General features: G+C 71.3%; 161 protein-coding genes, 6 pseudogenes and 4 riboswitches (2 of these 171 only partly in view). Of the genes and pseudogenes, 77 read left to right on the top strand and 90 right to left on the bottom strand.

Going from position 1 to position 230,686, the window contains the following annotated elements:
- Together Q2K16_RS01170 and Q2K16_RS01165 are read left to right on the top strand one after the other, a co-directional pair.
- Positions 1 to 595 carry the 3' portion of a hypothetical protein gene (locus Q2K16_RS01170; RefSeq protein WP_302743025.1) on the top strand. The gene continues 1,601 nt to the left of window position 1, outside the view, so the window shows 595 of its 2,196 coding nt (coding positions 1,602-2,196); the start codon falls outside the window, past its left edge; it ends in the stop codon at positions 593 to 595.
- Positions 592 to 1,593, top strand: a complete 1,002-nt coding sequence (locus tag Q2K16_RS01165; protein WP_302743023.1) for a hypothetical protein — start codon at positions 592 to 594, stop codon at positions 1,591 to 1,593. Before Q2K16_RS01170 ends, Q2K16_RS01165 begins: the two co-directional genes overlap by 4 nt.
- Before the next feature lie 135 nt (positions 1,594 to 1,728).
- Here the strand turns inward: Q2K16_RS01165 and Q2K16_RS01160 are convergent, their stop codons facing one another.
- The 8 genes and pseudogenes from Q2K16_RS01160 to Q2K16_RS01125 form a co-directional block, all read right to left on the bottom strand.
- Positions 1,729 to 2,394 (bottom strand): O-methyltransferase, encoded by a 666-nt coding sequence (locus tag Q2K16_RS01160; RefSeq protein WP_302743021.1) that lies wholly within the window; start codon positions 2,392 to 2,394, stop codon positions 1,729 to 1,731.
- On the bottom strand, positions 2,378 to 5,197 hold the full coding sequence (locus tag Q2K16_RS01155) for a helix-turn-helix transcriptional regulator (RefSeq protein ID WP_302743019.1): 2,820 nt from the start codon (positions 5,195 to 5,197) through the stop codon (positions 2,378 to 2,380). Before Q2K16_RS01155 ends, Q2K16_RS01160 begins: the two co-directional genes overlap by 17 nt.
- 47 nt (positions 5,198 to 5,244) lie before the next feature.
- On the bottom strand, positions 5,245 to 6,066 hold the full coding sequence (locus tag Q2K16_RS01150; RefSeq protein WP_302743017.1) for an SAM-dependent methyltransferase: 822 nt from the start codon (positions 6,064 to 6,066) through the stop codon (positions 5,245 to 5,247).
- Between the two features lie 48 nt (positions 6,067 to 6,114).
- On the bottom strand, positions 6,115 to 11,328 hold the full coding sequence (locus tag Q2K16_RS01145; RefSeq protein WP_302743015.1) for a type I polyketide synthase: 5,214 nt from the start codon (positions 11,326 to 11,328) through the stop codon (positions 6,115 to 6,117).
- Complete coding sequence (locus tag Q2K16_RS01140) at positions 11,325 to 23,312, bottom strand: type I polyketide synthase (protein ID WP_302743013.1); 11,988 nt, start codon at positions 23,310 to 23,312, stop codon at positions 11,325 to 11,327. Before Q2K16_RS01140 ends, Q2K16_RS01145 begins: the two co-directional genes overlap by 4 nt.
- Positions 23,312 to 23,842, bottom strand: a complete 531-nt coding sequence (locus Q2K16_RS01135; protein ID WP_302743011.1) for a nuclear transport factor 2 family protein — start codon at positions 23,840 to 23,842, stop codon at positions 23,312 to 23,314. The genes Q2K16_RS01140 and Q2K16_RS01135 overlap by 1 nt, the downstream gene beginning before the upstream one ends.
- A pseudogene (locus Q2K16_RS01130) lies at positions 23,839 to 29,031 on the bottom strand (SDR family NAD(P)-dependent oxidoreductase); the annotation flags it as partial. The pseudogene Q2K16_RS01130 and the gene Q2K16_RS01135, both read right to left, overlap by 4 nt.
- A 131-nt stretch (positions 29,032 to 29,162) precedes the next feature.
- Positions 29,163 to 34,031 (bottom strand): annotated as a pseudogene (locus tag Q2K16_RS01125) (type I polyketide synthase); the annotation flags it as partial.
- Positions 34,032 to 34,479: 448 nt separating this feature from the next.
- On the opposite strand from Q2K16_RS01125, the gene Q2K16_RS01120 reads away from it, so the two are divergent.
- The 6 genes from Q2K16_RS01120 to metE all read left to right on the top strand — a co-directional run bounded on the left by Q2K16_RS01120 (position 34,480) and on the right by metE (position 41,295).
- Positions 34,480 to 35,346, top strand: a complete 867-nt coding sequence (locus Q2K16_RS01120) for a 3-hydroxyacyl-CoA dehydrogenase family protein (protein WP_302743005.1) — start codon at positions 34,480 to 34,482, stop codon at positions 35,344 to 35,346.
- Complete coding sequence (locus Q2K16_RS01115; protein ID WP_302743003.1) at positions 35,343 to 35,612, top strand: acyl carrier protein; 270 nt, start codon at positions 35,343 to 35,345, stop codon at positions 35,610 to 35,612. Before Q2K16_RS01120 ends, Q2K16_RS01115 begins: the two co-directional genes overlap by 4 nt.
- Positions 35,602 to 36,726 (top strand): acyl-CoA dehydrogenase family protein, encoded by a 1,125-nt coding sequence (locus tag Q2K16_RS01110; protein WP_302743001.1) that lies wholly within the window; start codon positions 35,602 to 35,604, stop codon positions 36,724 to 36,726. Before Q2K16_RS01115 ends, Q2K16_RS01110 begins: the two co-directional genes overlap by 11 nt.
- Positions 36,719 to 37,798 carry an HAD-IIIC family phosphatase gene (locus Q2K16_RS01105; RefSeq protein WP_302742999.1) on the top strand — a complete coding sequence of 360 codons (1,080 nt, stop codon included), beginning with the start codon at positions 36,719 to 36,721 and terminating at the stop codon, positions 37,796 to 37,798. Before Q2K16_RS01110 ends, Q2K16_RS01105 begins: the two co-directional genes overlap by 8 nt.
- A gap of 72 nt (positions 37,799 to 37,870) precedes the next feature.
- Positions 37,871 to 38,674, top strand: a complete 804-nt coding sequence (locus Q2K16_RS01100; RefSeq protein ID WP_302742998.1) for an SAM-dependent methyltransferase — start codon at positions 37,871 to 37,873, stop codon at positions 38,672 to 38,674.
- A 56-nt stretch (positions 38,675 to 38,730) separates the two neighbouring features.
- Positions 38,731 to 38,943: riboswitch (cobalamin riboswitch) on the top strand.
- 114 nt (positions 38,944 to 39,057) lie between these two features.
- Positions 39,058 to 41,295 (top strand): 5-methyltetrahydropteroyltriglutamate--homocysteine S-methyltransferase, encoded by a 2,238-nt coding sequence (gene metE / locus Q2K16_RS01095; protein ID WP_302742996.1) that lies wholly within the window; start codon positions 39,058 to 39,060, stop codon positions 41,293 to 41,295.
- 136 nt (positions 41,296 to 41,431) lie between these two features.
- On the opposite strand, the gene Q2K16_RS01090 is transcribed toward metE, so the two are convergent.
- Positions 41,432 to 42,442 (bottom strand): methyltransferase, encoded by a 1,011-nt coding sequence (locus Q2K16_RS01090; protein ID WP_302742995.1) that lies wholly within the window; start codon positions 42,440 to 42,442, stop codon positions 41,432 to 41,434.
- Positions 42,443 to 42,456: 14 nt separating this feature from the next.
- Positions 42,457 to 42,963 (bottom strand): phenolic acid decarboxylase, encoded by a 507-nt coding sequence (locus tag Q2K16_RS01085; protein WP_302742994.1) that lies wholly within the window; start codon positions 42,961 to 42,963, stop codon positions 42,457 to 42,459.
- A gap of 490 nt (positions 42,964 to 43,453) precedes the next feature.
- Between Q2K16_RS01085 and Q2K16_RS01080 the strand changes: the two genes are divergently transcribed.
- Positions 43,454 to 45,154 (top strand): helicase-associated domain-containing protein, encoded by a 1,701-nt coding sequence (locus Q2K16_RS01080; RefSeq protein WP_302746339.1) that lies wholly within the window; start codon positions 43,454 to 43,456, stop codon positions 45,152 to 45,154.
- 208 nt (positions 45,155 to 45,362) lie between these two features.
- Here the strand turns inward: Q2K16_RS01080 and Q2K16_RS01075 are convergent.
- Together Q2K16_RS01075 and Q2K16_RS01070 are read right to left on the bottom strand one after the other, a co-directional pair.
- Positions 45,363 to 45,716 (bottom strand): annotated as a pseudogene (locus Q2K16_RS01075) (hypothetical protein); the annotation flags it as partial.
- A 288-nt stretch (positions 45,717 to 46,004) separates the two neighbouring features.
- Positions 46,005 to 46,475, bottom strand: coding sequence for a flagellar protein FlhE (locus Q2K16_RS01070; protein ID WP_302742993.1), 471 nt, complete (start codon positions 46,473 to 46,475; stop codon positions 46,005 to 46,007).
- Positions 46,476 to 46,843: 368 nt separating this feature from the next.
- Between Q2K16_RS01070 and Q2K16_RS01065 the strand changes: the two genes are divergently transcribed.
- The 4 genes from Q2K16_RS01065 (at position 46,844) to Q2K16_RS01050 (ending at position 52,858) form a co-directional block, all read left to right on the top strand.
- The gene (locus tag Q2K16_RS01065) at positions 46,844 to 47,776 is read left to right on the top strand and encodes a hypothetical protein (protein WP_302742991.1); all 933 of its coding nucleotides are present in this window, start codon (positions 46,844 to 46,846) and stop codon (positions 47,774 to 47,776) included.
- Positions 47,777 to 47,922: 146 nt separating this feature from the next.
- Complete coding sequence (locus Q2K16_RS01060; RefSeq protein WP_302742989.1) at positions 47,923 to 48,621, top strand: Crp/Fnr family transcriptional regulator; 699 nt, start codon at positions 47,923 to 47,925, stop codon at positions 48,619 to 48,621.
- 14 nt (positions 48,622 to 48,635) lie between these two features.
- Positions 48,636 to 51,557: a CHAT domain-containing protein gene (locus tag Q2K16_RS01055; protein ID WP_302742988.1), complete on the top strand. Its 2,922-nt coding sequence runs from the start codon at positions 48,636 to 48,638 to the stop codon at positions 51,555 to 51,557.
- Positions 51,554 to 52,858: a nucleotidyl cyclase domain-containing protein gene (locus Q2K16_RS01050; RefSeq protein ID WP_302742986.1), complete on the top strand. Its 1,305-nt coding sequence runs from the start codon at positions 51,554 to 51,556 to the stop codon at positions 52,856 to 52,858. The genes Q2K16_RS01055 and Q2K16_RS01050 overlap by 4 nt, the downstream gene beginning before the upstream one ends.
- Before the next feature lie 117 nt (positions 52,859 to 52,975).
- Here Q2K16_RS01050 and Q2K16_RS01045 read toward each other — a convergent pair whose 3' ends face one another.
- Positions 52,976 to 53,395 (bottom strand): winged helix-turn-helix transcriptional regulator, encoded by a 420-nt coding sequence (locus Q2K16_RS01045; RefSeq protein ID WP_302742984.1) that lies wholly within the window; start codon positions 53,393 to 53,395, stop codon positions 52,976 to 52,978.
- Positions 53,396 to 53,507: 112 nt separating this feature from the next.
- On the opposite strand from Q2K16_RS01045, the gene Q2K16_RS01040 reads away from it, so the two are divergent.
- The gene (locus tag Q2K16_RS01040; RefSeq protein WP_302742982.1) at positions 53,508 to 54,320 is read left to right on the top strand and encodes an alpha/beta fold hydrolase; all 813 of its coding nucleotides are present in this window, start codon (positions 53,508 to 53,510) and stop codon (positions 54,318 to 54,320) included.
- A 90-nt stretch (positions 54,321 to 54,410) separates the two neighbouring features.
- Here the strand turns inward: Q2K16_RS01040 and Q2K16_RS01035 are convergent, their stop codons facing one another.
- Genes Q2K16_RS01035 through Q2K16_RS01025 form a run of 3 tightly spaced genes read right to left on the bottom strand, consistent with a single transcriptional unit; the run spans position 54,411 to position 66,132 of the window.
- Positions 54,411 to 55,898 (bottom strand): DUF7405 family protein, encoded by a 1,488-nt coding sequence (locus Q2K16_RS01035; RefSeq protein WP_302742981.1) that lies wholly within the window; start codon positions 55,896 to 55,898, stop codon positions 54,411 to 54,413.
- Between the two features lie 3 nt (positions 55,899 to 55,901).
- Positions 55,902 to 56,345 (bottom strand): contact-dependent growth inhibition system immunity protein, encoded by a 444-nt coding sequence (locus tag Q2K16_RS01030; RefSeq protein WP_302742980.1) that lies wholly within the window; start codon positions 56,343 to 56,345, stop codon positions 55,902 to 55,904.
- Between the two features lie 58 nt (positions 56,346 to 56,403).
- Complete coding sequence (locus tag Q2K16_RS01025; protein ID WP_302742979.1) at positions 56,404 to 66,132, bottom strand: pre-peptidase C-terminal domain-containing protein; 9,729 nt, start codon at positions 66,130 to 66,132, stop codon at positions 56,404 to 56,406.
- Between the two features lie 607 nt (positions 66,133 to 66,739).
- On the opposite strand from Q2K16_RS01025, the gene Q2K16_RS01020 reads away from it, so the two are divergent.
- The 3 genes from Q2K16_RS01020 (at position 66,740) to Q2K16_RS01010 (ending at position 69,210) form a co-directional block, all read left to right on the top strand.
- Positions 66,740 to 67,144 (top strand): hypothetical protein, encoded by a 405-nt coding sequence (locus Q2K16_RS01020; protein ID WP_302742978.1) that lies wholly within the window; start codon positions 66,740 to 66,742, stop codon positions 67,142 to 67,144.
- Positions 67,145 to 67,607: 463 nt separating this feature from the next.
- The gene (locus Q2K16_RS01015; RefSeq protein ID WP_302742977.1) at positions 67,608 to 68,822 is read left to right on the top strand and encodes an extracellular solute-binding protein; all 1,215 of its coding nucleotides are present in this window, start codon (positions 67,608 to 67,610) and stop codon (positions 68,820 to 68,822) included.
- 25 nt (positions 68,823 to 68,847) lie between these two features.
- Positions 68,848 to 69,210 carry a hypothetical protein gene (locus Q2K16_RS01010; RefSeq protein WP_302742976.1) on the top strand — a complete coding sequence of 121 codons (363 nt, stop codon included), beginning with the start codon at positions 68,848 to 68,850 and terminating at the stop codon, positions 69,208 to 69,210.
- Between the two features lie 101 nt (positions 69,211 to 69,311).
- Here Q2K16_RS01010 and Q2K16_RS01005 read toward each other — a convergent pair whose 3' ends face one another.
- On the bottom strand, positions 69,312 to 69,989 hold the full coding sequence (locus Q2K16_RS01005) for an HNH endonuclease family protein (RefSeq protein ID WP_302742974.1): 678 nt from the start codon (positions 69,987 to 69,989) through the stop codon (positions 69,312 to 69,314).
- Positions 69,990 to 70,298: 309 nt separating this feature from the next.
- Positions 70,299 to 70,426, top strand: a riboswitch (cobalamin riboswitch).
- A gap of 101 nt (positions 70,427 to 70,527) precedes the next feature.
- Between Q2K16_RS01005 and Q2K16_RS01000 the strand changes: the two genes are divergently transcribed.
- The 9 genes from Q2K16_RS01000 (at position 70,528) to Q2K16_RS00960 (ending at position 80,193) form a co-directional block, all read left to right on the top strand.
- Positions 70,528 to 71,571, top strand: a complete 1,044-nt coding sequence (locus tag Q2K16_RS01000) for a peptidase (protein WP_302742973.1) — start codon at positions 70,528 to 70,530, stop codon at positions 71,569 to 71,571.
- Between the two features lie 32 nt (positions 71,572 to 71,603).
- Entirely contained in the window at positions 71,604 to 72,089 is a 486-nt protein-coding gene (locus Q2K16_RS00995; RefSeq protein WP_302742971.1) for a hypothetical protein, read from the top strand.
- Positions 72,090 to 72,182: 93 nt separating this feature from the next.
- A riboswitch (cobalamin riboswitch) is annotated at positions 72,183 to 72,296 on the top strand.
- A gap of 139 nt (positions 72,297 to 72,435) precedes the next feature.
- On the top strand, positions 72,436 to 73,881 hold the full coding sequence (locus Q2K16_RS00990; protein WP_302742970.1) for a prenyltransferase/squalene oxidase repeat-containing protein: 1,446 nt from the start codon (positions 72,436 to 72,438) through the stop codon (positions 73,879 to 73,881).
- Positions 73,878 to 74,783 carry a hypothetical protein gene (locus tag Q2K16_RS00985; protein WP_302742968.1) on the top strand — a complete coding sequence of 302 codons (906 nt, stop codon included), beginning with the start codon at positions 73,878 to 73,880 and terminating at the stop codon, positions 74,781 to 74,783. The genes Q2K16_RS00990 and Q2K16_RS00985 overlap by 4 nt, the downstream gene beginning before the upstream one ends.
- Positions 74,776 to 76,017, top strand: coding sequence for a CbiQ family ECF transporter T component (locus Q2K16_RS00980; RefSeq protein ID WP_302742966.1), 1,242 nt, complete (start codon positions 74,776 to 74,778; stop codon positions 76,015 to 76,017). Before Q2K16_RS00985 ends, Q2K16_RS00980 begins: the two co-directional genes overlap by 8 nt.
- Positions 76,014 to 77,651 carry an ABC transporter ATP-binding protein gene (locus Q2K16_RS00975; protein ID WP_302742964.1) on the top strand — a complete coding sequence of 546 codons (1,638 nt, stop codon included), beginning with the start codon at positions 76,014 to 76,016 and terminating at the stop codon, positions 77,649 to 77,651. Before Q2K16_RS00980 ends, Q2K16_RS00975 begins: the two co-directional genes overlap by 4 nt.
- Positions 77,648 to 78,703 (top strand): ECF transporter S component, encoded by a 1,056-nt coding sequence (locus tag Q2K16_RS00970; RefSeq protein ID WP_302742962.1) that lies wholly within the window; start codon positions 77,648 to 77,650, stop codon positions 78,701 to 78,703. Before Q2K16_RS00975 ends, Q2K16_RS00970 begins: the two co-directional genes overlap by 4 nt.
- Before the next feature lie 11 nt (positions 78,704 to 78,714).
- Positions 78,715 to 78,934, top strand: a riboswitch (cobalamin riboswitch).
- A 116-nt stretch (positions 78,935 to 79,050) separates the two neighbouring features.
- Complete coding sequence (locus tag Q2K16_RS00965) at positions 79,051 to 79,563, top strand: acyl-CoA thioesterase (protein WP_302742960.1); 513 nt, start codon at positions 79,051 to 79,053, stop codon at positions 79,561 to 79,563.
- 3 nt (positions 79,564 to 79,566) lie between these two features.
- Positions 79,567 to 80,193 carry a LysE family translocator gene (locus tag Q2K16_RS00960; protein ID WP_302742958.1) on the top strand — a complete coding sequence of 209 codons (627 nt, stop codon included), beginning with the start codon at positions 79,567 to 79,569 and terminating at the stop codon, positions 80,191 to 80,193.
- A 101-nt stretch (positions 80,194 to 80,294) separates the two neighbouring features.
- Here the strand turns inward: Q2K16_RS00960 and Q2K16_RS00955 are convergent, their stop codons facing one another.
- Both Q2K16_RS00955 and Q2K16_RS00950 read right to left on the bottom strand, forming a co-directional pair.
- The gene (locus Q2K16_RS00955; RefSeq protein WP_302742956.1) at positions 80,295 to 80,564 is read right to left on the bottom strand and encodes a superoxide dismutase; all 270 of its coding nucleotides are present in this window, start codon (positions 80,562 to 80,564) and stop codon (positions 80,295 to 80,297) included.
- Between the two features lie 5 nt (positions 80,565 to 80,569).
- On the bottom strand, positions 80,570 to 81,184 hold the full coding sequence (locus Q2K16_RS00950; protein WP_302742954.1) for a superoxide dismutase: 615 nt from the start codon (positions 81,182 to 81,184) through the stop codon (positions 80,570 to 80,572).
- Between the two features lie 165 nt (positions 81,185 to 81,349).
- Between Q2K16_RS00950 and Q2K16_RS00945 the strand changes: the two genes are divergently transcribed.
- Together Q2K16_RS00945 and Q2K16_RS00940 are read left to right on the top strand one after the other, a co-directional pair.
- Positions 81,350 to 81,910, top strand: coding sequence for an RNA polymerase sigma factor (locus Q2K16_RS00945; protein WP_302742952.1), 561 nt, complete (start codon positions 81,350 to 81,352; stop codon positions 81,908 to 81,910).
- Entirely contained in the window at positions 81,907 to 82,377 is a 471-nt protein-coding gene (locus tag Q2K16_RS00940; protein WP_302742950.1) for a hypothetical protein, read from the top strand. Before Q2K16_RS00945 ends, Q2K16_RS00940 begins: the two co-directional genes overlap by 4 nt.
- Before the next feature lie 67 nt (positions 82,378 to 82,444).
- On the opposite strand, the gene Q2K16_RS00935 is transcribed toward Q2K16_RS00940, so the two are convergent.
- From Q2K16_RS00935 to Q2K16_RS00890, 10 genes are all read right to left on the bottom strand, one after another.
- Complete coding sequence (locus tag Q2K16_RS00935) at positions 82,445 to 83,656, bottom strand: HAD-IIIC family phosphatase (RefSeq protein ID WP_302742948.1); 1,212 nt, start codon at positions 83,654 to 83,656, stop codon at positions 82,445 to 82,447.
- Positions 83,649 to 83,951: an acyl carrier protein gene (locus Q2K16_RS00930; protein WP_302742946.1), complete on the bottom strand. Its 303-nt coding sequence runs from the start codon at positions 83,949 to 83,951 to the stop codon at positions 83,649 to 83,651. Before Q2K16_RS00930 ends, Q2K16_RS00935 begins: the two co-directional genes overlap by 8 nt.
- Positions 83,948 to 84,841, bottom strand: a complete 894-nt coding sequence (locus tag Q2K16_RS00925) for a 3-hydroxyacyl-CoA dehydrogenase family protein (protein ID WP_302742944.1) — start codon at positions 84,839 to 84,841, stop codon at positions 83,948 to 83,950. Before Q2K16_RS00925 ends, Q2K16_RS00930 begins: the two co-directional genes overlap by 4 nt.
- A gap of 51 nt (positions 84,842 to 84,892) precedes the next feature.
- Positions 84,893 to 86,098, bottom strand: a complete 1,206-nt coding sequence (locus Q2K16_RS00920; RefSeq protein ID WP_302742942.1) for an aromatic ring-hydroxylating oxygenase subunit alpha — start codon at positions 86,096 to 86,098, stop codon at positions 84,893 to 84,895.
- Positions 86,099 to 86,108: 10 nt separating this feature from the next.
- Entirely contained in the window at positions 86,109 to 87,539 is a 1,431-nt protein-coding gene (locus Q2K16_RS00915) for a cytochrome P450 (RefSeq protein WP_302742940.1), read from the bottom strand.
- Positions 87,536 to 88,561: a 3-oxoacyl-[acyl-carrier-protein] synthase III C-terminal domain-containing protein gene (locus Q2K16_RS00910; RefSeq protein ID WP_302742938.1), complete on the bottom strand. Its 1,026-nt coding sequence runs from the start codon at positions 88,559 to 88,561 to the stop codon at positions 87,536 to 87,538. The genes Q2K16_RS00915 and Q2K16_RS00910 overlap by 4 nt, the downstream gene beginning before the upstream one ends.
- A 16-nt stretch (positions 88,562 to 88,577) precedes the next feature.
- Positions 88,578 to 94,472 carry an SDR family oxidoreductase gene (locus tag Q2K16_RS00905; protein ID WP_302742936.1) on the bottom strand — a complete coding sequence of 1,965 codons (5,895 nt, stop codon included), beginning with the start codon at positions 94,470 to 94,472 and terminating at the stop codon, positions 88,578 to 88,580.
- A complete protein-coding gene (locus Q2K16_RS00900; RefSeq protein WP_302742934.1) occupies positions 94,469 to 95,959 on the bottom strand; it encodes an acyltransferase domain-containing protein in 1,491 nt (496 codons plus the stop codon). The genes Q2K16_RS00905 and Q2K16_RS00900 overlap by 4 nt, the downstream gene beginning before the upstream one ends.
- 150 nt (positions 95,960 to 96,109) lie before the next feature.
- The gene (locus tag Q2K16_RS00895) at positions 96,110 to 96,346 is read right to left on the bottom strand and encodes a DUF5988 family protein (protein ID WP_302742932.1); all 237 of its coding nucleotides are present in this window, start codon (positions 96,344 to 96,346) and stop codon (positions 96,110 to 96,112) included.
- Between the two features lie 82 nt (positions 96,347 to 96,428).
- Positions 96,429 to 99,296 (bottom strand): helix-turn-helix transcriptional regulator, encoded by a 2,868-nt coding sequence (locus tag Q2K16_RS00890; RefSeq protein ID WP_302742931.1) that lies wholly within the window; start codon positions 99,294 to 99,296, stop codon positions 96,429 to 96,431.
- A 732-nt stretch (positions 99,297 to 100,028) separates the two neighbouring features.
- Between Q2K16_RS00890 and Q2K16_RS00885 the strand changes: the two genes are divergently transcribed.
- Both Q2K16_RS00885 and Q2K16_RS00880 read left to right on the top strand, forming a co-directional pair.
- Entirely contained in the window at positions 100,029 to 100,697 is a 669-nt protein-coding gene (locus tag Q2K16_RS00885) for a TetR/AcrR family transcriptional regulator (RefSeq protein WP_302742929.1), read from the top strand.
- Between the two features lie 106 nt (positions 100,698 to 100,803).
- The gene (locus Q2K16_RS00880) at positions 100,804 to 101,829 is read left to right on the top strand and encodes an NADP-dependent oxidoreductase (protein WP_302742927.1); all 1,026 of its coding nucleotides are present in this window, start codon (positions 100,804 to 100,806) and stop codon (positions 101,827 to 101,829) included.
- Positions 101,830 to 101,871: 42 nt separating this feature from the next.
- Here Q2K16_RS00880 and Q2K16_RS00875 read toward each other — a convergent pair whose 3' ends face one another.
- Positions 101,872 to 102,621, bottom strand: coding sequence for a siderophore-interacting protein (locus Q2K16_RS00875; RefSeq protein ID WP_302742925.1), 750 nt, complete (start codon positions 102,619 to 102,621; stop codon positions 101,872 to 101,874).
- 86 nt (positions 102,622 to 102,707) lie between these two features.
- Here Q2K16_RS00875 and Q2K16_RS00870 point away from each other — a divergent pair, with 86 nt between their 5' ends.
- On the top strand, positions 102,708 to 103,289 hold the full coding sequence (locus Q2K16_RS00870) for a TetR/AcrR family transcriptional regulator (RefSeq protein WP_489671841.1): 582 nt from the start codon (positions 102,708 to 102,710) through the stop codon (positions 103,287 to 103,289).
- A 53-nt stretch (positions 103,290 to 103,342) separates the two neighbouring features.
- Here Q2K16_RS00870 and Q2K16_RS00865 read toward each other — a convergent pair whose 3' ends face one another.
- Both Q2K16_RS00865 and Q2K16_RS00860 read right to left on the bottom strand, forming a co-directional pair.
- Positions 103,343 to 103,648: a TetR/AcrR family transcriptional regulator C-terminal domain-containing protein gene (locus Q2K16_RS00865; RefSeq protein WP_302742923.1), complete on the bottom strand. Its 306-nt coding sequence runs from the start codon at positions 103,646 to 103,648 to the stop codon at positions 103,343 to 103,345.
- Positions 103,645 to 103,770: a hypothetical protein gene (locus Q2K16_RS00860; RefSeq protein ID WP_302742921.1), complete on the bottom strand. Its 126-nt coding sequence runs from the start codon at positions 103,768 to 103,770 to the stop codon at positions 103,645 to 103,647. Before Q2K16_RS00860 ends, Q2K16_RS00865 begins: the two co-directional genes overlap by 4 nt.
- On the opposite strand from Q2K16_RS00860, the gene Q2K16_RS00855 reads away from it, so the two are divergent.
- From Q2K16_RS00855 to Q2K16_RS00845, 3 genes are all read left to right on the top strand, one after another.
- Positions 103,769 to 104,554 (top strand): glucose 1-dehydrogenase, encoded by a 786-nt coding sequence (locus Q2K16_RS00855; RefSeq protein WP_302746337.1) that lies wholly within the window; start codon positions 103,769 to 103,771, stop codon positions 104,552 to 104,554. The two genes, Q2K16_RS00860 and Q2K16_RS00855, sit on opposite strands and share 2 nt — an antisense overlap.
- A 150-nt stretch (positions 104,555 to 104,704) precedes the next feature.
- Positions 104,705 to 105,664, top strand: a complete 960-nt coding sequence (locus Q2K16_RS00850) for a class I SAM-dependent methyltransferase (protein WP_302742920.1) — start codon at positions 104,705 to 104,707, stop codon at positions 105,662 to 105,664.
- 38 nt (positions 105,665 to 105,702) lie between these two features.
- The gene (locus Q2K16_RS00845) at positions 105,703 to 108,594 is read left to right on the top strand and encodes a LuxR C-terminal-related transcriptional regulator (RefSeq protein ID WP_302742918.1); all 2,892 of its coding nucleotides are present in this window, start codon (positions 105,703 to 105,705) and stop codon (positions 108,592 to 108,594) included.
- A 47-nt stretch (positions 108,595 to 108,641) separates the two neighbouring features.
- Here Q2K16_RS00845 and Q2K16_RS00840 read toward each other — a convergent pair whose 3' ends face one another.
- The 4 genes from Q2K16_RS00840 to Q2K16_RS00825 all read right to left on the bottom strand — a co-directional run bounded on the left by Q2K16_RS00840 (position 108,642) and on the right by Q2K16_RS00825 (position 111,598).
- A complete protein-coding gene (locus tag Q2K16_RS00840; RefSeq protein WP_302742916.1) occupies positions 108,642 to 109,880 on the bottom strand; it encodes a glycosyltransferase family 2 protein in 1,239 nt (412 codons plus the stop codon).
- A 23-nt stretch (positions 109,881 to 109,903) separates the two neighbouring features.
- On the bottom strand, positions 109,904 to 110,476 hold the full coding sequence (gene folE, locus Q2K16_RS00835; protein WP_302742914.1) for a GTP cyclohydrolase I: 573 nt from the start codon (positions 110,474 to 110,476) through the stop codon (positions 109,904 to 109,906).
- On the bottom strand, positions 110,473 to 111,081 hold the full coding sequence (locus Q2K16_RS00830; RefSeq protein ID WP_368052557.1) for a 7-carboxy-7-deazaguanine synthase QueE: 609 nt from the start codon (positions 111,079 to 111,081) through the stop codon (positions 110,473 to 110,475). The genes folE and Q2K16_RS00830 overlap by 4 nt, the downstream gene beginning before the upstream one ends.
- A gap of 154 nt (positions 111,082 to 111,235) precedes the next feature.
- On the bottom strand, positions 111,236 to 111,598 hold the full coding sequence (locus tag Q2K16_RS00825; RefSeq protein WP_302742912.1) for a 6-pyruvoyl trahydropterin synthase family protein: 363 nt from the start codon (positions 111,596 to 111,598) through the stop codon (positions 111,236 to 111,238).
- A gap of 264 nt (positions 111,599 to 111,862) precedes the next feature.
- Between Q2K16_RS00825 and queC the strand changes: the two genes are divergently transcribed.
- Together queC and Q2K16_RS00815 are read left to right on the top strand one after the other, a co-directional pair.
- Complete coding sequence (queC, locus tag Q2K16_RS00820; protein WP_302742910.1) at positions 111,863 to 112,585, top strand: 7-cyano-7-deazaguanine synthase QueC; 723 nt, start codon at positions 111,863 to 111,865, stop codon at positions 112,583 to 112,585.
- Positions 112,586 to 112,663: 78 nt separating this feature from the next.
- Complete coding sequence (locus tag Q2K16_RS00815; RefSeq protein ID WP_302742909.1) at positions 112,664 to 113,413, top strand: FkbM family methyltransferase; 750 nt, start codon at positions 112,664 to 112,666, stop codon at positions 113,411 to 113,413.
- 27 nt (positions 113,414 to 113,440) lie between these two features.
- On the opposite strand, the gene Q2K16_RS00810 is transcribed toward Q2K16_RS00815, so the two are convergent.
- Together Q2K16_RS00810 and rfbB are read right to left on the bottom strand one after the other, a co-directional pair.
- Positions 113,441 to 114,283 carry an SDR family oxidoreductase gene (locus Q2K16_RS00810; RefSeq protein WP_302742907.1) on the bottom strand — a complete coding sequence of 281 codons (843 nt, stop codon included), beginning with the start codon at positions 114,281 to 114,283 and terminating at the stop codon, positions 113,441 to 113,443.
- A gap of 8 nt (positions 114,284 to 114,291) precedes the next feature.
- Positions 114,292 to 115,308, bottom strand: a complete 1,017-nt coding sequence (gene rfbB, locus Q2K16_RS00805) for a dTDP-glucose 4,6-dehydratase (RefSeq protein WP_302742905.1) — start codon at positions 115,306 to 115,308, stop codon at positions 114,292 to 114,294.
- A gap of 297 nt (positions 115,309 to 115,605) precedes the next feature.
- Here rfbB and Q2K16_RS00800 point away from each other — a divergent pair, with 297 nt between their 5' ends.
- Positions 115,606 to 116,763 (top strand): glycosyltransferase family 4 protein, encoded by a 1,158-nt coding sequence (locus Q2K16_RS00800; RefSeq protein WP_302742903.1) that lies wholly within the window; start codon positions 115,606 to 115,608, stop codon positions 116,761 to 116,763.
- 35 nt (positions 116,764 to 116,798) lie between these two features.
- On the opposite strand, the gene Q2K16_RS00795 is transcribed toward Q2K16_RS00800, so the two are convergent.
- Positions 116,799 to 117,944, bottom strand: coding sequence for a histidine decarboxylase (locus Q2K16_RS00795; RefSeq protein ID WP_302742902.1), 1,146 nt, complete (start codon positions 117,942 to 117,944; stop codon positions 116,799 to 116,801).
- Positions 117,945 to 117,998: 54 nt separating this feature from the next.
- Positions 117,999 to 118,394 (bottom strand): hypothetical protein, encoded by a 396-nt coding sequence (locus Q2K16_RS00790; protein WP_302742900.1) that lies wholly within the window; start codon positions 118,392 to 118,394, stop codon positions 117,999 to 118,001.
- A 335-nt stretch (positions 118,395 to 118,729) separates the two neighbouring features.
- On the opposite strand from Q2K16_RS00790, the gene Q2K16_RS00785 reads away from it, so the two are divergent.
- Both Q2K16_RS00785 and Q2K16_RS00780 read left to right on the top strand, forming a co-directional pair.
- The gene (locus Q2K16_RS00785) at positions 118,730 to 119,419 is read left to right on the top strand and encodes a hypothetical protein (protein ID WP_302742898.1); all 690 of its coding nucleotides are present in this window, start codon (positions 118,730 to 118,732) and stop codon (positions 119,417 to 119,419) included.
- Positions 119,420 to 119,519: 100 nt separating this feature from the next.
- Entirely contained in the window at positions 119,520 to 119,906 is a 387-nt protein-coding gene (locus Q2K16_RS00780) for a hypothetical protein (RefSeq protein WP_302742897.1), read from the top strand.
- 30 nt (positions 119,907 to 119,936) lie between these two features.
- Here Q2K16_RS00780 and Q2K16_RS00775 read toward each other — a convergent pair whose 3' ends face one another.
- The 8 genes and pseudogenes from Q2K16_RS00775 to Q2K16_RS00740 all read right to left on the bottom strand — a co-directional run bounded on the left by Q2K16_RS00775 (position 119,937) and on the right by Q2K16_RS00740 (position 128,231).
- Complete coding sequence (locus Q2K16_RS00775; protein ID WP_302742895.1) at positions 119,937 to 120,272, bottom strand: hypothetical protein; 336 nt, start codon at positions 120,270 to 120,272, stop codon at positions 119,937 to 119,939.
- Between the two features lie 762 nt (positions 120,273 to 121,034).
- Positions 121,035 to 122,027: a tetratricopeptide repeat protein gene (locus Q2K16_RS00770; RefSeq protein ID WP_302742893.1), complete on the bottom strand. Its 993-nt coding sequence runs from the start codon at positions 122,025 to 122,027 to the stop codon at positions 121,035 to 121,037.
- A gap of 113 nt (positions 122,028 to 122,140) precedes the next feature.
- The gene (locus Q2K16_RS00765; protein WP_302742892.1) at positions 122,141 to 123,349 is read right to left on the bottom strand and encodes a histidine decarboxylase; all 1,209 of its coding nucleotides are present in this window, start codon (positions 123,347 to 123,349) and stop codon (positions 122,141 to 122,143) included.
- On the bottom strand, positions 123,346 to 124,179 hold the full coding sequence (locus Q2K16_RS00760) for a hypothetical protein (protein ID WP_302742890.1): 834 nt from the start codon (positions 124,177 to 124,179) through the stop codon (positions 123,346 to 123,348). Before Q2K16_RS00760 ends, Q2K16_RS00765 begins: the two co-directional genes overlap by 4 nt.
- Before the next feature lie 200 nt (positions 124,180 to 124,379).
- A pseudogene (locus Q2K16_RS00755) lies at positions 124,380 to 125,830 on the bottom strand (APC family permease).
- A 2-nt stretch (positions 125,831 to 125,832) separates the two neighbouring features.
- Positions 125,833 to 126,228 carry a hypothetical protein gene (locus tag Q2K16_RS00750; RefSeq protein ID WP_302742889.1) on the bottom strand — a complete coding sequence of 132 codons (396 nt, stop codon included), beginning with the start codon at positions 126,226 to 126,228 and terminating at the stop codon, positions 125,833 to 125,835.
- A gap of 102 nt (positions 126,229 to 126,330) precedes the next feature.
- The gene (locus Q2K16_RS00745) at positions 126,331 to 126,990 is read right to left on the bottom strand and encodes an N-acetyltransferase (protein WP_302742888.1); all 660 of its coding nucleotides are present in this window, start codon (positions 126,988 to 126,990) and stop codon (positions 126,331 to 126,333) included.
- 26 nt (positions 126,991 to 127,016) lie between these two features.
- A complete protein-coding gene (locus Q2K16_RS00740) occupies positions 127,017 to 128,231 on the bottom strand; it encodes an FAD-binding oxidoreductase (protein ID WP_302742887.1) in 1,215 nt (404 codons plus the stop codon).
- Positions 128,232 to 128,423: 192 nt separating this feature from the next.
- On the opposite strand from Q2K16_RS00740, the gene Q2K16_RS33160 reads away from it, so the two are divergent.
- The 6 genes and pseudogenes from Q2K16_RS33160 to Q2K16_RS00705 all read left to right on the top strand — a co-directional run bounded on the left by Q2K16_RS33160 (position 128,424) and on the right by Q2K16_RS00705 (position 133,283).
- Positions 128,424 to 129,674, top strand: a complete 1,251-nt coding sequence (locus Q2K16_RS33160; RefSeq protein ID WP_489671840.1) for an NsdA family TPR-like regulatory protein — start codon at positions 128,424 to 128,426, stop codon at positions 129,672 to 129,674.
- A gap of 92 nt (positions 129,675 to 129,766) precedes the next feature.
- Positions 129,767 to 130,300 carry a GNAT family N-acetyltransferase gene (locus Q2K16_RS00730; protein ID WP_302742884.1) on the top strand — a complete coding sequence of 178 codons (534 nt, stop codon included), beginning with the start codon at positions 129,767 to 129,769 and terminating at the stop codon, positions 130,298 to 130,300.
- Between the two features lie 391 nt (positions 130,301 to 130,691).
- Positions 130,692 to 130,943: pseudogene (locus Q2K16_RS00725) on the top strand (helix-turn-helix domain-containing protein); the annotation flags it as partial.
- Between the two features lie 474 nt (positions 130,944 to 131,417).
- Entirely contained in the window at positions 131,418 to 132,152 is a 735-nt protein-coding gene (locus tag Q2K16_RS00720) for a hypothetical protein (protein ID WP_302746705.1), read from the top strand.
- Between the two features lie 12 nt (positions 132,153 to 132,164).
- Positions 132,165 to 132,509: an inositol monophosphatase family protein gene (locus tag Q2K16_RS00715; RefSeq protein WP_368052555.1), complete on the top strand. Its 345-nt coding sequence runs from the start codon at positions 132,165 to 132,167 to the stop codon at positions 132,507 to 132,509.
- A 303-nt stretch (positions 132,510 to 132,812) separates the two neighbouring features.
- Positions 132,813 to 133,283 carry an NUDIX hydrolase gene (locus Q2K16_RS00705; protein WP_302742882.1) on the top strand — a complete coding sequence of 157 codons (471 nt, stop codon included), beginning with the start codon at positions 132,813 to 132,815 and terminating at the stop codon, positions 133,281 to 133,283.
- Here the strand turns inward: Q2K16_RS00705 and Q2K16_RS00700 are convergent.
- Positions 133,271 to 133,645, bottom strand: a complete 375-nt coding sequence (locus tag Q2K16_RS00700) for a hypothetical protein (protein WP_302742880.1) — start codon at positions 133,643 to 133,645, stop codon at positions 133,271 to 133,273. The two genes, Q2K16_RS00705 and Q2K16_RS00700, sit on opposite strands and share 13 nt — an antisense overlap.
- Positions 133,646 to 134,124: 479 nt before the next feature.
- Between Q2K16_RS00700 and Q2K16_RS00695 the strand changes: the two genes are divergently transcribed.
- Entirely contained in the window at positions 134,125 to 135,357 is a 1,233-nt protein-coding gene (locus tag Q2K16_RS00695; RefSeq protein ID WP_368052491.1) for an IS110 family RNA-guided transposase, read from the top strand.
- On the opposite strand, the gene Q2K16_RS00690 is transcribed toward Q2K16_RS00695, so the two are convergent.
- Genes Q2K16_RS00690 through Q2K16_RS00680 form a run of 3 tightly spaced genes read right to left on the bottom strand, consistent with a single transcriptional unit; the run spans position 135,346 to position 136,715 of the window.
- Positions 135,346 to 136,182 (bottom strand): IS3 family transposase, encoded by an 837-nt coding sequence (locus Q2K16_RS00690; protein WP_302739767.1) that lies wholly within the window; start codon positions 136,180 to 136,182, stop codon positions 135,346 to 135,348. The two genes, Q2K16_RS00695 and Q2K16_RS00690, sit on opposite strands and share 12 nt — an antisense overlap.
- Positions 136,179 to 136,472, bottom strand: a complete 294-nt coding sequence (locus tag Q2K16_RS00685; RefSeq protein WP_302739765.1) for a transposase — start codon at positions 136,470 to 136,472, stop codon at positions 136,179 to 136,181. Before Q2K16_RS00685 ends, Q2K16_RS00690 begins: the two co-directional genes overlap by 4 nt.
- Positions 136,473 to 136,529: 57 nt before the next feature.
- Positions 136,530 to 136,715: a hypothetical protein gene (locus Q2K16_RS00680; RefSeq protein WP_302742879.1), complete on the bottom strand. Its 186-nt coding sequence runs from the start codon at positions 136,713 to 136,715 to the stop codon at positions 136,530 to 136,532.
- Between Q2K16_RS00680 and Q2K16_RS00675 the strand changes: the two are divergent.
- Both Q2K16_RS00675 and Q2K16_RS00670 read left to right on the top strand, forming a co-directional pair.
- Positions 136,674 to 136,955, top strand: a pseudogene (locus Q2K16_RS00675) (hypothetical protein); the annotation flags it as partial. The gene Q2K16_RS00680 and the pseudogene Q2K16_RS00675 sit on opposite strands and share 42 nt — an antisense overlap.
- Positions 136,952 to 137,497 carry a flavoprotein gene (locus tag Q2K16_RS00670; RefSeq protein ID WP_302742878.1) on the top strand — a complete coding sequence of 182 codons (546 nt, stop codon included), beginning with the start codon at positions 136,952 to 136,954 and terminating at the stop codon, positions 137,495 to 137,497. The pseudogene Q2K16_RS00675 and the gene Q2K16_RS00670, both read left to right, overlap by 4 nt.
- A 39-nt stretch (positions 137,498 to 137,536) precedes the next feature.
- On the opposite strand, the gene Q2K16_RS00665 is transcribed toward Q2K16_RS00670, so the two are convergent.
- Together Q2K16_RS00665 and Q2K16_RS00660 are read right to left on the bottom strand one after the other, a co-directional pair.
- Entirely contained in the window at positions 137,537 to 138,115 is a 579-nt protein-coding gene (locus Q2K16_RS00665; protein ID WP_302742876.1) for a GNAT family N-acetyltransferase, read from the bottom strand.
- Between the two features lie 94 nt (positions 138,116 to 138,209).
- Complete coding sequence (locus Q2K16_RS00660; RefSeq protein ID WP_302742874.1) at positions 138,210 to 138,587, bottom strand: nuclear transport factor 2 family protein; 378 nt, start codon at positions 138,585 to 138,587, stop codon at positions 138,210 to 138,212.
- 341 nt (positions 138,588 to 138,928) lie between these two features.
- Here Q2K16_RS00660 and Q2K16_RS00650 point away from each other — a divergent pair, with 341 nt between their 5' ends.
- Positions 138,929 to 139,435 (top strand): peptidase inhibitor family I36 protein, encoded by a 507-nt coding sequence (locus Q2K16_RS00650; protein WP_302742872.1) that lies wholly within the window; start codon positions 138,929 to 138,931, stop codon positions 139,433 to 139,435.
- A 10-nt stretch (positions 139,436 to 139,445) separates the two neighbouring features.
- Positions 139,446 to 140,573, top strand: coding sequence for a cytochrome P450 family protein (locus tag Q2K16_RS00645; RefSeq protein ID WP_302742871.1), 1,128 nt, complete (start codon positions 139,446 to 139,448; stop codon positions 140,571 to 140,573).
- Positions 140,574 to 140,726: 153 nt separating this feature from the next.
- Here Q2K16_RS00645 and Q2K16_RS00640 read toward each other — a convergent pair whose 3' ends face one another.
- Positions 140,727 to 141,470: an SDR family oxidoreductase gene (locus tag Q2K16_RS00640; RefSeq protein WP_302742870.1), complete on the bottom strand. Its 744-nt coding sequence runs from the start codon at positions 141,468 to 141,470 to the stop codon at positions 140,727 to 140,729.
- Between the two features lie 34 nt (positions 141,471 to 141,504).
- Positions 141,505 to 143,154, bottom strand: a complete 1,650-nt coding sequence (locus Q2K16_RS00635) for a CocE/NonD family hydrolase (protein WP_302742868.1) — start codon at positions 143,152 to 143,154, stop codon at positions 141,505 to 141,507.
- Between the two features lie 164 nt (positions 143,155 to 143,318).
- Between Q2K16_RS00635 and Q2K16_RS00630 the strand changes: the two genes are divergently transcribed.
- Positions 143,319 to 144,254: a LysR family transcriptional regulator gene (locus tag Q2K16_RS00630; RefSeq protein WP_302742866.1), complete on the top strand. Its 936-nt coding sequence runs from the start codon at positions 143,319 to 143,321 to the stop codon at positions 144,252 to 144,254.
- 199 nt (positions 144,255 to 144,453) lie between these two features.
- Positions 144,454 to 144,981, top strand: coding sequence for a DUF6244 family protein (locus Q2K16_RS00625; protein ID WP_302742864.1), 528 nt, complete (start codon positions 144,454 to 144,456; stop codon positions 144,979 to 144,981).
- Between the two features lie 73 nt (positions 144,982 to 145,054).
- On the opposite strand, the gene Q2K16_RS00620 is transcribed toward Q2K16_RS00625, so the two are convergent.
- Entirely contained in the window at positions 145,055 to 146,098 is a 1,044-nt protein-coding gene (locus tag Q2K16_RS00620) for an iron-siderophore ABC transporter substrate-binding protein (protein ID WP_302742862.1), read from the bottom strand.
- Between the two features lie 96 nt (positions 146,099 to 146,194).
- Here Q2K16_RS00620 and Q2K16_RS00615 point away from each other — a divergent pair, with 96 nt between their 5' ends.
- The 5 genes from Q2K16_RS00615 (at position 146,195) to Q2K16_RS00595 (ending at position 152,604) form a co-directional block, all read left to right on the top strand.
- Positions 146,195 to 147,274, top strand: coding sequence for a FecCD family ABC transporter permease (locus tag Q2K16_RS00615; RefSeq protein ID WP_302742860.1), 1,080 nt, complete (start codon positions 146,195 to 146,197; stop codon positions 147,272 to 147,274).
- A 77-nt stretch (positions 147,275 to 147,351) separates the two neighbouring features.
- Positions 147,352 to 148,359, top strand: a complete 1,008-nt coding sequence (locus tag Q2K16_RS00610; protein ID WP_302742858.1) for a FecCD family ABC transporter permease — start codon at positions 147,352 to 147,354, stop codon at positions 148,357 to 148,359.
- Positions 148,356 to 149,198, top strand: coding sequence for an ABC transporter ATP-binding protein (locus Q2K16_RS00605; protein WP_302742857.1), 843 nt, complete (start codon positions 148,356 to 148,358; stop codon positions 149,196 to 149,198). Before Q2K16_RS00610 ends, Q2K16_RS00605 begins: the two co-directional genes overlap by 4 nt.
- Positions 149,195 to 150,877, top strand: coding sequence for an ABC transporter ATP-binding protein (locus Q2K16_RS00600; protein WP_302742855.1), 1,683 nt, complete (start codon positions 149,195 to 149,197; stop codon positions 150,875 to 150,877). Before Q2K16_RS00605 ends, Q2K16_RS00600 begins: the two co-directional genes overlap by 4 nt.
- Complete coding sequence (locus tag Q2K16_RS00595; RefSeq protein ID WP_302742853.1) at positions 150,874 to 152,604, top strand: ABC transporter ATP-binding protein; 1,731 nt, start codon at positions 150,874 to 150,876, stop codon at positions 152,602 to 152,604. Before Q2K16_RS00600 ends, Q2K16_RS00595 begins: the two co-directional genes overlap by 4 nt.
- A 22-nt stretch (positions 152,605 to 152,626) precedes the next feature.
- Here the strand turns inward: Q2K16_RS00595 and Q2K16_RS00590 are convergent, their stop codons facing one another.
- The 5 genes from Q2K16_RS00590 to Q2K16_RS00570 all read right to left on the bottom strand — a co-directional run bounded on the left by Q2K16_RS00590 (position 152,627) and on the right by Q2K16_RS00570 (position 179,520).
- Complete coding sequence (locus Q2K16_RS00590) at positions 152,627 to 152,836, bottom strand: MbtH family protein (protein ID WP_302742851.1); 210 nt, start codon at positions 152,834 to 152,836, stop codon at positions 152,627 to 152,629.
- Positions 152,833 to 163,599: a non-ribosomal peptide synthetase gene (locus Q2K16_RS00585; protein WP_302742849.1), complete on the bottom strand. Its 10,767-nt coding sequence runs from the start codon at positions 163,597 to 163,599 to the stop codon at positions 152,833 to 152,835. The genes Q2K16_RS00590 and Q2K16_RS00585 overlap by 4 nt, the downstream gene beginning before the upstream one ends.
- Positions 163,596 to 174,032: a non-ribosomal peptide synthetase gene (locus tag Q2K16_RS00580; protein ID WP_302742847.1), complete on the bottom strand. Its 10,437-nt coding sequence runs from the start codon at positions 174,030 to 174,032 to the stop codon at positions 163,596 to 163,598. Before Q2K16_RS00580 ends, Q2K16_RS00585 begins: the two co-directional genes overlap by 4 nt.
- Positions 174,029 to 178,435 (bottom strand): amino acid adenylation domain-containing protein, encoded by a 4,407-nt coding sequence (locus Q2K16_RS00575; protein ID WP_302742846.1) that lies wholly within the window; start codon positions 178,433 to 178,435, stop codon positions 174,029 to 174,031. Before Q2K16_RS00575 ends, Q2K16_RS00580 begins: the two co-directional genes overlap by 4 nt.
- A 140-nt stretch (positions 178,436 to 178,575) precedes the next feature.
- A complete protein-coding gene (locus Q2K16_RS00570; RefSeq protein ID WP_302742844.1) occupies positions 178,576 to 179,520 on the bottom strand; it encodes a methionyl-tRNA formyltransferase in 945 nt (314 codons plus the stop codon).
- Positions 179,521 to 179,646: 126 nt separating this feature from the next.
- Between Q2K16_RS00570 and Q2K16_RS00565 the strand changes: the two genes are divergently transcribed.
- Positions 179,647 to 180,999: a lysine N(6)-hydroxylase/L-ornithine N(5)-oxygenase family protein gene (locus Q2K16_RS00565; RefSeq protein WP_302742842.1), complete on the top strand. Its 1,353-nt coding sequence runs from the start codon at positions 179,647 to 179,649 to the stop codon at positions 180,997 to 180,999.
- A gap of 271 nt (positions 181,000 to 181,270) precedes the next feature.
- Here the strand turns inward: Q2K16_RS00565 and Q2K16_RS00560 are convergent, their stop codons facing one another.
- The 6 genes from Q2K16_RS00560 to Q2K16_RS00540 all read right to left on the bottom strand — a co-directional run bounded on the left by Q2K16_RS00560 (position 181,271) and on the right by Q2K16_RS00540 (position 187,467).
- Positions 181,271 to 182,149 carry a DUF2470 domain-containing protein gene (locus tag Q2K16_RS00560; RefSeq protein WP_302742840.1) on the bottom strand — a complete coding sequence of 293 codons (879 nt, stop codon included), beginning with the start codon at positions 182,147 to 182,149 and terminating at the stop codon, positions 181,271 to 181,273.
- 138 nt (positions 182,150 to 182,287) lie between these two features.
- Positions 182,288 to 182,584: a DUF1540 domain-containing protein gene (locus Q2K16_RS00555; RefSeq protein ID WP_302746334.1), complete on the bottom strand. Its 297-nt coding sequence runs from the start codon at positions 182,582 to 182,584 to the stop codon at positions 182,288 to 182,290.
- 241 nt (positions 182,585 to 182,825) lie between these two features.
- On the bottom strand, positions 182,826 to 183,269 hold the full coding sequence (locus tag Q2K16_RS32975) for an integrase core domain-containing protein (protein WP_368052554.1): 444 nt from the start codon (positions 183,267 to 183,269) through the stop codon (positions 182,826 to 182,828).
- On the bottom strand, positions 183,266 to 183,418 hold the full coding sequence (locus Q2K16_RS00550) for a hypothetical protein (RefSeq protein ID WP_302742838.1): 153 nt from the start codon (positions 183,416 to 183,418) through the stop codon (positions 183,266 to 183,268). The genes Q2K16_RS32975 and Q2K16_RS00550 overlap by 4 nt, the downstream gene beginning before the upstream one ends.
- On the bottom strand, positions 183,411 to 187,067 hold the full coding sequence (locus tag Q2K16_RS00545) for an nSTAND1 domain-containing NTPase (RefSeq protein WP_302742836.1): 3,657 nt from the start codon (positions 187,065 to 187,067) through the stop codon (positions 183,411 to 183,413). The genes Q2K16_RS00550 and Q2K16_RS00545 overlap by 8 nt, the downstream gene beginning before the upstream one ends.
- A gap of 52 nt (positions 187,068 to 187,119) precedes the next feature.
- Positions 187,120 to 187,467 (bottom strand): hypothetical protein, encoded by a 348-nt coding sequence (locus Q2K16_RS00540; protein WP_302742834.1) that lies wholly within the window; start codon positions 187,465 to 187,467, stop codon positions 187,120 to 187,122.
- Positions 187,468 to 187,483: 16 nt separating this feature from the next.
- On the opposite strand from Q2K16_RS00540, the gene Q2K16_RS00535 reads away from it, so the two are divergent.
- Entirely contained in the window at positions 187,484 to 188,902 is a 1,419-nt protein-coding gene (locus Q2K16_RS00535) for a DUF4153 domain-containing protein (RefSeq protein ID WP_302742832.1), read from the top strand.
- A gap of 75 nt (positions 188,903 to 188,977) precedes the next feature.
- On the opposite strand, the gene Q2K16_RS00530 is transcribed toward Q2K16_RS00535, so the two are convergent.
- Positions 188,978 to 189,559 carry a TetR/AcrR family transcriptional regulator gene (locus Q2K16_RS00530; protein ID WP_302742830.1) on the bottom strand — a complete coding sequence of 194 codons (582 nt, stop codon included), beginning with the start codon at positions 189,557 to 189,559 and terminating at the stop codon, positions 188,978 to 188,980.
- A gap of 233 nt (positions 189,560 to 189,792) precedes the next feature.
- Between Q2K16_RS00530 and Q2K16_RS00525 the strand changes: the two genes are divergently transcribed.
- Together Q2K16_RS00525 and Q2K16_RS00520 are read left to right on the top strand one after the other, a co-directional pair.
- Positions 189,793 to 191,949 carry a 2Fe-2S iron-sulfur cluster-binding protein gene (locus Q2K16_RS00525; protein ID WP_302742828.1) on the top strand — a complete coding sequence of 719 codons (2,157 nt, stop codon included), beginning with the start codon at positions 189,793 to 189,795 and terminating at the stop codon, positions 191,947 to 191,949.
- 12 nt (positions 191,950 to 191,961) lie between these two features.
- Positions 191,962 to 192,666, top strand: coding sequence for an SIP domain-containing protein (locus Q2K16_RS00520; protein ID WP_302742826.1), 705 nt, complete (start codon positions 191,962 to 191,964; stop codon positions 192,664 to 192,666).
- 162 nt (positions 192,667 to 192,828) lie between these two features.
- Here Q2K16_RS00520 and Q2K16_RS00515 read toward each other — a convergent pair whose 3' ends face one another.
- Both Q2K16_RS00515 and Q2K16_RS00510 read right to left on the bottom strand, forming a co-directional pair.
- A complete protein-coding gene (locus Q2K16_RS00515) occupies positions 192,829 to 193,110 on the bottom strand; it encodes a winged helix-turn-helix transcriptional regulator (RefSeq protein ID WP_302742824.1) in 282 nt (93 codons plus the stop codon).
- Positions 193,107 to 193,511, bottom strand: a complete 405-nt coding sequence (locus Q2K16_RS00510) for a VOC family protein (protein ID WP_302742822.1) — start codon at positions 193,509 to 193,511, stop codon at positions 193,107 to 193,109. Before Q2K16_RS00510 ends, Q2K16_RS00515 begins: the two co-directional genes overlap by 4 nt.
- 333 nt (positions 193,512 to 193,844) lie before the next feature.
- On the opposite strand from Q2K16_RS00510, the gene Q2K16_RS00505 reads away from it, so the two are divergent.
- The 7 genes from Q2K16_RS00505 to Q2K16_RS00475 all read left to right on the top strand — a co-directional run bounded on the left by Q2K16_RS00505 (position 193,845) and on the right by Q2K16_RS00475 (position 201,292).
- Positions 193,845 to 194,774, top strand: a complete 930-nt coding sequence (locus Q2K16_RS00505) for an LnmK family bifunctional acyltransferase/decarboxylase (protein WP_489671839.1) — start codon at positions 193,845 to 193,847, stop codon at positions 194,772 to 194,774.
- Positions 194,775 to 194,815: 41 nt separating this feature from the next.
- Positions 194,816 to 197,797 carry a cytochrome P450 gene (locus Q2K16_RS00500; protein ID WP_302742820.1) on the top strand — a complete coding sequence of 994 codons (2,982 nt, stop codon included), beginning with the start codon at positions 194,816 to 194,818 and terminating at the stop codon, positions 197,795 to 197,797.
- A gap of 50 nt (positions 197,798 to 197,847) precedes the next feature.
- The gene (locus Q2K16_RS00495; RefSeq protein ID WP_302742819.1) at positions 197,848 to 198,123 is read left to right on the top strand and encodes an acyl carrier protein; all 276 of its coding nucleotides are present in this window, start codon (positions 197,848 to 197,850) and stop codon (positions 198,121 to 198,123) included.
- An 84-nt stretch (positions 198,124 to 198,207) separates the two neighbouring features.
- The gene (locus tag Q2K16_RS00490; protein ID WP_302742817.1) at positions 198,208 to 199,338 is read left to right on the top strand and encodes an SDR family oxidoreductase; all 1,131 of its coding nucleotides are present in this window, start codon (positions 198,208 to 198,210) and stop codon (positions 199,336 to 199,338) included.
- The gene (locus Q2K16_RS00485; protein ID WP_302742816.1) at positions 199,328 to 199,735 is read left to right on the top strand and encodes a nuclear transport factor 2 family protein; all 408 of its coding nucleotides are present in this window, start codon (positions 199,328 to 199,330) and stop codon (positions 199,733 to 199,735) included. Before Q2K16_RS00490 ends, Q2K16_RS00485 begins: the two co-directional genes overlap by 11 nt.
- 97 nt (positions 199,736 to 199,832) lie before the next feature.
- Positions 199,833 to 200,072, top strand: a complete 240-nt coding sequence (locus tag Q2K16_RS00480; RefSeq protein WP_302742815.1) for an acyl carrier protein — start codon at positions 199,833 to 199,835, stop codon at positions 200,070 to 200,072.
- On the top strand, positions 200,069 to 201,292 hold the full coding sequence (locus Q2K16_RS00475) for a beta-ketoacyl-[acyl-carrier-protein] synthase family protein (RefSeq protein WP_302742813.1): 1,224 nt from the start codon (positions 200,069 to 200,071) through the stop codon (positions 201,290 to 201,292). The genes Q2K16_RS00480 and Q2K16_RS00475 overlap by 4 nt, the downstream gene beginning before the upstream one ends.
- Here Q2K16_RS00475 and Q2K16_RS00470 read toward each other — a convergent pair.
- The 12 genes from Q2K16_RS00470 to Q2K16_RS00415 form a co-directional block, all read right to left on the bottom strand.
- On the bottom strand, positions 201,285 to 202,091 hold the full coding sequence (locus tag Q2K16_RS00470) for a hypothetical protein (RefSeq protein ID WP_302742812.1): 807 nt from the start codon (positions 202,089 to 202,091) through the stop codon (positions 201,285 to 201,287). The two genes, Q2K16_RS00475 and Q2K16_RS00470, sit on opposite strands and share 8 nt — an antisense overlap.
- A gap of 187 nt (positions 202,092 to 202,278) precedes the next feature.
- Entirely contained in the window at positions 202,279 to 203,346 is a 1,068-nt protein-coding gene (locus tag Q2K16_RS00465; RefSeq protein ID WP_302742810.1) for an alcohol dehydrogenase catalytic domain-containing protein, read from the bottom strand.
- Positions 203,333 to 203,980, bottom strand: coding sequence for a GntR family transcriptional regulator (locus tag Q2K16_RS00460; protein WP_302742808.1), 648 nt, complete (start codon positions 203,978 to 203,980; stop codon positions 203,333 to 203,335). The genes Q2K16_RS00465 and Q2K16_RS00460 overlap by 14 nt, the downstream gene beginning before the upstream one ends.
- On the bottom strand, positions 203,977 to 204,837 hold the full coding sequence (locus Q2K16_RS00455; protein ID WP_302742806.1) for a 2-deoxy-5-keto-D-gluconate 6-phosphate aldolase domain-containing protein: 861 nt from the start codon (positions 204,835 to 204,837) through the stop codon (positions 203,977 to 203,979). The genes Q2K16_RS00460 and Q2K16_RS00455 overlap by 4 nt, the downstream gene beginning before the upstream one ends.
- On the bottom strand, positions 204,834 to 205,823 hold the full coding sequence (locus Q2K16_RS00450; RefSeq protein WP_302746333.1) for an alcohol dehydrogenase catalytic domain-containing protein: 990 nt from the start codon (positions 205,821 to 205,823) through the stop codon (positions 204,834 to 204,836). The genes Q2K16_RS00455 and Q2K16_RS00450 overlap by 4 nt, the downstream gene beginning before the upstream one ends.
- 5 nt (positions 205,824 to 205,828) lie before the next feature.
- On the bottom strand, positions 205,829 to 206,644 hold the full coding sequence (locus Q2K16_RS00445) for a carbohydrate ABC transporter permease (protein WP_302742804.1): 816 nt from the start codon (positions 206,642 to 206,644) through the stop codon (positions 205,829 to 205,831).
- Positions 206,641 to 207,597, bottom strand: coding sequence for a carbohydrate ABC transporter permease (locus Q2K16_RS00440; RefSeq protein ID WP_302742803.1), 957 nt, complete (start codon positions 207,595 to 207,597; stop codon positions 206,641 to 206,643). The genes Q2K16_RS00445 and Q2K16_RS00440 overlap by 4 nt, the downstream gene beginning before the upstream one ends.
- 3 nt (positions 207,598 to 207,600) lie before the next feature.
- The gene (locus Q2K16_RS00435) at positions 207,601 to 208,896 is read right to left on the bottom strand and encodes an ABC transporter substrate-binding protein (protein ID WP_302742801.1); all 1,296 of its coding nucleotides are present in this window, start codon (positions 208,894 to 208,896) and stop codon (positions 207,601 to 207,603) included.
- A 12-nt stretch (positions 208,897 to 208,908) separates the two neighbouring features.
- On the bottom strand, positions 208,909 to 210,012 hold the full coding sequence (locus Q2K16_RS00430; protein WP_302742800.1) for a 6-phosphofructokinase: 1,104 nt from the start codon (positions 210,010 to 210,012) through the stop codon (positions 208,909 to 208,911).
- A gap of 2 nt (positions 210,013 to 210,014) precedes the next feature.
- Positions 210,015 to 211,466, bottom strand: a complete 1,452-nt coding sequence (locus Q2K16_RS00425) for an aldehyde dehydrogenase family protein (RefSeq protein WP_302742798.1) — start codon at positions 211,464 to 211,466, stop codon at positions 210,015 to 210,017.
- The gene (locus Q2K16_RS00420; protein WP_302742796.1) at positions 211,463 to 212,629 is read right to left on the bottom strand and encodes a mandelate racemase/muconate lactonizing enzyme family protein; all 1,167 of its coding nucleotides are present in this window, start codon (positions 212,627 to 212,629) and stop codon (positions 211,463 to 211,465) included. The genes Q2K16_RS00425 and Q2K16_RS00420 overlap by 4 nt, the downstream gene beginning before the upstream one ends.
- A gap of 185 nt (positions 212,630 to 212,814) precedes the next feature.
- Positions 212,815 to 213,597 (bottom strand): DeoR/GlpR family DNA-binding transcription regulator, encoded by a 783-nt coding sequence (locus Q2K16_RS00415; protein ID WP_302742794.1) that lies wholly within the window; start codon positions 213,595 to 213,597, stop codon positions 212,815 to 212,817.
- A gap of 124 nt (positions 213,598 to 213,721) precedes the next feature.
- Between Q2K16_RS00415 and Q2K16_RS00410 the strand changes: the two genes are divergently transcribed.
- From Q2K16_RS00410 to Q2K16_RS00395, 4 genes are read left to right on the top strand one after another with little or no spacing between them, the layout of a single operon-like run.
- Positions 213,722 to 214,588, top strand: a complete 867-nt coding sequence (locus tag Q2K16_RS00410) for a hypothetical protein (protein WP_302742792.1) — start codon at positions 213,722 to 213,724, stop codon at positions 214,586 to 214,588.
- A gap of 10 nt (positions 214,589 to 214,598) precedes the next feature.
- Positions 214,599 to 215,315: a sulfite exporter TauE/SafE family protein gene (locus tag Q2K16_RS00405; RefSeq protein WP_302742790.1), complete on the top strand. Its 717-nt coding sequence runs from the start codon at positions 214,599 to 214,601 to the stop codon at positions 215,313 to 215,315.
- On the top strand, positions 215,309 to 215,680 hold the full coding sequence (locus Q2K16_RS00400; protein ID WP_302742788.1) for a YidH family protein: 372 nt from the start codon (positions 215,309 to 215,311) through the stop codon (positions 215,678 to 215,680). Before Q2K16_RS00405 ends, Q2K16_RS00400 begins: the two co-directional genes overlap by 7 nt.
- Entirely contained in the window at positions 215,677 to 216,021 is a 345-nt protein-coding gene (locus Q2K16_RS00395; RefSeq protein WP_302742786.1) for a DUF202 domain-containing protein, read from the top strand. Before Q2K16_RS00400 ends, Q2K16_RS00395 begins: the two co-directional genes overlap by 4 nt.
- 236 nt (positions 216,022 to 216,257) lie before the next feature.
- Here the strand turns inward: Q2K16_RS00395 and Q2K16_RS00390 are convergent, their stop codons facing one another.
- Positions 216,258 to 216,950, bottom strand: coding sequence for a TetR/AcrR family transcriptional regulator (locus Q2K16_RS00390; RefSeq protein WP_302742784.1), 693 nt, complete (start codon positions 216,948 to 216,950; stop codon positions 216,258 to 216,260).
- A 172-nt stretch (positions 216,951 to 217,122) separates the two neighbouring features.
- On the opposite strand from Q2K16_RS00390, the gene Q2K16_RS00385 reads away from it, so the two are divergent.
- Both Q2K16_RS00385 and Q2K16_RS00380 read left to right on the top strand, forming a co-directional pair.
- Entirely contained in the window at positions 217,123 to 218,016 is an 894-nt protein-coding gene (locus tag Q2K16_RS00385) for a Vgb family protein (protein WP_302742782.1), read from the top strand.
- 150 nt (positions 218,017 to 218,166) lie between these two features.
- Positions 218,167 to 218,679, top strand: a complete 513-nt coding sequence (locus tag Q2K16_RS00380; protein WP_302742780.1) for an O-acetyl-ADP-ribose deacetylase — start codon at positions 218,167 to 218,169, stop codon at positions 218,677 to 218,679.
- Between the two features lie 209 nt (positions 218,680 to 218,888).
- Here Q2K16_RS00380 and Q2K16_RS00375 read toward each other — a convergent pair whose 3' ends face one another.
- Complete coding sequence (locus Q2K16_RS00375) at positions 218,889 to 219,842, bottom strand: NADP-dependent oxidoreductase (RefSeq protein WP_302742778.1); 954 nt, start codon at positions 219,840 to 219,842, stop codon at positions 218,889 to 218,891.
- A 134-nt stretch (positions 219,843 to 219,976) separates the two neighbouring features.
- Here Q2K16_RS00375 and Q2K16_RS00370 point away from each other — a divergent pair, with 134 nt between their 5' ends.
- The 3 genes from Q2K16_RS00370 to Q2K16_RS00360 all read left to right on the top strand — a co-directional run bounded on the left by Q2K16_RS00370 (position 219,977) and on the right by Q2K16_RS00360 (position 223,955).
- On the top strand, positions 219,977 to 220,900 hold the full coding sequence (locus tag Q2K16_RS00370; RefSeq protein ID WP_302742777.1) for an AraC family transcriptional regulator: 924 nt from the start codon (positions 219,977 to 219,979) through the stop codon (positions 220,898 to 220,900).
- Positions 220,901 to 221,134: 234 nt separating this feature from the next.
- Positions 221,135 to 222,886 carry a thiamine pyrophosphate-binding protein gene (locus Q2K16_RS00365; RefSeq protein ID WP_302742775.1) on the top strand — a complete coding sequence of 584 codons (1,752 nt, stop codon included), beginning with the start codon at positions 221,135 to 221,137 and terminating at the stop codon, positions 222,884 to 222,886.
- Positions 222,876 to 223,955 carry a 3-oxoacyl-ACP synthase III family protein gene (locus Q2K16_RS00360; protein WP_302742773.1) on the top strand — a complete coding sequence of 360 codons (1,080 nt, stop codon included), beginning with the start codon at positions 222,876 to 222,878 and terminating at the stop codon, positions 223,953 to 223,955. Before Q2K16_RS00365 ends, Q2K16_RS00360 begins: the two co-directional genes overlap by 11 nt.
- A 505-nt stretch (positions 223,956 to 224,460) precedes the next feature.
- On the opposite strand, the gene Q2K16_RS00355 is transcribed toward Q2K16_RS00360, so the two are convergent.
- The 5 genes from Q2K16_RS00355 to Q2K16_RS00335 all read right to left on the bottom strand — a co-directional run.
- A complete protein-coding gene (locus tag Q2K16_RS00355; protein ID WP_302742771.1) occupies positions 224,461 to 224,631 on the bottom strand; it encodes a hypothetical protein in 171 nt (56 codons plus the stop codon).
- A gap of 161 nt (positions 224,632 to 224,792) precedes the next feature.
- On the bottom strand, positions 224,793 to 225,497 hold the full coding sequence (locus Q2K16_RS00350) for a VOC family protein (protein WP_302742769.1): 705 nt from the start codon (positions 225,495 to 225,497) through the stop codon (positions 224,793 to 224,795).
- Positions 225,498 to 225,523: 26 nt separating this feature from the next.
- The gene (locus Q2K16_RS00345) at positions 225,524 to 227,311 is read right to left on the bottom strand and encodes a putative bifunctional diguanylate cyclase/phosphodiesterase (protein ID WP_302742767.1); all 1,788 of its coding nucleotides are present in this window, start codon (positions 227,309 to 227,311) and stop codon (positions 225,524 to 225,526) included.
- Between the two features lie 526 nt (positions 227,312 to 227,837).
- Positions 227,838 to 229,115: an MFS transporter gene (locus tag Q2K16_RS00340; protein WP_302742765.1), complete on the bottom strand. Its 1,278-nt coding sequence runs from the start codon at positions 229,113 to 229,115 to the stop codon at positions 227,838 to 227,840.
- Positions 229,112 to 230,686: the 3' portion of an IucA/IucC family protein gene (locus tag Q2K16_RS00335; RefSeq protein ID WP_302742763.1), read on the bottom strand. It continues 261 nt past the right edge of the window; only the last 1,575 of its 1,836 coding nucleotides appear in the window; its start codon lies beyond the right edge, outside the window — the gene reads right to left on this strand; the stop codon is at positions 229,112 to 229,114. The genes Q2K16_RS00340 and Q2K16_RS00335 overlap by 4 nt, the downstream gene beginning before the upstream one ends.

Here is a 230,686-nt window from a genome sequence, read left to right as displayed (position 1 = left end):
CGCCCGGGTCTCGTACGGGCCGATCCGCTACTCGCGCTACGTGCTGACGCTGTTCCTGCTGACCGCGACGGGTATCCGCTACTTCTGCTCCGAACTCGACCTCGCCTACGGCGAGCTGCACGGGTCGAGCCGTCGCTCGATTCCCTACGGCGGACTGCGCGAGGTGGAGGTCACGGAACAGAGCATCCGACGCCCGGCCGCCACGCCCACCCAGGCGCAGATCACCTCCGGGGGCGTTGCCGTGTCCACTGCGCCGTCCACGGAGGTGCACATCCAACAGCGGCACTTCGTCGTCCGCACCGACACTCTCGGCACCATCAGTCTCGAACTGGGCGACTTCGGGCGGATGCGGGACGGCGGGGAACCGGAGGGGCTGGTTGCCCGGCTGGCCCTCGACAGCACCGGCGTCAACGACGCACTCGACGTCCTCGAGATGGTGGTGGTGGACGGTGCCGCCTGGCTGACGAAGGAGTTGAACCGCCGACGCGGCGGCGGCCTGTGGGGCCGGGAGCCGGTGGGCATCGAGGCCGGTCAGGAGCGCATCACCGAGCCGAACGGCCTCGGGCACGACACCGGCCCGGGGGGTACGCGGTGAGCCGCACAGCGATTGCGGCCGTGATCGCCGTCGTGCTGATCTGCCTGGGTAGCTGCTGCCTCGGCGGGGGCGTCGTCCTCGGCAGTTCCATGCCCTACGAGTGGCAACTGCCCGACGGTGACAAACCAGCCTCGGACAAGAAGCTCGGGATCATGGGGCACGTCGCCTACCAGCCTCCGTTGCTGCCGGTGCAGTTCGTGCTCAACTCGGACGGCAGTGTGGAGGTGCAGACCGACGACGTGTCCATCGTGACTCCGCTGGGGGTGTTCGGGGTCGGTGCCGACGGTGGTGTCCGCGACACCGGTTCGTCGGTGCGCATCCTGCGGGCGGAGCCCGCCGACGTCACCCAGTTGCTGGTGTGCCCGATCGCGGCCCGCGACAAGCCCGACGCCACGTGCGAGACCTTCCGGATCAACAGCGGCCGCAAGCTGCGGATCACCATGGACGGCCGCTTCGTGCAGGAGGTGGAGCGCAACCGCATCGTCATCTTCGTCGCGGCCGGTGCGAAGATCGACGTCGCGGACGCGGGTGCGACGTCGAACAACACCGAGGTGTACGGCCCGGCCCGCATCGACGTCGAGAAGGTGACCTTCACCGTGAACGGTGAACACACCTACCTGGACCTGGAGCGCAGCCAGTCCGGCACGACCGCGGACGTCGCCTTCGACCACGTCACCCGCAGACTGGAACTGGTGAACGGGGCACAGGTCTCCCGGGTGCTCCGGCCGCAGATCTTCGACTCGGTGACCATCGACGATCTTCCGAGCGAGGCGGACTGCCTTGCGCAGCGAGAGTGGAGTGACGAGTTTCCGCCACTCACCGTCGCGCAGCGGACGGTGCGCCTGGGTCGGGGGGTGGACAACCCGGTGGCGGCACCGCTCGCGGCCTGCGTCAAGACCGCTGAGGCTGATCTCGGCTACGTCGTCATCTGGCCGGGCAGCGAGTGGTTCACCGGAAAGCCGAAGTTGACCTTCTACAGTCTCGTCTGGGTGCGGTGACCCGTGGTCGCCGCGTCTCACCGCCAACACCCTGACGCCCACGTCACTCATTCTGCTTCGCTGGGTTTTCGGGTCCTGTCGGCGTTTCGAACTGGCTTTCGCCGGCACCTTTCCGGGTCGATGCGGATGGTCGGGTCAGCGCTTCACCGCCAGCGTGAGGCCGTCGGCGAAGGACAGCATCGCCAGGTCGACCCGGTCGTCGGCGAGCAGCGAGACGTTCAGCTCCCGGATGGTGGCGGTGTCGGGGTCCTGGTGTTCCTCGTCGAGCACCCGGCCGAAGAACACCGTGTTGTCGAGGACGACCAGTCCGCCCCGGCGGACCAGTCGCAGCGCGGCCTCGTAGTAGTCCGGGTAGCCCGCCTTGTCGGCGTCGATGAACACCAGGTCCGCCGTGCCCGGTCCGAGTTCGCTCTCCAGGTCGGCCAGGACCTCCCGCGCGGCACCGATGCGTACGTCGATGCGGTCGGCCACCCCGGCGCGTTCCCAGTACGGTGCGGCGATCATCGGCCACCGCTCGGAGATGTCCACCGTGAACAGCCGGCCACCGGGCGGGAGGGCCCTGGCCATGCACAGCGTGCTGTAGCCGGTGAAGGTCCCGACCTCGACCACCGAGAGCGACGACGCGGTCAGTCTGACGAGCAGGGCCAGCAGTTGGCCCTCTTCCGGCATGATCTGCATCGCCCGGCCCATCGGCAGGGCGGCGGTCTCCCGACGCAGGTCGGCGAGGATCTCGTCGTCGCGCAGCGAGACCCGCCGGACGTAGTCGAGCAGGGCCTCGGTGAACTCAGTCTGCTGTGCCATCCGCATCCCATCCGGCTCGTATCTCCAGGGCGTCACGCAGCCCGGTCCGTGAGGTGACCCCGAGCTTGGGGTAGACCTTGTAGAGGTGTCCGCTGACGGTGCGGTCCGACAGGCGCAGCCGGACGGCGATCTGTTTGTTCGTCAGGCCCTGGGCTGCGAGCCTGGCGACGGACTCCTCCTGAGCGGTGAGCCCGGCCGGTCCTTCGGCGGGCCGGGCGACCGCCAGACCGGCGGCCCGTAGTTCGTTGCGGGCCCGTGCCGCCCACGGCCTGGCGCCCAGCCTGTCCAGGACCTCCAGGGCCGCGCCCAGTTCCACGCGGGCCGGGCCGATCTCCTTGGCGCGTCGCAGCCGCTCTCCGTAGGCGAGGCGGATCCGGGCGTGCTCCAGCGGCCAGCGTTCGTGTCCCGGCGCGGTCAGCGCCTGCCGGAATGCCTCGTCGGTGTGGCTGTCGCGGGCGAGCAGGGCGGCGGCCCCGTGGGTCAGCATGGTCATCCGTGGGGAGAGGCGGTCGAATCCTCCGTCGCGTAGCGCCTGCAGATATGCGGTCGCCTGCGGCCCGTGCCCGGTGTGCACGGCGGCGTCGGCCAGGTCGAACACGATGTGGCGGGCGCTGACCGGCAGGCGGGTCACCGCCCCGCCGGGGGCGATGGTGGACAGGGTGGCGTAGGCGTGTTCGTGGTCGCCGGTGCCCAGCGCCACCAGGGCCCGGGCCTGGTGGGCCAGGGTGACCGCCAGTCCGATCCCGCGTGGCGCGGCCCAGCGCAGCACCTCGTCGGTCAGCTCCAGGGCCTGCTCGGTCTCACCGCGTACGGCGGCCAGCAGCGCCCGCTGGCAGCGGGAGATGCCCTCCAGGGTCCGCAGGCCGCTGACGCCCGCAGCGGTGGCGCTCTCCCGCAGCAGGGTCTCCGTCTCGTCCCAGCGTCCCGAGTGGTAGCGGTCCAGGATCTCCATGTGCAGGCCGAACCTCGCCGTCGGTGCTCCCCGGTTGTCGGCCGACGCGTCGGGCAGGCCACGCAGCACCGGCAGCAGCTCGGTGACCGCGTCGAGGGCGGCGGCGGTGGCGGAGAGGGACGCCGTGGAGAGGGCGGTGAGTTCCGCCGGTGTCGTCGGCCAGCGGTCGAGCAGTTCCAGGAACCGCTCACGCATCGTGGCGGCGTCGCCGTCCCGGCCGGAGAGGATCGCGCGGCAGCGCAGGACGATGTCCGCCGACTCGCAGTCGGGGCGGGCGAGGACGGTGTCCAGGGCAGCCCAGTGGTCCGGCCGGTCGGCGAGGACGCACACGTGGAACAGCATCTCCAGTGCCATCCGGCGCATCGGCACGCTGGTGCTGGGGTCGTCGAAGACCCGCAGGAGGCGGCGGTGCGCCAGGTCCACGTCGCCCTCGTCGAGTGAGAGCAGGTAGGCGCTGACGGCGGCGGTGTGGGTGGTGACGCCGAACTCTTTCGGGGCCGGGGTGAGTTGTTTCGCCCATTGGAGCCAGCCGGCGCGGCAGGCCAGTTGGGCCGCGATGGCCAGCCGTTCGGCGCGGTCGGCCGGGGCGGTGCTCAGTTCGGCGGCGCGGGCGAACATCTCGGTGGCGGTGGTGAGGACGCCCCGGTCGGCGGCGCGGTCGCCGGCCGCGGCCAGGGCGTCGGCCAGGGCGTCGTCCGGGCCCAGTGCGGCGGCCGCCAGGTGGGTGGCCCGGACGTCCTGGTCGGCGGTGGTCACCCGGGCCAGGTGGCGGTGGGCGGTGCGCAGCTCGGCCCGGGTGGCCAGGTCGATGGTGGTCAGCCGGACCAGTGGGTGGGTGAAGAGCAACCGGTCGGTGCCCAGCGTGACGAGGTGGTGCCGTTCGGCGGGGCCGAGCTGGGCCGTCACGTCGGTTCCGTCGGTCGCTTCGGTGAGCGTCGCCAGCTGGGCTCTCCCGTCGAGGGCGGCGATCAGCAGGAGCTGCCGGGCCGACTCGGGCAGGTCGCGGATGCGTGCCCCGAAGTGCCCGCTGATCGTCGGGGTCACCGGCAGGTGGGCCGGCAGCGGCATGCTCGCGCACCGCTGTTCCTGGCTGAGTGCCCTGGGTAGCTCGATCAGTGCCAGCGGGTTGCCGCGGGCATTGTCGAGGATGACGCGCCGGACGCGGCTGTGCAGGGTGGGGTGCCAGGCGTCGATCAGCTGGCCGGCGTCGTGGTCCGGCAGTGGCGCGAGTTGCCGGCCATACGGTCCGGCGGTGAGTGGCGGTCCGGGTTGGCGGGCGGCGGCCACCAGCACCAGGCCGGCCAGATCACAGGTCCGGCGTGCGACGAAGGCGAACAGGTCGGTGCTCTCCCGGTCGATCCACTGGGCGTCGTCGACCAGCACCACCAGGCCACCGTCGTCGGCGAGTTCGGTGACCAGGGCCAGGGTGGCCGCGCAGGTCGCCAGCCGGTCGGGGGTGGGGCCGTCGGCGTGTCCGAGGATGCGCGACAGGGTGACCCGCTGGTGGGTGGGCAGGCGGTCGAGGTCTGCGCGCAGGGAGTAGAGGAGTTGGTGCAGGCCCGAGTAGGGAAGGTCGGCCTCGGCGGGGGCGCCGGTGACCCACACGACGCGGCGGCCGGCGCGGCGGGCCTGTTCGTCGGTGGCGCGCAGCAGTGCCGTCTTGCCGACGCCGATCTCGCCGCTGAACAGCAGTGCCGGGAGGCGTGCGCGGCCACCTAGCAGGGCGTCGAGCAGTTCCCTCTCGGCTGATCTGCCGATCAGTTCGGGTCGGTCGTGGGGTGGCGGTGTCCGGTGTCGCCCGTCGTCGGGTGCCGGGTCGGCGAGCAGGGCGAGCTGATGTCGGGAAAGCACCTGGTGACTCCCCACCGATCGATGGGATGGGCCTTTTCCCCGCACGGTCATCGCCGCCGGGCCACCGCCAGGGCGTAGCCGGCCGCGGTGACGTCGCTGAAGCGTCGGAACAGTTCGACGAGCTGGTCGAAGTGCGCGGGTTCGATCCTGCTGACGAAGTCGGCCCGGACCGCACGCATGCGATCGGCGAGCACCGCGAACGCCCGCATCACGTTGGCGCTGATGTCGTCGAACTCCAGGACCTCGAAACCCGCCCGCTGCAGTTTGTCGGGCAGGGCGGCGATGGTCCGGCACTGTGTCACGGCACAGAAATTGTCGATGATCTCTTTCTCGGCGTCGCTCGCCGGGTGCCTGTCGATGATGTCGGCGATGACCAGTCGTGCGCCCGGGCGCAACACGGTGCCGATCTCCTGGAGCGCGCGGTCCTGGTCCGGCATGTGGATGAGGGATTCGATGGCGAAGGCCCCGTCGAACATACCGGGTCCAAACGGCATGTTCATGGCGTCAGCGTATCGGAAATGTACGCGGTGGGCGACGCCGAGTTGCCGCGCGCGGGCCCTGGCGGTGTCGATCTGGCCGTGGCTGACGGAGATTCCCGTCACCACCGTGTCGTCGCGTGTGGTGGCGAGGCGCAGCGAGGCGGTGCCCGCTCCGCAGCCGACGTCCAGCACCTGGGCACCGGGGCCGGCGTCGACGCGTTCGGTCACCATGTCGGTGAGGCGGGTGGCGGCCTCGGCGACGGGGGTCCGGTCCTCGTCGTCGTTCCAGTAGCCGACGTGGATGTTGCCGTCGAGCAGGGTGGTGAACAGTTCGGTCATGACGTCGTACATGTGGCCGACGTCGGTCGATACCGGCGCTGAGTTCGCCATGTGCTGTGCCTGGCCTTCCTGCAGGGTCTGCTGGCGCGGAGAGGGCTGCTAGCCGCCGAATCTGCTGTCGATCAGATCGAGGACCTCCTGCCGCGACGCGCTGGTCAGATCGATTCCCGACGGCGTCGACCGGTCGTCGAGTTCGGACAGCAGGCGACCGAGTCGGTCCGTGACCTGTGGTCGGATGTCGTCGTCCGGGTCCAGGGACGTGAGCTGCGATTCCAGTCGGGTCAGCGTCTCCAGGACGGGCGGCGGCGTGGCCTCCTGCGCCGGCACGGCCGCGGCGCGGAGGTGGGCCGCGAGTTGCTCGGGGTTCGGGTGGTCGAAGACCAGGGTGGGCAACAGTCGCAGGCCGGTCGCGGACTGCAGCCGGTTGCGCAGTTCGACGGCCATCAGCGAGTCGAACCCCAGGTCCTTGAAGGCCCGCTCGGCACCGACGGCGTCCGGGCCCGGGTGGCCCAGGACGGCTGCGGCGTGTCCGCGTACCACGTCCACCAGCATCCGTTGCTGCTCGCCGGATGACAGCCCGGCCAGTCGATGCAGCACGTTGCGTTGTCCGGTGTTGCGGCGCGCCGGTGCGGGGTGCAGGTCACGCATCATGGTCGACGGGGTGTCGTTCGCGGTCACGTCGAGCCGGGCCGGCACGAGCAGCGGGAGGTCGGTCCGCAGCGCGGCGTCGAACAGGGCGAGTCCCTCGGCGGCGGACAGGGGGGCGACGCCGGCCCGGTCCGCCCGGGCGCGGCCGGTCGCGTCCATCGCGGACGCCATTCCGTCGCTCTGCGCCCACAGCCCCCAGGCCAGTGACTGGGCGGGGAGCCCCAGCGACCGGCGGTGCGCCGCGAGGCCGTCGAGGGTGGCGTTCGCTGCGGCGTAGGCGCTCTGGCCGGGGCTGCCGAGGATCCCGGCGGCGGAGGAGAACATCGTGAAGAACGCCGGTGGTCGGTCCCTGGTCAGTTCGTGCAGGGCGACGGCGGTGTCGACCTTGGCCCGGAGCACGCCGGCGACCCGTTCCGGTGTCATCGACTCGACCACGCCGTCGTCGAGCACGCCCGCCGCGTGGACGACCCCGCCGATCCGTACGCCGGCGAGCACGCGCGCCAGCGCGTCGCGGTCGGCGGTGTCGACCGCGACGACGTGTGCCCCGAGGTGCTCGACGAGTTCCGTGGCGGCGGGTGACTCCGGGCCGCTGCGGCTGAGCACCAGCAGGTTCCGCACGCCACGGTCGACGACGAGGTGGCGGGCGATCAGCCGGCCGAGCGCGCCGGTGCCGCCGGTGATGACGACCGTTTCGTCCGGTGGCACCAGCGGTGCGTCGTCCGTGGTGGCGGGTACCGGGGTGCGTGCCAGCCGGGGCGTCAGCAGCCTGCCGTCGCGGACCGCGAGCTGGCTCTCCCCGGCGGCGACCACGGCGCTCAGGGTCCGTTCGTCGTGGGTGCCGTCGGTGTCGAGGAGGACGAGGCGTTCGGGGTGTTCCGACTGGGCGGAGCGCACCAGTCCCCAGACTCCGGCGGCACCCAGGTCGGACACGACGTCGTCGGCCGTCACCGCGACCGCCCCGGCCGTCTGGATCACGAGCCGTTCCTGGTCGTCGTGGCCTACGGCGAGCCATTCCTGTATCTGCCGCAGGGCGTCGGTGACCGCGTCGCGTGGGTTCGCGCCGCCGCATCGCCGTACGTCGAGGGTGATCCCGGCGGGTTCCGGTCCGGGTGGTGTCGGCTGCCACTGCACGTGGAACATGGCTCGCCGCAGCACGGTGTCGGCCGCCAACCGTTGCGTGGTCACCGGCCGCAGCGTCAGGGAGTCCACCGCGTACACGGGGTTGCCGGCCTGGTCGAACGCGGCGACCGCGATGGTGTCCGCGCCGGTGCGGCGCAGCCGTACCCGGGCCGAGGTGGCGCCGGTGGCGAACACCGCGACGCCGGTCCAGGCGAAGGGCAGGCCGGCGGCGACGAGCAGCGTGGCGGCGTGCAGGGAGGCGTCCAGCAGGGCCGGGTGCACGCTGTGGCGGCCGGCCTCCGCCACCGTCACCTCGGCGTCGACGACGTCGTCGCGCTGCCATGCGGCGCGCAGTCCCTGCAACGCCGGACCGTATTCGAAGCCCTGGTCGGTGAGCCTGTCGTAGGTGCCGTCGGTGTCCACGGGTGTGGCGTGCGCCGGGGGCCAGGCCGGTTCGGCGAGGGGCAGGGTCGGCTGCCGGTTCGACAGGTTCCCGGTGGCGTGGCAGGTCCAGCCGGATTGGTCAGGTGTCCGGGAGTACACCGTCACGGTCCGCTGTCCGGTGGTGCCGCCCGGCTCCAGCACGACCTGCAGCAGGATCTCGCCCTGTTCGGGCACCGCCATCGGCGTCGCGACGGTCAGGTCGTCGACGACGGGGCAGCCGACCAGGTGGCCGGCGGTGAGGGCGAGGTCGACGAACGCCGCGCCGGGCAGGAGCACCACTCCCCCGTACGCGTGGTCGGCCAGCCACGGCTGGGCGTGCCGGGACACCCGACCGGTCACGACCAGCCGGTCCGTGTCGGGGGACTCCACCACCTCCCGGAGGATGTCGTGGTCGAGGGCGGACGACCCGTGTCCGGTGTCGCGCCCGAGGCTGATGCCGCCGGCCCAGTATCGTTTGTGCTGGAAGGCGTAGGTCGGCAGGTCGATCCGCCGTCCGGCGTCGCCGAGCCACGCGCTCCAGTCGACGCTCCGGCCGTCGGCGTGCGACCGGGCCAGCGCGGCCAGGAGTGCGGCCGGTTCGGCCAGCCGGCGGCGCTGCGTCGGCACCCACGGCACCGGCGCGGTGGCCAGTCCGGCCAGTACGGCGTCCGGGCCGATCTCGACGCAGGAGGTGACGTCGTGTCCGGCGAGGGCGTCGACGCAGTCGGCGAACCGGACGGTGTCCCGGATGTTCGCCACCCAGTGTTCCGGTGTGCACAGTTGCGCCGCCGAGGCGGGTTTCCCGGTCACTCCGGACAGCAGCGGCAGGACGGGTGGCCGTAGCTCCACCGTCGCCAGGACCGCACGGAACCCGTCGAGCATGCCGTCGGTCAGCGGCGAGTGGAAGGCGTGGCTGACCGCGAGCCGGGTGGTCCGGACGCCCCGGGCGGTCAGGTCGGCGGCGGCGGCGAGGACCGGCTGTTCCGCTCCGGAGAGCACGACGGCGGTGGGTCCGTTCACCGCGGCGAGGGCCACCTGCTCGGACAGGTACGGTGCCACGGTCGCCTCGTCGGCGCGTACCGACACCATCGCGCCGCCGGGTGGCAGTGCCTGCATCAGCCGGGCGCGGGCGGCGACCAGGCGGGCCGCGTCGGGTAGGGACAGCACCCCGGCCACGTGTGCGGCGACGAGTTCGCCGAGCGAGTGGCCGAGTACCAGGTCCGGCCGGATGCCGAAGGTCCGCATCAGTTCGGTGAGCGCCACTTCGACGGCGAACAGCCCGGTCTGGGCGTACTGGGTCTGCTCGACCAGTTCCGGGGTGTCGCCCCAGACGACCTCGCGCAGCGGTCGCGGCAGGTGTCTGTCCAGTTCCGCGGTGACCGTGGCGAATGCTGCGGCGAACGGCGGGAAGGCGCGGGCGAGTTCGCGGCCCATGCCCAGTCGCTGGGCGCCCTGACCGGTGAACGCGAACGCAGTCAGCCCGGCCGGCCGTGCTTCGCCGGTGAACACCTCGGGGTGGTCGTCCTCTCCGGCGGCCACCACGGCGAGGCCCCGCCGCAGGTCGGTCAGGTTCGACCCGGTGATCACCGCGCGGTGCGGGAACGCCGGACGGGTGGTCAACGTGCGGGCCACGTCGGCGGGGTCCGGTTCCGGCTGGTGGGCCAGGTGGGCCAGCAGGCGCGCGGCCTGTGTCCGCAGCGCGTCGGGCGTGCGGCCGGATATCGGCCAGACCAGGCCGGCGGGTGTCGTCACGGTGTGCGGCCCCGGGGCCGGTGGGGGAGGCTCGGCCGGTGGTTCCTCGATGATGACGTGCGCGTTGGTTCCGCTGACGCCGAATCCGGAGATCCCGGCCCGCCGGGGTCGTTGTCCGTGGGGCCAGTCGCAGGGTTCGAGGAGCAGGCGTACGCCGCCGCCGGACCAGTCCACCTGGCGGCTCGGCTGGTCCACGTGCAGGGTGCGGGGCAGCCGGCCGTGCCGCATCGCGAAGATCATTTTGATGATGCCGGCGATCCCGGCGGCGGCCTGGGTGTGGCCGATGTTCGACTTGATCGAGCCCAGCCACAGCGGGCGTTCCGCGGGCCGGTCACGTCCGTAGGTGGTGAGCAGGGCCTGCGCCTCGACCGGGTCGCCGAGGGTGGTTCCGGTGCCGTGTCCCTCGACCACGTCGACGTCGCCGGCGGTCAGGCCGGCCGCCGCGAGCGCCTGGCGGATCACCCGCTGCTGGGCCTTCACGCTGGGGGCGGTGAAGCCGTTGGACGCGCCGTCCTGGTTGACCGCGCTACCGCGCACGATCGCCAGCACGGTGTGCCCGTTGCGTCGGGCGTCCGAGAGTCGTTCCACCACCAGGACGCCGACGCCCTCGGCGAATCCGGTGCCGTCGGCGGCGTCGGCGAAGGACCGGCACCGGCCGTCCCCGGAGAGTCCCCGGCGGCGGCCGAACTCGATGACCGCCTCCGGGGTCGCCATGACCGCGACCCCGCCCACCAGCGCCAGCCCGCACTCCCTGGCCCGCAGCGCCCCGGTGGCCACGTGCAACGCCACCAGCGACGCCGAGCAGGCGGTGTCCAGGGTCATCGCGGGACCTTCCAGGCCCAACGTGTAGGAGATCCGCCCGGAGATCATCGCGCCGGTCCCGGTGCTGCCGAGGTAGTCGTGGTACATGGCGCCGACGAAGACGCCGGTGTCGCTGCCCCGTAGCGTGGTCGGGTCGATCCCGGCCTGTTCGATCGCCGACCAGGACACCTCCAGCAGCAGCCGCTGCTGGGGGTCCATGTCCAGGGCCTCGCGCGGTGAGATGCCGAAGAAGTCGGCGTCGAAGACCCCGGCGTCGTGCAGGAATCCGCTGCCGCGGGTGTAGGTGTGCCCGGGTGTCCCCGGCTCGGGGTGGTAGAGGTCCTCGGCCCAGCCCCGGTCGGTGGGCAGCGGCGTGATGCCGTCGCCGTCCTCGACGACGAACTGCCACAGTTCCTCCGGTGACCCCACCCCGCCCGGATACCGGCAGGCCATGCCCACGATCGCGATCGGCTCCCGCAGCGAGTCGGCCAGTCCGGAGTTGCGCAGGCGCAGCCGTTCGTTCTCCTTGACAGCGGCGCGGAGCGCCTGGACCAGCTTCTCGTCGCTCATGGAGACGGGACCTCCTCGTCTGGGTCGCCCGGGTGGGCACCGCCGAGCGCCATCGCGATGAGGCTGTCGGTGTCCAGGTCGTCGATCGCCTCCAGCGCACCCGCCTGGGCCGGATCGCCGGAGGCCAGCGCGAGCAGGCGGTCCAACAGGCCCGACTCGCGCAGCTCGCTCATCGGGATGGTGTGCAGCAGTTGCCGGACCTGCTCGTCGTCGGCGGTCGGTTCGGCCGTGGGGAACAGCACCGTGTCCAGGTGCGTGGCCAAGTCGTGCACGTTGGCGTGCTCGAAGACCATGGTGGCGGGTAGTCGCAGGCCGGTGGCGTCGCCGAGGCGGTTGCGGAACTCGACCGCCATGAGCGAGTCGAACCCGAGGTCGGTGAAGGCCCGGTGTGGGCCGATGGTCGCGGTCGTGGGGTGTCCCAGCACCGCGGCCGCGTGGCCGCCCACCAGGTCCGCGAGTGTCCGTCGGCGGTCCTGCGTCGGGCGTCCCGCCAACCGGGCGCGGATGTCGTCGCGTCGGGGCTCCTGCCGTGGGGGTCGCGGCAGCAGGCTCCGCAGCAGCGGTGCGGTCGCCTCGCCGGGTGTGGGTTGCAGCCGGGCCGCCACCACGACGGGACGGGCGCAGCGCAGCGCGGCGTCGAACAGCAGCAGGCCGTCCCGGGTCGGCAGGGGGGTGACGCCGGCGCGGGCCGCGCGGGCCCGGTCCGCCTCCCCCATGCCGCCGGTCAGGGTCGAGGGTGTCTCCCACAGGCCCCAGACGATCGACCGGGCCGGCAGTCCCCGGGCCCGCCGGCGGGTCACCAGCGCGTCCAGTGCCGCGTTGGCGGCCGAGTAGGCGGCCTGCCCGGCGTTGCCCAGGGTCCCCGCGAGCGAGGAGAACACCACGAAGAACGACAGGTCCTGGTCGCGGGTCAACTCGTCGAGCCAGGCGGCGGAGGTGACCTTGGTGGACATGACGCGTCGGACACGGTCCGGTGTCAGCGATGTCACCGGGGCGTCGTCGAGCAGGGTCGCGCAGTGCACGACCCCGCCGATCCGGACGCCGTGCAGGGCCCGGCCCAGTGCCGCGCGATCGGACACGTCGACGGCGAGCACCCGTGCGCCCAGGTCGGCGACGAGTCCGGCGGCGTCGGGTGCAGCCGGCCCGCTGCGGCTCAGCAGCAGCAGGTCGCGGACGCCGTGATCAGCCGCGAGGTGCCGGGCGATCAGCGCGCCGAGTCCGCTGGTGCCGCCGGTGATCACGACGGTGGCCTGCGGATCGACGGCGGGGAGGTCGGCGTCGGCCGTGGTGGGCGCCAGCCGGGGCACCAGCGTGCCTGCGGGTCGCAGCGCGATCTGGGGTTCGTCCCACTCGGAGAGGCCGGCCGGCAGTTCCTGGGTGCCGTCGGCGGGCAGGTCGGCCAGGACGAACCTGCCGGGGTGTTCGATCTGGGCGGAGCGCACCAGGCCCCAGACGGCCGCGGCTTCGGGTTGCGGCGGGTCGTCCTGCGGGGTGGTCTGGACCGCGCCGTGGGTCACGAGCACCAGTGGCCGATCGGCGGTGCCGGCCAGGCGGTTCTGGAGGATCTCCAGCACGTCGCCGACGTCCCGGCCGGTGACGTCGATCCGGTCGTGGCCGCCGGGGACGGCAGGGACGGGGTGGTGCATGGGGCGTTGCCATTCGACCGCGAACAACGCGTCGCGTACCGGGCTGTCGGCCGGGTGGCCGCGCAGGGTGAGCGCGTCCACGGTCAGGACGGGCGTGCCGGTCTCGTCGGTGGCGTCGACCGACAGGGTGTCCGTGCCGGCGGGGCGCACCCTCGCCCGCAGGGTCGTCCCGCTCGGCGCGTGGAAGCGCAGGCCGCTCCACAGGAACGGCACCCGGGGACGGTGGCCGTCGGGCAGGAACACCGAGGCGTGCAGGACGGCGTCCAGCAGTGCCGGATGGGTTGCGTAGCCCTGCGGGTCGGTGGTGGTCCGGGCCTCGACGAGGACCTCGTCGCCGACGCGCCAGGCCGACCGTAGGCCCTGGAACGTCTCGCCGTAGGCGAAGCCCCGGCTGGCGAGCCCGGGGTAGAGCCCGTCGAGGTCGATCGGCACCGCCCCGGGTGGGGGCCATTCACCCGCCGGGCCGGCGGTCTGCGGCACCGCCGGGGAGAGCAGGCCCGCCGCGTGCTGCGTCCACGGGCCGTCGTCGTCACCGGCGCGGGCGTAGACGGCGACCGGCCGCCGGCCGGCGGCGTCCGGGCCGTCGACGGTCACCTGGACCTGCACGGTGCCGGCGGCGGGCAGGACCAGGGGTGTCCGCAGCGTCAGTTCGTCGATGGCGAGATCGTCGACGGCCTGGGCGGCGCGACGCGCCAGCTCCACGAAGCCGGTGGCCGGGAAGAGGGTCACGCCGTGGATGACGTGGTCGGCCAGCCAGGGTTGGGCGGCGACGGACAGCCTGCCGGTGAAGACCCGTCCACCCCGGTCGGGCAGGTCCACTCCCGCGCCGAGCAGGGGGTGGTCGACGGCGTCGAGGCCGGCGCGGGTGACGTCGCCGGTGGCGAGGCTGACGGCGGGCCAGAACCGGGTGGACCGGAAGGGGTACGTCGGCAGGTCGACCCGGCGGGCGCCCGGGAACAGCGGCGGCCAGTGCACCGCGACGCCGTGCACGTGGGCGCGTGCGGTCGCGGTGACCACGGTGACGTCCTCGGGTTGGTTGCGGCGGCACGTCGGGAGGTTGGCCGCGGTGCGGGGGCCCAGCGCCGACAGGACGGAGTCCGGTCCGATCTCCAGGGACACCGTGACACCGAGGTCGGTCAGCCGTGCGACGCGGTCGGCGTAGCGCACCGTGTCGCGGACGTGCCGGACCCAGTAGCCGGGCTCGGTGACGTCGCCGTCGGCGACGACGTCGATCACGGGTTTGTTGAACGTCAGCCGGTCGACGACGTCCTGGAAGTCGGCGAGGACGGGCTGCATGAGGTGGGAGTGGAAGGCGTGGGACACCCGTAGCCGGGTCGACCTGTCGAATCCGGCGGCCACCCGCAGGACCGCTTCCTCGGTGCCGGCGATCACCACCGCCCGGGGGCCGTTGACCGCGGCGAGGGACACCTCGTCGGACAGCAGCGGCAGGACCTCCTCCTCGCCCGCCCGCAGCGCCACCATCGCCCCGTCGCCGGGCAACGCCTGCATCAGGCGGGCGCGCTCGGCCACCAGCGTGCACGCGTCGTCAAGCGACAGGACGCCGGCGACGTGGGCGGCGGCGATCTCGCCGATCGAGTGCCCGGCCACGTGGTCGGGCACGATTCCCCAGGATTCGGTCAGCCGGAAGAGCGCCACCTGGAACGCGAACAGGGCGGGTTGGGCGTTGCCGGTCTCGGCGAGTCGCGCCTGGTCCTGACCGAAGAGCACGTCGCGGATCGGCAGCCGGGCCAGTACCTCGTCCATGGCCTGCGCGAAGGCGGGGTACCGGCGGTACAGTTCGACGCCCATGCCGGGCCGCTGGGAGCCCTGGCCGGAGAAGACCATCGCCAGTCGGGGCGTGGGCGCGGCTGCTGCCCGGAAGAGTCCGGCGCGTTCGCCGCCTGCCGCCAGCGTCTGCAGGGCCGTGCGGAACTCGGTGCGGTCACCGGCGACGATCGCCGCACGATGTTCGAACGCCGTCCGGGTGGTCGCCAGCGAGTACCCGACATCGACCGGATCGAGATCCACACACGACAACAACTGCTCCGCCCGGGCGCGCAGGGCGGCCGGGTTCTTCGCCGAGATCACCCACGGGACGACCGGCGGGGCGGGTGTCGCCGGCTCGGCCGGTGGCTGCGGTGTGGCGGGTTCCTCCAGGATCACGTGGGCGTTCGTGCCACCGATCCCGAACGACGACACCCCCGCACGACGCACCCGACCCACCTCCGGCCACACCCGCGCCTCACCCAACACCGCCACCCCACCACCCGACCAATCCACCTGCGACGACGGCACCGACACATGCAACGACGCCGGCAACACCCCAAACCGCAACGCCTGCACCATCTTGATCACACCCGCCACACCAGCAGCCGCCTGCGTATGACCAACATTCGACTTCACCGACCCCAACCACAACGGCCGCCCCACCACCCGACCCCGCCCATACGTCCCCACCAACGCCTGCACCTCAATCGGATCCCCCAACCGCGTCCCCGTCCCATGCCCCTCCACCACATCCACATCACCCACACCCAAACCCGCCACACCCAACGCCCGCCGAATCACCCGCTGCTGAGCCAACCCACTCGGCGCCGTCAACCCATTCGACGCACCATCCTGATTAACCGCACTCCCCCGCACCACCGCCAACACCCGATGACCCCACCGACGCGCCTGCGACAACCGCTCCACCACCACCACACCCACACCCTCCGACCAGGCGGTGCCAGCGGCCGAGTCGGAGTAGGAGTGGCAGCGGCCGTCCGGGGACAGGCCGCCCTGCCGGGAGAACTCGATGAAGGTCGTCGGCGTGGACATGACGGTGACGCCGCCGGCGAGGGCCAGCGAGCACTCCCCGGCCTGTAACGCCTGCACCGCCAGGTGCAACGCCACCAACGACGACGAACACGCGGTGTCCACGGTGATGGCGGGTCCCTGGAGGCCCAGCGCGTAGGAGACCCGGCCGGACACCACGCTGGAGGCGCGTCCGGCGAGGGTGTAGCCCTCGACGCCGGCGGTGGTCTGTTGCAGGATTCCGTAGTCCTGGCCGTTGGTGCCGGCGAAGACCCCCGTGTCGCTGTCGCGCAGGGTGGCCGGGTCGATGCCGGCATGTTCCAGGGCCTCCCAGGAGACCTCCAGGAGGAGCCGCTGCTGCGGGTCGGTGGCCAGGGCCTCGCGCGGTGAGATGCCGAAGAACTCCGCGTCGAAGTCACCGGCGTCGTGCAGGAAGCCGCCGCCCCGGGCGTGGGTGTGGCCGGGGGCGCCCTGGCGGGGGTCGTAGAGGTCCACCGGCCAGCCGCGGTCGGTCGGGAAGCCGGTGATCGCGTCGCGTTCCTCGATCACGAACCGCCACAGGTCGTCGGCCGACCGGATGCCACCGGGGTAGCGGCAGGCCATGCCCACGATCACCACCGGGTCGTCGGGGGTGGCCCGGTGGTCGGCGACCGGCGGACGGCCGGGTGCCGAGGGGGTGCGCTGCCCGTCGGTCAGCTGCTGGCGCAGGTACGCCGCGAGGGTGCCCGGATCGGGGTGGTCGAAGACCAGGGTGGCGGGCAGCCGCAGGCCGGTGGCCTTGCTGAGCCGGTTGCGGAACTCGACCGCGAGCAGCGAGTCGAAGCCGATCTCCTTGAACGCCCGGTCGGGTCGGATCAGGTCGGGGCTGTCGTGGCCGAGGACGGTCGCGGCGTGCGTACGGACCAGGTCGAGCACCAGCCGCCGTTGCTCCTCGACCGGTCTGCGGGCGAGCCGGCCGTCGAGCCGGTGCGGTGGGGAGGCGGGTGTGGTGGTGCGGCGGCCGCGCAGCAGCGGGGAGGTCTCGTCGCCCGGTGTCCGGGTGAGCCGGGCCGCGACGAGTTCGGGCTCGGGGGTCCGCAGGGCGGCGTCGAACAGCCGCAGGCCGTCCCGGACGGAGAGGGGGTGTACGCCGGCGCGGGTCAGTCGTGCCCGGTCGGCGTCGGTCATCGCCTCGGTCAGGCCGGTGTCCACCTCCCACAGGCCCCAGGCGATCGACTGGGCCGGTGCCCCCCGGGCGTGCCTGCGCCGGGCGAGGCTGTCGAGTGCGGCGTTGGCGGCGGCGTACGCGGCCTGCCCCGCGTTGCCGAGGACGCCGACGACGGAGGAGAACAGCACGAAGAACGCCAGGTCCTGGTCGCGGGTCAGCTCGTCGAGCAGGACGGCCGAGGTGGCCTTGGCGGCCAGCACGCGGGCCAGCCGGTCCGGGGTGAGTGACGTGAGGGGGGCGTCGTCGAGGATGCCCGCCGCGTGCACGATGCCGCCGACCCGTACGCCGCGCAGCGCCTCGCCCAGTGCGGCCCGGTCCGACACGTCGACTGCCACGATGTCGGCGTCCAACTCCGCTGCCAGGTCGGCCGCCCCCGGGGCGGCCGGTCCGCTGCGGCTGAGCAGCAGCAGGCGGCGTACTCCGTGGTCGGCCTTCAGCCGGCGGGCGATCAGTGCGCCCAGGGTGCCCGTGCCGCCGGTGATGACGACGGTGGCCTGCGGGTCGACGGCGACAGGTGTGTCGCCGGGGTTCGCGGGGACGAGCCGTGGCACGTGGGCGACGCCGTCGCGGAAGGCGAGTTGTGGTTCGTCCCAGCCGGCGACGTCGGGCGGTAGGGGGCCACGGTCGGAGTCCACCAGCACGAAGCGGCCCGGGTGTTCGGCCTGCGCCGACCGGACGAGGCCCCACACGGCGGCACTGTCGAGGCTGGGTGGTTCGTCGTCCGCCGTGATGGCGTACGCCCGTCGGGTGGTCAGCACCAGTGGTTCGGGTGGGCCGGTCAGCCGTCGCTGCAGGATGTCCAGCACGGCTGCGGCGTCCTGGTCGGTGACGTCGACGACGTCGCCGGTGCCGGTGGATGCCGGCGGGTCGAACTGCTGCCATGCGACGGTGAACAGGGCCCTGTCGGGCAGACCGCCGTCGCCGGCCGGGGCGCGCAGGGTCAGCGCGTCGACGGTCAGGACGGGTGCGCCGGTCGCGTCGACGGCGTCGATCGCCACGGCGTCGGGTGCGACGCGGCGCAGTCGGGCGCGCAGCGCCGATCCGGCTGGTGCGTGCACGCTGACGCCGGTCCAGACGAACGGCAGACCGTCTGCGGTCCCGCCGTCGAGCAGCGTCGCGGCGTGCAGCACGGCGTCGAGCAGCGCCGGGTGGACGGTGTGGCCGCCGGTGGCCAGGTCGGTGCTCGTCTCGACGGTCACCTCGCCGTCGTGCGACCAGGCCGCGTCGAGACCCTGGAATGCGGGCCCGTACTGGAATCCGCGTTCGTCGAGTTCCGCGTAGAGGCCGGTCAGGGGAATTTCGGTGCCCTCGGTGGCGGGGCGGTCGTCCGGTGGCCGCCGCGGTTCGCGGCTGAGGGTGCCGGTGGCGTGGCAGATCCACGCGGGTGAGCCGGTGGTGTCCGTCCGGGCGTTGATCCGCACGGACCGTTGTTCCGGTTGGTCGGCGGGGTCGATGACGACCTGTACCTCGACGGTTCCCGACGGGGGGAGCACCAGTGGTGTGGACAGGGTCAGTTCGGCGACGCGGGGGTATCCGGCGAGTTCACCGGCGGTCGTCGCGAGGTCGAGGAAGCCGGTGCCGGGGAAGAGGACGTCTCCTCGTACCCTGTGGTCGGCCAGCCAGGGGTGGGTCTGGTGCGACACTCCGCCGAGCAGCACCAGACGTTGCGGGTCGGGGGTGGACACCAGGGTCCGGAGGATGTCGTGCTCGATCTGGTCCAGGCCGGCGCCGGTGCTCGGCGCGGTGGTGGTGTCGGTGTGCCAGAAGTGTTCGTGTTGGAAGGGATACGTCGGCAACCCCACCCGACGACCACCCACAAACGCCGCACCCCAATCCACCCCCACACCCGCAACAAACACCTCACCCAACGACAACAAAAACCGCCCCCAACCACCCTCACCACGACGCAACGTCCCCACCACCACAACACCCCCACCACCACCACGAGCCTCCACCACCTCCTCCACCGCCATCGTCAACACCGGATGCGGACTCACCTCAACAAAAACACCAAACCCCTCACCCACCAAAGCACCAACCGCACCCTCAAAACCCACCACCTCCCGCAAATTACGACACCAATACCCCGCCCCCAACTCACCCCCATCAACCACCCCACCCACCACCGTCGAATAAAAAGCAACCCCACCCGACACCGGCACCACCGACCCCAACTCCACACCCAACCGACCCACCACCCCATCCACCTGAAACGAATGCGCCGCATAATCCACATCAACCACCCGCACCCACACCCCCAACTCCCCACACCGCTCCACCAACTCCCCCAACGCCCCCACCTCACCCGACACCACCACCGACGACGGACCATTCACCGCCGCCACCACCACCCGACCCCCCAACCCCACCAACAAACCCTCCACCACACCCACCGACACCCCCAACACCGCCATACCACCCCCACCCGACAACCCCCGCAACAACCGACTCCGCACCGCCACCACCCGCGCCGCATCCCCCAAACTCAACACCCCCGCCACACACGCCGCCGCAATCTCACCCTGCGAATGCCCCACCACCACATCCGGCACCACCCCAAACCCCCGCCACACCTCAGCCAACGACACCATCACCGCAAACAACACCGGCTGCACCACATCAACCCGATCCAACCCCACCCCACCCGACACCACCTCCAACAAATCCCACTCCACAAAAGGAGCCAACGCCACCGCACACTCACCCATACGCGCCGCAAAAACCGACGACGACACCAACAACTCCGCCGCCATACCCACCCACTGCGAACCCTGACCCGGAAAAACAAAAACCACACCCCGCCCACCACCCCCCACCCCAGCCACCACACCCGGACCGCTCACGTCCACACCGCCACCGGCCACCTCGACGAGACCCGACCGCAGATCCGCTCCCGAACCCACCACCACCGCCCGCGTGCCAAAGACCGATCGCGACCCCAGCGACACGGCGACATCCACATCGCGCACACCATCCACCGCGCCCACCAGGCCACCCGCCATCGCACGTAACGCCGACTCCGACCGGGCGGACAACACCCACGGAACCACGGGCGTGGTGGACACCGCCGGCCTGTCGGACGGGGCCGGTTCCTCCGCCGGCGCCTCCACGATCACGTGCGCGTTCGTGCCGCTGATCCCGAACGAGGAGACGGCGAACCGCCGTGGGCGGCCGGTGTCCGGCCAGGGGGTGGCTTCGCGGAGCAGCGCGACGGTGCCCGTGGTCCAGTCGATGCGGGGTGAGGGCACGTCGGCGTGCAGGGTCCGGGGCAGCGTGCCCTGTCGCATCGCGCAGATCATCTTGATCACGCCACCGATGCCGGCGGCGGCCTGGGTGTGGCCGACGTTGGACTTCAGCGAGCCGAGCCACAGCGGCCGGTCGGGCGGCCGGTGCCGGCCGTAGGTGGCCAGGAGGGCCTCGGCCTCGATCGGGTCACCGAGCCGCGTGCCGGTGCCGTGGGCCTCCACCGCGTCGACGTCCTGCGCCGTGAGGCCGGCTGCGCCGAGCGTCTGCCGGATGAGGGCTTCCTGGGCGGCGCCGTTGGGGGCGGTCAGGCCGTTGCTCGCCCCGTCGGAGTTGATCGCCGAACCGCGGAGCACTGCCAGCGGTTGGTGCCCGTTGCGACGGGCGTCGGAGAGTCGCTCCAGCACCAGCACGCCGGCCCCCTCGGCCCAGGCGGTGCCGTCGGCGTCGGCGCCGAACGCCTTGCACCGGCCGTCGGGGGCGAGGCCCCGCTGCCGGCTGAACTCGACGAACATGCCCGGGCCGGCCATCACGGTGACGCCGCCGGCCAGCGCGAGGGTGCACTCCCCCTGCCGCAGTGACTGCGCGGCGAGGTGCATGGCGACCAACGACGACGAGCAGGCCGTGTCGACGGTGACGGCGGGGCCGGCGAGGCCCAGGGCGTAGGCGATCCGGCCGGAGACGACACTCACCGTGCCGCCGGTGAGCCGGTAGCCGTCCGAGCCTTCGCCGGTGGCGTCGAGTCGGGGTCCGTACTCCTGGTCGGTGGCGCCGACGAAGACGCCCACGCGGCTGTCGGTGAGGCTGAGGGGGTCGATCCCGGCGCGTTCGATGCCTTCCCAGGACACCTCCAGCAGGAGGCGCTGTTGGGGGTCCATCGCCGCGGCTTCGCGGGGGCTGATGCCGAAGAACTCGGCGTCGAAGGCCGCCGCGTCGTGCAGGAAGCCGCCGTGCCGGACGTAGGAGGTGCCGGGTCGGTCCGGGTCGGGGTCGAAGAGGCGTTCCAGGTCCCATCCCCGGTCGGTCGGCAGCGGGGTGATCGCGTCGGTGCCCTCGTCGACCAGCCGCCACAGGTCCTCCGGTGACCGGACGTCGCCGGGGTAACGGCAGGCCATGCCGATCACCACGACCGGGTCGTCCGTGGTGGGTGTCGTGGCCGGCGGTGGCGGTGACGGCACGGGTTCGCCTGTGGGGTCCGCGCGCAGGAACTCCGCGAGGTCGGCGGGGGTGGGGAACCGGAACGTCAGGCCGGTGGCGAGGTGCCGGCCGGTGGCGGTGCTCAGCCGGGCGGTGAGGCTGGTGACGCCCATCGAGTCGAGCCCGAGATCCTCGAAGGTGCGGTGCGGGTCGACGGCGTCGCCTGTCGCGTGTCCGAGTTCCGCCGCCACGGTGGCGCGGACCAGGTCGAGGGTGTCCGGGACCGGGTCGGTCGGCGCGGCCGGTGCGGGGACCTCCCCCACCCAGTAGCGCCTGCGGGTGAACGCGTAGGTGGGCAGGTCGACGTATCCGGCCGGGTCGGGTTCCAGGTCGGACAGCCGGTCGGTCGTGGGGTCGGTGTCGGCGCGACCGGCCGCGACCTCCGCCAGGGCGTCCCGGAGTCCGGTGGTGCCCTGTGGGTCGATGACGGCGTGGTGGGCGAACCGCGTCCTGGTCAGCGCGAGGGAGCGGCCGACCGCGTCGGGGTCCGCGTCGGGATGCTCGTGGAGCCAGGTGATCAGAGCTGCGGCCTGGGCCCTGAGGGCGTGCGGCGTCGGTGCCGAGATCAGCCAGGGCACGGGCGTGCCGGGCCGGGCCGGCGGCCGGCTGGTGGTCGGTGGGGGCGCGTCGGTGAGGACGAGGTGGCAGTTGACCCCGCCCATGCCGAAGGAACTCACGCCGGCGAGCAGCCGTCCGTCGGTAGGCCACGGTTGCAGGGTGGTCGGTACCCGCAGTCGCAGGTCGTCGAGCGGGATCCGGGGGTTCGGTCGGGTGAAGTTGAGGCTCGGCGGCAGTTGGCGGTGTCGCAGGCTCAGCACGAGTTTGAGCAGTCCGACCACGCCGGCCGCGCCTTCGAGGTGTCCGACGTTGGTTTTGGCCGAACCCACCAGCAGCGGCCGGTCGGCCGGGTGGTGGCGGCCGACGGCCGCGCCGAGCGCCCGGGCCTCGATCGGGTCACCGACCCTGGTGCCGGTGCCGTGCAGTTCGACGTACTGCACGTCGGCGGGGTCGACGCCGGCCTGTCGGTGGGCCTGTTCGATGACCTCCCGTTGGGCGTCCGGGCTGGGCACGGTGAGCTGGTGGTCACCGCCGTCGTGGTTGACCGCGCCGCCGAGGATGACGGCGTGGATCCGGTCGCCGTCCGCGACCGCCCGGGACAGCAGCTTGAGCACCACGACGACGCCGCCTTCGCCGCGTACGTAGCCGTTGGCACGTTCGTCGAAGGTGTAGCAGCGTCCGTCGGGCGACAGGCCGCCGAAGCGGGTCGCGCCGAGGGTGGTTTCGGCGCGGATGGTGATGTTGACGCCGCCGGCGATGGCTGCCGTGGACTCGCCCCGGCGCAGGCTCTCGCACGCCTGGTGCACGGCGACGAGGGAGGACGACTGGGCGGTGTCGACAGTCATGCTGGGTCCGCGTAGGCCGAGGAAATGCGACACGCGGTTGGCGATGATGCCGCGGCCGGTGCCGGCGATGGCGTGCTGGTCGACGGCCTCCGGGTCGGCGTGCAGCACCAGCGTCGCGTAGTCGTCCCACATCGCTCCGACGTAGACGCTGGTGGCGGTGTCGCGGAGCCGGGCGGGCGGGATCCTGGCGTCTTCCAGGGCCTCCCAGCCCAGTTCGAGCAGCAGCCGCTGCTGCGGGTCCATGGCCGCGGCGGCGCGGGGCGGGATGCCGAAGAACTCGGCGTCGAAGGTGTCGATCGTGTCGAGGAACGCGCCGAAGCGGTGGGGCAGCGGGGGGCCGGGCCAGCGTCCGGGTGGCGCCTCGCCGACCGCGTCGAGCCCGTCGGTCAGCAGCCGCCAGAAGTGTCGGGGGGTCGGGGCCTTCGGTAGGCGGCAGGCCACCCCGATGACGGCGACGGGTTCACCGGTCGTGCTGCTCGTGCCCGCCGTCATCACGGTGCCGGTCGGGTCGTGTCGGCGGTTGCCGGTTGCGCCGGGCGCAGCGGTGGGGGTGCCGACATGTGCACCGTGCGGTGGGCGATGCGCCAGCGGGTCCCCTCGCGGCGCAGCCGGTCCACGTAGTTGCCCAGGCGGCGCAGTCCGAACTGCCCGTCGGTGTAGAGGCCGGTCACCGTGACGATCGAGTACACCTCGGCGGTGGTGGGTCGAAGTGAGGTGATCAGGAGGTTGGACGTCACGTGCCGGAACATCACGCCCACCTCGTCGCGGGCGTGGTTCCACTGGTAGGTGAAGCCCGTCATGATCTGCTCCGGCGTGCTGAGCACGCTGGGGTAGCCCTCGGGGGGCGGGTCCATCTGGAAGACCGCGTCGGCGGTGTAGAGGGTCCGGAGCGTGTCGAAGTCGCCGGCGTCCAGCAGCAGTCCGGCTGCGACCACCACGTCGTGGATGGCGGCCCGGTCCCGGAGCGTCTGGGCGTCGAGGAGTGCGGTCTCGCCCGGGTCCAGCCAGTCTGATCTGCTCATGCCGTCCTTCCCGTGGCGCTGGCGCGCCGGATTCCGTCCAGCCATGTCCACATGGCGGCAGCGGTGCTGTCGGCGTGTTCGCCGACCATCGTGCAGTGGTCTCCCGGCACCTCACCGGCCTCGTGGTCGCCCGGCCACCGGGACCGCCAGTCACCGGTGACGGGCGGCTCGTCCGGCGACCCGGGTACCGGTTGCAGTGGGCGCAGGAACAGGGTGCGGGTCCGTACCGGTTCGGGTCGCCAGGTGCGGAACATGCGGCGGTAGCTGCCGAACGTGGTGAGGGAGGTGAAGTCCGGGGTGGCGAAGGTCGCCCGGCGGACGACCAGTTCGTAGTTCATGGCGCGCCGCAGGGCCGGGGACATGCCGTCGGGTGGATAGGTGTCCAGCAGGATCAGGGCCAGGGGTGGTGTCCCGGCCGTCTCCAGGGCGTGCGTCACCGCGTGGGCGAGCCATCCTCCCGAGGAGTAGCCGAGCAGGACGGGTGCCTCGTCGCCGGGACGTCCGAGGACCCGGCGGGTGAGCACGCCGACCAGTGCCTCGACGGTCGTGGCCAGGGGGTCGCCGGTGCGGAACCCGGGTACCGGCAGCACCGAGAGGTTCGTCCGGCCCTGGAGGTAGTTGGCCAGCCGGGCGAACTGGATGGCCGCTTCGACGGGCGCGAACGGTGGTACGGCGAACACCGCGGGTCCCTGTTCACCGCGGGCCAGGTCGACGAGGGTCGCGTCGGGGCCGAAGTCGGTGGCGGAGTCGAACGTCTCGCGTAGCGCTGCCGCGCCGACGCACAGCGATTCGATCGCGTTCATGTCGCCCCGCAGCGCGAGCCGCCGGTAGATGTCGTGCAGACCGCCGTCGGGTGGGGTGGTGGTGCTCGCGGCGTCGCCGCGCAGCAGTGCCAGCAGGTAGTCGGCCAGGGCCAGCGGGGTTTCGTGGTCGTAGATCAGGCCGGGGGGCAGCGGCAGGTCGGTCACCTTGGTCAGCCTGTCGCGTAGCGCGACGGCGCGTAGTGAGTCGAAGCCGAGTTCCCGCAGCGGGCGGTGCGGTTCGACGGAGTCCGGTGAGGGGTGGCCCAGTTCGGTGGCGATCTCTGCGCGGACGGTCCGCAGCAGCAGGTCGGTCTGCTGTTGACCGGATCGACCGGACAGCCGGGTGCGCAGGTCGGTCCGGGCGGTCCGGGCGGTGGTTGCCGACGGTGGGGGTGCCAGCTCGGTGATCAGGGGCCGGGGGCGGGCGGCGGTGTAGGTGGCGGCGAAGCGGGGCCAGTCGATGTCGGCGATGACCGGGACCGGGTTCGTGGTCGCGACCGCGCGGGACATCGCCCGGAGGGCGGTGTCGGGTGGCATCGGCCGTACGCCCCGGACGGTGTAGTGGTCGCCGGCCAGTTCGGCCATGCCCGGGCCGGCCCATGCTCCCCAGGCGATCGACGTGGCGGCCTGTCCCCGTGCCCGTCGTCGCTGCGCGATGGCGTCGAGGGCGGCGTTGGCGGCGCTGTATCCGGCCTGGGAGCCGCTGCCCCAGATGCCCGCCGCGGAGGAGAACAGGACGAACGCGTCGAGGTCGTGGTCGCTGGTCAGCGCATCCAGTACGGCGGCGCCTCCCGTTTTGGCGTCGAGTACCCCGGCGAGGTCGGTCGCAGTGGTCTCGGTGACCGTCGCGGGTGGCTGGGGGGTTGCGGCGGTGTGGACGACGGCCCGTACCTGTCGTCCGGTGGCCTGTAGTCGCGCCAGCAGGGCGGCCATCGCGGCCCGGTCCCGCACGTCGGCCGCCACCACCGTGGCCTCGACGCCCGTCGCGGCGAGGTCGTCGAGCAGCGTCGCGACCCCGGGTGCCTGTGGTCCCCGCCGGGACAGGAGCACCAGGTGTTCGGCGCCGGCGGTGGCCAGCCAGCGGGCGACCTGGCCGCCGAGTCCGCCGGTGCCGCCGGTGACCAGCACGGTTCCGCGCGGCCGCCACGGGGTCGCGGCCGCCGGGGCGGTCGACCGGGTGAGCCGGCGGACGTGGCGTCCGCCCGCGCGCAGGGCGATCTGGTCCTCGCCGGGGTCCAGCGCCAGCAGTCCGGGCAGCACGGCGAGGTCGGCGTCCGACGGTGCGGTGGGCAGGTCGATCAGCCCGCCCCAGCGGGCCGGCTGTTCGAGGCCGATCACCCGGCCGAGTGCGGCGACTGCCGCGCCGGCGACGGTGGTCACGGTTTCACCGGCGACGGACGTCGCGCCTGCCGTCACGTACCAGGTGGGTGCGGTGATGCCGGCGTCGGCGAGGGCCTGGGCGAGGGTGGCCGACCTGGTCAGTGCGGCCAGTTCGGTGTCCGCGCCGTCCGGCAGCCACAGGATGCCTGCCGGTTCGGCGGGCAGGGCGGTCAGCCGGGCCGCCAGGGCCTGTCGTGTCGCGCCCTCGTCGGTCAGTCGGGTGACGGTCATCCCGGCGGTGCCGCATGCGGCGGACAGCCGGTCGGCGAGTTCCCGGTCGGCGGCGACGAGCAGCCAGGTGCCGGCAGGGCCGTGGGTCGGCTGCGGGGCGGTCAGTGGTTCCCAGCGGATCTCGTAGTGCCAGTCGTGCCCGTCGGTGGTGGGGTGCGGGGTGGACGCCGGGGTCGGTTCGGGCCAGTAGCGGCGTCGTTGGAAGGCGTAGGTGGGCAGTTCGGCCGGGGTGCCGGCCGGGTGCGGGGGGACGAGGGCCACGGCGGGCCCGCCGTGGACGAACAGTTCCGCCATGGCCTGTGCGAAGGCGGCGGCCTGGTCGGTGTCGCGGCGTTGGGTGGGCACGACCGCGCGGCGGGGGGACTGCGGGAGGCATTCGCGGGCGAGCGTGGACAGCACCGCGTCGGGGCCGGCCTCGACGTAGACGGTGACGCCGGCGGCGTCCAGTGATCGTAGTGCGTCGGCGAAGCGGACGGTGCGGCGTACGTTGTCGAGCCAGTACCGGGCGGTGGCGAGTTCCGTGCCGGAGGTGATCCGTCCGGTGGTGGCGGAGACGAAGGCGACGGTGGGTTGTCCGAACGTGATGCCGGACAGCACGTCGGCGTACCGGTCGAGCATGGGGTCGATCGCGGCCGAGTGGAACGCGTGGGTGACCGTCAGCCGGGTGCTTCGCCAGCCCCGGGCGGTGAACACCTGCTCGGCGGCGGTCACGGCGGCGTCGGTGCCGGAGACCACCACCGAGGACGGGGCGTTGACGGCGGCGACGTCGACGGGTCGGTCGAGGGAGCGCAGCGCGGTGCGCACGTCGACCTCGCTGGCGCGGACCGCGCTCATGACGCCGCCGGGTGGTAGCTGCTGCATGAGGGAGCCGCGGGCGGCCACCAGGGTGGCGGCGTCCGGGAGGGAGAGCACTCCGGCCACGTGGGCGGCGGTGATCTCGCCGAGGGAGTGGCCGAGCACGTAGTCGGCGGTGTGGCCGAACGATTCGTACAGCCGGTACAGCGCCACCTCGACGGCGAACAGGGCGGGTTGGGCGTACCGGCTCTGTGCCAGGTGCGCGGCGTGGGGGGTCGCCGGGGCCGCGAACACGACGTCGCGCAGGGGGGTCGGCAGGGTGGTGTCGAACTGCCGGCACGCCGCGTCGAACGCCTGGGCGAAGGCGGGGAACCGTTCGTACAGGTCGCGGCCCATGCCGGGTCGTTGTGCGCCCTGTCCGGTGAACAGCACGGCGGTGCGGACGGCACCGGCGCGTCCGACGTGGACGGCGGGCGTGGGCTCTCCTGCGGCCAGGGACCGGAGCGCGGTGAGCCGGTCGTCGCGGTCCTGGCCGGTGACGACGGCCCGGTGGTCGAACAGGGTCCGGTGGGCGGCCAGGGTGTGGGCCACGGCTGCGTCGGCCAGGTGGGGGTTCGTGGTGAGGTGGGTGTGCAGTGCCGCGGCCTGGGCGCGCAGGGCGGCGGTGCTCCTGGCGGACAGGATCCACGGGTGGTGGCCCGCCGGGTCGTCGGTGTCGGCGGGCGGGTCGGTGGCCTGTTCGAGGACGACGTGGGCGTTGGTGCCGCCGATGCCGAAGGAGGACACGGCGGCGCGGCGGGGCCGGCCGGTGTCGGGCCAGTCCCGGTGCTCGTGGAGGAGTTCGACCGCGCCCCGCGTCCAGTCGACGTGTGACGAGGGTGGTGTCGCGTGCAGGGTCGCCGGCAGGTGGCCGTGCCGCATGGCCTGGACCATCTTGATGACGCCGGCCACGCCGGCGGCGGCCTGGGTGTGGCCGATGTTCGACTTCACCGAGCCCAGGTAGAGCGGCCGGTCGGGGGGCCGGTGCTGGCCGTAGGTGGACAGCAGCGCCCGGGCCTCGATCGGGTCGCCGAGGCCGGTTCCGGTGCCGTGTGCTTCGACGACGTCCACGTCGGCCGGGGAGAGTCCGGCGTTGGCCAGTGCCTGGGCGATGACCGCGCGTTGGGCGACGCCGTTGGGTGCGGTGATCCCGTTCGAGGCGCCGTCCTGGTTGGTCGCGCTGCCGCGGACCAGGGCCAGCACCGGGTGACCGAGCCGGTGGGCGTCGGACAGGCGTTCCACCAGCAGCAGGCCCGCGCCCTCTCCCCAGCCGATGCCGTCGGCGTCGTCGGCGAACGGCTTGCAGCGTCCGTCGGCGGCGAGGCCACCCTGTCGGGCGAACTCCCGCAGCGGGGCGGTGGTACCCATCACGGTGACGCCGCCGACGAGCGCCAGGTCGCACTCGTGGGCGCGCAGTGCGCGGACGCCGAGGTGCAGTGCCACCAGGGAGGAGGAGCATGCCGTGTCCACGGTGACCGCCGCTCCGGTCAGGCCGAGGGTGTAGGCGATCCGACCGGACAGCACGGACAGTGAGCTTCCGGTGACCGCGTCTCCTTCGCGGACGCCGTCGGCACCGGTGGCGCTTGGTGCGTAGCCGGTGAATGCGGCCCCGACGATGACGTCGGTGCGGCTGCCGCGCAGCGTGGTCGGGTCGATGCCGGCCCGTTCGACGGCCTCCCACGCCGATTCGAGCAGCAGGCGCTGCTGCGGGTCCATGGCGAGCGCCTCGTTCGGTGAGATGCCGAAGAAATCGGCGTCGAATCCGCTGGCGTCGTGCAGGAATCCGCCGAGGTTGGGCCCGACCTCCAGCGGGGCCCATCCCCGGTCGGTGGGCAGGGCGGTGACGGCGTCCGTGCCGGCGGCGACCAGGTTCCACAGCGCGTCCGGGGAGTCGACGCCACCGGGGTAGCGGCAGGCCATGCCGACGATCGCCACCGGCTCCAGGGACCGGGCCTCGACCTCGGCGAGCCGCTGGCGGGTGTGCTGCAGCTGGGTGGCGGTCTCGCGGAGGAAGTGGCGGAGTCGCTCGGAGTTGGTCACGGACCCTCCTCGGCTGGTGACGGTCGGCCGGCTCACGAGATCCCGAAGTTCTCCTGGAGGTAGGAGAACATCTCGTCGTCGCTGGCGGTGTCGGGCAGCGATCCGGTCGTCGCCGCGCCGGCCGTGAGGTTCGCTGTCAGTTCGGACAGTCGGGCGGTCACCCGGGCCCGGGCCTCGGCGGTGAAGGCGGTGGTGTTCAGGCCGGCCTCCAGCCGGTCGAGGTCGGCGAAGATGGCGTGCGACGGTGGTGGGTCGTTGTCGGGCAGGAGCGCGTCGCGTATCTGTCGTGCCAGCAGCTGCGGGGTGGGGTGGTCGAACACCACGGTGGTGGCCAGCCGCAGGCCGGTGGCGGCGTTGAGCCGGTTGCGCAGTTCGACGGCCAGCAGGGAGTCGAAGCCCAGTTCCCGGAAGGGGCGGTCGATGTCGATCGCGTTCGGCTGCGCGTGGCGCAGCACGCCGGCGGCGCGTTCCTGCACCAGCTCGGCCAGTAGGTGTTCCTGTTCCGCCGGGTCGTGGGCCGCGAGCCGTTCCCGTAGTCGGGCCGCACGGTCCGCGCCGCCGTCGCGGTCGTCGTCGGCTTCGACGAAGTTCTCGACGAACGTGCTCGGGCGCAATGAGGTGTAGGCGGAGATGAACAGCGACCAGTCCAGGTCGGCCACGACCACGGTGGTGTCGCCGCCGGCGACGGCCCTGCTCAGCGCGGTGATCGCCGGTTGGGGGGCCATGGCGCGGACCCCGACGAGGTCGAACAGGTCGCGTAGTTCGCCGGGGGTCGCGGTCAGTCCGGTCTCGGTCCAGCCGCCCCAGGCGATGGCCGTCGCGGTCCGGCCGCCGGCACGGCGGCGGCAGGCCAGGGCGTCGAGGTGGGCGTTGGCGGCGCTGTAGGCGGCGTGTCCGGCACCGCCGAGCACGCCGGACAGCGACGTCATCAGCACGAACGCGTCCAGGTCCGCGTCGGCCAGCAGGGAGTCCAGGTGGTCGGCGCCGCGTACCTTGCCGCCGACCACCTCGGCGAACTGGGCCGTGGTGAGGTCGGTGGTGAGGGTGTGGCCGCCGCTGACGCCTGCCGCGTGGACGACGGCGCGCAGTGGGAACTCGTCCGGGACCCGGCTGAGGGCAGCGGCGAGGGCCGTCCGGTCGGCGGTGTCGCACGCCTCGAAGGCGACGGTGACGCCGCAGGCGCGCAGGTCCCCGGCGAGGTCGTCGGCGTGCGGTGCGGCGGCGCCCCGACGGCTGAGCAGGACGATGTGCCGGGCGCCGTTGCGGGCGGCCCACCGGGCGATCCGGGAACCCAGGGCACCCGTGCCGCCGGTCACCAGGATGGTGTCTCTCGGCTGCCACCGGCGGCTGTCGGGGCCGGGTGCCGGTGCCCGTACCAGGCGGCGGGCCAGCACCCGGGAGGCGGTCACCGCGACCTGGTCCTCGCCGGTGCGACCCGACAGCACGGTGGGGAGGTGGGCCAGGTCGGCGGCCTGCGGCAGTGGGGGCAGGTCGGCCAGGCCGGCCAGCAGGCGCGGGTGTTCCTGGGCCACGGCGAGGCCGAGGCCCCACAGTTGGGCCTGCGCGGGGTCGGGCGTGGTGGTGGTCGCGGTGGTCGCGCCCCAGGTGAGGCACCACAGTTTCGCGGCCAGTGTCACCTGGGTGAGTGCCTGGACCAGGGCCAGGGTCAGGGCGACGCCGCCGGGGACGTCGGGTTGGTCGGGGTTCTCCCGCCGGGTCAGGGCCAGCAGCGACACCACGCCGACCACGGCCGGGGCGTCACGCACGCCCTCGCGCAGCCGTTCGGCCGCCCGCTCGCCGCTGGCATCCTCCGGTGACAGGGTGACCGTACGCAGGTACGCGCCGCTGTCCTGGAGTCGGGTGAGCACCGCTTGCCGGCGGTCGTCCTGGTCGTGGGCTGCGGGCTGGACCACCACCCAGGTTCCCAGCAGGCCGGCCGGGGGCTGTGGCGGCAGCGGTGTCCACGAGACCCGGTAGCGCCAGGAGTCGGCGAGGGTGGTCTCGGTCGACTGCTGACGCCAGCGGGCGATCGCCGGCAGCGCCGCCCGCAGGGTGGTGTCGTCCGGTACGCCGATGAGGTGGGCGACCTCGGCGGGGTCGACGCGTTCCACGGCGTCCCAGAACCGTTGGTCCGCGACGCTGGTGGGGGTGGCCGGTGTGGGGTGTCGGCGGTCGTCTGCGTCCTCGGCCTCGGGGAGCCAGTAGCGGTCGCGTTGGAAGGCGTAGGTCGGCAGGTCGACGATGGTCGCGCCGGTGAACGCGGCCCGCCAGTCGACGTCGGCGCCGCGTGCGTACGCTTCGGCGACGGTCGACAGGAACTGGCGTCGGTCGCCGCGGCCCCGCCGCAGGGTGCCGATGATCGTGGCGTCGGTGCCCGACTCGTCGATCAGGTCCTGGATGCCCATGGTGAGCACGGGTTGGGGGCTGACCTCCACGAAGAGGCTGTGCCCGGCGTCGAGCAGGGCCCGTGTCGTGGCGTCGAGGGCCACCGGTTCCCGGAGGTTGCGGTACCAGTAGGTGGCGTCGAGGACGCGGGTGTCGAGGTGGGTGCCGGTGACGGTGGAGTAGAAGGGGACGTCGGACGGGCGCGGGGTGAGGCCCGTCAGTGCCGACTCGATCTCGTCGCGGATCTGCTCCACCTGGCCGGAGTGTGCCGCGAAGTCGACGCCTTCGATGCGCCAGCGCAGCATGCCACGGCGGGACAGTTCGCGTTCCAGGTCGGTGAGGGCGGCGTTGTCACCGGAGACGGTGACGGCGGCCGGCCCGTTGACGGCGGCGATCCACAGCCGGTCCTGCCACGGTGTGAGCAGTTCCTGGATGTCGGCGACCGGTGCGAGGGCCGAGAGCATCGCGCCGGCGCCGCGTAGCCGTCGTAGGGCTCTGCTGCGCAGGGCGACGACCTTCGCGGCGTCGGGTAGGCAGAGTGCGCCGGCCACGTACGCGGCGGCGATCTCGCCCTGGGAGTGTCCGGCCACCGCGGCGGGGCGGACGCCGTAGGACGCCCACAGTTCGGCCAGTGCCACCATCGTGGCGAACAGGACCGGCTGGACGACGTCGACCCGGTCCAGTGTCGGTGCGCCGGGCACCCCGCGGACGACGTCGAGCACCGGCCAGTCGAGCCAGGCGGCGAGGGCGTCGGCGCATTCGGTCATGGCGCGGGCGAAGACGGGTTCGGTTTCCAGCAGGTCGCGTGCCATGCCGTCCCAGTGGGTGCCCTGTCCGGAGAAGAGCAGCACCGGTTGCCGGGCGGTGTCGGTGCGGCGTCCGGTCACGGTGGCCGGGTCGGCGCGGTCCGCGGCGAGTGCTTCGAGGCCGTCGAGGAGTGTGGTGCGGTCGGTGCCGGTCACGACGGCGGTGTGTTCCAGGGTGGTGCGGGTCGCGGCCAGCGAGTAGCCGACGTCGGCGGCGTCGAGGGCGTGCTCGTCGACGTGGGCGCGGAGGCGTCGGGCCTGGGCGCGCAGCGCCTCGGGGGTGCGGGCGGACAGTACCCACGGCAGGAGCAGGGCCGGGCCGGGTCGGGGGTCGGGGGTGGGGTCGGGTGCCTGTTCGAGGACGACGTGGGCGTTGGTGCCGCTCATTCCGAAGGACGACACGGCGGCGCGGCGGGGGCGGTCGACCGTCGGCCAGGGTCGTTGCCGGGTGGTGAGGCGTACGGTGCCGGTGGACCAGTCGACCCGCGTGCTGGGCTGCTGGGCGTGCAGGGTGGCGGGGAGGACGCCGTGTCGCAGTGCCAGCACCATTTTGATCACTCCGGCGACGCCGGCTGCGGCCTGGGCGTGCCCCAGGTTGGATTTGACGGAGCCGAGCCACAGTGGTTGTCCGGCCGGTCGGTTCCGGCCGTAGGTGGCCAGTAGTGCCTGCGCCTCGATCGTGTCACCGAGTCGGGTGCCGGAGCCGTGTCCCTCGACCGCGTCCACGTCGCCGCTGGTCAGCCCTGCGGCGGTCAGTGCGGCCTCGATCACCTGCTGCTGTGCGGTGCCGTTGGGTGCGGTCAGGCCGTTGGAGGCGCCGTCGGAGTTGACTGATGATCCGCGCAGCACGGCCAGGATGGGGTGGCCGTGTCGTTGTGCGTCGGACAGTCGTTCCACCAGCAGCACGCCGGTCCCTTCGCCCCAGCCGGTGCCGTCGGCGGCGTCGGCGTAGGACTTGCACCGGCCGTCGGGGGCCAGTCCGCCGTGTTGTGCGAAGGCGACGAAGCTGGCCGGGGTCGCCATGACGGTTGCGCCTGCGGTCAGGGCGAGGTCGCACTCGCCGCCGCGCAGGGAGTGGGCGGCCAGGTGCAGGGCGACCAGTGAGGACGAGCAGGCGGTGTCGACGGTGATGGAGGGCCCGCGCAGGCCGAAGGTGTAGGAGAGCCGGCCGGAGCCGACGCTGCCGGACACGCCGGTGAGCAGGTGTCCTTCGAGCCCGGCCGGGGGTGGGACGGCGGTGAAGGCGTAGTCGGTGTTGCCCATGCCGACGAAGACGCCGGTGCGGCTGCCGCGCAGGGACCGGGGGTCGATTCCGGCCCGTTCGAGGGCTTCCCAGCTGGTTTCCAGCAGCAGTCGTTGTTGCGGGTCCATCGCCAGGGCTTCGCGTGGGGCGATGCCGAAGAAGCCGGCGTCGAAGTCGGCGGCGTCGGTCAGGAAGCCGCCGGTGCGTACGGGCGGGGGTACGGCGGTGGTGGGGTCGTGGGCGGGGGTGGGCGGGGGTGGCCAGCCGCGGTCGTCGGGGAAGCCGGTGATGGCGTCCGTGCCGGCGGTCAGCAGTCGCCAGAGGTCCTCGGGTGAGGTGACGCCGCCGGGAAAGCGGCAACCCATTCCGATGATGGCGATCGGCTCCCGCTGGCGTTCCTCCTCCGCGCGGAGCCGATGGGTGGTTCTGTCCAGCTCAGCGGTTACTCGTTTGAGGTAATCCAGCAGTTCGTCGTCGCTCACCAAGATCGAGGCTCCTCAATTGTCAGAGAACTCCTGATCTATGTACCGGAGTCGGACCAGGCGGATCTTCCGTAATCTGACTCGCGTGACGCAGGCCACAGCACCCCCCGCCGCCGTGATTTCGGATATCCCCTGTTCAGCCCGCCTACACACGGGGCTGGTACCACGCAGGACATCGGGCGGAATCCATTTCCGGGATTTACCGGCAATGCCCGACCACGCGATTCCGTGCGCGCACTAAATGGACGGATGAGTCATCTGACCTATGTCCGGAAATTTGTCGGGTGCTAGCCTCGCTCGCGGTGGAGCCGGACACCGGGAACCGGTCTGCCGGGTCCCGGAGTCCGCCATGTCAGCAGCAGACCTGCGTCGGGCTGCGTGCCGCCCGAAATCCGCTCGGGGGCGAGGATCGTCGAGGGTCGGGGGCACACGCATGGGAGTCGGGTCCGACAGCCGGCCGGTCGCGGTGGTGGGCGCCGGGGTGATGGGAACGGGCATCGCCACGACCGTCCTCGGCAGTGGACGACACGTGGTCCTGGTCGACGACGATCCGTCGGCACTCGACCGGGCCGCGCACACGATCCCCCTCCAGCTACGCCATGCCCGGCTGATGAACGCGGTACCGGCCGACGGGCGGCCCGGCCGGCTGGTGACGGCCGCCTCGGTACGGGAACTGGCTGAGGTTGCGGCCGTGATCGAGGCGGTCAGCGAACACCTCACCACCAAGACCGCGGTCCTCGTCGAGGTGGCCGGGGTCGTCGGTGCGGACGTCCCGCTCGTCACCAACACCTCGGGCATCCCGATCGACGAGTTGGCCGGGGCCCTGCCCCGACCGCACCAGTTGGTCGGTACGCACTTCATGAATCCCGCGTACCTGATCGACCTGGTCGAGGTGATCCGGGGACCGCGTACGGGCGAGGCGACCATGGCCGGGCTCATGGCCCTGCTCGCGGGCCTGCGCCGACGTGCCGTGCAGGTGGGTGACTCGCCGGGTTTCGTGACCAGCCGGTTGCTGCACCCGATGCTCAACGACGCGGCCCGCCTCGTGGGTGACGGCATCGCCACGGCCGACGAGGTCGACGCCCTCATGCAGGGCTGCCTCGGGCACCGGACCGGCCCGCTGCGCACCGCCGACCTCATCGGTCTGGACAACCTGGTGGACTCGCTGGCGGCCCTGTACGAGCGCACGGGTGAGCAGCGGTACCGGCCCTGCGAGCAGTTGACGGCGAAGGTGCGCGACGGCCATCTCGGCCGTAAGTCGGGCCGCGGTTTCTACGACTACACGGAGGTACTGTCGTGACGGCGGAGCAGGGCGCGGAGATCCTCGACCCCGAGGAGACGATGCGGTCGTACCTTACCGACCGGCTCAGGACCACCGTCGAGGTCGACCAGGACCTGTTCGACAGTGGACTGGTCAACTCGCTGTTCGCGATGGAGCTGGTGGTCCACCTGGAGCAGACCTTCCAGGTCGCCGTGCTGGGTGCGGACCTGCGGTTGGACAACTTCCGCTCGGTGCGGTCGATGGCGGCCCTGGTACGGCGGCTGCGTGACGACCATGGCCGCTGAACGCCGAGCCGCCGCCTGCGACCTGACCAGCACGCTCGTCGGCGACCGGGCCGGCGCCTGGGACCTGGCCGGTGAACTGCCCGTCGCGGTGTTGCGGGAGCTGGGCCGGCAGGGGACGCTGTGCGCCCAGGTGCCCGCGGAGTTCGGCGGGCTCGGTCTGAGCAGCGCGGACAACGGTGAGCTGACCGCACACACCGGCGGCCTGTGCAGCTCGGTGCGCAGCGTGCAGACCTCACAGGGCATGGCGGCCTGGAGCATCAGCCGGTTCGGGGACCCGGACCAGCGGCGGCGCTACCTGCCCCGGCTCACCGGCGGGCAACTCGCGGCGGTGGCGTTCAGCGAAGCCGACGCCGGCAGCGACCTGGGCGCCATGACCACCCGCATCGAGGTCGCCGACGACGAGGCCGTGGTCACCGGGGAGAAGGTGTGGACCACGGCAGCCACCTACGCCGACCTCATCCTCGTCGTCGGCCGGTTCGGGTCGGGGGCGGCCGTCGCGGTCGTTCCCCGCGACAGTCCGGGGGTCCGGCTGACGCGGGTCCCGCATCCGTCGGGCTGCCGTGCGGCGGGCCACGCCGACGTCCGTCTCGACGCCGTCCGCCTGCCCGGGTCCGCGATCCTCGGCGGCGGGGGACACGATCTGTCGATGCTGGTGACGGCGATGCTGCTCTACGGGCGGATGTCCGTCGCCTGGGGGTGCGTGGGCATCCTGCGCGAGTGTCTGCGGGTGTCGGCCACCCACGTCCGTACCCGGTCCCAGTTCGGCACCGAGCTGGCCCGCCACCAGCTCGTGTCCCGGCACCTCGCCGAACTCCTGGTCGCCGAACAGGTGGCCAGCCGTGCCTGCGAACACGCCAGCAGGTGCTGGGACGACGGTGATCCGGGGCTGGTCGCCGCGGTGGTGCTGGCCAAGCAGGTCAGTGCGCAGAACGCGGCGCGCGGCGCGGCGACGGCCGTGCAGTTGCTGGCGTCCCGGGCCGCCCACGACGGGAGCCCGGTGGCCCGGGCGTACCGGGACGCCAAGCTGATGGAGATCATCGAGGGCACCACCGAGATCTGTCAGCTCATCCTCGCCGACCACGCGCTGGCCACGGCGGGGAGGGCCGATGCCTGACCAACCCGTGAAGTGTCTCGTCTGGGATCTGGACAACACGCTCTGGCGGGGCACCCTGGTGGAGGGCGACGACCTGCGGCTGCCCGACGAGGTGCGTGAGGTGATCACCATCCTGGACGCGCGGGGCATCCTGCAGTCGGTCGCCAGCAAGAACGACCACGACCTCGCGTGGCGGCAACTTGAGCGGTGGGATGTCGCGGAGTACTTCCTCCTGCCGGAGATCGGGTGGGGGCCGAAGTCCGAGTCGGTGCGTCGGATCGCCGACGGTCTGCGGTTCGCGCCCTCCGCCGTCGCCTTCGTCGACGACCAGCCCACCGAACGCGCCGAGGTCGCGTTCCACCTGCCCGAGGTGCGCTGCTACACCCACGAGGAGGTGCCCGGGCTGCCGCACCGGCCGGAGTTCACTCCAGCGGTGGTCACCGAGGACGCCCGGCAGCGACGCCGGATGTACCAGGCGAACGTCCGACGTACGGCCGTGCGACGCGACTTCGCGGGGCCGGATCAGGAGTTCCTCCGCTCGCTTGACCTCCAGCTGCGGATCGACCGGGCGACCGACCGGGACCTCGCCCGGGTCGAGGAGCTGACCCGGCGGACCAGTCAGATGAACGCGACGGGCGTGCACTATTCCGACGCGGTGCTGCGGCGGCTGCTCGACGATGCGGGCCACGAGGTTCTGGTGACCACCATGGCCGACCGGTTCGGTCCGCACGGGGCGGTCGGTGTCGTGCTGCTGGCGCGTCAGGAGGGCGTCTGGCAGGTGAAGCTCCTGGCCACGTCGTGTCGGGTGGTGCAGTTCGGGGCGGGGGCGGTGATCCTGAACTGGCTCGTGGACCGGGCCTTCGCGGCCGGCGTCCACCTGGTGGCCGACTTCCGTCCGACGGAGCGCAACCGGATGATGGAGATCGCCTACCGGTTCGCCGGTTTCACCACCGACCCCTGTGCCTGCACGACACTGTGTGACCGTCCGGACGAGCCGGACACCCAGCATCTGCATCTCGTGCCGACCCCCCGGGACGCGCCCGGCACGATCCGGGTCACCGCCACCGACCTGTTCCCGGCGGGTGGGCGCTGACCTGCCGGTGTGTGGACCGCCCCTGGGACCGGGCCGACCGATCCGATCGACAGTGAACACCGGAGGCCGTAGGTGACATCGACAGCAGACGACAACGCCACCCGGGTCGCGGAGATGTACGACGGGTTCGTCGGGGCGCAGATGCCGGCGAACCTGCACTTTGGCTACTGGTCGGACGACGACGACCAGGTCGACCTGATCGCCGCGTCCGAACGGCTCACCGGCCGGCTGATCGAGCGGCTGACGCCCGCGTCGGGTCAGCGCATCCTCGATCTGGGGTGCGGGGTGGGTGGGCCGGCGCTCGACCTGGCCCGCTCGTACGACGTGGAGGTCGTCGGCATCACGGTCAGCAACGGTCAGGTGGCGGAGGCCACGGCGCGGGCGCAGCGGGGTGGGTTGGCCGACCGGGTGCGTTTCGAGCTCGCCGATGCGATGGATCTGCCCTTCGACGACGCGTCGTTCGACGGTGCGTGGTTCTTCGAGTCGCTGCTGCACATGCCGGACAAGCAGCGGGCGTTGTCCGAGGCGGCTCGTGTGCTCAGGCCGGGCTCGCGGCTGGCCCTGGCCGACTGCTTCCGCCGGCCCGGTTACGACGAGCCGTCGGAGGTCGTCAACCTCGTCGACATCGACGACTACACACCGCTGCTGCGGGAGGCGGGGTTCACGGTGCTCGACATCCGGGACGTCACGGAGCACGTGGTCTTTCCTCCCCCGGCGCAGGAACAGCTTCGGGAGTACATCCGGCTGCACCCTGACATCGCGCGGCTGTACGGCACGAGCATCACCAGCTGGCTGTTCCGGGACGAGCCGGGTGCGCACGACCGTGGCCGGGGTGGATTTCCGGGGTACGTCCTGATCACGGCACAGTGTCGTTGACGGTGGCGGGTCCGGGGCGCTGTGCCGCGCCTCCCCGGCCGGCGGCGGCAGGGCGTAGGATCGCGGGCGGTGCTGGTTCGCCTCTCCCGTGCGCGGGTGGGGCGTCGTAAGAGGGAACCCGGTGGAAGACCGGGACTGCCCCGCAGCGGTGAGTGGGAACGACCGCCGTCAACGAAGCACTGGACCGCACGGTCTGGGAAGCGACGGCCAGTAGGCGACCCTGTGTCACGCCCACGAGTCCGAAGACCTGCCAGCGCTGCGCGTACCGCCGGTACGCGCCGTCGGCGGCCTCTCGGGAGGGCCAGGGCGGAATGCCGGTTACGCCGTGGCGTATCCGTCTTCCTCTCGGGTGGTCGCCGGACACCGCGAGGGAAGGACCACCTGTGACCACCTCATTCGGGCAGAGCACCGTGCTCGGCTATCCCCGTATCGGCGCCCACCGCGAGTGGAAGAAGGCCGTCGAGGCGTACTGGGCCGGCACGCTGGACGGCACCGGCCTGGAGGACGTCGCGGCCGGGCTGCGGGCCGAGGTGTGGCGGACGCTGCGCGACGCCCGGCTCGACGCGATCCCGTCCAACACGTTCTCCTACTACGACCACATGCTCGACACCGCCGTCGCAGTGGGGGCGGTCCCCCGCCGATTCGCCCGGCTCGACCTCGGTCAACTCGACACCTACTTCGCCATGGCCCGTGGTGTCGATGCCGCGCCCGCGTTGGAACTCACCAAGTGGTTCGACACCAACTACCACTACCTGGTGCCGGAGATCGACCCCGACACCGTGTTCGCGGCGGATCCGGCAAAGGCGCTGGACGAGTACGCGCAGGCACGGGAGCTGGGCATCACCACCCGGCCGGTGCTGGTGGGGCCGGCCACCTTCCTGCTGCTGGCCAAGGGCGACGATCCGTTCGCCCGGCTCGACGACCTGGTTGACACGTACGCCAGGATCCTCACCGCCCTGGCCGACGCGGGTGTGGCCTGGGTCCAACTGGACGAGCCCGCCTATGTCGCGGACCGCAGCCCGGCTGAGATCGACGGTCTGCGGCACGCCTACCGGCGTCTCGGGGAGCTGCCCCACCGTCCCCGGATCTTCGTCGCCACCTACTTCGGTGACCTCGGCGACGCGCTGCCGGCGCTGCTGGACACCCCGGTCGAGGCGATCGGCCTGGACCTGGTCGCCGGCCCGGGCAACCTGCGCCGGCTCGCCGCCGCCGGTCCCCTACACAACAAGACAGTCGTCGCCGGGCTGGTCGACGGGCGCAACATCTGGCGCACGGATCTGCGGGCGGCCGTCGCCGCCGGTGCCACGGTCGCCGGGCTGGCCGACCACGTGGCGGTGTCCACGTCCTGTTCGCTGCTGCACGTGCCGGTCGACCTGTCCGCCGAGACCCAGCTCGACCCGCAGTTGTCCGCGCGGCTCGCGTTCGCCAGGCAGAAGGTCGACGAGGTGGTCCTGCTCGGCCGGGCGCTGCGCGACGGCACCACCAGCATGCCGGCCCCGCTGCCGCCCATCCCGCCGGCGTGGCGGCACGACGACGTACGCGGCCGGTTGGCTGCGCTGCGCCCTACCGACCGGCACCGCGGCGACTACGCCGAGCGGGCCGCCCGCCAGCAGGAACGGCTGGGGCTGCCGGACCTGCCGACCACCACGATCGGTTCGTTCCCGCAGACCGCCGAGCTACGCCGGGCCCGTGCCGCGCACCGCGCCGGCACCCTCGACGACGCCGGCTACACGGAGCGGATGCGCGCCGAGGTGGAGCGGGTCGTCCGATTGCAGGAGCGGTTGGGTCTGGACGTGCTGGTGCACGGCGAGCCGGAACGCAACGACATGGTCCAGTACTTCGGGGAGCAGCTCGACGGTTTCGCCGCCACCACGCACGGCTGGGTGCAGTCCTACGGCTCCCGGTGCGTGCGTCCACCGATCATCCACGGGGACGTGGCCCGGCGGACGCCGATGACCGTCGCGTGGTCCACCTATGCCCAGTCGCTGACCGACCGTCCGGTCAAGGGCATGCTCACCGGGCCGGTCACCATCCTGGCCTGGTCGTTCGTCCGTACCGATCAGCCGTTGGCCGACACCGCCGACCAGGTGGCGCTCGCGCTGCGCGACGAGTGTCACGATCTGGAGGCTGCCGGTATCCGGATCATCCAGGTCGACGAACCTGCCCTCCGGGAGACCCTGCCGCTGCGTCGGGCCGACCAGAAGGCGTACCTGGAGTGGGCGGTCGGCGCGTTCCGCCTGGCTACCGGCGGTGTCGCCGACGACACCCAGATTCACACCCACCTGTGCTACAGCGAGTTCGGTGAGGTGATCACGGCAATCGACGCGCTCGACGCCGATGTCACCAGCATCGAGGCGTCCCGGTCGAAGATGGAGGTTCTGGACGACCTGGCCGCGATCGGTTACCGCCGGGGCGTCGGCCCGGGGGTGTGGGACATCCACTCGCCCCGCATCCCACCGCACCACGAGGTGGTTGACGCGCTCCGTCGGGCCGTCGCGGTCGTGCCCGCCCGACGGCTGTGGGTCAACCCGGACTGTGGTCTGAAGACCCGCACCTATGCCGAGGTCGAGGCGTCCCTCCGGCATCTCGTCGCGGCTGCCGCCGAGGTCCGCGGAAGCTGATCGGACTGTTCCGGGCGGATCCACGGTCCGCCCGGAACAGCTCGTCACCCGGCGGGCCGGGTTCTCCGGCCCGCCGGGTGACGAGGCCGGCGTCCGGGGGGAGCGGCTGGGTCGAGGTCGGTCCCACCTCGGCCGCTCAGTGCGGTCGGCCCTCGATGATCGACAGCCAGCCCGGCTCCGGTTTGGCGATGACCCGGGTCAGCCGGAGGCCGGCCGCCTCGAACAGGGCGGCGAACTGCGCCCTGGTTCTCTCCCGGCCGGTGAACGAGGCCAGGATGACCAGGTCGATGCTCTTGCCCGGATGGGCGGCGTCGCCTTCGGGCAGGACGGTGTCCAGTGCCACCACCCGGCCGTTCGGGTTCATGGCCCGCCGGCAGTTGCGCAGGATGCGCACGCACCGCTCATCGTCCCAGTCGTGCAGGATGTACTGCAACGCGTAGACGTCCCCGCCGGCCGGCACCTCGTCGAAGAAGTCGCCGGGGACGGCCGTCCAGCGGTGATCGGCGCCCAACGCGGCGAGGTCGTGTCGGGCGACCACATGGTGCTGGTCGAACAGCACGCCGCGCCAGCCGGGGTGTCTCCTGAGCACCTCCAGCAGCAGGCGTCCCCGGCCGCCGCCGACGTCGACCAGCACCCCGGTGTCCGCGAAGTCGTAGGTGGTGGCGAACCCACGGCTCTCCAGCTGTGAGTACTGCGCCATCCCCGGGTCGAACTCCGCCGCGGCCTCGGGGTTGGCGGCGAGGTAGTCGAACAGTGGACGTCCGAAGATCTGTTCCACGGCGGGCACACCGGTGCTCACGACGCTGCCGAGCCGCCCGACCGGTTGCCAGAAGGTGGGGTTCGTGACGAACACCATGGCCTCCCGCACGGAGCTGGGGCAGTCGCTGCGCAACGCCTCGCCGAGTGGGGTGAGGTGGAAGCGGCCTGCCGCGTCCTCGTGGAATATGCCGCGGGTGGCCAGGAGTCTCAGCACCCGGCGTAGCCCGTCGGCCTGGGTGGCGGTCCGGGCGGCCAGGTGCTCGACCGTGCGGGGGCCGTCGGTGAGGTGGTCGGCGACACCGGTCTGGGCGGCCACCCGCAGGGCCCCGGAGAACACGTATCTCAGGCCCTCGTCGAGCAGGAAGGCCGCTGACTTCTCCGCGTCCATCGCTCCGCCTTCCCCTACCGGTTGCGGCGGTCGGCGTACCCGGCGGGAAGCTGGTGGGGAGGGCGGTCGATGACGGTGTCGTCGTCGATGCCGCGGGACTCGACGAAGGTGATGTCGGCGAACTCGACGACGACGTGTACGGGGTACGTCGGTCCGTCGTCGCGGTACCGGCGCATGAGTTCCAGGTGGTCGTTCTGGAAGAGCACCGTACGTTCCGGGTGTTCGTGTACCCAGTGGGGGAAGAAGATGACGCCACGCAGTCGTCGACGCTCCGGCATGATGGTGACGCACACCGACGTGCCGGTGGGCTCGGTCCACGACACTGCGTAGACGTCGGGCGCGAGGGCCGCCAGGTCGACCTTCTGGTCCTTGACCCACCGCCCGCCGACCATGCCGGAGTGGATCCGGTAGTCGATGGTGTCGGCGTTCTTCACGTACATCTCGTACTGCCATCCGTTGGCGTAGGTGTAGATGAGGTGTCGGCCGACGATTCCCGCCACCTCGACCGCTGTCCGGGTCACTGGTTCCTCCCCTGTGTCGGGGCAGGTCGACGACGGCCACGACAGGTGGGGTGTCGGGGCGGGAGGTCGGCTGCCGGGTGGTCGTGCCGTGACCGGCGGGCGGCGGTGCCGGTCCGGCCGTAGCTGCGACGGTACTGTCGGCTGCGGTGGCAGGGACCAATTCCCGTTGGAAGAAGTCCTGCCCAGGATCGGAGTCCAACCGGACCGCCCGGCGGACGCCGGCTGCGGAGGCGGTACGGGCGGGCGGCGTCAGTCATGACCGACGGCGGGCACGCCTTCATCCGCGCCTGCGGCGCGCGTCGGTCGAATGGTGTCCTTGCCTGGCGGGTCGCGTCACGCGGAAGCAGTTTGTACGGTTGGATCTGGGGATTGCCATAGCCCTGGGAGTTTCCTCGTGAGTCCGTTTGATCAGCTTGCTGGCCTCAACCTGCCGACCCTTCAGGTGTTGGAGGCAGCTCTGGCGCTGGGCGGGCTGGTCACCGAGGCGGAGGTGTCGGCGTTGGTCGGCGCCGACGCGACGCCGTACCTGCAGCGCGCCGCCGCTGCGGGGCTCGTCGCGCAGCTGCGGGGCCGGCTCGCGGTGAACGGCGTCGTGCGGGAGGTCTTCTCCCGGCCTCTGGGTGTCGGCCCGGCTGCTGGTCAGCTCGCCGCCGCGTTGAGCGCCGATGACCTGAAGGTGGTGGCACGCAACCTGGGGCTGGCCACGAAGGGCCGTAAGGCGGACCTGCTGGCGGCGGTGGAGGAGTTCTTCCTCGACATGGACAACGTGCACGCTCTGGTCAAGCGGATGCCCGCCGCGACGCGGGCGGCGGTGGCGGAGGCTGACCGCGACGGTGGACAGGTCCGCCGCTACGGCGGCAGCGGTATCGCACATCGGATCCGGTTCACGGACCGCCACCGACGGGTGCATCCGCTGGACTGGGCCGAGGAACACGGGCTGGTCTACCGCGTGTCCTGGGAGGACTATCAGCTGGCGGGTCAGGTCGCACTCGCCGTGCGAGAAGCGGGCTACCGGGCTCCGTTCCAGCCACAGGAGCCGCTGGTCGCCTGGCGTACGCCGGAGCCTGAGTCAGTACGCCGCGACGCACAGGCCCAGGGCATCGCTGTGGTCGGCCTGTTGTCGGTGCTGCTGGACGGGGCTGGGCGTGAGCCACTCGCCACGGTCAAGGCCGGCGGCGTGGGCGTGCGCGAGTTGACCCGGACGGCGAAGACGCTGGGTGTGACGGTTCCTGTTGTCCGGCTGCTCCTGGCGGTGGCCCATGAGGCCAGGCTGGCCGACCTCGATGAGCGTGTGGTCCCGACGGCCGCGTACGACCGCTGGCTCAGGCTTGGCCTGGATCGGCGGCTCGCGGTGATGCTGAAGGCGTGGCGCGACCTGGACTATCTGCCGTCGGCACAGACCGGGCCCTGGGTTGCGGAGCACCACCAGAACTGGCCGGCCCACGCGCGGATGGCGGTACTGCGGGCGTGGGGCGACCGGGCGACGACGGACTTCGAGCACGCGGCGCAGTGGATATGGTGGTGGCAGCCACTGGCCTTCGGCGGCACCACGACCGTGCGTGGCCTGCTGGAGGAGGCCGCGACGTTGGGGGCTTTCGGCGCGGGGGCCGTGAGCCCGGCCGGGCAGGCGCTGCTGGCCGGCACGGACATCGTCAGGGCGGTCGGCGACCTGGGTGCGGTCGCCCGTACGGCCCGGCTGCAGGCGGACCTGACCGCGGTCGTGGTGGGAACACCGAGCCCGGAGCTGGCTGACCTCCTCGGCGCGACCGCCCTCGTCGAGTCCCGGGGCACCGCTACGACCTGGCGCTTCAGCCCAGCGACGGTGCGGGGCGCGTACGACGCGGGCTGGACCGAACCGCGCCTGGTCGGGGCCCTGAGGAAGATCGCCGACGGCGGGTTGCCACAACCACTTGTCTATCTGCTTGCCGATGTCGCCCGCCGGCACGGTTCGGTACGGGTCTCGCCCGTGGCCAGCACGCTGGTCAGCGACGACACCGCGTTGCTGGCGCAGATCTGCGCCGACAAACGGCTGGACAAGCTCGGCCTGCGTCTGCTCGCCCCGACCGTGCTGGCCAGCCGAGCCACCACGGCCGACACGATGGTCGCCCTCCGCAAGGCCGGTTTCGCGCCTCGTCAGCAGGACGCCGACGGCCGCGACGTCATCGAGAAGGCCCGCCGCCATCGCGCCTGACGGGCTGGGGAGCAGCGTGGTTCACTCCCGTCGGGGCTGTCCCCGGATGTGCCGGATCCGGGGGGCGGTTCACTCGGCCGAGATCAGTTCTCTCTCGGCTCGTCCCGGCGGCTGCCTCAGGACGGGCTCTGCCGTGTCGTCGCGACTCGACAATCGGGTGAGGGTGCAGCCTCCGTGGCGGGCAGGCGCGGCGGACAAGAGTCCCACCCGGTACTCGTGGCGCGCCGAAGGGGTCTGGAACTCGCGCGACCGTGAACACCTCCTGCGCGTGCGGCCACTGGTCGTACTCGTGGGGGTGCAGCCGTTCCCCGAGCCGCTTCCAGCGTTCCGCGTAGCGCGCGACGTCACCGCCGGAAACCTGGCAGGCGAGGCGCAGCACGTCGGTCGTCGTGTCCACGCCGACCAGCGGCCGGCCGAGGACGAGCCGGATCCCGTTGAGGACGGCACGGTTCTCCCGTACCGGGATCTCGGTCGGCTGCGCGCCGTCCGCGCAGGCGACCGCCAGCTCGCTGAGGATCGCGAGGTCGGCCTCGCCGTGCGGCGTCGGGCTGCCGCCCGCAGCCGGTCGACCCAGAACTCGATGGTGTCCGGCACGTCGTGCGGGAAGCCGATCAACGGGACTTCCGGCCGTCGCCGGTCGAAGCGGCGGTCCGCCGCCGATCCTGTCCGAGGACTTCTTCGTCAGAGACTGACTGAGCCAGCGGTGCGGGCGGCCCGTTTGCGCATGGTGACTTCGACCCGACCGGCCGGGCACTGTGCCCCGGGCCGGTCGGGCCCTTTTTCGAAGGGCGCTACGCCACGGGAGAAGCGGCGTCGCGGGTGGAACGCTTCGCCCGGGTCACCTGCCGGATCAGTACGTGTAGTTGACGGTGAGCGAGTAGGTCTGGCTGGGCTTGTACGGATAGGGCAGGACGTACGTCGTCGGAGCCTGGACGTAAACGGCGTACTGGAATGTGGTGCCGGCCGGGAATCCCTGGAAGGCCGTGGTGGTGCCGCTGTAGGACTGCGCCGACCAGGACGGCGAGACGTACAGGCACTGGGTGCCGTTGGGCCCGGCGCAGAGATAGACCTGGTACGGGCTGGCCGGGTACGGCGGTGGGATGTACAGGAAGGTCCAGGCGAAGGACACGGTGGTGATGGTCGCGCCGGCCGGGGTGCTGGGTGCCGTGAACGGGGTGCCGTAGTACACCAGGTTGGTCTGGTAGATCGTCGGGTTGAGGGTGTTCTGCGTCTGGCTCCAATTCGAGGTGGCCGCGAGTGCCGGTGCCGCAGGCGCGGCGAGCGTCACGGCGAGCCCCAGCGCGAGCGCTGCGCCGAGCACGGCCGGCCGACGTGTGCGAGCCAGGCGTCGGACAATGGAGAGAAGTCTCATGATTCCCCTTGGTCGAGACGTTGATTGAGGCGCGGACTCCTTCCGCGTCAGGCGCCCGTGCCCTGGTCTGGTCGGAACGGATGATGCTGCGCCCAGCGTCGGTCCCGGTCACCCGGCCCGTCCCATCAAATGACGGGATCACCGGCACGGTCCGCGGTCAGCTTTGCGACGGTCAGCCGATCCAGGTCAGCGCAGCCTGGCCGGTCACCATCAGCAGGGTCAGCAGCAGCACGGGGACCGGATGCGTGGAGGCTGCGATGTGTGCGCCGGTGGGCTGCCGGCTGTCCGGACGTCAGGGTCGTGGAAAGGGGTACGCGATGCGGTTGCTGATCCCGCAGGGGCCACCGCAGCTCGCCGGGGACGGCGAACGGCCGGGGTTGCGCCGGTTGCTGCTGGGTACGCGCTGGTGCCTGCATTCGGATGGCCGGCTGCTCGTCGTCCCACTGCCCGGGCTGGCCCGGGACGACCTGTTTCCTCTGCCAGGACGGCACCGCCGGGCCGGTGGCGGCACGGAGTTCCAGGCGGCGATGGTGAGCCCGGACGGCTCGGCGCGCGCCGGGCTGAGCGGCCGGTTCGACCCGGACGGCGCGGGGCTGCTGCTGACGGCGTCCTACATCGTCCGCACCCGCACCCACGACGAGCGCACCTCGATCAGCCAGCCCGTGCGCCCGGCGGGCCCGGACGAGTCGCCCGCCTTCGCGTCCGTGGGTGGCCTCGACCTGCCGGCCGCACACACGGTCACGCTCGCCGGCGCCACCGGCGGCGAGACGTTCGGGCCGCTGCCGGCGGAGTTGAACCTGCTGCCGGCAACCGGACCGGGGCCCGTCGAAGTCGGCCTCGCCGGCCTGGTGCCCGGGGCGGTGGGCGATCTGACCTGGATCGCGTCGACGCCCGGCCTCGCCGAGAGCGACACCGGCCGGCTGCGGACGACGCTGAGCGACGGAAATCTGCGGTGCGAGCTGTCCGCTCCGGCGGGTGCGCCGGCGGTGACCTGGATCGCGCCCATGGTCGTGCCGCCGGGGCTGCGGCTGGGCTGGGAGCCGCCTCCTCTGCCGGTCGCGGCCCGCTGGGCGCTGCTGGAGCTGCGGTTCGCCGCCGGTCGCGTCACCGGCGAGATCAGGGCGAGCGGCGCGTGGGGTGACCACGTCGTCGACTACCGGGCCGAGCTGCGGGGCGAGCGGACGGCCCGGCCGGACGATCCGGCCGTCATGTTCGAACGGGCATGGCGAACGCCACGATTCGCCGGATGACGCCCGTCGTCCACTCGGTGGCGCTGGCCGTTCGGTCCCTGCGGACTCCACATTGGAGCCATTCGCCGCGGATGGCCGTGCCGATACCATCACCGATGGTGACCGGTCCGGTTGCCGGACCCCTCGGATCGGGCAGGTGCGTCCGGATGACAGTGTGGATGGACGACAGGTCGACGTGGCCCGGCAGCGGCCTGCTCGGCACGCTGGGCCCGGTGGAACGCGCCGCCCTGCTCCAACTCGGCCGCAGCCGCACGCACGAGCCGGGTGAGATCCTGGTCAAGGAGGGCGAGGAGCACCGGGAGGTCTACGTCCTCCTGCACGGCTACGTCAAGGTGGTCAGCAACAGCCGCGACGGTCGTTCCGTCCTGCTGGCGGTCCGGGGCCGGGGAGACCTGATCGGTGAGATCGCCGCCATGGACGACAAGCCCCGCACGGCCACCGGAGTCGCCGCCACCACCGTCGAGAGCCGGGTCATCGGCCACGGTGCCTTCGCCGCCTACCGGACCGCCCATCCTGCCGCCGAGCGGGCCATCCAGGACTATCTGCTGCGCAAGCTGCGCCAGGCCACCATGGTGCGCAGCGCCCTCAACGGTGCGCCGGTCAGCCAGCGCCTTGCCCAGGTGCTCTGCCACCTCGGCGTCAACCACGGCCGGCGGGTCGGCACCGCCACCGTGATCGACATCCCGCTCAGCCAGCGCGAGCTGGCCACCTTCGTCGGGGCGGCCGAGCCGAGCGTGCAGCGGGCGCTGGGCCAGTTTCGCCGAGCGGGGCTGCTCCTCACCCACTACCGGCGGATCGAGATCCGGGACATGCAGGCCCTCGCCACCCACGCGGCGACCGGCTGACGAGTCGGGTACCGATGACGAGCGCTGGTACGCCCCGATGTCCGGTACCCGCCGCCGCGACGGCGCGTACGCTGACGCTGAGCTGGTCCGCCGGCCGGCCCCGGGCCACCTGGTCGGCCGCCGACGACGCGGGTGACCTGCGGTACTGGGACCCGAGCCCGGACGGGACCCTGCGCTGCCACCTCGATGGGCAACCACTGACCGGCCGGTGGTGGCAGCACGGCGACGGGCCCGTGGCCGTGACCGCGTACGGCGACGGCCAGAGTCTGGAGGGCTTCCTGGCCTGCGGCCCGGTGTCGACGTCGACCCTGACCGCCGTGCTGCTCCGGCCGAGCCTCGACGGCCCCGTCACCACCCACCTCGTGCTGCGGCTGCGCATTGGGTCGGTCGGCGCACCGAAGCCGGATCCCGATGAGCCGGAGCCCTGGCCCGAGGTGGCCGGTGGTTTCGACGAGGCTGTCGGCCCGGCCCAGCCCGACGACCTGCCCTCGGACCTCCGCGTCGACGCGGTGGACCGGCACCGGCGCTGGCTGGACCGGCCGACGCTGCCCGGCCGGTGGCTCGTGATCGAGGATCCGGGCACGGCGGGGGTGGACGCCGGCCAGGCCGGCGATGCTGTGATCGACATCGGCGACCCGACGACCCTGGCGTCCGTCCGCGATCCCGCCGCGGCCGGCGGCCCCGCGGGTTCAGCCGCGTCCGGTCGGTCCGCGTGGTTCGACCCGCCCGGACTCTCGGCCCCGTCCCTCGTGCGGCTCGTCGGGAACACCGGCCTGGCCGTCGCCCTCGTCCCGGAGCGGGAGGCCGGGCCGGGCCGGGAGCGCGGCGGCTGGCGTCCGGTAGTGCTGCGCCGCGCGGCACCGGCGTCCGGCGATCCGGCCGCGCTGCGGGCGCTCGCCCTCGACCGGTACGCCGCGGGTCGCCCCCAGCAAGCCGTGCCCCTGGCGAACGCGGCGGTGTCGCACTACCTGGCCCGGCTGGACGGCCACACGCCCTCGGCCGAGTCCGCCGCCGTCGATCTGGCCCTGCTGGTGAACAGTCAGATCGTCGGGGCATTCGCGCTGCGCGACTACCCGGCCCTGCTGGACGGGCTGAGCCTCGCGGTACGCCTCACCCGGCGGCATGCCGGCAGCCCGCCCGCGCTCACCCTGCTGCGACGCCTCGGGGTGGACACCGCCGACCTGCTACGGGACCAGGCGACCCTGCTGCGCGCGGCCGCGGCCGGCCGGACCGGCCCGGACGCCACCGCCGGTCGTGCCGGTGCTGACGCCGCCGCCGACTGTGCGGCCCGACTCCGGCGGCTCGTCGCCACCGTCGTGCAGGCGCCTCCGGACGATCCCGACGCGGTCGCCTCCGCCACTGCGGCGTGCCGCGCCGCGCTCGATCGGACCGCACGGGAGCTGCGCCGGCTCGCCGCCGCCGAGGCGGCGGACGCCCGGCCGGCGCAGCCGCTCACCACGCTGCTGACCGGCACCGCCGAGCTGGCCGCATCCCGATCGGATGCGCTGCAGCGGGCGGACGTGGGCCGGGCGACCGCCGCCAGCCGACGGGCCAGCCGCGCCTCGGCCTCCCCGCTTCCCGGGTACGTCGAACGTTGGCGGGCCCTGCTGGACCGGGACTGGGACAAGATCTTCGCCGCCGAGCGGGCGGTGGGGTTCTTCGCCCGGCTGGTGGAGCTGCTGACCGACCTCGGCGACGGATGGGCGGGGCTGGTCGCGAGCGAGCAGAGCCGGGCCCGCGCGTTCGCGGACCTGCTGCGCCGGACCGCGACGACCGCTGGCGCGACAGGCGTGCCGGGGCGGCCGGTCGCGCCCGCTCTGGACGCACCGGCGCTGGCCGCGGTCCTGCGCGCGCACGGCCGCAGCGTGGTGGAGTATTTCCTGCACGACTGCCGGTTGACCGTATGGACCATCCGGGCCGACGGGACGCCCGTGACCGCCGTCCGGGTGGTCGACCCGGACGCGCTGGCCGGCGAGATAGACCGGGTCCACACCCTGGCCGAGCATCAGGCGATCCAGACCGGGCAGCGGCACGAGCTGACCGCCCTGCTGGCCCGCCTCGGCACGCTGCTGTGGACCCCGGTCGCCGCTGACCTGCTGCCCGGCGATCCGGACGAGCCGGTCACCGTCGTACCGCACGGGGTGCTGCTGCGGGTGCCGTTCCCCGCGCTGATCATGCCGGACGGAGGCCCACTCGCCACCCGGCACGCGATCGAGCTGCTTCCCGGCCTGGCCGTGCTGCCCGAGCTGCGCGCCCGCGCCCGCGTCCGCCAAGATCGGCCGGCCCGGCTGGCGGCCCTGGTCAACCCGCAACCTATGCCGCCGCACCCCACCCAGGGGATCGCCTTTCCGGCCCTCTACGGCACCGAACGCGACTTCGGTGCCATCGCCCGACAGTATCCCGGCGGGGCCCGGGTCGTGCGGGGTGCCGGGGCGAGCCTGGCCGCGCTCGTCGACCTCGCCGGGGACGCCGACGTGCTCTATCTGGCCACCCACGCGGACGCGGCCCTGGTGGAGCTGCCGGCGGATCCGGCCGCGGTGGACCGGGAAGCGTCCTCGCTGCCCTTCTTCGTCGTGGCCCGCACTGCCGACCACGACGGGATCGTCGACATGGAGGCCGTGCTGCGGCTGCGCCCGGACGCCGACCTGGTGGTACTGGCCTGCTGCCGGGGCGGGCGCGGCGCGGTCGCCGCCGACGGGGTGATCGGCATGGTCCGAGCCTTCCTGGTGAGCGGGCCCACCGCTCTGCTGACCGCACTGTGCGAGGTGGGAGAGGAAACCAGCATGCGATTTCTGTACGAGTTCCACCGGGAGTGGCTGGGCACCGGCCGGTCCGTGCCGGCCGCCGTCCGCCGGGCCCAGGTGTGCCTGATGGCGGAGGAGCCCACGGCCCCGGATCTGTGGTTGGGGTTCGTCCTGTTCGGAGCGCACCGGTGACCGCGCCCGGCCCCGGTGGGGAGGCGGCGGTGCCCGTGCGGCAGGACCTGGTCGAGTTCGAGCAGATGCTGGGCGGCGACACGATCCGGGCGGTGCCGCAGGGCACCGTGGAGTTCGGCCGGCCGTTGGCGTACGAGATCGGGCTGGAGTGCTTCCCGCCCGGCTTCCGGGCGCTAAGCGACGCCGGAGACTGGCGTTACGTACGGGTGGTGCTGCCCGTCACGATCGGCCTGCTGCCCGGCCGGCGCGAACTGACCGCAATGACCGTCGGGCTCCGCCGGGCCGCCCCGGACGCGCTGGCGCTGGATCTGGAGCCGCCCCGCCGGGTCGGCGCCGACGGCCTGCCGGCGGTGCTCGGCTCGCGGCCGTTCGGCGTGACCCCACCGCCACCGCCGGACGGGGCGGCGCTGGGCCCGGGAGTCGCAGTGGAGGTGAGCGGTCACGGCGGCGACTCGCTGGGCTGGACGCTGCGCAACGCCACCGGCGGGACGCTGCCCGCCGGCACGTACGTCCTGGGTGCGGTGCTGCGGCTGCCACCCTCGGCGACGGTCCTCTCCGGCGAGCTGTCCGCCAGCACGTCGATGCGACGGCCGTACCTGGACGCGTTCCGGCTCAGCCGGCCCCGAACCCGGCATCCCGAGCCGTTCGCCGTGCCCATCGCCGTACGCGAGCGGGGCCGTCCCGCGATCGAGGCGCGCGAACCGGCGGCAGACGAGACGCCGGAAGGTACCGGCAGCCGCCGGCTGTGCGTCGCGGCCGACGCGGAGTCGTACAGCAGCCGGGACGTACGTGGCCAGTTGGACGTGCAACGGCGGCTCGTCGAGGTCCTGGAAGCCGCCACCCGGTACGCCGGCCTGGACCGGAACCTCTGGACGACGCAGCCGCAGGGCGACGGCGAACTCGCCCTGCTGCCGCTTGGTCTCGACGAGCCCCGGGCCGTGGCCGACCTGTTGCGGGAACTGGCCGTGGCGTTGCGGCGCCTCAACCGGGGGCTGGTCCCGCAGGCGCGGCTGCGGCTGCGGGTGGCCGTGCACACCGGCATGGTCTACCCCGGCCGGAACGGCTTCGCCGGCTCCGCCGTGGTACAGGTGTGCCGGCTGCGGGACAGCGATGACCTGCGCCGTACGCTGCGCGAGGCGGCATCGGCGGACCTGGGGGTCGCGCTGTCCGAGCCGATCTACGAGGAGCTGCGGCAGCTTCCCTCGGGCCTGGCCCTGGACCGATTCGTCCGGGTGAGCCTGGACATTGCGGAGAAGAAGTTCCGGGCCGTGACGTGGCTGGGCCCGGTCGAGGCGGACTGATCACCCCCACCGGCGACATGAGCCGGGTCGGGCCGGACCAGTACCGGGCGGTGTCCGCGGTGCCCGGCGGTCGACCTGGTGGCCGCTGCCGGTGAGGCCTCAGTCGTGTGCGCCGACCTACTGGCGGGACTTGATCGCCGACGTACGCAGCGTGTCGATCGTGCCCATGTTCGTCTCGGCCCAGCGTTTGAGCTCGCGCAACGGACCGACGAGGGTGTCGCCGAGCGCGGTCAGGGAGTAGTGCACGGCGGGCGGACTCGTGGGTTCCACCCGGCGGTGGGCGAGACCGTCGTCCTCGAGTTGACGAAGGGTGTGGGTGAGCATCTTCTGGGATACGCCCGGCATCCGGCGGCGTAGCGCACCGAACCGCAGTTCCTGTTCGTCGGCGAGCAGCAACACGATCATCACGGTCCATTTCGATCCCACCCGGTCGAGCAGACGCCGCGTCGGGCAGTCGGCGTCGAAGAGGTCGCCGTGCCGCGCGGTGGTTACCTCGGAGTGACCAAGGCTGCCCGATGTGCCTTCTTCCCCGTTCACCGAAACTCTCCTAACGTTCCCAGGTAACCAATGGTAACTAGGAGTCGTGATGAGTAGCGCCACCCAGGGGTACCGGTCGACGATCGAGACGATTCAGCTCGACGATCTCCGCGTGAGCGCGCGCCGAGCCGGCACGGGAAGCCCCGTCCTGCTGCTCCACGGATTTCCGCACACCAAGGAGATCTGGCGGGAGGTGGCGCCACTGCTGGTCGCTGCGGGCCACGAAGTGCTGATGCCCGACCTGCGTGGAACGGGCGACACCCAACGGACGACGGGCGGCTACGACGCCGCGAGCCTCGCGAGGGACCAGGTCCGCCTCCTCGACGCCCTCTGTCTGCAGACGGCGCACGTCGTCGGCTTCGACGTCGGCGCCGCGCCCGGGTTCGCTCTCGCCGCCGCCCACCCCGACCGGGTGCTCAGCCTCACCATCGTCGAGGCGGTCGTCGGCGGACTCGCCGGCGCGGAGGCGTTCCTGGGCTCCGGCGGGCCGTGGTGGTTCGGGTTCCACCAGGCACCTGACGGTCTCGCCGAGAGCGTCCTGAGCGGCGACGAGGACCGCTACGTCCGCTTCTTCCTCGGCATCGGGTCCCGCGCCGGGGTCCCGGAAGACCTCGCACGACACTTCGTCCGCGCCTACACCGGACGAGACAGCCTGCGCGCGGCCTTCGAGCACTACCGCGCGATGCCCGCGAACGCGCAGTGGAACCGTTCCTGGGCCGAGCACGGCCGGCTGACCATGCCGGTGACAGCCGTCGGCGCCTCGACGGTGGGAGACGTCCCGGCGCGGCAGCTCACGCTGATCGCGGACCACCTCGACGAGCACCTGCTCCCGCACAGCGGACATCTCGTTCCCGTCGACGCCCCCGACGACCTCGCCGCGATCGTGGCGGCGACCGCGGCCCGGGCGACATCGGCTCGCGCCTGACCGCGAACGGGTACCCGGCCGACGCCGGGGAGGCACTGATCGTGGCGATGAGCTGCGGAGACCGACGATCGGGCCGGTACGGCTGGAGCGCTAGTCGGCCAACTCGACGAGCGGGAAGGCCCGGTGCCGCCGGGGCGGAATCAGGAAGTTCTGTCGGCGGGTGCAGGTCAGGAAGCGTTCCAGGCCGTTGTCCTGCTCGGCCACCCGGTGCCTGCGCACCAGGTCCACCGACGCCTGGCTGCGTCGCATCCGGGTGAAGAGGTCCGCCGTCGGCACGAAGATGCTGAAGTGCAGTTTCGGTTGGCTGCTGCCGTCCGGGGTGTCCATCGGGTCGAAGCCCGGGCCGTCCACCCGCAGGTGCATGGGGGTGCCGTCGGGTGCCCGGGAGCTGCGCTGGAGGGTGGACAGGTGACCCATCCGTCGCTCGCCCGCGGGCAGGCCGATCCCCCGGGCGGTGCGCTCGGCGTAGTCCGGGCCACGGTTGTCGGCGGGGAGGAAGGACGGTCCGCCGCCGTCGGTGAGCTGGTCGGGGTTGCCGGGGTGTACCGGCGGGGCGTGGAACATGTACTGCACCCGCTTGGTGAAGTTGCCGTTGTCGCTGGGCGGGGTGTCCGGTGCGGCCATGTCGTAGAACTGGAGCATGTCGAGGATGACGTGCGACAGGTGCTGGATGCTGCCGTTGTCGAGGTAGTCGCCGGGGCGGGCGGTGCTCAGCCGGGCCGAGGGGTGGCCGGCGAAGGTGCAGATCTCCGGGGGTCCGGAGGCGTTGACCTGCTGGTCGGAGAAGCCCATCCACATCGGTGAGTCGGGTTGGATGAACCGGGCGTACGGCAGTTGGTTCTGTTCGGCCACCGAGCGGGGCAGGCCGACCTGGGTGAACATGTGCCGGCTGGAGGTGATCGTGAGCAGTCCGGCGAAGGCTGGCGGGGGTGTCGGCCGGCCGGCGAGCGTGCCGTTGCCGTCGAACCAGGCCAGCACGTCCTGGATCACCGCCGCCCGGTCGCTGCGGAAGGTGAACAGCAGGTCGTTCGCCTCGATCCGGACCGGCACGGTGAACCGTTTCTTGGTCACCGTGGGGTTGTCCGGGTGGACGTCGGTGGGCGCGGGCACCGCCTCCTCCAGCACCGAGCGGGCCGGGTCGGCGAGCAGGCGGGGCAGGTGCGCGCCGACCAGGTCGCCGGTGAGACCGCCGGGTAGGCGGCGGAAGTAGGGCAGGCCGTAGGAGACGAAGGTCATCAGGTCCGCCGCGCCGAACGGGTAGCGCGACTCCAGGGCGGCGAGCACCCGGGCCAGTTCCCGTTGGTCGTCGCCACCGGGGGTGCGCGACAGTGCGGCGGTCAGGTAGACGGTGTGTACCGGTGGCATGACGAACGGGCCGCCGGTGGGTGAGGACTGCTCGGGTGCGCTGAACCGGGCCACGTCGAACTGGATGTCGGGCAGCCCTGCGGTCGGGTCGGGGGCGGCCGGGCGGGCCGGGGTGCGCGCGTCGGCCGAGCAGGCGGCGAGGGCTGAGGCGGCCATGGCCAGTGCGCCGCCGGCCAGCATGGTGCGGCGGCTGAGTCGGGGCTGGTCGTTCATGCCTCAGCTCGACCGGTCGAGCGCGGCGCGCAGCGCCGCGCCCAACTCCTCGTCGTCGGGGGTGGTCAGCCGCACCGCGTGCTCGGTGAGCCCGACGAAACCCTCCCGGGCCCCGCCGTTGCGGGTGGGGCTGACCAGCACCACGTCGGCGTCCCGCTCGACGTCGACGTGCCGGGTGCCCTTGGCGTAGGTGGCGTAGGAACGCAGGCTGAGGGCGTCGAGGACCGGCGCGAACGGCGACGGCCCGTTGCGCAGGTCGGGGGTGGGCACCCCGGTGCGCGAGGCGTCGAGCATGCGGGACACCGCCGCGCCCAGTTCCCGGTCGTCGGCCGGCTCGTCGAGAAGCGTGAAGGTGCCGTTGGCGATCCACATGCCGTCGCCGGTCAGCGAGGAGGAGTGCGCGACGTATCGGCCTCTGCGCAGGTCGAGTCCGGCGAGTCTGGTCATCGGTGTCCTCTGCGGGAAAGTGGGTGCCCCGGGCTGCTCGTGGGACGCCCCCGGTGGTCTATCTGATCGGGATGATCCGCACGGTCACCCCCTTCTGGGCACCGTACTGGACGATCTGGTTGAGCGCGTTCTGCTGGGCGCTGGTGGCCGCGCCGCGTTGGACGGCGATCTCCAACTCCCGGGCGGCGACCTGCCCCGGCCTGATGGTGACCCCGTCCCATTTGACGGGATTGCTCTTGGCGAAGCCGGCCGCCTTGTCGACGTAGCCCTGGAGGCGGCTGGTGAGCTGGCTGGCGCTCTGGTAGCTCTTCGCGGTGAGGTCGACGCTCTTGATGCTGGTGGCGGTGCCGTTGGCGAACCGGTCGATGGTCGGGAAGCTGCGTGGCAGGTTGCCGCCGAGTTTGGCTTCGATGGCGAGGCCGCGTTCGAACTGGTTGAGCTTCCACACCGAACTGCCGGCCTTGAGGTACGCGCCGAGGCCGCCGGTGAGTGCCCCCAGTGCGCCGCCGATGGCGAAGTCCTTCAGGGCGTCGCCCATGCTGTACTTGCGTCCGGTCAGGGCGGCCAGGCCCGCGCCGATGCCGACCGAGGAGGCGCCGCCGATCAGCGCCCCGATCAGGATCGGCACGCAGATGGGGCAGTCGCCGTTGGGGTCGGAGAGGTTGACCGGGTCGTTGAGGGCGTAGGTGTAGAGGTTGGTGCTGCCGCCGCCGAACCCGGCCGGGTCCTGGCTGAGGAACCTGCCCGTCTCCGGGCTGTACCAGCGGGCCCGGTGGTAGGTGAGCCCGGTGTCGGCGTCGCGTTCCCGGCCGGTGAACCCCTGGGTGTTGCCGCTGGTCGCGCCGCTGGTGGTGACCGCGCCGAACGGGTCGTAGGTGTAGCGGGTGGTCAGCGTGCCGGCGGAGTCGGCCAGGCCGAGCACGCTGCCCAGCGGGTCGGTGACCGGCACCCGGGTGCCGGCGGCGTCGGTGCGGGCCAGTGTCTGGTCCAGTCCGGCGGTGAGCCGGTCGGCGACCGCCGTGCCGGTCTGTTCCCGGACCAGGTTCGGGCCGTCGTAGCCGAAGGTGGTGGCGGCTCCGGCGGCGGTCCGGCTGGCCAGCCGGCCGGCGGCGTCGTAGCCGTAGGCGGTGGTCAGGCCCGGCCCGGTCACCCCGGTCAGCTCACCCCGGGCGTTCCAGGTGTAGCCGCGGACGCCGTCGCCGGTCAGGTTGCCCTCGTCGTCGTAGCTGAACGTCTGCGTGCCGCGGCCGGTCAGCCGGTTCGCCGCGTCGTAGCTGGCGGTCGGTCCGGTGGCGGGGACGGTGACCTGGGCGAGGCTGCCGGTCAGGTCCGCCACCCGACCGGTGCCGTCGTAGCCGTAGCGCAGGTCGCCGATGGGCACCCCACCGGTGGTCTCGTAGGACAGCCGGGTGAGTTGGGAGGCGGCGTCGTAGGCGTAGCGGGCGGTGATGCCGGCCTGGTCGACGCGGGTGGTGCGGCCGGCGGCGTCGCGGTGCCAGGTGGCGGTGGTGCCGCCCTGGGTGATCTGCTCGATCAGTCCGGTCGGGTCGTAGCTGTAGGAGATGGCGGGTTGGCCGGGCACGGTCATGGCGGAGCGTCGGCCGGCCACGTCGTAGCTGTAGCCGACGGTGCCGGTCGGGCCGGTGACGCTGACGACCTGGTCGAGGTCGTTCCAGCCGAGGGTGAGCAGGCCACCTGTGGAGTCGTTGATGGTGGTGAGCCGGTCGAGGGTGTCGTAGCTGAACTGTTTGGTGCTCTCGTAGGTCGGGCCGGCGGTGGTGCCGTATCCGATGAAGGTGGTGCGGCCCAGGACGTCGTACTCGGTGACTGTGGTCTTGCCGCGTCGGTCGGTGGCCGAGACGACCCGGCCGAGCACGTCGTAGGTCTGGTGGGCCTGCTTGCCGCGGGGGTCGGTGACGGTGACGGGGCGGTCCGAGCTGTCGTAGGCGACGCTGGTGCTGTTGCCGCGGGCGTCGGTGACCGTGGTCAGGTTGCCGTTGCCGTCGTAGCTGAAGGTGGTGGCCCGGCCGAGGCCGTCGGTGCTGGTGACGACCTGGTTGTCGGGGTCGTAGCGGACCTGTTCCAGGACTCCGTTGGCGTCGGTGACCGCGACCGGGCGGCCGACGGCGTCGACGAAGCTGCGGGTGGTGCGGCCCAGCGGGTCGGTCACCGCGACGAGGTCGCCGTGTTCGTAGGTGTAGCGGGTGGTGTTGCCGAGGGGGTCGGTGAATGCGGTGACCTGGCCGGCGGCGTTGTAGGTGTAGTGCCGGGTGCGGCCGGCGGCGTCGGTGGTGGCGGTGAGGTTGCCCCGGTCGTCGTACTGCATCCGGGTGGTGCGGCCCTGGTCGTCGGTGACCGAGGTGAGCTGCCGGTACGGCCCGCTGGAGGTGAGGGTGGCGGACTGGGCGGCGGCGGTGCCGGTGAGCGTGGTGAGTCCGGTGAGCTGCCCGTCGGGTCCGTATCCGAGGGTGGTGCGGCGTCCGTACGGGTCGACCAGCGCGGTCGGCAGGTGGGTTGCGGGGTCACGGGTGGTGGTCGAGGTGCGGGCGTGGGTGGTGCCGGCGGCGGTGGTCTCGGTGGTCACCCGGCCGGCGGTGTCGAAGCGGGTCTCGCGGATGCTGCCGTCGGGTTCGGTGACCGCCGTCTTCACCACCTTGCCGGCGGAGTCGGTGGTGTAGGTGAAGCCGTAGGTGACGCCGCCGGGCATGGTCTGGGTGGCGACGCGGCCGGCGGAGTCGTAGCTGTTGGTGAGGTAGGTGATGCCCCGGGCGTCGGTGACCGTGGTCATCCGGTGCGCGGTGTCGTAGGTGTAGGTGGTGGTCCGGCCGCCGGGTGAGGTGACGGTGGTGAGCCGGCCGGCGGAGTCGTAGCCGTACTGCACGGCCCGGCCGGCGTTGTCCTGGGCCCGGGTGACCCGACCGGCGGTGTAGCTGAGTTTGATCCAGCGGCCGTTGGGTGAGGTGATCTGGGTGATGTCGCCGGCCTGTCCGCCGCTTGCGCGGGTGAGGGTGATCTGGTTGCCGTGGCGGTCCCGGATGGACTGTAGCGGGGTGTTCTCCCCGAAGACGTAGACCATGCCGTCGGTGCGGACGAGGTCCCAGCCGTCGCCGTTCCAGCTCATCACCGCGTCGCGGAACGGTCCGGTGGTGTCGACGGCGGTGAACACCGCGTCGACCCAGCCGGTGCCGGGGCTGGTCCGCACGAGGTGGACCTTGCCGCTGTCCGGAAGGATCAGGTCGGCCTCGACGTACTCCTGCCTGGAGTTGATGAAGATGCCGTAGGTGAAGTTCGCGCCGATGCCGAACTCGCGGTTCTGGGTGTCGTTCTGCCGGTAGGTTCGGGTGATCGAGATGGGCAGTACGTCGTTGACGGTCAGGTCGGTGTGTTCGTCGACGAACAGGCCGCTGGCCAGGTCGACCGGGTCGCCGCCGTCGTCGCCGTCCTCGCCGGGGCCGGTGCCGGCGGGGCGTTTGCCGCTGCCGTTGAACATCGCCCCGGTGAACTCCCAGACCCGCACGTCGGGGTCGGGCATGATCTGCCGGCCGTCGGGGGTGACGGTGCCGTGGCCGTAGATGTACCAGCCGGCCTGCGCGCCGGTCACCGCGCAGACGGCGGGGGTCTTCGCCGTGGTGGTGGGCTTCTTCGGGTAGGACTTCACGGGCGTCTTGACGCAGGGCCGGCGCCCCGGGTCGTAGTCCCAGAAGTCGAGCCGGCTGCCGGGGGCGAGGCCCTGGGTGTTCGGGTAGATGATCTGGGCGCCCTTGGGCAGGATGACCGCGCCGCCGGGCTGCACGGTGAAGTAGACGGGGGTGCGTACCCCGGCCGGGAGTGGGAACGGCGGCTGGTCGACGGGCAGGGCGGTGATGGACAGTTCGGTGACCCGCTTGCCGGCCCGGTCGCGGATCACCGAGCCCTGGGGCAGCCGCACCTCGAAGCCGGGGATGGCCGGGGTGGTGATGACGGTCTGCTTGCGGGTGGGTGAGGGGAAGCGGACGCTGTTGGCGGTGTCGAGGCGGGTCATCCAGATCGGGTAACCCAGCTCGGTGGTCTCCCCCGCCCGCAGGTCCACCCCGGTTTCGAAGCGGCCGAACGCCCGGCCGGGGCGGCTCGCCGTCTTTCCGTCGATGACCAGGACGTGGTGGCCGGCGGTGAGCCCGGTGAGCAGGAACCGGCCGGTGGCGTCGGTGCGGGTGCTGCGCCGGCCCACCGTGAGGGTGACGTCGGTGAGCGGCTCGCCGTTGAGCAGCAGGGCCTGCCCGGCGAGGGCGGTGACGCCCCGGTCGGCCCGCAGTGTCGGCTGGAGGTGGCCGTGGGCGCCGGTGCGGTGGCTCGACCAGTCCTCGCCGGCGAGGTTGAACCGGTCCGGGGTCCATGCCTCGGTGGGGTCGCCGGCGGGCCGGGCCGGTGTCTTCGTCGACGGTGTCGTCCTCGCGGCGGCGGCTGCGGCCGGCAGCCGTACCTCGCCGGTGATGGTGCCGACGGTGCCTGCGGACGGGTCGACCAGGACGGTGTACGTGCCGGCCACCGGGAGGGTGACCGCGCTGAGGGTGCAGGTGTCGCCGCAGTACACGCTGCTGCCGAGGTTCGTGCCGTCCGGTTTGCGGATGACGGCCGTGGCGTTGTAGCGGCTGTAGGTGCCGGCGGTCATCGCCACGGTGACCACCTGGCCGGCGCTGCCGGGGAAGGTGAGGGTGGCGTTCTGGCCGGGAATGGTGGTGGTCAGGGTGGCTGCCGCACCGCCGGGGGTGACGGCTGCGGTGGCGTCGGCCGGGACGTCGTGGACCTGGAGGGTGACCGCGCCGGTGTACATGCCGTCGGGGTTGAGCAGGATGCTGTACGTGCCGGCCACCGGCAGGGTGACGGCGTCGAAGAAGCACGTCGCCCCGCAGTACGCGCTGCTGGTCAGGTTCGTGCCGTCCGGTTTGCGGATGACCGCCGTCGCGTTGTAGGTGCCGTAGCTGCCGGCGCTGCCCTGCACCGCGATGCGCTGCCCGGCGGTGCCGGGGAACGACAGCACCGCGTTCTGGCCGGGGGCTGCGGTGGTGAGGGTGACCGCGCTGCCGCCCGGGGTCGTGCCGGCGGCCACGTCGGCCGGGACGTCGTGGATCCGCAGTGAGACCGTGCCGGTGTACATGGCGTCGGGGTTGAGCAGGATGCTGTACGTGCCGGCCACCGGCAGGGTGGTGACGTCGAAGAAACACGTCGCCCCGCAGTACGCGCTACTGGTCAGGTTCGACCCGTCCGGCTTGCGCACGATCGCCGTCGCGTTGTAAGTGCCGTACGTGCCGCCGGTGCCCTGCACCACGATCCGCTGGCCCACCGCGCCGGTGAAGGACAGCACCGCGTTCTGCCCCGGCGCGGTGGTGGTCACCGGTACGGCCGGGCCGCCGATGGTGGTGCCGACCGTCGTGTCCGTCGGCACGTCGTAGACCCGCAGGGTCACCCCGCCGGTGTACATGGCGTCGGGGTTGAGCAGGATGCTGTACGTGCCGGCCACCGGCAGGGTGGTGACGTCGAAGAAACACGTCGCCCCGCAGTACGCGCTACTGGTCAGGTTCGACCCGTCCGGCTTGCGCACGATCGCCGTCGCGTTGTAAGTGCCGTACGTGCCACCGGTGCCCTGCACCACGATCCGCTGGCCCGCCAGGCCGGTGAAGGACAGCACCGCGTTCTGCCCGGGGGCGGTGGTGGTGAGGGTGACGCCGGCTCCGCCGGGGGCCGTGTCGGCGGTGACGTCGGCCGGCACGTCGTGGACCCGGACGGTGAGCGCGCCGGTGTAGGTGGATGCCGGGTCGATCAGGATGCTGTACGTGCCGGTGACCGGGAGCACCGTCGTGTCGAACAGGCACGTCGCCCCGCAGTACGTGCTGCTGGTCAGGTTCGACCCGTCCGGCTTACGCACGATCGCCGTCGCGTTGTAGGTGCCGTACGTGCCGCCGGTGCCCTGCACCAGGATCCGCTGGCCTGCGGTGCCGGGGAACGTCACCACGGCGTTCTGTCCGGGGCTGACGGTGGTGACGGTGACCGGGTCGCCGCCGGGGGTGGTGCTGACGGTGGCGTCGACGGGCACGTCGAACACCTGGACGGTGAGGCTGCCGACGGCTGCCGCCGCCGGGTCGACCAGCATCGTCCAGGTGCCGGCCGTGGCCAGGGACACCGAGCTGAACGAGCAGCTCGTGGTGCAGGAGGAGGAGCTGACCGTGCTGCCGTTGGGTGCGCGCAGCGTCGCGGTCACGCTGCCGCCGCCGAACGCGCCGGCGGTGAGGCTGACGGTGACGACCTGCCCAGCGGTGCCGGGGAACGACACGACGGCGTTCTGGCCCGGGACGGTGGTGGTCACCGACACCGCCGCCCCGCCGGGAGTGGTGGTCGCGGTGGTGTCGGCGGGCACGGCGTACGCCCGGGCGGTGAGCGTCCCGACGGCGGTCGTCCTCGGGTCGACCAGCAGCGTGTAGGTGCCGTCGACCGGCAGGGTGGTGGTGTCGAGGAAACACGACGTGCCGCAGGAGGTGTTCGACACGACGGTGCTGCCGTCGGGACGCCGCAGCGTCACCGCCGCCTCGGACGAGCCGAACGTTCCACCGGACAGCTGCACCGCCACCCGCTGCCCCGCGCTCGCCGGGAACGACACGACCGCGTTCTGCCCCGGCACGGTGGTGGTCACCGACACCGCCGCCCCGCCGGGGGTGGTGGTCACGGTGGTGTCGGCGGGCACGGCGTGCACCCGGGCGGTGATGGCGCCGACGACCGTGCCCTTCGGGTCGACCAGGATGGTGTAGGTGCCGGCCACCGGCAGCGCGGCGGTGTCGAGGAAACACGACGTGCCGCAGGAGGTGTTCGACACGACGGTGCTGCCGTCGGGACGCCGCAGCGTCACCGCCGCCTCGGACGAGCCGAACGTTCCACCGGACAGCTGCACCGCCACCCGCTGCCCCGCGCTCGCCGGGAACGACACGACCGCGTTCTGCCCCGGCACGGTGGTGGTCACCGACACCGCCGCCCCGCCGGGGGTGGTGTTGGCGACCGCGTCGTTGGGCAGGTCGTAGACGCGGGCGGTGATCGCGCCGAGGGTGGTGCCGGTCGGGTTGACCAGCACGGTGTATGTGCCGGTGGTCGGGAGGGTGATCGCGGTGAACGAGCAGCCGGTGCCGCAGTAGTTCTCGCTGACCAGGGTGGAGCCGTCCGGGGCGCGTAGGGTCACGCTGGCGTCGTAGGTGCCGAAGGTGCCGCCGCTGAGGGTGACCGAGACGACCTGCCCGGCCGTGCCGGGGAAGGTGATGGTCGCGTTCTGGCCCGGGACGGTGGTGGTGACCGACACGGCCGCCCCGCCGGGGCTGGTGGTCGCCGAGGCGTCGGCCGGCACGTTGTGGACCTGGACGGTGGCCTGGCCGAGGTAGGTGGTGTCCGGGTTGAGCAGGATGGTGTAGGTGCCGTCGACCGGGAGGGTCACCGTGTCGAAGAAGCACGACCCGCCGCAGTACGCGCTGCCGGTCAGCGTCGACCCGTCCGGCCTGCGCACCACCGCCGACGCGTTGTACGTGCCGTACGTGCCACCGGTGAACTGCACCGACACCCGCTGCCCGGCGGTGCCGCCGAACGCGACCACGGCGTTCTGGCCCGGGACGGTGGTGGTGACGGTGACCGGGGCGCCGCCTGGGCTGGCGGTCGCCGTGGCGTCCGCCGGCACCAGGTGGACCTGCACCGCGGCCTGGCCGACGGTGACCCCGTCGGGGTTGAGCAGGATGGTGTAGGTGCCGTCGACCGGGAGGGTCACCGTGTCGAAGAAGCACGACCCGCCGCAGTACGCGCTGCCGGTCAGCGTCGACCCGTCCGGCCTGCGCACCACCGCCGACGCGTTGTACGTGCCGTACGTGCCACCGGTGAACTGCACCGACACCCGCTGCCCGGCGGTGCCGGCGAACGCGACCACGGCGTTCTGCCCGACGGTGGTGCTCACGGTGACCGCGCCGGCCCCGGGGGTGGCGGTCGTCGTCGTGTCGGCCGCAACGTCGTGGACCTGCACGGTGACCGCGCCGATGTAGCTGGTGTCGGGGTTGACCAGGATGGTGTAGGTGCCGTCGACGGGTAGCACGGTGGTGTCGAAGAGGCACGACTGGCCGCAGTATCCGCTGCCGGTCAGGTGGGAGCCGTCCGGTTTGCGCACCACCGCCGATGCGTTGTAGGTGCCGTACGTTCCGCCGGTGAGTTGGACGAGGACCCGCTGGCCGGCGGTGCCGGGGAACGAGATGACGCTGTTCTGGCCGGGCACCGTCGTGGTCGCCGTGACCTGCGGGCCGCCGGGTGTGGTGGCCGCCGTGGCGTCGGCGGGCACGTCGTACACCTGGACGGTGATCGCTCCGGTGGTGGCGGTCTGCGGGTCGACGACGAGGGTGTAGGTGCCCTGGGTCGGCAGGACGGTGGTGTCGAGGAAGCAGGCGGTGCCGCAGGAGCCGTTGGAGACGACCGTGCCGCCGCCCGGCTTGCGCAGCGTCACGGCGGCGTTGTAGGTGCCGTAGGTGCCGCCGCTGAGTTTGACCGAGACCCGCTGTCCGGTGCTGCCGGCGAAGGTCACGGCGGCGTTCTGCCCCGGCACGGTGGTGGTGACGGTGACCGCTTCGCCGCCGGCCGTGGTGTCGGTGGTGGCGTCGGCCGGCACCTCCCGTACGGTCGCGGAGATCGAGCCGGTGGCCGTGCTCGCCGCCGCCAGCAGCAGCGTGTACGTGCCCGCCGTGTGGGCCGTGACCGTGTCGATGAAGCCGGTGGCCCCGACGCACCCGGCCGACGTCGCGGTACGCCCGAACGGGTCGAGGAGTTTGGCGGTGGAGATGCCGCAGGAGCCGAAGGTGCCGTCGGCGAGTTGCACGCTCGCCCGTTGTCCTTCGGTCAGGTCGAACACGACAAGCGCGATGTCGCCCGCGCTGGGGATCGGCACGGAGGTGGTGACGCCGAGCGCGACCCGGGCGGTGTGCGCCACGTCGGCCACGGTGTAGGGGGCGGGCGCGACGAACACGTCGGCGGCGCTCTGTCCGCTGCCGTGGGCGGTGCGGACGCCGATGCGGCCGGAGGCGACGCCGGTGGGGACCTCGACGGTCAGGTTGCCGGAGGCGACGGTCGAGGTGAAGGCGCGGGTGCGGTTGAGGGTGACGGCATTGTCGGCGGTCTGGGCGGCGAAGCCGGTTCCGGTGACGGTGACGGTGCTGCCGGGAGTCACGACGGAGGGCGTCACGGCGGTGACGGTGGGCGCGGACTCGTCGGGCCCGGTGACCACGAAGGACTGTGGGCTGGTCGCGGTGGCCCCGCCGACGGTGACGGTGACCAGGCCGGTGGTCGCTGCGGCGGGGACCCGGGCGACCAGACGCCGGCCGGTGGCTGTGGTGACGGTGGCGGGGACGCCGTTGAACGCGACGGTGTTCTCGGTCGCCACGGTGGAGAAGCAGCCACCTTCCAGGGTCACCTCGGTGCCGACGGCGGCGCGGGCCGGCACCACCGACAGCAGGGCCAGGGCGGGGGTGCCGTCGTTGCTGACCGAGGTGGTGTTGCCGGTGGGGTCGTACCGGTAGCGGGCGGTCCGGCCGCCCTGGTCCTGTACCCCGGTCAGTTGTCCGGCGGCATCGTAGGCGTAGCCGATGGAGTCGCAGGAGACCGAGGCCGGCACCATGTTCGGCAGGTCCGCCCGGACGGCGAAGGCCAGCAGCAGAACGAGGGTGGCGAGCGTCGCGGTGGCGCGCAGCCGGGCGCCTGCCCAGACCCTCGATCGGATGGTGCGGCGGTCGAGCGGTCCCGACATGCTGCCTCCTCAGACGCAACTTCTGGTGGCAAGATAGGCGAGATCCATCAACCGAAGTAGATGGCGGGGTGAACAGCGCATCCCTTAGGTAGATCACCCACGGTGATTTGGTCTTCCACCGGCAGAAACGGTCTGTCGTCCCGCCGGGGGTGTCGGCTATAGGACAGTTGATTGTGTAGTCCGATCACGGGCAAAAGTGGGCAGGTCAGGGCTCTGCCGATTGATGAGGGATGGTCAGCACTGGCACCGTATGCGGCATGAACGGTCGACGTGTCGGCTCGGAGGGGATATAAGGCATGACAGAGCGACACTCGTGCATCCTCGACCGGCCGTGGCCGGCCCGCGCGACCGTGCCGGCCCGCCACCCGGCGGAGTTCGACCAGCAACCGAAACCGCGTCGGCCGCGCCCGCACGCCGATCCGCGCGGCCCAGCGGGAACGGCGACCGGCCGGTGAGCAGGCCGCCGGACCTGGTTGCCGCCGAGTACGTGCTGGGCAGCGTGGTGGTCGAGCGGATGCCCTGGTAAGCGGCGGACTGGCTCGCCGAGGGGCACGACGGGCCGGCCCTGCGTGAACTGGCCGGACTCGACGGCACCGACACCCGACTGGTGGGCGAACTGCTGCCCGCCGCCCTCGCCGAGGTGGGCGTAGGCGTTCCGTCCGCGGCGGAAGCGGCGGACACCTGGCTGGCCACGCTGGCGCAACGACTGGTCGACGGTGAGATCGACGAACGCACCGTCAGCGAGTGCGCCTCCGCCTTCGTCTCCGAGCATGGGGACCTCGACGAGATCCGGCACAGCCCGTTCACGGACCTGCTCGTGCTGGTCGACCAGTGGGATCAGGACGGGGGACGCGGCAACCAGGAACTGGCGGCTTCGGTCCGCCGGCTGTGCCGTGACCACCTTTCCCGCGTGCCGGCTCCGTCGGGGGGTGACCTCACGAGCGTGGCCATGGCAGCGCGGCGCGGCGAACGGTCGGCCTTCGCCGGCTGCTCAACGCCTGGGATGTCGTAGGCGTCCACGACCCACGGACGAACGTCGACGAGTACGACTGCCTGATCGCACCGCTGCTGTCGAGGCTGACCGCCGGTGCCGGCGCGGAGGATCTTGGCTCGTACCTGTCGGCGGAGATCCGTGGCCACTTCGGGATGACCGTCAGCGACGTCGCGACCCGCGCCTTCGCGCGACGTCTGCTGGCCTGGTGGGGCGTCGGGCAGAAGGCGGCCGGTTGACGTGGCGTGACGTGCCCGCGCCGATCCACCGGCGCGACAACGTCGCCTCGTCGCCGCACATCCCAGTGTCGATAATTGCGTCGTCATAGGGGAACAGCGAAGTCGGGCAGCACGAATCCGGTTTCCGACAGTGCGATCTTCGCCGACGGCTCCCGGCCGGCACGGCATTCACCAGCACCAAAGCGTAATGTGATGAATGACTCGTTGCATACGTGTGACCGACCTGGATCGAAGGAGTCCGCACCATGTCCGGGCAGTACTCGCGGCGCTCCTTTCTCAGCGGGGTGCTGACCTGTGGCGCAGTGAGCGCTGCGGCGGTCTACCTGCTGCCGGGCGGACATCGTCCGCCACCGGTCGAGCTTCGACTCGCCACCGGCGCCGACCCCACCGGGGCACGGAAGCTGCTGATGGACATGTGGAACCAGGCCAACCCCGACACCCCGGCCCGGTTCACCGACGAGGTCGAGGGCGGTTCAGGCGACGAGCGCACGAGGCTGTTGACGGCAGCCCGGAACGGCAGTGCCGACATCCTCAACCTCGACGTCGTCGACATCCCCGAGTTCGCCGCGCAGAAGCTGATCACCCCGATCCGGTTGACCGACCCGAACTTCCTGACGTCGGTGAAGAACCTCCACCAGGTCGACGACACCCCCAACAGCTACTGGGCCGCACCGCTCAACACCGACGTCGGCATGCTGTTCTGGCGCAACCCCGGGACCGGGCGGCCCGATGAGGTGAACTTGTCGGTCGTGCTCGACACCCTCGCCGACAAGGGCTCGTTCGTCGGCCAACTGCGCCCCAACTCGTCGAACTACAACGAGGGTTTCCTGGTCAACATCCTGGAGCACGCCCTGTCGGTGAATCCTGACCTGCTCAGCTCGACCGGTGAGCTCCTGTTCGAGCTGAAACCCTGGCAGAGAGCGCTGCAACCGTTGCAGGCGGCCATCGGGGCCGGGAAGGTCCGGCTTTCCAGCGACGAGAACGCGAGCCTGGACACGTTCGTTGAGGACAAGCCGACGTTCATGCGTAACTGGCCGGTGAAGTACCGCGAACTCCAGCAGCGTAAGGACCCTGACCTGCTGGCCGGAAAGATCACGGTGTACCCGCTGAAGTCCGGGGTGCTCGGTGGGCAGAGCCTCGCCCTGGCGCGCACCTGCCCCCACCCCGACCAGGCCCGGCGGTTCATCGACTTCATGACCGGCACCGCGGCCCAGAAGATCCTCGCCGGGCACGGCTTCGCCCCGACCCTGGCCGAGGCGTACAACGACAGGAACCTTCAGGCGGTCATCCCACACCTGGAAGCACTACGCGGTGCGGTGGAGAATGCCCGGCCCCGGCCGATGCACCCGGGATACCGCACGTTCGCCGAGGTCTTCGTCGACCACACCGCCCGGATGCTGCGCGGTGAGTCCGACCTGACCTCGGAGTTCATCGCCGCCATGAAGGCGGCGCTCGGATGACCGCAGACCGGGTGGAGGAGGGTCCGTGAAGGTCGAGCCGTGGCAGGTGCCGATCCTGGTGATGGCCGGCATCATCCTGGCGGAGTTGGTGATCAGGGTGATGCCGCGCCGTTGGACGGCGCACCTGGCCCAGCAGCAGGTCCGCACGGTGGCGCTCGGCGGGTTGGCGGTCCTGGTCATCGTCGTCGGGGTGTTGGCGCTCGGCCCGGACCTGGCCGACCAGATCGCCAGTGTGGCGGCAGCCGTCGCCGGGTTGGTGGCGCTCTGGCTGACCTACCGGTCGTACCAGTTGCAGACCGCGGCGAGCCCGGACACCACGGCCGGCTCGGCGCGCGACGCCGCGGAGCCGCAGGCCGCGGCGACCACCGGTCAGCCGCCCGCTCGGTGAACGGCTGTTGCGTCGGCAGATACCGGAGGGACGCACCAGCGGCGCTGCCGGCGGGCCGTGTCCTGGTTCGGCAGGTGCCCGTGCACGCTGTGGGCGGGCGTTCAGGAGGAGCAGGTGTTGAGCATGGTCTGCAGGGCGGACTTCTCCGATGATTGCAGCCGTAGGCCCCAGGTGTACTTCACGGTGATCCACATCTTGCTGTAGGTGCACCGGTAGGCCGACAGCGGCGGCTGCCACGTCGACGGGTCCTGGTCGCTCTTGGACTGGTTGACGTTGTCGGTCACCGCGATCAACTGCGGGCCGGACAGGTCGTTGGCGAAGCTCTGCCGGCGGCTGGTCGTCCAGGAACTCGCCCCGGAGCGCCACGCCTCGGCCAGGGGGACCACGTGGTCGATGTCGACGTCCGACGCGGCGGTCCAGGTCGCCCCGTCGTACGGGCTGTACCAGCGGCCCGACGTGGCCTGGCAGGAGGAGTTGACCACGACCGACGTGCCGTCGCGTTTGAGGATCTGCTCACGGGTGTCGCAGCTGCCGCTGACGGTGATCCAGTGCGGGAACAGGTCCCGGGAGTAGCCGCTTGTGGAACCCTCGGCGGCGACGGTGAGAGCGTTGAGCTGCGACTGCGCCGTCGCCTTCGACGGGATGCCCGGCGGCGTCGCCGACGCCGTTCCCCCGATGCCCGCCGAGAGGGCTGCGCCGACGAACGTGGCGAGGGCCAGCGTCACGGCACGCACCCAGGGTCGGGCCTGCCTGGGCGTCTTCGTGGTCGGTCCTGACATGCCATGCCTCCAGGTCACCATCGACAGCAGATGCACTTAACATCTTCGATGAATATGACAGCAGGATGGCTTCATCGTGAAGAGCCGCAAAGATCGGGAGTAACGCCAGCGCCGTGCCGCAGCCCGCACCACGTCGTCGACTGGTCCGTGGCTGCCGGATGCCCAGCTCGTTCACCAGGTCATCGTGCGTCTGCCGGTCGATGACCGGCGTGAGCCCGCAGGGAGCAACGATCACGCCGACTGTCACCGTAGGTGTTTGATCGGTGGCGGATTGACATCCGCCGTCGTGGGAGATCAGACTGTCGCGACAACTCCATCAACGCGTGTGCGTGGGGGAAGTCCGGTCGAAGTCCGGCGCTGGCCCGCAACGGTAGGTCGTCGAGGTGGCAGACACCCTGACGGCGAGCCCGAATACCCGCCGCACGCGTGATTTCCGTTCCCCACCCGTCGTGGCCCACGGGTCGGAGGCCGGTCGATCCTGCCTGCCGGTGGTGGTCGCCCGGGTTCTGACGACCGCCGGGCCGGAAAGGCGCTTCCGATGGTCGTCCGCCTGAGCCGGCACCGCCTGCTCGCCCTGTTCTGCGGCGTAATCGCCGCTCTTCCCCTCGCCGCACCTGCGACCGCTGCGCCCGCGCACCCCGGTGTCGACCGGGCCGGGGCCGCCGCCGGCTGGCTCGCGCGGCAGCTCGTCGACGGCGAACGATTCGAGGTGGTCTTCGACGGCGTCGCCTACCCCGACCAGGGGTTGACCCTCGACGCGGTGTTCGCCTTCGCCGCCGCCGGTGTCGCCGACGACTTCGGGGCGCAGGCACTGGACTGGGTCACCCGGCCGGACGTCCGCGACGGTTACGTCGGTGACGGCGGCACCGAGGCGTACGCCGGCGCGACCGCGAAGCTCGCCCTCGCCGTGCAGGTACGCGGGGGCGACCCGACCGACGTCGGTGGGGTCGACCTGATCGCCCGGCTACGGGGGCTGGAATCGCCCAGCGGCCGGTTCACCGACCGGTCGGCGTACGGGAACTACAGCAATGCGTTCAGCCAGTCCTTGGCGATCCTCGCCCTGGACCGCACGGTGCAGGGCGCGCCTGCGACCGCCGCCACCTGGCTGGCCGGGACCCGCTGCCCGGACGGCGGATACCCGCTGCTGCCCGCCGAGCCGGTGTGTGTCTCCGATGTGGACGCCACCGCGCTGGCGGTGCAGGCGCTCCAGGCGGCGGGCCGCCCGGCGGCCGCTGCGGCCGGGCTGCGCTGGCTGGTGTCGGTGCAGGGCGTCAACGGTAGCTTCGCCGACTCGTCGGGTGTCCCGAACGCCAACAGCACCGGGCTCGCCGCGCAGGCGCTCCGCACCGGCCACCGGCCGTTGGCCTGGGCGCGGGCACGGGCGTTCCTGGTCAGCCTGCAGGTGGGTTGCGGCGGGGTGCCGGCCGACCGGGGCGCGGTCGACCTCGACGGCGGCACCTTCGACCCGGCCACCGCCACCCGCGCCACCGGCCAGGCCGTCCTGGGCCTGACCGGGGACGGCTATGCCACCCTCTCCGCTGCGGCCGCCGGTTCCGGCGCGCCGGTCCTCACCTGTCCGTGACCTGTCGCCCCGACCTGAACCTGGGAGGACCTGTGTTCCGTCTCCGATCCATCGTCCGCGTACGGCTCGCCGGCCTGGTGGCCGCCGCCGTCGCCGCCGTCGCTCTGACCGCCGTGGAGCCCGCGCCGCAGGCGGCGCACGCCGCCGCCTGCACCGGCACCTCAGGGGTCACCGTTGTGGTCGACTTCGCCGCGCTCGGCGGGGGTGTGCAGGTCGCGTGCGCCCTGGGCGACCCGGCCACCGGGGTGGCCGCCCTGCAGGGGGCCGGTTTCACGGTGACCGGCACCTCGCGCTGGGGTCTGGCGTTCGTCTGCCGGATCAACGGCCAGCCCACTTCCACGACCGAGCCGTGTGTCAACACGCCGCCGGCCACCGCCTACTGGTCGTACTGGCATGCCCCGGCAGGCGGGTCGTGGTCCTACAGTTCCTCGGGCGCGAGCAGCTACAACCCGGCGCCGGGCAGTGTCGAGGGCTGGTCGTTCGGGGCGGGCGCACCGCCGAGCATCGCTGTTCCCTGATCCTGGTGTGACCGGCGCGTCGGCTGCCGGCGGCCGCCCTGGCGTCCTGCGACGCCAGGGCGGTAGCGTGTCGGCATCCGGTGCGCCGGGTATACAACTGCATACGTCCCGTGTGGGGGGAAGCCGGTAGAAGCCGGCGCTGACCCGCAGCCGTGAGCGAGTGTCCTCTCGCGAGCCGGAATGCCCCGCCCGGGACGAGCGGCTTCCACTGTCGAGGTTTACAGGGTGAGGTCCGGGCTGCCGTCGACGGTCCGTTCACCCCGCTCACCGCAGTACGCGGAGCGGGGTGACGTGTCCGGGGGTGTGGTCCGGAGTTCTCACCGACCGCTCTGTGAAAGGCAATGCCATGCTTCTGTCCCGGCGTCTCGCCACCGGTCTCGGCGCGATCGTGGTGACGACTGTCGTCACGGCCTCCACCGTGCCCCTGGTCGGGGTGGCCGCGCCCACCCCGGCTGATGCCGCCGCCGCGCGTGACGCCACCTCGTGGTTGGCAGGTGAGTTCACCGACGGCACGTTGCCGGGACCGTTCGGCGGTCAGGACTGGGGCCTGACCATCGACGGCATCATCGCGATGTCCGCCACCGGCGGGTCGGTGTCGACGCGTCAGGCGGCGACCGGGCAGGTCGCCGCGCACGTCCGGTCGTACAACAGCTACGACGACTGGGGCATCGAGGGTTTCACCGACGGTGGGGCCACCGCGAAGCTGCTCTACGTCGCGTCCGCCGCCGGCGCCGATCCCACCGACTTCGGCGGGTACGACCTGCGGGCGGTGACCCTGTCCCTGGTCGCCGGGGTGGACGCCGGCCACCAGCGGGGACGGATCACCAGTCGCACCACGGCTGACAGCGGACCGGACGCCAGCAACACCTTCGACCAGTCCTTCGCCGTGCTGGGTCTGGCCCGCAGCGGTGACCTGCCCCAGGACACCGTCGACTTCCTCGTCCGGCAGCAGTGTGCGGCGGGCGGCTTCCGGCTCTACCCGGACACCGCGGACGGTCCCTCGCCGTCCTGCGACGAGCAGCCGGGCGCGACCCTCGACGTCGACTCCACGGCGATGGCCGTGCAGGCGTTGCTGGCCGCCGCCGACTCCGGTGCCACCGGTGCCTCCGACGCCGCCCGCCGGGGCGCGGACTGGTTGGTGGGTCAGCAGCACGCCGACGGCTCGTTCGGCGGTTCCGGCCCGACCACCGGCGCGAACTCCAACAGCACCGGGCTGGCCGGGCAGGCGCTCGCCGCCGCCGGCCGGGACAGCCAGGCCGCGCGGGCCGCCCACGCGGTGACGCAGTTGCAGCTCACGACGGCGAACGGTGGTGCTGCCGCCGGTGACGCGGGCGCGATCGCCTATCACGCCGAGTCGTTCACCGGCGCTGTCGCGGCGGGGATCGCGGACACCGACCGGGACCAGTGGCGCAGGGCCACCGCGCAGGCCCTGCTCGGGCTCGCCCAGGTGCCGCTGGGCCGCATCGGTCTCGACCTGCCGCCGACGTCGCCGACGCCGAGCGGCACCGCGACTCCCACGCCGACCGTGTCCCCCACACCGACGGCCGTACCGACGCCGACGGCGACGGGCCCGGCCGGTCCGAGCCCGAGTGCCACCGGCAGCCCGGCGACGCCCTCCCCCACCGTGTCGCCGACCGGCACCGCCGCACCGAGCACCACCCCGGCCGCTCCCGCACTGCCCGGTCTGCCCACCACCGGCGTGGCGATCGTCGGGTACGTGCTGGTCGCGCTGCTGCTGATCGGCGGCGGTGTGGTGCTGTTGGTGCTCGGACGTCGACGGCGGGCGCAATGAGCAGCCGGGCCGCTCACGCCGCGGCGGTGGTCGTGCTCACCGCGGTGAGCACCGTGTCCTGGCCGGGCAGCCCGGCGGTGGCTGCCGGGTCGGCCGGCTACTGCCCGGACGCCTCGGGGGTCACCGTCGTGGTCGACTTCCACGAGTTGGGCGGCGGCACGGTGGTGCGCTGCGCCTCCGGCACCCAGGCCACCGGTCTCGCGGCGCTCAAGAACGCCGGTTTCGAGGTCACCGGCACGCTGCGTTGGGGTGAGGGGTTCATCTGCCGGATCGACGGCAAGCCGTCGGCGGCCTCGGAGAAGTGCGTGGACACCCCGCCGGCCAGCGCCTACTGGTCGTACTGGCATGCCGCGAACGGGGGTGGTTGGGCGTACAGCGACAAGGGCGTGCTCAACCGTAAGCCGCCGGCCGGCAGCTTCGAGGGCTGGTCCTTCTCGCTCAACCGCGACGCCAGTGACGCCCCGAGGCCGGGGGTCACGCCGAAACGGCCGGCCCCCACGCCTCCTCCACCACCGCCGCCGCCGACACCACCGGCGGCCGGTGGCGGGCCGGCCGCGCCACCGGCTGCCGCAGGTGGCGGTCCGGTCGTGCCACCGGCCGGCGGGGCCGGTCACACCACGACCCTTCCTCCCGCCGGCACACCGAGCGCCATCGCGGAGGGCACGGCGTCAGCCGGTGTGCCGGCGACATCCCCGACGTCGGTGCCGGCGACGACGCCCGGTGGCGTCGTCGGCTCATCGGGCGGTGCGGCCGGCGTGCCGGCGACCGAGATCGCCGCTTCCGACAGCGGGGACGGTGGGCTGCCGCTGGGCACGGTCGCCGGGGCGGTGCTGCTGGCCGTGCTCGCCGCCGGTGGCGTGGTCACCGCCCGGCGACGCCGTGCCGTCGATCCCGATGACTGAGCGTCGGGACGGGGTTGACGCGGCGGCGGCCGACCCGGGGCGCGGACCGCGTCACTGGTCGGCCGCCCGGCTGCCGCGGGGGTTGCATCCGGGCGCGTGGTGGTTGTGGGCGCTCGGCCTGGCCACGGCGGCCAGCCACACCACCAATCCGTTGCTGTTGGCGCTGCTCGTCGCCGTCGCCGCGCTGGCGGTGCTGCGGCGGCGCACCGACGCACCGTGGGCGCTGGCGTTCCGGATGTACCTCGTCCTCGGTGCGGTGATCATCACGATGCGGGTGGTGTTCCGGATCGTTTTCGGTGGCGGGCAGGGCGAGCATCTGCTGGTGTCGCTACCGGAGATCCCGCTGCCCGAGTGGGCGGCGGGCATCCGGTTGTTCGGGCCGGTCGCCGTCGAGCAGGTCCTCGGTGGCTTCTATGACGGGCTGCGGCTGGCCACGATGCTGGTCTGCCTCGGTGCCGCCAACGCGTTGGCCAACCCGAAACGGCTCCTCAAGGCGGTGCCCGGGGCGCTGTACGCGGTGGGCACGGCCGTGGTGGTGGCGTTGTCGGTCGCGCCGCAACTGGTGGAGAGCGTGCTGCGGGTACGTCGGGCGCGTCGGCTGCGCGGCGCGACCGGCCGGGGCATGCGTGCGCTGCGGGGGATCGCCCTGCCGGTGCTGGCCGATGCCCTGGACCGGTCGTTGGCGCTGGCGGCGGCGATGGACTCGCGCGGCTACGGCCGCACCGCGGCGGTGCCGGCCGGTCAGCGCGCCACGACGGGGGCGCTGGTGCTCGGCGGGCTGGTCGGTGTGTGCGCCGGCACGTACGGGCTGCTCGACTCCACCAGGTCCGGTTACCTGGGCCTGCCGATGCTCCTCGCCGGCCTGGTCGTCGCCGTGACCGGGATGCTGTTGGCCGGCCGTCGGGTGCGCCGTAGCCGCTACCGACCGGACCGGTGGCGTGCCGCCGAGCTGCTGGTGGCCGGGTGTGGCCTCGCCGCCGCCGGGTTGACGCTGCTCGCCGGCTCGATCACCCCGGAGTTGCTCTATCCGCCGGTCAGTCCGCTGACCTGGCCCGAGGTGACGCCGTTGATGCTGCTCGTCGTCGCGGCGGCGGCGGGGCCGGCGTGGCTGGCCCCGCCACCACCCGGGTCGCCGTCGGCCGGCCCGCCGACGGTGGGCACCCCGGTCAGCGCTGTCGCGGCACCCACCCGTACCGGCAACCCGGCCACTTCCGTACCCGGAGGTCACCCGTGATCACATTCGACCGGGTGACCGTCTGCTACAGCGACGACGGTCCACCGCCGCTGCGTGAGGTGAGCCTGCGGGTCGAGGAGGGGGAACTGTGCCTGGTCGCCGGTCGCACCGGGGCGGGCAAGTCGACGCTGCTGCGGGCGATCAACGGCCTGGTGCCGCACTTCACCGGCGGCACCCTGTACGGCAGCGTCACCGTCAACGGTCGGGACACCCGCCGGCACCCGCCCCGCGATCTCGCCGACGTCGTCGGTGTGGTCGGTCAGGATCCGCTGTCCGGGTTCGTCACCGACACCGTCGAGGAGGAGCTGGCGTACGGCATGGAGCAGTTGGCCCTGCCGGCGGCGGTGATGCGCAAGCGGGTGGAGGAGACCCTCGATCTGCTCGGCATCGCCGAGCTGCGGCACCGACCGCTGCGGACACTGTCGGGTGGGCAGCAGCAGCGGGTCGCGATCGGCGCGGTCCTCACCACCCACCCCCGGGTGCTGGTGCTCGACGAGCCCACCTCGGCCCTGGACCCGACCGCCGCCGAGGATGTCCTCGCCGCCGTCACCCGGCTGGTGCACGACCTCGGCGTGACCGTGGTGCTTGCCGAACACCGCCTGGAACGGGTCGTGCAGTATGCCGACCGGTTGCTCTACCTACCCGGCGACGGCCGGGTGGTTGACGGGGAACCGGCGACGGTGTTGGCCGGTGTCGACCTCGCGCCGCCGTTGGTCGAGCTGGGCCGGCTGGCCGGTTGGACGCCGCTGCCACTGTCGGTCCGCGACGCCCGCCGACGGGCCGGTGCCCTGCGTCGGCGGCTCGCCGACACGACGCCTCCCGACCCGGCGTCGGCCTCGGGCACGGCCCCGGTGCTGGCCGCCCGGAAGGTCGTCGTGCGGTATCCGGGCACCGTGGCCGTGGCCGGCGTCGATCTTGACCTGCATCGTGGTCGGGTCGTCGCGTTGATGGGCCGCAACGGGTCCGGCAAGTCGAGCCTGCTCTGGGCGGTGCAGGGCAGCGGTCCCCGCCACGGGGGCACCGTCACCGTCGATGCCGGCGGTGGGCGGGCTCTTGTTGACCCGAAGCAGCTGTCGGCCGGCCAGGCCCGCCGGCACGTCGGCCTCGTTCCGCAGACCCCGGGAGACCTGCTCTATCTGGAGACGGTGGACGCCGAATGCCATCAGGCCGACCGGGAGACGGGCGCGGCGGCCGGTGCCTGTCGCACCCTGCTCGACCGGCTCGCCCCCGGTCTGCCTGGTGACCGGCACCCCCGTGACCTGTCCGAGGGGCAACGGCTGGCGCTCGTGCTCGCCGTGCAGCTCACCGCAGCCCCACCGGTGGTGCTGCTCGACGAGCCGACCCGAGGTCTGGACTATCTCGCCAAACGGCAGTTCGTCGCCCTGGTTCGCGGGCTGGCCGCCGCCGGTCGGGCGGTGGTGGTCGCGACGCACGACGTCGAGCTCGTCGCGACCCTCGCCGACCGGGTGGTCGTGATGGCCGACGGGGACATCGTGGCCGACGGCACCACGGCCGAGGTCATGCTGGCCTCGCCGGCGTTCGCTCCGCAGGTGGCCAAGGTGCTCGCCCCGGCGCCGTGGCTGACGGTCGAGCAGGTCACCGCCGCGCTGGGCCCGGACCGGGAACCGGCATGAGTGTGCTGCGGGTCGCGCCGCGCACGGCCGTGGTGCTGGCGTTGGCCTCCGCCGCCGCGTTGGCCACCTTCACCTGGCCGTTCTTCATTCCGGCGCAGCCCGAGAGCACCGCCCGCACCGGTGAGGCTCCGCTGGTCTTCCTCGTCATGCTGCCGGTGCTGGTGGCGCTCGTCCTGGCTGAACTCAGCTCCGGTGGTATCGACAGCAAGGCCCTGGCGATGCTCGGTGTGTTGGCCGCCGTCAACGCCGCGCTGCGTCCCCTGGGTGCCGGCACTGCGGGCATCGAGACCGTGTTTTTCCTGCTTGTCCTCGCCGGTCGGGTCTTCGGGCCGGGTTTCGGTTTCCTTCTGGGTTCGACGTCGTTGTTCGCCTCCGCGCTGCTGACCGCCGGAGTCGGCCCGTGGTTGCCGTTCCAGATGTTGTGCGCGTCCTGGGTGGGTCTCGGTGCTGGTCTGCTCCCTGCGCGGCTGCGTGGCCGGGCCGAGGTGGCGGTCCTGGCCGGGTACGGGGCGTTCGCCGCCTACGGCTACGGCCTGCTGATGAATCTGTGGTTCTGGCCGTTCAGTCTTGGCGCGGACACTCAGCTCTCGTACGTGGCTGGTGCGCCGGTGCTGGACAATCTGCACCGATTCGCGGTGTTCACGGCCGTCACCTCGACGTTCGGTTGGGACACCGGGCGGGCGATCACGACGGCGGTGGCGGTCGTGCTGGCCGGTCCGGCGGTGCTGGCCGCGTTGCGGCGGGCCGCCCGGCGGGCCGCGTTCGGCGCACCGGTCGCCTTCGCCGCGCCCGCGGCGCAGCCGGTGTCGTCAGCCATTCCGGCGACAGGTGCCGTCACGTCCACAACTGCGGCACCTGCACCGGCGATTGCGCCGCGATCCGGGACTCCGGCGGTGGGACCGCGGGACGTGACAGGTCCTGCCGTCGGCGTGGCCCCACCTGCCGGGCGAGGGCGGGGCGCGGTGCGCGCGGACCCGGTTCCGTCCGCCACCGCCGAGGAGGGTGGCCAGGGAGGTGGGTCACATCAGGCCCCGGAGCGGCTGGTGGACTGACCGGTCGCGGATAGGCTGTTCCTGGCGCTGGTTCGCCCGGATGGTGTCACGTTCGGGCGTCGTAAGAGGGAACCCGGTGGGAATCCGGGACTGCCCCGCAGCGGTGAGTGGGAACGACCGCCGTCATCAGCACTGGGCCCGCACGGCCCGGGAAGCGACGGCCAGTAGGGGATCCGGCGTGTCCGGGTCGCGCCCGCGAGTCCGAAGACCTGCCCGCGCTGCGCATCCACGAGGTGGGTGCGCTGCCGTCGACCTCGCGGGCGGGTCGGGCGGGTGATGCGCTGCGGCGTGTCCTCGACGTGCGCGCCGGCTGGTCGGTCGGTGTGCTTCCCGAGGACGGATGAACCATGCACGAGAGCGCCACACCCTCCGGCCGGCCCCCGTCGGCGTCGCGGCTGACCCTGTCGCAGATCATGGACCAGCACCACACCAACCTGATGGGCACCGTCCACGGCGGTCGGATACTCAACCTCATCGACTCCGTCGCCGGGGTGGTCGCCGCCCGGCATTCGGACGGTCCGGCGGTCACCGCCGCCATCGACGAGACCGCCTTCCTGCGGGCCGTACGGGTCGGCGACGTCGTGCACGTCGATGCCCGGATCACCTGGGCCGGCCGTAGTTCGATGGAGGTCGCCGTCAAGGTCAGCGCGGACCGTTGGGACCGGGCGGTGCCGCCGGTGGACGTGGCCACCGCCCATCTGGTGATGGTCGCCGTCGACGATGACGGTCAGCCGCGCGCCGTGCCGCCGTTGTTGCCGGAGACCGACGGTGACCGGCGTCGTTACCGGGAGGCGCAGATCCGGCGGGAGCATCGGCTTGCTCTTCGGCGGGCGTTGCTCGACGGCGCCGAGGAGGGCTGAGTGGTGCTCGGGCTGTCCGCGGCCACCGTGGCCGCCTACCTTGCCGCCATCGCCGTCCTGATGGTCACTCCCGGGCCGGACATGATGTTCGTCCTGGCCAACGCTGCCCGCTACGGCACCCGGGCCGGCGCGGTCGCCGCACTCGGGGTCGCGGCCGGGGAGGCGGTGCATGTGGCGGCGGTGGTCTGTGGTCTCGCCGCAGTGGTTGCCGCGTCGCCGGTGTTGTTCGCCGCGATCCGTTGGGCCGGGGCGGCGTATCTGATCGTTCTCGGGATTCGGGCCCTGCGCGGCGGCAGGGAGACGGCCTCCACCACGGTGGCGCGGCACGGTGGCGGCGGCGGGGCGTTCCTCCGGGGGTTGGTGACCAATCTCCTCAACCCCAAGATGATCCTGTTCAGCGTGGCTTTCCTGCCGCAGTTCGTCAGGCCGGCGACCGGCGACGTCACCGCGCAGTTGGTGCTCCTCGGTGCGATCTTCATCGTGGTGCAGCTCGCCGTCGATGTCGCTCTCGGTGCCGGGGCGGGCAGGTTCGCCGGCCGGGTGACCGACGGTCGGTGGTCGCGGCGGATCAGCCGGATCTGCGCGGTGGCCTTCATCGCGCTGGGTGTCCGCCTGGCCACCAACGGCTGACGGCACTGTCGCGCGGCTGGCCCTGGATCGGCGGCCCGCCGTGGTCCGGCCGGCGCTGCGCGGGGTCCCCGTGCCCGACGAGCGACACGGGGACCCCGCTGTCAGACCGCGGCCGGTGGTGGTTGACCGGCGGTGTTCGCGACGAGTAGGGACAGCTCCCGCACCAGTTCGTCCATCGACTGCCCGCTGCCGGCCCGGACGAGGCCGAGCGCGAGGTCGGCGAGCAGGTAGAAGCCGAGGGTTCGGGCCTGCTCGCCGGCGAACGCGGCGAGGAGTTCCTCGGCGCCGGCGTGGTCGCCGCGGTGGGTGGCGGCGATGACCCCGGCGGCGCGTTGGACCAGCTCCGCCGCGGCGGGGGTGGGTGCGCTCACCGGGTTCAGAGCGTGGGACCCGTGGCGCGGGCGGCGTCGAAGCGGGCGGTGACGTCGGCCCAGTCGACCAGGCCCCACAGCCGGTCGACGTAGTCCGGGCGGACGTTGCGGTACTGCAGGTAGTAGGCGTGCTCCCAGGCGTCGAAGACCAGCAGCGGCGTCGAGCCCTGTCCGACGTTGCCGTGGTGGTCGTAGACCTGCTCGACGATCAGGCGTTGACCGAGCGGTTCCCAGGCGAGGATCCCCCAGCCGGAGCCCTGCACGCTTTTGGTCGCCGCCGACAGCTGCCCGGCGAAGCCCTCGAACGAGCCGAAGTGCTCGTCGACGGCCGCCGCCAACTCTCCGTCGGGGCGGTCGCCGCCGTCCGGGGAGAGGTTGTTCCAGAAGATCGAGTGCAGTACGTGCCCGGACAGGTTGAACGCGAACGTCTTCTCCAGCCCGACCAGGGCCGTGAAGTCGCCCTTGTCGCGGGCTTCGGCGAGCTGTTCCAGGGCGTCGTTGCTGCCCTTGACGTACGCCGCGTGGTGCTTGCTGTGGTGCAGTTCCAGGATCTCGCCGGACATGGCCGGTTCAAGCGCGCCGTAGTCGTAGGGCATATCGGGCAGGGTGTAGGTGACCATGGATGTCCTCCGTCTTGCTGCCGCAGTTTAGCTGTTGCCACTATTTTGCAACAAAGCCGGTCGGGATGTGGGATCAGGTGTCGAGCACATCGGCCCGACGACGTCCGGATCTGTCGACGGGCGGATGCCGTGAACCTCGGCGGCCTGCCGGGCGACTGTAGGGGTGTGGCAGGCAATCCGGGCGGAGACGATGTGGATCGGGTCAGACGCGACGCGCTACTCGTGGTGCGGGCGCAGCTGGGAGACCGGCGGTCGCTGGCCGAGCTGGTCGGGTACTGGCACGAGCCGGTGTGGCGCTATGTGCGGCGGATGCTCGACCGAACCGGCCTGGCCGACGATGTGAGCCAGGAGGTGTGGGCCGGTGTGCTGAAGGCGCTGCCGGCCCTCAAGGAGCCGGACCGGTTCGCGCCGTGGCTGTTCACGATCGCTCGGCGTTCGGTGATGGATCACCTGCGGGACACGTACCGCCGGGCCGATCCGCCCGACGGTGCGCAGGCGGGGGACGACGACGTCGCCGCGGTGTTGGACCAGGCGCAGGTCACCGAATGCCTGGCGGGGTTGCCCGTCTGCGAGCGTGAGGTGCTGATCTTGTTCTATCTGTACGACCTGGCATTGGAGGAGTGTGCGCAGGTGCTGGCAGTCCCGGTGGGGACGGTGAAGTCCCGGTTGTTCCGCGCGCGCCGGATGCTGCGTGACCACATGATCGAGAAGGGGTATTCAGGATGACCGAGGGTCCCTCGTACGGCCCTGACGACGTCATGCGGGGGCTGTCGCTGCCGCGACGCGTCGGCCTCCTCGTGGCTGGGCTCGGTGGCCTGGCGGCGGCCGTGACCATCGGCCTGCTGCTGGCCACCGAACCCGGCGAGTTGCCGCTACGGACCAGGATCGCGTTCCTCGCGATGATCGGTGTCGGGATGGCGTGGGCCGGGTTCGCGGGCTGGGCGTTGGCCCGCCGCCCGCTGTTCGCTGTCGACCGGGTGATCGCCGCCTGGCTCGCGGTCACCTTCAGCGTCCTGATGACGGTCGGCATGGTGACGGTCGCCGTGATGCGTGCCGGGCCCGCAGGCGTTCTCGCTGTCGGCGGTCTCGGCGTGGCCCTGACCGTCGTGGCGGGCGTGCTGCTCGCCCGGGCCCGGGCCTACCGCCGGGCACTGCTCGCCCGCTGGCACGAGCTCGAACGCCGGAACGGTTGAGCGGTCCGCCCTACGCTCGACGATCCGTCGGCCGTGACCGGGTCTTACGGGCCGGGGGTGTGGGCGGTCAGCCCGCGCCGACGGACGCCGGGCCAGCCAGGTCGGGGGCGGTCAGCTGGAACGTCGACGGCGCGGGTTGCCGGCGGGCCACCAGGTGTAGTCGCTGGACGGCGCGGTCGACGTCGCCGGCGATGCGGTCCCGGCACGCGCAGGGTTCCTCGTCGAAGCCGGCGAACCGGTAGGCGACCTCCATGATCCGGTTACGGTCGTTGGGTCGGAAGTCGGCGATCAGGTGTGCCCCGGCGCGGGCGGCCTGGTCCACCAGCCAGGTCAGCAGGACCGTACCGGTGCCGAAGGACACCACCCGGCAGGAGGTGGCGAGCAGCCGCAGGTGCCACACCTCGGGGTGCTTCTCCAGGACCAGCACGCCGACCGCGCCGTGCGGCCCGAACCGGTCGGTCAGCGTCGTGACCAGAACCTCGTGGCGGGGGTCGGCCATCAGGGTCCGCAGCGTCCGGTCCGGGTAGTGCACGCCTGTCGCGTTCATCTGGCTGGTTCGCAGGGTCAGCTCCTCGACCCGGGACAGGGTCGCGGCGTCGGCCCGCCGGATGTGCATCGCCAGTTCCAGTGAGCGGAGGAAGTCCTGTGCGGGGCCGGTGAACCGGGCCTGCTCGTCAGCCCGCCGTTGACCGGCCTGGTACATCTGCCGGCGGCGGCGGGCGTCGACCGTCACCGATGTCGGGGTGAACTCGGGGCGGTCGAGCAGGGTGGTGGCCGTGCCGGCGTCGTAGCAGCGCACCTGCGGAAGGTGGTAGGAGACCTCGGCCCGTTCGGTGGGCTGGTCGTCGATGAAGGCGATGGTGCCGAGTGCGAAGCCGAGCTGGTCGGCGATGCGCCGCACGGCGTCGGACTTGCGTCCCCACCCGATCTGCGGTGCCACGAAGTACTCGGCGACGCCGAGCGCGCACAGTCGGGCCCAGGCCGGTTCGTGGTCGTTGCGGCTGCACACCGACTGGAGGATGCCCCGGGCGTCGAGGCCGGTGATCACCGCCCGGATCGGGTCGGGGAGCACGACCTGCTCGTCTTCGAGCAGGACGCCCTGCCAGAGGGTGTCGTCGAGGTCCCAGACCAGGCACTTGACGGTCACGGGTGGCGCGGGCGGGGCCTCGTTGGTCACGGCGGCTCCTTCGTGGGTCGTCGCTCGTCGGCCGTCCGGGTCGCCGGCCGGGTGGGCGACGAGCGTGGCGGCCCGGGCGGGCGCGGCGGTGGGGTCAGGCACCGTGGTCTCCGGATTCGCCGGTGCGGAGCCGGTCGACCAGGGCGACCATTCGGCGCAGCGTCCGGAAGTTGTCCAGCCGGAGGTCGGCGCCGCGCACGGTGACCCCGTACGTCTGTTCCAGGTGCACCACCAGTTCCATCGCGAACAGGGACGACAGCCCGCCGGTGGCGAAGAGGTCCGTGTCCGGTGGCCAGGACCGTCCGGTACGCGCCGTCAGGAAGCGTGCCAGCTCCGGTGCGAGGGTGTCGGCAGGGTTGCCGGTGTCCGACACTTCCTGGTCGGATGGCACAGTCATCGCAGGTCTCCCTCGTAGTGGTAGAACCCCTGCCCGCTCTTGCGGCCGAGGTGTCCGGCCCGGACCTTGGCCAGCAGCAGCTCGCAGGGGCGGCAGTTCTCGTCGCCGGTTCGTTCGTGCAGCACCCACAGGGAGTCGACCAGGTTGTCCAGGCCGATGAGGTCGGCGGTGCGCAGCGGACCGGTCGGATGTCCCAGACATCCCTGCAGGAGGGTGTCGACGGATTCGACGCTGGCCGTGCCGGCGGCCACCACCCGGACCGCAGTGTTGATCATGGGGTGCAGGATGCGGCTGGTGACGAAGCCGGGGGCGTCCTCGACCACCACCGGCTCGCGGCCCAGGGCGGCGAGCAGCAGGCGTAACGCGTCCAGGGTGTGCGGGCCGGTGCGTGGGCCCCGGATCACTTCGACGGTGCGGATCAGGTAGGGCGGGTTCATGAAGTGGCTGCCGATCAGGTCCTCGGGTCGTGCCACCGACCGGGCCAGTTCGTCGATGGGGATGGATGAGGTGTTGGACACCACCGGGGTGCCGGGTGCCACCAGGGCGGAGATGTCCGCGAGGACCTTCGCCTTGGCGTTCGGGTCCTCGGTGACCGCCTCGACCACGGCGGTGAGGGTGCCGGTCCGCCCGGTCGGGACGTCCGTGAGGGACGGTCCGACGTCGAGCGGGCCGGGTCGGAGGTCCTGCGGTAGGGCTCCCATCAGCCGGGCGGTCCGGACGTGCCGGTCGACGCGGGCGGTGGCCTCGGCCAGCCGGTGCGGGTCGACGTCGATCATCGACACGGCGATGCCGTGCCCGGTCGCCAGCGCGGCGATGCCCGTCCCCATCACGCCCGCGCCGAGCACCGCCAGTCGTTGCGCGGTGTCCGGCGTTGTGTTCTGCCCCGTCACCAGGGTCTCCCTTCGTTGCCCGGCCCGCTTCGCAGGCCGCGACGGCCACGGTCACACCTCGGAGTGGTCCGCCTTCCGTTCGTCGACGGGTGATCCGTTGACGGCCGACGATCCGTTGGCGGCCGGTGACCCGTTGGCGACCGACGATCCGTTGGCGGTGGACGCGCCGTTGGCGGTGGACGCCTCGGTGGCGGTGCCGTCGCTGGGGCCGCCGGGGGCGGGGTCGGTGTAGAACTGCCGTGCCCACTGCCGGTACCGACCGATGGGGCCGTCCCCGCGGGCGAGTTTCGGTTGTTCGACGTGCTCCTGGTGGTGCCACATCAGCAGGTCCGCGCCGGTGTCGACCGAGGCGACCCGTTGGGCGATCGCGCTGAGCAGCCGGGCGACGGGCATCGCCGTGGCCCGGGCGGCCCGTTCGGGCAGGAACGGCAGACCGGCCAGCTCCAGCTTGGTGCCGAACCGGAGGTGGATCCGGCCCGGGGTGGTGGGGGTCGCGTGGAGCATGACGTGGAGGTCGCCCGCGCCGTTGGGCAGTCGGGTGCGGGCCGCGATGGTGGCCAGGCCGATGACGGTGAGGGTGTAGGACTGGCGGATCTGGCGCATGACGGTGCCCCGGGCGGTGGCGGTGACGGTGCTGACCGGCTCCCCCATCACCGGTGTTCCCTCGATGACCAGGTCCCGCAGCCCGTGCAGCGCCGGCAGGTGACCCCAGTCGAAGGCGTTCTCGATGACGTCCTGCGGGTGACCGGCGATGTCGAAGGTGTTGTGGCTGAAGGGTTGCCGCTCGTCCATGCCGAAGACCGGCACCTGCCACTGCGGTGCGAGGCCGAGAGCGTGCCACCACACGTAGACCGATCCGTTGGCCTCGCAGACGGGGAACTGGGTCAGGGTCGCCTTGGGTGGCGGCAGGTCGTAGCCGGTGCGTACGCAGGTCCCGGAGGGGTCGAAGGCGAACCGGTGGAAGGGGCAGACGAGGTCCTCCCCGTCGAGGGTGCCACCGACGCCCAGGTGTGCCCCGAGGTGGGGGCAGCGGGGACGGACCGCACGCAGCAGTCCGCGGGGGGTCCGGTAGAGGACCACCTCGCCGCCCATGATGGGGCGGGTGGTGATGGTCCCGGGGCGGACCTCGTCGGAGAAGGCCACGCAGAACCACCCGTTCGGGTCGGGACGGGTGGGTGGGTGGAGCCGGTCGGCCGGCGCGGCGGTGTGCCGGCGGATCTCGCGGCTGCGCAGTAGTTGTTTGACCAGTGTTTTCATGGGTGTTCTCCTAGTGGGCGACCGGGCAGACGCCCGGGGCCGGCGGCACGGGCGCGGGCTGCGAGGTGGCGGCTGGCGGCGTGTCGGTGGTCTGCGTCGGGCGACGCCGCAGCCGCAGGCGCAGTCCGCGCGAGCTCAGGCTGGTTTCCACCTTGGGGCGGAAGGGTTCGTCGCTGACCGGGGTCAACTCCCAGCGGGCCGCCACGGAGGTCAGGGCGAGGATCGCCTCGGTGAGGGCGAACTGGTCCCCGATGCACTTGCGTGCGCCGGCGCCGAACGGGACGTAGCTGGCCCGGTCGGGTGAGGTGTCGAGCCAGCGGTCCGGGTCGAAGCGGGTCGGGTCGGTGTACAGGTCGGGTCGGCGGTGGATCAGGTAGGGGCTGAGCACGAGGGTGTCGCCGCGGCGTAGCCGTACCCCGTCGAGTTCGGCCTCGCGGGTGACGGTGCGGGTCATCATCCAGGCGGGCGGGTAGAGGCGGAGGGTTTCGGTGACCACCCGGGCTGCCAGGTCGAGGCGGGGCAGGTGGTCGGGGCCGGGCAGGGCGCCGGCCAGGACGGCGTCGGTCTCGGCGTGCAGGCGGCGTTGGACGTCCGGGTGGGTGGCGATCAGGTACAGGGACCAGGCGAGGGTGATGGCGGTGGTTTCCATGCCGCCGAGGAAGAAGGTGAGGGCCTGGTCGGCCAGTTCGGAGTCGCTGAGTTGCTGCTCGTGCTCGTGGCTTTCCACGTCGACTGCGGCGACGAGTGCGGAGAGCAGGTCGGCGTGGTCGGTGGGGTCGGCGCGGCGGGCGGCGACGATGTCGGTGATGGTGGCGAAGAGCCGGCCCCGGGCCTGGTCGTAGCGGCGTTTGCCGGGCGTCGGTAGCCGGCGCAGCAGGGCGGGGGTCATCATGCGGCGGAAGAAGGCGCTCACCACGGTGTTGGTGTCGGCCAGGGCCCGGCGCAGCGTTTCTGCGGGGAGGGACCCGCTGAACATGGTCTCCATGGTGGCCTGGGTGGTGAGGGTCATCATTTCCCGGGTGACGTCGAGGACCTGCCCGTCCTGCCAGGAGCCGGCGGCGGTGTCGGAGGCCCGGCCGAACACGGCCGCGTAACCGTGCAGGCGTCGTGGGTGGAACGACGGTTGGCACAGCCGCCGTTGCCGCCGGTGCAGGGGGTACGGGCAGGTGGACAGTCCGTCGCCGATGACCTCCCGGATCCGGTCGTAGATCGGGCCGCCCTTGTCGAAGGTGCGGTCGTTGACGAAGACGTGCCGGGTCAGGGTCGGGTCGCAGATGAGCAGTGCGGAGGTCGGGCCCAGCCGGACCCGCACCATCGTCGGGTATCCGGCCAGGGAGCGGATGAACGCCAGCGGGTCCCGGAGCAGGGGCAGTGCGTGTCCGAGCAGGGGTAGTGCGCCGGGTGCCAGGGGTATCGACGTGGTGGTCGTCGTCTCGGTCATGGGTTACCTCGTTTTCCGGTCTGCCGTCGTCGCGCCGGCGGCGGGCGGGTGATCTCGAGCAGGGCGGTGGTCCAGCGGAAGCCGAGGCCGAAGCTGACGACGAGGACGCGTTCGCCGACCCGTAGTGCGCCGGTGCGGAACATCCGGTCGAGGGCGAGCAGGACGTCGCACGGGCCGGCGTGGCCCAGGTGGCGGCCGAAGGTCCAGTTGGTGTCGGTGGCGCGGCGGTGCAGCGGGGGTCCGGAGAGCACCAGGTCGAGCACGGCCGAGCCGATGGCGATGGCCACCACGTGGGAGATGTCGGCGGGGGTCAGGCCGGTCTCGTCGAGGACGGTGTCGACGCAGTGGCGGGTGCGGCGTTGCAGGGTGTCGATGTGGGGCAGGAGTCCGGTCTGTTCGGCGAGGAAGCGTCGTCCGGCGCCGGCGGCGGCGTCGTGTTCACCGGCGCGGGTGAGCACCTCCAGTTGCGGTTCGGTGGCCTGGGCGGTGGCCAGTAGTCGGGCGAAGCCGGTGCCGCGGGTGAGTACGGCGGCTGCGCCGGCGTCGCCGGCGACGTAGCCGATGTCGCGGACGTGGGCCCACCGCTGGTGGGGGAAGCGGGCGGCGGCGGTGACCAGGGCCGCCGGGGCGGTGGGTTGGGCGGTCAGGTGTTCGGCGGCGGTCACCAGGGCCGCCGCGCCGCCGTCGCTGGCCGCGCCGACCTCGATGCCGGTGCTGCGGGTGGCTCCGAGGACCCGCAGCAGGTAGGGCGCGGGTGTGTAGTGGTCCTCGTCCTGGAAGGTGGCGTGGGCCAGCAGGCTCACGTCGGTGCTGGGGACCCGGGCGTGGTGTAGTGCCAGCAGGGCGGCCCGGGCCGCCATCTGGGTCGCGGTCTCTCCGGTCGAGACGGCTGCGGAGGTGAATCCGTTGGTGGCGGCCATGGACGGTCGGGGGGCCCGGGTGCCGTCCCACGGGTCGTGTTCGGGTCGGATCGGGGGTATCCAGGATCCGGTTCCGGCGATCGTGATGTCGTGCCACAACACCGTTGTCTCCTCGGAGTCAGGGAAGGACCGGTTGGGGGGTGTCGGCGTGCGGCCGGATCAGCCTTCCGCTGTGGTCGGTGGCGTGTGCGCTGACCCCGGTGATGCGGGCCAGGACGTGGCCGTGGGGGGTGGAGGCGGTCAGCGTGCCGTCGGCGAAGCGGCAGTGCAGTCGGATCGTCGGGTGGGCGGCGCTGAGTTGGCAGTCGTTGCCGGGCCCGCCGAGGTCGACGGTCTCGATGCCGGCCATCGGGCCGACCTGGGGTGGCCGGTCGCCGTGGGGTGGCAGGAGCAGCAGGTGCACCATGGCGTCCAGCAGGATCGCCGGTACGGTCATTCCGGCCAGGGCCGGGCTCCATGCCTGGTGGTCGAGGCGGAAGGTGGCGCTCGTGCCGTCCGCTCCTCGGGCGTAGTCGCCGGTTCCGGCGAACGGGCCGCTGAGGGTGATGGGCAGGTCGTCGGAGTAGACCGGCATGGTGAAGTCCGGTTCGGGGCGGTGCGTCGTCCGGTCGGTCGGTGCGGGCAGTGCGGGGTGCCGGTCGGTGAGCACGACTGTCGTTTCGCAGAGCAGGTCGTTGAAGCGCAGGACCTTGCCGTTGCGGCCGATCCGGTTGGTGGTGATCCGCACCGTCACCACTGCCTGGTTCGGGGACCGGTCGGTGAGGCGGGCCTCCACCGTGATGGTGCGGGGTGGTCCGGCGGACCTGACGGTGACCGACGTGTGGCAGGCCAGGTCACGGAATCCGGTGACGGTGAGGTCGGGGCAGAGGTACGCGGCGGCGCCGGCGGCGGCTTCGAGGGCGAAGGTGCCGGGCAGGACGTACTCTCCGTTGACCCGGTGGTGGCGCATCCACCGGCCGTCGTGTTCGGCGAGGGTGTGTGGTTCCCAGGTCTTGGTGAACACCGCCCAGCGGTGGCCGCGCAGCAGCACGCCGTCGAGCAGTGGCGTGGCCAGGGTCGGGTCGGGTGGGGTGGGTGGCGGGGCGTCCGGTACGGGCAGTGGCAGCGGGCCACCGGTGGCGTCGGTGCTGATTCCCCGCTCCCCCAGCAGGACGCGTTCCTCGTCGCGGATGAAGAAGACCGCCGCGCCGTTGCCGGGGCGGGTCACGGCGTCGAGGAACTGGGCGGCGCCCTGTCTGCTGCTGATGTAGGCGTCCATCCGGTTGCGGCGCAGGGTTTCCTGCATGGCGGTGCTGCTGGCGACGCCGACCTCCCGCCAGCCGCTCCAGAGGATGGCGAGTTCGCGGTGTCCGGCGGGTGCGGTGCGGTCGGCCCAGGCGCTCGCGTGGGCCAGGTATTCGTTGACGGCGCAGTAGTCGACGTCTCCGGGGGCGGGGGCGAGGGTGGCCAGGGTGCTGAAGTTGCACCAGATGCGGGGTGGCCGGCCGGTCAGGGCGCGTTTGAGGTTGCGGTAGCCGGTGGCTTTGGTGGCTCGTACGGCCCGGAAGTCGGTGAGGGTCTTCGCGTGCAGGGCCCGGGAGCGTAGGTCCAGGACGGTGTTGATGAGCAGGTCGATGCGTCCGTGCCGGTCCATGACCTCGTCGAGGACCGCTGTGGTCCGGTCCGCGTCGAGGACGTCGCCGACGCGGTGGTGGACCCGGTCGGGTCCGCACAGTTCGGTGAGCCGGCGCACGGTCCGGCGTACCTCCAGGCGGGCCTGGGCGCGTTCGTAGGCGGTCTTGAGGTCCCGCAGCGACGCGTCGGGGTTGTCGCGGCGTCCGGCGGCGATGAACGCGGCCTGGGGTGGCAGGTCGTCGTCGGTGTCCGGTAGTGGGGTGCGGCCGATGATGTACAGGTGGGGTCGGTCGGTGGTGCGGGCGACGGCGTCGAGGAGTTCGGGGGTGATGCCCCGGGCTCCGCCGAAGGCGACGACGACCGCGCCGGGGGGCAGGGCGGTTTCCTGCGCCTGGGGCGGGGGCTCGTCGTCGGCGACGGCGAGTTCGTACCAGGTCTGTCCGCGGCAGGCGAGGGTGTGCGTCGGTACGCGGGCGGTCGCGGCCCGGGCCAGTTGCGCCAGGGCGGTCGGGGTGTGCGACGTGTCGGTGATCAGGGTGTTTCCGCTGCACTGCGGCACTTCGGCCCGCACGGAGCGGACGAGTCCGGTGAACAGGCCGGCGAGGGGGTGGGTCGTTGCCCGTGGCAGTGCGGTGAGCAGCACGGCGGCCAGTGATCCGCCGGCCCGTAGGGCGGGTAGCGCGGCCTGGATGGTGGTGAACGCGAGGTCCTGGAGGTCCTCCAGGCGGGCGGCTTCGGTGTCGTCGTCAGGGTCTTGCAGGCGGGTGAGGATCCGGACGTGGCGGGGGACGAACGGGAGGTCGGCCAGGGCGTCGGTGGCGGCGTCGGGTGGTACGTGGGTGGCGGTGTCGACGCCCGGTCTCGGTGACCAGATGGCGATGTCGGGGCCGGTGACGGCGGCGGCGAGGTCCGGGGTGTCGGTGACCACGATGCTTGCGGCGGGGACCGCCGGCCCGTGGGGGTCCGGTGGGGTCACCGGCCGCAGGTGGAGGGTCTGCCGGCGGCCGATGGGCTGTTCGGCGGGTTCCGGGCCGGCCTGGCGGGGGTCGGGGCCGGTCGGTCCGGCGAACCGGATCGTGGGTGATCCGGGGGCGGCCGGTGACACGACGGTGTCGGTGCCGGTGACGACGGCCCGGAGCACCGCCAGCAGGGCGTCGAGGGCCAGGTAGGTGCGGTCGGTGCCGGCGGCGGCGGGCAGGGTGTGGGTCGGGTCGTCGGCGGTGCGCTCGGGTGTCGTGGTGAGGGTGCCCAGGATGGGCAGGCCGTGTTCCCGGGCGGTGGAGCGGCGGGCGACGGCGACGACGGCGGCGCCTTCGGCGACGATGCGGCCCGCCGGTACGAGGGTGTCCAGGTGCCGGTCCCATCCGCTGATCGGCCGTAGGCTCACCGCGCCGACGAGGGCCAGGTCGCAGGTCCGGTGACGGAGCTGGCGCAGGGCCAGGTCGAGTGCGCAGTGGGTGGAGTCGCGGTGGGCGTAGACGCTGGTGCCGAAGCCCCGGAGGTCGTAGTAGTTGGCGGCCCGGCCGGACAGGATGCAGGACACGGCGCCGGTGAAGTCGTCCTCGTTGAGTTCGTCGGGAACGACGTCGCCGGCGTCAGCGAGGGCCTTGGCGAGGTAGTCGCGCAGTGTCTGGGCCTGCCCGGGGTCGGGGAGCAGGTCGAATGTGGCGGCGCACTCCTGCGCGTGGACCCGCAGGGCGGCGCGGGCGTTGTGTGTGGTGGGCAGGCTGGCCCCGACCAGGATCGCGGTGCTGGGTCGCAGCGTGGTTCCCGGCTCGCCGAGGTCGGTCAGGAGGGGGCCGAGGGCTTGGAGCATCATCAGGTGGGCCGGGTCCATGTGCCGCATCGTGCGGGGTGGGATCCGCACGTCGAGGGGGGACGGCAGCGGGTAGGGGCTGCCGAAGCTGGGCTGCGGGGTGGGGCCGTCGCCGACGAGCCAGGCGGGCACCCGGTCGCGGTCCAGGCCGGGCAGGTGGGTGTTCCAGCCGACGACGACGAGATCTTCGGTGTCGGGGGTGTGGTCGGGCGGCGACGGTCGGGGGGCGGGTCGGGTCGTCGGTATCCGGTCGGCGAGCACCACGTGGGCGTCGGCTCCGCCGAGGCCGAACGAGGACACCCCGACCATCCGGGGGCGGGTTTCGTCGACCGGCCAAGGTGCGTCGGTGACCGGCACCGTGAGTCGGGTGCCGTCGCCCAGCAGCGGGTGGGGGTCGGTGACGACGGTGTGGCCGGGGATCGTGCGGTGGGCGAGGGCGACCAGCGCGTGCGCCACCGACACCAGCCCGGCCAGCACACCGGTGTGGCCGAAGACCTGCTTGTTCGACGTCAGCAGGCACGGCCGGTCCCGCTCGCCGAGTCGTGCCAGCAGGGAGCGCAGTTCGACCTCGTCGCCGACGGGGGTGCCGGTGCCGTGGGCCACCACCCAGTCGACGTCTGCGGCGTCGACGCCGGCGTCGGCCCAGGCCCGGCTGATCGCCAGTTCCTGTCCCCGGGTGGCGGGCGCGTGGATGCCCTTGCCCCGGCCGTCGGCGGCGAGTCCGGTGCCGAGGACGACGCCGTGGATGTGGTCTCCGTCGGCTACCGCGCGGGCGTACGGTTTCAGGGCGAGCATGACGGCGCCCTCACCGATCAGTGTCCCGTCGGCCGCCTGGTCGAAGGGGCGGATGCGGCCGCTGGCGGTGATGCCCTGGGCGCGGCAGAAGAGGGTGAAGCCGATCGGTTCGATCACCGAGGTGCCGCCGACGAGCGCCACGTCGCAGCTTCCCTCGCGGAGGGCTTTGACGGCGGCGTCGAGGCAGAACAGTCCGGTGGCGCAGGCCGCGTCGAGGGTCAGGTGTTGGGCGTCGTGCGGGATCAGGCCGCGCAGCGCGTTGCGGGAGACCGAGGCGGGTAGGTAGGCCAGCGGGTTGCCGCCGTCGCCGCCGTAGTGGGCGCTGATGGCGTGGTCGGCGAGTTCGGCGAGCCAGTCGTCGTCGCCGCTGCGCTGGATGGCGTCGCGGATGAGGCGTCGGTATTCGTCGCCGAGGACGACGCCCTGCGTGCCGAGTCCGGTCTGGTCGTGGATGCCGGTGGTCGCGGCGAGCCACCGGTCGCCGGGCCGGCGGTGTACTCCGGTCAGGGCCTGGACGGTGCAGTGGCGCAGCCACCGGGTGGTGCGCGGCCAGCCGGGATGGCCGAGGAATCCGTCGGGTTCGGCGACGGAGGCGGGGTCGGGGACGAACCCCTGCACGTAGCCGGCTTCGCGGATGTAGAAGCTGTCGGTGTCCGTCGCGCTGGCCGACCAGAAGTGCCGCAGGTCGAAGGCGGACGGTTCGCTGGCGAGCAGGGCGCCTTCGCGGAGCCGGTGGTAGAGGTCGGCGGGGTTGTTGGTGCCGGGCAGGACCACCCCGAGGCCGACCACCGCGACGGCGTCCGGGTCGTGTTCGGGGCCGGTCTGTGGGCTGTCCGGCTGCGGGTCCCGCACCGGGCGTGGTGTCGCGGTGGCGGGGGCCGGTTGCGGTGCGGCGACGGTCGCGGTGGTCGCTGGGGCCGGTTCGGCAGCGCTGGTTGCTGTGGTGGGAAGTGGCGGCAGGGTTCGGGTGGGCACGCCGACCTGCGCGGCGAGTTTGCTGTGCAGTCGTAGGCCCTGCATGCCGCCGATGCTGATGCCGCCGTCGGCGACGAGGGTCTGCCCGGTGATGAATCCGGTGTCCGGGTGCAGGAGGTGGACGAGCAGCCGGGCCGCTTCGGGGGTGGAGATGGTGCGGCGTGTCAGGTCGCTGGCGCGTGGCGAGTCTCCGAGGGCGGCGGCCGGGTTGTCGAGGTTGACGACGATCTCGCTGGCGACGGAGCCCAGCAGTACGGTGTTGACCCGGATGTCCTGGTCGGCCAGTTCCAGGGCCAGGTACCGGACGAGGGATTCCAGGGCGGCTTTGGTGACGCCGCCGGGGCCGTAGCCGGGGACCGGTTGGTGGGCACCGACGCTGGACAGGCAGAGGATGGCTGCTCCCCGGCGGCCGGTCATCAGTTCGGCGGCCCGGCGGGAGCAGTGGTAGGCGCCCATGACGTTGGTGGCCCAGGCCCGCTGCCAGTAGGTGTCGTCGACGTCGAACAGGGGCAGGAACGCGCCGCCGGCCGCGTTGTTGACGAGGAGGTCGAGACCGCCGTGGCGTTGCCGGATCAGGTCGAACATGCGGTCGATCTCGCCGCGTTTGGCCACCGAGGCCCGGATGAACTCCGCGCTGAGGCCGGCTTCGGCCAGTTCGGTGCGCAGCAGTTCGGCCTGTTCGACGGAGTGGAAGTAGTTGACGATGACGTGTGCGCCGCAGGCGGCGAGTCGACGGACGATGTCCGCGCCGAGGCTTTTGGCCGCGCCGGTCACCAACGCGATCCGGCCGTGCAGGGCTGGTGTGTCGGTCATCGGGCGGTCGCCTCTGCCTGCGCCTGGACGACGGCCTGTGCGATCCGCTTGAGGGTGCCGACGGTGAGCAGGGAGGTGTTGGCGCGCAGGTCCGGCAGGCCGTACCGGTCGGCGACCCGGCTGAGCAGGGCGACCTGTTTGAGTGACTCCACGCCCAGGTCGGATTCCAGGCCGTCGTCGTCGCCGAGCAGTTCCGGCGGGTAGCCCAGGTAGTCGCCGTAGAGGGCGCGGATCTCGGCCAGGACGGTGGCGTACTGCTGGTCGGCGTCCGGTGCGGGTTGGGGTGGGTCGACCGTGAGCGGGGAGGCCGGTGTCACCGCTGTCTGTGGCGTCGGCGGTGTCAGGACGGACGGCGCAGCGGGGGCGGCGGCCGTGACGGGTGGCGGCGCCGGGACAGCGGGGGCGGCCGGCGCGGCGGGGGCCGGGACGGGCGGCGCAGGCACGACGGGCGCAGGGGGCACGACGGGTGGAGCAGGCGCGACGGAGACGGGAGACGGCGGGACAGGTGGGGGCACCGGCGTCCGCACCGGGGGCGGGGCCGTGTCGGTGCGGCTGGCGAGAAGCGCCCGGACGGCCGCGACCGGGTCGTGTTCGCTCAGCGGTACGACCGCCTGGACGCCCGGGACCGACGCCTCGACGAATCGGGTGACGACCGGCCACTGCCCGCATTCGATGAACGTGTCCGCGCCGGCGGCGTGCAGGGCGCGGACCGTGTGCAGCATCCGGACCTGGGCGGTGAGTGCGCCGGCCACCAGTTCGACAGGGTCCTCGTCGCCGATGTCCCGGCCGAGCCATGGTGAGGTCACCCGCCACCGTCCGCCGCCGTAGGACACGCGGGGTGCGGTGGCCCGCAGGTCCCGGGCGGCCTGGGCGACCGCCGGGGTGTGGGTGGGGTGCGGGACGTCGAGGCGGACGCTGGGCCAGCCGAGGGCCTCGGCCACCCGCTCGGCCTCGTCGATCTGCCGTCGCGGTCCGCTGAGGACACTTTGCCGGGGGGTGTTTTCGCAGGCCAGCACCAGGTGTGGGTGGCCGATCAGTCCGGCGAGTGATTCCGCCCGGCGGCCGTCGACCCCGACGGCGAGCATGGTGCCCGGCCAGGCCTGGCGGGTCAGTGCCTGGGAGCGGGCCACCGCCAGGCGCGCGGCGTCGCCCACCGAGACGTGTCCGGCGGCGGCGAGGGCCCACAGTTCCCCGATGCTCTGTCCCACGATCGCGACCGGTTCGATGCCCTCGGCGACGAGCAGGTGGTACGTGGCGAGGCTGACCGCGAAGATCTCCAGGTAGTGCACCTCGGGGCTGTAGGGGCGTTCGCCGGGGACGTCCTCGATCAGGCGGGTGCTGATGTCGGGCAGCCCCATCTCGCGGGCTGCCTTGTCGATGCGGGTCAGTGCCTCGCGGACCGTTTCGTAGCGGCTGTGCAGGTCGCGCAGGGTGCCCGTACGGGGGGCAGCCACCGTGCCGGGCATGACGAAGACAGAATCCACCATGTGCGTCACCCTCGTTTCCATCCCGCTGGTCGGGCTGTGGCGCGCCGTGACGGCGCAGGGACAATCGACGTACGTGCGGCCTGCGATCCGGGGTGGACGCTGCGGTCGTCCCCGGCCCGGGCCGCCGGGCCAGGGCAGGTTCCCGGCCAGCTACTCCGCGATGCGGGACCGGTACGCCCAGTGGAAGACGAGCGGCTCGGCGTCGCTGTCGTCGGGGCGTTCGAAGTGTTCGTAGCCGCCGTTGTGGGGGATCTTCACCTTTGGTGCGTCCGGTGAGATCCGCTGGCTGCGCAGCTCGGGTGGCAGGCTCGCCGGGCCGCCTTCGAGTGCGATCAGGATCGTGGTGTGGGGGGCTGTGGTGTCGTCCGGCTGGGTGGGGACGGTCATGCGGGACAGCTTTCCCGGGGTGGACGAATGAGACATGCGTCAGCTGACGCTGAAAACCGACGGAAGGTCGGCGAGTCATCCGTCATCGGGCACCGGCGTTGCGTAGCACCTCCCGGGCGATCTGGTTGCGGCTCTGCAGCCCGAGTTTGTGCAGGGCGCGGGAGATGTGCGTCTGAACCGTGCGGCGGGTCAGGAGCATCGTGGCGGCGATCTCCGGCGTGGAGCGGCCCTCGGCGACGAGCATGGCGACGCGCCGTTCGGTGGCGGTGAGTGCCGCCCAGCCCGACACCGGGCGGGGCGTGCGGGGGCCGCTGACCCCTCGGCGTACTCCCCTGCCCCGTAGTCGCGCCCCGGTGCGACGGACGTCCCAGGTCGCGCCCATCCGGCTGTACAGTCCGATCGCTTCGGTGGCGGCCGCCCGGCACTCGTCGGTCGCGCCGTGGCCGGCCAGAACCACTGCGAGGTCTTCGAGGGTCGCCGCCAACTCGGTTCTGGGGCCGGCTGACCGGTAGTGCTGCACGGCTGTACGTAGTGGTCCGGGGTCCTCGTTGGCCAGGCCGATGCAGCGTTGCCGCATGGTCGCGGCCCGCCCCGGTGTCTGCTCGGTCTCGGTCCACAGGCGGGTCAGGTCGAGGGTGGCCGTCACGGTCGAGGTGTCCGCGCAGGCCGACGCCATGCGGATGAGGTCCGCGAACCACGGGTGGTGGGGGGCCGTTCCGCTGTCGGGTCGGTGCTGCAGCATGGTGGCGAGCAGGGCGGTGCCCCGTTCCGGTTCGCCCTGCTGTTCGGCGTGGACGGCCCGGGCGGCGAGAAGGAATCCTTCGCTGTCCTGCTCGGTGCTGCGGTCGGCGGGCACGCCCGGGTCGGAGTGCAGGTGGGTTTCGGCGAGCGTGCGGTCGTCGCGTCGGACGGCGATCAGCGCGGTGACGCCCCGTCGTAGCAGTGCGGGTCCACCCCGGTGCAGGCCCGGGTAGAACGGGCCGCAGGGGTCGTCGGCGACCGGGGTCAGTGCGGTCAGTGCCTCGTCCCAGCGGCCGATCCAGTAGTGCTGCATCGCCTCGGTGACGCTGATGGAGCCGGCGGCGATGTCGTGGGCGCGGCGGCGGATTTCCCGGGACAGCTGCAGCACCCTGTCGGCTTCCCGCCATCGGGCCATGTTCTGCAGGCTCACGACGCGGCAGTGCAGGGCGAACATCTCCAGTTCCGGGTGGTCGGGGTGACCGACGAGGGCGGTGAGGGCCTGTTCGGCGTACCGGAGTGCGGCCGGGTGGTCGCGCCGGTCGGAGTGGGTGAGGGACAGCACGACGCTGGCGCCGGCGATCGCGCAGTCGTCGGCGCAGCGGCGGCCGGAGTCGAGGGCCTCCCCGGCGAGGGTCTCGGCTTCGCTCGGTCCGCCGGCGCCGGCCCGGCTGATCAGGGCGAGGGTGCCCAGGAGGCGTCCGTGCCAGGGTTCGGGTATCGCCGCCGGTCGGGTGAGTGTCTGTCGCAGGATCAGTTCGGCCTCGTCGGTTTTCCCGCTGTTGTTGAGCGCGCGGATCAGCAGCCAGTGCAGTTCGCCGTGGGCGTCCAGCCCGGTGGACGAGGCGAGGGCTGCGCGGGCCTGGTCGGCGGCCTCCTCCCACCGGCCGAGCAGCTGTAGTGAGCGGGCCAGCGCGACGCTCAGTGGGGCCTGGTGCGGGTCGTCTGCGGGGAGTTGTCCGAGTTGGGTGCGCAGCAGCCGGACCGTGAGTGCCGGGTCGGCGTGGGTCAGCGTGTGGGCGGATTTCTGGAGCCAGTCGGGCACCCACCGGTTCTCGACGCCGCCTGCCGCTTCCAGTTGGTGTGCCACGGTGAGCGGTTCGGCGGCTGCGGCGGCCAACTCCCGGGCCAGGTCGAGGTGCAGTGCGCGACGTAGTGGCAGCGCGACGGCGTCGTGCAGGGCTTGGCGGATCAGTGGGTGGCAGAAGGTCATTCGCTGTCCGGAGCCGGCGAGGATGCGGGCTGCGACGGCTCTCTGCACCACGTCGGCGAGGGCCCGCACCGGCCGGCCGAGCACGACGCTGAGATCGGTGACGGTGAACTCGGTGCCGAGTAGTGCGGCGGTCCGCAACACGTCCCCGGCGTCCGGCACCAAGCCGAGTCGGCTGGTCAACGCGGCGGTGAGGGCCGGGGGTATCCGGTCGTCGTCGTCGCGTAGGTCCGCGTGTCCCGCCACGACCTGGACCAGGTCCTCCCGGACCAGGACGTCGGCCAGTTCGTGCAGGTAGAGCGGGTTACCGACCGCCGCGCCCGACCAGCGGCTGAGGGTCGGGCCGGGTGGCGCTCCGAGCAGCCCGGTCAGGAGTCGGGAGACCTCCGTGTCGTCCAGCGGCGTGAGGTTCAGCACGTGCTCGTGGCCCCGGCCGGTGCCGGCCGGCGGGTGGGTCGGACGGGACGGGTCCTGACGGTGTGCGGCGACCAGGAGCAGGGGCAGGTGTTCCGCGCTCACGGTCAGGCGTCGCCAGACCACTGTCGACGGTTCGTCCATCCACTGGGCGTCGTCGACGATCAGGACGGTGGGGCCCGCCGCGCACAGGTCGTCGACGAGGGAGACCAGCATCTCGGCCACGACGGCCAGGGTCGAGCCGGTGGCGGGGAAGGCCGGCGGTTGGGCGAGCAGGGTCTGGGTGATCTCCGCCCGGGACGGATCGTCCGGCCGTTGGCGGACGCCGAGACAGGCGAGCAGGACGCTCAGCGGTGACTGCTGGGAGAGTTCGTCGGCGACGGCGTGGAACACCTGGTAGCCGCAGTCGGCCGCGGCCTGGGCGGTGATGGTGAGCAGCGAGGTCTTGCCGATGCCCGGCTCACCGACCAGCCGGAGAACCGAACCGGTCCCCCGCCCCAGCCGGGTCAACGCTGCCTGCGTGAGGCTCAGCTCACGCTCTCGCCCGACCCATACCTCGGACCCGGACTCCGGGCCTATTCTCAGCATTCCCATCGAAGGTGAATTGCCGCCGGCGGGCTCTCCGACGACGGATGTCCTTTTCCTGAACGAGCCGACTCGCGTCACCACCGGGTCGGCCGGTAAATCAACTCTATGACGACCTTCGGACCGGGCCGCAATACGCTGGCAGGTGGCCTTGATCGACCTCTGCCAGACCGCATATATGTCTGATAGTGCGACTGCAACACCCTATGATGAGCCATCCTCATAGGAACTGGTCGGAAAATCAAGGGAGACTGGTCGGGTTCACAGTGGTCCACTTCTCAGGCTCACTACCAGGGCGGTTAACGGATCGCACAATACGTTTCGGTCAGGTTAAGTTATGATGGTCGTTCGGCACGGCGGCGGTGGACTGGTGGGACGGCTCATCGGGCAGCCCTGTCAGCGCGCCCGAGGGGCGCGGGGCCGACAGGATTAATTTGCGTCGTCGTCGCGAGGGGATTGCCGAATTCCTGCCCGCCTTCGCATCGAGTCCGGCAAGGTCGCCGAATCAGTACGCCAATTACGACCCGGAAAGATACTTGATCACCCGAGGCCGAGTTCGATGCTACATCGCCGCCCGTCGAATCCGATAGCCCTGAGTGAATCTTCACGCACCTTCGGTAACGGCCGCGGACCGCTCCCGCCAGCGCACCGGCCCGAGCGTCCGGGAGTCGACGTCGTGCTGCGACGTGAACCACAGAAGTGGAATATCCTGTTCCACTTGATACGGTGAGCTTCATGCAGGAGTCCGAGGGATCGGGCCGGGCGCTGCGGCGTGATGCGCAGGCAAACCGGCAACGCATCATCGAGGCCGCCCGTCAGACGTTCGCCACGCGCGGGGTGTCCGCGACCTACGACGACGTGGCCCAGCAGGCCGGCGTCGGTGTCGGCACCGTCCACCGGCGGTTCCCGACCAAGGAGTCGCTGCTCGCGGCGGCGCTGGAGGAGCGCCTGGAACAGCATGCGGCGGCGATCGCGGCAGCACTGCACGCGCCGACCGGCTGGGACGGCCTCGTGCGTTTCCTGTCCCGTGCCGCCCAGTTGCACGCCACCGACCGCGGCGTCCGCGACGTCGAACTGGGGGCGGGTTTCGACGAGCGTTACCTGGCACAGATCCGTGACCGGATCATGCCGATCATCAGGCGGTTGGTCGAGCGTGCCCGCGCCGAGGGCACGTTACGCCCGGACGTCACCGCCGAGGACATCCCCGTGCTACTCACCATGATCAGTGAGGTCGCGCACCACAGCCGGCAGATCCGTCCCGAGACCTACACCCGCTACCTGCGGCTACTCATCGACGGCCTACGCGCCGCGCCGCAGGCGAGCGACCTGGGCACGCCGACGACCGGTGCCGATGTCGACGCGCTGCTGCGGCAGTGGCTGCCCGGTGTTCACCGACGGCGCTGACGTCGGGCGAGCGGTGTCCCCTGGCACCCGAACGTCGTGACCCCGCCCCGGAAACCATGCCTCTACCCCGACCAGGCACACACCTAACCGGATCTGGAGAACGTCGATGCGCGCGTACGAGCTGACCGGTTTCGGTGGCCCGGAGGTTCTCCGTCTCGGTGAGCGCCGCGACCCGGTCCCGGGAGACCACGACGTGGTCGTCGACGTCCGCGCGGTCGGCCTCAACCCCATCGACATCCTGCAACGCTCCGGCACCTTCCGGTTCGCCAGCCCCGTCCGCTTTCCCGTCGTGCCCGGAAACGAGTTCTCCGGCGTCGTATCTGCCGTCGGCTCCCAGGTGAACACCCTCGCCGTCGGCGACGCCGTCGTCGGCCGCACCAACAAGGCACGCCTCGGTGCGCTGGCAGAGAAGGTCGCCATCGAAGCAGACCTGGTCGCTCCGATGCCACACACACTCGACTTCACCGCCGCCGCGGCCGTCCCGCTGGCCGGCACGACCGCCCTCCAGGCCGTCCGCGACGCCCTCGCGATCCAGGCCGACGACAGACTGCTCATCACCGGCGGCTCCGGCATGGTCGGCATGTTCGCGACCACTCTCGCCGCCCGCACCGGCGCCCACGTGGTGGCCACCGCCTCCGCCTCGTCCGAGCCGCTCCTGCGCAGCCTCGGCGCCGCCGAGGTCATCGACTACCGGTCCCGGCGCATCGATGCGACGCACGGCCCGTTCACCAGGGTCCTCGACCTCGTCGGCGGGCCTCAGCTGACCGCTCTGCTGGAGTTGGTGTCCCCTGGCGGCCGGCTCGTGACGATCACTGCGACCCCGACCCCCGGATCGATCCGGCACGACTACCCGATGCCCGCGTGGCGTGCCGCCGCCCTTGAGACGGCCCTGTGGCTCGCCACGCTCGGACCTCGGCGGCGCGCACACGCACGCGCCTTCACCTACCGGTTCCTGTCCATGCGCCCCAGCGGACACGACCTACACCAACTGGGCAGGCTCATCGACGCCGGCACCCTACCCGTGAAGATCGACAGCACCTACCCTTTCGACCGCGCCGCGCAGGCATTCACCCGCGTCGAGACCCGCCGGGCCAAGGGCAAAGTCGTCGTACTCACCGATCCGGCGACCTGAGCACAGCCGTGTGGTGGATGAGAGTCGGCGTTGAGCAATGCACTAGTCCATCCCCTTGCGGCCCGGGGTCCAGAACGGCTTGGTGATCACGTTACGGCGCGGCCAGTTCCGCTCCTTGACCAGGTGGTGGCGGATCAGCTGGATCGTCCGGGCTTCCCCGGCCAGGTAGGCGCGGCCGGGCTCGGCGGGTAGCTCCAGTCCGCGGACGGCCTCGACCAGGGTCTCCGAGGAAGCCGCGGACCGGCCCTGGCGGTAGCTCCACTCCAGGTCCCTGCCCGTCTTCGGGTCCGGGCGCTCGTGGTGGGAGTCGATCAGGTTGAGGCGCTCGTCCGGGGAGTCGATCTCGAACCGGCCAAAGACCCGGGCGTCGGCCGGCAGGGCGCGCAGCATCGGACCGTAGGCGGCCTGCGCGGTCTCCTCCCCGGCGAAGAGGTGGTACGGCGGCGCCGGGGCGGTGACGAAGGTGCCCTGCGGTTTCATCAGCATCAGCTCGTCGCCGGGCCGGGTGGTGCGTGCCCACTGCGCGCCGGGGCCGTCCCCGTGGTCGAAGACGACCAGTTCCATGGTCTGGTCCTGGTAGCTCCACACCGTGTAGGTGCGCAGGGTGCCGACCAGCCAGTCGACGGCGGCCGGCCCCGGGGCGAGTTGCAGGCGTACGTGCTGGCCGGGCAGCCAGTCGAGACCCGCCAGATCGGGCCCGGTCAGCGTGACCAGCCGTAGGCGGGGGCCCAGCGGCTCGACCGCGTGAACCTGGGCGGCGACCAGCAGGCGGTCGAGCAGACGACTCTTCACAATCGGTCCTCACCATCGGAGTCAATGCTGTTCCTTGCCGATCGGCAAGGCGCGACTTGTCGATCGGCAAGTTATACCCTGTGGCGGTGACCGCCGCCAACCCCCCTGCCGAGCCGATGCGGGAGCGCATCGTGGATGTCGCCGTCGAGCTGTTCGCCCGCCAGGGCTACCAGGGCACGTCGCTGCGGCACATCGCGGAGCGGCTCGGCGTCAGCAAAGCGGCGGTGTACCACCACTTCCACGCCAAGGACGACATCGCCCGCACGGTCATCGGCCGGGCCCTCGACGTACTCACCGAGGCGTCCGACCGGCTGGTGGTGGCCGGCACCGACCCGGGTGCCTGGCAGCGGGCCCTGCCGCAGATCATCGACATCGCCCTGCGGCACCGGCAGATGCTCGTGGTCCTGGAACGCAACGAGGACGTCTTCCACGCGTTGTTCGCCAACGACCCCGAGGTCGGCGCCCGGTTGTCGGCGCAGAACACGAAGCTGTCGGCGCTCTTCGCCGACCCGGCGCTCGACCCGAGGGTGAGGGTCCGGCTCGGCAGCACCCTGGGCGCGATCTTCGGCCCCCTGGTGATGCTGTCGGACCACTATCAGGACATGCCAGCCGACCAGCTGCGCGAGCAGTTGATGGAGGTCATCGAGGTGCTGCTGGACGGCCTGTGACCTAGCGAGTCCTCGCAGGTCATGGATGATCAGGCGGGTGAGGCCCGGCCCGGTCAGGCTTGATAGCGGGCGCACATGGTGTTGACCGCTTCCCTGACCGCCTGTTCGATCGCGGTCCGCTGCGGTGCCCAGTCGGTGAGCAGGAGCGTGGGCCAGAAGACGAAGTTGGAGATCATCCCGAGGAACTGGGTGGCGGCGAGATCAGGGTCGTCGACCTTCGCCGAGCCGGCCCTGTCGGCGGCGGCGAGGTAGCGGCTGACCGACTCGAAGTAGGGCATCTTTCCGCGGCTGAACTGCGCCTCGCCGAGTTCGGGGAAGCGCGGCAGCTCCGCGATGACGATGCGGAACAGCGCGGTCATCCCCGGGCGAGTGAGGTTCCGTCGTAGCCGGAGGCCAGGAACAGGCCGGTGGCGGCCCTGAGGATGGCCGCGCGCTTCTCTTCGGCGACGCGCCTGTGGTACGCCGACGGCTCGGTGCTCATGTCACGTTTCACCGACCAGACCGCACTGATCACCGGCGGCACCGGAGGACTCGGCGAAAGCCACGTCCGGACCTACCACGCCGAGGGCGCGAACGTCGTCATCGGCAGCACGGCGGGAAGCCTGGGCAAGGCCACGACACTCGCCGCCGAACTGGGCGAACGGGCCCTCGCAGTCCGCCTGGACGTCGCCCGTGAGGACGAGTGGACAACCGCCGTCGCCGCAGCCGCGCACACCTTCGGCACCCTGACGATCCTGGTGAACAATGCGGGTATCCAGAACCCCGCCACCACGATCGAGTCCACCGACCGCGCCCTCTGGGACCGCACCTTCGCGGTCAACGTGACCGGACAGTACCTCGGCATCAAAGCCGTCACCCCCGCGATGCGACGAGCCGGCGGCGGCGTGATCGTCAACATCGGCTCGACGATGGCGTACGGCGGCACCGCCCGCTACGCCTCCTACGTCGCGAGCAAATGGGCGGTCCGGGGCCTGACCCTGAGCGCCGCACTCGAACTGGGTCGAGACGACATCCGGGTGAACGCCATCCACCCCGGAGTCATCTCGACGAACCTCATCCACGAACCAGCCGCACCCGGCGAACGGCCGATCGCCGACTTCTACGACCCGGGGCCCTTCGCGATCCCCCGCCTCGGCGACCCCGCCGACGTCAGCGCAGCACTGCTCTACCTCACCTCACCGGACGCGTCGTTCGCGACCGGGACCGAACTGGTACTCGACGGCGGCCTGCTGCTGGGTCCCGCCCTCCCGATCGACGCCGCCTGACAACGGACCCACCCGGGAGTGTGGCGATCCCCGTGTTCGGGCCCGTTGCAGGCGGCGTGAGCCCGCCGAGCCAGCGGAGACTACGTCAATTGACAGATGTCTCTCGCTTCCTTGATCGAAAGACTCGACACCGCCAACTGAGGAGGCTGTGTGCAGGTATCGATCTCGGCGGCCAATGGGTGCGCGGTCGAAGCCGGGGGCTCCGGCTCGCGTGAGGAGAAGATCATGATTGTTCAGCAGGGGGCGCGTGCGGCAGCGAACACCCTCAGCGCGGCCGAGGTTCGGACACACCCCTGGTGTGGACCTCTGGACCGGGCACCGCAGCGCTACCGGGGACCGCATCGGTTGAGCGCCGGAGGCTGGCAGAACTTTGTCGACCGGCTGGAGCGCCGGGAGGAGATGGCCGTCGTCCGAGCGGCCCTGACGGGTAACCGCCGGGTCCTCGACGTGGGCGGTGGTACCGGGGAGATCACCCGTGCCGTTGCCGGCGACCTCGGTCGATGCGTCACCGTCGAGCCGCACGTCAACCGGGTCGAGCGGCTGCGACTGGGTGCGGGCGGCACCGACGGGGGTGAGCTGGAGGTCCATCCCGGACGGGCGGAGGCGTTGCCGTTTGCCGACGGCAGCTTCGACGCGGTGTTCTCCGCCTGGGTACTGCCCTACGTCGACGATCTGGCCAAGGCTGTGCGGGAGATCGCCCGGGTGTGCGACCCCACGCATGACGAGGCCAAGGTGGTGCTCATCGGGGGCTCGCCGGACAACGAGCTGGTGGCCCTCCTCAACGAGGTCTGCGTGCCGATCGCCGGGGAGTCCCACGATCACCAGGGCTATCTGCTCGCGACCGCGGCCCAGACGCTGTCCGACCATGGTTTCGGCCGGTTCTCCCTGAGCCGCACCGAAGCCGCCCTGCACTTCACGGAGCCGAGTCTGGCGGAGCGGATCCGCTCCGCCGCGGACCTGCTGGTGGATTTCTGGTACGACGGACATCCGCGCGCCGCCGACATGCGGGAGGCTCTCGTGCCGGCCCTCGGCCGCCACTTCGCCCGACGACCGCATGCCATAGGGGATCAAGGACTGGTCCTCGTCGCCCGGCCTGGGGGGTCCGCTTGACCGCCGATCCAGGGACTGGAGAGAGCGGCGTGTGGCCGGTGGACGAGTCACCCCGGTTGGTGGGACGACTGGCCCAGTTGCGGGCGCTGAGGCAGGCAAGGGTGGTGAGTGCCGATGCGGGGCTCGTGCGCGTCGCGGTCACCGGCGGACCCGGAGTGGGCCGTAGCGCGCTGCTCGACGAGTTCGTGGGAGCCTGCCGCCGGGAGGGCGGGTTCGCTGTGCGCGTGCGCTGCCGGCTGGCGGATCGTCAGGTGCCGACCGCGCTGGTCACCGATCTTCTCCGGTGCCTCGCCGAAGCGGTTTCACCGGTGTCCGGTGCGCGGCGGTCGACCTGCCGGTCGCGGCCTCCCCTGCTGGCATGGCAACCCACCGGAACGGACGACTGGGCAGACCGCGACCGGCAGGTGTCCGTGGCACGGGCGGCTGTCGCCGCGTTGGCTGAGCGGGGGCCGCTGGTCGTCGCGGTGGATGACATCACGTATGCCTGTCGCCCGGCGCTCCGGTGGCTGCGGCAGGTGTTGGAGGGGTGCGCGCGGTTACCGATACTGCTGCTGGTGTCGGTCCGCGCCGGCGAGCCGCCCACCGCGCCCGAGCAGTTGGCGGAGTTGTTGACCGACGCGACCTGGATGGAACTCGACGGGCTGACCGAGGCGGAGACCGGCGACCTGTTGTGCGCCCTGTTGCCGTCCCGGCCGGCGGGCCGCTTCGTCGCCGAGGTTCACCTGTGGTGTGGCGGCAGTCCGTACATGATCGGGGAGTTCGCCCGGGTCCTGCGCAGCCGCTCCGCCGGGTCCGGCTTGCCTCATCGTGTCGACGAGGTGGTGCTGCACGATGCCTTGCGGCTGGTGCGGGGGCGGTTGAACCGGTTGGGGACCGCGCTGATGCGGATCGTGGAGATCGTCGCGGTGGCCCAGGGCCACGGTGGTGTGGATGCGGCGCTGGTCGCCCACCTCACCGGCCTCGACGTCCAGGAGGTGCTGACCGCGCTGGACCTGCTGATCCGCATGAGGTTGATCGGGGACGCCGAGAGTCTTCCTCTGCGGCACCCGGCCCTGGGTACCGCGGTCGCGGCGTCGATGACGGCGATGGCCCGTAGTGCGACGCACCTCGGCATCGCCGAGTACCTGTTTGTTCTGAACGCTCCGGCGGATCGGATCGCGTCACACCTGACTGCCTCGGCGGTTGCGCCGAGCGGGTCGTGGCCGGCTCAGGTCCTCCTGCAGGCGGCCGATCATGCCCGGGAGACCGGCGCGGACGACGCCGAAGGACGCTGTCTGAAGTTGGCGGTCCGTGTCGCCACCGGTGGGCAGCAGCGAGAGGCCATGCTCCGGCTCGCTCGTTTCGAGATCCGGCGGGATCCGGTGAACGGGGTGCTCGCGGCTGTCGCGGTGCTGTCGGGGGACAACGACAGCGCGGTGGTGGCGGGGATGCTCGGGCAGATCGGCCGTGCCCTGTACGAGATGGAGTTGGGCGCACAGCAGCACGACCTGCTCGACCGGATCGACACGAGTGTCCGCGGGACGGTGTTCGAGGGTTGGGCCGAGGGGTATCGGACGTTGCATCGGCCTTTCCGTGGCCGTCCGGTGCAGATGCGCCGGCGGATTCAGGGGTTGCTGGGTCCGCGGGATGCGGTGGCGGTGCGTGCGGGCGATGACGCCGACCGGCGGCCCGTGCAGGTGGCGTGGTCTGCGCTGGATGCGTTCCTTCGCTATCTTGTCGATTCGGACCCGCGGGAGGCGGTGCGGGAGGCCCGGCGGGCACTGGGTCGGGACGGGATGGGGTTGCAGCTTCACCCGCTGGCACGGACTGCGGCGTTGGCGGTGCTTGCGGATGCCGGCGATCATCGCGAGGCGACCTCCTGGTTGGACCGGGTCGATCGGTCGGAGTCGGAGGGCCAGTCGTCACCGGCGGGGTGGCTGGCCTCGGTTCGGGGCCGGATCGCGCTGGCCGTCGGAGATCTGGAGGAGGCCGGCAGATGTCTCAACGACGCGCTGTGGGAGCAGGGAGAGCGGCCGGATGCGTCGCATGATCCGGTCATCGTGGTCCTGGTGGGTCTGCGCGCCGACGTGCACGTCAGCCGAGGCGAGTTGGACGACGCGCGTGCTCTGCTGCGTCGCTACCGGCTGATCGACGAGTTGCCGCCCGGGTGGTACTACTGCGAGTTGCTGCTGGCCCGGGCCCGGATGCGCGCCGGTGACGGTGACCTCACCGGAGCCCGCCGGGACCTCGCCGACCTGCGAGCCCGCGCGTATCAGGCGGGCATTCGGCTGCCGGGGAGTCTCATGTGGCGTCGGCACGGTGCCGACCTGCTGGTGGCGGTGGGGCGTCGGCGGCAGGCCGTGCGGGTGTCCTGTGCCCAGCTCAGGTTCGCCGACGCGGTCGGGTCGCCGGTGGAGCGCGGTCGGGCGTTGCGGGCTCAGGCGTGTGCCAGCGCGACGGCGGAGAAGCATCGTCTGCTGCGTGAGGCAGTGGCTCTGCTGGGTCCCGCGGAGGGCCTGGACGCGGCGCATGCGCTCGCCGATCTGGGTTCGGCGTTGAGTGGATCGCTGGCCCGCCAGGAGGCGATCGCCGCCCTGACGCAGGCGGTGCACATCGCTGATCGGTGCGCCGCCGGTGCCTTGGCGTTGCGCTCGCGCCGACAGCTGCTCGTCGCGCATGAGCGGGCGCCACGGCAGATGTCCCTGCGGGGTGTGCTCACCCTGACCCGGCGGGAGCGGCAGATTCTCATCGACGCGATCCGGGGTGCCACGAACAGTGGGATCGCTCAGACGCGGCACATCACTCGGCGGACGGTGGAGCTGCATCTGTCGAGCGCGTACCGCAAGCTCGGTATCAGTGGGCGTATCGACCTGCCGCAGTTGTTTCGGGACCCGGCGTTCTGGCCGCTGCTGGCCGATGGTCTGCCGGCGCGTGGGCGTCCGACGAGCTGACGGGTTGGCCGCCGGGCCGTGGTGGCCCGGCGGCCCGCGCCGTAGCGTCACCCGGGCGTGTGGGTCCGGACCGTGTGGCCGATGCGGTGTGCCTCGGCACGGATCTCGCGGTGCCAGCGTTCCCACAGGCCACTCATCCGTGATGTGACGATCACCAGATCCACGGCTTTGTCCGGCAGCAGTGTGTGTAGTCCGACGGCGTGGCCGACGCGGCGGCCCCGGCTGGTTAGTTCGTCGACCACCTGCGGGTCGAAGTCGAAGAGGGCGGCGTCGGCCAGCCGGTCCGGTATCTGCGGGCCGCAGCCCAGTACCGCGACGCGTGTGGTGTCCCCGACCGTGGCGGCCTCGTGGTCGAGTTCATCGATGACCGATCGGCTCCGGGCTTCGATGGTTGCCGCGTTCAGGGCCCGGTACTCGTCTTCGACGTTCCACTGGTGGTTGATCTGGAAGCCGGGCTGTTCCCGGGCGAACCAGCTGAGCAGGAGTTCAACCACCGGTTCGGGGTGACGCTGTAGGAACGTCAGCAGGTTGGTCAGGTTGCTGGCCTGATCGGCGTCGGCGGACCGGGGGTGTGGCACGTCGACCGCCCATGCGTCCTGGTTGATCTGGAACCGTAGGCCGTGCCGGAAGAGCCGGAATCCCAGTTCCAGATCCTCGCCACCCCAGCTGCGGAAGCTCTCGTCGAATCCGCCGACGGCCCGGAAGGCGTCTGCCGGCACCGAACAGTTCAGCGACCAGAACCACTGCCAGGGGACGATGGTGCGGTCCAGGTCGAACGCGAAGCGTTCGAACGCTTGGTGCCGGATGTCGAGGAACGTCGCCGCGTCGCCGTAGCGTCGGACCACTTCCGCCACCGGTGTGGTCTGCAGGGCGTCGGCGAGGCCGGGCGTGGGATCGCCCGGCCGGTAGCCGAAGGTGTATCCGATGACGGCGGCGGGCCCGGTGGTGTGGGCTTCGAGGTGGGAGGACAGGAAGTCCGGGCCGGGCAGGATGCCGCTGTCCGCGAAGACGAGCACCGGTGCCGACGCCAGGTGGGCGCCTGCGTTGCGTGCCGCTGCGGCCCGGAATCCCCGGTCCGGCTGGAAGTGGTACCGCAGGGCAAGCCTGCGGGTGAAGTCGTGTACGACGTCGGGGGTGTCGTCGGAGGAACCGTCATCGGCGACGATGACCTCGACGGTGCCCGCCGGCATCCGTTGGGCGGTCAACGCTTCCAGGGTTCCCCGGAGCAGGTTCGCCCGGTTGTACGTGGGGATGACGACTGAGATCCATGGTCCGGCGATGGTCACCTGTGCTCCGTTCCAGGCGGGGTTCAGCGCCGCGGGAAGACGGAGGCCACCAGTTCCTGCCGGGCCGGGCCGTGTTCCTGGAAGATGCCTCGGAACACCGAGGTTGTCATCTGGGCGGTGGTGCGTACCCCTCGCATGCTCATGCACAGGTGCTCGCCGTGACCGATCACGGCGATGTCGACGGAGCCGGTGATCGCGGTGATTTCGGTGGCGATGTCCTGCACGAGGCGTTCCTGCACCTGTAGCCGGTGGGCGTGGCGGTGCGCGATGCGCGCGAACTTCGACAGGCCCAGTACGTCGCCGTCGGGCCGGTAGGCGATGGTCAGCGAGCACGAGAACGGCAGCAGGTGGTGTTCGCACAGCGACCACACCTTGATGTCCGAGACCATGATGATCTGTCCGTCGGTCCGCAACGGGAAGCGGGTACCGACGTCGCCGGCCTGGTAGCTGCTGAACTCCCGCCACCAGCGAGCGAAGCGCGCCGGTGTTTCCTTGAGGCCGTCGCGGTCCGGGTCCTCTCCGATCTCGATCAGCAGCTGCCGGGCGATGTGCTCCAGCGGGTCCTGGCCGCCGGATTCACTTTCCGTGGTTGTCATTTCCCTCTCCGTTCGCCCCATACGGCGATGTGCAGCCGAGTCGTCAGATTCCAGCCTCGGGCGACCACTTCGTCGCCGAGTTCTTGCAGCCCCTGCGCAACGTCGTCCGCCGTCCGTCCCTCCGGCATGATCCATACGGGTCGGGTTCCGTAGGCTGCCACCACGGTCGCCACCTCGTCGAGGTCGCTGACCGAGCGGCAGACAAACTTGAAGGCGGTTCCGGGAACGGCGGCCAGCGCGGTCAGCGCCTCCGGCCGCAGCCGGCGCGATTCCCGGTCGCCCGCGTGGGCCAGTTTGGGGGAGACGTTGAACCGGACACCGAGGTCGACCAGTGCGGCGGCCGGGGTCACGGTGCCGTTCGTCTCGATCTCCAGGCGGTGGCCGTCCGCCGTCAACGCCGCGATCAACTGTTGCAAGCGGGCCTGTTGGTTGAGCGGTTCGCCGCCGGAGATGACCACGAGCGGCACCTCCATGGCTGCCAACCGGTCGTGCACGGTGCGCCATGTCATCCGGTGCAGTTCGACCCGCGGATCGTAGGCCGTTCCCGTGTCGGCGACACCGGTCCAGTCCCAGGTGTACGGGGTGTCGCACCAGCGACACGACAGGTTGCAGCCGCCCAGTCGGAGGAAGGCGCATCGTTGACCTGACGACGGGCCTTCGCCTTGGACGGTGCTCAGGTGGGGCCGAAAATCTCGTTCACGACGAGTATCGGCTCCACCACGGCATCACCTGCCTCCCGGTTCTCGTCCAGGCGGGCTTTCACGGGCGGTACTCCGCCCAGGTTTTGGGCGTCTCGGACACCCGGACCGAGGACAACTCCGGATAGCGCTCGTGCCACCTGTCGTAGATCCAGCGGGACAGGTTCTCGGCCGACGGGTTCCGGTCCACCACGTCGTTCAGGTGACGGTGGTCGACCTCCTGGTCCAGCCATCGGGAGAAGGCGGCCAGGTCGCCGTAGTCACGGACGAAGCCCACGTCGCTCAGGGCGTCCCGGTCAGCGGTCAGCTCCAGTTCCACGACGTAGTTGTGTCCGTGCATACGACTGCACGGGTGCTCTGCCGCCAGACCGGCGAGCGAGTGGCTGGCCGAGAAGTGGAACTCCTTGCTGATGCGGAATGTCATGTCGTACCTCCTGTGCCAACGATGGCCGACCCGGGCGTCGCGTTGCATCACGGCGTCGACCGAGAGGTTGAGGTCGGCCGACCGTAGAACGCGACGGGGCACCGGCGGCTCGGCCGTTTCGGTGGCTCGGCTCGGAAGCTTCGGTCGTCCGCCGTGATGCATGCCGAACCGGCCCGGACGACAGTGAGGCGGGACAGCACCTTTCGGGCCCCGCGCTGTCGGGCCGACTGCACCTGTTCGTGCCGACGTACCTGGAGGTATTCGATGACCCACGACGAGAATCGATCGGGCTCTTCCTCCGCCCTCGTCGTCCTGTCCGGAGGAATGGACTCCACCACTCTCATGGCGTACTACTCGGCGTTGCGATTCAGCCTGATCGCCGTCACGGTGGATTATGGTCAGCGGCATCGCCGCGAGATCGACTCGGCTCGGGCCATCGCCGATCACTACGGTGCCGTGCACCAGGTGGTCGACCTCAGTGGTCTGGGCGGGCTGCTCCCTGGATCGGCGCTGACCGACGACACCGTGACCGTTCCCGACGGTCACTACGCGGAGGCGTCCATGCGTGCCACGGTCGTGCCGAACCGCAACGCGATCCTGGCCAACGTCGCGGTCGCCGTCGGTGTCGCCCACCGCGTCGGCGTGGTGGCGCTCGGCATGCACTCCGGCGACCACTTCGTGTACCCGGACTGCCGTCCTGCCTTCGTCACGGCCCTGTGCGAGCTGGTGACCGTCGCCAACGAGGGGTTCCCTACCCCGCGGGTGGAGGTGCCGTTCATGACCTGGACCAAGGCGGAGGTCGCGGCATACGGCAGCCGGCTGGATGCCCCGCTGTCGTTGAGCTGGTCCTGTTACAAGGGCGGCGACCAGCACTGCGGAACGTGCGGAACGTGCTACGAGCGTCGGGAGGCGTTCCATGAGGCAGGTGTGCCGGATCCGACCCACTATCGCGACGATGTCACGCAGTTCGCCCATCCGGGACGGTGACCACACACGTCGTGCCGGTGCTGCACCTGTTCATCGAGGCGTCCCCCTCCCGTCGGGCCGGACGTGTGACCTGGAGGTATGGTGACCGAGCTTCGCCCATTCACTCTCGATGACCGCCTGACCGTGTGGGCGCCGTACGAAGCCGAAGCCCGCTGGCAGTACGACGAGATCTTCTCCCATCGATGCTACGACGGTGTCCAGATCGAGCCCGACGGGATCGTCCTCGACGTCGGTGCCAACATCGGGCTTTTCACCCTCTTCCTGAAGCGCAAGTTCCCTGACGCGCGAGTACGCGCATTCGAGCCGATGCCGCAACTGGCGCGGGCGTTGCGCCGAAACATCGAGGAGCAGCAACTCGGCGCGGTGTCAGTGCACCAGAGGGCACTCGGCACCCAACAGGAACGAGCCGTGTTCGAGTACTACCCGCTGGCACCGGGCAACTCCACCCGCTATCCGGCTGACAAGGAACTGCAGATCGCTGTCCTCTCCCACGAGGGTCCGGAGGAGTTCATTCGGAGCCACTACCGCGCTGAACCGGTGTCCGTGCAGGTCGACCGCCTCTCCGACTACCTCGCCCCCGATGAACACGTCGGGCTGGTGAAGATCGACGTCGAAGGGGCCGAACTCGACGTCCTGCGTGGCATCGACCATCACCACTGGGAACTCATCGACCAGTTCCTCCTGGAGGTCCAGGATCTCGACGGTCGACTGGCCGCCGTCACCACCCTGCTTGAGGCGTACGACTTCACCGTGGCCGTCGAACCGTCACCGCTGATCCCACCCGAGATCCGCACGTTCCTGGTCGCTGCGGTACGCCACACTCCCTGAACGGTGCAGCACGCCGAGCACCGGCGATCACGCACGGTGTGCCCGGGGTACGGCAGGCCGTGGGTCGAGGGGTTCGGCGAGGAACTCGTGGGCGCCTCGCAGCCGGGTGCGGAGTAGCGTCCGTGCCCGCTGGAGGGTCAACCGGATCTCGGCCGGTCGATGGGGATTCGCGCTGCGAATCGGCCGGATCGTGGCCGGGTCGAGGCCGTCGCGCGCCGCCACCAGCAGGCCGAGCTGATACCGGCTCACGGCATCTGCGCCCGCCACGTTCAGAATGCCCCGGTAGCTGCTGGCGGCCAGTTCGACCAGTGCTTCGGCAAGGTCGGTGACGTGCACCGCGTTGCGGACTTCGTCGGTGAACAGTCCGCCGTGGACCCGACCAGCCGCCAGGTCGTGCGTCAACCGCTCGTGGTCGCCACGTCCGTCGCCCAGTACGAGCGAGGTCCGGACGACGACGGCGTTGCGGTGCACCGCTCGGACGGCGGTCTCGGCGGCTGCTTTCGCAGCACCGTACGGGTATATCGGATCGGGTGTGGCATCTTCGGTGTAGTGCGTCGCGCGCCCGGAGAACACCGAGTCGCTGGACACGTGCACGAGTCGAACACCAGCGGTGGCGACGGCGACGTTGGCTGCTCCGTCGGCGGTGGCTGCCCAGTCGTTGCGGTCGCGGGCAGCCGCGGCGTGGATGACGGCGTCCGGCCGGATCCGGCGCAGAACCTCTCGGATGGCTGCCGGATCGCAGATGTCCAGCTGCTGGCCGGCGGTCTCGGTCGGTGTCGCGACATAGGTGCCGACCACGTCCCAGCCCGCCGCGACGGCTCGGTGAAACAGGTGTCGGCCGAGCGTTCCGCTGCCGCCGGTGATCAGCAAACGGCCGTTCACGGGACCGGTGACACCACGTCGGGGGTGGTGTCCGGTGCCGCCTGGGCGGAGCCCGTCGGTGACGTCACCCAGCGGTCGGGGTGCCTGCGGTACCACTGCACGGTCTCGGTCAGGCCCTCGACGAGCGACCGGACCGGCCGGTAGCCGAGGTCTCGGGCGGCCTTGGTCCAGTCCACCGAGTATCGGATGTCGTTGGACCTGCGGTCGGAAACGTAGTCGACCGAACTCCAGTCGGCACCGCAGGCGCGCAGGACGGTCCGGGCCAACTCGTTGTTGGTGAGCGCCGTGCCGCCGCCGATGTTGTAGATCTCGCCCGGTATCCCCTTGCGGAGCACCAGTTCGATGCCACGGCAGTTGTCCTCGACGTGTAGCCAGTTCCGGATGTGCTCACCATGGCCGTGGATGCTGACGCGGCCCCCGGCGAGCAGGCTCGTCACGAAGGCAGGGACGATCTTCTCATGGTGCTGACCCGGGCCGTAGTTGTTCGTGGACCTGGTGATGCACACCGGTACGCCGTAGGTGTGGAAGTACGAGTTGGCGACCATGTCACTGGCTGCCTTGGATGCGGCGTAGGGATTCGTCGGCCGGAGCGGGTCGTTCTCGGAGGCGGTCCCGGTCGGCAGGGGTCCGTACACCTCGTCGGTCGACACGTGCACGAACTTCCGTACGCCCAGGTGCGCTGCGGCATCGAGCAGCATGCGGGTGCCCTGCACGTTGGTGGCGACGAACGTCTCCGTCGTGTCGAATGACCTGTCGACATGTGACTCGGCGGCGAGGTGGACGACGGCGTCGTGGGTTGCGACCAGGTCGGCGACCACGGTGCCGTCCAGGATGTCGCCCTCGACGAACGACAGCCGCGGATGGTTCAGGACGCCGTCCAGGTTGTACACGGTGCCGGCGTAGGTCAGTGCATCCAACACGGTCACGCGGGAGATGTTCTCGTCGCGTAGTAGGCGTCGAACGAAATGCGAGCCGATGAACCCCGCGCCACCGGTGACCAGAACTCTGTCCACAGCCGCACACCATCCTCGAAACAGCGATTCTTCCGTCCAGTTCCGACCATCATGGTCGTCGGCCGTGCTCACTCACATCTCGGCCGTCGCCGAAGTGTTGCCCCGACTCCGACCGAGACTCGGCCCGCCGGCACGGCGGGACTTCCGTGCCGCATTCAGCGCCGTTCTATCGGAGGCGCGTCGCTGACCTCTCGGTCAGAGCCCGTGATGCGCCGCCCGGCGACCGGCGGCGACGATGACGTCACGAGGCCGGACGCTTGAGTTCCTTCGACCTGTGGAGAACCCGTGAATGTAGCTTTGGTCCTGTTGACGCACAATCCGGACGAGCCCGCCGGCGTGGAGCGCGGGATCGCGTCACTCGCCGACGGCCTGCGCGAACTCGGCCACCGCGCGATCATCATCGCCGCCGGTCCGCCGACCGCCGCGGACGGGCCGGACACGGTGCGCCTGAAGACGTTGACCCTGTCGCCCCCGGTCGTGTTCGACGACGTAAACGTCATGCCTGACGACCCGGAGCCGCTCCGGCAGGAGGTCCTGAGCCTGATGACCGAACACGACATCGATGTCGCCTGCTGGACCGACGCCGGCGTGGGCCTCGGACATCTCGGTGCGGCACCGGCCGGAGTCCGTACGGCGTTGATGGTCTACTTCCTGCGCGTCGACGAACCGATGGCGAAGAGTCTGGCGCTCAAGCCCGACGCCGTGATCTCCATCAGCGACTTTCTGATCGACGAGGCCGCGCGGGCCGGTCTCGACTCCGCCGGCTGGCACTCCCTGCCCAACGCGCTGTTGTGCCCGGGTAACCCTCCCGACCACGCCGCGCGTGAGCAGCTGCGGCAGACCGGGCCGGTTCGGATCCTCGCGCGGGCCGACCCGTCCAAGGGAGTGGCGGACCTGTTGAAGGCCTATCCGGAGGGTTTCGGTCGGCAGGTGGAGATCGTGCTCGGCGAGGCGGCTTTCGAGTTGTGGCCCGGCATGCAGCGCGACATGATCGCGGAGTGCCGGCAACTGGCCGCGACACTGCCGGGTGTCGAGATCCTGCCTGCCATCCCCTGGACCGACGCGCAGCCGTTTCTCGGGGGCGCATCGGTGGTGCTCGTGCCGTCGACCAGTCCCGAGACGTTCTGCAACGTCGCGGCCGAGGCGCTGTCGATGGGTACGCCTGTCGTCGGTTACGGCTTCGGGCATCTTCCTGTGCTGGTCGGCGAGGCCGGACGGATCGTGAGTGTGAACGTGGTCGGCGGTTTCGGTCATCTTCCCGCGCTGACCGGCGCGGCCCTTGAGATGATCGACCTGGACAGCGGGCCCGCCCGGCTCTGGCGTGCCACGGCGGATCTGCTGGCGGACCGGGACACCTACCATCGGGCGTCGCAGCAGGCACCCCGGCAGGTGGCTGCCCAGACGCCGACGGCCGTCGCAGAGGAGTTCCTGCGCATCACCATGGGCGCACGGTGAACTCGATACCAACCGACCACAGGTTGAAGACCAGGTCAGTTCAGGTCGCGGCAGAGCAGGTCGATCGATGCGGCGGTGACGTGTGGCATCACCACGAGATGGGCGTAGCGTCCTTCCACCGCGAGGTTCCATCGGCGGGTGACCGCCTCACGGGGACGGTCGAAGACGACCGTCGTGGAGGCGGGGTTGCGCCACGGGCGGACTCCTCGGTCGCTGAGCCGGTCGAGGGCGTACTCGCTCAGCTGTAGGCAGTGACGCGCCCGCGCGGCCAGACCCTGGCGGCCCAGGCGTCGGAGCGCGTACCACGTCAGCAGCACAGCCAGACCGCCCCGGGAGCAGCTGAGCAGGGTGTCGTCCACACCGACGTACTCGACCGAGGAGACGGCGTCCACCTGGTGCCGCCAGGTCAGGGCGACCGCGCTGGGCATGGGCAGGCCGATCATCTTGTGGATGCTGACGGCGATGCTGTCCGTGCCGGCGTGGAAGGCCCAGGGGATGTGGTTGGGGGCGAAGGGAACGATGAGCCCGCCCAGGGCGGCATCGGCGTGGATGTGGGTGCCGCCGGCCGGGTGGGTGGCGGCTCTGATCACCGGGATCTCGTCGATGGCACCGAACATCGTGGTGCCGATGGTGGCGGCGACGACTGCCCCGCGGCCCGGGTTCCGGGCGCAGGCCTGGTGCAGTGCCTCGGGGTCCATACGTCCGTCGCGTAGGGTCGGGATGCGAATCGGCTGCATGCGGAGGGCGTCGGCGATTCGGGGTATGCCGAAGTGGGCGTGCTCGCTGAAGTACAGCGGCGCGTCGGGGAAGCGAGCGCGGCCCTGCGCGCAACCCCACATGTTGGCCTCGGTTCCCCCCCCCCCCCCGCTGGCTGCATAACCGGTGACCTCGGCCGGTTTCGCGTCGTAGAGGCGCGCGAAGAAGGCGAGCACCTCCCGTTCGAATGCCTTGCTCCCGAGTTCGACGCGGCCGGCCTGTTCTGGCGAAACGACGGTGGTCCACGAGACGCCGAGCAAGCTGGCCAGGCGAGTGAAGTCGAATTCGAGATTGAGTGGGAAGCGAAGGTGGCCGTCCCGGGTGCCGCGTCGGATTCTCGCCATCTCCGTCAACATCTCGATGTCCGCATCGCCGATGTCCTCGGATGCGTCATCGAGGGCCAGGCGAGACTGATCTACTTCCATCTAGCCCTTGCTCCCGCAGTCGCTGGTTTGGTTCGGAGCGTTCGTCGTGCCCAGCTAGCTCGGCTTGCGCCACATCGCGTAGACCGCGGCCGTGTCGCCTATGGGGTGGTTGTCGTGCGTGGCCTTCATGAAGGCCAGCAGGTGTTCGGCGGCGTCGGATCCGACCGTGCGCAACTGAAGTTCGATCTGTTCGTCTTCCTCGTCGGAGACTTCCAGCGTCGACGACGCCTGCCCCAGGAGGGTGCCTGCACCGTCTTCCGCCACGTATGCCTCACCCACGTTCAGGGTCCGTTCGACCACCCATCGGAAGAGTTCCGGCGCCAACCGCCTGTACTGCTCGTCGGTCTCGTATATCCACATCAGGATCGGGTCCCCGGCGAAACCGTCGACCAGGATTCCTACCAGTTCTTCGCTGTCGGCCGAAGTCGCTCGACGTATCGGTGTGGACACAGGCAGCCTCCCCCAGATGAGTGACGGTGATCGACGCTTTTTTGCTTGGCGAGATCCAAGCCGACCCGGTCGTTCTGCGTAGCAGCTCCTGTGTGGGGTGCCCAGAGAGCGATGTGAATCTATGCCCCGGGTCGTGGCCGGTGCCCACTGTGCTCGTCCGCCGTTCTTCGCCGGTTGGTGGATCCAACCAACGCGGGAACCCGGGGACCCCACGGCCGTCGGCCAGCGCGCGCCACCCGAGTCCGCATACCGACTGAAGCTGGCGTCCACTTCGGACGAGTGCTGGGATTCCACCCGGAGCCGATCGTCGGAACTCCCAACAAGGGAAGGCAAGCATGTTCGAGGCAGTCGAGCAGTTCATCACCAACCCGGGGCACTTCCTCCAGAACAACGCCCTGATCTGCAAGTTGGATCTCGGTCCGGAGCTCCGGATCGAACATTTCACCCTGCAGCGAGCGCCCGAGGTCGACTGCCGTGGAACTGGAGGCAGCCCCATCCCTGCCTGGAAGGTGGTTGTTACCCCAGCCACCACCGTGGCCTCCTTCGAGGCGTTCTGGGTGCCCTACTCCGGCGGGCGGGGATTCTCCGACAGCTTCCGCAGCAAGGACTCCCGGTTCGTTCTGACCCCGATGCTTGACGGTTGCACGGTCGCCTACCGGCACGAGGCCGACCGGCTACGTGTGGGGCACTACAACTTCGTCCATGACCCCACCGGCACCGGGACCTTCGTTATCGACCAGGCCGCCATCGACGCCCGGGTCGCGGCTGACTTCGCCGCCGGACCGGGCGGTCCGGTGCGGCGCCTACGTAAGGCTGACTACAAGCTCGCCACCGACCTTCGCGGCGGTGAGGGTGTCCAGGTCACCGCCGTCGGGGTCCGACAGGACTCCGACGATCCCCTCGGCCACTCGCGAGCGGCCGATGCCGACGTGCGCCCCTGGACCTTCCTGTACCAGAAGCGCCAGATACGTGCCGCCGCCCGCGATTGGAACGACCTCGAACTCAGCGGTGTGTACACCTTCTGACAGCTCTGGATGAAGGACGATCGAACCACGACGCCCGGGGAAGAGGTCAGGCGCTGCTTTATGATCTGCCAGGTCACCGGGTGGCAGGGAAGGGTGTGGCATGGCAATCGTGTTCCCGGTCGAGGTCGACCAGTTCATAGCCGCGGCGACGCGCCTGAGCCCGCACGACATCGACCAAGTCAACGAGGTCCGGATGCGGTTGTTCCGCGAGCACGGCCAGCTGCCGACACCGAAGCTGTCGGCAGCGGCGTTCAGCAAACTCGATGGACGCGTCCGCGCCGAGCTGAGGGCCCGCGGCCCACAGTTCTGGGCGTACCGCGTCGGTGCGATCAGCGGCGCGATCGGGGCGACGTTCAAAGCCGCCTCGGCGATCTGGAAGCCCGAGCAGTTGACCGTCGAGGACTACCGCTTGACTGTCGAGCCATTCACTCAGATCGGGCTCGTGACACCGCCCCACCCCGATGCGCTCGCCACCGGCCCACACTGAAGCCCCCTGGTCCCCGCCGGCGGGGGCGCCTCATTCGCTTGCTTCCACCTCGCAGGCTATTTCCTTGAGGTCAAGCCCCGGCTGGGCGGGGCCGCTGCCGTGTGGTGGATGGTCGAGGGCCATCGATCCGACCGACCTCAGGTGACTGGCGGCGACGTCATCGTCCCCCGCCGAGAGGATCGCTTCTGCGGTGATTGACGACTCATCCGCATCAGTTTCGACGGCGACGTTCTGGAGTTGCCCGTCCTCCTCTTGGGTGATGAGCACCTCCATGAGGCGTGCGGCTTTCTGACGCAACACTTCTGCGGGCACCTTGTCTTCGCCTCGACCTCGGGTGACGACATGCCAGGTGATGCGGACCCGCATTGTTGCGCCTCAATCCTCTCATCGCGCTGCCAGCACTTGAGCCTCCCCGCCCAGGCAAGCAGCTCCTGCGCATAGCGCTCAGGGCAGGAAGGCCGGTAGTGAGCTTGTCGACTGTGCTTCTTACATGGACAGATGACGTACCAGTACTTCGACGTCCCCTCGAAAGTAAAGCCTCCCAAGTGCAGCCTCATGAGGGCGTCCTGCACGACGGGCGGGTGTGGGGATGAGAAGGGATGGAGAGAGGACACAGCGAACTCCTGTTCCAGAAAAGCATTAACCTCCATACCTCAACGAAGCCGACGATCCCAGGATTCGCGTTACGCGGAACACAGTTACCGCCGCGTGTTGCTGCCAATCCCATTCAGATGATCATGCTAGCGAGGACGCACTCATGCTCCTCAACCACCCCCCAGACGCAACGCACAGTCTGTGCGATTCCCACAGGTCAGGAAGCCGACACTACACGTTTCCCACGCACCTCCACCCAGGCCACCCGGCCCGAGATACCGCCTCCCACGACCACTTTGCCGACCTCAACATCAACCCCATCGAACATGCGTCGGAAAGGCGACAGATGAACCTGCCAACAGGACCATCTCCGCATTGCAGCGCTGTTCACAATGTGACGCTTTCGGTTAACATGGTGTGATAATTGGTATCGCTAGGCCCTGCTTCGGTCAATGCCTTCGGGTTCCGTTCGACCATGATGGGTAGGTGGTCCGACAGCTGGTTGCCGGTGCTCCCCCGTGGTCGCCGGGTCCGTCATGCCGGCACCTCGGTTGCAGGGTCGGCTGCGTCGCGCCGGAGCTGGTTGAGGTGGTCGGTCATCCGGGCGGTGGCGGGATGCCCGGGGTGGGCGCGGCCGTGGCGGCTGACGACGTCGGCGAGCAGCGTCCGGGCAGCCTCGTGGTGGCCCAGGTCGTGCAGGACGAGGGCGCTGGTGGCCCGCACGGCGAGAGTCTGGTGCGCGTCGGCTCCGACGGTGACCGCCAGGTGCTCGGCTCCGACGGTGACCGCCAGGTGCTCGGCGAGTTGCCGGTAGAGGCGGTACGCCCGCTGGTGGTGGCCGGCCTGGCGGTGGGCGGTGGCGAGGGTGTGCGCGGCGGTCAGGGTGTAGGGGTGGGTGGGTCCGTGGAGGTGGGTGAGGCTGCGGTGGGCGTGGTCGGCCCAGCGGACGGCTGCTGCGCCGGTGAGGAGGGTGGCGAACAGGTGGGCGGCTTCGGCGTGGATCGCGGTGGTGGCGGTGGTCGCGGGATCGACGCCGACGAGGATGCTCTGCACGATGCGGTAGGTGCGTGCCGTGTCGGTGGTGGCGACCTGGCGGGCGAGGCGAAGCTCCTCGGCGAGGGCGTGTCGGGGCTGTCCTCCGGCGGCGGGCCAGGTGATGCGCAGGTCGGCGGGGTGTGCGCCGGCGGTGATGCGGGTGACGAGTCGGTGGGCGTGGGTGGCGGCGATGCCCGCCTGCTTGGGGTGGGTGAGGGCGGGTACGAGGTGCGCGGCGTACCGCAGCACGACCTGTCCGACGGCGTGGGTGACAGCGCCGGCGTTCAGTGGGGGGCGGCGGCATCGTGGCGGACAGTCGTAGACGAGTCCGGCGGTGGTGAAGCCCGGCGTCATGGGTTGTTGGCAGAACCGGCAGTGCAGCAGGCCGTCGGGCAGCACGACCGGGTCGTCGCCGGTGTCGGTGGCTGGGGCTGCGGTGGTGGTGTGGCTGTGGGCTGCGGTGATCCAGGTGTAGGTGCGGGGCAGGGCCATCAGGGGGTCGGTCCTCGGCGAGATGCGTGGGCAGGGGCACGGTGGTGTCGGCGGTCCGCTCGGGGGTGCCGGGTGGGTCGGGCTTGTGGATTCCCGGGAGCTGCGGACGGTGGTCAGGGTGTGGCGGTGCCGGTGGGTGCGGGTCGGGGGCGTGGGATCGGTCTCGTCGGTACCGCGTCGGTGAGGTCGGTGACGAAGGCGTCGATCTGCCTGTGGGTGATGCCGGGCATGCAGATGAGGTGGCTGACGTCGGTGTCGGTGGCGAGGAGCCATTTGGCCCGTACGGGGGCGGGTGGGGTGGGGAGGACGACGGTGAAGGCGTGGGGGTGTCGCCAGGCGGGCCAGCCGGCGGTGGTGAGTTGGTCGACGGTGTAGGCGGCGAGGTGGCGTGCTTGGCTGACCCGCCATCGGTGTCCTTCGCGGCCGTGGGTGGCGATGGCGTGCCAGAGCAGGGCGGCGGCGAGTCCGCAGCGTGATCCGGTGACGGTGGAGTCGAGGGTGGCGGTGTAGGTGACCTGGGTGCTGTCGCGGCGGAGGCTGTTGCGGATGAGGACCACTCCGCACGGTGTGGGTACCCCGAGGAATTTGTGTCCGGACACGGTGATGCTGCCGATGCGGCTGTCGTCGTCGAGGCGGAGTCGTCCGTCGAGGGCGAGGGGGATGCCGGACAGGGCGGCGTCGACGTGTACGTGCCGGCCGGGCACCTGGTGGTGGTCGAGGATGGTGTGGATGTGGGTGGTGTCGTCGACGGCTTCGGTCATGGTGGTGCCGGCGGTGGCGACGACGATGGCCGGCCACCGGCGGTGGCGGTGTACCTGGGTGGCGAGGTGGTCGTAGTCCATCTCCCCGTCGCGGCCGGCGTCGACCAGCACGCCGCGTGCTCCGAGCATCTCGACGATCTTCGGGATGGAGTAGTGCGCGGCCGTCGAGTAGTAGATCCGTGCCGTCGGGAGGCGGCGGTGGGCGGTGTGGAGGGCGGAGAGGTTGCCTTCGGTGCCGCCGGTGGTGACGTAGCCCCACCGGTCGTCGACCGGCATGGTGAGGGTGTCGGCGAGCCAGGTGATGACGGCTTGTTCGAGGATGCGGGTGTGGGGGGTGCCGGTGGTGTCGGTGGGGTCGCCGATGTTGTTCCACAGGCGGTGGCCGAGGCGGGCCATCACCTCCCGGTGGTCCAGGTCGACCGCGCCGGGGAAGCCGATGCAGGTCGGTGCGGTGGTGTCGGCCTCGGCGGCCAGGTGGTCCAGGACCGCGGTGACGTCGACGGGGGTGCGGCTGAGGTCGGCGGCGTCGGCGAGGTCCAGTGCGCCGATGGTGTGGGTCATGCCGGACGTCCCGCGAGGAGGTGCCCGGCGAGGGCGCGGTGTAGCCGGGTGAGCTGCGCCCAGGTGTCGCGGGTGGTGGTGTCGCCCTGCTCGGTGAGGTGTTCGTGGGGGTTGTAGTAGGTGACCCGGTCGGGGTCGAGGGGTTTGGTGCAGCGGACACCGTCCGCGCCGATCGGGGCGTGGGGGTCGCGGTCGACGTGCAGGGCGGTGCCGTCGGTGAGCAGGACGAAGCATTGGCCTTTGAGGTCGAACACCGAACGGCGGCGGTCATCGCCCGAGGAGCGCAGGGTCCGGGCGACTTGCTGCCAACGCCCCTGGTCGGAGTCGAGGGTCGTCACCCCCACCCCGACGTAGACGGCCCCGGCGGGCAGGGTCGTGTCGCCGCCGTTGACCATCGACCCCTGCGGGCCGAGGGGATGCCACCGGCGGCCCGCCGCCCCGGCCCGGGTGATGCTGTCCCCCACGACCTCGGTCAGGTCGGCGAGGAGGCGGGGTAGGTGTTGGGATTCGGGGGAGGCCAGCCACAGCCGGTAGGCGGTGTGCAACTGGTAGCCGTGGGGTTGGGTGGGGGCGTCGGAGACGAAGAACAGCATCACCCCGTGTGGGCTGAGGGCGTCGCGGTGTCCGTAGCGTTGATCGGCTTCGATCATGTGGCCGGTGTTCAGGCGTTTCGCCCGGTAGACGACCTGCTGCCGCAGATCGGCCCACCAGCGAGCCTCGACCGACACCCTGTCGTCGGGCTCCCCCGGCTGTGCGGAGGGTGACGGGATGTGCTCGGGCGGGGCCACGTGGACGGGGACGTCCCGGCGGTACGGTCGCTCGTCGGGCATCCGGTAGTCCGGCGGGGCCGGTTGGATCAGACGGGGTGCCGGTGGGGGCTGGTGGTCTGCTGGCCGGCGGGGGCCGGGCGGTGGTGGCGTCGGCCGGGGTTCGGGCCGCCAGGCCGGATCCAGCGGGTCACTACTGCGGTAGCCCGGTGCTGCTGGCGTGTGGGCGGTGTAGGTCGTCATGATCGGGTTGTCCTCGCCGGTCAGATGGAGATGTGCAGGGCGTCGGGAACGGCATGCGTCTTCGGGGTGCCGTGGCCGATGCCGGCATACACGTCGGGTCGGGTGCGGCGCAGATACCTCGCCCACATGCCGCCCGCGGCAGCGGTCGCGGCGAGGAGTGCCGGGAGCAGCAGCGGATACGGCGACCCCGGCACCGCCCCGAGCAGCGAGCCGACATTGCCGACCATCGCGACCAGGACCACCGACCCGCCGAGCACCCCCAGCACCGGCGCGACCTTCCACTGCCACACCCCGGCCCGTTCACCCCGCACGGCGGGTGGAGCGGCCAGCGCGGCGACCGAGGCGGCGAGCAGCAGGCAGAGCAGGCCCAACGCGCCGAGGGTCGACAGCCAGGTGAACATCACCGCCACCGGGTCGACCCCGGCGACCGCGAACGCCGTGACGACGAGGGCCGCCACCGACGTCTGAGCAAGGGAACCACCACGCGGGGCGCTGACCCGGGTCGCGCTGTCGGTGCGGGCGAGACCGGTCGGGAGGACACCTTCGCGGGCCATGGCGAACACGTACCGGGCGATCACGTTGTGAAACGCCAACATCGACGTGACGATCGCGAACACCAACACCACCCCGGCAACACCCACCCACCCCTGGCCGGCAGGTTCGAGGACCGTGAACGGCAGGCCGGACGACGGGTCGGCGGCGCGGACGGCGACGGTGTGCGGGCCGACGGCGACACCCATCGCCCACGCCGCAGCGGCATACACACCGCCCAAGGCCAGAACGGCGGTGATGGTGGCGCGGCTGATCGACCGGCGGTCGACGGCTTCCTCCACGAACGAACCAGGGGCGTCGACACCCATGAACGCCGCCACGCACAACGCCACCGCCCCACCGATCCCCCCCACCGCCAAACCGGAGACGTCAAACCCTCCCACGACACGGCACCGTCAGCTGGAGAACCGAGACCCGCCACGACGAACAGGCCCACGATCAGCAGCGAAACCGCGAGAACCCCACCGAGGACCCAGGTCGACAAGGCGATCGCCCGCACCCCAAGCGCGCCGACAACGGCCCACGCGATACCGGCCCACACCCACCACGTCCCGCCGAGCTGGCCGGCGAGGATCGCCCCGAACAGCCCGTACAAGCTGGTCTGGATCGCCGTGTACGCGACCAGCGCGACCAGACCGGCGGCGACACCCCCACCACGGCCGATGCCGTGGGCGAGGATGCCGTAGTAGGCCGCCGGATGACCGACCTGCCGGGCCAACGCGGTGTAGCCGACCATCAACAACGCCACCACACCGGTCACCAGGACGAAGGTGAGGGGCAGGGCGGTCATCCGGGTCGTGGCATAGGTGGTGACCAAACCACCAGCAAGAACCACCATCGGCGCCGACGCCGCCGCACCGAAGATCGACAGGCCGGTCGGGGTCAACGTCCGCCGAGCGAGAGCCACCTGCTCGTGCATACTCACCGCCGCCCCCGCCTCGGGGCGTCCGGGCACGACGACCTGCGGCAGTCCCGCACCGGATGGGTGGCGACGTCGACGGCGTGCACCGGCACCAGATACACCGCCGTGGGTCGTACCGGGCCGGTCCGCCAGTAGCTGCGGTCGCGGTCGAGACGTCGCAACGCCACATCCGCACGCGGCGTGAACCCGAACAGATCATGCGTGCCATCCGGCCACTCCCGACGGAGCGCATACCCCCACAGGTGCACCTCGGGTTCGGTGCCCGCGTCGTCCGCGCTGGCGGGGGCGTAGGTGGGGCGGATGCGGGTAGGGGTCAGCCAGGGCGGCAACCACCAACCCGCCGCACGCCGACGCGGCGGGACCATGACCAACGGAGGGTCGACAACAACCACCATGAAACGAACCTCTCCTTCGATTGACGGGTGCACAGGGACTACCGGCGAGCCCACGCGGGCAGCGCCAGCTGGTGGAACGGGATGACGCCCGGACGGGCGCGCTCAGGGAGAGCCGAGTGGCGGTGTCGGGAGGAGCCGGCCACACAACGGAGTCACCCCACGGCGCAGCCGACCCCGAGGCGGAAGCCCGCCACACGACCGGCCACTGTCAGGGCCGGGCCGCCACATCCGCCACAGCGCGGGACCGTCCGGCTCCAGCAGGACCGGTGACCTCGGCTCATACCCCAACCCAGCCAACAGGCTCTCCCGGGGACGGCCACCGGCAACCTCCGCGTACGCCGGAAGACCTTCGCCGTCCAACACCCGGTGATGGGCGGCCAGCAACGCCCGCGCTGCCTCGTCGCGACCAGGACGGACGGCAAGGTGCGCCAGGTGCTCGTGCGGGACCTGCGGGACCACCGCATCGAGATAGGCCTGCCACAACGCGAACCGCGACGCGTGCCGACCGAGGGCCCGGTGCAGGTCATACATCCACGCCGCCGACGACACCGGCACCTCCAACCGCCGATGCCACACCGCCACCACCGAACGGTCCCCCGTCGTGTCGACCTCGCCGTGCTCCAACCCCCACGACACCAACAGCCGCGCATACCGGCCCAACACCTCAGGTCGTTCGGTGACGTCGGGCACCAACCAGCCACCGACCGGCCCCGCCGACAACGACTCCGCCACCAGCGGCGACAACACGTCACGATCCACCACCGACGCACGACACACCAGGACCCGCGTCACGGCACGTCCCCCACCCGGCGGTCCCCGCCCTCACCACCGGCCGCCTCGACGACCGCAGTGGTGTCGACGGAGCGTTGCCGCGACGCCCACAAGTCCACGTCGAAGCCCCGCTGGAACGTCACCGCCACATGCAGGTCGTCAGGCTTCACCCCACCGATCGGCAACCACGTCCGCGCCTCCCGAACGAACTCCGGCGGACCACACACCAACACCGCCTGCCCCGCCTCATAGTGGTGCAACACCGACCCCAGCAAACTCCCCCGAGCAACCGGATCAGCACCACCGTCGCCCGAGAGCACCACCACCACCGTCAACCACTCACCATGCTCCCGCCGCAACCCATCCAACGCCACCGCGTCATACAAATCCCCCAACGAACGAACACCCACCACCAACGTCACCCGCCGATCCGGCGACACCGCAACCTGCTCCACCAACGCCCGCAACGGCGCAAGCCCCGTACCCCCAGCAACCAGCAACAGATCGGCACCACCAGCCGCCGCCAACGACAAGCCCACCTCACACGGCGGCCCCAACCACAGCAACTCCCCCGCCACCACCTGCCTCACCAGCACCGGCGAGACGACACCACCGGGAACGGCACTGACGTGGAACTCCACCGTCCCGTCCGGACGCGGCGCGTTCGCCGGCGACAACCACCGCCACCGACCCGGCAACCGAGGCGAACACACCGGCACAGCGTCACCCGGTAGGTAGCGCAACCGCCGCACCGGACGCACCGTCACCACCGCGACGTCCCCACCCGCCCGCACCACCGACTCCACCACACCAAACGTCACCTGCGGACCATCACCCAGCATGCCGGCCGACTGCTCAGCCAAACGCAACACCTCGAAACAGCCCTGCTCCCACACCCGGGCCGACTCCGGCACCCACGACTCCCCCACGAACCGCCGCACCGTAGCCACCACCGCCGCCGCAATCACCGTCCCGTGATACGGATACAACCCAAACCGCCGATACAACCGACCCAACACCACCAACCCCGCCCGATAAGCAGCAGGATCACCCCGACGCTCGATCAACTCCACCAACGTCGAGAAGAACACCGGCGCAAACCCCTCCGGTAGAAACCGCACACTCCGATCCACCATGAACGACCAGAAGTACGCCGCCACCCGCTCATGATCAGCACCAACGGGTGCCAGAACACCTGTCCGCTCCCCTGTGGGATCGACTGCTGCTGACATTTGGCCTCCTTCGGTCATGGTTCTTCGGGGCCCTGAGGACTGGAGGAAGAAACTCAGACCGCCGAACGTGGGCTGCACGGGAGATGCACTGCCCACCACCATCAACCCGCCACCGTCCGTACACCAGGTGACACGTTGGTGACAGGCCCTCGTCCCCTCGCCGCGTCCCCAGACGGGGGCCATACTGGCGGTATGGCTGACATAGCTGCCGATGTTGATCGACCCGCGTGGGCGACGAGGCTGAGGACAGAACGCACTGCCAGGGGTTGGTCACAGGGGCAGGCAGTGCGAGCACTGCGAGCCCACGCAAGCACGTCACTGCCCACGGACAGCACTCTGCTCCGCAACTGGAAGCGGTGGGAGGCGGGAAGTTCCGAGCCCGACGGCTTCTACAAGACGCTGATCGCGAAAACATTCGGCACTGTGACTGGGGCATTCTTCCCACCTACGATCGGCTCCCGCAGCGCAGATACGGAACTTGTCACAGGCACAGGAATGGAGACAGTCGAAATCCTCGCCCGCCTCCGCGCTTCCGACGTTTCCGCCGCAACATTAGATGCTCTCCGCATAACGGCAGATCGCCTTTGCTGCGAATATCCACACCTACCCCCCGAGCAGCTTCGGATCGAGGGCCAGGCTTGGCTTCGTCGCATCACCGCACTCTTGGACCATCGACTAACGCTTGCTCAACATCAGGAGGTTCTCAGCCTGGCGGGGTGGGTTGCGCTTCTTGTAGGGTGCGTGGAATACGATATGGGGGACCGCCGAATCGCGGAGGGAACTCGCAAGTCAGCTTTGACACTCGGCCAAGAAGCAGGCAACGCGGCTATCACCGGCTGGGCGTACGAGATGCGTGCTTGGTATGCGCTCACTCAAGGTGACTACCGTGGAGTTATCGCGGCGACAGAGGCCGGCGAAGCTATCGCACCCAACGGCGGAGCGGCTGTTCAGCTTGCCGCCCAACAAGCAAAGGCATGGGCCCGCCTCGGGGACAGGCGACAGGTTGAAAGAGCCCTAGATCGAGGACGGGGCATGTTGGAGTCACTGCCATACCCCGACGACACCGATCACCACTTCGTGGTTGACCCAGCGAAGTTCGACTTCTATGCCATGGATTGCTATCGGATAGTGGGTGAGGACCGCTTGGCGGAAATGTATGCCCAAGAAGTCATTCGCTCGTCAACGAATCCCGACGGCACAGAGCAAAAGCCTATGCGCAACGCCGAAGCCCGGGTAACGCTCGGCGTGGTCGCAGCCCGGGCAGGAGATCTAGAACGCGCCGTCGCTTATGGGCGCGACGCCCTCAGCGGAGAACGGAAATCCCTCCCCTCTTTGCTGATGTGCTCCAGGGAACTAGCCACACTTCTACGCGAACGGTATCCGCACGAGGCCGAGGCTGTCGCTTACCTCGATGAGGTCCACGCACTCGCCACCGTACGCTGAAATCACTCCCCGCCTGCCTGACAGAATTTCTATTCCACCCGCGCCCGATACATCGTCAACCTCACCCGGCCGACCCCAGACATAATCCAATCATGGTCCTCTACGCGATCTCCACCGCCACCTCGGCAGTCCGCTTCTTCACAGCCCTCGTCGACCTGTACGCCACCGTCTACGCCGAGCCGCCCTATCAGGAGGGGCCTCAAGAGGTGGCGAGGTTCCGCGAGAGCCTCCCGGATGAGGCCACCCGACCCGGGTTCAGCATGATCGCTGCGGAGGATGACGGCCTGCTGGTCGGAGCCGCGTACGGATGGACCATGCCGGCCGGCACCTGGTGGTCCCGCTCTGACCAGGACCCACCACCGGAGATCCGCGACGTGGACAAGTTCGCGGTGCTGGAGTGGATGGTGCACCCGGACCGGCGAAAGTCCGGCATCGGCACCGAGCTGATGCACCGACTGCTCTCACAGCGGACGGAGCGGTACGCGACGCTCGCCGCCAACCCCACGTCGAACGCCCGAAGGATCTACCAGCGGACAGGATGGCGGCAGGTCGCCACGTCCACGTTGCCCTGGGGTCCCCCCATGGACCTGCTGATCAGGCCCCTACCGATACCCGGCGCAGTGTGATGCGACATCGGACCGCCCGCTTGCACAGGGCCGTCTCAACCCGATTTCGATCCCCGATGTCCGCCGTCGAGAACCATGCCCGCCTTGAGCTACCTATCAATTCATCAAAACCTGACACTATTACCTCTCCTGGTAAACCTTTCATGACCCCAACTGCTGGTGGGCATGACATGGAACCATGCTTGACCAGCATTTTGTGGTCCTCTCGCTGCCGAGATGGGTTGATGCATTTGGCCACAGCGGGGCAGAAGTTCCACCAAGGCCGCTCGTATTGGCGATGAGGCGATACGGATGGGTGGTTGATCCAGACAAGGCAACCGCATTGCAGCGCCGCTTGGACAGCCGACAGTGATATACATAGCTTGTATGGAAACCCCGATAGGGAGCCGACATGACCTTCAGGCACAGGCCAGCACCAGCACCACCCCCCGACTTCTGGCAACGTTCAGAAATCATACAAACACTAACAAATCGTGACATAGGGCTGGCGATCCGCCTTTTCCGAAAATGGACTGGCGCCAGTCAAACGGATATCGGCATGATGGTCGGCCTCCCTCAACCCCACGTAAGCGAGATCGAGCGTGGAGCAAGAAGGGTTACGAGCCTCGAACTACTGGAACGCATCGCGGACGGCCTTGACATTCCTCGCTCATTGCTGGGCCTAGCTCCCCGCGATTCCGAAACAGAAAATTCGATTTCGGAACCAATCGCCCAGAGCCACCAGACGTGGCTCGCCACCCGGCGACTCCTGGGAGCGAATCGGCGGTCGCTCACCAACACCGTCTACAAGCTCTACCCAGACTCTCTACGACTCGGCAAAACCGGGATTCTGATGCCTCCCGCATGGCGGCTAGATCGTCCGATTGACTTATCGGAAACGCGACTTCAGTGGCAGGAGACAACTCCGCGGCCCAACATCAACGGCGGCGAGCGAGAGACAAGACGTGTCCGGCCGTTACTGTCAGCCGGACGCCAGTATTCGCGATATCACCGAGCCATGAGAGACCTGGCACGACCAAGGCTCTTCGATAATCGCCTCTGCTACCGACTGCTGGACGTAGCCCCCACCCATGACGGTAATTCAGTCCGGCTAGACCTTAAACTTACCCTCGGAGAAATGTGCTACTTCGATATGATTGATGTCGGTGAAGCATTAGCCCATGAAGCCGCTGCGGCAGCCTACCCCGAGGGCAGCCAGATGGACACTGAGGCCGTCACGTGGGAAAACCTTCCATTCCGAAGGTTGATTAGCGACCCGTTCGATCTGACCTCATATCCGTTGATGATCTCTGTTAGCACGCTTACCGTTCGAGCCAGCAAGGGAGGATCAACGTTCTTCCTGATGAGAAGAAACCCGACCAAGGTTGCCATCGCCGGAGGAATGCTCAGCGTAATTCCAACGGGGGTTTTTCAGCCCGCCTCAGTGTTACCCGCACCCAATTCCCCAGATTTCGATCTATGGCGCAACGTGATGCGCGAGTATAGCGAGGAACTACTCGGCCACCCTGAGCACGACGGAGGCGGCCCGCCAATCGACTACTCCCGAGAGGAGCCCTTCCGATCCCTGGATGAGGCACGAAGAGCAGGTCGCGCCCGCATTTACTGTTTAGGTGTCGGCGTAGACGCGTTGAACTATGTCGGCGACATCCTGACTGTCGCCATATTCGATGCCGACGTTTTCGATTCGATCTTCAGTGAGATGATTGACCAAAACGACGAGGGCGAGATGGATAGCGAGGAGTTCCCTTTTACTCCCGATTCCATCCGCCGTCTACTTGACCGGGAGACGATCGCACCGAGCGGTGCCGCCTGTCTGCATCTTGCAGCACATCACTTCGCGAGCCTCGCGTGATCATTCCCTCGGCTGATTGCTGCACTGGATCAGGCCGACGATCACGGCAAGAGTCGCGGAAGGATCGGAGTCGACTTCGGCTCAGTTAGCCTGTGCCATGTGGCCGCAGGGCTCACCGAGGGGGTACTGGAGTTCGCCAAGGGTTTTGCCATTTGGGATCTGGCACCAGGCCACTATATTCTGCACGCCGCAGGCGGGATTGTCATCGACCTGGACGGCAACCCGATTTCCCTCGACTACCACCTGCAATCTCTCACAGACATCGCAAAGGCGATGGATCGACGGCAGAAATTCATCGCGGCAGGCAACCCTGAACTGGCACAAGAGGTGTTACGTCATATCAACCTTCCTCAATGAATGCACCCGCCGGTTCCAACGACCACGATCTGCGTAGTCTGCTCGCCACACGAACCGCTCGACCGTCACGGTTCCCTCACTACGACCCAACGGTCCCCAAAAGACCACGTTCGACGTCAGAGCCCGGGAAAGCAGAGCAGTCACCTCACTGTCATCCGAAGCGTTGAACGCCGAGATGAACTTGTCGATCGCGGAGCGAGCAATCTCTTCCTGCATGCCCCAGTAATACCAGCCGCATCACGTGCGCTCGCCCCGCGAACCGCCTCCCGACCAGGTGAACCGTCCCATGACAACATCACAGACATGGCGAGAACCGAGCATTACCACGACCCGAACGCGCCGAAGGCCAACAGCATCGTCGTCGCCGTCTCCGTCTTCGTCCTCGACGAACAGGCCCGAGTGCTGCTCATCCAGCGCACCGACAACGGCCTGTGGTCCCTACCCGGCGGCGGCCAGGAGATCGGCGAAACGGTCGCCCAGACGGCAGTCCGGGAAACCCGCGAAGAAACTGGCATCAGCGTCGAGGTGACCGGCATGGTCGGCGTCTACTCCGACCCCGGACACGTCATCGAATACTCAGACGGCGAGATCCGCCAACAGTTCTCACTCTGCTTCCGCGCCACACCGGTCAGCGGCACCCTGACCCCGAGCGACGAGTCACACGAAGTCCGCTGGGTAGCCCGCGACCAGCTGGCCGCGCTCGACATCCACCCGTCGACCCTGCTCCGCATCACCCACGGCTACGACGAACGCCCCGAACCCTACATCGGCTGACGACAACCACCAGCAAGCCGCTCCTGAGTCCGCCGCACAGCGGCAACCATCTCCGGTTCCGCCCGACCGATGAACCGGGTCACCACATGCCCCGGCCCATACCGTGACCGGATCTCCACCAGCCGCTCCAACACCTCGAAATCCTGGCCATCCGGCCCGGTCGTCATGTCCGAGAAACAGAGCGCATCGGTCACTGCGGTTTCCTCCCGAGGGAACTCGGCGGCCAGTACCTCACCGAGCCCGCGTTCCTCCGCTTCCAGCCACGCGCAGGAATGATGAGCCACCAGAGCGGCAACCCGCTCGTCGAATCGCTCGCACCGCAACCAACGCCCACCATCGAGGGAGTGCAGACCGGTGTCCACCAGATCAGGGCTGTAGCTGAAGTGACCCCTATTGGCCGGACACCTCGATGTGTGTCAGGGACTCTCGGTGGATCTTCTCGTAGGTGTCGGGGCTGACGTTACCCAGACGGCTGTGTCGGCGGCGAGGGTTGTAGAAGCCTTAATGGCAACCGAGGACGCCCGTACCAGCCGATGGCCGTCGAGTCGGGGAATCGAGAGCGGCGCCTCGTTGAGGATCGTGGCCGCTGCTGACGCCTGTAGAAGTGGCGGGGCGTTGACCCTGGGTATCGAGAGGGGCGCGTGGCGGTCACGGCGATCGACGGGGATGATCGTTTCGTGGTTCGCCGGCGGGCTGAGCCTTGGTCAGTCGCAGGCCTGGAGCCTTGCGCGAGTTCGGGCGCCGCCGGTGGCGAGGCGAACGGCTCGTGAGATGTCGTGCGGCAAGCACTGTCCATTAGGGCGTCGCGCCTCGCTGTGGTCCATGACAGGGAGGAGCAACGGTGGTAGCGGTGGCGTGTGGCATCGACTGGGCCCAGGATCACCATGATGTAGCTGTCGTCGGCGAGACGGGCGTCGTGGTGGCATCGGTCAGGATCAACGACGATGCTGCCGGCCTCAGTCAGGTCCTTGCGCTGCTGGCCGAGCATGATCCGACCGGCGGGAAACTGCCTGTAGCGATCGAGACGAGTCAGGGACTGCTGGTGGCTGGTCTCCGGGCCGCGGGTCGACAGGTGTTCGCGATCAATCCTTTGGCGGTGTCGCGGTATCGGGACCGGTATCGGGCCTCGCGCGGCAAGTCGGACGCGTTCGACGCGATGGTGCTGGCGAACATCCTGCGCACCGATGCGACCGCGCATCGGCCACTGCCCGCCGACAGTGAGTTGCTGCAGTCGCTGCGGGTTCTGACCCGGGCGCAGCAGGACGCCGCCTGGGACCAGGTCACGCTCACCAACCGGATCCGGACGCTGCTGCGGATGTTCTTCCCCGCCGCCCTGGCGGCGTTCGAGCGCGGCGGACGGCACCGGCTCGACTCGCCGGCCGCCCGGGTGATCCTCGCCGCAGCGCCGACGCCCGCGGCCGCGGCGGCGCTGGCTTCCACCGAGCTCGCGGCGTTGCTGCGCTGCGCTGGCCGCCAACGCGGCATCGCCGCCGAGGCGGACAAGCTGCACGGCATCCTCCGCGGCGAGCAGATGCGTCAACCAGCAGCCGTCGAGCAGGCCATGGGCCTGCATCTTCAAGGACTGGTGCGGCAACTCGACGCGGTCTGCCAGACGTTGCAGCAGCTGGAGCAGCGCATCGACGAGGTGTTCACCGCCCACCCCGACGCGAAGATCGTCACCAGCATCCCCGGTCTCGGCGTGCAGCTCGGCGCTCGGCTGTTGGCCGAGATCGGCGACGACCGCGGCCGCTTCGCCGACGCCCGCGCGTTACGTGCTTTCGCCGGTGCCGCGCCGGTGACCCGTTCCTCGGGCAAGAGCAGTTTCGTGCACGCTCGCCGCGCCAAGAATGACCGAATCGCCGCTACCGGATACGTGTGGGCGCTGGCCGCGGTCCGGCATGACTCCCAGTGGAACACCCGCTACCGATCCCGCCGTGCCGCCGGCGACAGGCACGTCGCCGCCCTGCGTCGGCTGTTCCACCTCATGCTCGGCAAGCTGCACCACTGCCTACGACACAACACCCTCTACGACTCCGGCAAGGCTTTCGCCGAACCCGCAACCTCAACTGCTTGACAGCCACCGTTGGTGAGATGTCTCGATGTAGGAGAAGACCTCCATCTCCAGTTCGTGACGGCTGGGCCAGGCGCGGGTGTAGACCAGTTCGGTTTTGAGGGTGGCGAAGAACGTCTCGGCCATGGCGTTGTCGTAGCAGTCGGCGACCGAGCCCATCGAGGCCAGGACGCCGCAGGAACGCAGGGTCCGGCCGAACTCGAACGACGTGTACTGGGTCCCGCGGTCTGAGTGGTGGATGACCTGGTCACGGGCAGGTCGGCGGTGTTGGATGGCCATGCCGACGGCGTCGAGGATCAACTCGGTGCGTAAGTGGTCGGCCATAGCCCAGCCGACGACGCGGCGGGAGTAGGCGTCGACCACGACGGCGAGGTAGAGGAAGCCTTCCCAGGTGCGCAGGTAGGAGATGTCGGCGACCCACAACCGGTTCGGGGCGGTGGCGGTGAACTGCCGCTGGACAAGGTCCGGTGCGGTCGCGGTCGACGCCGCTTTCCGGCGGGGCTTGCCGCGCCTCCGACGGTGGGCGCCTTCGATCCCGGCCAGGCGCATCAGCCTGGCCACCGCCTTGCGGTTCCACCGGTGCCCGCGCTCGTTCAGCTCGGCGGTGAGCCGGCGGGCGCCATAGACGCCGCGGTGTTCTGACCACGCCTGCCGGGTGACCTCGACACGTGCCAGGTCGTGGCGTTCCCGCTCAGCGGCGCGTTGCCGGCCGGCGCGCAGCCAGTCGTAGAAGGCGCTGTGGCCGACGCCAAGGAGCCGGCAGAGCAGACGGACCGGGTAGGTGGTCTTCTCCGCGTCGATGAACCGGTACACGTCGGTCCGGTTCACCGCTCCGTCTCGCGTGCGAAGAAGACCGCGGCTTTTTTCAAGATTTCCTTCTCCAACTCCAGCTGCGCGACCTGCCGCCGCAACCGGATCAGTTCGGCCCGCTCGTCAGCGGCCAGGTCGCTGGGCCGACCGCCGTCGCGTTCCTGCCGCATCCGGTCGACCCAGTTCCGCAGCGTCTCGTGGTTGACGCCCAACTCCCGGCCCACGTCCCGGATCGTGCGACCGGAGTCGAGCACCAAGGCCGCGGCCTGGCGTCGGAACTCCTCGGGGTACTTGCTCTGTCGAACCACAGCGGTTTCCTCCTCCTCGGCAGGATGCCAAGTCAAGAGGTGTCCAGCCTCAAGGGGTCACTTCAAGCCGACATCGTGCAGCCACGCCGACGCCACGAGCACCGCACGATCCTCCACCGGAACCGCCACGCTGACCCGACCCGCCTTGGCAGCCACCGCCTGGACGTGACGCCACCGGCGAGGCAACGACCTCTCCAACAGGTACCGCGCAACATCCCGAGCGGTATCGACAAGATCAGCCACCCCGACAGGATAGGCAGCGACCTCATGGACACTAACGCCGACGTGGCCCGCGACTACACGCAGTGGGGACACCACGAACAGGGCCTCAACGCCCTCCGCACCGCATACGAGATCGCACCCGAAGAGATCCGCTGCCGCCCAGCAGCCCACCGCCTCACCAACGACCTCGCCCACCTCGCCACCGGCCCGGTACGCGCCGCCGCCGTCGACTTCACCCAAACCGCCGGGATCCCCCAATGACCGCAGGGCACCTCCAGATCGTCGTCTGCGCCGCCGGCCCCGCCCCCGACGTCACCACCCTCATCAACACCGCACACCAACGAGCCTGGACCACAGCGGTCACCGCCACACCCCACGCGACCAGCTTCATCGACATCCCCGCCATCGAAGAACTGACCGGGACACCCGTGCGATCCGACTACCGGACGTCCCCGGGTACCCGCCGCTCGCTACCCACCGCCGACGCACTGATCATCGCACCCGCCACCTACAACTCGATCAACAAGATCGCCCTCGGCCTCGCCGACAACTACGCCATGACCACCATCGCCGAACTCATCGGACGACACGTACCCACCGTCATCGTCCCCTTCGTCAACACCGCCCTCGCCACCCGACACCCCTACCGCCACGCCGTCGCCTACCTCCGCAACGAAGGAATACACATCCTCCTCGGACCCGAACACGACTGGGAACCACACCCACCCGGCACCGGCAACGACCGCCGGCTCACATTCCCCTGGACCACCGCATTCGAGATCGCAGCCCGGCACGCCGCCTAATCGATGAGGAACGCCATGGCGAACGTGCGGACCAGGCGATCAACACCTACCGCTCACAGCCCACCAACTAACGCAGAGAACGCACGAACTTGACGTACTCCCGGTAGTAAGCACCCGGCCGCCCAGGAACCGTGCCGACCGCTGCCAGCCCCACCCCTCATAGAGCGCATGAGTACCGGTCGCGGCAGGGTTGGCCGACAGCGTCGCGCGTTCCTCGCGCCGTCCCCTCAGGAACGAATCGTGCAGGCCACGCCCGATCCCCCGACCCTGCCACGCCTTACGCACCTCGATCTCGGCCAGCACCACCGTGCGATCGCCACCCCGCTCGTCGGTGAACCCCTCCTCCGGGGGCGGCTGAAGCCCCGCGAACCAGTCCCGGTCCTGCCGCAGGCTGTACCCGAACACGAACCCCACCAGCTCATCCCCCGCCCGCGCGGTGACCAGCTCGTAGTTCCGCGCACCCAACGCCGCCGTCGCCCGCCCCCGAAACGCATCGACCTTGACCGTCGCATCCTCGCCAGGCACCTGCCCGTACGCATCCGCGTAGACCTCACACAGCTCACCCATCAACCCAGCGGCAGCTTCCGCACCAAGCCCGGCATACGTCACATCGCTCACACCCAACCACCCTACGGACGCCCCCACGCCCCGCCCCTCCCCGTGCCACGGGAACTACCCTGCGCAAGGGCGGTCGCCGGGATGCCGTCAGCACTCAGGAGACGGACGGTTCGATCTCCCCCGCGAAGACGATGAACTGGTCGATGAGGCTCCGCCGCAGATGGACGACGTCCGTTCCCGCCAGGCGGGGACCTCCATCCGGCGTGGTGAAGACCCACCGGTACCGGGCCCACTCGTCGGGCATGTCCACCGCCGAGCAGCGCACCATCGTGCCGGCCCCCGCCGGATGACGCCGCATGTCCAACACGAACCGCTCGACCGCCGCGATTCCCTCACTACGACCCAACGGCCCCCAGAAGACCACGTCCGAGGTCAGAGCCCGGGAAAGCAGAGCGGTCACCTCGCTGTCATCCGAAGCGTTGAACGCCGAGATGAACCTGTCGATCGCGGAGCGAGCAATCTCTTCCTGCATACCCCAGTAATACCAGCCGCATCACGCGCGCTCGCCCGCGAACCGCCTCCCGACCAGGTGAAGCATCCCGGAGACAGCATCACAGACATGGCGGGAACCGAGCACTACGCCAGTCCATGGGACGGGTCGGGTCATGCTTCGACAACGCCGTCGCCGAGGCCACCTTCTCCACCCTCAAGGTCGAGTACGTCCACCGCCATCGCCGGCACTCCGTCTGCGACTGGCGATCGCCCATCGACTACGAGCGGTCAGAAACCCGCACCCTGGAGAGCAGGCCGCATAACGACACCCTCAGACCGACCCTGGTAGGACGTTGTTCCGTTCGTCCGACGGAGGCTGGGATGAGACGAAGATTGGCCGTGCTGTTCGTTGCGCTCGCCGCGACCATGATCGCTGCGCAGAATCCGACCGCGGTTGCTGCAGCGCCTCCCGGCGGAGGCGGGAAAGCGGTCGTGATCATGGACTCGACCTGCCCGAGCAATCATGTGTGCCTGTGGGAGGACTTCAACTACACCGGCTCGAAGTACGTGGACTACACCCAAGGGACGAACCCGGGCGACAAGTTCGACATCGATGGATGGAATGGAGACAACGAGATCAGCTCGGCGAAGAACAACACCGGCCTCATCCTGGTCCTGTGGGACAACGACAACTACACGGCACACTGTCGGGGTACTTCTGGCGACGACGCTCGGCGGGTAGCTGACTCCCGGGCACCTGACACGAAAGCCCACGGCGCGGGCCCTGATACACCGACCGACAAATCGCGACGAGCCGTCCCGTCCAGCAGAGGAACAAGGGGCGTGATACGCGGAACTGCACGCCCGAGGCTTAGCATGCCCTGTTGATCTGCTTGGCGTGCAGGCTTGGGCGATCAGTGACCACGAGCTGCTCAAGCAACTCCTGACCGATCCCCGCGTCTCCCGGGATCCTCGTCAGCACTGGCCGGCCTTTCCCGACGAGATCGTCGGCAAATGGCCGCTGGAGCTGTGGGTGACGTTGGACAACATGCTGAACGCTTATGGCGCCGACCTTCAGCGGCTACGGCGTCTGATCATGCCGGCCTTGAGCACCCGCCGGGTCGCCGCCCTGGTGCCGCGGATCGAAGAGATCGTCGCCGCTCTGCTGGACGACCTTGCCACCATCCCTCCCGGCCAGGTCGTCGACCTACGGGATCGCTTTGCCCTTCCCATGCCGTTGCAGGTGATCATTCATCTGCTCGGCGTGCCCGAACACCTGCGTTCATCCTTCCGTCGCGTCGTCGACATGGTCTGGGACACCAGCTCCACCATTGACGAACAGAGGGTCAACAACGCAGAGCTGCGCGGAATCCTCCAGGACATCATCGCGCTCAAGCGAACCCAACCCGCCGACGACCTGATGTCGATGCTGATCGCCGCACACGACGACGCCGGTGACGGGTCCGTGATGACCGAGAAGGAACTCGTCGACACGGGCCTAATCGTGATCACCGCCGGGTTCGAGACCACCGCCAACCTGCTGGACCAGGCCATCACCGCCCTGCTCACCCGACCAGATCAACTCGCCCTCGTCCGCAGCGGTCGCGCTGGGTGGAACGACGTCATCGAAGAAGCCCTCCGATACGAAGCTCCCGTCGCCTACTCGCCGATGCGCTTCGCTGTCGAGGACATCACCCTCGCGAACGGTGTGACCATTCATCAAGGTGACGCGATTCTCACCTCCTTCGCTGCCGCTGGTCGCCACCCGGACCTGCACGGTCCCACCGCTGACCAGTTCGACGTCACCCGCCCGTCCAAGGAGCACCTGGCCTTCGGTCATGGCGCCCACTTCTGCATCGGCGCCTCCCTGGCGCGGAAGGAAGCCGGCATCTCCCTACCCGCGCTTTTCGATCGTTTCCCTGGTCTCCGCCTCGCGATTCGCGCCGAAGATCTCCAACCCACCACCGGTGGTCTCCTCGCCAATGGCCACCTCACGCTGCCCGTATACCTGCACTCTGCCGAATAGCGGCGACGCCGTCCGTAGCCTCATCACGCAAGCCGAAAAGGCCAAATGATCCAGGCCGAGGTGCTCGGTACAGCAGACCGATGGACACGGCAACGAGCGAGATGCCCACGTGCCGTAGGACTCCACGGCCGAACGGGTGGTTGCCCTGCTTCGTCAGAGCTGGGAGCCTCCGCCGTCGACGGTGAGTTCGGCACCGGTGGTGTAGGTGGCGTCGAAGGCGAGGAACGCCACCGCCTTGGCGACTTCAGCAGGCGTTCCCATCCGCAGCATCGGGTTGTCGGCGGCCATCTGCGCTTTCGTCTGCTCGGCCGCCTCCGCCGGCATCGACTTGGCCAGGATGCCGGAGTCGATGGGGCCGGGGCTGACCGCGTTGACGCGGATCTTCCGGGGAAGCAGTTCGCGTGCCAGGCTGCGCGTCATCGAGCGCACCGCGGCCTTGGTGGCCGCGTAGGCGCTGAGCGTGGGCAGGCCCAGAACGTTCGCGACGGACGTGGTCAGCACCACCCCGCTGCCTTCGGACATGAGCGGGGCGAGCTTCTGCACCGTGAAGTACGGGCCCTTGGCGTTGACGGTGAGGAGCTGGTCGAACAGGCTCTCGCTGGTCGACTCGAACGGGGCGAAGCCGTTGATGCCGGCGTTGACGAACAGGGCGTCCACGGTGCCGAACTCGGCCCTCACCCGGTCGGCCAGTGCCGCGATATCCGGTACCGATCCCGCGTCACTGCGTACGGCGGTCGCGTTCTCGCCGAGCTGATCACGGGCGGCGTCCAAGGTCGCGTGGTCGCGCCCGGTGATCAGGACGCGTGCTCCTGCGTCCACCAGCAGCCGCGCGGTGGCCAGGCCGATTCCGCTGCCGCCTCCCGTGATCACCACGGTCTTGCCCTCGTGCGTGCTCATCGTTGGCACCTTCTTCGTCGGGGATGGGCGGTGGTCACGGTCCTGCTACCGGCTGGGCGACGGGAAGGATGACGCGGGACCGACCGTGGTGGACCGTGTGGGTGCACGGGGCCAGCCGGACGCCGGTGCCTGGCTGTGCGCCGGTGCCTTCGTTGCGCAGGTAGTGCGGGAACGAGCCGCCGGAAACCTGCAACCTCAGCCGGTGACCGGGGGCGAGCCGGTGCGCGCAGGGATCGAGTTCCAGCCGGACCGGCCCGTTGTCGGTCGGCACCAGGCGGAGAAACGCCTCGGTGACGTTGTGCGAGCGGCCCTTCGGGTCGACGTCGCAGAGCCGGACGAACAGGTCGGCATGCGGGTTGTCCGTGACGTGGTCGAGTTCGACGACCGGCGTGCCGATGATCTCCAGTTCGTCGACGATCGGCGCGGTGGTGAAGGTCAGGACGTCTGCGCGTTGTTCCAGGCTGCGGTTGTCGTGTACGCCGGCGCTGCGGTCGAGCAGTGGCCCGCCGACGGTCGGCGTCGGGTCGCCGGGGTCGTAGACGAAGGAGGAGTCGCCCTGCGGGACCCGGCTTTCGGTGAGCAGCCCGCCAGGGTGCAGGAAGTGCACCTGTTCGGTGCCCGGCGGTGGCCAGGCCGCGTGTTCGCGCCATTCGCCGGTGCCGGTGACCTGGAAGCGGACGGCCTGACGTCGGCGTGTCACCGGCGCACCGGCAAGATGCTCGGCGAGCCAGTCGAGATTCTCCCCGGCCAGTTCGCCGTTACCGCCGACGACGGTCACCTGGTGGATCCAGGGGCCGACCGTGAGCGACACGTCGAGCCCGCGTTCACGCAGCACCTCGTACTGGCGCATGGTCTGCGGAAGCATCACGTCCTGCCAGCCGGTAGCCAGCCGAACCGGCACCTGTACCTTCTCCAGCGCTGCGCAGGCGTTGTAGGGTTCCCAGAACGGGTCGGACAGGTCCGGGTGGGACAACATCTCCCCGAACCACGGTGCCCGGTCCTTGAGCGATCGCTCGGCTGCCGCGGCGAACGGCAGCCCCGCCACGGTCGGCGCGTTGAGCCTGGCGGCGAGAGAGAAGACCGTCAGGACCCCCAGCACCCCGAACCGCTCCTGGACGCCGATCGCCCTGGCCCAGGTCAGGAGGTCGTAGACCCGCATCGCACCCGCCGGCCAGGCGAACCGGCCCACATCGTGCATCCCGGCGATGATGATCGACGTACGCAACTCCGGCGGCGGATCCATCAGCAGGGCCCACTGCGTCCAGCCGACGGCGGAAGCGCCGTAGGTGGCCAGTCGCCCGTCGAACCAGGGCTGCTGGCGCAACCACGCCACGGCGTCCTGCCCGTCGTCCATCTCGTTGGCCAACCCCATGAACCGGCCGCCGGAGCCGAACGTGCCCCGGCAGCTCTGCACGACCACGTGGTAGCCCTGCCCCGCGAACAGCCGCGCATCGGCGTTGATCGGCAGGCCCCGTCCGTACGGCGTGCGAATCAGCACCGTTCCCCGGCCCTGTTCCCCGACCGGGAAGTAGTGGTCCGTCACCAACGTGACCCCGTCCCGCGCCGGCACCGCGAGGCCGTGTTCCACGCGGATGTCGCAGCGTGCCCCGGGCAGGCGCTGCTGTCGGGCCGTCGCCCGGTCGTACAGCCGGGCAGCCAGGCCGGGTCGCTTCGCCACTGTCATTTGCTCAACCTTCCGTCACCAACGAACACCCCACGAAGTGTTCGGGCCGGATCCGGTGTGCGTCCAATGAGAAGCTTGCAACACGTAATACGGTTAACGTATTCATGCAGGTCAAGGCGCTTTTTGTCGGCAATGCCGTGGCCGGGTGGGGTTACGTTTGGCGTATGGCTGAGCCGTCACCACATTCCGTCGACCTCGACCTGCGGCTGGTGTGGGCCTTCACGGTCGTCGCCGAGCATCGGCACTTCGGCCGCGCAGCCGAGGTGCTGCGCACCACCCAACCGTCGCTGAGTCGACAGATCCGCAGCCTGGAGCGTCAGCTCGGCGCACGCCTGCTCGACCGTGGCCCGCAGGGCAGCCGGCTCACCCAGGCAGGCGAGGTCTTCCTGCCGCTGGGGAAGAAGGTGCTGCGCTCCGCGAGCCAGGCGATCACCACGACACAGGCCGCGGCCCAGCCGACCCGTATCACCATCGGCTACCTGTCCGGCCTGATCGTCACCTCCGCCGTCCGTGAGCTACGCCGGCACCACCCGGACGCCGACGTCCGCGTCCAGCACGTCGGCTGGGACGACCCGCGGACCATCCTGTTCGAACACCGGGCGGACGCGGTGGTCACCAGGCTGCCGTTCCCGACCGACGGCCTGCGGGTGACCATCCTTTACGACGAACCTCGCGCGCTGCTCCTGCCGCGAGGGCACCGGCTGTCCGGCAGGCCATCCGTCACCCTGGCCGACCTCGACGGCGAACCCATGCTGCGCGTCAAGGACTTCGCGGCCGAGTGGCACGCCTTCTGGCGCGTCGAGCCCCGCCCCGACGGACATCCCGTCCCCGACGGCGCCCACGTCGAGAACATCGAGGACAAGTTCGAGGCTGTCGCGTCCGGGCAGGCAGTCGCCATCGTCCCCGCGGGCGTCGGCGGTTTCCGGCCCGATCTCATCCTCATGCCGATCGTCGGCATCGAGCCGAGCAGAGTCGTGCTCGCCACCCGCGCGAACGACACCAACCGGCTGCTCGCGGCCTTCACCAGACTCGCGCAGACCCACGTCACGGAACCAGCACCGCCCCTCGCGCAGCGTGGTCTGCCGGCAGGCGACGGGTAGGCTGATCGGTGGTGCGCTCGACCGAGCCGGCCACCCTGGACCTGGTCGGGTGGATCCGAGCCACCGGCTGGACCGCGCCCACAGACGTGGCGGGTTCCTGGGCCTCCCGGAGAACCTGCCGCCGTCTCTGGTGACCCTGGAGCGTCTTCGGTAGCGTCAGGTGCACGGTTCGCCGTCATCGATTGGGGACGTCACCCACGTGTCACACATTGAGAAGATCACCGGTGAACTCCGTGCCCTGATGGCCGGCGTCGAGCGGGCGCAGGGGTTGACCGCCGCCGCCGACCGGCAGGCGCAGGAGGTGGCGTTTCGTGCCGCGAGCGCCGGCTTCCTCGCCGTCGCCGCAGGAGTTGCCCGGGTGCGTAGCGCCCTGACGGAGGTGCAGGGCGGTCTGGGGAGGGTCGGGGGGTCGATCGGTGAGGCGACGAAGGCCGTCGCCGCCGTACCCCAGCAGGCCACCCCGCAGGAGACGATCGCCGCCCTGACGCCCGTGCAGAGCGCCGTCGGTGGTGCCCGCGACGCGGCAGGCGGCGCCATCACCCAGATCGGTGAGACCCAGCAGCTCGTCACCACGATCCTCCAGGGCGGACAACCCGGACCGCTGCTACAGGCCCTGGACGGCATCAAGCAGGTGCTGATGCAGGTCGTCGCCCGCACGAGCGGTGCACGGCAGGCCATCGAGGCGGCGATCGCCGAAGCACAACGGGTGGGATCAGCGGGAAACTGACCGGGGCTGAAGGTTATCCACCGATGGGGCATATCCGACTGCTGGATATGCCCCATCGGAACCCGCCGGATCGTCAGCTGGCGGCTCGCTGCACCGCTGTGGTGGGGTTGCCGTCCACCGCTGCGGCCAACTGTGGAACGAGCTTGTCCAGCAGGAACGGCAGGCTCAACGGGGTGATGAACGAGGTCGCGGCACCGACGAGTTCCTCGTTCTCCAGGTAGATGTCGCGGCCCTCGGTCTTGACCTTCAGCCTGCTGTAGAGCGGGTCGGCCTGCACCTTTGCCCGGTCGGTGTCGTAGTTCTCGACCAACCAGATCAGCACGCCGGTGTCGAGCATGTCGGTGCGTTCGCGGCTCAGGTTCGCGCCGAACTCCTTGCCGGTCACCTCGGCCAGCCCCGGGGGCAGCGTGAAGCCCAGGTCGGTGAGGAACCGACCACGCGGATCCTGCGGGCCGTACACGTAGTAGCCCTCGTAGGTGGTGGCCATCAGGCCGGTCGTACCGGCGAAGGCCGGGTTCGCGGTGCGGACCGCGGCGAACTTGGCCTCGACATCGGCGACGACCTTGTCCGCCTGCGCCTTGCGGCCGACGGCGGTGCCGACCGTGCGGGTGAGGTCCTGCCAGGATCCTCCGTAGTCGACGGCGTTCTTCGGCTGCGCCACGGTCGGCGCGATCTTGGCCAGCTTCGCGTAGTCCTCGCTCGTCAGTCCCGAGTAGATACCGAGGATGAGGTCCGGCCGGAGGGCCGCCACCTTCTCGAACTGGACGCCGTCGGTGTTGGTGAGCACCTGCGGCTTGGCCGCCGAGCCCAGCGCGCTCTCGGCCCACGGCCAGATGGCGCCAGGCTTCTCGCCGAACCACTCGGTGGTCGCCACCGGCACGACACCCAACGACAGCAGCGCGTCCTGCTCGACCAGACCGACCACGGCGATCCGCTTGGGCTCGGCCGGGATGGTGGTGGTGCCGAACTTGTGCTCGATCGAGACCGGGAAGGCATCGGTGGCGGTGGCACCGGACGACGGGGCCGGCGGCTCCGACCCACCGCCGCAGGCCGCGAGGAGAAGGAGGAGCGCGGTCGCCGCGACCGTGGCGCTCCGGCGGAGTGAAGGAAGCCGCACGGCTGTTCCTTTCTTTCGGCAAGGCCCCGGGGTGGTGACCTCGGACGGGAGTGTAGGTTAGCCTCACCTAATTGAGTAGGGCGAACGGGTGGACGGATGGAGCACGTGTTGACCTCAGGCACCGGCACCTACCCGGAGCCCCGGACCATCCCACCCGACCCGGGGCCACGCGAGGCGCTGTCGCGCACCGGTCGCCGCTGGGCCGGCCTCGTCCTCGGCGTCGCCGCCCTCGCCGCCGCCGTGGCGCTCAGCATCGCCGTCGGCAGCCGCTCGCTCGACCTCGGCACGGTCTGGCAGGTGCTGTGGCACGACGACGGCTCCGCCGCCGCGGAGATCGTGCACCAGCTACGGATGCCCCGGACGATCCTCGGCATCGGCGTGGGCGCAGCCCTGGGCCTGGCCGGTACGGTGATGCAGGCGCTCACCCGCAACCCGCTGGCCGAACCCGGGCTGCTCGGGGTCAGCCTCGGCGCTTCCACCGGTGTGGTGCTGGCCATCGCGCTGCTCGGCGTGACGAGTGCGACCGGGTACGTCTGGTTCGCCATCGCCGGCGCCGGGCTCACCTCGGCCGTCGTCTTCGCCCTCGGCGGTGCCGGCCGGGCACCCACCCCGGAACGCCAGGTACTCGCCGGGGTCTCCCTCACCGCGGTGCTCGGCGCCGGAGTCTGGGCGATGCTGGTGACCCACCGGGAGGCGTTCGACAGGTACCGGCACTGGGACGTCGGATCGCTCGCCGACCGGGAGACCAGCACGATCACGCAGTTGACGCCGTTCCTGGTGGGCGGCACGCTACTTGCGCTGCTGCTGGGCCGCCAGCTCAACGCGCTCAGCATGGGTGACGACACGGCGACCTCGGTCGGCGCGCGACCAGGGCGGATCCGGGTGCTGGGCATGGTCACGATCACCCTGTTGTGCGGTGCCGCGACCGCCGCCTGCGGGCCGATCTGGTTCGTCGGCCTCGCCGTCCCCTACGCCGCCCGGATGTTCACCGGCTCGGATCACCGCTGGATCCTGGCGTACTCGCTGGTGCTCGGGCCCACTCTGCTGCTCGTCTCGGATGTGATCGGGCGGGTCCTGGTGGCTCCGGCCGAACTGCCGGTCGGGGTGGTCACCGCGTTCCTGGGCGCACCGCTGTTCATCGCACTGTGCCGCCGACGCCGGCTGAGCACCCTGTGAGCGGGCCGGGGCTGAAGCTCCATTCGTCCGGACGCAGCACCAGGCTGGTGATTCGTAGCCGGGGCAGCCGGCTCTCGATGCGGGTTCACCTGCGGGCGCTGATCGCCGGCACCGCGCTGCTGTTCACCGCACTGGGTGTCGCGCTGGTCAACCTCTCCAGCGGCGACTTCCCGATCCCCGCGTCCGACGTGCTCCGCAGCCTCGTCGGCCAGGGCGACCCGGGCACCGACTTCATCGTGTACGAGCTGCGGCTACCCCGCGTGCTGATCACCCTGTTGGTCGGCACCGCCCTGGGGGCGAGCGGCACCATCTTCCAGGGGTTGACCCGCAACCCCCTGGGCAGTCCCGACTTCGTCGGCTTGACGGTGGGCGCGGCGACCGGCGCGCTGATCGTCCTCCTGCTGTTCAACGGTGCCGGCTTCCAGGTCGCGGCCGGTGCGATCATCGGCTGCCTGGTCACCTCGGCCGCGATCTACCTGCTCGCGTTCCGCCGTGGGGTGCAACCGTTCCGGCTGGTGCTCATGGGCGTCGGGGTGTCCGCGCTCCTCGACTCGTTCAACTCGTTCCTGATCTACCGCAGCCGACTGGACGAGGCGATCGCCGCCCAGATCTGGTTGATCGGCAGCGTCAACGGCCCCGGATGGACCGAGGTGACGCTGGTCGCCGTCGCCGTCGCCGTGCTGCTGCCGGTCGCGCTGCACCACGGCCGCTATCTCGACATGCTGGCCCTCGGTGACGAGCCCGCGCTGCTGCACGGTGTGCCTGTCGAACGCAGCAGGGTGGTGCTCGCGCTGTCCGGCGTCGGGCTCGCGGCCGGTGCCACCGCCGCAGCCGGGCCGATCGCGTTCGTCGCCCTCGCCGCGCCACCGTTGGCAGCCCGACTCACCCGGTCACCGAACGCCGGCATCCTGCCGGCCGCACTCATGGGCGCCGCCCTGTTGACGGCCAGTGACTGGGTTGCGCAACGGGTCCTGCCCGAGAATGACGCCCCGGTCGGTCTCGTCACCGCCGCCCTGGGCGGCATCTACCTGACCTGGTTGCTCTTCCACGAGCGACGCCATCGCGGACAAGGAGCACAGCGATGACCGAGTCGCGGCTGCGGGCCGACGCACTGACCCTGGCGTACGACAAGAGGGTGGTTGTCCGGAACCTCGACGTTCAGATCACCGACGGGTCGTTCACCGTCATCGTCGGTCCCAACGCCTGCGGCAAGTCGACGTTGCTGCGATCACTGGCCCGGGTGTTGAAGCCGCAGTCCGGTGCCGTCTACCTGGATGGTCAGACCATCGCGTCGCAGCCGTCCAAGCAGGTGGCCCGGCAACTCGGCATGCTGCCACAGTCGTCAGTCGCGCCCGGCGGGATCGTGGTGGAGGAGTTGGTCGCCCGGGGCCGCTTCGCCCATCAGCGCCTGCTGCGGCAGTGGTCGCCGCAGGACGAGGCGGCGGTCACCGACGCGATGCGCCAGACCGAGGTCACCGAGCTGGCCGACCGGTTCGTCGACGAACTCTCCGGCGGCCAGCGTCAGCGGGTCTGGCTGGCGATGGCACTGGCCCAGCAGACGCCGATCCTGCTGCTCGACGAACCGACCACGTTCCTCGACCTGTCCCATCAGTTCGAGGTGCTGGACCTCTGCGCCGACCTGCACGAGCAGGGCCGGACGGTCGTCGCCGTCCTGCATGACCTCAACCATGCCTGCCGGTACGCCACCGAGCTGATCGTGATGTGCGAGGGCCGGGTCCTCGCGCAGGGCCCGCCCACCGAGGTGATGACGGCGGAGCTGGTGGAGACCGTGTTCGGGATTCCCTGTCGGGTGATGACCGATCCGGAGACGGAAACCCCGATGGTGGTGCCGGCCGGACGGCTACGGCGTCGACTCGCACGCGCCAGTGTGCTGGCGAACCCGGTCGACCGGGTCTCCGTGTGACCGGCGGTCGCGGTCTGCTCGCCGACGCGCTCGGTGGGCAGCGACGCCTCATCTCGCTGAGCACCCTGCTGATCTGCGCCCATCAGGCCGGCGAAGCGGCGGTACCGTTCCTGATCGGTGTGATCATCGACCGGGCGGTGGACGGCGGCGTCGACGGCCTGTTCCTCTGGTTGGGAGTACTGGCCGCCATCTACGTCGGTCTCAGTTACAGCTACCGGTACGGCGAGCGCACCGGCGAACGTGCCGCCGAGCAGGCGGCGCACGACCTGCGCCTACGGGTGACCAGGCGGGTGCTGCACGAGCGCGGTGGCGCCGAGGCCGACCGACTGCCCGGTGCACTGGTGTCGATCGCTACCAGCGACGCGGCCCGGGTCGGCGCGGTCACCATCGCTGTCGTCTCCGGCGTGGCCGCCGTCGTCGGCCTGCTCCTCGCGGCGACCCTGCTACTGGCCATCTCGGTGCCGCTCGGGCTGGTGGTGTTGCTGGGCACGCCGCCGCTGCTGCTGCTCACCAGGCTGTTCGGCAAGCCGCTGGAGGAACGCAGCGAGACGGAGCAGGAGCACAGCGCGCATGCCTCCGGCATCGCCGCCGACCTGGTAAGCGGACTCCGGGTGGTCAAAGGTCTACGGGCCGAGACCGCAGCGGTCGCCCGCTACCGGCAGCGCAGTCGCAGCGCACTGGCCGCGACGGTACGCGCGGCCCGCGCCGAAGCCGCCTACGAGGGGCTGGTGCTCATGCTCAGCGGGGTGTTCCTGGCGATCGTCGCGGTCATCGGTGGTCTCCTGGCACTCGACGGTCAGATCAGCGTCGGTCAGCTCATCTCCTCCCTCGGTCTGGCGCAGTTCCTGGTCGGCCCGATGTCGACGTTCGGGTGGGTGGGCGCGGACATCGCCCAGGGCCGGGCCTCCGCCCGCCGCATCGCCACCGTGCTGGACACACCCGTCGCGGTGCCCGACGGTGTGGCGAGCCCGGTCACACCCGCGCGGGGCGGGCTCGCGCTGCGGGGGGTGGACAGCCCACCCCTGCGCGGGATCGACATGGAGATAGCCCCCGGTGAGCTGGTCGGGATCGTGACCACCGACCCGGCCGAGGCCGCTGAGTTGGTGCGGCTGCTCGGCCGGGCGCACGACCCCGCCGCAGGAGTGATCGAACTGGACGGCGTCGCGCTCACCACGCTCGCACCGGACGACCTGCGGGCCGTGGTGCTGGCCGTCGAACACCAGAGCGACCTGTTCGACGACAGCGTCCGAGCCACCGTCTCGCTTGCCGGGCGGGCCCGCCCGGCAAGCGTCGACGCCGCAGTGGCCGCCGCCGACGCCGACGAGTTGACAGACGGGCTGCCCCACGGGCTGGACACGGTGCTGGACGACCGGGCCCGGTCACTCTCCGGTGGCCAACGGCAGCGCATCGCGCTCGCCCGGGCCCTGGCCGGTGAACCGCCGGTGCTCGTCGTGCACGAGCCCACCACCGCGGTCGACGCCGCGACCGAGGCCCGCATCGCCGGACGGCTGCGATCGATGCGCGCGGGACACACCACGATCCTGGTGACCACCAGCCCGGCGCTGCTCGCGGTGACCGACCGGGTGATCGTCGTGCACGACGGCACCGTCCGCACCGACGGCACGCACGGCGATCTGGTCGCCGAGGACGACACCTACCGGGAGACCGTGCTCGCATGACCACCGAATCGACGACGCTGCTGCCGATCGCGACCGGGCGGCGCACCCTGGCCCAACTGCGTGCCCTGGTACGACCACGGCGACCCCGGCTGGCCGTGGCGCTGGCTCTGCTGATCGCCGGCACCACGGCCGGTCTGGTGACCCCGCCGCTGCTCGGGCGCGTGGTCGACCTGGCCACCGACGGAGGCGGCACCGGCGATGTCGTCCTCACCGGGGTGGGGCTGGTGGCCGTCGCGGTCGCCGAGGCGGCCCTGGTCGGTTTCGGTGTCGCCCTGTTGGCGCAGGTCGGTGAGGGGGTGCTGGCCGACCTGCGCGAGCGGTTCGTGTCCTCGGCACTGCACCTGCCGTTGGAGCAGGTCGAACGCGCCGGGACCGGTGACCTGACCTCCCGGGTCACCAACGACGTCGCCGTGATCGCCGAGGCGGCCCGCACCGCCGTCCCCGAGTTCACCCGTGCCGCGCTGACCATCGTGCTCACCCTGGCCGGCATGGCCGTGCTCGACTGGCGGTTCCTGGTCGCGGCGCTGATCGCCGTACCGGTGCAGGCGCACACGGTCCGCTGGTACGCCCGCCGGGCCGTCCCCCTCTACGCCCGGCAGCGGGTCGCCGTCGCCACCCAGCAACACCACCTGCTCGCCACCATCGACGGCGCGTCGACGATCCGTGCGTTCCGCACCGCCGACACGCACCGGGACCGCGTCGCCACCAAGTCCCGGCAGGCGGTCGAGCTGCTGCTCCGGGGCGTCGCCCTACAGACCCGCTTCTACGCCCGGCTGCACGTGGCCGAGTTCGCCGGACTCGCCGCCGTTCTCGCCACCGGGTTCTTCCTCGTCCGGGGAGACCTGGTGAGCATCGGCACGGCCACCGCTGCGGCGCTGTACTTCCACGGCCTCTTCGGCCCGATCAACGTTGCTCTCGCCCTGGTCGACGACGCCCAGGCCGCCGCCTCGGGGCTGAACCGGCTGATCGGGGTCGCCGACCTGACACCGCCGCCACGACAGCGGGCCGTCGCCGCAGACGGACCAGACGCCGTCGTCGTGCGCGGGCTGGACTTCGCCTACCGGCCGGACCGGCAGGTGCTGCACGACGTCGATCTGACGATCAGCCGGGGCGAGCGCGTCGCCCTGGTGGGCAGCAGCGGCGCCGGCAAGACCACGCTGGCCAAGGTGATCGCCGGGGTACATCACCCCAGCGCGGGCAGCGTCGTGGTGCCGGCCGGCGAGGTCGCGTTGATCACCCAGGAGGTGCACGTCTTCGCCGGACCCCTCGTCGACGACCTACGGCTGGCCCGCCCGGACGCCACCGACGACGAGGTGATCGCCGCCCTGGCCGCGGTGGACGCGCTGGGTTGGGTCCGGCAACTGCCTGACGGCCTGGACACCGAGGTCGGTGCCGGTGGGCACGTCCTCACCGCAGCGCAGGCACAGCAGTTGGCGTTCGCCCGGCTGATCCTGGCCGATCCGCCGATGGCGATCCTCGACGAGGCCACCGCAGAAGCCGGGAGCGCCGGAGCCCGCCTGCTCGAACGGGTGGCCACGGCCGCGCTGGCGGGACGGACCGCGCTGATCGTGGCGCACCGACTCACCCAGGCGGTGAGCGCGGACCGGATCGTGGTGCTGGAGGCCGGCCGGATCGTCGAGGTGGGCACCCACGACGACCTGGTCGAGCGGGGTGGCCCGTACGCCACGTTGTGGCAGGCCTGGTCGGACCAGCGCACCCGGCGCTGAGCGCGCTGGTCCGGGCCGCCGCTCAGCGGTCGGCGTCGATCAGGCTCTGCGGACGCATGTCGGTCCAGTTCGCGTTGACGTAGTCGACGCAGTCCTGCCGGTCGGCCGGGCCGTGCACGGTCCGCCAACCCGCCGGCACCTCGGCGAAAACCGGCCAGAGGCTGTGCTGATTCTCGTCGTTGACCAGCACGAGGAACGTGCCGTCGGCGTTGTCGAACGGGTTCGTACTCATCGGATACTCCTCGTGGGGATGTGCGTTACCAGGGCTTGCAGGGCGTCGAACCAGAGTCGCGCGAGATCGTCCACCGACCCCTCGGCGAACACGCCGTCGGGCCAGCTCCAGGTGGCGACCAGCTGCGGGCCGGAGGCGCGGTCCTCGGTCTGGGCGTTCAGCACCAGTGCGTACGTCTCCGGCATGGCGTCGTCGGCACCGTTCTCGGCGGCCTCCGCCTCGGGGGCGAACTCCCAGTCGGCGGCCTCCGGGAAGTCGAACCGCCCCATGTAGTTGAACTGGATCGGCGGATGCGGCAGCGCGGCCAGCACGGGCGCGGTCACCGGGTTGAGGTAGCGCAGCATGCCGTAACCCATGCCGTTGTCAGGCAGTTCGGCCAGGTGTTCGCGGACCCGCACCACCGCCTCGGCCACCGCCGCACCACCGCCCGACACGTCGATCCCGGCGGTGTCCAGGCAGACCGGGAAGATGTTGGTGAACCAGCCGACCGTGCCGGACAGGTCGGCCCCGTCCACCAGGTGCTCCTCCCGCCCGTGGCCCTCCAGCGCGACGAGCACCGCGTCGCCCGCGTCGCCCTGCCCGGACCGCCACCGGGTGACGGCCACCCCCAACGCGCCCAGCAGGACGTCGTTGACCCCGGCGTCGAGCCCGGCCGGAACGCGCGTGAGCAGGGCCTCGGTGACGTCGCTGGGCAACGTCAGGGTGATGTCGCGCAGGGTGCCGGCCACGTCGACCGCCGGGTCGAGCGGGCGGCGGACCGGCAACGGGTCGCCCCGCCCCACGATCTGCTCCCACGTCGGCAGTTCCGCCACCCGCGCCGGGTCCAGCGCCCGCTCGGCGAGACCCGTCGCCCACCGCCGGAACGACGTGCCGGTCGCGGCGGCGAGCGGCGGACGGCCGGCGACCGCGTCCCGCCAGGCGGCCCCGATCTCCGGCAGCAGCACCCTCCAGGAGACGCCGTCCACCACCAGGTGGTGCACCAGCAGCAGCAGTCGACCTGGCCGGTGCGGGCCGGCGTCCAGCCAGACGGCCTGGATCATCACCCCACGATCGGGGTCGAGTCCGGCCTGCGCGCGGTGCGCCTGCGCGACGACCGCGTCCCACAGGCCACGATCGTCGAGGCCGGTCACGTCCACGCGTACGGTCCAGTCGGCGGCCCGTGACGAGCCCGCCGGCGGTACGGTCACCGACCAGTCACCGGTCCGGTCCAGTCGGGCCCGCAGCAGGTCGTGCCGGTCGGCGACGGCCTGCAACGCGGCCAGCAACGGCTCCCACCCGAGACCCGCCGGGACCTGCACGACCGCGGACTGGTTGAACCCGTCGATCGGGCCGTCGACCTCACGCAACCAGCGCATGACCGGAGTCAACGGGAACGAGCCGACCCCGTCGGCGGCCCGCTCACCGGTCCGGTCGAGGGCGGTCGCGGCCAGGGCCAGCCCGGCCACGGTCCGCAGGGCGAAGACCTGTCGTGGGGTGAGCCGCAGGCCGGCTGCGCGGGCTCGGCCGACGAGCTGCATCGCGACGATGCTGTCGCCGCCCAAGGCGAAGAAGTCCGCCTCGACGTCCACCGAGGGCAGACCCAGCACGGCCGCGACCACCTCCCCCAGCACGCGTTCCCGGTCCGAGCGCGGTGCCCGGCCGGCACCCGCCGGGCCGAAGTCGGGCGCGGGCAGCGCGGCCCGGTCCAGTTTGCCGTTGGCCAGGGTGGGCAGCCGGTCGAGGCGGAGCAGGGCGGACGGCACCATGTAGTCGGGCAGCTCGGCGGCGACCGCAGCCCGCAGGGCCGTCAGGTCGAGTCCCTCGGCACCGACGACGTAACCGGCCAGGAGGCGTACACCGGGGCGGTCTTCCCGGGCGATCACCACGGCCTCGCCGACGCCGGGCTGCGCGGCGAGCACCGACTCGATCTCCCCCAGCTCCACCCGGAAGCCGCGGATCTTCACCTGTTCGTCGACCCGGCCGAGATACTCCACCCGGCCGTCCTCGGTCCACCGCACCAGGTCACCGGTGCGGTACATCCGCTCACCAGGCGCGCCGTACGGGTCGGCGAGGAACCGCTCGGCGGTCTGGTCGGGCCGGCCCAGGTAGCCCCGCGCCAGGCCGGCTCCGGCGACGTACAGCTCACCCGCCACCCCGGTCGGGGTGTGCCGCAGGGCACGGTCCAGCACGTACGCGCGGGCACCCGCGACGGCCCGGCCGATCACGGGGGACTCCGTGTCGCCGATCCGGGCGGCCAGCGCGTCCACTGTCGCCTCGGTCGGACCGTACAGGTTGAACGCCTCGGTGCCGGGCAGCGCGCCGAGTCGCTGCCAGAGCGCGGGAGGCACCGCCTCGCCACCGACACCGACCACGGCGAGGGGGCAGCGTCCGTCGCGGATCAGGCCGGCGTCGGCGAGCTGCGCGAAGTGCGACGGGGTCAGCTCGATGAAGTCGATGCCCTCGGCGCGGATCAGCGCGGCGAGCTGCTCCGGGTCGCGTTGCAGCTCCTCGGTGACGAGGTGCAGGGCGTGCCCGTCGAGCAGCCACAGCTGCGGCTGCCAGGAGGCGTCGAACGCGAACGACCAGGCGTGCCCGACCCGCAGGTGACGGCGGCCGGTGGCGGCGCGGGCGGGCAGGTGCAGCTGCGCGCGGTGGCTGTGGAACAGGTTGACCAGGTTGCGGTGGGTCACCACCACACCCTTCGGGCGTCCGGTGGAGCCGGAGGTGTAGATGACGTACGCCGGGTGCTGGGGGCGGGCCGGGCGTACCCGGTCACCGTCGGTCAGGTCGTGCCCGGCGAGCGTGGCCAACGCCGGGTCGTCGACCAGGACGTGGTCGAGCCCGTCCGCGGTGACCCCGACCCCGGCGGCGGTGACCAGCACGGCGGGCCGCGCGTCGGCGAGCATCGCGGCGATCCGGGCCGGCGGGTAGGCCGGGTCCAGCGGCAGGTAGGCGGCGCCACACTTGAGCACCGCGAGGATCGCGGTGATCGCGTCGGCGGTGCGCGGCAGGGCCAGCGCCACCACGTCCTCGGCACCGACACCACGGGTGGCCAGCAGCCGGGCCAGCCGGTTGGCGCGATCGTTGAGTTCGGCGAACGTCCGGCGGACCGTGCCGCAGACGACGGCGGGCGCGTCCGGTGACTCGGCCACCTGCCGTTCGAACAGGGCCGCCACCGTCGGATCGTCGCCGCTGGCCGCCGGCGGCGGGTTCCAGCCGGTGCGGTCCTCGTCCGACATCAGGTCGAGGCGGCCCACCGCGCGGTGCGGATCGGCGGTGAACGCGGTCAGGACGGCGGTGAGCGCGCCGACCAGTCGCCGGGCGACAGGCGGGGCGAAGAGGTCGGGACGGAACTCCAGGCCCACCCGCAGCCGCTCCCCCGGGTCGACGACCCAGGTGAGCGGGTAGTGGGTGGCGTCACGCCCACCCGCGTCGACGGCGGCGAGCAGGCTCTCCGGCCCGTCGTCGGCACGCTCCGGGTAGTTCTCGACGATGAGCAACGTGTCGAACAGCTCCCCGACCCCGGCCAGCCGCTGAATGTCGGCCAGCCCGAGGTACTGGTGGTCGAGCAACGCCGACTGCTCGTCCTGCAACCGGGCCAGCAGCCCCGCCACCGGCTCGGCCGGGTCGATGCGCACCCGCACCGGCACGGTGTTGATGAACAGCCCGATCATCGACTCCACCCCGGGCACCTGCGCCGGCCGGCCCGAGACGGTGGCACCGAAGACCACGTCGTCCCGGCCGGTGAGCCGGCCCAGCACGATGCTCCAGGCGGCCTGGATCATCGTGTTCAGCGTCAGCCCCCGGGCGCGGGCCAGGCTGGTCAGGCGCGCGGTCACGGCCTCCGTCAGCTCCTGCTCGACCAGCTCGGGGACCACCGGTTCCCGGTGTGGGTCGGCCGGGGCGAGCCGGGTGGCGTCACCGACCCCGGCCAGCGCCGCACGCCACGCCTGCTCGGCGGCGGACCGGTCCTGCCCGGCCAGCCAGGCGAGGAAGTCGCGGTACGGCGTCGGGGCGGTGCCGCCGTCGGTCGCCCCGTACAGCGCGGAGAGCTGGTCCATCAGCGGCCCACGGGACCAGCCGTCGAGCAGCATGTGCTGGTGGGTGAGGACCAGCCGGTAGGCGTCACCGGTGCGCACCAACATCATCCGCAGCAGCGGGGCGACCGCCGGATCGAACCGTCGTCCCTCCTCGGCGAGGCAGCGCTGCCACGCCTCCTCACGCCGATCGTCATCCAGGTCGGACAGGTCCGCCTCGGCCCAGGGCAGGGTGACACCACGGTTCACCACCGCCACCGGTCGGCCGGAGTCGAGCTGGTGGAACGACGTCCGCAGGTTGGCGTGCCGATGCAGCAGCGCCTGCCCTGCGGCGCGCAGCCGGGCCGGATCGACGCCACCGGGCAGGTCGAAGACGATCTGCACGGTGTACAGGTCGACGCCGTCGGCGTCGAATGCGGCGTGGAAGAGCAGCCCGGTCTGCAGCGGTGCGAGGGGCAGCACCTCGGCCACGTCCAGGCCCAGCCCGGCGACCTCTGCGGTTTCCTCGTCGGTGAGCGTGATCAGCGTGCCGCTGCCGGTGGTGGTGGCGAACGCCGACTCGGCGGCGGCGGCCAGCGCGGCCGGCGTCCGCAGGTGGAACACCTGCCGCAGGGACAGCGACAGACCGGCGGCACGGGCCCGACCGACCAACTGGATCGAGACGATGCTGTCGCCGCCGAGGCGGAAGAAGTCGTCCTCGACACCGACCGTGGGCACGGCCAGCACCTGCGCGAACAGGTCGACGAGCAGCTGTTCGCGCGGCGTGCGGGCGGCCGTGCCGGTGGCTGCGCCGGCGAAGTCGGGCGCGGGCAGCGCGGCCCGGTCCAGTTTGCCGTTGACCGACACGGGCAGCGCGTCGAGGACCACGAAGGCGGACGGCACCATGTGGTCGGGCAGCAGCGCCGCGAGCCGGACGCGCAGCACGGCGGTGTCCAACGCGCCGGTCACGGTGAGGTAGGCGACCAGGTGCGCCACCCCCGGCCGGTCCTCGCGCAGCAGCACCACGGCCGTACCCACGTCGGGCTGGCCGGCCAACGCGGCCTCGATCTCGCCCAGCTCGACGCGCAGCCCGCGGATCTTCACCTGGCCGTCGCCCCGCCCGAGGAACTCGACCACCCCGGGCGCGGTCCACCGCACCTGGTCGCCGGTGCGGTACATGCGCGTACCGGCGGGGCCGTACGGGTCGGCGACGAACCGGCCCGCGGTCAGGTCGGGCCGGCCCCGGTAACCCCGGGCCAGCTGCACACCGGAGAGGTACAGCTCACCCGGCACGCCCACCGGCACCGGACGCAGCGCGGCGTCGAGCACGGACACCCGGGTGTTCCACACCGGCCCACCGATCGGCACGGTGCCGGTGCCGGTGCCCCGCCCGGCCGGCCACGCCGTCACGTCCACCGATGCCTCGGTCGGGCCGTACAGGTTGTGCAGGGCGGCACCCGGCAGCAGTTCCCGGCACCGGTCGGCGAGGCTGCTGGGCAGCGCCTCGCCGCTGCACAGAACGCGGCGCAGCGTGGTGCACCCGGCCGCGCCCGGCGTGGCCAGGAACGCCGCGAGCATCGAGGGGACGAAGTGCACGGTACCGACCCGTTCCCGCTGGATCAGCTCGGCGAGGTAGACCGGGTCGCGGTGGCCGTCGGGCCGGGCGACGACGAGGGTGGCCCCGGTGATCAGCGGCCAGAAGAACTCCCAGACCGACACGTCGAACCCGGCCGGGGTCTTCTGCAGCACCCGGTCGCCCGCCGTCAGGCCGTACTCGTGCTGCATCCAGCGCAGCCGGTTGACGATACCGGCGTGCGTGACCTCGACGCCCTTGGGCGTGCCGGTGGAGCCGGAGGTGTAGATGACGTACGCCGGATGGTGGGGACCGGGCGGGGTGAGCCGCACGTCCGGGTCGTCAAGTGGTCCGTCGAGCACGATGGGTGCGTCCCCGTGGGGCAGCCCGACCATGCGCGGGGCGGTGTCGCCGACGGCGAGCACCGCGACGGGCCGCGCGTCGGCCAGCATCGTCGCCAGCCGGGCGTCCGGGTGGTCGAGGTCGAGCGGCAGGTAGGCGGCCCCGGCCCGGCCGGTCGCGAGGATCGCCACCACCAGCTCGACCGAGCGCGGCAGGGCCAGCGCCACCACGGTCTCCGGTCCGACGCCGGCGGCGGCCAACACCCGCGCCAGCCGCTCGCTGCGCGCGTCCAGTTCACGGTACGTCACGCCGAGGCCGTCCGGGCGGACCAGCGCGACCGCGTCGGGGGTCGCCGCGACCTGCGCGGCGACCAGATGCGGCAGGGTCTCCTCGGGCAGCACCCGGGTCTCGCCGGTCCCGGCGGCCAGGATCGCCGCGCGTGCGGCCCGGTCGAGCAGGCCGACCCGTCCGACCGGACCGTCGAGCCCATCGACGAGTTCGTCCACGACGGTGGCCAGCGCCTCGGCGAGCCGCGTGGCGTACGCGGAGTCGAACAGGTCGGGCCGGTACTCGACGGCGAGGTGCAGGCGCGGGCCGGGCTCGGCGATCAGGGTCAGCGGATAGTGGGTGGCGTCGTGCCCGTCGGTGCCGGTGACCGGCAGTCCACCGTCGTCGGTGTCGCCGTCCGGGTAGTTCTCGAAGACCAACAGCGTGTCGAACAACTCGCCGTGCCCGGCGATGCGCTGGATGTCGCTGAGGCTGAGGTACTGGTGTTCGATCAGTGCGGCCTGCTCGTCCTGCAGCCGGTCGAGCAACGCGTGGACGGGCTCGGCCGGGTCGATGCGGACCCGTACCGGCACGGTGTTGATGAACAGCCCGATCATCGACTCGACACCCGGCACCTGTGGTGGCCGCCCGGAGACGGTGGCACCGAAGACCACGTCGTCACGGCCGGTGAGCCGGCCCAGCAGCAGACCCCAGGCGGCCTGCACGATGGTGTTGACGGTGAGACCACGGGCGCGGGCGCTCGCGGTCAACGCGGCGGTCCGGTCCTCGGGCAGCTCCACCTCGGTCACTGCGGGAGCCAGCGCGGCGCGGTGACCGTCGACGGGCGCGACGCGGGTGGGTTCGGCGAGGCCGTCGAGCGCGGCAGCCCAGGCCTGCTCGGCGGCCCGCCGGTCCTGCCCGGCCAGCCAGGCGAGGTAGTCCCGGAACGGCCGGCCGGCCGGCGGTGCGGTGTCGCCGTCGCGGTACAGGGCGGACAACTCGGCCAGCAGCGGTCCCCGGGACCACCCGTCGAGCAGCAGGTGGTGGTGGGTGAGCACGAGCCGGTGGGAGTTCGCGCCGGTACGCACCAGGGCAAGGCGCAGCAACGGCGCCGTGGTCGGGTCGAAGCGGCGGCCCTGCTCGGCGAGGAGCCGCTGCCAGGCGTCCCGGCTCGCGTCGTCGTCCAGCCCGGACAGGTCGACCTCGGTCCACGGCACGGTGACGCTGGCCGGGACGACGCTGACCGCCGTGCCGGACGCGAGGTGGTGGAAGGAGGCGCGCAGGCTGGCCTGCCGGTCGAGCAGCGCCTGGCCGGCGGCGCGCAGGCGGGCGGCATCGATCGGCCCGGTCAGGTCGACCACCATGCGGACGGTGTAGACGTCCGGGCCGGCGTCGTCGAGCAGGCTGTGGAACAGCAGGCCGGTCTGCAACGGCGAGAGCGGCAGCACCTCGCGTATGTCGACGCCGAGGCCGGCCAGTTCGCGCCGGTCGGCCTCGGTGAGGCCGACCAGGGACAGGCTCGACGGGACCACGTCGACGCCGGTCACGGTGCCGGCGACGGCCACCAGCCGGGCCGGGGTGCGCTGGTGGAACACCTGGCGCGGGGAGAGCACCAGACCGGCGACCCGGGCCCGTCCGGCCAACTGCATCGACATGATGCTGTCCCCGCCGAGGGCGAAGAAGTCGTCGTCGATGCCGACGGTGGGCACGCCCAGTACCTCGGCGAAGACGTCGCAGAGCAGCTTCTCGCGGGGAGTCCGGGGTGCCCGGCCGCCGTCCGGGGTGAACTCGGGGGCGGGCAGAGCGGCCCGGTCCAGCTTGCCGTTGACCGACACCGGCAGCGCGTCCAGGGCGACGAACGCGCCGGGGACCATGTAGTCGGGCAGCGTGGCGACGACGCCCGCCCGCAGGCGGCCGAGATCGGTGCCGCCGACGACGTACGCGACGATCCGCTTGACGCCACCGTCGGTACGCAGCACCACGGCGGCCTGCCGGACGCCCTCCTGGCGGGCGACGACGGCCTCGATCTCGCCGAGTTCCACCCGGAACCCACGGATCTTGACCTGGTGGTCGACGCGACCGACGAACTCCAACGCCCCGTCCAGGGTCCAGCGCACCAGGTCGCCGGTGCGGTACATCCGGCTGCCTGGCGCGGCGAACGGGTCGGGCAGGAAACGTTCGGCGGTCAGGCCGGGCCGCTGGAGATAGCCACGGGCCAGGCCGAGGCCGCCCAGGTACAGCTCTCCGACGACCCCCGGCGGAACCGGGTTCATACCGCCGTCCAACACGTACGCCAACTGCCCGGGGTCCGGGTAGCCGATCGGCACGGTGCCGGTGGCGACCGGAGCGCACTCCCACAGGGTCGCGTTGACGCTGGTCTCGGTGGGCCCGTACGCGTTGAACATGCGTCGGCCGGCGGCGAACCGCTCGGCCAGCCGGGCCGGCACCTCCTCGGTGCCGACCAGCATGGACACCCCGACCGGCAACCGGCAGTCGGCGGGCAGCGCGCTGAGCACCGACGGCGGCAGCGCCAGCTGGGTGACCTCGTGTTTGGTGAGGTAGTCGACCAGCGGCGCGCCGGGAACGCGCAGTTCGGTGGGGACCACGACCAGCGCACCGCCGGACAGCAGCGCCTGGCACAGCTCCCAGTAGGCGAGGTCGAAGCTGGGTGATGCGAAGAACAGCACCCGGCTGGTGTGCGTGACACCGAGGCGTCGCTGCTGGGTGGCGAGCAACTTGCCGACCCCCTCGTGGGTGACGACGACACCCTTGGGCTGGCCGGTCGAGCCGGACGTGTAGATGACGTACGCGGCGTCCGAGACCTCCGGCTCGACCGGCGTCACGTCCGGCCCGGACGCGGCCACGTCGACCACCGGTCCGCCGCCGGGCAGCGCGTCGGCCAGCCGAGCCCGGCTGACCACGCAGGCCGGCGCGGCATCCGCCAGCATGTAGCGCAACCGGTCGACCGGATAGTCCAGGTCGAGCGCGAGGTAGGCGGCACCGGAGCGCAGCACACCGACCAGCGCGGTGATCAGGTCGACGGAGCGCGGCAGCGCCACCGCGACGACCTGACCGGGGCCGACACCACGGGCGGTCAGCGCCCGGGCCAACCGGTCCGCACGCGCGGCCAACTCGGCGTAGCTCACCTGCTCGTCCTCGCAGATCACGGCGATGTTGTCCGGGAACGCCGCGACCATCTCGGCGAACCGCCGGGGGAAGGTGGTGGCGACGATCCCGTCCGTGCTGCCGTTCCACTCGGTGAGGACGATGTCCCGCTCGGCCGGGACGAGGATGTCTATCCGGCCGACCGGGGCGGCAGGGTCGGCGGCCAGCGCGGTGACGACGCGGATCAGTCGGTCGAGGATGGTACGGGCGGCGGGGGCGTCGAACACGTCGGCGCGGTGCCGGATCTCCAGGTTGATCCGGGGGCCCGGCGTGGCGACCAGTACCAGCGGATAGTGGGTGGCGTCCTCGTCCTGTGCCTCGGTGACCCGCAGACCGGGCACCGGACCGGCGGCGTCCGGGTCGTCCGGGTAACTCTCGAAGACGGTGAGCGTGTCGAACAGTTCGCCGTGCCCGGCCAGCCGTTGGATGTCGGCCAGCCCCAGGTACTGGTGCTCCATCAGTGCGGCCTGCTCGTCCTGGAGGCGCACGAGCAGGTCGCCGGCCGGCTCGGCCGGGTCGAGGCGGACCCGTACCGGCACGGTGTTGATGAACAGCCCGATCATCGACTCGACACCCGGCAACTGCGGCGGCCGTCCGGAGACGATGGTGCCGAAGACCACGTCGTCACGGCCGGTGAGCCGGGCCAGCAGCAGGCCCCAGGCCGTCTGCACCACCGTGTTGAGAGTGACGCCGAGGGTACGCGCGAGGTCGGTGAGCCGGCCGCTCAGCTCGACCGGCAGGGTGGTTTCCACCGAACCGGGGACGACCGGCTCGGGTCTGGTGCCGGCAGGTGCCATCCGGGTCGGTTCGTCGAGCCCGGAGAGCGCCTCCCGCCAGGCGTTCGTGGCCGCGTCCCGGTCCCAGCGGGCCAGCCACGCCAGGTAGGCCTTGTACGGGGTGACCGGCGGCAGTGAGCCGGGCTTGGCGTACAGGGCGAGCAGTTCCCGCACCAGCAACGGCGTGGACCAGCCGTCGAGCAGGATGTGGTGGTGGGTGATGGTGAGCCGGTGGACGTCGGTCCCGAGCCGGGTCAGTGTCATCCGCAGCAGCGGCGGCCGGGTCATGTCGAAGCGTCGTTGCTGGTCGGCGGCGGCGAGCCGGTCGAGTTCCGCGAGCCGCTCGGTTGTGGGCAGGCCGCTCAGGTCGTGCTCGGCCCAGGGCAGCCGCGCCCGGGTGGGGATCGCCGCGACAGTGGTGCCCCTGGCCGTACGCCGGAACCCGGCCCGCAGGTTGGCGTGCCGGTCGAGCAGCGCCTGTCCGGCGTCGCGGAGTCGGCCGGCGTCCAGCGGTCCGGTCAGCTCCAACGCGGTCGACACGGTGTAGACGTCGGGGGCGTCGGTGTCGTAGAGCGCGTGGAAGAGCAGCCCTTCCTGCAACGGCGACAGTGGCAGGACGTCCTCAAGCCCGGTCTTCTTGGTCACTGCGTCTCCCACTCGGCCTCAAGATCGGCGAAATCGGCCTCAAGGCCGTCGATGTCGGCCTGGCTCAGCTCGACCAGGCTCAGGTCGGACGGGGTGTAACCCCCGGATCCCGCATCGGCGGCCAGCGCGCGGAGCGCCGCCTGCCAGCGGCCGGCCAGGTCGCGGACCTGTTCCCCGGTGAGCAGGTCCCGTGGCCACGTGAGGGTGGCGGCGAGCCGAGGCCCGTCGGCGTGGTCCTCGGCGGTCGCGTTGATCTCCAGCGGGTAGTCGGCGGGCATGCCGTCGTCGGCGCCGCCGCCCCAGCCCTCGCCGGCCGGTTCCCACGGTCCCTCCTCGGCGTTCCCGGCGGCGAACCGGCCGAGGTAGTTGAAGCCGATCAGTGGCTGGTCGTATCCGGCGAGCACGGTGGCCGTCGCCGGGTTGAGGTGGCGCAGCAGACCGTAGCCGACGCCGTTGTCCGGCACCGCCCGCAGCCGCTCCTTGATGGTCTTCAGTGCGTCACCGGGGTGCTCCGTGCCGAGGTCCAGCCGTACCGGGTACTCGCTGGTGAACCAGCCGACCGTGCGGGACAGGTCGGCCCCGGTCACCAGGTGCTCCTCGCGGCCGTGCCCCTCCAGCATGACCAGCCAGCCGGTGCCGCCGGCCCAGCCGTGCAGCGCCAACGCGAGACCGGTCAACAGCACGTCGCCGACGCTGGCGTGGAAGCCGGCGGGCACCGTGGTGAGCAGCGGCCGGGTCTCCTCCGGCGGCAGTTCGATGGCGATCTCGTCGCAGGTGCCGGTGCGGTCGCGGGCCGGGTCGAGGGGGCGGCTGCCCAGCGCGGCGCGCGGCCCGGCCAGCACCCCGGTCCAGTACGACAGCTGCGCCGTGGTCCTCGCGTCGCGGGCGAGTCCGTCCAGTTCCCGGGCCCACCGGCGGAACGAGGTGCCGGTGGGTGGGAGGGTGACCGGGTCGCCCGCCCGCACGGCCGCCCAGGCGGCGCGGAGGTCGGGCAGCAGGATCCGCCACGACACCCCGTCCACGGCGTAGTGGTGCACGACCAGCAGCACGTGCCCGGGTTCGAGCAGCACCGCCTGGAGCATCACGCCATGGGCGGGGTCGAGCCGGTCCCGGGCAGCGGCGGCGATCGCGGGCAGGTCCTCCTCGTCGTACGGGACGACCCGCACGACGTCGACCGGCGTACCGGGCTCGGGGATCTGCACACCGTCGGCGGTCACCCGGGCGCGCAGCAGGTCGTGCCGGTCGACCAGCGCCTGGAGTACCTCGGCCAGGCCGGCTGCGGTGAGACCGGCCGGGGCGTGCAGCAGCATCGACTGGCTGTATCCGGTGGTCGGGCCGTCGACCTGGGCGAGCCAGCGCATCACCGGGGTGAGCGGCGCGCTCCCGTACGCCTCGCCGGGGTCCTCGGTGACCGTGGCGTCGACGGTGGCGGCCTGGGCGAGCCCGGCCGGGGTCTTGTGCCGGAACACGTCGCGTGGGCTGATGCCGAGGCCGGCCGCACGGGCCCGGCTGACCAGTTGGATCGAGACGATGCTGTCGCCGCCGAGGACGAAGAAGTCGTCGTCGACACCCACCGACGGCAGCCCCAGCACCTCGGCGAACAGGTCACACAGAGCCTGCTCCCGGCTGTTGCGGGCGGGCGTGCCGCCGACCAGCTCGGAGAAGTCCGGAGCAGGCAACGCCGCCACGTCGAGTTTGCCCGCGACGGTGCGGGGCAACGCGTCCACCTGGACGAACGCCGACGGAATCATGTAGTCCGGCAGTCGTGTCCGTAGCCGGTCGGTGTCGACCGGACCGCCGACCACGTAGGCGACCAGTCGGCGGTCGGTCACCACCACCGCGGCCTGAGCCACGCCGGTCTGGCCGAGGGCGGCCTCGATCTCGCCCAGCTCGATTCGGAAGCCGCGGATCTTCACCTGCCTGTCGGCGCGGCCGGCGAACTCCAGCACCCCGTCCCGGTTCCACCGAGCCAGATCCCCGGTGCGGTACATGCGTGCGCCCGCCGGGCCGAACGGGTCGGCCACGAACCGCTCGGCGGTCAACCCCGCCCGGTGCAGGTACCCGTGCGCCAACCCGGCCCCGGCCACGTACAACTCACCGAGCACCCCCGGCGGCACCGGCCGCAACCCACCATCGAGCAGATAGGTACGCACGTTCGCCAGCCGGTACGCCGACCGGTCCGGCCCGTCCCACCCGTACGCATCCACCGACGCCTCCGTCGGCCCGTACAGGTCATGACAGACCAGCCCCGGTGTGGCGCACACCCGCTGCCACAGCTGTCCGTCGATCGCCTCACCACCGACGAACAACACCCGCAGACCCGCGTCCAACACACCAGCCGCGACCAACTCCCGCAGATACGTCGGTGTCACATCCAACACGTCGAGGTGGTGGCGGCGGACGTAGCCGACCAGGGCGGCGGCGTCGCGGTACTCGTCGTCGTCGAGGACGTGCAGGGTGTGTCCGTCGAGCAGCCAGAGCAGCGGCTCCCACGACCCGTCGAAGGTGAACGACGCCACATGCGCCACCCGACGCCTCGGACCGGCCATGAACCGCTCCCGATGCGACCCGAACAGATTCACGACCCCCCGATGCGGCACCACCACACCCTTCGGCCGACCCGTCGACCCCGACGTGAAGATCACGTACGCGGGATCGTCGGCCCGGGGGCGGGCGGGGCTGCCGATCGGGCCCTCGAGGAGGGTGGGCTCGTCGAGCAGCAGGTGGGCGGGGTCGGGCGGCAGGGGTGTGTCGCCGGTGGTGAGCACCAGCGTCGGTGCGGCGTCGGCGAGCATCGCGGCGATCCGGTCGGTCGGCTGGTACGCGTCGAGCGGCAGGTACGCCGCACCCGCCCTGAGCACGCCCAGGATCGCCGGAACGGTGAGCGGACGGGACACCGCGAGCGCGACCAGGTCCCCCGGGGCCACGCCGCGTCCGGCCAGCACCCCGGCCAGTCGGGACGACCACCTGTCCAGCTCGGCGAACGTCCACGACCGGCCGCCGGCGACCAGCGCCACGGCCGTCGGTGTGGTCGACGCCTGTGCCTCGAACAGATCCACGATGGACCCGGGTGGGACGGTCCCGCTGGCGTCGACGCCGAGCAGCCGACCCCGTTCATCCTGGCTCAGCACGTCGATCCGGCTGACCACCGCCGCTGGGTCGGCGGCGACCGTGGCGAGGACCCGCTGCAACCGCTCGACCAGGGTGTGTGCCGTGCTGCGGTCGTACCGGTCGGTGGCGAATTCGAGGCTTCCCCCGACGCCGCCGTCCGGGGCGTCGGCGAAGTCGAAGGACAGGTCGAACATCGCCGTACGGTGTCCGACGGGTTCGGGCCGTCCGGTCAGCTCGGCGAGCGTCCAGGTGTCGCCCCCGGCGGGCAGGTAGGAGACCATCGTCTGGAACAGCGGGTGCCGGCCCAGCGACCGGACCGGGTTCAACGCCTCCACCAGGTGCTCGAACGGCACGTCCTGCCGGTCGAACGCGGCGAGGTCCGTCTCCCGTACCCGTGCCAGCAGCTCCCGGAACGACGGGTCACCCGAGGTGTCCGTCCGCAGCACCAGCGTGTTCACGAAGAAGCCGACCAGATCATCCAACACGGCGTCGGGTCGACCCGCCACCGGCGCGCCCAGCGGCACGTCCGTGCCCGCGCCCAGGCGGGACAGCAGCACCGCCACCGCCGCCTGCACCACCATGAACATGGAGGTCCCGGTCGACCGGGCCAGGTGACGGAGATCGCGGGCCACCGTATCGGGCAGGACGAAGTCGACGACGTCACCCCGGTGACTGGCCTCCGCCGGACGGGGCCGATCGGCCGGCAGGTCCACCTCCTCCGGCAACCCGGCCAGGGCCTCCCGCCATCCGTCGACCTGCGCGGTGAGCGTGTTCGACTCGCCGCGCTGCCACAGCGCGAAGTCGGCGTACTGCACGGAGAGCGGTCGGAACGCCGGGGCGTGTCCGGCCCGGCGCGCCTCGTACGCCGTGGTGAGATCGGCGCGCAACGGTTCGTCGGACCATTCGTCGCCGGCGATGTGGTGCAGCAGCAGGAGCAACACGTGCTCGTCCGGTGCCACCCGGAACACGTCGACCCGCAGCGGCGGCTCCCGATCGAGTGCGAACGCGTGCGCGGCGGCGGCGTCGACGTCGCCGCCCTCGTGGAACGCGACCGGGACGGCGTCCGGCGGGAGGATGTGCTGGTAGGGGGTCCCGTCGACGTCCGGGAAAATGGTGCGGAGGGTTTCGTGTCGGGCGACCACGTCACCGACGGCAGCGACCAACGCGTCGGCGTCGAGACGACCACGCAGCCGCCAGGCGATCGGGATGTTGTAGGTCGGGTTCGGCCCTTCCAGGCGGTACAGGAACCACAGCCGTTGTTGGGCGAACGACAACGGCACCCGATCCGGGCGTGCTCGCGCCACCAACGGCGTCCGATCGGATCCCACCAGCCTCGGCAGCAGGCCCGCCACCGTCGGCGCATCGAACACGGCCCGCACCGGCAACTCCACACCCAGCACCGCCCGAACCCGACCAGCGAGGCGCATCACCAGCAACGAATGGCCACCCAACGCGAAGAAGTCGTCGTCGACACCCACCGACGGCAGCCCCAGCACCTCGGCGAACAGGTCACACAGCCGTTGTTCCCGGCTGTTGCGGGCGGGGGTGCCGCCGGCCAGTGTGGAGAAGTCCGGGGTGGGCAGTGCGGCCACGTCGAGTTTGCCGGCGATGGTGCGGGGTAGCGCGTCGACCTCGACGAACGCCGACGGGATCATGTAGTCGGGCAGAGTGGCCCGTAGCCGATCGACGTCGACCGGTCCACCCACCACGTACGCGACGAGCCGGCCGTCACGGACGACGACGGCGGCCTGGCCGAGGGCGGCCTCGATCTCGCCGACCTCGATCCGGTAGCCGCGAATCTTGACCTGTCCATCGGCGCGGCCGGCGAACTCCAGCACTCCGTCCCGGTTGGACCGGGCCAGGTCCCCGGTGCGGTACATGCGCGCACCCGAGGGACCGAACGGGTCGGCCACGAACCGCTCTGCGGTGAGCCCCGCCCGGTTCAGGTAGCCGTGTGCCAACCCGGCCCCGGCGACGTACACCTCACCGAGGACCCCCGCCGGTACCGGCTGCAGTGCGGCGTCGAGCAGATAGGTCCGCACGTTGCGCAACCGGTACGCCGACCGGTCCGGTCCCTCCCATCCGTAGGCGTCCACGGACGCCTCGGTAGGTCCGTACAGGTCGTGGCAGGCCAGTCCCGGTGTGGCGCACACCCGCTGCCACAGCTGCCCGTCGATCGCCTCACCACCGACCAGCAGCACGCGCAGACCCGCGTCCAACAGCCCGGCCGCAAGCAACTCCCGCAGGAAGGTGGGCGTCACGTCCAGCACATCGATGTGCTGTTCACGCAACCGCGACACGAGGACACCCGCATCGCGGTACTCGTCGTCGTCGAGGACGTGCAGGGTGTGTCCGTCGAGCAGCCAGAGCAGCGGCTCCCACGACCCGTCGAAGGTGAACGACGCCACATGCGCCACCCGACGCCTCGGACCGGCCATGAACCGCTCCCGATGCGACCCGAACAGATTCACGATCCCCCGATGCGGCACCACCACACCCTTCGGCCGACCCGTCGACCCCGACGTGAAAATCACATACGCCGCATCCTCCGACGACGGCGAACCCACGAACGGCACCCCCTCCGGCACCGCCACACCCACCACCAACCGAGGACCCGACCACGGCACACCCACGCCCTCAGTCGTGACCAAAACCGCCGGCCGGGCATCCTCCAACATCGCCACAACCCGGTCGGCCGGCTGGAACGCGTCCAGCGGCAGGTAGGCTGCGCCCGCCTTGAGCACGCCGAGGATCGCCGGGACGGTGAGCGGGCGGGAGGTGGCCAGCGCGACGAGGCCGCCGGCGTACGGGGCCAGCGCACCGGCGAGCCGCGACGACCAGTCGTCCAGGTCGGCGAACGTCCAGGTCCGTCCGCCGGAGACCAGGGCCACCGCGTCGGGGCTGGCTGCTGCCTGCGCGACGAACAGGTCCACGATGGAGCCCGTCGGGGCCGGTGCGGTGGACTCCACGGCCAACAGCCGGGCACGCTCGGCCGGGGCGAGCACGTCGATCCTGCTCACCACCGCCGACGGGTCGGCGGCGACCGTGGCAAGGACCCGCTGCAACCGCTCGACGAGGGTCTGGGCGGAGGAGCGGTCGTACCGGTCGGTGGCGTACTCCAGTTCGCCGCGGACGCCGCCACGGGTCTCGAAGAAGTCGAAGGACAGGTCGAACATCGCGACGTGCTGGCGCACCCGCTCGGCCTCCACCCGCAGCGACCCGAGGTGCCAGGTGCGGTCGGCCTCGCCGAGGTAGGAGACCATCGTCTGGAACAGCGGGTGCCGGCCCAGCGACCGGACCGGGTTCAACGCCTCCACCAGGTGCTCGAACGGCACGTCCTGCCGGTCGAACGCGGCGAGGTCCGTCTCCCGTACCCGTGCCAACAACTCCCGGAACGACGGGTCACCCGAGGTGTCCGTCCGCAGCACCAGCGTGTTCACGAAGAAGCCGACCAGATCATCCAACACGGCGTCGGGTCGACCCGCCACCGGCGCGCCCAGCGGCACGTCCGTACCCGCGCCCAGGCGGGACAGCAGCACCGCCACCGCCGCCTGCACCACCATGAACATGGAGGTCCCGGTCGACCGGGCCAGCACCCGCAGCTGCTCGGTCACGTCGGCGGGCAGCGTGAAGTCGACCACGTCGCCCCGGTGACTGGCCTGCGCGGGGCGGGGCCGGTCGGCCGGCAGATCCAGTTCCTCGGGCAGCCCGGCCAGGGCGTCCCGCCAGCCGTCGACCTGCGTGGAGAGCGTGCCCGACTCTGCGCGCTGCCACAGCGCGAAGTCGGCGTACTGCACGGGCAGGGGCGGGAACGCCGGCGCGAGTCCGGCGCAGCGGGCGGTGTAGGCGGCCACGAGGTCCCGGCGCAGCGGCACATCCGACCATTCGTCGCCGGCGATGTGGTGCAGCAGCAGGAGCAACACGTGCTCGTCCGGTGCGATCCGGAAGAGCCTGACGCGCAGCGGCGGCTCGTGGTCGAGGCGGAATCCGTACGCCCCGATCTCCGCGAGCCGTGCGGGGAGATCCGCCTCGGCGATGTCCGCCACCGGCACCGCGACCTTCTCGGCGGGCAGGACCCGCTGGTACGGCTCGTCGCCGTCCTGGTCGCTGAAGATGGTGCGGAGGGTTTCGTGTCGGGCGACCACGTCACCGACGGCAGCGACCAACGCGTCGGCGTCGAGACGCCCACGCAGCCGCCAGGCGATCGGGATGTTGTAGGTCGGGTTCGGCCCTTCCAGGCGGTACAGGAACCACAGCCGTTGTTGGGCGAACGACAACGGCACCCGATCCGGGCGTGCTCGCGCCACCAACGGCGTCCGATCGGATCCCACCAGCCTCGGCAGCAGGCCCGCCACCGTCGGCGCATCGAACACGGCCCGCACCGGCAACTCCACACCCAGCACCGCCCGAACCCGACCAGCGAGGCGCATCACCAGCAACGAATGGCCACCCAACGCGAAGAAGTCGTCGTCGACACCCACCGACGGCAGCCCCAGCACCTCGGCGAACAGGTCACACAGCCGTTGTTCCCGGCTGTTGCGGGCGGTCCGACCCACCCCCGATCCGGCGAAGTCCGGAGCCGGCAACGCCGCCACGTCGAGTTTGCCCGCCACCGTCCGGGGCAGTGCGTCCAACTCGACGAACGCCGAGGGGATCATGTAGTCCGGCACCGTCGCCCGCAACCGGTCGAGGTCGACCGGCCCACCCACCACGTACGCCACCAGTCGGCCGTCGCGGACCACCACCGCTGCCTGACCCACGCCGGCCTGGCCGAGGGCAGCCTCGATCTCGCCCAACTCGATCCGGTAGCCACGGATCTTCACCTGCTCGTCGGCGCGGCCGGCGAACTCCAGCACCCCGTCACGGTTCCACCGAGCCAGGTCCCCGGTGCGGTACATGCGTGCGCCCGCCGGGCCGAACGGATCGGCCACGAACCGCTCCGCAGTCAACCCCGCCCGGTTCAGGTAGCCGTGCGCCAACCCGGCCCCGGCCACGTACAACTCGCCGAGCACGCCGGGCGGCACCGGCCGCAGTGCGGTGTCGAGGACGTAGGTGCGGACGTTCGCCAGGCGGTACGCCGACCGGTCCGGTCCCTCCCATCCGTAGGCGTCCACGGACGCCTCGGTAGGTCCGTACAGGTCGTGGCAGGCCAGTCCCGGTGTGGCGCACACCCGCTGCCACAACTGCCCGTCGATCGCCTCACCACCGACAAACAGCACGCGCAGACCCGCGTCCAGCACGCCCGCCGCGACCAACTCCCGCAGATACGTCGGCGTCACGTCCAACACGTCGATCCGCTGCTCCCGCAGATGCCTGACCAGCGCGGCGGCGTCGTGGTAGATGTCGGAACCGACGACGTGCAGGGTGTGTCCGTCGAGCAGCCAGAGCAGCGGCTCCCACGACCCGTCGAAGGTGAACGACGCCACATGCGCCACCCGACGCCTCGGACCGGCCATGAACCGCTCCCGATGCGACCCGAACAGATTCACGACCCCCCGATGCGGCACCACCACACCCTTCGGCCGACCCGTCGACCCCGACGTGAAAATCACATACGCCGCATCCTCCGACGACGGCGAACCCACGAACGGCACCCCCTCCGGCACCGCCACACCCACCACCAACCGAGGACCCGACCACGGCACACCCACGCCCTCAGTCGTGACCAAAACCGCCGGCCGGGCATCCTCCAACATCGCCACAACCCGGTCGGCCGGCTGGAACGCGTCCAGCGGCAGGTAGGCCGCGCCGCTGTCGAGCACGCCGAACACCGCCGGCACGGTGAGCGCTCGGGGCAGCGCGAGCGCGACCCGATCGCCGGGCGTGACACCGCGCTCGCGCAACGCCCCGGCCAGCCCGGCGGCCCAGCGTTCCACCTCGGCGAACGTCCACTCGCGTCCGTCCGCGACGAGAGCGACAGCGGTGGGCGTCCGGGCCGCCTGCTCGTGGAACAGCGCGCTGATGGTGCTGGCGGGCACCGGCCTGGCGGTGTCGTTCGCCCCGTGCAGGACGCGGTCCCGCTCCGCCGGGGTCAGCACGTCGATGGTGGCGAGGGGAGCGTCCGGGGCGTCGCAGATCCGGGTCAGCACCAGGGCCAGCCGGTCCAGCAGCGTGCCGGCGTCGTCCCGGTCGATCAGGTCGGCGCGGTACTCCAGATCGAGGTGCATCAGGTGGCCGGGACGTGCGGTCAGGGTCAGGGGATAGTGCGCACAGTCCCGGACGGCGGCACCCGTGACGCGTACTCCGTCGGCCGGTTCCGGCAGCGACTCGCCCAGCGGGTAGTTCTCGAAGACCGTCAGGGTGTCGAACAGCTCGCCGTGTCCGGCCAGCCGCTGGATCTCCGCCAATCCGAGATGCTGATGCTCCATCAGCCGCACCTGCCCGGCTTGCAGACGACGCAGCACGGTCGCCACCGGTGCGGCCGGGTCCAGGGTGACGCGTACCGGGATCGTGTTGATGAACAGGCCGATCATGGTGTCGGCGCCGGGGAGGTCCGGCGGTCGACCGGCGACGGTCGCCCCGACCACCACGTCGTCGCGTCCGGTCAGCGCCCCGACCACGATCCCCCAGGCACCCTGGACCACCGTGTTCAGGGTGAGGCCACGGGCCCGGCCGAGCGCGGTGAGCCGAGCGGTCAGTTCGACCGGGAGGTCACGCACCAGGCGCTCCGGGACGACCGCCTGGGCCGGCGGACGGCCGGCCAGCAGGGTCGGCCCGTCCAGCCCGGCCAGTGCCTCGCGCCACGCGGCCTCGGCCGCCGGCCGGTCCTGCGCGGCGGTCCAGGCGAGGTAGTCGCGGAAGTCGGTGGGCTCCGGCAGCCGGCCGCCCCGGTAGAGGGCGATCAGCTCGTCCAGCAGCAGCGGCACCGACCAACCGTCGAGCAGCAGGTGGTGATGGGTCATCACGAGCCGGTGCCGGTGTGGACCGAGACGGATCAGGGTCATCCGCAGCAGCGGCGCGACCGCCGGGTCGAGCCGGGTCGCGAGGTCCGTGTCGAGGAACCCGGGGAGATCGTCCTCGGTCAGGGTCAGGGTGGCCCAGGGCAGCGGCACGTGTCGCGGCACCACGGCCACGGACTGCCCGTTCTTGCGGCGGCGGAAGGCCACCCGCAGGTTGGGCCGACGGTCGAGCAGGGCCTGCCCGGCGGCCCGCAGCCGCTCGGCGTCCAGTGGCCCGTCCAGGGCGACGGTCAACTGCCCGGTGTAGACGTCCGGGCCGTCCGCGGCGAGCTGGGCGTGGAACAGCAGCCCTTCCTGCAGCGGGGTGAGCGACAGGATGTCGGCGATCCCGGAGGCCTGCCCGGGGGCGGCGGTCGCGGTCACGAAAGCTCCCATTCGGCCTCGAACTCGTCGATCTCGTCCTGGCTGAGGGTCAGCGTCAGGTCGGACGGGGTGAGCCCGCCGGCGGCCGGCCCACGGGCGTGCACGACGAGCGCCTCCAGGGCGGCGAACCAGGTCGCGGCCAGGTCGGCGACCGCCGCGTCGTCCAGCAGGTCACGCGGGTACGCCCAGGTCACACCCAACTCCGGGCCGGCCGTGCTGTCCTGCACGTACGCGTTGATCTCCAACGTGTACGGGGCGACCGGCATGCCGAGGTCGAATCCGCCGGCCAGGATGCCGTGCCCCGCCACCGGCGTCCAGTTCCCGCCGTCGCCGGACGAGGCGGCGAACCGGCCGAGGTAGTTGAAGCTGACCTGCGGAGCGGGGCGGCCGGCCAGTTCGGGCTCGGTGTCCGGGTTGAGGTAGCGCAGCATCCCGTACCCGATGCCGTGGTCCGGGATGGCCCGCAGCTGCTCCTTGAGCCGCTTCAGCGCGGTGCCGGCGCTCGGCCCACCGGCCAGCGCGTCGGCGACGTCGACGTCACCGGGGTCGAGGCGGACGGGAAAGACGGTGGTGAACCAACCGAGCGCCGCGGTGAGGTCGGCGTTCGCGACGACCTGCTCCTCCCGGCCGTGCCCCTCCAACGCGATCAGCACCGAACGCTCGGTGCCCTTCCCGTGCCGGGTCCGCCAGTCGATCATCGCCAGGGCGAGCGCGGTGAGCAGCACGTCGTTGATGCCGGCGTGGAAGGCGGCGGCGACCACGGTGATCACCGGCTCGGTGGTCGCGGCGGGCAGCCGCACGGTGTGCCGGGCGACCGTGGCGAGGTCGTCCACCGGCCGCAGCGGGCGCGGCGTCAACGCCGGGTCCGGGCCGGTCAGGATGCCCTGCCACAGCGCGAGTTCCGCAGTGCGTTCCGGTCGCCGGGCCGCCTCGGTGAGGTCGGTGGCCCACCGCCGGAAGGACGTGCCGCTGCGTTCCAGCACCGGGGTACGCCCCGCCGTCCGCTGTTCCCAGGCGGTGGCGAGGTCGGCCGGCAGGATCCGCCACGAGACGCCGTCCACGACGCTGTGGTGGATGACCAGCAACAACCGGCCCGGCGTGGAAGGCCCGTGGTCGAACCAGACGGCCTGGGCCATGACACCCCGCTCGGGGTCGAGCCGGCCGGCGGCGGCCTGCTCCTCGGCCTCGATCACCGCGCCGGGTTCGGCCCGCCGCAGCCACGGGCGGCCGGTGCCGGGCGGCGCGACGTGCAGCCGGCCCGGCGTCGCGGAGGTGGCGCGGACGAGCCGCGCGCGCAGCAGGTCGTGTCGGTCGGTGAGCGCGGTCAGCACGGCGGCCAGGTCGGCTTCGGTGGCTCCGGCCGGAGTGGTGAGCACGATCGACTGGCTGAACGCGTCGATCGGGCCGCCGGTCTCGTCGAGCCAGCGCAGGATCGGCGTGAACGGAACGTCGCCGACACCGTCGTCGGGCCGGTCCCGGATGCCGGTGTCGAGGTCGGTGACGACCTCGGCCAGCGCGGCCACCGTCCGAAGCTCGAACACCTGGCGCGAGGTGCACACCAGTCCCGCCGCGCGGGCGCGCAGCACGAACTGGATGGAGACGATGCTGTCCCCGCCGAGGCTGAAGAAGTCGTCCTCGATGCCCACCCCGGGGACGCCCAGGACGTCCGCGTACAGCTCACAGAGCACCTCCTCCCGGGGCGTGCGGGGCGCGGTGCCGGTGGCCTGGGCGGCGTAGTCAGGTGCCGGCAGCGCGGCCCGGTCGAGCTTGCCGCTGGTCAGCACCGGTAGCCGGTCGAGCAGCACGAAGCCGGTCGGCACCATGTAGCTGGGCAGCCAGGACTCGGCGTGCAGGCGCAGCGCCTTCACCACCGCCGCCGGGTCGGCGACCGCGGCCGGGGTGTTGGCGTGCGCGACCGCCGCGCCGGGACGGTAGGCGTTGCGGGGTTCCGCGCCGCGTTCAAAGACGACGTCCAGGTCCCCGACGGTCGAGGAGCCGTCCCAGGTCACCGCGGCCCGGTAGCCGGACGCATCGGCCAGCGCGTGGAGGTCCTCGACGGACGGGGCGGGTCCTCTACCCAGGCGTGCGTTCGGCACCCCGGTGACCCGCAGCCGCCGCGGGCCGAGGGCCAGCTGGTCGCGTACGCCGTCCAGGTGTCCCGTCCAGACGCACGTCGTCTCGGGTGAGGGCGCGGGCCCGGACGCGGTGGTCAGCACCACGTCGTAGCGGTAGCGGCTCAGCTCGTTGTCGTAGTCGCCCCGCTTGACCCACACCTCGACGCCCCGGATCGCCGAGGTCGGCGGCGCGGCGAAGTAGTCCGGGTCGAGCAGCAGTTCGCGTTCGGTGCGGACCGCCGTCTCGACGGCAGTATCCAGTTCCGTGGCGGCCACGCCCCGGCTGGTCTGGATCGCCTCGTGCAGCATCCGGTGCAGGCGCAGGTTGCGGACGTCACCGACGAAGATCACACCACCGGGGGCGAGCCGCTCGGCTGCCGCGCGCAGCACACCGGTCAGGTAGTCGGCGCTCGGGAAGTACTGCACCACCGAGTTGATGACGACCGTGTCGAACCAGCCGGCCGGCACCCCCGTGAGGTCGTGGGCCGGCTGGGCGCGAAGCGTGACCCGTTCGTCGAGCCCTGGGATCGTCGCCACCGCGGCCCGCAACGTGTCGATGGCCTGCTCGGAGAGGTCCAGCCCCCAGTAACTCTCGCACTGCGGGGCGAGTCGCGACAGCAGCAGCCCGCTACCCACGCCGATCTCCAGGACCCGTCGGGGCCGCAGCGACCGGATCCGGTCCACGGTGGCGTCCCGCCACTGGCGCATCTGCGCCAACGGGATGGGTGAGCCGTCGAAGCTGCTGTTCCAGCCGGTGAAGTTCTCGTCGAAGCGCTCGACCCGGCCGGCCTGGTAGAGCAGTTCGTGCAGCTCCTTCCACTCGGCGACCTGACTGTCGGCCCGTACCTGCGGTGCGTCGTCCGCGCTCGGGACGACGTAGGCCGCCAGCCGCACGTCACCCGGACGGTCCTCGCGGGCCAGCACGGTGACCTGGCCGACGCTCGGGTGACGGGCCAGCACCGACTCGATCTCACCCAACTCGATGCGGTAACCACGGACCTTCACCTGGTCGTCGACCCGCCCGAGGAAGTCGAGCCGTCCGTCGGCCCGCCAGCTCGCCACGTCACCGGTGCGGTACATCCGCTGCCCGGGCGGGCCGAACGGGTCGGCGACGAATCGCTCGGCGGTCAGGTCGGGGCGGTTGACGTAGCAGCGGGCCAGGCCAGGGCCGGCGAGGTAGAGCTCGCCTGGCACACCGGGCCCGACCGGCCGCAACGCGTCGTCGAGCAGGTAGGCGTCGGTGCCCGGGTCGGGGCGTCCGATCGGGACCGAGGAGCTGTCGACCCGCTCCGGGTCGCACTCGCCCAGCGTGGAGTTGACGGTGGCCTCCGTCGGGCCGTACGCGTTGAACATGCGGCGGCCCCGCGCCCAGCGGGCGACCAGTTCCGGCGACACCCGTTCGGTGCCGGCCAACAGGATGCCCGGCGGCAGGTCACACTCCGGGGGCAGCGCGGCCAGCAGCGCCGGCGGCAGGATCATGAAGTTGACCTGGTGCCGGATCGCGTACTCGGTGAGTGCCGGCCCGGCGACGCGGCGGTCGGCGGGGACGATGACGAGCCGCCCACCGGAGAGCAGGGCCAGGCAGAGGTCCCAGAACGCCACGTCGAAGCTCGGCGAGGCGAAGTGCAGGACCCGGACGTCGGGGGTGAGCCCGAACCGCTCGAACTGGGTGGAGAGCAGCTTGGCCACGCCGGTGTGGGTGAGCAGCACGCCCTTGGGTCGGCCGGTCGAGCCCGAGGTGTAGATGACGTAGGCGGCGTGCTCGACCCGCAGGCCGGGCCGTTCGGGATCGTCGGTCGGCGCGGCCGACAGCTCGGCCACCATCTCAGGGGCGTCGAGCAGCAGCCGGGGCACACCGTCGGCCCGGGGCAGTCGGTCCACCAGCTCGGAGGTGGTGACCAGGCAGACCGGTCGCGCGTCGCCGATCAGGTAGGCGAGCCGCTCGGCCGGATCGGCCGGGTCCAGCGGAAGGTAGGCGCCGCCGGCCTTCAGCACGGCCAGCTCCGCCACGATCATGTCGACCGAGCGTGGCACGGCGAGCCCGGCCACCCGGTCGGGGCCCAGCCCGCGGGCGGCGAGGACGTGCGCCAGCCGGTTGGCCCTGGCGTCCAGCTCGGCGTAGCTGACCTCGATGTCCTCGAAGACCACCGCCACCGCGTCGGGGTCACGTCGCGCCATCTCGGCGAAGGCGTCCGGGAGTGTGGTCGGGGCGATGGTCAGCGGGCCGCCACCGGAGTACGCCTCCCGGTCCGCCACGGTGCCGCCGGTGCTGCCACCGATGATCTGCATACAGTCGCTCCTGAGGGCCGGGGCGGTCGAAGTCAGTAAGGCAAGGCTTTCCTAAGGGAGTGGATTCGAGGCGCGGCGGAGCCGGGGCCCGGCCCATCGGGCGCGAGCCCCGGAGGCCCGTACGAATCAGCGCCCGCGCGTCACGGGTGGCTGGTGAGGTAGCCGCCCATGGTGCGGAAATACTCGGTGGCGGCCAGTTCGGTGCCGTCGTCCAGGCGGACCCGCTCGACCGCGAGGCCGCGGCTCCTGCCACGGCGGGCCTCGGCGCCGGCCACGATGACGACGGCGTCACCCTCGCGGATGAAGATGCGACCGGGCGTACCGCCGTAGTTGCCCTGCGAGACGGACGCGGCGATGATGCGCAGTCGCCGCCCCTGGTGGAAGGTGTACGCGTTCGGATAGGGGTCGGACTGTGCCCGGATCAGCCGGTCCAGTTCCTCCGCCGACCAGGTCCAGTCGATGCGGTTGTCCTCGTCGGACCGCTTGTGGAAGAAGCTGGCCTTCGAACGGTCCTGCGGCGTCCAGTCGGTCCTACCCGAGGCGATCAGCGCAAGGCCGTCGACGGTGATCGGCCCGAACAGTTCCAGGGTCTTGTAGAAGAGGTCAGTCGTGGTGTCCCGTGGGCCGACCGGCACCGACCGCTGCAACACGACGTTCCCGGCGTCCAGCTCCGCATCCATCATGTGCGCGGTCACCCCGACCTCCTTCTCGCCGTTGATCAGGGCCCAGATCAACGGCGAGAAGCCCGCGTACGCGGGGAGCAACGAGTCGTGCACGTTGAGCGTGCCGCGTCGGGGCAGCTCGAAGATCTGCGGTGGGATCCAGGTACGCCAGTTGGTCGCCACGATGACGTCCGGATCGGCCTTCTCCAGCGGAGCCAGCAGATCGTCGTCAGGCCGGTCGCGGACCTCGACCGGAACGCCGTGCGCCGCCGCGAGGTCGGCGACCGAGTCGCTCCAGATCCTCTCGTACGCATGGTCACTCGGTGGATGCGTTACTACGAGGGCGACCTCGTGCTCCGAGTCCAGCAACGCCTGCAGGGTCCGATGCCCCCACGTCTGGTACCCGAACATGACTACCCGCACGGCGCCTCCTGGCCCATCCAACTCAGCGAAAGTTAGGTTAGTCTAACCTAGCTTTCAGCCGTCCCCGGGGGCGGCTCTTTCATGCGCAGGATGTCGACACGCTCGACCTGACGATGAGGACCGCCGATGTCACAGGCCGCTCCGAAGGGCACACCGCCGGTCTACGACCTGCTCGGAATCGGCTTCGGTCCGTCCAATCTGGCCTTAGCGGTCGCCGTGCACGAGCACAACGGCGGCCCCGGTGCGGCCGACCCGGTCACCGCCGTGTTCCTGGAGCGCCAGGCCCGGTTCGGCTGGCACCGTGGCATGCTGCTGTCGGACGCGACCATGCAGGTGTCCTTCCTCAAGGATCTGGTCACGCTGCGTAACCCCACCAGCGAGTTCAGCTTCCTGTGCTACCTGAAGGACCGGGGACGGCTGATCGACTTCGTCAACCACAAGAGCTTCTTTCCGCTGCGGGTCGAGTTCCACGACTACCTGGAGTGGGCTGCGGCCAAGGTCGGTGACCTGGCGCGCTACGGCCAGGAGGTCACCAGGGTCGTCCCGGTGCTCCGCGACGGCGTCGTCGAGGCGTTCGACGTGCTGGTACGCCACGACGACGGCGGGGCCAGCTCGTTCCGCGCCCGCAATCTCGTCATCGCGACCGGGCTGAAGCCACAGCTCCCGGCCGGCGTGGAGGTCTCCGATCAGATCTGGCACAGCCGTGACCTCCTGACCAACATCGACCGGCTCGACGGCACCGATCCGTCCCGGTTCGTCGTGGTGGGTGCCGGACAGAGCGCCGCCGAGGTCACCGCGTTTCTGCACGAACGGTTCCCCACCGCCGAGGTGTGCGGCGTGTTCTCCCGGTACGGCTACAGCCCGGCCGACGACAGCTCGTTCGCCAACCGCATCTTCGACCCGGCTGCCGTGGACGACTACTTCACCGCACCGGCCAAGGTCAAGACAATGCTGATGAACTACCACCGGAACACGAACTACGCGGTCGTCGACGCCGACCTCATCGAGGAACTCTATCGACGCTCCTACCAGGAGAAGGTGACCGGCATCCATCGGCTGCGGCTGCTCAACATGTCCCGCCTGACCGGAGCCCGCGAGCGCGACGGCAGGGTGGCGGTAACCGTCGAAATGCTGACCACCGGTGAGGAGTCGGTCCTCGACGCCGACATCCTGGTCTGCGCCACCGGCTACCAGCCGGTCGATCCGTTCCCACTGCTCGACGACGCAGCCCGGTACTACCACCGGGACGGGTTCGGCCGGGCAGTGGTGCAGCGCGACTACCGCCTCCAGGCGGACGCCTCCGTGTCGGCCAACGTCTACCTTCAGGGAGGCACCGAACACTCGCACGGCATCAGCGCCTCGCTGCTGTCCAACGCAGCCGTACGCGCCGGCGAGATCCTCGGCTCCATCGTCGGCCACCGGACCGATGACCGTCGGATGCCCGCCCGCGCCACGGCGACCGCGGGTGTGCCGGACTGACGGACTCGAAGCCGAGCTTCCCGGGGCGGTGCGGGTCGCCGGTGCGGAACTCGGGCGGCTCGTGTGGCAGGACATCCCGGTGGCTGATGTGGGACCGGGTTCGACGGCGACGACGTGGACCAGCGGGAAGACCGAGCTGGCGGGCGGCGATCGCGGTTGCTTCCTGGACATGGTCGCTGGTGGACAGCAGCGCCGCGGGTGCGATCGCCGCCGCGCCGACGGCTGTCGCGTCGCGGACGGCGCACCGTTGCACGACGGTGCCGGCGCACCGTCACACCGGCGACATGCCGCACGCGCCCTTGGGGAGATCGCACACGGCCACCGGAGTGCGCTGGGTACTCGCCGTGCTCCGGGGTGGGCAGGCGGACCCGCGCCGCGCCGCCTGGGCAAGCAGCATCCGCAGCCCTTCGGCGAGGCTGGCGTGGCTGGTGAGGCGGTGGGCGAATGGTAGCCGGACGTCGGTGTGCCGGTCGGGTGCCTCTGCGCGGAGCACGATGCCGTCGGCGTCGACAGCGACCGGTACGACCCGGGCCACCCCGACGGTGAGCGCCGGGTCGACCAGCGTGGCGAGCCGATCGAGGACATCGCCGTGACATTGGGTGAGATGTTGCAGGTCTCGGGCTTGATCGGCGGCGAGCGGGTCTGGTTGCGCAGCGCGGAAGGCGCTGACACTCACGGTGGTGCCGCCGGTGTCACGGGTAAGGCCGACCTCGACCGGTTCGACCGCCCACAACGCGACGGCGGGCAGGTCGAGCAGGAGCATGATGGTGTCGCTGTCGCATGAGTCCAAGATGCCCGGGTCGAACCGGCGCGAGGTGCCCAGCACCTGGACTCGGGCCCACACCCGGGACCTGACCGCGACCGGGACGAGTTGCGTCACATCGAGCCGCACCGCTCCCGGCTGACCACGTGCGGCCACCAGCAGGCCGCCGGTGGGGGTCATCGGATCAACCGCGAGGACCACCGTGCCGTCGTGCAGGATGGTGTGCGCTTCGATGAGGTCGGCAGCGACATCGCCAAGTTGGAGCCGCAGGGAGGGACTGGCGGCCAGGGCGGACCGTGCCAGCACAGCGTCCGGATCGGCCGGAACGGCGGAACACGGCACGGTGTCCGTCAGCTCCGCTGGTCGCTCGGCAGGATGGAGCACCATGTCAGTCCCCTCGGCTACGAGTAGAGGCGAGCTCAACCCAGGGACCTGACTTTAGTAGGTAAGCCTTACCTTGCCAAGCGGCGTCGGTCGCATCGTCCGGCCGATCTCGGCGCTCTGGTGACGTTGCCCCGGCGACTGTCAGGCAGGCTGATAGGTGCGACAGTCACTGGCGGTGACGCCGGGACCGACGGAGATGGACTCTGCCGTGCAGGCGAGGTTGGTGTTGTAGGTGCACTCGGCACGCGCGCACGCGCCCACGGTGCCGGTCACCTCCGCGATCCCGGCCTGCAGCGATGACTCCACGAACGTCGCGCAGGACGCCGCCTCACCCGTCGAGGCCACCGTGATCGCCGGAGCATGGCAGCCACTGTCGTTGAAACTGCAGGCGGTAGCGGCGCATTCACGAACCGGAGTCATTTGCAGTAGGGTCCTCATGAAATCCTCCAATTTGGCGATTGGCAGGGCGTGCCCGCCGCGCATTCTTGCATGACAGTTCAGCATTGCCCATCGGCCGAGGAATTGCTCCACCGCCGATCGGCATCCTGCGGTCGAATTCGTGACACCACCCTAGCAGCAAAACGTCGGGGCGGTGAACTTATCGCCGCTCCCGCCCGACGTCACGTCGAAAGCGCGCCTGACCAGTTAGGCAAGCCTGCCTTAATTAGGTAAGCCTGCCTTATTCGGCGCACTGCGACCACCTCGATCCCACCGGAGAGGAAACGGCGAACATCCGCATTCTGCCCTGCACCAGGGGCTCGAACCCTGATCCTGGACACGGCGTCGATGCGGCCGGGGCCAGCGTGGCTGATGCCGGGCGGGTGTTCTTTTCGTAGGTGATCGGTGATTGGTGTCCGAGCCGCGAGTGGCGTCGGACAGTGTTGTAGCGGTGTAACCACCGGAATGCGGCGAGTCGCGCCTTCAAGCCCGACGCCTTACCGGGTCTCGCGCTCGAAGGCGCGTTGAACGACTCCGCAGCCGCCTTGTCGGCGGCGCTGGCGACCGCACTCATCGACTGCCGGACACCGGTGACCCGGCATGCGGCGGCGACGGCCCGGGAGGCGTATCGGGCGAGATGACGCGCATTCTTGCACCGAGGAGGCGCGCCACCGACATGCGTCAGTGCGCGCGGAAGCCGTTCCCCAGGTCGAACGTCGCGCCCTCGGCCCTGGCGCGCAGCGCGGCGGCGATGCGGCGGGCCAGCAGCTCCGACACCCGCTCCCGGATCTGCTCCTCGGTGCACCAGGCCCAGCTGCGCAGCTCGTCAGTCACCGGCGGAAGGCCAGAGGTCGGGGTAGGTCGATGCGGGCGCGGTGGGGTCGGCTCCCTGGCCGGAGGGTAGCTCGGGGCAGAGACGCCGGTAGGGCTCCGACCCGACGTGGTAGGCCCATTCGCCGTCGGTCAGGTTCCGTCCCGCTCGGCGGCAGAGCTCGGCGGGCCAGGTGTCCGGGGTGGGGGTGAGGCGGGCGGTGCGGTCCCAGGAGGTGGTGGCCAGCGTCTTGCCGTTCGGGCTGAAGGCCACCGCCGTGACCCAGCCGACGTGACCGGTGAGACCGACGATCGTCCGGCCACGGTCGCGGTCCCACAGCCGGGTGGTGCCGTCCCGACTGCTGGTGGCGATGGTCTGTCCGTCCGGGCTGAACGCGACCGCGATCACCTCTGCGGTGTGCCCGGTCAGGACGGACACCACCCGACGGGCGGCGACGTCCCACAGCAGGGCGGTGCCGTCGGCGGGGGCGATGGCGAGGGTCCGGCCGTCCGGGCTGAACGCCACCGCGTTCAGGTGGCCGGTCCTGGGTGCCAGGGTGACGATGGTGCTGCCGGCGTGAGAGTCCCAGAGCCGGACCGTGCCGTCGGTCGAGGCGGTCGAGGCGGTGCTGCCGTCGGGGCTGAAGTCCACGGCGTCCACCCAGCCGGTGTGGCCGGTCAGCACGGCGGACGCACGGCGGGTGGTCAGGTCCCACAACCGGGCCGTTCCGTCGGTGGACGCGCTGGCCAGGACTTGGCCGTCGGGGCTGAAGGCGACGGAGGCGACGCCGTCGGTGTGCCCGGTGAGGGTGGCCTTCTGTTGGCGGGTGCTGGTGTCCCAGAGTCGGATCCGGCCATCCTTGTGCCCGGTGGCAAGGGTCGTACCGTCCGGGCTGAACGCCACGGTGAAGACGAAGCCGGCCCGGGCGTCGAGGACGGCGAGCTGACCGTGCCGGGCGGTGTCCCACAGGCGGACGGTGCCGTCCCTGCTTCCCGTGGCGACGGTTCGGCCGTCCGGGCTGAACGCCACCGCGTCGACGTAGCCGGTGTGGCCCCCGAGCGTGGCGACGGATCTGCTCGTCCTCGTGTCCCACGTGCGGGCGGTACCGTCCCGGCTGCCGGTCACGACTGTCGTACCGTCGGGGCTCGTCCCCACGGCGAGCACCTCGTCGGTGTGGCCGGTGAGGGTGGCCAGGGGCTGGTGCGTGGTGGTGTCCCAGATCCGCGCGGTGCCGTCCCAGCTTCCGGTCACCACGGTGCGGCCGTCGGCTCCGAACGCCACGGCCCGCACGACGCGGGTGTGCCCGACGAGACTGGCCCGGGACTCGTGGGTCGTGGCGTCCCAGATCCGCGCGGTGCCGTCTGCGGAACCCGTGACGAGGGTCGTGCCGTCCGGGCTCAGCGCGACCGCGAAGACCTCGCCCGTGTGACCGGAGAGGATCGTCGTGTGACGGGTCGCCGTGTTCCACAGCCGGGCGGTGTCGTCGTCCCCGCCGGTGGCCAGGATCAGCCCGGCGCGGTCGAAGGTCACCGCGTTCACCGGGCCGTCGTGGCCGACCGGCACGGGCCGGGAAAGGCCGGTGCGGGTGTCCCAGAGCCGGACGGCACCGTCGGCGTACCCGGTCGCGATGGTCGTGCTGTCCGGATGGAAGGCCACCGTGTTGACTGCGGCGCGACCCGTCAATGTGCCGAGGGGGTGGTGGGTGGTCGCGTCCCACAGTCGCACGGTGCCGTCGACTCCCCCGGTCGCCAGCAGGCGTCCGTCCCGGGTGAAGGCGATCGACGTCACGGCACTGCCCTGGGTGAGCGCGGCGGTCGGGCCGGCGGTCCACAGCCGTACGGTGCCGTCGTCGCCGCCGGTGGCGACGGTGCCGCCGTCGGGGCTGTACCCGACGGCGGTCACCGCGCCGGAGTGTCCGATCAGTGGCCGCGCGACGTGCATCGGGGCCGAGAGTGCCGCCTGCGCGCTGGCCACGGTCTGCGCCGTCACGGAGTGGCCGAGCCCAGCCAGGGCCAACAGGTTCGCCAGGTCAGGCTGGGTCGCCAGCACCGCGCGCGACTGGGCGGCCAGACTGTCGGCGACGGCGAGGTCACGTTGGGCGTTCGCCGTGACGGTCTGTACCACGGCGAGGACGGCCAGCAGGCTGACCGTGACCAGGCCCGCGACCAGGCTGCCGATGGTGACCCGCAGCCGCCGCCGGCGGCGGGCGTGCTCGCGGGTCTGCCGGGCCAGGCTGGCGGCGAGGAAATCGCGTTCGGTCCCGTTGAGGGCGTCGGTGTCCCGGTCGGCCCAGCCCGCGAGCAGACTGCCCCGGTACAGGAACGCGTCGTCCTCGTCGTGGGTCGCCCAGTCGGTGGCGGCACCGGTGAGGCGGCGGTGGGCGCGTAGCGACTCGCGGTCGGCGGCGAGCCAGTCCCGAAGGGTAGGCCAGCCCCGGATGAGCGCCTCGTGGGCGATCTCCACGGTCTCCTCGCCGATCGTCACCAACCGGGCCGCCGCGAGTCGTTCCAGGACGTGCGCGGTGACGGCGTCGTCGCCGAGTTCCGCGCGGGCGACTCGCCGGCGGGTGTCCTCGGTGCCGTCGCCCAGCGCGGTCAGCCGCAGCAGGATCCGTCGGACCGCCCGGCGGTGCTCCTCGTCCAGCTCCCCGAACACCCGATCGGCCGACTGCGCGAGCGCGCCGTCCAGGCCGCCGGCCGCCTCGTAGCTGGCCAGGAACAGCCCGGCGCCGCGCCGCCGCCGCCAGGTCTCCCACAGGGCGTGGGAGACGAACGGCAACACCGCCGGCCGGGACGCCGCCTCGGCGATGATCGTGGCGACGAGGGTCTTCTCCACCATCAGCCCGGTCCGGGCCGCCGGTTCGGTGACGACGACCGACAGTTCCTCGGGAGTCATCGGGCCGACCAGCAACTGCGCGTCCTGCAGCGCCGCCACCAGCTCGGGCACGCGGGTGCAGTGCGCGTAGAAATCGGCCCGCAGGCCGATCACCACCCGGGTGCGGCCGCCCGCCTCGCCCGCCACCGCGAGCAACGCGCGGATGAAGGTCTCCCGCTCGGACTCGTCCGCACAGAGGGAGAACACCTCCTCGAACTGGTCGACGATCAGCAGATCGTCGGCGCCCGCCACCGGGTTGTCCGCCAGCTCCCGCATGGGGTGGGCACCTGGGGTGATCACCACGGTCGGCAGCTCCTCGTTCGCGCACCAGGCCGGCAGCAGACCGGCCCGCAGCAGGGACGACTTACCCGAGCCCGACGGCCCGACCACCGCGACGAACCGGTGCCGGGCCAGCCGGTCCGTGAGGTCGGCGACGAGGCGGTCCCGACCGTGGAACAAGTCCGCGTCGTCGGGTCCGTAGGCGGCCAGGCCCAGGTACGGCGGCCGGTCCCCGACCTGGTCGGAGGCACCGGTCGCCGGTGACGCCGCGGCGTCCAGTTCCGCGACCGCACTCCGCCAGCGGGCCGTCCACTCGTCGGGGTCGCCGGCGCAGGCGCGGGCGTACGCCACCGCCACCGCCAGGGTCGGCAGCCGGTCACCCGCAGCGGCCTGCGCCAGCGCGGTTGCCGAATAGTGCGCCCGCTTGGCCAACACGCGGTACGTCGGATTGCCCGCCGACTGCCGCAGTTCCCGTAGGGCGACGGCGAACCGCTGCGCCGGCCCCTCGCCCGGATCCACCGGACGCTCCGGACGCGGCATTTCCCACCCCCAACGACAGGTGCGAATGCTATCAGCGGCCGTCGTCGAATCGCCTGGTCGACGGTTGTTCAGTTCCCACGTCCGGAAACTGGACAACCTCGATCCACAGAAACGGCCGAATCGGTTGTCCACCGTTGTTTGTCCATGCCGCGTTCCCGAAGCCGGACAACCCGCCGCCCACTAGACACAGATCCGCACGCCGCGTCACCGCGTCCGAAGGGAATCTGATGTCGTTGCCCGACACGACCGCCACGCCACCGGCGGGCGAGCCACCCGAGCCGTCGTCCTCAGCGTCGTCCTCGACCAAGCCTTCGTCGCCGGAGTCCGGGCCGCCCGAAGCGACGCCCGCGCCACGGCCCCGAGCGGCGGTCACCGCCACCGCGGGCGCCGCGATCGTGGCGGCCGTCGCGTTGTCGTGGGACCGGCCGGGCATCGGGTGGCTGCTGACCGCTCTCGCCGTCGCCACCGCGACAGTGGTCTCGGCCGGCCGCGGTCGTGCGTGGTCCGGTCGTACTGCGGTCCGGGCCGGCGAGGCCGTGGCCGTGGTGGCGCTGATCGCCGTGGGCGCGGTGCGCGCGGCGGAGTGGCTGTTCGTCCTGTGCATGCTTGCCGCCGGGGTGGTCGGTTGCGTGGCCCTGACGGATCGCTGGTCGGCTGGCGGTTTGGTGGCCGCCCCGCTGCGGGTGGTCGGTTCCGTGCCGGCCGCGCTGCGGTGGCTGCTCAGGGACGCGATCAGGTTCAACGTTCAGGATCGGGGTGCGGCCCGGCGGACCACCACCGCCGGGCTGGTGGCGGTGGCGTTGCTGGCGGTGTTCGGGTTCCTGCTGGCCGAGGCGGACGCGGCGTTCGCCGAGGTATTGTCCGTGCTGATCCCGTCGGTCGACGGCAGCACCTTGGTGCGGTGGCTGGGGTCGGCGGTGGCCGCCGTCGTGGTGACGGCGGTCGCGGCTCACGGTCTGCTGAGCGGCACGACGGTGCCCGAACCGGGGTCGCGGCTGGGGCTGGTCCGCCGGGTGGAGTGGGCCCTTCCGGTCGGCGGACTGGTGGCACTGTTCGCGGGCTTCGTCGCGGTCCAGGCGACGGTCCTGTTCGGCGGCGGTGAACACGTGGCGAAGACCGCCGGGCTGACGTACGCCGAGTACGCCCGGGCCGGCTTCTGGCAGCTACTGGTGGTCACCGGGCTCACCGTGGTCGTGGTGGGCGTGGCGGCCCAGATCGCGCCCCGGGCCACGGTGTCCGACCGGGTGCTGCTGCGCACGCTGCTGGGTCTGCTGTCGGCCCTGACCCTGGTCATCGTCGCCTCGGCCCTCTCCCGGATGGCGGCCTACGAGCAGGCGTACGGGTTCACCAGGCAACGGCTGCTGGTGACCGTCGGCGAACTGTGGCTGGGAGTGCTCTTCCTGCTCACCCTGGTGGCCGGGATCAAGCTGCGGGGACGATGGGTGCCCCGGGCCGCCCTCGCCGCGGCCGTCGGCGCGCTGATCGGCCTGGCCGTGCTCAATCCCGACGCGTTCATCGCCGAACAGAACGTGAACCGGGCCGAGAAGCACGGGATCGACTTGTACTACCTCAGCACCCTGTCCGCAGACGCCGTTCCGGCGCTGCAGAAGCTGCCGGAGCCGTACCGCTCCTGTGCGCTGGCCGTGATCGCCGACGAGCTGAACGGCGGCTCGGCACCCTCGTCGGGGTCCCACGGGCGCGACGCGTGGCAGGAGTGGAACCTGGGCCGCGCCACCGCCCGGGCCCACCTCGACGATGAGGCTCTGCGTCCGTGTTCGGCGGCGTACGGGCGGTACTTGCCTGACGCTGACTGAGCCTCCCGCCTGACGATGCTCGGCGCGCGTGTGTCCGTCAGCGTTCTCCTGCCAGGCGGCATGCGTTCTCGGCAGTCATTCCGCATGTCGGTCGCCGCGGAGGTACCGGGTGACCATGTTCGCCAGTTCACGCTCGAATCGTTCGATCGGGATCGGTCGGGGGTCGGCCATCAGCTTGTGCGTGTTGATCTCCACCGTGAACACGATGAGTTCGGCTGCCGTGTCGAGGTCGGTCACGCGGACGTCCGGGTGCAGGGCGAGCAGGTCACGGATCTGGGCGACACGTTGCTTGCCGTGCCGGTCGATGGTGTCGAGCAGCTCCTGCGACAGCGGCGCTTCCTCGATCATGATGCGCAGCAGTTGTGGGCCCTCGCTGTGGTTGTCGATCGCGTCGCGGACCAGGGCCCGGACCGTCGCTGCCAGGGTGCCCGGGGACAGGTCGAGTTCGTCGGCCTGGGTCCAGGCACCGCGGTCGATGTGCCGCAGCAGCAGCGCGGCGAGGATCGCGTCCTTGTTCGGAAAGTACTGGTACAGCGATCCGATGGAGACCCGGGCCCGTTCGGCGATGCGGTTCGTGGTGCCGGCGGCGTAGCCGTACTCGGTGAAAACGTGAGCAGCGGCGGCCAGGATGCGTTCCCGGGTGAGCTCGGCCCGCACCTGGCGAGGCTCGCGACGAGGCTGAAGACGACGGTCGGCTGACGGCATCCGATGGTCCTTCCGGGGCACGGAAAGCGAGTAGGCAAAGAGCTGAGCTATTGCTCATAATATTGCCCTGAGCTGCTGAAACAAGGTGCTCTTGATTCGTGCGCGGTCACGGCGCACCGACCGCCGACGTCACCTTCGCCGGCTACTGACGCATGGGTCACCCCGCCCGGCCGAGAGGAACCGTAGTGCTGCATCGACTCACGACCGTGGACGAGGTCGAGGCGCTCGTCGGCCGCCCGCCCTCCGCGGTCATGCTCAAGCAGGTCGGTGCCCTCGACGCGGGCTGCCGTACCGTCCTGGCCCACAGCCCGATCGCGGCGTTCGGCTACCGCGACACCGGCGGCACGAGCCGGACGACGTTCGTCGGTGGTGTGACCGGGTTCGCCCGCGTCCACTCCCCCACGCGGATCTCGTTCGCCCTCCCCGGGGCCGAGGCCGCCCCCGGGCCGGCGTCGATGTTCTTCCTGCTGCCAGGGGTCGGCGAGGTCCTGCGCGTCAACGGCACGGTCACCTCCCACCGGGGAGCACGGACCACGGTGGCGATCAGGCAGGCGTACGTGCACTGCGCGCAGGCCATCCTTCGTTCCGGCCTGTGGCAGCCGCCCACCGCGACCGCGCCGGCCCCGGAGATCGCCGCCGGTGAGCCGCTGGGGGCGCCAGGTGTGGCCGAGTTCCTGGCCGCAGCGCCGTTCCTCGCCCTGTCGAGCTGGGACAACGAGGGTGGCAGCGACACCAGTCCCCGAGGCGACCGGGGGACGGTGGTCCGGGTCCTCGACGGTCGGACGCTCGTGCTCGCGGACCGCAGGGGCAACAAGCGCGCCGACACGCTGCACAACCTGTTGCAGGACGAGCGACTCGCCTTCGCCGCGCTCGTGCCCGGCCGAAGCGGGGTGCTGCACGTACGCGGGCGCGGCGGGATAACCGACGACCCGGCCCTGCTGCGGACCCTCGCGCTGCGCGGGCTGGCACCGCACGCGGCGCTCGTCATCGACGTCGAGCACGCCGAGGTGACCGGCAACGACGCGGTGGCCCGGGCCCGGCTGTGGCATCCCGGCGCGCACCTCGACCGCAGGGCCGCGCCGGACCTCACCATGATCGCGTTGGAGCATCTCGCCGTCAGCTCGGCGGACGCGCCGGGCGGGCCGCCTGCGGTGCTGATCAGGATCATCGGCGCGATCCCGGGGCTGTCGCGGTTGCTGCGGGTGGTGATGCGCCGCGCCTACCGCTCCGGGCTGCGTAAGGAGGGCTACGCCGACCTCGCGGACGAACGGCGGGCCGACGGCGGCCGGGCCGGAAGTCCGTTGCGGGAGGTGCGCATCGTGGAGATACGGCGGGAGACGCCGACCACCGTCACGCTCGTCCTCGAAGACGCCGCCGGGCGGCCCGGCGGTTTCGCGTTCCGGCCCGGCCAGTACTTCACGCTCGTCGTCGATGTCGACGGCCGCCCGGTCCGGCGCGCCTATTCGGCCTCGTCAGCGCCGGGGATGACGCGGCTGGAGGTCACCGTCAAGCAGGTCGAGGGGGGTCGGCTGTCCAGCCATGTGCACCGGGTGCTGCGCGTCGGGGACCGTCTGGCCCTGCACGGCCCGTCCGGGACGTTCCACACCGAGGCCGAGCCGCCGGCCGAGATGCTCCTCGTCGCCGCCGGCAGCGGCGTGACGCCGATGATGAGCATGATCCGTACGCGGCTCGCCGACCGGGCCGGCCGCGACCGGGTCGCGCTGCTCTACAGCAGCCGGGACGCCGACGAGGTCATCTTCGCCGCCGACCTCGACCGGCTGGCCGCGGAGCACCCCGACCGGCTGTCCGTCACCCACGTCCTGACCGGCCGGGACGGCCGCCTCGACACGGGTCGCCTGGTGGACTGGTTCACCGGCCGTTCGCCGGCCGCCGACGCCCACTACTACGTCTGCGGTCCCGAGGCGCTCATGGGCACCGTGCGGAACGTGCTGGCGGGCCTCGACGTGCCGGACGCGCGGGTGCACCACGAGACGTACGCCTCGGGTGCCGGCACCACGATCGCGACCACCACGCCGCAGCCGATGACCGTCGAGGCAGCCGGGCAGCCCGTCGGCACGGGGACGGTCGAGCCCGGTCAGAGTCTGCTCGACGCGGGTCTCGCCGCCGGGATCGACCTGCCGTTCTCCTGCACCGTCGGCACCTGCGGCGAGTGCGTCGTGCGGCTTCGCCGCGGCGACGTCGTGTTGAGCGAGCCGAACTGTCTCACCCCGCAGCAGCGGGCCGCCGGCTACACCCTGACGTGTCTCGGCCAGCCCCTGTCCGAGGTGACCATCGACCTCGCCAAGCTCTGGCCCAGCGCGAATGCCCTGAGCCCCTCGTAAGGAGAAACGCTCATGCCCACAGCACCGGCCCTCGTCGGCAGACTCGCCGAGACCTTCATGGGACGTCGAGCGCGCGTGCTGCGCGCTGCGCAGATCGCGCCTCACTTCCTGCAAGTCGAGTTCCACGCCGAGCCGCCGGCGGGCGGGTGGCGGCCCGGCCACGAGGTGCAGGTTCGCGCCACGCCGACAGAGGGACGGCGTTACAACGTCCGCACTGTCGAAGCAGCCGACCGCATCACCATTCTCGCCACCCTTCACGGCGACGGACCGGGTGCGCGATGGCTGCAGAACCTGCGCCCAGGGACGGAAACCACGCTGTTGGCCGGTCGCCACGTCCCGTTGCGGGTGACTGGCACCCGGCGGCTGCTCATCGGCGACGGCTGCGCGCTCGGAACCCTCGATGCCGTCGCCAGCGCCGACCCCCACGCGCCGACCGTTCTGGTCGAAGCTCCGTCCGACGCGGTCGACCAGCTCCGCGAGCGATGGCCGCGTTACCGGTTCCTCGCCGCGCTCGCAGACAATCCTGGTGCCAGGATCCGCTCGTGGCTCGACGAGTCGATTCGCCGCGGGGAGCTCACTGGTATCGACGGCGTGCTCCTGCTCGGGCATGCCCAGTCCATCCAGTGCCAACGAGAAGCACTCGTCGGCGCAGGCCTCCTCGACCGACGCGCGATCACCACGCGGCCCTACTGGGCCACGGGCAAGGCCGGACTGTAGCCGGAAACGAGCAGGCGCGAGCTGGATGGCTGGCCGGCCACTCGTCGCCGGGCGACAGCGTCCCCCGCTGCTTCGCGGATATCCCACGACGGAGGTAGCACTGCAGTTGACCGAACGGGCACGACGTTCGCTCGTTCACGCGTGTCGCCGATGACTGCAGTCCTACGTGTCGTTCCTGCCCCAGTTGCCGAGTGCGACGATCGCCTCGCGTAGGGCGAACCCGCGGTCGGTCAGCGCATAGGCCCGGGTGTTGTGTCGAAGGGGCAGGCGGATCAGCACGCCCGCCGCTTCGAGTTCACGCAGGCGTATCGCCAGCATGTTGGTCGGCACGCCGAGGTCGCGCTGCAGATCGCCGTAGCGTTGTGGCCCGTCGAGCAGCCGTTCCACGATGAGCAGGGCCCACCGTGCTCCGACGATGTCGAGGGCCGCGGCGAGGTCGCTCACGCGGTCGGATCGGCGTCCGCCTTCATCCAGAACGGTGAGTAGTGGTAGCCGTCGGGGTCGTCGAACTGGCGCTGGTACATGAAGGGGTAGTCGTCGGTCTCACCGATCCGCCCGCCAGCAGCACCGGCGCGGTCGACCAGCTCGTCGACCGCCTCCCGGCTGCCCAGGTCGAACGAGACCGTGACCTTCGAGGGCGTCTGAGGTCCGCCGACCAGCTCCTCGACTCCGCCGACGCTCGCGTACATCTCGCGGCTGCCGAGCATGACGTACTGCTCGGGGGCGATCGCGAAGCACGACACGTTGTGGTCGGACATCTCGGCGTTGAGGGTCCAGCCGAGGGCGGTGTAGAAGGCGGTTGCGCGCTCGACGCTCTCGACCGGACAGGTGATGAAGAGGCTCATGCGGTCCATACTTGCAAAATACAAGTGACAGGTCAAGCGGCGCGCGTCCGCCCTCCCGCGACGGAACCGGGAGTGGACGCCCCTCCCCGGTGCTGAGCACGGTGCCGCACGTCCGGGTTGCGCATGTCCGAGCGCTTCCTCCGGGTGCGGTGCCAGTTCTCTTGGCTGCAACAGCCGCCGCTTGTTGCACACCACGTGATGTCGCGGGCGGTGGTTTCGGGCCGCCTATCGTCGGCAGCGTGACGCCCCGTTGAGGGGTCGCGGCGCGGAGGTCTCCGCGCGGCCGGCGGTGTTCTCGACCACCGGCGACGTGGTGCGCCTCGGCGAAGGGTGATGGTGACCGTGACTGTGCTCGCTCCGGTGGTCCAGGCCCGTACCGAGGTGGTGTGGCCCAGCATGTGTGGGCACAACTCGCTGTTCGTCGGCCGGATCGGCGACTGGACCTGGGACGCCGTCGGGGCGGCGTGCGGCATCGACGTGATGGACACCCACGATTCGCAGGGCCGGCCGGCCTATCTGTCGTTCTGCTACTTCCGGATACGCGGTGGTCGGCGTTTTCACCTGCGGACGCCGACCTTCGGGGACCGGCTCCAGGTGGACACGGCCCTCTACCGGACGCGGGGCCAGTCGGTGCTGGCGCTGCACCGTATCGACCGGTCGCCGCGGCGGCGCGGCGACGGTTTCGACCTGCACGAGTTCGTGACGGCCGGTGACGCGGACCGCCTGTACGTGCAGACGCTCAACAGGTGGGTGGCCCGCAGCCGGGAGGGTTCGAACCAAGCGTTGCTCCGGGCGCTGCCGCCGGACTTCGCGCTCGACAGTTTGCCGGAGATTCCGCCGCCGCACTGTCCTCTTCCCACGATGCGTCGGGCGCGGATGGCGTTCACCCTGCGCCCGGCCGAGGCGGTGCCGGTCGGGGAGGACCTGCGGTTGAGTTATCAGATCGACCCGTCGCGTGACCTCAACGGTGTCGGTCTGCTGTATTTCGCCTCCTACTTCTCGATCGTGGACTGGGCGCTGCTGCGGTGGTGGCGGCACCAACACCGGACCGACGAGACGTTCCTCGGCAGGATCGTCGTCGACCAGCAGATGTGTTATCTGGCGAATGTGGACGCGAGCGTGACGATCAGCGCCGACGTCCGGGCGTGGCGGCCGATGACGGGACCCCGCCCCCGTTCGGAGTTCGTGGAGGTCGTGCTGCGTGACGGACAGCGGAGGCTCGTCGTCAGCACGCTGGAGATTCTCACCGACGACAGCAGGTGAGCCCGGGTTGAACCGGGACCCCAACCAAGGGAGCAGTGTCGATGGCCGAGGATGTGCCCAGGACCGGGAGCGTCGGGCGCGCGCAGGCGCTGGCCGAGCTGGAGGCGCTGTGGTCCGACGCCGGGCGTCGTGACCCTTTCCCACACGTCCGGACCCTGCTGGCCCACGCCCCGGTCCTGCCGATCGGTCCGCGCCGCGCCGTCGTGCTCGGCTATCCCGAGTGCGAGCAGGTCCTCAGGAACCCGGACGTGTTCCGGGTGTGCGACACGGTGTGGGCGGACCGGTCATGGCCCACCTGGCGCGACCACCCCTCGGTCTCCACCATCTACAACGCGCTCAACCATCGGGAGTCGCCGGACAACCAGCCGGCACGCCGGCTGCTGGTGAAGCTGTTCGGGCCGAAACAGCTGGCCCGGCACCGGCCGCAGATGGAACAGCTCTGCCACCGGTACGTACGCAGGCTCGGTGAGGCCGCACGCGGCGGGCGGGTGGACGTCACCGACGACCTGCTGCACCTGCCGATGGCGTTGCTCGCCACCCTCCTCGGCTTTCCCGAGTCCGACCTGCCACGGCTGCGGCACTGGTCGACGGCGGTGATGGACGCCAACGACTTCAACCCGCCGGGAACGGATCTCGCGGCAGCCGACGCCGCCGTCGGTGAGCTGCGCGACTATCTGCGGGACCGCCTGGTCGGGGACCCGGCCGGACCGCGGGCGGACCTCACCGCCGACCTGGTCGAGGAGTGGCCGGCGGAGGACGTCGAGGGCCTCGTCGACAACGTCACCTTCCTGCTGGGCGCCGGCAACGAGACGTCGGCGGCGATGCTGGGCACAGGGGTGTTCCTGCTGGCCGAACAGCCGCACCTCGCGGCCCTGCTGCGCGACCGGCCGGACCTGGCTGCGGCGTTCACCCGCGAGGTGCTGCGCTACGACCCGCCGGCCAAGATGACCGGCCGGTGGGTGACCCGACCCACCACCCTCGGCGGGGTGCGCCTGCCGCAGGGGTGCATGGTGGTCGTCCAGGTGGCCGCGGCGGGCCGCGATCCACGTCAGTACCCCGATCCTGATCGTTTCGACCCGTTCCGGTTCGCCCCGGTCAGCGTCGACGGCGTCGCCCAGGAGCCGCCCCGATCGCTGACCCTCGGCGTCGGCCCGCACTACTGCGTCGGGTCGACCCTGGCGCAGCTCACCGGGGAGATCGTCTTTCCGCTCGTCGCCCGCGTCTGCGCCGGCCTGAGGGTCGCCGGTCCGGTGGTCCGGGCCGCAGGCATGGTGGTGCACGGCTGGGACCGGCTGCCGGTGGCCATCCCGGCACCGGTGCACGGACCGGTCGACCCGCCGCAACCCGCGCAGATCGAGGGTGCGACGCTGCCCGACGCCCTGCGCCGGTTGGCCGTCGCGGCACCGGACACCGGCTGGGTGTTCCCGGGTGTGTCGCAGCGGCTGACCGCGGCCCAGCTGCATCGCGGGGCCGTCGCCGCCGGACGTGGACTGGTCGCCGCCGGTGTCCGCCCCGGGGACCGGGTCGGGCTGCTCACGCCCACCGGCCCCGACCTGTGGCTCGGCGCGTTCGGCATCATGCTGGCCGGCGGCAGCGTGTCCGCGTTGCCGGTGCGCCCGATGGGCGAGTCGCCGCAGGTGGCGGCGGCCCGCATCACCCGCATCGTCGATGCCGCCGGGATGCGCCACGTCGTGGTCCATCCGCGATACGAGCGGCTGGTCCGGGCGGTGCGCCAGCTCAGGCCGCAGCTGCGCTGGGTGCCCCTGCCGGTGACCGGTGACCGGTCCGACCGACTGCCCGACGTCACCCCGGACGACCTGGCGGTGGTGCAGTACACCTCCGGCAGCACCGCGTTCCCCAAGGGGGTGACGCTGCCCCACGCCACCGTGCTGGCCGGGTTGCGGGCCCTGCTCGCCTCGTCTGCGGTGACCGGCCGCGACAGCCTCGTCCAGTGGGTTCCCCACCACCACGACATGGGGTTCTTCACCGCCCTCGGGTACGGGCTGGCCGGGCTGCCGGTCCACATGTTCACGCCCACCGACTTCATCCGCCGACCTGTCGCGTTCCTGGAATACCTGTCCCGGCAGCAGGTCACCGCCACGACCGGCCCCGACTACGGGTACGCGCTGATGACCGAGGCGGTCGACCGGTCCGATCCTCGCGGGCTGGATCTGCGCCGGTGGCGGCTGGCGTACAACGGGGCCGAGCCGGTGCGTCCCGAAACGGTCCACCGCTTCACCGAGACCATGGCCCGGTACGGGGCCGCCGCCGGGGTGATGTACCCGGTGTACGGCCTGGCGGAGGCGACGCTGTGCGCGGCGTTCCCGCCGCCGGGCAGCCTGCCGCGCATCGTCCACGTCGACCGTGAGGTTCTTGCCGCCCGCGGGCACGTCCGTCACGTCGATGCCGACGCCGGCGGGGCTCGTCCGCTGGTGTCCGTCGGTCGGCCGGTGCAGGGGCTGCGGCTGCGGCTGGTCGACCCGTCCGGCGTCGAGGTGCAGGACGGCCGGGTCGGCGAGGTGCAGATCATCGGTGACCCGGTCACCCCCGGCTACCTGTTCGACCCCGACGCCACCGCCGCGGCCTTCGACGGAGGCTGGCTCCGCACCGGTGACCTGGGGGTACGCCTCGACGGGGACCTGTTCGTCGCCGGCCGCGACAAGGACATGATCGTCGTGGCGGGCCGGAACATCTTCGCCGAGGACGCCGAACTGGTCACCCGCACGGTTCCCGGGGTGCACCAGGGACGGTGCGTCGCGTTCGCCGCAGCGCAGGCCGCCGGACAGCTCGGTCTGGACGAGGAACACCTCGTCGTGGTCGCCGAGAGCCTGGACATGGACCGCGCCGCTCACGTCGCGGCGGACATCCGCCGCCGGCTGCAGGGCGAACTCGGCGTCAGCGCCGTGCAGGTGCACGTCGTACGGCGGGGCACGTTGCCCCGCACCACGAGCGGGAAGTGGCAGCGCGGCGCAGCCCGCGACCTGCTCGCCGGCACCCGGACGCCCACGGTGGCATCGCCGTGACCTCCTCCCGGCCTTCGCCGAGACCGACACCGAAACCGACAGGAGATGTCATGACAACCGTCGACTCCGCCCGTTCCGAGATCGTGTCGCGGGTGACGCAGTGGGCCCGCGACGCTTTCCACGCACCTGCCGCCGAGGTGGACGAGGCGACGGTGCTGATGGACATCGAGGGCGCCGACTCCATCCGGATGCTGCACCTGCTGGGACGCCTCGAAGCGCACTACGGCGTCGTCCTGATGGCCGAGGACACGTGGGTGCCGGCAACCGTCGGCGAGCTGGCCGAGGACCTGCGGCAGGCCGTCGGCCGTCGCCCGGCCGACGGCTGACGACACGGCATCACCCGCCTCGCCGTTCGACCCCATGCACCCCGCGACCGCCGGGCCCGCCCGGGAAGGAGAACGACGACACCGATGAGCAGACCGACCACCCACGTCGTGACCGGCGCCACCGGCATGCTGGGCAGCGCATTCGTACTCGACCTGCTGGCCCGCACCGACGATCCGGTCTGGTGCCTGGTGCGCGCCCCCACCCCGCAGCAGGCACAGACGCGGCTGCACACACAGCTGATCCGTACCGCGCAGGAGCAGGACCGGTCACCTGAGCTGATCCGGAGCGACCGGCTCCGGGCGGTACCCGGCGACATCACCGACCTCTCCGCGGTGGCGACCGCGCTCCGGTTTCCTCCGGGCCGGGTCCTGCTGTGGCACAGCGCGGCGTCGCTGGCCTACGAATCGGGCTACTCCGCCCAGACGCACCGGGCCAACGTCGTCGGCACCGAGCAGGTCGTCGCCCTCGCGCGGGAACACGACGCGGAACTCGTCCACATCAGCACCGCCTACGTCGCCGGTCGCCGTCGCGGCCCTCAGGCCGAGACGCTCCCTCCGGCCGACCAGCCCGTCAACAACCAGTACGAACGCACCAAAGTCGCCGCCGAGCGGCTGGTCGCGGCCTCCGGGCTCAGCTGGCGGATCCTGCGCCCCAGCGCGGTGGTCGCCGACAGCCGGACGCTGCGCACCAGCGCCTTCTCCGGCCTCTACGACCTGGCCACCCGGGTCGCCCGGTTCCGCCGGCAGTACGAGAAACGCCACGGCGACCGCCTCTTCGGCCAGCCGTCGAGGCTCTGCGGCGACGGCTGGGGCGAGATCAACCTCGTGCCCCTCGACCACGTCGTCGAAAACGGCGTGCGCGCCGGACTGCACGGTGCCGGCGGCACCGTCTACCACCTGACCAACTCCACCGCGCCGAGCGCCCAGGAGATGTACGACGTCGTGTTCACCCGTGCGGGACTCCCCGCACCGGTGTTCGTCGACGATCCCCGCGAACTCGACGCCCTGGACCGGTTGCTGGCCAACGCCCTGGCCTTCCACCTGCCCTACACCTGCTCACCGAAGACCTTCGACAACACCCACACCACCGACCTGACGGGCGCATCGGCCACCGCCTTCGCGGCACCCCGCCCCGTCATCGGCGAACTACTCGACCGCCACCAGCCGCGGCCCCGGCCGCTGACCCGAGTCAGGAGCACCACCGATGTCCGCTGAGACCCGCCAGGAACAGAACGTCGCCGCCGTCCACCGCTGGATCGAGTACTACAACACCGACGTCCACCGCATGATCGACGACAGCTACGCCCCCGACGTCAACGTGGTGTGCCCGGGGCTCATCGACATCACCGACCGCGCCCAGTTCCACGAGATCGAGCAGTCGGTGCTCGACGCCGCACCGGACCGCAGGGCCCGCATCGACAACCTGATCGCCGCCGGCGACCACGTGATCGTCGAAGCGGTCCTGTTCGGCACCGACACCGACTCCGGCACCACCTGGGAAACCCCCTGGTGCGCCATCCTGACCTTCCGCGACGGCACGATCGTCACCGATCACACCTACCTGGACCGCACCAGGTGGCCGTGGGTCAAGGACCAGAAACTCGACGGCTGACCAGCCGAGATCCCCCGGACGCCCGGCTGCCCGACGCACCGCACCGCCGGGCAGCCCCGCTCCCCACGGCATCGCCACACCTCACCCCGGAGCCAGAATGAACGCGCTGCACCACCGCATAGGCGAGCTGCTCACCACCCGGTTCGGCGTCGAACCCGCCACCATCCGACCCGACTCCACACTCGACGAACTCCACCTCGACTCCCTCGCCCTGGTCGAATTCGCCGAGGTCCTCCAGGCGGAGTTCGACGTGACGATCTCCGACGACGACATCTCCCAGACGGCCTCCGTCGACGACATAGCCGCCCTGCTCACCGCCATGGGCGCGCCCCGGTGACACCGGCACCCGTCGTCATCAGCGGTCTCGGGCTGGTCACCCCCGCCGGCATCGGCGTGCCCGCCAACTGGGACCGGGTCCTCACCGGCCGGTCGACCGCGGTGCGGCCTCCGCAGCTGGCCGGCCTACCTGTCGACTTCGCCTGCGTGGTACCCGACTTCGACGCCGACACACTGCTCGGCCGCCGGAAAACCTGGCTGCTGGACCGCCACGCCCAGTTCGCCGTCGTCGCGGCCCGCGAGGCGGTCGGTGACGCCGGCCTGGACATCACCGACTGCGACCCGAACCGCGTCGCCGTCATCATCGGCACCGGCGCGGGCGGCACCATCACCACCGAGACCCAGCACCGCAGAATGCTGGAAACCGGTGCCGCCCGGATCTCGGCGCTCACCCTGCCGATGGCGCTGCCCAACATGGCGACCGCGCAGGTGGCCATCGACCTCGGCGCACACGGCCCCAGCATGTCCGTCGCGACGGCGTGCGCCTCCGGTGCCACCGCCATCGGTCTCGCCCGGGACCTGCTGCGTTGGGGCGTCGCCGACGTCGCGGTCGCCGGCGGCACCGACGCCGCCGTCACCCCGTACTTCGCCGCCGCGTTCGCCCGGATGAAGGCCCTGTCCACCCGCAGGCACGACCCGGCCGGCGCCTCCCGCCCGTTCGACGTCGAGCGCGACGGCTTCGTGATGGCGGAAGGCGCGGGCGTCGTGGTGCTCGAAACCGAACAACACGCCCGCAGCCGGGGTGTCCGGCCACGAACCCACCTGCTCGGCTACGGCGCGTCCACCGACGCCTACCACGCGACCACCCCGGCGCCCGACGGTGCCGGTGTCGAACGCGCCCTGCGCACCGCCCTGGCCGAGGCCGGACTGGGTAGCGACGACATCGGCCACGTGAACGCGCACGGCACGTCCACCCCGCTCAACGACGTGACCGAGGCCGCCGCCGTGCGGCGGGTACTCGGTCGGGACACCGTCATCACCTCGACCAAGGGAGTGACCGGCCATCCCCTCGGTGCCGCCGGCGCCATCGAGGCGATCTACACCGTTCTCGCCCTGCGGCACGGTCTCGTACCGCCCACCGCCAACGTCCAGGCGGTGGAACCCGCCGTCGACCTGGACGTCGTCGTCGACGCGCCCCGGAAGAACCAGGCCACTGCCGCTGTCTCCAACTCCTTCGGCTTCGGTGGGCACAACACCGCCCTCGTCATCGCCGTCACCTGACCCGACCACGACCGACGACCGCCAAACGGGGCATCCAGAACCACCCGAACCCGTCGCGGCGCACCGGCTGACCACCTACCCCGGTATTCGCGGCGACGCTCCGAACTCCCTGCCCGAGAACAAGCGGTTCTACGGGGAGAACCAGGGCAGTCTGGAGAACTCGACGCTTCGCCGGTGAGGCGTACGTCGTTGGGCTGAGGTGGGTCTCCCGGTGAGTCGCTTCGTCACCTGGCCGAGTCTGCTGGCAGCGATGGAGTCGGTGGATGGGCCGTTCAGGCGGGCGTCTGTGCGGAAGGCGACTGCGGCTCGATAGCACTGGCCCCCGTAGTACTAACGCCCCGGGCGAGCGGGCCAGCACCTCGACGAGCCGCCGTTGCCGGGGCGCCAACGCAGCGCGGGGCACCGCGGCGGGCAGCCGGCCGCCGGGGAAGGCCAGGCGCAGCGCCTCGGCCGCCACCGGCAACGCCTGCTCGCCGGTGGCGACGGGCAGCCGGTCGAGCGCCCGATCGGCGTGCCGGGGGCCGAGCAGGCGCAGGGACAGCCCCGCGTACCCGTTGAGGTCGCCGTCGAGGAAAGGCACCTCGGCCCCGCCGGTGCCCGGCCCGGCGGCGGCCGTCCAGGCGAGCAGCTCGTCGACCGTCGCCTCGTCGGCGTCGACGCCGAGCACCCGGGCCCGGCCGATCGCGGCGGCCCAGCGGATCACCGGGCGCGGATCGGCCAGCAGCTTGGCGTCGGGTGCGACGCCGAGCAACCCGGCCGCCACCAGGGCGGTCGCCGCCTCGGCCGCGTCTGCCTCCATTGCGGCGTGGCGTTCCTCCTCGTCGGGCGAGCGCAGGGCGCGGAGCAGGCCGGGCCGTAGGCGTGACCGAGCCGTACCCAGTCGATGTCGTCGATCTCGTCGAACACGCGCCCCTCCTCGCGCAATTGACCGACGGTCCCGTTCGGGCGGGTCGGCAGCGGGCTTTCCTGGTGCTGCGGTGGCCCGGTCACGTGCCCGGGCGGTGGACTGCCTGACCCGGGCCGGTGGTGCCCTGTGCGGCGGGGATGCCGTGCGGGGCGACGAACACCTTGTCGGCCGTGCCCGTGCGCTGCGCCTGCAGGGCCTCGGGCAGTTCGTCCAGGCCGTAGAACGCCGGACGCAGCCGGTCCAGGCCGAGGGACGGCAGCATCTGCACGGCGCGGTGGTGGGTGTACGGGTTGATCACCGCGCCGACGAGCGTCAGTTCCCGGGCGAAGATGTCGTTGGGGCGTACCCGCGCCTCGTCGTCGGGTCGGGCCACCCCGAAGACGAGGATCCGGCCGCCCCGCGACGACACGGTGATGGCCGATTCGAGGATCCGGCCGGAGCCGACGGCGTCGATCACGTGCGGGAAGCCGAGCCCGTCGGTCAGCGCGACGGCCTCGTCCAGCGACGTCGGGTCGAACGCGGCGTCGGCGCCCATGCGCAGGGCTGCCGCCCGCCGGTCGGGGCGCGGGTCCAGCACCACGACCGGCGCGAGGCCGCGGGCCCTGGCGAGGGCCACCATCATGGCCCCGGCGGGCCCGGCGCCGAAGATGAGGATCGGCAGCCCGGAGCGTGGGTCGAGCTGGTCCATACCGTGCAGGCAGCAGGCGAGCGGCTCGGTCATCGCCCCGATCCACGGCGGTGTCGCCGCCGGCAGCCGGTAGGCGATCCGGGCGGGCACCACCATCCGCTCGGTCATGCCGCCGTCGAGTTTCACGCCGTACCCCCGCTTGGCGTCGCAGAGGTGTTCCTGGCCGAGGCGGCAGTACGTGCACCGGGTGCAGTAGTCGTGGGGTTCGACGGTGACCAGGTCACCGACGGTGAGCCCGTCGACGGCTGCACCGACCTCGGTGATCCGGCCGCACACCTCGTGGCCGAGCACGACCTGCGGCGCGGCGGCGAAGCTGCCGGCCACGATGTGGCTGTCGGTGCCGCAGACGCCGACCGCGAGGGGCGCGATCGCCACCTCCAGCGGCCCCGGCGGCGTCGCTTCGGAGCGGAGCAGCCGGACGTCGCCGACGCCGAAGAAGCGGGCCTCAGTCAGCAGCACGTAACAACTCCCTGAGCCGGCGGATGTGGGCGCGCGCGGCGTCCTCGGCGGCCGCCGGGTCACCGGCGCCGATGGCCTCGAAGATGGCCTGGTGGTCGTGGACGGCCTGGACCATGCCACCGGTCAGGCTCGTGGACCGCATCGCCACGAGCACCCGGCTCTGGACGCTGTCGAGCATCCGGGCCAGCACCGGGCTCTGCGCCGCCTGCCGGATCTCCCGGTGGAACGCCGCGTCCAACTCGATGTGACGGGCGAAGTCGCCCTGCTCGGCGACGGTCCGGTGTTCGGTGAGCAGCCCGAGCAGGGCCCGCCGCAGCGAGCCGTCGTACTTCTCCGTCGCCAGCCGGGCCACCGCGCCCTCCAGAACCTCGCGGGCCTCGTAGAGGCTCACCAGTTCGGCGCGGGAGATGCGGGCGACCTCGGCGCCGCGGTTCATCGTCTCGGCGACCAGGTTCTCCTGGACCAGGCGGATGACCGCGTCCCGGACGGGGCTGCGGCTGACGTGGAACTCCTCGGCGAGCGCCGGGACGCTCAGCCGCGAACCCGGCCGCAACTCGCCGGAGATGATCCGGTCGCGGAGCGTCTTGTAGAGCACCTCACCGACGCGCTGGTCGGTCTGAAGAGAGCTGGTCACTGGAGGAACGTCCCTGCGAAGTGGCGGTAGTTGGCAGCGACCGCCGCGATCGCCTCGGGCCGCGTCAGTGCACCGGTCAGAAGTCCGCGCAGCGAGTCCCACCAGATGCTACGGCCGATGGCGAAGCCCGTGAACCCGTTGGCGGCCGCGTCGGTGAGCCAACCGTCGAGTGTGGTCCGCGGGGCGTTCGCCCCGAGCAGGATGCACTCGCCGCCGCTCTGGGCGGCGAGGTCGGCGGCTGTGCGGTAGTGCTCCGGCGCACCGAGGTGCTCCAGCTTCCAGACGTCAACGGGCACCTCCGCGAGGATCTCCGTCATCGCCCGGTGGATGAGCCCCGGCCGGACCTCGGTTGCGAAGACCTCGCTCGGGATGTTGCGCTGCTCGGGCGTCGGCGGCACCAGCAGCTCGAAGAGGAAACGGCCACCGGCGTCGTGTACGGCCTGGGAGACCTTGGCCAGCCGGGACCGCTGCTCCCGGTTGTCCGCAGCCGAGCCCTCGACGTTGTAGCGGACCAGCACCTTGGGGAACTCGGGACGGAAGTGGGCGAGGAACCCCGGCAGGTCGGCCGGTTCGGTCTCGTACACGTCGCAGCCGCCGCGCTCCACCGGCATGCTCACCGCCACCCGGTGGGCCCGGGCACGCTCGGGGACGCCCGCGCCGAGTTGGTCGTCGACCAGGATACCGGCGTGCGGGGCCAGGCGCGGCTCGGCGGCGAGGGCGGCGAGTAGTCCTTCGAGGACCATGTGCTTGCCGTCGGTGACCGCGGCGCGTTCGGCGGGCAGCGCGGTGGTGGTGTGCCCGTAGAGGGCCTGGGTCAGCCAGGGACGCTGGTCGACGGCGAGGATCAACAGGCTCATCGGGCTACCTCCGACACGGAATGGGCGTTCGCCGACACGATGCAGGGCTTGACGTGGTCGCCGGCCACGAAGCGGGCGAACGCCTCGGGCAGTTCGCGCAGGGTGAGGGGTTTGACGATCAGGTCGCGCAGCGGCGCGCCCACGACGCGCAGCAGATCCCAGTTCGCCTCGACCTCGTTGACCGGGAAGTAGAAGGAGCGGACGGTGTAGCAGTCGGTCCGCCGCCAGCGCGGCGTGGCCGGCATGGTGTAGGGCTCGGTGGATTCGCCGAGGGCGACGATGGTGCCGCCGGGCCGGATCACCCGCTGTGCCGTCTCCCGGGCCGCGTTCGCGCCGCTGACCTCGACGACCATGTCGTACTGGTTTTCCGCCGACAGGTCACCGGCGGGCGTCGCGCCGAGCGCCGTCGCGGTGTCGAGGCGGCCGGGATGGGGGTCGACGGCGTCGACGGCGATCCCCATGGCCCGGGCGACCGCCACGACACCGAGGCCGAGCGGTCCCGCGCCGACGACCAGGGTGCGGTCCACCGAGTCCTGGGTACGCAGGGCCAGCCGCAGGGCGTGGGCGGCGGTGCCGACCGTGTCGAGTCCGAGGACCGCCACCGACAGTGGGATGTCGTCCGGCACCGGCAGGACGCACCGCGCCGGGACGTCCACGTGTTCGGCGAAGCCGCCGTCGCGCTGCCAGCCGACGAGCTGTGACAGGTGCAGGCACTGGTTGGTGCGGGCGGCCGTGCAGCGGACGCAGGTGCCGCAGAAGACCGGGATGTAGACGATGGCCCGGGTGCCTTCGGGCAGCGCGCCCCCGACGACGGTGCCCCCGATCTCGTGGCCCGGGACGACTGTCGACCCGCTGTGCAGCAGCCGCTTGTCCGATCCGCAGAGCGCGCAGACGTCGACCCGCAGGCGTACGTCGCCCTCGGCGACGTCGCCGAGGGTGACCTGTTCGAAGGTGATTTCCCCGTTGCCCTGGAAGCGGGCCCGCATGGACGTCACTTGACGGCTCCTCCAGTGAGGCCGCGCACCAGCCAGCGCTGCGCGAAGACCGTCAGCAGCAGGGCGGGCGCGGAGATGAGCGTGCTCGCGGCCATCAGGCCGCCGAAGTCGTTCGATCCCTGGCCGATGAAGTTGAACGCGATGACGGTCAGCGGGAGGGTCCGCTCGTTCGCCAGGGCCAGGGCGAACAGGAAGTAGTTCCAGCTGAAGATGAAGCTGAGCGTCAGCGCGACCGACAGCCCGGGCAGGGCCAGCGGCAGGGCGATGCGGCAGAACCGCTGCCAGGCGTTGGCGCCGTCGATGAGCGTCGACTCCTCGATGCTGATCGGGATCTCCTCGAAGAACGGCACCAGCAGCCAGATGCACAGCGGCAGCGTGATGATGAGGTGCGCGACGATCAGCAGCGTGTAGTTGAGCGCCACGCTGTCCGGGCCGCCGATGCGGATCGAGAGCACGAACAGCGGCAGCACGAACAGCACGCCGGGGGCCATGCGGGCCAGCAGCGTGAGGAAGCCGAGCCCGGCGAGCTTGCGGCGGACGATCACGTACGCGGCGGGCGCGCCGAGCACCAGCCCGAGGATGGTCGACCCGCCGGCCACGACGAAGCTGTTGAGGATGTAGCGGCCGAACTCGAAGCGCGCGAAGAGGTTGGTGAAGTTCTCCAGCGTCAGTGGCGCGCCGATGTCGAACAGCGAGCCGGTGATGTCGACGTTGTTGCGCAGCGACGACCAGAGCATGAAGAGCACCGGGCCGAAGAAGACGACGGCGAAGGCGAGGTACGCGGCGTAGATGCCGCTGAGCCGCTTGGTCATCGCGCGCCCCGCTGCCGGAACCAGGTGAAGGCTCCCGCGATGCCGATCACCAGCACGAGCAGTGCGATCTGCAGGGCGGCGGCGTAGCTCGGTTCGTGGTCGACGAAGCCGGCGTTGTAGCCGTACACGTTGAGGGTGTTCGTGGAGTTCACCGGACCCCCCTGGGTCATGATGTAGATCGTGTCGAAGAAGCGCACGAGGTCGACGGTGCGCAGCAGCATCGCGACGGTGAGCACCGGGCGCAGGAGCGGCAGGCCGATGTTCCAGGCGGTGCGCCAGCCGCTCGCGCCGTCGATGGCGGCGGCCTCGAACGGCTCCTCGGGCAGCGACCGGATCCCGGCCGAGATGATCAGGGCCATGAACGGGGTCCACTGCCAGATGTCGACCAGGGCGATGGACCAGGGCGCGATGTCCGGGTCGCCGAGCCACACCACCGGGTCGATGCCGACCGTGGCGAGGAGCTGGTTGGCGGCGCCGAGCGACGGGTCCATGATCAGTAGCCACACCAGGCCGACCGCCACCGACGCCGTGATCGCCGGGACCAGCATCATGCCCTGGAAGATCCGCCGGCCGGGCACGTCGAGGCTCATCACGTACCCGAGGGCGAGACCGAGGACGGTCTCCACGAGCAGGCAGACCACGAAGAGGAACAGGGTGATCTTCAGCGAGTTCCAGAACTCCGGGTTGCCGAACATCTCGGCGTAGTTGGCGAACCCGAGGAATCCCGCGTTCGTCCCGTCGGACCGTCGGTCGCTGACCGACAACCAGATCGTGTACGCCACCGGCAGGAGCACGAGCACGGCCGTGACCAGCACGGCCGGCAGTGCGAACGGCAACACGCCGCGGGCGGTGGGGTCGACCCGGCGGCGGGACCGCCGGGGCGGCGCCCCCGCCGCCGGCACCGCGCTGGCGGGTCCGGAGGCGGTGGGCCGCTTCGTCATCAGGTCACTCATGGCTCATCCGGCGTTCTTCGCCAGGAGCGGCGTCAGGCCGTCCTGGATCTCCTTGGCCGCGGCCTCGGCGGTCGCCTGGCCGAGGATCACCTTGCCGACCGCGTCACCGACGACCTTGCGCATCTCGGGGGCGGCGACACCGACCGGACCCACCTCGGTGGAGCCGTTGGTCTGCACGTTGGCGAGCGCCTGGCTCCACTGCTTCAGCGTGTCGGTGTTCAACGTGTCGGTGTACGCCTTGTCCTGCGCCACCGAGGTGCGCGGCGGCGCGATGCCACCCTCGGTCAGCTTGAGCTGGGTCTCCTTGCTGGTCGCCCACTCGATGAACTTCCAGGCCGCGTCCTTGTGCTTGGAGTAGGAGGACATGGCGATGCCCCAGCTGAGGACCGTCGACTTCGAGCCCGCCGAGCCGGCCGGGAAGTCCAGCACGCCGATCTTGCCGACCACCTTCGAGGTCTTCGGGTCGTTGATGCTGCTGATCTCGTTGCTGGATTCCAGCTCCATGGCCACGGTGCCGGCCGCGAAGAGCGCGGAGGACTGGGTGAAGGTGTTGTTCACGACACCGGGCGGGCCGTAGTCGCGGGCGAGGGTCGCGTACCGGTTGATCGCGTCGGCGGCGCCCGGCGAGTCGAAGTTCGGGGTGCCGTCCGGCTTGGTCCATTCCACGCCCTGGGAGTGCAGGAACGGGCCGAAGGTGAACGGCAGGGCGGCGGACTGTCCGCGCAGCGCGATAGGCGTGACCTTGCCGTCGGACTTCTGCTTGATCGCGGCGGCGACCGTCGGCAGTTCGTCGAGGGTCTTCGGCGGCGTGATGCCGTACTTCTCGAACAGGTCGGTCCGGTAGTACAGGACGACACCCTCGACGTTCACGGGGGCGGCGATCATCGTGTCCTGAACGGTCATGCCGCCCTTGACCGCGGCCGGGAAGTCGGCGGCGTCGTACGCGGCGGACTTGCTCATGTAGTCGTCGAGCGGCGCGTAGTAGCCGGCCTTGCTGAACTGGAGGCCCTCGCGTGACGGCAGCGTCATGAAGACGTCCATCGACGAGCTGCGCGACTGCAGGGTCAGCGAGATCTTGTCGCGGGCCTGCTGCTCGGCGAAGGTCTGCACCTTCACCTTGATGCCCGCGGTCTTCTCGAATTCGGGGAGCAGCGGTTCGATGGCCTTCTGCCACGGGTGGTTGGACATGACCAGGGAGATCTCGTCGGCGCTGCCGCCCGAGTCGCCACCGCCGCAGCCGGCGGCGAGCCCGCCGACGAGGGCGAGGGCCAACCCCGTGCTCAAGAACCTGTGTCGCATCTTCTATGCCTTTCAGTCGTGGCCGAGGAGTGGGGAGAGCCAGTCGTGGAAGTCGCCGAGGTCGGCGGGTTCGGTGGTGCGCCACTGCGGGGGTACGGGGCGGGTCCGGCCCGCCACCTCCGCGAGCGGCACCGGGTCGTACGTGGTCCGGCCGGCGTCGCGGTGCAGGCCGACCATCAGGCCGGTGGCGCGGTCGGCCAGCAGCTTCGCGGCCTGCCGTCCGGCCTCTGCGGCCTCGGCGCGGTCCACCTCGCTGGCCAGCGCGCCGCTGCTGCGCTGCGCCATGCCGAGCACCTCGCCGCGGGCGGCGACACCGAGTTCGGTGCCCACCAGCCCGGCCAGCGCCCGGCAGACCCCGCCGAGGATGATCCGTGTGTGGTTGACCGCCTCGAACGGGTCGTCGGTCAGCTCGCTGGCCGCGCCCTCGCTGACGACCACGAACGCCCGCCCGTGCGCGTGCAGCGCGTCCTGCACGGCGGTGAGGAACGCCGCCCGGTCGAAGGGCAGCTCCGGGATGAGGACCAGGTGCGGTGCGTGGGCCGGATCATCGCGGTGCCGCGTTGCGGCGAGGGCCAGCCAGCCCACCGAGCGGCCGAGGGTCTCCACGATCCGGACCGGTTCGATGCCGGCCATCGCCGCGTGGTCCCGGGCCAGGTCGGGGACGACGGTGGTGAGGTAGCGCGCGGCGGAGCCGTACCCGGGGCAGTGGTCGATGCCGACCAGGTCGTTGTCCACGGTCTTGGGGATGCCGATCACGTTCAGCTCGCGCCCGGTCGCCGCGGCGCGGTCGCCGAGGGCGCGCAGCAGCGCCATCGTGCCGTTGCCGCCGATCAGGGCCACCCCCTCGACGCCGTTGGTGGCCAGCACGTCGAGAGCGGTGTCGAGGTCGGCCTCCGTGACGGCGCGCCGGCCGGCGCCGAGCCAGGACCCGCCGTGCCGGGTCGCCGCGGCCGGTACGTCGGCGGCGGTGACCGGGGTGAGCCGGCCCTCGACGAGTCCGTCCGGGCCGCCGCGCAGCGCCAGCACGTCGTGCTCCGCCGTCGACTCCAGGAATCCCCGGAGGCTGGCGTTGACGACGCTGGTCGGCGCGCCGGTCTGTCCGATGAGCAGCCGCATGCTCACCCCTGTGCCTTCGCGCCGACGGACAGGAAGGTCTGGAAGGCCGCCAGGCCGGCCCGGCCGCCCTCGTAGCCGAGACCGGAGTCCGCCAGGCCGCCGAACGGGATCCACGGGGTGTTCGGGGTGCCGGTGTTGATGCCGACGATCCCGGCGCGGAGACGACAGGCGACGGCGTCGGCGCGGTCGAGGTCCGTACCGCACACGTAGCCGGCCAGGCCGTATCCGGTGGCGTGGTGCAGGGCCAGCGCGTCGTCGAGGTCGTCGTAGACGTGCAGGGGCGCGATGGGTCCGAAGATCTCCTCGGTCATCACCCGGCTGTCGGCGGGCACGTCCAGCAGCACGGTCGCCGGGGCGAAGTGTCCCGTGCCGGGGACGGCACCGCTGGTGATCTTCCGCGCGCCCCTGCTCACCGCCTCGTCGACGAGCGCGGCCAGTCGGGCCGGGTCGCCGGCCGGGGCCAGCGGACCGAGGTCGGTGGCCGGGTCGGTGGGGAGGCCGACGACCATCTTCTCGGTCGCCGCGACGAACGCCTCGGTGAACTCGTCGGCCACCTCCCGGGCCACGAGGATCTGGTTGGCGGCGATGCAGGACTGGCCGTTGTTGCGGTACTTCGCCACCAGCAGCGTCTGCGCGGCCGCCTGCGGATCGGCGTCGGGCAGCACGAGGAAGGGCGCGCAGCCGCCGAGTTCCAGCACCGTACGCAGGAAGCGCGGTGCCGCGGCGGCGGCGACCAGGCGACCGACCCGGGTCGACCCGGTGAAGGACACCACCCCGACGCTCCGGTCGGCGAGCCAGGGGTCGACGACGTCCGTGGGCGTGCCGAGCACCGTCGACAGCACCCCGGCGGGCACGTGGCGTTCGACGACCGCGGAGAGCACCATCGACGACAGCGGCGCCAGTTCGGAGGGTTTGAACAGCACGGGGCATCCCGCCGCCAGCGCCGGCGCGACCTTGCGCGCCGGGATGGAGACCGGGAAGTTCCAGGGGGTCAGGACGGCGGCGACACCGGCGGGCCGCGCGGTCACGCGGTGGGCGATCCCGGGTACGACGGAGAACTGCTCGGCGTCCTGCTGGTCCAGCAGGTCGGCCATGGTCCGGAAGTAGGCGACGGTCAGCGCCAGCTCGGCCGCCGACTCGGGCAGCCGCTTGCCGGTCTCCCGGGTGATCAGCGCGGGCCACTCGGGTTCCCGGGCGAGCGCCTCGACGTCGGCGGCGATGGCCCGCAGTGCGGCCGAGCGCGCGTCGCGTGGTGTGCCCGCCCAGGCCGGCAGTGCCTGCCGGGCCAGGTCGAGGGCCGTGGCCGCGTCGGTGCCGTTACCGGTGCCGACCTCGGTGAACGGCTCGCCGGTGGCCGGGTCGAGCACGGTCAGGCGCGGCCCGCCCACCACCCGGCCGGCCATGCGCACGGCGGTGGCGGCCGAGAGGACGTCGTTGACGATGGGTTCGGTCACGGTAGCTGCTCCTCGTACACGTCGAGCTGGTCCTGGTCGAGTTCGATGCCGAAGCCGGGCCCGTCCGGCACGCGGACGGTGCCGTGGGCGGTGAGCAGGCCGTCGGCGGCCTGCCGCAGCGGGTTGGAGCGGATGTCCCACTCGATGAGTCGGGTCGCGGGCGAAATGGCGCCGGCCTGGACGGTCACGGCGGTGGCGACCGCGCCGTTGTAGAGGTGCGGGTTCACGGTCCGCCCGGCGGCGGTCGCGGCGGTCAGCACCTTCAGGTACTCGGTGACGCCGCCGACCTTGCCGAGGTCGGGTTGCAGGATCTCGACCGCGTCGAGGTAGGGCTCGAACGCCGCGGCGCCGTAGAGGTTCTCCCCGGTCGCGAGCGGCATGCCGGTGCGGCGGCCCAGCTCCGCCAGGTCGGCGGGGTGGTCGCCGGCCAGCGGCTCCTCGACCCAGGCGACGCCGAGGTCGGCCAGCGCGGGAATCATCTCCAGCGCCTCGGTGAGCCGCCATGCCTGGTTGGCGTCGGCGTAGACCTGCACCTGGTCGCCGAGGATCCGCCGGGCGGTGCCGACGTTCGTGAGGTCGGTGTCCGCGCCGAACCCGACCTTCACCTTGACCGCGGTGAGCCCCAGTGCGGCGCAACGGCGGGCGACGTCGGCGACCCCGGTGGGTCCGAGGCTGGAGCCGTACACCGGCAGCTCCGTGCGGGGGGCCGGGCTGAGCAGCCGGGCCAGACTGGTGCCGGCGTGGCGGGCGGCGAGGTCCCACAGCGCCATGTCGACGCCGCTGATCGCCTGGTGGACCGGGCCGGGGGCGCCCCACTGGCGGCCCAGTGGCGTCAGTTCGGCGAGCAGCTCCCGTTGGGCGGTGGCCGGGTCGGGGAAGCGGCGGCCGGTCAGGAGCGGCGCGACGCCGTCGTGGATGGTGGCGGTCCGCTCGCGCCACGCCCAGGCCGGGTAGTTCGCCCAGCTCTCGCCGACGCCTACCGAGCCGTCGGCCAGCTCGACCTCGATGAGGATCATGACGCGGTGGGTCAGCGGTGCGAAGGACATGGCGATCTGCTCGGTGGGGCGGGCCCGGAAGACCCGGCACCGTACGTCCGTCACCGCGGCGTCCGGCAGCGTGACCGGGCGGGTCTCCGGAGCGGGGGGTGCGGCCTTGAGGTCCATGTGCCTTCTCTCATGTCGACGAGATCTGCATGCAGTGTTTAACGCATTTCACGGAAACGTCAAGGCCACGAAACAAGAAAGACGGCGAGTCGAGGCCGCGCGAAAGGGACTTATGCCTCAGCCGGTCGACTTCGGGTACGGCAGCCGCCCGATCCCGGGCGGTCGCCGGGCCGGGTCCGGTCGGCCTACGCGGTCAGGACGCGGGTGCCGGTGCGACGCGCCGCCGCCGCCACCGCGTCGGGCAGCGGACCCTCGACGACCAGCGTGTCGATGCGGTCGAACCCGCACACCTGGACCGGGGCGGTCGCGGTCACCTTGCTCGCGTCGACGAGCAGCACGACCTCGTCGGCGATGTCCATCAGGGCGTGCTTGGCGCTCAGCTCGACCTCCGAGCGCACGTACGCGCCCCGTTCGTCGACCGCGCTCGCACCCAGGAACAGCAGGCGCACGCGCATGCGCCGGACCAGGTCCAGCGCGGCGAAACCGACCATGGCCTGGTTGTCGTGCAGCAGCTCGCCACCGATGCCGATGACCCGCGACCTGGGCCGGGACAGCATGTGGGCCAGCACGGGAACGGAATGGGTGATCACGCAGCCGTCGAAGTCCTCGGGGAGCGCGTGAGCCACCTCGGCCGTGGTCGTGCCGCTGTCGACGCCGATCGTGTCGCCGGGCTGGACCAGGCGGGCGGCGACGGCACCGATCGCCCGCTTGGCGTCGGCGTGGCTGAGCGCGCGGGAGGCGTAGCCGGGACCGCCGGCGCCGCCCGGCGGAAGACTCACGCCGCCGTGCACCAGCAGCACCTCGCCGCCCTCGGCGAGCCGCCGCAGGTCACGCCGGATCGTCATCTGCGAGACGCCGAGTTGGGCGCTGATGTCGGCGACCGAGAGGAAGCCGGCGCGGCGCAGCGCGGCCATGATGTGCGTCCGCCGCTGGGGGGCGCCGTCGTAGCGCATGGCCTCCACTGACACGTCGACAGTCTAGCCCTTGTTCTTCGACTAACAGGGGATGGTAGTTTTTTAACAACTTCTGATCTCGGTGTCTCGCCGTCGCCGACTGCGGCGGCAGACCGGCCGATCCCGCCCTGGAGGAACAGTGACAGTCGACCCCTCGATCCTCGCCCGCCCCTCGGGCGGCTACGCCATGCTCGCCGTCGACCAACGCGAGGCCCTACGGGCCATGTTCGCCGAGCGTCAGACGGAGCCCGTGACCGACGCACACCTCACCGCCTTCAAGGTGGACGCGGCCCGGGCACTCAGCCCGTACGCGTCCGCGATCCTCGTCGACAAGCAGTTCGGCTGGGACGCCGTGATCGCGGAGAACGCCGTCGACCCGTCGTGCGCCCTCATCGCGGCGGCCGACGCGTTCACCCCGAGCGCCACCGAGTTCGTGGCGGACGTGACGATAGACCCGCAGGTCGACCCCGCCACCGTGCGCGAGCAGGGCGCGAAGGCCCTCAAGCTCCTGGTGCTCTACCGGCCCGACGAGGCACCGGAGCCACGCGTCGCCCTGGTCACCGACTTCGTCGCCCGCTGCCGCGAGGCCGGGCTGGTCAGCATCATCGAGCCCGTCTCCCGCGGCCCACGCGACGGCGGCGCGTACGACCACGAGGCAGGAATCCACGCGGCAGCCCGCGAGCTGGGCGACCTCGGCGCCGACCTCTACAAGGCGGAGGTGCCCACCCACGGCAAGGGCACCCCGGACGAGATCACCGCCGGATGCGCCGCGCTGTCGTCGGTGATCAGCAGCCCGTGGGTGGTGCTGTCCTCAGGCGTCCCCGCGCAGGTGTTCCCCGATGCCGTACGGCTCGCCTGCCGGGCCGGCGCCTCGGGCTTCCTCGCCGGCCGGGCCGTCTGGGCCTCGGTGGTGGGCAGCCCCACCATGGCCGACGACCTGCGCACGATCTCGGTCGACCGGCTGCGCCGCCTCGTCGACGTGGTTGACGACGCCGTGTCGCACTGACATGGCCCCCGTGGGCGACCTGCTCGCGGTCGGCGCGGTCGCGCTCGGGGCCACCATGCAACGCGCGACCGGCCTGGGTTTCGCCCTGGTCGCCGCCCCGTTCCTCGTGGTGATCCTCGGCCCCTTCTCGGGGGTCACGCTGGCCAACCTGCTCTCCGCCGTGATCAACCTGATCGTGCTGTGCGTGACCGCCCGGGCGCTGCACCGCCGCATGGCCGTCCAGATGATCGCCGGCGTGGTCCTGGCCCTGCCGCTGGGCGTCTGGGTGGTCCGCGAACTACCCGGCCCGGTCCTGCTCGTCGGCATCGGCCTGACCACGGCGGGGTCGGTGGCGTGGGTGGCGGCGGGCCGCAGCATGCCGTTCCTGCGGCACCGCAGCGGGGCGCTGGCCTCCGGGTTCGCGTCCGGCTTCTTCAACACCACGGCGGGCACGGGCGGGCCGCCGCTGGCCGTCTACGCCGCCAGCACCGGTTGGGAGCACCGCAGCTTCGTCCCGACCGTGCAGCTCGTCGGCCTCGTGACGAACCTGCTGTCGCTCGCCGCGAAGGGAGCCCCCGTCCTGTCCTGGCACCTGCTGCTGGCCTGCGGCGTGGCGATGCTGGCCGGGATCGGCGGCGGGCACTACCTGCAACGGTGGCTACCCGAGACCACCACCCGGCGCTGGGTGCTGGCGCTCGCCCTCACGGGAAGCGTCATCGCAGTCGGCAAGGGGGTCGCGGCATGGTGAGACGTGCCGAACCGGGTCGGTGGCCACGCCGCGTCTTCGGCCGGGGCAGCGACCCGGACCCGCGCTTCAGCCTGGCCAACGAGCGCACGTTTCTGGCCTGGATCCGCACGTCCCTGGCGCTCGTGGCGGCCGGCGTTGCCCTGGAGGCGGTGGACCTGCCGATGGTGCCCGGGATGCGCCGGGCCGCGGCGATCGTGCTGATCGTGCTCGGCGCCGCCGCGCCGGCCCAGGCCTGGCTCGGCTGGACGGGCACCGAGACCGCCCTGCGCCTGGGCCGGAGCCTCCCGCCGCCGCTGCTGGCCCTGCCGCTCGGCGTGGGCCTGCTGCTTGTCGCGGTCCTGCTCCTGCTGGGGCTGGTCCTGTGAACGCACCCGGCTCCGTACGCCTGGACGACGGCGGCCTCCAGGTGGAGCGGACGGTGCTGGCGTGGCGGCGGACCGCCGCAGCCTTCGTCGTGGCGGCGGTCGCGGCCGGCCGCTTCCTCCTGCCGCACCTGGGCGGATGGGTCTTCCTGGCCGCCGTCGCCGCCGCGACGACGGTCGTGGTCGTCGTCGCGGCGGCACTGCGTCGACGCCTCCCGCCCTGCGACACCCCGGCCCCGCCGGGCTCGGCCCCTCCGTCCGGCCCCTGGCTGGCGGCCGTCACGCTGGCCACCACCGCAGGTGGTCTCGGGGTGGCGGTCGCCGCACTGTGCGGGTCGACCTGACCCCGGGACGGGCGGGCGTCGATGCCGGGCGTCGCGTCATCGTCCGCCGTAGCCGACGCGGGCCCGTTTTCCGGTGCAGCATGTCGGCCCGGCGCGCGGCGCAGGGTGGCGCGATCGGCTGACGGCAACCGTTCCGACGCCGTCCACGACGGCACGACCTGGTCGGATCGCTCCGCCGTGCTGTGGCACCCTCGCCGGATGGATGCGGTGAGGAAGCGGTATCTGGTGTGCCACGACTACGGCGTGGGTGGCCTGTGGTGGTGGGTGTGGGCTGCTTCTGCCGAGGAGATCGTGGACAACGGGTCGGTGAAGGCGCCCGCGCGGGCGGCGGTGGTCGCGCTGCGGGCGACACGGTCGGGAAGGTCCGCGTCCGTCGCCGCCCGCAGGAGTACGAGCTCGTGGTACAGCGGGGCGGTGGTGGCGATGAGCAGTCGGCGCGCATCGGTGCCCGGCGGAATCTCACCGCGGTCGACGGCGCGGCGGGTGATGTCGGCGCAGCGGTCGTACCGGCCGGCCCAGAAGGCGCTCAAGGCATGGGCGGCCCGCTCCGACCGGAAGGACGCGGCGATCAGCGCGACGGTCACCGGGTCGGTGGTCAGCGCGGTGTAGACCTCGCGGTTGACCGCGACCAGGTCACCTTCGAGTGATCCCGTGTCGGGCGGACGCCAGGCGTCGGCACCCGCTTCGTCGAGGACGTCGGCGAGCAGGCCACCGACGTCCCGCCAGCGCCGGTAGACCGTCGTGCGGTGGACACCCGAGCGTTCGGCGACCACCTCGATGCTCAGGGAGTCGTAGCCGTGCTGCACCAACTGGGCGAGCGCGGCGTCGAGGACGCGGCGGCGGACCGCTGCGCTGCGTCCGCCGGGTCGGCGCGCGGGGGCGGTCACCGTCTCGTCGGGGTGATCGCTTGTCGGTGGTGGCGACGCCATGCCAGGATTCTATCGCTACATCCGTAGCCTTAACGAGTGAGGTTTCCCGTGACGCCTGACCCGACGGCCCTTCACCCGGTGGCGACGCCCGGCGCTGCCGCCGCACCCTGATGGCCGGCACACCCGCCGAGATCGAACGCATCGCCATCGACAACCGACTGGAGCGAACCCCGTGACATCCGTCGTCATCCAGGAATACCCGGTGACCGACGCCGGCAGCGGCCTGTACGGCGTCACCACCGGACCCGACGGTGCCCTGTGGTTCACGCTCGCCCACAGCGGCCAGGTCGGACGTGTGGTCCCGGGCGAGGCACCCACCACCCACCTCATCGACCCCGCCGGACAGCCCACGATCATCGTCCCCGGCCCCGACGGCGCGCTGTGGTTCACCGAGTCCCGGGCCCACCGCATCGGGAGGATCACCACCGACGGCGAGACCACCCGGTTCCCCGTACCCAGCCGCGACGGCGGGCCGTACGGCATCGCGCCCGGGCCCGACGGCGCGCTGTGGTTCACCGAGATGAACGCCGACCGCGTCGGCCGGATCACCACCGACGGTGCGGTCACCGAGTTCCCGCTCCCGCTCACCGGCGCCTACCCGTCGGCCATCACGGCCGGCCCCGACGGCGCCCTGTGGTTCACCATGAACCAGGCGAACGCGATCGGCCGGATCGACACCGACGGCACCGTCACCGTGCACCCGCTGCCCACGGAAGCCGCCGCCCCCGTGGGGATCACCGCCGGCCCCGACGCCGCCGTCTGGTTCGTCGAGATCGCCGCCGGCCAGATCGGGCGGATCACCCCCGACGGCACGATCGACGAGTTTGCGCTACCCGACCGCGCCGGCCGCCCCCACGCCATCACCACCAGCGGCAGCGGCGACCTGTGGTTCACCGAGTGGGCGGGTAACCGGGTCGGCTCCATCACCACCACCGGGACCATCGAAGTCCATGACCTGCCCACCCCGCGCTGCGAGCCGCACGGCATCACCCTCGGACCCGACGGCGCCCTGTGGACGGCCCTGGAGAACGGCACCCTGGCCCGCATCGACACCGCAGGCCGGTGAGGGCGGACGATTCGCGTGCTGGTCCGGCCGCCGGCCGGGGGTGGGGTCGCGCTGGTTGGTCGACGGGGCGACCGCGTGCCGTGACCGGTGGTTGAGGCAGCAGGGGCGGTCATGACGACGCGGTCGTCTGACGTGTGCCAGGATTCTGCCGTGGCGACGATCGAGGTGGTGCTGGGCGACATCACGCGGGAAGACGTGGACGTCATCGTCACGGCCGCGAACGAGTCGCTGCTGGGTGGCGGTGGTGTCGACGGGGCGGTCCACCGCGCCGCCGGTCCTCGACTGGCCCGGGCAGGGGGCGCCGTCGGCCCCTGCCCGCCGGGTGACGCGATGCCGACGCCAGCGTTCGACCTCGACCCGCCGGTACGCCACGTCATCCACACCGTCGGGCCGGTCTGGGAGGGCGGCGGCCACGGCGAGGACGAGATCCTGGCCTCCTGCTACCGCAGGAGCCTGCAGGTCGCCGACGAACTCAACGCCCGGACCGTGGCCTTCCCCGCGATCGCCACCGGCGTGTACGGCTTCCCCGCCGAGCGGGCGGCCCGGATCGCCGTGGCGACGATCACGTCCACACCGACGAACGTGCAGCGGGTACGACTCGTCGCCTTCGACGACGAGACCCGGGACCATCTGCACGCCGCGCTGACCGCCGCAGCCGGCTGACCGGCCGAGACGAGGCGTTCTTCGCCGTCCGGTGAGTGCGGCTGCGCCGGCCGCACGCAGTGTTCCGTGCGTTTGCGCAGCTCTTCGTGCCAGGTGTTCTCCGCGACGGCGGCGCGATGCCGGTCCGGGGGCGCGCCACGGCCCCGCTCGACGGCGTACGCGATGGAGGGGCACCCGATCGCGTACGCCGTGGCCTCGCCGGGTGGTGACTACGGCAGCAGGAGGAGTTTGCCGCCGGGCCGCCCGGAACAGCTGAGGTCGGCGGCCTCCCGGACGGCGTCGAGGGTGAAGGTGCGGGCGATCGTGACGGTCAGGACCCCGCTGCCGGCCAGCCGGGCGATCTCGTCGAGCAGGTCGTAGCGCATGTCGATATACGTGCTCCGGGTACCGAGTTCAGCCGCGGCGGCGAAGTCCGAGATGGTCAGGACCCGGTCGGGGTCGCCGGTCAGGTCGATCAGGGCCGGCAACGCACTACCGGACGGGCTGGCCTGGCCGGGGCGGTCGGCCCGGCCAGCGATCGGGGTGGCGTCCAGAGCCCGGTCGATGCGGCCGGCGGCCAGGGTGGTGACCCGCTCGCTCATGCCTTCGCCGTAGCCGGTCACGGTGGCGCCGGCCTGCCGTAGGGCGGCGGCCTTGGCCGAGCCGCAGGTGGCGATCACCCGGACGCCTCGGTGCAGAGCGAGGCGCACCGCCGCCTCGCCGACGCTGGAGCCCGCGCCGTGCACCAGCAGCAGCTCACCGGGCCGCACGCCGAGGTCGTCGAGGGCGTGCCACGCCGTGTCGGCGGCCATCGGCAGTGCGGCGGCCTGCTCGTCGGTGACACCGTCGGGAAGGCGGGCCCAGGTGGTCATCAGCGCGTACTCGGCGGCACCGGCCGTCGGGCCGTCGTAGGGCACCGGTCCGAACACCCGGTCGCCGACCTCGACGTCGGTGACGCCCGGGCCGACCGCGTCGACGACGCCGGAGACCTCAAGTCCGACGCCGCGCGGCGGGGGCGGCAGTTGGTCGGCGAAGAGGCCGGCGACGATCGCCCAGTCGGCGGGATTCAGGCCACACGCCCGTACCGCGATCCGGATCTGACCGACGCCCGGGTCGGGTGTGGTGACGTCGCGGAGCACGAGGACGTCGGGGGATCCGAAGCGGTCGAACTGCACAGCCCTCATCCGGTGACGACGCTCGTGCCGAGGTTCGGTGACGTCCGGGGCCCGTACTGCTTTGTTGATCATGTGGAAACCGTACGGACCGTGGAACGACCCAGTCGATGCTCTCCTGCCGCAGATAGTTAACCTTCTGCGTCATGGATGTGGTGAGCGACGTGCTGCGGGTGGCCGGGGTGCGCGGCACGCTCGGCGCTTGCATCGAGGCCGGCGGGCGGTGGGCCGTCGCCGGCGAGGACAGCTCGGCTGCGGGTCTGCACGCCATCACCGCCGGCGGGGCCTGGCTGACGCGGGCGGGGCATGCGCCGCTGCGGCTGGGCACCGGCGACGTCGTCCTCCTTGAGGCGGGCGTCCCCTACGTACTGGGTGACGCGCCCGGTTCGCCGGTGACAGCCTGTGATCCGGTCGAGCTGGCCCGGGTCCAGCGCACCGGTCAGGCGGTCCGCTTCGGCACCAGCGCCCCGGACACCAGAATCATCACCATCGCCTACGACTGTGACCGGACCGTACGGACCCAACTCCTGTTCGCCCTGCCCGAGCTGATGCACGTCCGGGGCGGCACCGGTGCCGACGGCCTCGACGACACCGTCCGGATGCTCGGCCGTGAACTCGCCCACCCGCAGATCGCTTCCACGGTGGTGCTCGCCTCCCTCGTCAACATCGCCCTGATCCAGGTGCTGCGCGCCTGGTTGCCCGCCCGCGCCGGCGAACGCCGAGGCACCTGGCTCGGCATGATGGGCGACCCGCTGGTCCATCGCGCATTGCAGCACCTGCATGCCCACCCTGCCCGCCGTTGGACCACCCAGACCCTCGCCGCCGCGGTCGCCGCCTCACGGTCGACCCTCACCCGCCGTTTCTCCGCAGCGGTCGGCCTGGCACCCGCCGCCTACCTCACCCAATGGCGGCTGGACCTCGCCGCCAGCCGCCTGAGGACCACCGACCAACCCGTCGAGTCCATCGCGGCAGCCGTCGGCTACCACTCCACGCCGGCGTTCAGCCGCGCCTTCGCCCGCTCCCACGGTGCCCCGCCCGGCCGGTACCGGACGATGCACCGCCCACGCTGAGCAGGGAACCGACGGCTCATCGGCTCCGTCTGCTGCGCCGTCCGGTCGAGTTGCGCGTGGGGACCTACTCCAATGGGACAACGGGCCCAAACATGTCTTGGTGCCACCGGTCCCCGGCGGGCACATGCTGCTTGTCTCTGGCAACGGAGGCCGCGTGTGGGGGTACTCCCGCCGGAGCGCCCGCAGGCATCGGCATACACGGGGAAGGGGGTCGGGATGAGGTCGGAGTCGTCAGTGGCGGACGTGATCCTGCGCTGTCTGGCGGCCAACCGGGTCACCCATGTCTTCGGGGTCCCGGGCGGTCCGCTGTTCGCCTTCTATGCGGCGCTGGCACGGCAGGACGCGGTCCGGTCGGTGCTCGCCAAGCATGAGGAGGGCGCCGCCTTCATGGCGCTGGGCTATGCCCAGGCCGGTGGCGGGCTCGGCATGGCATGTACCACCACGAGCCCCGGTGCGACGAACGCGCTGACCGGAATCGCGAGCGCGACCAGTGACTCCGTGCCGGTCCTGCTGCTGACGGCACAGATCGCGACCGACTCGTTCGGCCGCGGCGCGCTCCAGGACTCCAGCGGCGGCAACTGGAGCCTGGACGTCGTCGACACCTACCGGTCGGCGACGAAGCTCTCCGCGATGCCGGCCCATCCGGCCCATCTGCCGCGGCTGGCGCGGCACGCGATCCGCACCGCGCTGCACGGCCGCCCGGGGGCGGCGCACCTCAACGTCCCGGCCGACCTGCTGCCGGCCGCGGTGCCGACCGGACCGCTCGACGTCGACACGGCCGTGACGGTGACAGCGTCGGCTCCGGACCCGGCCGCCGTCGCGGAGTTGGCCCGGCAGCTCACCGCGGCCCGCCGGCCCGTCCTCCTCGCTGGCCAGGGAGCGAAGCTCGCCAAGGCCGGAGGGCCACTGGTCCGTCTCGCCGAGTGGGGTGGCATACCCGTGGCGACCACGATCAAGGGCAAGAGCGTCTTCCCCGAGGACCATCCCCTGTCGCTGGGGACCTTCGGGTTCGGCGGCCATCCGGCCGCGCACGACCACCTCCTGTCCGACGAGGTCGACCTCGTCGTGGTGGTCGGCAGTGGCCTCGGCGAACTGGCGACCCACGGCTGGCACCCGCGCCTGCTCGCGGGTCGGCGGGTGGCCCACGTCGACGTCGACCCGTTGCAGATCGGCAAGCACTTCCCCACCGATGTGGGCGTGGTCGGCGACGCCGACGCCGTGCTGCGGGCGCTCCTGGAGCGGCTCCCCACCGCCGGACCCGGCGGGGCCGGCTCGACGGAGCGGATCGTGCCGCGCTCCTCGCGCTACTACAGGTCGGCAGCCCTCCAGGCCGGGCACGACCGGTTGCGGGCCTCCGCCGTGGTGGCCCGGCTCAGCGAGGTGCTGCCCCCCGAGACGTTGATCTTCGCGGACAACGGCAACTGCCTGAGCTGGCTCGGCCAGTACTTTGTCTGCCGGACGCCGGGCGAGATCTTCGTCTCGTTGAACGTCGGCGCGATGGGGTACGCCAGCGGAGCCGCGATCGGCGGCAAGTTCGCCCGCCCCGAAAGGCCGGTCGTCGCGCTCGTGGGCGACGCGGCCTTCGCGATGAACGGGATGGAGCTGCACACCGCCGTCGAGTACGAGGTGCCGATCGTGTGGGTGATCCTCAACAACGGCGGGCACGGGATGGTGCACAACGTGCAAAGCATGATGTACCAGCGCTCGCACGACGCGCTGTTCCGCCACCCCATCGACATCGCCTCGGTGGCCCGCGGGCTCGGCGCCGCCGCCACGACCGTGACCAGACTCGACGACCTGGACCCGGCGGTCACCGCGGCCCTCGTCGCGGACCGGCCCCACGTCATCGACGTCATCGTCGACCCGGAGGAGGTCCCGTGGGCCCTGCGTGGCCGGGCGGAGACCCTGCGTGCGGCCTCTGCGACCGGCGCATCCCGGTCGCCCGCCTCTGCCGGCACCCCGTCGGGGGTGGACCATGCCTGGTGACCCGGCGGCCCGGACAGCCGCGCCGACGCAGCGCGCGCCTGCCAGCCCCGCTCCCACCGCCGGTGTCCTCGGGTGCGGCCACGCCCTGCCGTCCCAGATACGCCGCAACGACGATCCGATCTTCGCGGGCCTGGACAGATCGGCGGACGCCCGAGGCGTCAGCGAGGCAGCGCTCTTCCTCGGGCTGCGGGAGCGGCGTGTCCTCGGCGCAGACGGGCGGATCGAGCCGCTGGTGGTGAACGCCTGCCGGCGCGCCCTGCGCCACGCCGACGTCGCCCCCGAAGAGGTGGATCGCCTCTACGGGTACGTCTCCGTCCCGGACTACGCCACGCCGAACCCGCTGTTCGCCGTCCACCGGGACCTCGGCCTGCCGGAGCGGGCGATGGTCGTCCCGATCAACAGCGAGTTCTCCAACTTCGCCGTCGGCCTCGTGCTGGGCAGCGAGGCGATCGCGGCCGGGCGCGCCCGGCGGGTGCTGGTCGCCTGCGGCTCCAACTGGACCCGGCACCTGGACTACACCCGGGGCCACGCCTCGACCGCCGGCGACGGGGCCGGTGCCGTGCTCCTCGGGCCGTCCGACCGGTTCGTCGTCGTCGACCACGAGACCCGGACGGCGAGCCAGCACTTCCACGCCATGCGAATGCGCCTGCGGCCGGTCGCCGGCCCCGGCGGCGCGCGGCACCTTCCGCTCGGTCCCGACAATCTGCCGCTGCCGACGTACGACATGGACCCCACCGAGGGTGTGGACGTCTACCTCACGCTGATGCGGGACACGCTGCCCGACATGGTCAACGGGCTGCTTGCCCGCAACGGCGTCTCCGGCGGCGACACCGCGCTGATCACGCACCAGGGGTCGCGGCTCCTGCTGGACCACTGGGCGGAACGGATCAGACCGGGCCAGTACCTGGAGACGCTGGAGACGTACGGCAATCTCGTCCTCGCCACCTACCCGGTGAACCTGTCCCACTTCTTCGCCGAGATCGTCATGCCGTACGTGGTGATCGCCTCGGTCGGCACCGGCTTCCACCTCTCGGCGGTCCTGCTGCGCGTCGGCCAGTCCGGCCAGTGACCCGCGCCCGCCCCACCGACGCCCGCCCTGTCGGGGACGCGAACCCGTGACTGCGCCACCACCCGATCAGCCTGACCGTCGCCCATCCGCTGGCCCCACTCGGCGCGGGGCCAGGCCGCGCGGTAGCCGAATCGCACCGCGTACACCCATGCCAGCCCGGACCTGCGCTCGCCGGCACGGGTGACGACGTAGTCGACGCTGTTTCTCCGCCGACCGGTCGGGAATGGCGTCCAGGATGCCGAGCCGCCGTGCGGCGGCCTGGCCCGCGCCGAAGACGCCGACGAAGTAGCCGCCCTGGCGACGACCGGACGCCCTCTCCACGATCGCCGGCTCCCCACCGATGGAGCGCAGACGCAAGGCGGTGGCGATCCCGCTGATCCCGAGACCGACGACAGGCGCACGCTTCCTTCTGCGTCGTCATCGACCGGACGAGAACGGCGTCTTCTGCTCCGCGCTCCGCGGTGCCCTCTTCACCACCGGGGCACGGCCGAGCCGTCGTACCGGCTCACTCGTCTTCGATGTATCCGGTGCCGGAGTCGACGGTGTCCAGGAAGTCACGGATGTTCTTGGTGTGCTCCGACAGGTTCGTCGTCGGGCTGACGCCGAAGCCGTAGCCGGGGTTCGGCCCGCTGACCCAGGCGTAGTCGGTGCCGCCCCGCCCGTTCGAGCGGAGCACGAACGTCTCCCCATCGACCTCAAGCAGGCGGGACGCGGCGTCGGCCGAAACGTCGGGCGCGGGGCGCAGACCGGGCACGGCCCCGGGATCCGCCTTTCGGTCGCCACCGCCGTCGTCAGGGTAGATCGCCTTCACGCCACCATCATCGCGTGCCCGCCCCCTCAGCGGGTGTGGGCCGGTCGAATGACGGTGAAGACGGCTCCCGCCGGGTCGGCGAGCGCGCAGACCCGGCCGGTCACCACGTCGCGCGGCGGCACCAGCAGTCGACCACCGCCCCGCTGGGCCCGCTCGGCGACGTCGTCCGGGTCCGCCACGGCCAGATAGACCATCCAGCCGGCCGGCAGCAGGGTGTCCAGCGGCGCAGGCGTGGCGAGCCGGCCGGCGACCGGCGCGACGTCGCCGACGAGCAGGGCGTACGAGTCGTCGGGGGCGCCGGGTGGCACGCTGGGCCGCAGGCCCAGGGCGGCGGTGTGGAAGCGGTCCGCTCCGGCCGGGTCGGTCGTCATGTACTCGTACCAGCAGGGCCGGCCGAGGCCCGGGGCCACCGGGGCCGGTGCGGTGCGTAGCCGGAAGCTCCCGCCCAACGGGTCGTGCACCTCGTCGCCGGTCAGCCGGGCGCCGGCTGCGCCGGCGGCGGCCCGGACGGTGGCCTCGTCAGCGGTGCCGAAGACAGTCCACCAGCGGGCCGGGGCAGGACCGAACCGCAGGTCGGCGGCGGGAACCCCGTCGGCGGACGCGGTGCAGCCGTCGGCGGTGGCCTGGTACGTCCAGCCGAACAGGTCCTGGTAGAAGCTACGGGCAGCGTCGAGATCGCTCGTGACGAGTTCGACGCCGGTGGGGAACGGCCTTGTCCGGGGTGCGTTCACCTGAGTCTCCAAACCGGGGCGGTTGATCAGGGTTCAGGATGCCCCACGACCGTCCCGGCCGCCCCGCCGCCCTGCCGCGAGTCGAACGTTCGACCGAGTAGTTCGTCCAATGGGGCCGGTCGGCCCAGGTGGTAGCCCTGGCCGGCGTCCACGCCCAGCATCCGCAGCGCCGGCACCAGTGCGGCGCGCTCCACCGACTCGGCGACGGTTCGCATGCCCAGGCCGTGCGCGGCGCGGACGACCGCGTCGATGAGCACGGGGTCGGCGCCGCCGTGATCCGCCTGGCGGACGAAGTCGCCCGCGATCTTGACGGTGCTGAAGGGCAGGTGCTTGAGATAGGCGAACGAGCCGAACCCGGCGCCGAAGTCGTCCAGGCTCAGCCGGCAACCGGCGTCGCGCAGGATGCCGGCGAGGTGCCGCACCGCGGCGACATTGGTGATCGCCGCGGTCTCGGTGATCTCCAGGCCGAGCCGGCTCGCGTCGATACCGGCCGCGCGCAGGGTGCGCACCACCCAGTCACCGAAGCCCGGCGATTCCAGGGAGCGGGCCGAGATGTTGACGTCGAAGCACATTCCCGCCGTCATGGCCTCGGGGTGGGCCAGCGCCTGCGTGGCGGTGGACACCACCCACCGGTCGAGTTCACCGATGAGGTCGTCACGTTCCACGGTCGGCAGGAACTCCGCCGGTGACAGGCTGGGCTCGCCGCCGTCCCGCAGCCGGATGAGCAGCTCGCGGCTGACCACTTCCCCGGTCGACAGGTCGATGATCGGCTGGGTGTCCAACCGCATCCGGTTCTCGTCGAGGGCCTTGCGGACCCGGGTCACCACGTTGACGCGCTGCACGGCGTGCCGGTACTGCTCCGGCAGGTAGAGCCTGGCCCGGTTGCGGCCGGCGTTCTTCGCCTCGTACAGGGCGAGGTCGGCGTGGGCGAGGACGGTGTCGCGGGTGTCGCCCGGTTCCAGCGAGGCGGCACCGATGCTCAGGGTCACCCGCAGCCCGGTGCCGGCCAACGGCACGGGCGTGCGGACACAGGCGTCGCAGAGCCGCTCGGCGACGGCGAGGGCGTCCTCGGCGTACGCCCCCGGCAGGACGACCGCGAACTCGTCGCCGCCCAGGCGGCCCAGCACCGTGCCGTCGGGCAGCTCGTGCAGCAGCCGCCGGGCCAGGACGCGCAGCACGTCGTCGCCGACCGCGTGCCCGTGCACGTCGTTGATGTCCTTGAAGTTGTCGATGTCGATCAGCAGCAACGCCGCGGACCGTTCCCGCAGCTCGGCGATCAGGTCGTCGAGGCGGGCCAGTAGGGCACGGCGGTTCGGCAGATCGGTCAGCGGGTCGCGTTCGGCCAGCTTGGTCAGCTCGTCCTGCACCCGCCGCATCGCGGTGATGTCGTGGGCGGTGCCCAGGACGCGCGCCGGCGCCCCAGCGGCATCGGGGAAGACCTCGCCGTAGCACTCGAAGACGCGCAGTGTCGCACCGTCGGCGAGGTACATCCGATGCGTGTAGGAGAACGAGCCGCCGTCGCGCAGGGCCTTCTCCAACGTCCCTTCGATCATCGCGACGTCGTCCGGGTACAACATCTGCCGGTAGGATTCGTAGTCGAGGTGCGCATCAGCAGGCAGACCGAACATCTGCAGCAGCACGTCGCTCCAGACGACCTCACCGGTCAGTACGTTCCACTCCCAGGTGCCGACCTTGGCGAGTTGCTCGAGGTGGGCCAGCCGCCACCGGTAGTTGCGCCCACGGTCGCGTTCCTGCCGCTCGGCGCTGACGTCACGCAGCTCGTACAGGCGCAGCGGTTGCCCCTCGTGCTCCATGCCGTGACATCGCACCCGTAACCACCTGGTGGCCCCGTCGGCATCTCGCACCGGGTGGTCCACCGCGGGCCCGTCGGGCCCGATCTGCCCCAGCGGCAACTCTGCCAGCCCGACACCCAACCGGTGGCCGGCCGGGTTGCACCAGAGAAGGCGGCCGTCCGGGGCCATTATCGCCAAGGCGGTGGAGGCGGTGTCCGCCGCGAGTCCCGGCAGCGTGCTCACCTGGGGCCACCACTTCCCTTCGCCGAGCAGGGCGCAGCACGGCCACGGCTGACAGACGGTCATCCTGTCGCGACGGGCAGTCTAGCGGCCGTCCGGACGGTCCGCTCAGGGCGTCGCCGGCGCGAGCGGCAGGACCGGTCGCGATGCTGGTCGATCGAGCCCGTGGTGACGGGTGGGAGCTGACCGGTGAGGGCGGGCCGTTGCAGCAGTTGACCGCGCCGGTCCCGGAGTCGGCATTGGACGGACCGTCGTGTGACCGCGCCGCTGGGCGTTGGCGTGGTCGCCTCGGCATCGTCCCGATGGTCTATTGGTCCACCGGATCGCGCACCGGCACCTGGCCCGGAACAACGGCTACACCTGCGCCAGCACCTTCCGCCACGTGACTGTCGGCATCGGGCCAGCGTGAGCGCGAGGCCCGCCAGACGGCGACTATGACTGCCACAGCTGTGGCGTACGATGCCGAGACGATGAAATATGTGGATGTCAGTCCGATCACCTGGCCCAGCCACATGCCCAGGGCAATTCCGGTAATGGATGCGAATTGACCTGTGCTCTGCACCATGCCGAGCACCCGCCCTTGACTGGAGGCGGCGACTGCCCGCGAGGCCAATGACGTCAGCACGGGAGTCGTCGCGCCGAGCAGTATTCCCCAGATGAAGTGCACGGCGGCGAAGACTGCCACGTGACGCGTAACGCCCCCCAGGGCGGTCAGGGCCACGCAGGCCGCTGCGATGCAGCCAATCTGCGGCAGCACCTGCGGCAGCCTCTTGCCCTCCAGTTGCCGCGCCCAGAACGGCGCACCAGTGACAAAGCCGAGCGCAAGCAGGCCGTAGCATATGCCCACAAGCCAGTTGCGCACCCCGAAGACGGTAGTGACGTACAGCGAGAACTGGGTCTGAGTGATCATCCGGCTCATCAACAAGATGCCGATGATGGTCAGCAACGCCGGCACCGGTGTCGCTCCCAGACCGCCACCACGGCCGGCTTGAGCTGGTGTTCCTACCACCGTCGGCCTTGTCGGAGGCACCTGCGGTAGCAGAGTCCAGGCGGCGACCGCGCACACCAGACAGGTTATCGACGCGGCAAGGTTTATCCAGAAGAAGCTCGCCCCGTCGAGGGTCAACCCGCCGGCCAGCGCACCCATGAGCGAGCCCACGTTGGTGGCCACCTGCAGGTATGTCAGAAGCCGCACGCGGCGTGTCCGTGACCCGAGGCTAACACTGTATGCCTGAATCGGGGCGATGGCGCCCGCGCACGCGCCCTGCACGAAGCGCAGGGCCAGGATCATCCATACTTCGGTGCTGCAGGCCAGCGCCAGTTGTGTTATCGACAGCCCGAGCAGGGCCCGTATCACCATGGGCTTGTGACCGTGGCGATCGCCGATGCGCCCCCAGTGCACGCTGGTGAGCATCACACCGAGTAGCGGTCCCACGTAAACCCCGGTGGCGGCCACGCCGAAAAGCCAGTCGGAATCCGTCAGGGTGCGCAGATGGAGGGGCCAGAACGGCCCGCTCATCTCCATCGCGCCCATCGCCGCCAACTGGATGACGAAGAGCGTCCGAATCGTTGCCGAGGTACTCACGCTTCATCTTGTACTAGCGGATTGGGCAGTTCGTGCCGCAATCGGTAGTTCGCGTACCCTGTCAGGTGCATTCGCAGGAAGGAACGCGTCGGCCAGGGCTGTTCCGCGAACGCCTCTCGCTCGACCCTCCACAGTTTGCTGGGCACCCGATGCTTGATCGCATCGAACGCGGCGAGCAGTTCGTCGCGGAGCGTGTCTCGGAGACGCCTGGCGGAGAGCCCGTACTCGTCGGCCAGAAGCATCGCCAGCTCATGGAGGTGAGGGACGAGGCAGGCATTGATCACGAAGCTGCGGACGGGATCTATGCTGTCGGTGAAGACGGTGGGAAGAATGCCTTCGCTCCGATAGGGCTGCAACGTGTGGCCGCCCTCGTTGAGTAACGGTGCGAAGGTCTGCCCGTCGCCGAAGTCGCGGATCAGCAGGGACCTGGCGCGACCGCCCGCATCGAACAACACGAAGGTGTTCTGCTGATGAGCCTCCAAGCCGATGCCGTACAGCAGATAGATGGAGATAACCGGTCGCAGTACGGTGCGAGCGTACCGACGGTAAAACGACTCAACCGTCTCGGCGGTCGCCCGGCCGCTGCCAGCCACGATGAGTTCGGTGACCAGCGGCCGGCCGGTCGTGGGCGACTCAGTGAACAGTGCCGCCACGGGAACAGGGAGCAGGTCATCGGCGCGCCGGGTGATGGCGGTGCTGTCGCGGAACACGACCGACAGGTAACGTCCCGGCGCGTCCTCCTGCGTCACCGCGTTGCGGTAGTAGTAGGCGAGTTCTTCGTTGAAGATCTCCAGCGTGTTGTCGAAGCCGGACTCGGCAGCGAGGATGCGCTCGATCACGGTGCAGATGCGTGGCCCCATGTGGATGGACTTGGCCTGCAGGCTGCGCTGTTCGCTGGTCATCCACAGCGCGACTGGCAGCTTGATGAACGGTGCACCGCCCGGATGTGTGGGTAGCATGGTCCGGAACGACATCGTGGGGCGTGTGTCGATGTCCGGTCCCTCGGTGAGCAGCAGACCCGCCTCCACCTCGTCGCGGTACTGGTGTCGGACGAAGTTCTCCAGATGCCAGCTGTGGATCGGCAGTGGCAACCACGCCGTCTCGTCGAGCCCCCTCGCGTTCAGGTGGTCCTTCCAGCGCTGTTGTGCCTGCGGGAAGCGGGTAGCGAAGTACTCGTGAACGCCGCGCACATGGGGCATCTGTTCGACGTAGGCCATATCGGCACGTAGCGCGGCGATGCGCACCGGCACCGTCGGGCCGAACTCGGGCGACAGCCGCACCATCTCGTCGGTGCTCAGGGCTGGCTTGGTCTTCCACGTGGGATAGAAGGGATGCCCTTCCAGCGATCCCCACTGGTCCAGCAGGATCGCAGCTTCACGCGTGCTGTGGTGCCGGCGCAGGTAGTCGATGAGGCCATGCGACTCGCCCGTGGAGATGCGGCGAGCGAGTTCGGCGTTCCAGGTGTGGCGGTGGGATCGAGCGAGCCTGTCGTTGGCGATGCTGTTGGCGATGTCTGCGTTGAGGGCGGCGGCGCTCTCGTCGGTGATCTCGAGGCTCGAAGAACGTCTGAT

The organism is Micromonospora cynarisoli (genome assembly GCF_030518815.1).
Classification (GTDB): domain Bacteria; phylum Actinomycetota; class Actinomycetes; order Mycobacteriales; family Micromonosporaceae; genus Micromonospora; species Micromonospora wenchangensis.
The sequence above is the reverse complement of the archived record's forward strand: the minus strand, read 5'-3'. Positions and strand labels throughout refer to the sequence as shown.

What these genes read in the sequence shown, in the direction of transcription:
- Q2K16_RS00670 (WP_302742878.1), top strand. Translation starts at nt 136,952, where the DNA reads ATGACCGCAGGGCACCTCCAGATCGTCGTCTGCGCCGCCGGCCCCGCC.
- Q2K16_RS00885 (WP_302742929.1), top strand. Translation starts at nt 100,029, where the DNA reads ATGCAGGAGTCCGAGGGATCGGGCCGGGCGCTGCGGCGTGATGCGCAG.
- Q2K16_RS00880 (WP_302742927.1), top strand. Translation starts at nt 100,804, where the DNA reads ATGCGCGCGTACGAGCTGACCGGTTTCGGTGGCCCGGAGGTTCTCCGT.
- Q2K16_RS00860 (WP_302742921.1), bottom strand. Translation starts at nt 103,770, where the DNA reads ATGAGCACCGAGCCGTCGGCGTACCACAGGCGCGTCGCCGAAGAGAAG.
- Q2K16_RS00485 (WP_302742816.1), top strand. Translation starts at nt 199,328, where the DNA reads ATGTCCGCTGAGACCCGCCAGGAACAGAACGTCGCCGCCGTCCACCGC.
- Q2K16_RS00865 (WP_302742923.1), bottom strand. Translation starts at nt 103,648, where the DNA reads ATGACCGCGCTGTTCCGCATCGTCATCGCGGAGCTGCCGCGCTTCCCC.
- Q2K16_RS00915 (WP_302742940.1), bottom strand. Translation starts at nt 87,539, where the DNA reads ATGACCGAGACGACGACCACCACGTCGATACCCCTGGCACCCGGCGCA.
- Q2K16_RS01160 (WP_302743021.1), bottom strand. Translation starts at nt 2,394, where the DNA reads ATGGCACAGCAGACTGAGTTCACCGAGGCCCTGCTCGACTACGTCCGG.
- Q2K16_RS00770 (WP_302742893.1), bottom strand. Translation starts at nt 122,027, where the DNA reads ATGGCCCTGCCCCGCACCTACACCTGGATCACCGCAGCCCACAGCCAC.
- Q2K16_RS01105 (WP_302742999.1), top strand. Translation starts at nt 36,719, where the DNA reads ATGCCTGACCAACCCGTGAAGTGTCTCGTCTGGGATCTGGACAACACG.
- Q2K16_RS01135 (WP_302743011.1), bottom strand. Translation starts at nt 23,842, where the DNA reads ATGAGCAGATCAGACTGGCTGGACCCGGGCGAGACCGCACTCCTCGAC.
- Q2K16_RS00635 (WP_302742868.1), bottom strand. Translation starts at nt 143,154, where the DNA reads ATGACAGTGGCGAAGCGACCCGGCCTGGCTGCCCGGCTGTACGACCGG.
- Q2K16_RS00430 (WP_302742800.1), bottom strand. Translation starts at nt 210,012, where the DNA reads ATGCGGCTGCTCATCGGACAGACCGGCGCGCCGACCAGCGTCGTCAAC.
- Q2K16_RS00360 (WP_302742773.1), top strand. Translation starts at nt 222,876, where the DNA reads ATGCCTGGTGACCCGGCGGCCCGGACAGCCGCGCCGACGCAGCGCGCG.
- Q2K16_RS00980 (WP_302742966.1), top strand. Translation starts at nt 74,776, where the DNA reads ATGACTGAGCGTCGGGACGGGGTTGACGCGGCGGCGGCCGACCCGGGG.
- folE (WP_302742914.1), bottom strand. Translation starts at nt 110,476, where the DNA reads ATGACAACCACGGAAAGTGAATCCGGCGGCCAGGACCCGCTGGAGCAC.
- Q2K16_RS00445 (WP_302742804.1), bottom strand. Translation starts at nt 206,644, where the DNA reads ATGACCAAGCGGCTCAGCGGCATCTACGCCGCGTACCTCGCCTTCGCC.
- Q2K16_RS00900 (WP_302742934.1), bottom strand. Translation starts at nt 95,959, where the DNA reads ATGGTGGATTCTGTCTTCGTCATGCCCGGCACGGTGGCTGCCCCCCGT.
- Q2K16_RS00760 (WP_302742890.1), bottom strand. Translation starts at nt 124,179, where the DNA reads ATGCCCGACGAGCGACCGTACCGCCGGGACGTCCCCGTCCACGTGGCC.
- Q2K16_RS00990 (WP_302742970.1), top strand. Translation starts at nt 72,436, where the DNA reads ATGCTTCTGTCCCGGCGTCTCGCCACCGGTCTCGGCGCGATCGTGGTG.
- Q2K16_RS00940 (WP_302742950.1), top strand. Translation starts at nt 81,907, where the DNA reads ATGACCGAGGGTCCCTCGTACGGCCCTGACGACGTCATGCGGGGGCTG.
- Q2K16_RS00610 (WP_302742858.1), top strand. Translation starts at nt 147,352, where the DNA reads ATGCGGGTTCACCTGCGGGCGCTGATCGCCGGCACCGCGCTGCTGTTC.
- Q2K16_RS01145 (WP_302743015.1), bottom strand. Translation starts at nt 11,328, where the DNA reads ATGAGCGACGAGAAGCTGGTCCAGGCGCTCCGCGCCGCTGTCAAGGAG.
- Q2K16_RS00920 (WP_302742942.1), bottom strand. Translation starts at nt 86,098, where the DNA reads ATGAAAACACTGGTCAAACAACTACTGCGCAGCCGCGAGATCCGCCGG.
- Q2K16_RS00435 (WP_302742801.1), bottom strand. Translation starts at nt 208,896, where the DNA reads ATGCGACACAGGTTCTTGAGCACGGGGTTGGCCCTCGCCCTCGTCGGC.
- Q2K16_RS00520 (WP_302742826.1), top strand. Translation starts at nt 191,962, where the DNA reads ATGCCCACAGCACCGGCCCTCGTCGGCAGACTCGCCGAGACCTTCATG.
- Q2K16_RS00345 (WP_302742767.1), bottom strand. Translation starts at nt 227,311, where the DNA reads ATGGAGCACGAGGGGCAACCGCTGCGCCTGTACGAGCTGCGTGACGTC.
- Q2K16_RS00420 (WP_302742796.1), bottom strand. Translation starts at nt 212,629, where the DNA reads ATGGACCTCAAGGCCGCACCCCCCGCTCCGGAGACCCGCCCGGTCACG.
- Q2K16_RS00660 (WP_302742874.1), bottom strand. Translation starts at nt 138,587, where the DNA reads ATGCAGGAAGAGATTGCTCGCTCCGCGATCGACAGGTTCATCTCGGCG.
- Q2K16_RS00985 (WP_302742968.1), top strand. Translation starts at nt 73,878, where the DNA reads ATGAGCAGCCGGGCCGCTCACGCCGCGGCGGTGGTCGTGCTCACCGCG.
- Q2K16_RS01015 (WP_302742977.1), top strand. Translation starts at nt 67,608, where the DNA reads ATGTCCGGGCAGTACTCGCGGCGCTCCTTTCTCAGCGGGGTGCTGACC.
- Q2K16_RS00595 (WP_302742853.1), top strand. Translation starts at nt 150,874, where the DNA reads ATGACCACCGAATCGACGACGCTGCTGCCGATCGCGACCGGGCGGCGC.
- Q2K16_RS00855 (WP_302746337.1), top strand. Translation starts at nt 103,769, where the DNA reads ATGTCACGTTTCACCGACCAGACCGCACTGATCACCGGCGGCACCGGA.
- Q2K16_RS01120 (WP_302743005.1), top strand. Translation starts at nt 34,480, where the DNA reads ATGGGAGTCGGGTCCGACAGCCGGCCGGTCGCGGTGGTGGGCGCCGGG.
- Q2K16_RS01055 (WP_302742988.1), top strand. Translation starts at nt 48,636, where the DNA reads ATGACGAGCGCTGGTACGCCCCGATGTCCGGTACCCGCCGCCGCGACG.
- Q2K16_RS01140 (WP_302743013.1), bottom strand. Translation starts at nt 23,312, where the DNA reads ATGACGGCGGGCACGAGCAGCACGACCGGTGAACCCGTCGCCGTCATC.
- Q2K16_RS00605 (WP_302742857.1), top strand. Translation starts at nt 148,356, where the DNA reads ATGACCGAGTCGCGGCTGCGGGCCGACGCACTGACCCTGGCGTACGAC.
- Q2K16_RS00590 (WP_302742851.1), bottom strand. Translation starts at nt 152,836, where the DNA reads ATGAGTACGAACCCGTTCGACAACGCCGACGGCACGTTCCTCGTGCTG.
- Q2K16_RS00470 (WP_302742812.1), bottom strand. Translation starts at nt 202,091, where the DNA reads ATGGAGGCAGACGCGGCCGAGGCGGCGACCGCCCTGGTGGCGGCCGGG.
- Q2K16_RS33160 (WP_489671840.1), top strand. Translation starts at nt 128,424, where the DNA reads ATGGCTGACATAGCTGCCGATGTTGATCGACCCGCGTGGGCGACGAGG.
- Q2K16_RS00720 (WP_302746705.1), top strand. Translation starts at nt 131,418, where the DNA reads ATGTGCTACTTCGATATGATTGATGTCGGTGAAGCATTAGCCCATGAA.
- Q2K16_RS00480 (WP_302742815.1), top strand. Translation starts at nt 199,833, where the DNA reads ATGAACGCGCTGCACCACCGCATAGGCGAGCTGCTCACCACCCGGTTC.
- Q2K16_RS00785 (WP_302742898.1), top strand. Translation starts at nt 118,730, where the DNA reads ATGTTCGAGGCAGTCGAGCAGTTCATCACCAACCCGGGGCACTTCCTC.
- Q2K16_RS00630 (WP_302742866.1), top strand. Translation starts at nt 143,319, where the DNA reads ATGGCTGAGCCGTCACCACATTCCGTCGACCTCGACCTGCGGCTGGTG.
- Q2K16_RS00510 (WP_302742822.1), bottom strand. Translation starts at nt 193,511, where the DNA reads ATGAGCCTCTTCATCACCTGTCCGGTCGAGAGCGTCGAGCGCGCAACC.
- Q2K16_RS00740 (WP_302742887.1), bottom strand. Translation starts at nt 128,231, where the DNA reads ATGTCAGCAGCAGTCGATCCCACAGGGGAGCGGACAGGTGTTCTGGCA.
- Q2K16_RS01060 (WP_302742989.1), top strand. Translation starts at nt 47,923, where the DNA reads ATGACAGTGTGGATGGACGACAGGTCGACGTGGCCCGGCAGCGGCCTG.
- Q2K16_RS00965 (WP_302742960.1), top strand. Translation starts at nt 79,051, where the DNA reads ATGCACGAGAGCGCCACACCCTCCGGCCGGCCCCCGTCGGCGTCGCGG.
- Q2K16_RS01150 (WP_302743017.1), bottom strand. Translation starts at nt 6,066, where the DNA reads ATGGCGAACTCAGCGCCGGTATCGACCGACGTCGGCCACATGTACGAC.
- Q2K16_RS00575 (WP_302742846.1), bottom strand. Translation starts at nt 178,435, where the DNA reads ATGCAGATCATCGGTGGCAGCACCGGCGGCACCGTGGCGGACCGGGAG.
- Q2K16_RS00815 (WP_302742909.1), top strand. Translation starts at nt 112,664, where the DNA reads ATGGTGACCGAGCTTCGCCCATTCACTCTCGATGACCGCCTGACCGTG.
- Q2K16_RS00775 (WP_302742895.1), bottom strand. Translation starts at nt 120,272, where the DNA reads ATGCGGGTCCGCATCACCTGGCATGTCGTCACCCGAGGTCGAGGCGAA.
- Q2K16_RS01065 (WP_302742991.1), top strand. Translation starts at nt 46,844, where the DNA reads ATGCGGTTGCTGATCCCGCAGGGGCCACCGCAGCTCGCCGGGGACGGC.
- Q2K16_RS00970 (WP_302742962.1), top strand. Translation starts at nt 77,648, where the DNA reads ATGAGTGTGCTGCGGGTCGCGCCGCGCACGGCCGTGGTGCTGGCGTTG.
- Q2K16_RS00640 (WP_302742870.1), bottom strand. Translation starts at nt 141,470, where the DNA reads ATGAGCACGCACGAGGGCAAGACCGTGGTGATCACGGGAGGCGGCAGC.
- Q2K16_RS00615 (WP_302742860.1), top strand. Translation starts at nt 146,195, where the DNA reads ATGGAGCACGTGTTGACCTCAGGCACCGGCACCTACCCGGAGCCCCGG.
- queC (WP_302742910.1), top strand. Translation starts at nt 111,863, where the DNA reads ATGACCCACGACGAGAATCGATCGGGCTCTTCCTCCGCCCTCGTCGTC.
- Q2K16_RS00455 (WP_302742806.1), bottom strand. Translation starts at nt 204,837, where the DNA reads ATGAGCCTGTTGATCCTCGCCGTCGACCAGCGTCCCTGGCTGACCCAG.
- Q2K16_RS00490 (WP_302742817.1), top strand. Translation starts at nt 198,208, where the DNA reads ATGAGCAGACCGACCACCCACGTCGTGACCGGCGCCACCGGCATGCTG.
- Q2K16_RS00560 (WP_302742840.1), bottom strand. Translation starts at nt 182,149, where the DNA reads ATGGTGCTCCATCCTGCCGAGCGACCAGCGGAGCTGACGGACACCGTG.
- Q2K16_RS00730 (WP_302742884.1), top strand. Translation starts at nt 129,767, where the DNA reads ATGGTCCTCTACGCGATCTCCACCGCCACCTCGGCAGTCCGCTTCTTC.
- Q2K16_RS00950 (WP_302742954.1), bottom strand. Translation starts at nt 81,184, where the DNA reads ATGGTCACCTACACCCTGCCCGATATGCCCTACGACTACGGCGCGCTT.
- Q2K16_RS00795 (WP_302742902.1), bottom strand. Translation starts at nt 117,944, where the DNA reads ATGGAAGTAGATCAGTCTCGCCTGGCCCTCGATGACGCATCCGAGGAC.
- Q2K16_RS01035 (WP_302742981.1), bottom strand. Translation starts at nt 55,898, where the DNA reads ATGAACGACCAGCCCCGACTCAGCCGCCGCACCATGCTGGCCGGCGGC.
- Q2K16_RS00495 (WP_302742819.1), top strand. Translation starts at nt 197,848, where the DNA reads ATGACAACCGTCGACTCCGCCCGTTCCGAGATCGTGTCGCGGGTGACG.
- Q2K16_RS00750 (WP_302742889.1), bottom strand. Translation starts at nt 126,228, where the DNA reads ATGGTGGTTGTTGTCGACCCTCCGTTGGTCATGGTCCCGCCGCGTCGG.
- Q2K16_RS01030 (WP_302742980.1), bottom strand. Translation starts at nt 56,345, where the DNA reads ATGACCAGACTCGCCGGACTCGACCTGCGCAGAGGCCGATACGTCGCG.
- Q2K16_RS00400 (WP_302742788.1), top strand. Translation starts at nt 215,309, where the DNA reads ATGGTGAGACGTGCCGAACCGGGTCGGTGGCCACGCCGCGTCTTCGGC.
- Q2K16_RS00375 (WP_302742778.1), bottom strand. Translation starts at nt 219,842, where the DNA reads ATGAGGGCTGTGCAGTTCGACCGCTTCGGATCCCCCGACGTCCTCGTG.
- Q2K16_RS00450 (WP_302746333.1), bottom strand. Translation starts at nt 205,823, where the DNA reads ATGCGGGCCCGCTTCCAGGGCAACGGGGAAATCACCTTCGAACAGGTC.
- Q2K16_RS00555 (WP_302746334.1), bottom strand. Translation starts at nt 182,584, where the DNA reads ATGAGGACCCTACTGCAAATGACTCCGGTTCGTGAATGCGCCGCTACC.
- Q2K16_RS00505 (WP_489671839.1), top strand. Translation starts at nt 193,845, where the DNA reads ATGGTGACCGTGACTGTGCTCGCTCCGGTGGTCCAGGCCCGTACCGAG.
- Q2K16_RS00500 (WP_302742820.1), top strand. Translation starts at nt 194,816, where the DNA reads ATGGCCGAGGATGTGCCCAGGACCGGGAGCGTCGGGCGCGCGCAGGCG.
- Q2K16_RS00440 (WP_302742803.1), bottom strand. Translation starts at nt 207,597, where the DNA reads ATGAGTGACCTGATGACGAAGCGGCCCACCGCCTCCGGACCCGCCAGC.
- Q2K16_RS01005 (WP_302742974.1), bottom strand. Translation starts at nt 69,989, where the DNA reads ATGTCAGGACCGACCACGAAGACGCCCAGGCAGGCCCGACCCTGGGTG.
- Q2K16_RS01000 (WP_302742973.1), top strand. Translation starts at nt 70,528, where the DNA reads ATGGTCGTCCGCCTGAGCCGGCACCGCCTGCTCGCCCTGTTCTGCGGC.
- Q2K16_RS00765 (WP_302742892.1), bottom strand. Translation starts at nt 123,349, where the DNA reads ATGACCCACACCATCGGCGCACTGGACCTCGCCGACGCCGCCGACCTC.
- Q2K16_RS01025 (WP_302742979.1), bottom strand. Translation starts at nt 66,132, where the DNA reads ATGTCGGGACCGCTCGACCGCCGCACCATCCGATCGAGGGTCTGGGCA.
- Q2K16_RS00390 (WP_302742784.1), bottom strand. Translation starts at nt 216,950, where the DNA reads ATGGCGTCGCCACCACCGACAAGCGATCACCCCGACGAGACGGTGACC.
- Q2K16_RS00890 (WP_302742931.1), bottom strand. Translation starts at nt 99,296, where the DNA reads ATGCTGAGAATAGGCCCGGAGTCCGGGTCCGAGGTATGGGTCGGGCGA.
- Q2K16_RS00930 (WP_302742946.1), bottom strand. Translation starts at nt 83,951, where the DNA reads ATGACTGTGCCATCCGACCAGGAAGTGTCGGACACCGGCAACCCTGCC.
- Q2K16_RS00895 (WP_302742932.1), bottom strand. Translation starts at nt 96,346, where the DNA reads ATGACCGTCCCCACCCAGCCGGACGACACCACAGCCCCCCACACCACG.
- Q2K16_RS00705 (WP_302742882.1), top strand. Translation starts at nt 132,813, where the DNA reads ATGGCGAGAACCGAGCATTACCACGACCCGAACGCGCCGAAGGCCAAC.
- Q2K16_RS00650 (WP_302742872.1), top strand. Translation starts at nt 138,929, where the DNA reads ATGAGACGAAGATTGGCCGTGCTGTTCGTTGCGCTCGCCGCGACCATG.
- Q2K16_RS01110 (WP_302743001.1), top strand. Translation starts at nt 35,602, where the DNA reads ATGGCCGCTGAACGCCGAGCCGCCGCCTGCGACCTGACCAGCACGCTC.
- Q2K16_RS00905 (WP_302742936.1), bottom strand. Translation starts at nt 94,472, where the DNA reads ATGACCGACACACCAGCCCTGCACGGCCGGATCGCGTTGGTGACCGGC.
- Q2K16_RS00565 (WP_302742842.1), top strand. Translation starts at nt 179,647, where the DNA reads ATGTCACAGGCCGCTCCGAAGGGCACACCGCCGGTCTACGACCTGCTC.
- Q2K16_RS00780 (WP_302742897.1), top strand. Translation starts at nt 119,520, where the DNA reads ATGGCAATCGTGTTCCCGGTCGAGGTCGACCAGTTCATAGCCGCGGCG.
- Q2K16_RS00825 (WP_302742912.1), bottom strand. Translation starts at nt 111,598, where the DNA reads ATGACATTCCGCATCAGCAAGGAGTTCCACTTCTCGGCCAGCCACTCG.
- Q2K16_RS01090 (WP_302742995.1), bottom strand. Translation starts at nt 42,442, where the DNA reads ATGGACGCGGAGAAGTCAGCGGCCTTCCTGCTCGACGAGGGCCTGAGA.
- Q2K16_RS00370 (WP_302742777.1), top strand. Translation starts at nt 219,977, where the DNA reads ATGGATGTGGTGAGCGACGTGCTGCGGGTGGCCGGGGTGCGCGGCACG.